This window comes from Streptomyces hiroshimensis, from assembly GCF_014650335.1.
In the GTDB taxonomy this organism is placed as follows: domain Bacteria; phylum Actinomycetota; class Actinomycetes; order Streptomycetales; family Streptomycetaceae; genus Streptomyces; species Streptomyces hiroshimensis.
This window is the reverse complement of sequence record NZ_BMUT01000001.1, coordinates 579,352-810,037: the sequence shown is the minus strand read 5'-3', so window position 1 is coordinate 810,037 and position 230,686 is coordinate 579,352. Positions and strand designations below refer to the sequence as shown.

Annotated in this window: 195 protein-coding genes, 2 tRNA genes and 3 pseudogenes (2 of these 200 running past the window's edge); 129 read left to right on the top strand and 71 right to left on the bottom strand. The window is 72.8% G+C overall.

Features of this window, described 5'->3' with window-relative positions; all coding sequences use genetic code 11:
• Positions 1 to 88, top strand: partial view of a cation diffusion facilitator family transporter gene (locus IE241_RS03270; protein ID WP_190020014.1) — the final stretch only. 860 nt of this gene lie to the left of the window's left edge; 88 of the gene's 948 nt are visible here — the last part of the coding sequence; the start codon falls outside the window, past its left edge; its stop codon occupies positions 86 to 88.
• 56 nt (positions 89 to 144) lie between these two features.
• Positions 145 to 756: an isopentenyl-diphosphate Delta-isomerase gene (gene idi, locus IE241_RS03265; protein WP_190020013.1), complete on the top strand. Its 612-nt coding sequence runs from the start codon at positions 145 to 147 to the stop codon at positions 754 to 756.
• Here idi and IE241_RS03260 read toward each other — a convergent pair.
• On the bottom strand, positions 731 to 1,228 hold the full coding sequence (locus IE241_RS03260; protein WP_190020012.1) for an ATP-binding protein: 498 nt from the start codon (positions 1,226 to 1,228) through the stop codon (positions 731 to 733). The genes idi and IE241_RS03260 overlap by 26 nt on opposite strands.
• A gap of 252 nt (positions 1,229 to 1,480) precedes the next feature.
• Between IE241_RS03260 and IE241_RS03255 the strand changes: the two genes are divergently transcribed.
• Positions 1,481 to 2,239, top strand: coding sequence for an enoyl-CoA hydratase/isomerase family protein (locus tag IE241_RS03255; RefSeq protein WP_190020011.1), 759 nt, complete (start codon positions 1,481 to 1,483; stop codon positions 2,237 to 2,239).
• 15 nt (positions 2,240 to 2,254) lie between these two features.
• Here IE241_RS03255 and IE241_RS03250 read toward each other — a convergent pair whose 3' ends face one another.
• Entirely contained in the window at positions 2,255 to 2,905 is a 651-nt protein-coding gene (locus IE241_RS03250; protein WP_190020010.1) for a DJ-1/PfpI family protein, read from the bottom strand.
• A 50-nt stretch (positions 2,906 to 2,955) separates the two neighbouring features.
• Positions 2,956 to 3,936, bottom strand: coding sequence for a GlxA family transcriptional regulator (locus tag IE241_RS03245; RefSeq protein WP_190020009.1), 981 nt, complete (start codon positions 3,934 to 3,936; stop codon positions 2,956 to 2,958).
• Positions 3,937 to 4,059: 123 nt separating this feature from the next.
• Here IE241_RS03245 and IE241_RS03240 point away from each other — a divergent pair, with 123 nt between their 5' ends.
• Positions 4,060 to 4,935: an SCO6745 family protein gene (locus IE241_RS03240; RefSeq protein ID WP_190020008.1), complete on the top strand. Its 876-nt coding sequence runs from the start codon at positions 4,060 to 4,062 to the stop codon at positions 4,933 to 4,935.
• Positions 4,936 to 5,043: 108 nt separating this feature from the next.
• Entirely contained in the window at positions 5,044 to 7,440 is a 2,397-nt protein-coding gene (locus tag IE241_RS03235; RefSeq protein ID WP_308433617.1) for a Tex family protein, read from the top strand.
• A 367-nt stretch (positions 7,441 to 7,807) separates the two neighbouring features.
• Here IE241_RS03235 and IE241_RS03230 read toward each other — a convergent pair whose 3' ends face one another.
• The 3 genes from IE241_RS03230 to IE241_RS03220 form a co-directional block, all read right to left on the bottom strand.
• Complete coding sequence (locus tag IE241_RS03230) at positions 7,808 to 9,214, bottom strand: M1 family metallopeptidase (RefSeq protein WP_190020006.1); 1,407 nt, start codon at positions 9,212 to 9,214, stop codon at positions 7,808 to 7,810.
• A complete protein-coding gene (locus tag IE241_RS03225) occupies positions 9,211 to 13,272 on the bottom strand; it encodes a Pls/PosA family non-ribosomal peptide synthetase (RefSeq protein ID WP_190020005.1) in 4,062 nt (1,353 codons plus the stop codon). Before IE241_RS03225 ends, IE241_RS03230 begins: the two co-directional genes overlap by 4 nt.
• Before the next feature lie 309 nt (positions 13,273 to 13,581).
• Positions 13,582 to 15,219, bottom strand: a complete 1,638-nt coding sequence (locus tag IE241_RS03220; protein ID WP_190020004.1) for an ABC-F family ATP-binding cassette domain-containing protein — start codon at positions 15,217 to 15,219, stop codon at positions 13,582 to 13,584.
• A gap of 283 nt (positions 15,220 to 15,502) precedes the next feature.
• Between IE241_RS03220 and IE241_RS03215 the strand changes: the two genes are divergently transcribed.
• The 6 genes from IE241_RS03215 (at position 15,503) to IE241_RS03190 (ending at position 22,925) form a co-directional block, all read left to right on the top strand.
• Complete coding sequence (locus tag IE241_RS03215) at positions 15,503 to 16,438, top strand: dihydrodipicolinate synthase family protein (protein ID WP_190020003.1); 936 nt, start codon at positions 15,503 to 15,505, stop codon at positions 16,436 to 16,438.
• Between the two features lie 106 nt (positions 16,439 to 16,544).
• Positions 16,545 to 16,922, top strand: a complete 378-nt coding sequence (locus IE241_RS03210; RefSeq protein ID WP_190020002.1) for an MmcQ/YjbR family DNA-binding protein — start codon at positions 16,545 to 16,547, stop codon at positions 16,920 to 16,922.
• A gap of 170 nt (positions 16,923 to 17,092) precedes the next feature.
• Positions 17,093 to 18,241: a CaiB/BaiF CoA transferase family protein gene (locus IE241_RS03205; protein WP_190020001.1), complete on the top strand. Its 1,149-nt coding sequence runs from the start codon at positions 17,093 to 17,095 to the stop codon at positions 18,239 to 18,241.
• The gene (locus IE241_RS03200; RefSeq protein WP_190020000.1) at positions 18,238 to 19,380 is read left to right on the top strand and encodes an acyl-CoA dehydrogenase family protein; all 1,143 of its coding nucleotides are present in this window, start codon (positions 18,238 to 18,240) and stop codon (positions 19,378 to 19,380) included. The genes IE241_RS03205 and IE241_RS03200 overlap by 4 nt, the downstream gene beginning before the upstream one ends.
• Before the next feature lie 72 nt (positions 19,381 to 19,452).
• Positions 19,453 to 20,670, top strand: coding sequence for an acetyl-CoA C-acetyltransferase (locus IE241_RS03195; protein WP_190019999.1), 1,218 nt, complete (start codon positions 19,453 to 19,455; stop codon positions 20,668 to 20,670).
• A gap of 92 nt (positions 20,671 to 20,762) precedes the next feature.
• On the top strand, positions 20,763 to 22,925 hold the full coding sequence (locus tag IE241_RS03190) for a 3-hydroxyacyl-CoA dehydrogenase NAD-binding domain-containing protein (protein ID WP_190019998.1): 2,163 nt from the start codon (positions 20,763 to 20,765) through the stop codon (positions 22,923 to 22,925).
• Positions 22,926 to 22,980: 55 nt separating this feature from the next.
• Here the strand turns inward: IE241_RS03190 and IE241_RS03185 are convergent, their stop codons facing one another.
• Both IE241_RS03185 and IE241_RS03180 read right to left on the bottom strand, forming a co-directional pair.
• Complete coding sequence (locus IE241_RS03185) at positions 22,981 to 23,706, bottom strand: MerR family transcriptional regulator (protein WP_190019997.1); 726 nt, start codon at positions 23,704 to 23,706, stop codon at positions 22,981 to 22,983.
• Between the two features lie 178 nt (positions 23,707 to 23,884).
• The gene (locus tag IE241_RS03180) at positions 23,885 to 25,396 is read right to left on the bottom strand and encodes a M1 family metallopeptidase (protein ID WP_190019996.1); all 1,512 of its coding nucleotides are present in this window, start codon (positions 25,394 to 25,396) and stop codon (positions 23,885 to 23,887) included.
• 188 nt (positions 25,397 to 25,584) lie between these two features.
• On the opposite strand from IE241_RS03180, the gene IE241_RS03175 reads away from it, so the two are divergent.
• The gene (locus IE241_RS03175) at positions 25,585 to 27,543 is read left to right on the top strand and encodes a Xaa-Pro dipeptidyl-peptidase (protein WP_229898709.1); all 1,959 of its coding nucleotides are present in this window, start codon (positions 25,585 to 25,587) and stop codon (positions 27,541 to 27,543) included.
• 163 nt (positions 27,544 to 27,706) lie between these two features.
• Here the strand turns inward: IE241_RS03175 and IE241_RS03170 are convergent, their stop codons facing one another.
• Positions 27,707 to 28,405 (bottom strand): endonuclease V, encoded by a 699-nt coding sequence (locus IE241_RS03170; RefSeq protein WP_190019995.1) that lies wholly within the window; start codon positions 28,403 to 28,405, stop codon positions 27,707 to 27,709.
• Positions 28,406 to 28,449: 44 nt separating this feature from the next.
• Between IE241_RS03170 and IE241_RS03165 the strand changes: the two genes are divergently transcribed.
• Positions 28,450 to 28,749 carry a YciI family protein gene (locus IE241_RS03165; RefSeq protein ID WP_190019994.1) on the top strand — a complete coding sequence of 100 codons (300 nt, stop codon included), beginning with the start codon at positions 28,450 to 28,452 and terminating at the stop codon, positions 28,747 to 28,749.
• Between the two features lie 13 nt (positions 28,750 to 28,762).
• Here the strand turns inward: IE241_RS03165 and IE241_RS03160 are convergent, their stop codons facing one another.
• A complete protein-coding gene (locus IE241_RS03160) occupies positions 28,763 to 29,842 on the bottom strand; it encodes a WD40/YVTN/BNR-like repeat-containing protein (RefSeq protein WP_190019993.1) in 1,080 nt (359 codons plus the stop codon).
• A 170-nt stretch (positions 29,843 to 30,012) separates the two neighbouring features.
• Between IE241_RS03160 and IE241_RS03155 the strand changes: the two genes are divergently transcribed.
• Positions 30,013 to 31,218 carry a sensor histidine kinase gene (locus IE241_RS03155; RefSeq protein ID WP_190019992.1) on the top strand — a complete coding sequence of 402 codons (1,206 nt, stop codon included), beginning with the start codon at positions 30,013 to 30,015 and terminating at the stop codon, positions 31,216 to 31,218.
• 350 nt (positions 31,219 to 31,568) lie between these two features.
• Positions 31,569 to 31,982 carry a spore wall synthesis regulator SsgD gene (gene ssgD / locus IE241_RS03150; protein WP_190020429.1) on the top strand — a complete coding sequence of 138 codons (414 nt, stop codon included), beginning with the start codon at positions 31,569 to 31,571 and terminating at the stop codon, positions 31,980 to 31,982.
• A gap of 16 nt (positions 31,983 to 31,998) precedes the next feature.
• Here ssgD and IE241_RS03145 read toward each other — a convergent pair whose 3' ends face one another.
• From IE241_RS03145 to IE241_RS03135, 3 genes are all read right to left on the bottom strand, one after another.
• Positions 31,999 to 33,528: a hypothetical protein gene (locus IE241_RS03145; protein ID WP_229898708.1), complete on the bottom strand. Its 1,530-nt coding sequence runs from the start codon at positions 33,526 to 33,528 to the stop codon at positions 31,999 to 32,001.
• Between the two features lie 22 nt (positions 33,529 to 33,550).
• Positions 33,551 to 34,051, bottom strand: a complete 501-nt coding sequence (locus tag IE241_RS03140; protein WP_190019991.1) for an inorganic diphosphatase — start codon at positions 34,049 to 34,051, stop codon at positions 33,551 to 33,553.
• 917 nt (positions 34,052 to 34,968) lie between these two features.
• Positions 34,969 to 35,889, bottom strand: coding sequence for a DMT family transporter (locus tag IE241_RS03135; protein ID WP_190019990.1), 921 nt, complete (start codon positions 35,887 to 35,889; stop codon positions 34,969 to 34,971).
• Positions 35,890 to 36,243: 354 nt separating this feature from the next.
• On the opposite strand from IE241_RS03135, the gene IE241_RS03130 reads away from it, so the two are divergent.
• From IE241_RS03130 to IE241_RS03100, 7 genes are all read left to right on the top strand, one after another.
• On the top strand, positions 36,244 to 38,352 hold the full coding sequence (locus IE241_RS03130; protein ID WP_190019989.1) for an MMPL family transporter: 2,109 nt from the start codon (positions 36,244 to 36,246) through the stop codon (positions 38,350 to 38,352).
• A 26-nt stretch (positions 38,353 to 38,378) separates the two neighbouring features.
• A complete protein-coding gene (locus tag IE241_RS03125; RefSeq protein ID WP_190019988.1) occupies positions 38,379 to 39,770 on the top strand; it encodes a sensor histidine kinase in 1,392 nt (463 codons plus the stop codon).
• Between the two features lie 170 nt (positions 39,771 to 39,940).
• Complete coding sequence (locus tag IE241_RS03120) at positions 39,941 to 40,678, top strand: response regulator (protein WP_190019987.1); 738 nt, start codon at positions 39,941 to 39,943, stop codon at positions 40,676 to 40,678.
• Positions 40,679 to 40,985: 307 nt separating this feature from the next.
• Positions 40,986 to 41,771: an AfsR/SARP family transcriptional regulator gene (locus IE241_RS03115; RefSeq protein WP_229898706.1), complete on the top strand. Its 786-nt coding sequence runs from the start codon at positions 40,986 to 40,988 to the stop codon at positions 41,769 to 41,771.
• A gap of 214 nt (positions 41,772 to 41,985) precedes the next feature.
• Positions 41,986 to 44,829 carry a beta-ketoacyl [acyl carrier protein] synthase domain-containing protein gene (locus IE241_RS03110; RefSeq protein ID WP_190019986.1) on the top strand — a complete coding sequence of 948 codons (2,844 nt, stop codon included), beginning with the start codon at positions 41,986 to 41,988 and terminating at the stop codon, positions 44,827 to 44,829.
• Positions 44,826 to 45,989, top strand: coding sequence for an L-prolyl-[peptidyl-carrier protein] dehydrogenase (gene redW / locus IE241_RS03105; RefSeq protein ID WP_190019985.1), 1,164 nt, complete (start codon positions 44,826 to 44,828; stop codon positions 45,987 to 45,989). Before IE241_RS03110 ends, redW begins: the two co-directional genes overlap by 4 nt.
• 81 nt (positions 45,990 to 46,070) lie before the next feature.
• Positions 46,071 to 46,388 (top strand): RedY/HapK family protein, encoded by a 318-nt coding sequence (locus tag IE241_RS03100; RefSeq protein WP_308433629.1) that lies wholly within the window; start codon positions 46,071 to 46,073, stop codon positions 46,386 to 46,388.
• 21 nt (positions 46,389 to 46,409) lie between these two features.
• On the opposite strand, the gene IE241_RS03095 is transcribed toward IE241_RS03100, so the two are convergent.
• The 6 genes from IE241_RS03095 to IE241_RS03070 all read right to left on the bottom strand — a co-directional run bounded on the left by IE241_RS03095 (position 46,410) and on the right by IE241_RS03070 (position 52,255).
• On the bottom strand, positions 46,410 to 47,072 hold the full coding sequence (locus IE241_RS03095) for a response regulator transcription factor (protein ID WP_190019983.1): 663 nt from the start codon (positions 47,070 to 47,072) through the stop codon (positions 46,410 to 46,412).
• A gap of 398 nt (positions 47,073 to 47,470) precedes the next feature.
• Positions 47,471 to 48,655: a nitroreductase family protein gene (locus tag IE241_RS03090; protein ID WP_190019982.1), complete on the bottom strand. Its 1,185-nt coding sequence runs from the start codon at positions 48,653 to 48,655 to the stop codon at positions 47,471 to 47,473.
• Positions 48,656 to 48,666: 11 nt separating this feature from the next.
• Positions 48,667 to 49,473, bottom strand: a complete 807-nt coding sequence (locus IE241_RS03085) for a 4'-phosphopantetheinyl transferase family protein (RefSeq protein ID WP_190019981.1) — start codon at positions 49,471 to 49,473, stop codon at positions 48,667 to 48,669.
• The gene (locus tag IE241_RS03080) at positions 49,460 to 50,350 is read right to left on the bottom strand and encodes a DUF6206 family protein (RefSeq protein WP_190019980.1); all 891 of its coding nucleotides are present in this window, start codon (positions 50,348 to 50,350) and stop codon (positions 49,460 to 49,462) included. Before IE241_RS03080 ends, IE241_RS03085 begins: the two co-directional genes overlap by 14 nt.
• 400 nt (positions 50,351 to 50,750) lie before the next feature.
• Positions 50,751 to 52,013, bottom strand: a complete 1,263-nt coding sequence (locus tag IE241_RS03075; RefSeq protein ID WP_229898705.1) for a beta-ketoacyl-[acyl-carrier-protein] synthase family protein — start codon at positions 52,011 to 52,013, stop codon at positions 50,751 to 50,753.
• Positions 52,010 to 52,255, bottom strand: a complete 246-nt coding sequence (locus IE241_RS03070) for an acyl carrier protein (protein WP_179083350.1) — start codon at positions 52,253 to 52,255, stop codon at positions 52,010 to 52,012. The genes IE241_RS03075 and IE241_RS03070 overlap by 4 nt, the downstream gene beginning before the upstream one ends.
• Before the next feature lie 380 nt (positions 52,256 to 52,635).
• On the opposite strand from IE241_RS03070, the gene IE241_RS03065 reads away from it, so the two are divergent.
• Genes IE241_RS03065 through IE241_RS03020 form a run of 10 tightly spaced genes read left to right on the top strand, consistent with a single transcriptional unit; the run spans position 52,636 to position 71,185 of the window.
• Positions 52,636 to 53,631, top strand: a complete 996-nt coding sequence (locus tag IE241_RS03065) for a beta-ketoacyl-ACP synthase III (RefSeq protein WP_190019979.1) — start codon at positions 52,636 to 52,638, stop codon at positions 53,629 to 53,631.
• A gap of 14 nt (positions 53,632 to 53,645) precedes the next feature.
• Entirely contained in the window at positions 53,646 to 53,909 is a 264-nt protein-coding gene (locus tag IE241_RS03060) for an acyl carrier protein (RefSeq protein ID WP_190019978.1), read from the top strand.
• On the top strand, positions 53,906 to 55,762 hold the full coding sequence (locus IE241_RS03055) for an aminotransferase class I/II-fold pyridoxal phosphate-dependent enzyme (RefSeq protein WP_190019977.1): 1,857 nt from the start codon (positions 53,906 to 53,908) through the stop codon (positions 55,760 to 55,762). The genes IE241_RS03060 and IE241_RS03055 overlap by 4 nt, the downstream gene beginning before the upstream one ends.
• Positions 55,763 to 55,782: 20 nt before the next feature.
• On the top strand, positions 55,783 to 57,396 hold the full coding sequence (locus IE241_RS03050; RefSeq protein ID WP_190020425.1) for a D-alanine--poly(phosphoribitol) ligase: 1,614 nt from the start codon (positions 55,783 to 55,785) through the stop codon (positions 57,394 to 57,396).
• Between the two features lie 11 nt (positions 57,397 to 57,407).
• Complete coding sequence (locus IE241_RS03045) at positions 57,408 to 64,202, top strand: type I polyketide synthase (protein WP_229898703.1); 6,795 nt, start codon at positions 57,408 to 57,410, stop codon at positions 64,200 to 64,202.
• Positions 64,203 to 64,206: 4 nt separating this feature from the next.
• Positions 64,207 to 65,298 (top strand): NAD-dependent epimerase/dehydratase family protein, encoded by a 1,092-nt coding sequence (locus IE241_RS03040; protein ID WP_190019976.1) that lies wholly within the window; start codon positions 64,207 to 64,209, stop codon positions 65,296 to 65,298.
• Positions 65,285 to 66,160, top strand: coding sequence for a thioesterase II family protein (locus tag IE241_RS03035; RefSeq protein ID WP_190019975.1), 876 nt, complete (start codon positions 65,285 to 65,287; stop codon positions 66,158 to 66,160). The genes IE241_RS03040 and IE241_RS03035 overlap by 14 nt, the downstream gene beginning before the upstream one ends.
• The gene (locus IE241_RS03030) at positions 66,148 to 67,218 is read left to right on the top strand and encodes an SAM-dependent methyltransferase (RefSeq protein ID WP_190019974.1); all 1,071 of its coding nucleotides are present in this window, start codon (positions 66,148 to 66,150) and stop codon (positions 67,216 to 67,218) included. The genes IE241_RS03035 and IE241_RS03030 overlap by 13 nt, the downstream gene beginning before the upstream one ends.
• Before the next feature lie 37 nt (positions 67,219 to 67,255).
• A complete protein-coding gene (gene redH, locus IE241_RS03025; protein WP_190019973.1) occupies positions 67,256 to 69,961 on the top strand; it encodes an undecylprodigiosin ligase RedH in 2,706 nt (901 codons plus the stop codon).
• Between the two features lie 33 nt (positions 69,962 to 69,994).
• Positions 69,995 to 71,185 carry a Rieske 2Fe-2S domain-containing protein gene (locus tag IE241_RS03020; protein ID WP_190019972.1) on the top strand — a complete coding sequence of 397 codons (1,191 nt, stop codon included), beginning with the start codon at positions 69,995 to 69,997 and terminating at the stop codon, positions 71,183 to 71,185.
• A gap of 103 nt (positions 71,186 to 71,288) precedes the next feature.
• Here IE241_RS03020 and uriT read toward each other — a convergent pair whose 3' ends face one another.
• The gene (gene uriT / locus IE241_RS03015; RefSeq protein WP_190019971.1) at positions 71,289 to 72,773 is read right to left on the bottom strand and encodes a uridine transporter UriT; all 1,485 of its coding nucleotides are present in this window, start codon (positions 72,771 to 72,773) and stop codon (positions 71,289 to 71,291) included.
• Positions 72,774 to 73,259: 486 nt separating this feature from the next.
• Here uriT and IE241_RS03010 point away from each other — a divergent pair, with 486 nt between their 5' ends.
• The 3 genes from IE241_RS03010 (at position 73,260) to fxsT (ending at position 80,304) form a co-directional block, all read left to right on the top strand.
• Complete coding sequence (locus IE241_RS03010) at positions 73,260 to 74,732, top strand: VMAP-C domain-containing protein (protein ID WP_190019970.1); 1,473 nt, start codon at positions 73,260 to 73,262, stop codon at positions 74,730 to 74,732.
• 83 nt (positions 74,733 to 74,815) lie between these two features.
• Positions 74,816 to 75,853, top strand: coding sequence for an AAA family ATPase (locus tag IE241_RS03005; protein ID WP_190020423.1), 1,038 nt, complete (start codon positions 74,816 to 74,818; stop codon positions 75,851 to 75,853).
• Entirely contained in the window at positions 75,853 to 80,304 is a 4,452-nt protein-coding gene (gene fxsT, locus IE241_RS03000) for an FxSxx-COOH system tetratricopeptide repeat protein (RefSeq protein ID WP_190019969.1), read from the top strand. Before IE241_RS03005 ends, fxsT begins: the two co-directional genes overlap by 1 nt.
• Before the next feature lie 135 nt (positions 80,305 to 80,439).
• Here the strand turns inward: fxsT and IE241_RS02995 are convergent, their stop codons facing one another.
• Positions 80,440 to 81,759 (bottom strand): cation:proton antiporter, encoded by a 1,320-nt coding sequence (locus IE241_RS02995; RefSeq protein WP_190019968.1) that lies wholly within the window; start codon positions 81,757 to 81,759, stop codon positions 80,440 to 80,442.
• A gap of 130 nt (positions 81,760 to 81,889) precedes the next feature.
• Between IE241_RS02995 and IE241_RS02990 the strand changes: the two genes are divergently transcribed.
• The 4 genes from IE241_RS02990 (at position 81,890) to IE241_RS02975 (ending at position 86,283) form a co-directional block, all read left to right on the top strand.
• On the top strand, positions 81,890 to 83,161 hold the full coding sequence (locus IE241_RS02990) for an alpha/beta hydrolase family protein (RefSeq protein ID WP_190019967.1): 1,272 nt from the start codon (positions 81,890 to 81,892) through the stop codon (positions 83,159 to 83,161).
• Complete coding sequence (locus IE241_RS02985) at positions 83,158 to 84,264, top strand: effector-associated domain 2-containing protein (protein WP_190019966.1); 1,107 nt, start codon at positions 83,158 to 83,160, stop codon at positions 84,262 to 84,264. The genes IE241_RS02990 and IE241_RS02985 overlap by 4 nt, the downstream gene beginning before the upstream one ends.
• Positions 84,265 to 84,394: 130 nt before the next feature.
• Positions 84,395 to 84,571 carry an aldo/keto reductase gene (locus IE241_RS02980; protein ID WP_190019965.1) on the top strand — a complete coding sequence of 59 codons (177 nt, stop codon included), beginning with the start codon at positions 84,395 to 84,397 and terminating at the stop codon, positions 84,569 to 84,571.
• Between the two features lie 47 nt (positions 84,572 to 84,618).
• Entirely contained in the window at positions 84,619 to 86,283 is a 1,665-nt protein-coding gene (locus IE241_RS02975) for an HEXXH motif domain-containing protein (RefSeq protein WP_190019964.1), read from the top strand.
• Positions 86,284 to 86,285: 2 nt separating this feature from the next.
• On the opposite strand, the gene IE241_RS02970 is transcribed toward IE241_RS02975, so the two are convergent.
• The gene (locus tag IE241_RS02970) at positions 86,286 to 87,122 is read right to left on the bottom strand and encodes an ABC transporter permease (protein ID WP_190019963.1); all 837 of its coding nucleotides are present in this window, start codon (positions 87,120 to 87,122) and stop codon (positions 86,286 to 86,288) included.
• A 41-nt stretch (positions 87,123 to 87,163) separates the two neighbouring features.
• A complete protein-coding gene (locus tag IE241_RS02965) occupies positions 87,164 to 88,084 on the bottom strand; it encodes an ATP-binding cassette domain-containing protein (RefSeq protein WP_190019962.1) in 921 nt (306 codons plus the stop codon).
• A 208-nt stretch (positions 88,085 to 88,292) separates the two neighbouring features.
• Here IE241_RS02965 and IE241_RS02960 point away from each other — a divergent pair, with 208 nt between their 5' ends.
• Together IE241_RS02960 and IE241_RS02955 are read left to right on the top strand one after the other, a co-directional pair.
• The gene (locus IE241_RS02960) at positions 88,293 to 89,480 is read left to right on the top strand and encodes a sensor histidine kinase (RefSeq protein WP_229898701.1); all 1,188 of its coding nucleotides are present in this window, start codon (positions 88,293 to 88,295) and stop codon (positions 89,478 to 89,480) included.
• A complete protein-coding gene (locus IE241_RS02955) occupies positions 89,477 to 90,157 on the top strand; it encodes a response regulator (RefSeq protein WP_190019961.1) in 681 nt (226 codons plus the stop codon). The genes IE241_RS02960 and IE241_RS02955 overlap by 4 nt, the downstream gene beginning before the upstream one ends.
• 373 nt (positions 90,158 to 90,530) lie before the next feature.
• On the opposite strand, the gene IE241_RS02950 is transcribed toward IE241_RS02955, so the two are convergent.
• Both IE241_RS02950 and IE241_RS02945 read right to left on the bottom strand, forming a co-directional pair.
• Positions 90,531 to 91,157, bottom strand: coding sequence for an SUKH-4 family immunity protein (locus IE241_RS02950; RefSeq protein ID WP_190019960.1), 627 nt, complete (start codon positions 91,155 to 91,157; stop codon positions 90,531 to 90,533).
• A 136-nt stretch (positions 91,158 to 91,293) separates the two neighbouring features.
• Positions 91,294 to 92,580: an MFS transporter gene (locus tag IE241_RS02945; protein WP_190019959.1), complete on the bottom strand. Its 1,287-nt coding sequence runs from the start codon at positions 92,578 to 92,580 to the stop codon at positions 91,294 to 91,296.
• Between the two features lie 115 nt (positions 92,581 to 92,695).
• Between IE241_RS02945 and IE241_RS02940 the strand changes: the two genes are divergently transcribed.
• The 3 genes from IE241_RS02940 to IE241_RS02930 all read left to right on the top strand — a co-directional run bounded on the left by IE241_RS02940 (position 92,696) and on the right by IE241_RS02930 (position 95,133).
• Positions 92,696 to 93,685, top strand: coding sequence for an ArsR/SmtB family transcription factor (locus tag IE241_RS02940; RefSeq protein ID WP_190019958.1), 990 nt, complete (start codon positions 92,696 to 92,698; stop codon positions 93,683 to 93,685).
• A 229-nt stretch (positions 93,686 to 93,914) separates the two neighbouring features.
• Positions 93,915 to 94,322: a hypothetical protein gene (locus IE241_RS02935; protein WP_190019957.1), complete on the top strand. Its 408-nt coding sequence runs from the start codon at positions 93,915 to 93,917 to the stop codon at positions 94,320 to 94,322.
• 121 nt (positions 94,323 to 94,443) lie between these two features.
• Positions 94,444 to 95,133 carry a DUF6882 domain-containing protein gene (locus tag IE241_RS02930; RefSeq protein ID WP_190019956.1) on the top strand — a complete coding sequence of 230 codons (690 nt, stop codon included), beginning with the start codon at positions 94,444 to 94,446 and terminating at the stop codon, positions 95,131 to 95,133.
• 51 nt (positions 95,134 to 95,184) lie between these two features.
• On the opposite strand, the gene IE241_RS02925 is transcribed toward IE241_RS02930, so the two are convergent.
• From IE241_RS02925 to IE241_RS02915, 3 genes are all read right to left on the bottom strand, one after another.
• Positions 95,185 to 95,952, bottom strand: a complete 768-nt coding sequence (locus tag IE241_RS02925) for an SDR family oxidoreductase (protein ID WP_190019955.1) — start codon at positions 95,950 to 95,952, stop codon at positions 95,185 to 95,187.
• A 196-nt stretch (positions 95,953 to 96,148) separates the two neighbouring features.
• Positions 96,149 to 96,236: transfer RNA gene (locus IE241_RS02920), tRNA-Leu, on the bottom strand.
• A 249-nt stretch (positions 96,237 to 96,485) separates the two neighbouring features.
• A tRNA-Leu gene (locus tag IE241_RS02915) sits at positions 96,486 to 96,573 on the bottom strand.
• 106 nt (positions 96,574 to 96,679) lie between these two features.
• On the opposite strand from IE241_RS02915, the gene IE241_RS02910 reads away from it, so the two are divergent.
• On the top strand, positions 96,680 to 98,011 hold the full coding sequence (locus IE241_RS02910) for a DUF2254 domain-containing protein (RefSeq protein WP_190019954.1): 1,332 nt from the start codon (positions 96,680 to 96,682) through the stop codon (positions 98,009 to 98,011).
• A gap of 233 nt (positions 98,012 to 98,244) precedes the next feature.
• The gene (gene fdhD / locus IE241_RS02905; protein ID WP_190019953.1) at positions 98,245 to 99,099 is read left to right on the top strand and encodes a formate dehydrogenase accessory sulfurtransferase FdhD; all 855 of its coding nucleotides are present in this window, start codon (positions 98,245 to 98,247) and stop codon (positions 99,097 to 99,099) included.
• A gap of 82 nt (positions 99,100 to 99,181) precedes the next feature.
• On the opposite strand, the gene IE241_RS02900 is transcribed toward fdhD, so the two are convergent.
• Positions 99,182 to 99,652 (bottom strand): MarR family winged helix-turn-helix transcriptional regulator, encoded by a 471-nt coding sequence (locus IE241_RS02900; RefSeq protein ID WP_190019952.1) that lies wholly within the window; start codon positions 99,650 to 99,652, stop codon positions 99,182 to 99,184.
• 133 nt (positions 99,653 to 99,785) lie between these two features.
• On the opposite strand from IE241_RS02900, the gene IE241_RS02895 reads away from it, so the two are divergent.
• Positions 99,786 to 100,745 carry a quinone oxidoreductase family protein gene (locus IE241_RS02895; RefSeq protein ID WP_190019951.1) on the top strand — a complete coding sequence of 320 codons (960 nt, stop codon included), beginning with the start codon at positions 99,786 to 99,788 and terminating at the stop codon, positions 100,743 to 100,745.
• A gap of 219 nt (positions 100,746 to 100,964) precedes the next feature.
• Positions 100,965 to 102,887 carry an exo-alpha-sialidase gene (locus tag IE241_RS02890; protein WP_308433614.1) on the top strand — a complete coding sequence of 641 codons (1,923 nt, stop codon included), beginning with the start codon at positions 100,965 to 100,967 and terminating at the stop codon, positions 102,885 to 102,887.
• 73 nt (positions 102,888 to 102,960) lie between these two features.
• Here IE241_RS02890 and IE241_RS02885 read toward each other — a convergent pair whose 3' ends face one another.
• Positions 102,961 to 103,986: a bile acid:sodium symporter family protein gene (locus IE241_RS02885; protein ID WP_190019949.1), complete on the bottom strand. Its 1,026-nt coding sequence runs from the start codon at positions 103,984 to 103,986 to the stop codon at positions 102,961 to 102,963.
• A gap of 93 nt (positions 103,987 to 104,079) precedes the next feature.
• Between IE241_RS02885 and IE241_RS02880 the strand changes: the two genes are divergently transcribed.
• The 5 genes from IE241_RS02880 (at position 104,080) to IE241_RS02860 (ending at position 111,351) form a co-directional block, all read left to right on the top strand.
• Positions 104,080 to 104,937, top strand: a complete 858-nt coding sequence (locus IE241_RS02880) for a LysR substrate-binding domain-containing protein (protein WP_190019948.1) — start codon at positions 104,080 to 104,082, stop codon at positions 104,935 to 104,937.
• Positions 104,938 to 105,752: 815 nt separating this feature from the next.
• A complete protein-coding gene (locus IE241_RS02875) occupies positions 105,753 to 107,579 on the top strand; it encodes an AMP-dependent synthetase/ligase (protein ID WP_190019947.1) in 1,827 nt (608 codons plus the stop codon).
• 216 nt (positions 107,580 to 107,795) lie between these two features.
• Positions 107,796 to 108,593 carry an aldo/keto reductase gene (locus IE241_RS02870; RefSeq protein WP_190020421.1) on the top strand — a complete coding sequence of 266 codons (798 nt, stop codon included), beginning with the start codon at positions 107,796 to 107,798 and terminating at the stop codon, positions 108,591 to 108,593.
• 127 nt (positions 108,594 to 108,720) lie between these two features.
• Positions 108,721 to 109,887: a DUF1266 domain-containing protein gene (locus tag IE241_RS02865; RefSeq protein ID WP_190019946.1), complete on the top strand. Its 1,167-nt coding sequence runs from the start codon at positions 108,721 to 108,723 to the stop codon at positions 109,885 to 109,887.
• 48 nt (positions 109,888 to 109,935) lie between these two features.
• Positions 109,936 to 111,351 carry a cryptochrome/photolyase family protein gene (locus IE241_RS02860; protein WP_190019945.1) on the top strand — a complete coding sequence of 472 codons (1,416 nt, stop codon included), beginning with the start codon at positions 109,936 to 109,938 and terminating at the stop codon, positions 111,349 to 111,351.
• A 64-nt stretch (positions 111,352 to 111,415) separates the two neighbouring features.
• Here the strand turns inward: IE241_RS02860 and IE241_RS02855 are convergent, their stop codons facing one another.
• Positions 111,416 to 111,721, bottom strand: a complete 306-nt coding sequence (locus tag IE241_RS02855; RefSeq protein ID WP_190019944.1) for a 4a-hydroxytetrahydrobiopterin dehydratase — start codon at positions 111,719 to 111,721, stop codon at positions 111,416 to 111,418.
• 236 nt (positions 111,722 to 111,957) lie between these two features.
• Between IE241_RS02855 and IE241_RS02850 the strand changes: the two genes are divergently transcribed.
• Both IE241_RS02850 and IE241_RS02845 read left to right on the top strand, forming a co-directional pair.
• On the top strand, positions 111,958 to 113,760 hold the full coding sequence (locus IE241_RS02850; protein ID WP_190019943.1) for a hydroxysqualene dehydroxylase: 1,803 nt from the start codon (positions 111,958 to 111,960) through the stop codon (positions 113,758 to 113,760).
• Between the two features lie 88 nt (positions 113,761 to 113,848).
• Positions 113,849 to 114,649 carry a helix-turn-helix transcriptional regulator gene (locus IE241_RS02845; RefSeq protein WP_190019942.1) on the top strand — a complete coding sequence of 267 codons (801 nt, stop codon included), beginning with the start codon at positions 113,849 to 113,851 and terminating at the stop codon, positions 114,647 to 114,649.
• Here IE241_RS02845 and IE241_RS02840 read toward each other — a convergent pair.
• From IE241_RS02840 to IE241_RS02825, 4 genes are all read right to left on the bottom strand, one after another.
• A complete protein-coding gene (locus IE241_RS02840; protein ID WP_190019941.1) occupies positions 114,639 to 115,007 on the bottom strand; it encodes a nuclear transport factor 2 family protein in 369 nt (122 codons plus the stop codon). The two genes, IE241_RS02845 and IE241_RS02840, sit on opposite strands and share 11 nt — an antisense overlap.
• Positions 115,008 to 115,145: 138 nt before the next feature.
• Positions 115,146 to 115,496, bottom strand: coding sequence for a VOC family protein (locus tag IE241_RS02835; RefSeq protein WP_190019940.1), 351 nt, complete (start codon positions 115,494 to 115,496; stop codon positions 115,146 to 115,148).
• A gap of 42 nt (positions 115,497 to 115,538) precedes the next feature.
• Positions 115,539 to 116,366 carry a methyltransferase domain-containing protein gene (locus IE241_RS02830; RefSeq protein WP_190019939.1) on the bottom strand — a complete coding sequence of 276 codons (828 nt, stop codon included), beginning with the start codon at positions 116,364 to 116,366 and terminating at the stop codon, positions 115,539 to 115,541.
• A 72-nt stretch (positions 116,367 to 116,438) separates the two neighbouring features.
• Positions 116,439 to 117,935, bottom strand: coding sequence for a bifunctional phosphatase PAP2/diacylglycerol kinase family protein (locus IE241_RS02825; RefSeq protein ID WP_190019938.1), 1,497 nt, complete (start codon positions 117,933 to 117,935; stop codon positions 116,439 to 116,441).
• Between the two features lie 125 nt (positions 117,936 to 118,060).
• Here IE241_RS02825 and IE241_RS02820 point away from each other — a divergent pair, with 125 nt between their 5' ends.
• Positions 118,061 to 118,633 (top strand): TIGR03086 family metal-binding protein, encoded by a 573-nt coding sequence (locus tag IE241_RS02820; RefSeq protein ID WP_190019937.1) that lies wholly within the window; start codon positions 118,061 to 118,063, stop codon positions 118,631 to 118,633.
• A gap of 141 nt (positions 118,634 to 118,774) precedes the next feature.
• Entirely contained in the window at positions 118,775 to 119,308 is a 534-nt protein-coding gene (locus IE241_RS02815) for a GNAT family N-acetyltransferase (RefSeq protein WP_190019936.1), read from the top strand.
• Here IE241_RS02815 and IE241_RS02810 read toward each other — a convergent pair.
• Positions 119,289 to 120,395: an MBL fold metallo-hydrolase gene (locus IE241_RS02810; RefSeq protein WP_190019935.1), complete on the bottom strand. Its 1,107-nt coding sequence runs from the start codon at positions 120,393 to 120,395 to the stop codon at positions 119,289 to 119,291. The two genes, IE241_RS02815 and IE241_RS02810, sit on opposite strands and share 20 nt — an antisense overlap.
• A 93-nt stretch (positions 120,396 to 120,488) precedes the next feature.
• Complete coding sequence (locus IE241_RS02805) at positions 120,489 to 121,697, bottom strand: aminotransferase class I/II-fold pyridoxal phosphate-dependent enzyme (protein WP_190019934.1); 1,209 nt, start codon at positions 121,695 to 121,697, stop codon at positions 120,489 to 120,491.
• Between the two features lie 385 nt (positions 121,698 to 122,082).
• Here IE241_RS02805 and IE241_RS02800 point away from each other — a divergent pair, with 385 nt between their 5' ends.
• Complete coding sequence (locus IE241_RS02800; protein WP_190019933.1) at positions 122,083 to 123,471, top strand: amino acid permease; 1,389 nt, start codon at positions 122,083 to 122,085, stop codon at positions 123,469 to 123,471.
• Here IE241_RS02800 and IE241_RS02795 read toward each other — a convergent pair.
• The 5 genes from IE241_RS02795 to IE241_RS02775 form a co-directional block, all read right to left on the bottom strand.
• Entirely contained in the window at positions 123,461 to 124,222 is a 762-nt protein-coding gene (locus IE241_RS02795) for an SDR family NAD(P)-dependent oxidoreductase (RefSeq protein ID WP_190019932.1), read from the bottom strand. The two genes, IE241_RS02800 and IE241_RS02795, sit on opposite strands and share 11 nt — an antisense overlap.
• 119 nt (positions 124,223 to 124,341) lie before the next feature.
• Entirely contained in the window at positions 124,342 to 124,923 is a 582-nt protein-coding gene (locus tag IE241_RS02790) for a TetR/AcrR family transcriptional regulator (protein ID WP_190019931.1), read from the bottom strand.
• Between the two features lie 114 nt (positions 124,924 to 125,037).
• The gene (locus IE241_RS02785) at positions 125,038 to 127,053 is read right to left on the bottom strand and encodes a DUF5107 domain-containing protein (protein WP_190019930.1); all 2,016 of its coding nucleotides are present in this window, start codon (positions 127,051 to 127,053) and stop codon (positions 125,038 to 125,040) included.
• 31 nt (positions 127,054 to 127,084) lie between these two features.
• Positions 127,085 to 127,735, bottom strand: coding sequence for a GNAT family N-acetyltransferase (locus tag IE241_RS02780; protein ID WP_190019929.1), 651 nt, complete (start codon positions 127,733 to 127,735; stop codon positions 127,085 to 127,087).
• A 45-nt stretch (positions 127,736 to 127,780) separates the two neighbouring features.
• Positions 127,781 to 129,310, bottom strand: a complete 1,530-nt coding sequence (locus tag IE241_RS02775) for a hypothetical protein (protein WP_190019928.1) — start codon at positions 129,308 to 129,310, stop codon at positions 127,781 to 127,783.
• 360 nt (positions 129,311 to 129,670) lie between these two features.
• On the opposite strand from IE241_RS02775, the gene IE241_RS02770 reads away from it, so the two are divergent.
• Complete coding sequence (locus IE241_RS02770) at positions 129,671 to 130,069, top strand: hypothetical protein (protein ID WP_190019927.1); 399 nt, start codon at positions 129,671 to 129,673, stop codon at positions 130,067 to 130,069.
• Positions 130,070 to 130,119: 50 nt separating this feature from the next.
• Here the strand turns inward: IE241_RS02770 and IE241_RS02765 are convergent, their stop codons facing one another.
• The 13 genes and pseudogenes from IE241_RS02765 to IE241_RS02710 form a co-directional block, all read right to left on the bottom strand.
• On the bottom strand, positions 130,120 to 130,698 hold the full coding sequence (locus tag IE241_RS02765; protein ID WP_190019926.1) for a WD40 repeat domain-containing protein: 579 nt from the start codon (positions 130,696 to 130,698) through the stop codon (positions 130,120 to 130,122).
• Positions 130,699 to 130,897: 199 nt separating this feature from the next.
• Positions 130,898 to 132,238: pseudogene (locus IE241_RS33990) on the bottom strand (CHAT domain-containing protein); the annotation flags it as partial.
• A 71-nt stretch (positions 132,239 to 132,309) separates the two neighbouring features.
• The gene (locus IE241_RS02760; protein WP_190019925.1) at positions 132,310 to 133,020 is read right to left on the bottom strand and encodes a hypothetical protein; all 711 of its coding nucleotides are present in this window, start codon (positions 133,018 to 133,020) and stop codon (positions 132,310 to 132,312) included.
• A gap of 250 nt (positions 133,021 to 133,270) precedes the next feature.
• Positions 133,271 to 133,996: a 4'-phosphopantetheinyl transferase family protein gene (locus IE241_RS02755; protein ID WP_190019924.1), complete on the bottom strand. Its 726-nt coding sequence runs from the start codon at positions 133,994 to 133,996 to the stop codon at positions 133,271 to 133,273.
• Positions 133,996 to 138,108, bottom strand: coding sequence for a non-ribosomal peptide synthetase (locus IE241_RS02750; RefSeq protein WP_373300547.1), 4,113 nt, complete (start codon positions 138,106 to 138,108; stop codon positions 133,996 to 133,998). The genes IE241_RS02755 and IE241_RS02750 overlap by 1 nt, the downstream gene beginning before the upstream one ends.
• A complete protein-coding gene (locus tag IE241_RS02745) occupies positions 138,105 to 138,335 on the bottom strand; it encodes a phosphopantetheine-binding protein (protein ID WP_058042512.1) in 231 nt (76 codons plus the stop codon). Before IE241_RS02745 ends, IE241_RS02750 begins: the two co-directional genes overlap by 4 nt.
• Positions 138,336 to 138,340: 5 nt before the next feature.
• On the bottom strand, positions 138,341 to 138,973 hold the full coding sequence (locus IE241_RS02740) for an isochorismatase family protein (RefSeq protein ID WP_190019923.1): 633 nt from the start codon (positions 138,971 to 138,973) through the stop codon (positions 138,341 to 138,343).
• Positions 138,974 to 139,051: 78 nt separating this feature from the next.
• Positions 139,052 to 140,713 (bottom strand): (2,3-dihydroxybenzoyl)adenylate synthase, encoded by a 1,662-nt coding sequence (locus IE241_RS02735; RefSeq protein ID WP_190020419.1) that lies wholly within the window; start codon positions 140,711 to 140,713, stop codon positions 139,052 to 139,054.
• A 2-nt stretch (positions 140,714 to 140,715) separates the two neighbouring features.
• The gene (gene dhbC / locus IE241_RS02730) at positions 140,716 to 141,936 is read right to left on the bottom strand and encodes an isochorismate synthase DhbC (protein WP_373300546.1); all 1,221 of its coding nucleotides are present in this window, start codon (positions 141,934 to 141,936) and stop codon (positions 140,716 to 140,718) included.
• A 272-nt stretch (positions 141,937 to 142,208) separates the two neighbouring features.
• Entirely contained in the window at positions 142,209 to 142,988 is a 780-nt protein-coding gene (locus tag IE241_RS02725; RefSeq protein WP_190019922.1) for a 2,3-dihydro-2,3-dihydroxybenzoate dehydrogenase, read from the bottom strand.
• 222 nt (positions 142,989 to 143,210) lie between these two features.
• On the bottom strand, positions 143,211 to 145,202 hold the full coding sequence (locus IE241_RS02720; protein ID WP_190019921.1) for a S9 family peptidase: 1,992 nt from the start codon (positions 145,200 to 145,202) through the stop codon (positions 143,211 to 143,213).
• Between the two features lie 6 nt (positions 145,203 to 145,208).
• The gene (locus IE241_RS02715) at positions 145,209 to 146,657 is read right to left on the bottom strand and encodes a M20/M25/M40 family metallo-hydrolase (protein ID WP_190019920.1); all 1,449 of its coding nucleotides are present in this window, start codon (positions 146,655 to 146,657) and stop codon (positions 145,209 to 145,211) included.
• A complete protein-coding gene (locus IE241_RS02710; RefSeq protein WP_190020417.1) occupies positions 146,650 to 147,486 on the bottom strand; it encodes a M55 family metallopeptidase in 837 nt (278 codons plus the stop codon). The genes IE241_RS02715 and IE241_RS02710 overlap by 8 nt, the downstream gene beginning before the upstream one ends.
• Positions 147,487 to 147,914: 428 nt before the next feature.
• Between IE241_RS02710 and IE241_RS02705 the strand changes: the two genes are divergently transcribed.
• From IE241_RS02705 to IE241_RS02675, 7 genes are read left to right on the top strand one after another with little or no spacing between them, the layout of a single operon-like run.
• Positions 147,915 to 148,766 (top strand): alpha/beta fold hydrolase, encoded by an 852-nt coding sequence (locus IE241_RS02705; RefSeq protein ID WP_190019919.1) that lies wholly within the window; start codon positions 147,915 to 147,917, stop codon positions 148,764 to 148,766.
• Complete coding sequence (locus IE241_RS02700) at positions 148,763 to 150,349, top strand: amino acid adenylation domain-containing protein (RefSeq protein ID WP_190019918.1); 1,587 nt, start codon at positions 148,763 to 148,765, stop codon at positions 150,347 to 150,349. The genes IE241_RS02705 and IE241_RS02700 overlap by 4 nt, the downstream gene beginning before the upstream one ends.
• Positions 150,350 to 150,401: 52 nt before the next feature.
• Positions 150,402 to 150,665, top strand: a complete 264-nt coding sequence (locus IE241_RS02695; protein WP_190019917.1) for an acyl carrier protein — start codon at positions 150,402 to 150,404, stop codon at positions 150,663 to 150,665.
• The gene (locus IE241_RS02690) at positions 150,662 to 151,876 is read left to right on the top strand and encodes an acyl-CoA dehydrogenase family protein (RefSeq protein ID WP_190019916.1); all 1,215 of its coding nucleotides are present in this window, start codon (positions 150,662 to 150,664) and stop codon (positions 151,874 to 151,876) included. Before IE241_RS02695 ends, IE241_RS02690 begins: the two co-directional genes overlap by 4 nt.
• Before the next feature lie 55 nt (positions 151,877 to 151,931).
• Positions 151,932 to 153,134 carry an acyl-CoA dehydrogenase family protein gene (locus tag IE241_RS02685; RefSeq protein ID WP_190019915.1) on the top strand — a complete coding sequence of 401 codons (1,203 nt, stop codon included), beginning with the start codon at positions 151,932 to 151,934 and terminating at the stop codon, positions 153,132 to 153,134.
• Positions 153,131 to 154,369 carry an MFS transporter gene (locus IE241_RS02680; RefSeq protein WP_190019914.1) on the top strand — a complete coding sequence of 413 codons (1,239 nt, stop codon included), beginning with the start codon at positions 153,131 to 153,133 and terminating at the stop codon, positions 154,367 to 154,369. Before IE241_RS02685 ends, IE241_RS02680 begins: the two co-directional genes overlap by 4 nt.
• Positions 154,366 to 154,878: a flavin reductase family protein gene (locus IE241_RS02675; protein WP_190019913.1), complete on the top strand. Its 513-nt coding sequence runs from the start codon at positions 154,366 to 154,368 to the stop codon at positions 154,876 to 154,878. The genes IE241_RS02680 and IE241_RS02675 overlap by 4 nt, the downstream gene beginning before the upstream one ends.
• A 415-nt stretch (positions 154,879 to 155,293) precedes the next feature.
• Here the strand turns inward: IE241_RS02675 and IE241_RS02670 are convergent, their stop codons facing one another.
• Both IE241_RS02670 and IE241_RS02665 read right to left on the bottom strand, forming a co-directional pair.
• Positions 155,294 to 157,705 (bottom strand): MFS transporter, encoded by a 2,412-nt coding sequence (locus tag IE241_RS02670; protein ID WP_190019912.1) that lies wholly within the window; start codon positions 157,703 to 157,705, stop codon positions 155,294 to 155,296.
• Positions 157,706 to 157,939: 234 nt separating this feature from the next.
• A complete protein-coding gene (locus IE241_RS02665; protein WP_179084922.1) occupies positions 157,940 to 158,383 on the bottom strand; it encodes an SRPBCC family protein in 444 nt (147 codons plus the stop codon).
• A 175-nt stretch (positions 158,384 to 158,558) separates the two neighbouring features.
• Here IE241_RS02665 and IE241_RS02660 point away from each other — a divergent pair, with 175 nt between their 5' ends.
• The gene (locus IE241_RS02660) at positions 158,559 to 159,629 is read left to right on the top strand and encodes an Rv2578c family radical SAM protein (RefSeq protein ID WP_190019911.1); all 1,071 of its coding nucleotides are present in this window, start codon (positions 158,559 to 158,561) and stop codon (positions 159,627 to 159,629) included.
• A 19-nt stretch (positions 159,630 to 159,648) separates the two neighbouring features.
• Positions 159,649 to 160,173 (top strand): GNAT family N-acetyltransferase, encoded by a 525-nt coding sequence (locus tag IE241_RS02655; protein WP_229898698.1) that lies wholly within the window; start codon positions 159,649 to 159,651, stop codon positions 160,171 to 160,173.
• An 18-nt stretch (positions 160,174 to 160,191) separates the two neighbouring features.
• Here IE241_RS02655 and IE241_RS02650 read toward each other — a convergent pair whose 3' ends face one another.
• Entirely contained in the window at positions 160,192 to 160,821 is a 630-nt protein-coding gene (locus tag IE241_RS02650) for a HEAT repeat domain-containing protein (protein WP_190019910.1), read from the bottom strand.
• A 364-nt stretch (positions 160,822 to 161,185) separates the two neighbouring features.
• Between IE241_RS02650 and IE241_RS02645 the strand changes: the two genes are divergently transcribed.
• The 9 genes from IE241_RS02645 (at position 161,186) to pssA (ending at position 172,066) form a co-directional block, all read left to right on the top strand.
• The gene (locus tag IE241_RS02645) at positions 161,186 to 163,009 is read left to right on the top strand and encodes a 3-hydroxyacyl-CoA dehydrogenase family protein (RefSeq protein ID WP_190019909.1); all 1,824 of its coding nucleotides are present in this window, start codon (positions 161,186 to 161,188) and stop codon (positions 163,007 to 163,009) included.
• A gap of 100 nt (positions 163,010 to 163,109) precedes the next feature.
• On the top strand, positions 163,110 to 163,949 hold the full coding sequence (locus IE241_RS02640) for a TetR family transcriptional regulator (RefSeq protein WP_190019908.1): 840 nt from the start codon (positions 163,110 to 163,112) through the stop codon (positions 163,947 to 163,949).
• A 402-nt stretch (positions 163,950 to 164,351) separates the two neighbouring features.
• Positions 164,352 to 165,689, top strand: coding sequence for a crotonyl-CoA carboxylase/reductase (gene ccrA / locus IE241_RS02635; protein WP_190019907.1), 1,338 nt, complete (start codon positions 164,352 to 164,354; stop codon positions 165,687 to 165,689).
• 9 nt (positions 165,690 to 165,698) lie between these two features.
• Positions 165,699 to 167,711 carry an ethylmalonyl-CoA mutase gene (locus IE241_RS02630; RefSeq protein ID WP_190019906.1) on the top strand — a complete coding sequence of 671 codons (2,013 nt, stop codon included), beginning with the start codon at positions 165,699 to 165,701 and terminating at the stop codon, positions 167,709 to 167,711.
• Complete coding sequence (locus tag IE241_RS02625; protein ID WP_190019905.1) at positions 167,708 to 168,679, top strand: HpcH/HpaI aldolase/citrate lyase family protein; 972 nt, start codon at positions 167,708 to 167,710, stop codon at positions 168,677 to 168,679. Before IE241_RS02630 ends, IE241_RS02625 begins: the two co-directional genes overlap by 4 nt.
• A 5-nt stretch (positions 168,680 to 168,684) precedes the next feature.
• On the top strand, positions 168,685 to 169,197 hold the full coding sequence (locus IE241_RS02620) for a MaoC family dehydratase (RefSeq protein ID WP_058042491.1): 513 nt from the start codon (positions 168,685 to 168,687) through the stop codon (positions 169,195 to 169,197).
• 1 nt (position 169,198) lies between these two features.
• Entirely contained in the window at positions 169,199 to 170,404 is a 1,206-nt protein-coding gene (locus IE241_RS02615) for an acyl-CoA dehydrogenase family protein (RefSeq protein WP_190019904.1), read from the top strand.
• A gap of 170 nt (positions 170,405 to 170,574) precedes the next feature.
• The gene (locus IE241_RS02610) at positions 170,575 to 171,231 is read left to right on the top strand and encodes a phosphatidylserine decarboxylase (protein WP_190019903.1); all 657 of its coding nucleotides are present in this window, start codon (positions 170,575 to 170,577) and stop codon (positions 171,229 to 171,231) included.
• A complete protein-coding gene (pssA, locus tag IE241_RS02605) occupies positions 171,218 to 172,066 on the top strand; it encodes a CDP-diacylglycerol--serine O-phosphatidyltransferase (protein WP_190019902.1) in 849 nt (282 codons plus the stop codon). Before IE241_RS02610 ends, pssA begins: the two co-directional genes overlap by 14 nt.
• Positions 172,067 to 172,454: 388 nt before the next feature.
• On the opposite strand, the gene IE241_RS02600 is transcribed toward pssA, so the two are convergent.
• Positions 172,455 to 173,588 carry a glycerate kinase gene (locus IE241_RS02600; protein WP_229898697.1) on the bottom strand — a complete coding sequence of 378 codons (1,134 nt, stop codon included), beginning with the start codon at positions 173,586 to 173,588 and terminating at the stop codon, positions 172,455 to 172,457.
• Between the two features lie 132 nt (positions 173,589 to 173,720).
• Here IE241_RS02600 and IE241_RS02595 point away from each other — a divergent pair, with 132 nt between their 5' ends.
• Positions 173,721 to 175,454 carry a BCCT family transporter gene (locus IE241_RS02595; protein ID WP_190019900.1) on the top strand — a complete coding sequence of 578 codons (1,734 nt, stop codon included), beginning with the start codon at positions 173,721 to 173,723 and terminating at the stop codon, positions 175,452 to 175,454.
• A 43-nt stretch (positions 175,455 to 175,497) separates the two neighbouring features.
• On the opposite strand, the gene IE241_RS02590 is transcribed toward IE241_RS02595, so the two are convergent.
• The 3 genes from IE241_RS02590 to IE241_RS34580 all read right to left on the bottom strand — a co-directional run bounded on the left by IE241_RS02590 (position 175,498) and on the right by IE241_RS34580 (position 178,152).
• Positions 175,498 to 176,283, bottom strand: coding sequence for an oxidoreductase (locus IE241_RS02590; RefSeq protein ID WP_190019899.1), 786 nt, complete (start codon positions 176,281 to 176,283; stop codon positions 175,498 to 175,500).
• A gap of 96 nt (positions 176,284 to 176,379) precedes the next feature.
• The gene (locus IE241_RS02585) at positions 176,380 to 176,958 is read right to left on the bottom strand and encodes a TetR/AcrR family transcriptional regulator (RefSeq protein WP_190019898.1); all 579 of its coding nucleotides are present in this window, start codon (positions 176,956 to 176,958) and stop codon (positions 176,380 to 176,382) included.
• Between the two features lie 135 nt (positions 176,959 to 177,093).
• Entirely contained in the window at positions 177,094 to 178,152 is a 1,059-nt protein-coding gene (locus IE241_RS34580) for a hypothetical protein (protein ID WP_190019897.1), read from the bottom strand.
• A gap of 284 nt (positions 178,153 to 178,436) precedes the next feature.
• On the opposite strand from IE241_RS34580, the gene IE241_RS02575 reads away from it, so the two are divergent.
• The 5 genes from IE241_RS02575 to IE241_RS02555 all read left to right on the top strand — a co-directional run bounded on the left by IE241_RS02575 (position 178,437) and on the right by IE241_RS02555 (position 181,055).
• Complete coding sequence (locus IE241_RS02575; RefSeq protein WP_190019896.1) at positions 178,437 to 179,177, top strand: SIR2 family NAD-dependent protein deacylase; 741 nt, start codon at positions 178,437 to 178,439, stop codon at positions 179,175 to 179,177.
• 72 nt (positions 179,178 to 179,249) lie between these two features.
• The gene (locus IE241_RS02570) at positions 179,250 to 179,540 is read left to right on the top strand and encodes a hypothetical protein (protein WP_190019895.1); all 291 of its coding nucleotides are present in this window, start codon (positions 179,250 to 179,252) and stop codon (positions 179,538 to 179,540) included.
• On the top strand, positions 179,537 to 180,100 hold the full coding sequence (locus IE241_RS02565; RefSeq protein ID WP_229898695.1) for a hypothetical protein: 564 nt from the start codon (positions 179,537 to 179,539) through the stop codon (positions 180,098 to 180,100). The genes IE241_RS02570 and IE241_RS02565 overlap by 4 nt, the downstream gene beginning before the upstream one ends.
• Before the next feature lie 137 nt (positions 180,101 to 180,237).
• Complete coding sequence (locus tag IE241_RS02560) at positions 180,238 to 180,462, top strand: helix-turn-helix domain-containing protein (protein ID WP_058042480.1); 225 nt, start codon at positions 180,238 to 180,240, stop codon at positions 180,460 to 180,462.
• A gap of 2 nt (positions 180,463 to 180,464) precedes the next feature.
• Positions 180,465 to 181,055: a Clp protease N-terminal domain-containing protein gene (locus IE241_RS02555; protein WP_190019894.1), complete on the top strand. Its 591-nt coding sequence runs from the start codon at positions 180,465 to 180,467 to the stop codon at positions 181,053 to 181,055.
• A gap of 45 nt (positions 181,056 to 181,100) precedes the next feature.
• On the opposite strand, the gene IE241_RS02550 is transcribed toward IE241_RS02555, so the two are convergent.
• From IE241_RS02550 to IE241_RS02540, 3 genes are all read right to left on the bottom strand, one after another.
• On the bottom strand, positions 181,101 to 182,507 hold the full coding sequence (locus tag IE241_RS02550; protein ID WP_190019893.1) for a phytoene desaturase family protein: 1,407 nt from the start codon (positions 182,505 to 182,507) through the stop codon (positions 181,101 to 181,103).
• Between the two features lie 36 nt (positions 182,508 to 182,543).
• Positions 182,544 to 183,371 carry an inositol monophosphatase family protein gene (locus IE241_RS02545; protein ID WP_190019892.1) on the bottom strand — a complete coding sequence of 276 codons (828 nt, stop codon included), beginning with the start codon at positions 183,369 to 183,371 and terminating at the stop codon, positions 182,544 to 182,546.
• 113 nt (positions 183,372 to 183,484) lie between these two features.
• Entirely contained in the window at positions 183,485 to 185,272 is a 1,788-nt protein-coding gene (locus IE241_RS02540) for a gamma-glutamyltransferase family protein (protein WP_190019891.1), read from the bottom strand.
• Between the two features lie 159 nt (positions 185,273 to 185,431).
• On the opposite strand from IE241_RS02540, the pseudogene lplB reads away from it, so the two are divergent.
• Together lplB and IE241_RS02530 are read left to right on the top strand one after the other, a co-directional pair.
• Positions 185,432 to 185,971 (top strand): annotated as a pseudogene (lplB, locus tag IE241_RS02535) (lipoate-protein ligase small subunit); the annotation flags it as partial.
• 148 nt (positions 185,972 to 186,119) lie between these two features.
• Positions 186,120 to 187,877, top strand: a complete 1,758-nt coding sequence (locus IE241_RS02530) for a recombinase family protein (protein WP_190019890.1) — start codon at positions 186,120 to 186,122, stop codon at positions 187,875 to 187,877.
• Positions 187,878 to 188,209: 332 nt separating this feature from the next.
• On the opposite strand, the gene IE241_RS02525 is transcribed toward IE241_RS02530, so the two are convergent.
• Positions 188,210 to 189,022 (bottom strand): helix-turn-helix domain-containing protein, encoded by an 813-nt coding sequence (locus IE241_RS02525; RefSeq protein WP_268254344.1) that lies wholly within the window; start codon positions 189,020 to 189,022, stop codon positions 188,210 to 188,212.
• A gap of 327 nt (positions 189,023 to 189,349) precedes the next feature.
• Between IE241_RS02525 and fabG the strand changes: the two genes are divergently transcribed.
• The 9 genes from fabG to IE241_RS02480 all read left to right on the top strand — a co-directional run bounded on the left by fabG (position 189,350) and on the right by IE241_RS02480 (position 195,692).
• Positions 189,350 to 190,054 carry a 3-oxoacyl-ACP reductase FabG gene (gene fabG / locus IE241_RS02520; RefSeq protein WP_190019888.1) on the top strand — a complete coding sequence of 235 codons (705 nt, stop codon included), beginning with the start codon at positions 189,350 to 189,352 and terminating at the stop codon, positions 190,052 to 190,054.
• A 624-nt stretch (positions 190,055 to 190,678) separates the two neighbouring features.
• Positions 190,679 to 191,602 (top strand): YqaJ viral recombinase family nuclease, encoded by a 924-nt coding sequence (locus IE241_RS02515; RefSeq protein WP_190019887.1) that lies wholly within the window; start codon positions 190,679 to 190,681, stop codon positions 191,600 to 191,602.
• Positions 191,599 to 192,381, top strand: coding sequence for a recombinase RecT (locus IE241_RS02510; RefSeq protein ID WP_190019886.1), 783 nt, complete (start codon positions 191,599 to 191,601; stop codon positions 192,379 to 192,381). Before IE241_RS02515 ends, IE241_RS02510 begins: the two co-directional genes overlap by 4 nt.
• Entirely contained in the window at positions 192,381 to 192,716 is a 336-nt protein-coding gene (locus IE241_RS02505) for a hypothetical protein (RefSeq protein WP_190019885.1), read from the top strand. Before IE241_RS02510 ends, IE241_RS02505 begins: the two co-directional genes overlap by 1 nt.
• A gap of 54 nt (positions 192,717 to 192,770) precedes the next feature.
• Positions 192,771 to 193,679: a hypothetical protein gene (locus tag IE241_RS02500; RefSeq protein ID WP_190019884.1), complete on the top strand. Its 909-nt coding sequence runs from the start codon at positions 192,771 to 192,773 to the stop codon at positions 193,677 to 193,679.
• Entirely contained in the window at positions 193,676 to 194,080 is a 405-nt protein-coding gene (locus IE241_RS02495) for a hypothetical protein (RefSeq protein WP_190019883.1), read from the top strand. The genes IE241_RS02500 and IE241_RS02495 overlap by 4 nt, the downstream gene beginning before the upstream one ends.
• Entirely contained in the window at positions 194,080 to 194,532 is a 453-nt protein-coding gene (locus tag IE241_RS02490; RefSeq protein WP_190019882.1) for a single-stranded DNA-binding protein, read from the top strand. The genes IE241_RS02495 and IE241_RS02490 overlap by 1 nt, the downstream gene beginning before the upstream one ends.
• 33 nt (positions 194,533 to 194,565) lie before the next feature.
• On the top strand, positions 194,566 to 194,880 hold the full coding sequence (locus IE241_RS34575; RefSeq protein WP_308433610.1) for a WhiB family transcriptional regulator: 315 nt from the start codon (positions 194,566 to 194,568) through the stop codon (positions 194,878 to 194,880).
• Entirely contained in the window at positions 194,877 to 195,692 is an 816-nt protein-coding gene (locus tag IE241_RS02480; RefSeq protein ID WP_190019881.1) for a hypothetical protein, read from the top strand. Before IE241_RS34575 ends, IE241_RS02480 begins: the two co-directional genes overlap by 4 nt.
• A 202-nt stretch (positions 195,693 to 195,894) precedes the next feature.
• Here IE241_RS02480 and IE241_RS02475 read toward each other — a convergent pair whose 3' ends face one another.
• Positions 195,895 to 196,086: a hypothetical protein gene (locus tag IE241_RS02475; RefSeq protein WP_190019880.1), complete on the bottom strand. Its 192-nt coding sequence runs from the start codon at positions 196,084 to 196,086 to the stop codon at positions 195,895 to 195,897.
• Between the two features lie 57 nt (positions 196,087 to 196,143).
• Here IE241_RS02475 and IE241_RS02470 point away from each other — a divergent pair, with 57 nt between their 5' ends.
• The gene (locus IE241_RS02470) at positions 196,144 to 196,686 is read left to right on the top strand and encodes a hypothetical protein (RefSeq protein WP_190019879.1); all 543 of its coding nucleotides are present in this window, start codon (positions 196,144 to 196,146) and stop codon (positions 196,684 to 196,686) included.
• 376 nt (positions 196,687 to 197,062) lie between these two features.
• Positions 197,063 to 197,260: a hypothetical protein gene (locus IE241_RS02465; protein WP_190019878.1), complete on the top strand. Its 198-nt coding sequence runs from the start codon at positions 197,063 to 197,065 to the stop codon at positions 197,258 to 197,260.
• A gap of 344 nt (positions 197,261 to 197,604) precedes the next feature.
• On the opposite strand, the gene IE241_RS02460 is transcribed toward IE241_RS02465, so the two are convergent.
• Positions 197,605 to 198,576, bottom strand: coding sequence for a hypothetical protein (locus tag IE241_RS02460; RefSeq protein WP_190019877.1), 972 nt, complete (start codon positions 198,574 to 198,576; stop codon positions 197,605 to 197,607).
• Between the two features lie 106 nt (positions 198,577 to 198,682).
• Here IE241_RS02460 and IE241_RS02455 point away from each other — a divergent pair, with 106 nt between their 5' ends.
• From IE241_RS02455 to IE241_RS02435, 5 genes are all read left to right on the top strand, one after another.
• Positions 198,683 to 198,964, top strand: a complete 282-nt coding sequence (locus IE241_RS02455) for an HNH endonuclease signature motif containing protein (RefSeq protein WP_190019876.1) — start codon at positions 198,683 to 198,685, stop codon at positions 198,962 to 198,964.
• Positions 198,965 to 199,267: 303 nt separating this feature from the next.
• A complete protein-coding gene (locus tag IE241_RS02450) occupies positions 199,268 to 199,696 on the top strand; it encodes a phage terminase small subunit (protein ID WP_190019875.1) in 429 nt (142 codons plus the stop codon).
• 20 nt (positions 199,697 to 199,716) lie between these two features.
• On the top strand, positions 199,717 to 201,462 hold the full coding sequence (locus IE241_RS02445) for a terminase large subunit domain-containing protein (RefSeq protein WP_229898694.1): 1,746 nt from the start codon (positions 199,717 to 199,719) through the stop codon (positions 201,460 to 201,462).
• 20 nt (positions 201,463 to 201,482) lie between these two features.
• Positions 201,483 to 202,871 carry a phage portal protein gene (locus tag IE241_RS02440; protein WP_190019874.1) on the top strand — a complete coding sequence of 463 codons (1,389 nt, stop codon included), beginning with the start codon at positions 201,483 to 201,485 and terminating at the stop codon, positions 202,869 to 202,871.
• On the top strand, positions 202,868 to 203,635 hold the full coding sequence (locus IE241_RS02435) for a VG15 protein (protein ID WP_190019873.1): 768 nt from the start codon (positions 202,868 to 202,870) through the stop codon (positions 203,633 to 203,635). Before IE241_RS02440 ends, IE241_RS02435 begins: the two co-directional genes overlap by 4 nt.
• Before the next feature lie 64 nt (positions 203,636 to 203,699).
• Here IE241_RS02435 and IE241_RS34880 read toward each other — a convergent pair whose 3' ends face one another.
• Positions 203,700 to 204,428: a pentapeptide repeat-containing protein gene (locus tag IE241_RS34880; RefSeq protein WP_373300576.1), complete on the bottom strand. Its 729-nt coding sequence runs from the start codon at positions 204,426 to 204,428 to the stop codon at positions 203,700 to 203,702.
• 768 nt (positions 204,429 to 205,196) lie between these two features.
• On the opposite strand from IE241_RS34880, the gene IE241_RS02425 reads away from it, so the two are divergent.
• From IE241_RS02425 to IE241_RS02295, 28 genes and pseudogenes are all read left to right on the top strand, one after another.
• Positions 205,197 to 205,511 carry a hypothetical protein gene (locus IE241_RS02425; RefSeq protein WP_190019871.1) on the top strand — a complete coding sequence of 105 codons (315 nt, stop codon included), beginning with the start codon at positions 205,197 to 205,199 and terminating at the stop codon, positions 205,509 to 205,511.
• 231 nt (positions 205,512 to 205,742) lie between these two features.
• Positions 205,743 to 206,201: a hypothetical protein gene (locus tag IE241_RS02420; RefSeq protein WP_190019870.1), complete on the top strand. Its 459-nt coding sequence runs from the start codon at positions 205,743 to 205,745 to the stop codon at positions 206,199 to 206,201.
• Positions 206,202 to 206,213: 12 nt separating this feature from the next.
• Positions 206,214 to 207,206: a phage major capsid protein gene (locus IE241_RS02415; RefSeq protein ID WP_190020412.1), complete on the top strand. Its 993-nt coding sequence runs from the start codon at positions 206,214 to 206,216 to the stop codon at positions 207,204 to 207,206.
• 33 nt (positions 207,207 to 207,239) lie between these two features.
• Positions 207,240 to 207,623, top strand: a complete 384-nt coding sequence (locus IE241_RS02410) for a hypothetical protein (RefSeq protein WP_190019869.1) — start codon at positions 207,240 to 207,242, stop codon at positions 207,621 to 207,623.
• Positions 207,620 to 207,967 carry a hypothetical protein gene (locus IE241_RS02405; protein WP_190019868.1) on the top strand — a complete coding sequence of 116 codons (348 nt, stop codon included), beginning with the start codon at positions 207,620 to 207,622 and terminating at the stop codon, positions 207,965 to 207,967. The genes IE241_RS02410 and IE241_RS02405 overlap by 4 nt, the downstream gene beginning before the upstream one ends.
• Positions 207,968 to 208,001: 34 nt before the next feature.
• Positions 208,002 to 208,313, top strand: coding sequence for an HK97 gp10 family phage protein (locus IE241_RS02400; RefSeq protein WP_229898693.1), 312 nt, complete (start codon positions 208,002 to 208,004; stop codon positions 208,311 to 208,313).
• Positions 208,310 to 208,693 carry a phage tail termination protein gene (locus IE241_RS02395; protein WP_190019867.1) on the top strand — a complete coding sequence of 128 codons (384 nt, stop codon included), beginning with the start codon at positions 208,310 to 208,312 and terminating at the stop codon, positions 208,691 to 208,693. Before IE241_RS02400 ends, IE241_RS02395 begins: the two co-directional genes overlap by 4 nt.
• A gap of 63 nt (positions 208,694 to 208,756) precedes the next feature.
• Positions 208,757 to 209,380: a phage tail tube protein gene (locus IE241_RS02390; RefSeq protein WP_229898692.1), complete on the top strand. Its 624-nt coding sequence runs from the start codon at positions 208,757 to 208,759 to the stop codon at positions 209,378 to 209,380.
• A gap of 76 nt (positions 209,381 to 209,456) precedes the next feature.
• A complete protein-coding gene (locus tag IE241_RS02385; protein WP_190019866.1) occupies positions 209,457 to 209,798 on the top strand; it encodes a hypothetical protein in 342 nt (113 codons plus the stop codon).
• A 116-nt stretch (positions 209,799 to 209,914) separates the two neighbouring features.
• Positions 209,915 to 210,214: a hypothetical protein gene (locus tag IE241_RS02380; protein ID WP_229898691.1), complete on the top strand. Its 300-nt coding sequence runs from the start codon at positions 209,915 to 209,917 to the stop codon at positions 210,212 to 210,214.
• A 44-nt stretch (positions 210,215 to 210,258) separates the two neighbouring features.
• Complete coding sequence (locus tag IE241_RS02375) at positions 210,259 to 215,076, top strand: transglycosylase SLT domain-containing protein (RefSeq protein WP_190019865.1); 4,818 nt, start codon at positions 210,259 to 210,261, stop codon at positions 215,074 to 215,076.
• Between the two features lie 54 nt (positions 215,077 to 215,130).
• Positions 215,131 to 216,201: a phage distal tail protein gene (locus tag IE241_RS02370; protein ID WP_190019864.1), complete on the top strand. Its 1,071-nt coding sequence runs from the start codon at positions 215,131 to 215,133 to the stop codon at positions 216,199 to 216,201.
• Positions 216,198 to 217,439, top strand: a complete 1,242-nt coding sequence (locus IE241_RS02365) for a Gp37-like protein (RefSeq protein ID WP_308433628.1) — start codon at positions 216,198 to 216,200, stop codon at positions 217,437 to 217,439. The genes IE241_RS02370 and IE241_RS02365 overlap by 4 nt, the downstream gene beginning before the upstream one ends.
• Positions 217,440 to 217,455: 16 nt before the next feature.
• Positions 217,456 to 219,447, top strand: coding sequence for a peptidoglycan-binding protein (locus IE241_RS34755; RefSeq protein ID WP_308433608.1), 1,992 nt, complete (start codon positions 217,456 to 217,458; stop codon positions 219,445 to 219,447).
• A 97-nt stretch (positions 219,448 to 219,544) separates the two neighbouring features.
• Positions 219,545 to 219,796 carry a hypothetical protein gene (locus tag IE241_RS02355; RefSeq protein WP_190019862.1) on the top strand — a complete coding sequence of 84 codons (252 nt, stop codon included), beginning with the start codon at positions 219,545 to 219,547 and terminating at the stop codon, positions 219,794 to 219,796.
• Positions 219,793 to 220,059: a hypothetical protein gene (locus tag IE241_RS02350; RefSeq protein WP_190019861.1), complete on the top strand. Its 267-nt coding sequence runs from the start codon at positions 219,793 to 219,795 to the stop codon at positions 220,057 to 220,059. The genes IE241_RS02355 and IE241_RS02350 overlap by 4 nt, the downstream gene beginning before the upstream one ends.
• 176 nt (positions 220,060 to 220,235) lie before the next feature.
• Positions 220,236 to 220,520 carry a hypothetical protein gene (locus IE241_RS33960; protein WP_229898690.1) on the top strand — a complete coding sequence of 95 codons (285 nt, stop codon included), beginning with the start codon at positions 220,236 to 220,238 and terminating at the stop codon, positions 220,518 to 220,520.
• The gene (locus tag IE241_RS02345; RefSeq protein ID WP_190019860.1) at positions 220,450 to 220,977 is read left to right on the top strand and encodes a DUF6879 family protein; all 528 of its coding nucleotides are present in this window, start codon (positions 220,450 to 220,452) and stop codon (positions 220,975 to 220,977) included. The genes IE241_RS33960 and IE241_RS02345 overlap by 71 nt, the downstream gene beginning before the upstream one ends.
• A gap of 23 nt (positions 220,978 to 221,000) precedes the next feature.
• Positions 221,001 to 221,846, top strand: a complete 846-nt coding sequence (locus IE241_RS02340; protein WP_190019859.1) for a helix-turn-helix domain-containing protein — start codon at positions 221,001 to 221,003, stop codon at positions 221,844 to 221,846.
• A 713-nt stretch (positions 221,847 to 222,559) separates the two neighbouring features.
• Positions 222,560 to 222,844, top strand: a complete 285-nt coding sequence (locus IE241_RS02335; RefSeq protein ID WP_190019858.1) for a DUF7848 domain-containing protein — start codon at positions 222,560 to 222,562, stop codon at positions 222,842 to 222,844.
• Complete coding sequence (locus IE241_RS02330; RefSeq protein WP_190019857.1) at positions 222,841 to 223,092, top strand: hypothetical protein; 252 nt, start codon at positions 222,841 to 222,843, stop codon at positions 223,090 to 223,092. The genes IE241_RS02335 and IE241_RS02330 overlap by 4 nt, the downstream gene beginning before the upstream one ends.
• 231 nt (positions 223,093 to 223,323) lie before the next feature.
• Positions 223,324 to 224,505 carry a cyclophane-forming radical SAM peptide maturase AmcB gene (gene amcB / locus IE241_RS02325; protein ID WP_308433607.1) on the top strand — a complete coding sequence of 394 codons (1,182 nt, stop codon included), beginning with the start codon at positions 223,324 to 223,326 and terminating at the stop codon, positions 224,503 to 224,505.
• Positions 224,502 to 224,696, top strand: coding sequence for a multiple cyclophane-containing RiPP AmcA (gene amcA, locus IE241_RS02320; protein WP_190020479.1), 195 nt, complete (start codon positions 224,502 to 224,504; stop codon positions 224,694 to 224,696). Before amcB ends, amcA begins: the two co-directional genes overlap by 4 nt.
• A 69-nt stretch (positions 224,697 to 224,765) precedes the next feature.
• Positions 224,766 to 225,452: a pentapeptide repeat-containing protein gene (locus IE241_RS02315; RefSeq protein WP_190019855.1), complete on the top strand. Its 687-nt coding sequence runs from the start codon at positions 224,766 to 224,768 to the stop codon at positions 225,450 to 225,452.
• A gap of 27 nt (positions 225,453 to 225,479) precedes the next feature.
• Positions 225,480 to 226,214 (top strand): hypothetical protein, encoded by a 735-nt coding sequence (locus IE241_RS02310; protein WP_190019854.1) that lies wholly within the window; start codon positions 225,480 to 225,482, stop codon positions 226,212 to 226,214.
• Between the two features lie 155 nt (positions 226,215 to 226,369).
• Positions 226,370 to 227,425, top strand: coding sequence for a lipoate-protein ligase LplAB (gene lplAB, locus IE241_RS02305; protein ID WP_190019853.1), 1,056 nt, complete (start codon positions 226,370 to 226,372; stop codon positions 227,423 to 227,425).
• A 40-nt stretch (positions 227,426 to 227,465) separates the two neighbouring features.
• The gene (locus IE241_RS02300) at positions 227,466 to 227,801 is read left to right on the top strand and encodes a hypothetical protein (protein ID WP_190019852.1); all 336 of its coding nucleotides are present in this window, start codon (positions 227,466 to 227,468) and stop codon (positions 227,799 to 227,801) included.
• A 41-nt stretch (positions 227,802 to 227,842) separates the two neighbouring features.
• Positions 227,843 to 228,364: pseudogene (locus IE241_RS02295) on the top strand (lipoate--protein ligase family protein); the annotation flags it as partial.
• Positions 228,365 to 228,450: 86 nt separating this feature from the next.
• Here the strand turns inward: IE241_RS02295 and IE241_RS02290 are convergent.
• Together IE241_RS02290 and hydA are read right to left on the bottom strand one after the other, a co-directional pair.
• A complete protein-coding gene (locus tag IE241_RS02290) occupies positions 228,451 to 229,449 on the bottom strand; it encodes a TIGR03842 family LLM class F420-dependent oxidoreductase (RefSeq protein ID WP_190019851.1) in 999 nt (332 codons plus the stop codon).
• 41 nt (positions 229,450 to 229,490) lie between these two features.
• A protein-coding gene (gene hydA, locus IE241_RS02285; RefSeq protein WP_190019850.1) for a dihydropyrimidinase crosses the window boundary here: on the bottom strand, positions 229,491 to 230,686 show its 3' portion. 205 nt of this gene lie beyond the right edge of the window; the window shows 1,196 of its 1,401 coding nt (coding positions 206–1,401); the start codon falls outside the window, past its right edge; the stop codon is at positions 229,491 to 229,493.

Genomic DNA, 230,686 nt, shown 5'->3' with positions numbered 1-230,686 from the left:
CCTCGGCGAGCACTTCGACGTGGAGCACTGCACCTTCCAGCTGGAGCCCAGCGGCCATGCGGAGCACGAGGCGAAGCTCTGTCATTGACGCCCCTGCCGGGTACGGCAGACTTGAGGGTCGAAGACCGACAACGAGGATGGTCAATGCCGATCACACCAGCCAATGGCCTCTCCGCCGACACCGCAGCGGTCCCCTCCCCGGAGGACTCAGCCGAACCGATCATGCTGGAGCTGGTCGACGAGGACGGCAGAACCATCGGCACGGCGGAGAAGCTCTCCGCCCACATCGCCCCCGGCAAGCTGCACCGTGCGTTCTCGGTCTTCCTCTTCGACGACGAGGGCCGGCTGCTGCTGCAGCGGCGGGCGCTGGAGAAGTACCACTCCCCCGGCGTGTGGTCGAACACGTGCTGCGGTCATCCGTATCCGGGCGAGCCGCCGTTCGTGGCGGCGGCCCGCCGCACGGGCGAGGAGCTGGGGATCGCGCCGGCGCTGCTGCGCGAGGCCGGAACCGTGCGCTACAACCACCCCGACCCGGACTCGGGCCTGGTGGAGCAGGAGTACAACCACCTCTTCGTGGGAATCGTGCGGGCCGAGCCGCGCCCGGCCCCGGAGGAGATCGCGGAGACCGCGTTCGTGACCCCGGCCGAGTTGGACGCGCTGCGGGCGCGCTTCCCCTTCTCGGCGTGGTTCATGACGGTGCTGGATGCGGCCCGGCCCGTGGTGCGCGAGGTCACCGGGGACGCGGCGGGCTGGTAGGCGCGGGGAGCGGCAGGGCGGCCCAGACCACTTTGCCGCCGCTCGCGGTGTGCTCGACGTCGCACATGCCGCCGGCCTCGTCGGAGATGGTCTTGACCAGCAGCAGTCCGCGGCCGCCGATGCGCTCGTCGTCCGCTTCGAGGGGCTTGGGCCGGTAGGGGTGGTCGTCCTCGACGGCCACCCTGATCCAGTGCCGTCCGATGGAGATCTCCACGGCCACCTCGGGCGAGAGCAGCGCCGCGTGCTGGACGGCGTTGGTGACCAGCTCCGAGACGATCAGCAGCAGCCCCTGCAGGAGGTCCTCGCACAGCGGCACGCGCTGGTGCCGCAGGAGATCGCGCACGGCGTGCCTCGCCCGGGGGACGGACGAGTGCAGCGCGGGAGCGGTGAACCGCCAGGCGCCGTCGAATTCGACCGGGCGCCGGGGTGGGGCCTGCCCCGGGTCGGGCGGGACGCTCCCGAGGATTTCCATGTCCGATACCAACCCCTCACCATGGTCGACCGCAATCACGAGTGTTGGGAAGACAAGGGTCCGTACCGGCGCGCTGACCACAAATCAGCGGCTATCGACGGAGTTTGATCGTGCGCGTATGCCACGGTCACGCACGCGACTGATCCTGGCCGCCCTGTTCTGCGTTCCATGAACGATCCGGAGCTCACTGTTCCGCCCCGGCGCCGGGGGGATGCCACCGGCGCATCCGGCGGCCCGGATAGCATCCGGCGCATGGAGCCCGCACTTCACCTGGACGTCGCCGACGGCGTCGCGACGATCCGCATCGCCCACCCCGCCAAGCGCAATGCCATGACCACGGACATGTGGCGGGCCCTGCCGGAGCTGCTGGCGCGGTGCGCCGCCGACCCGGCCGTCCGGGTGCTGGTGCTCACCGGTGAGGGCGGCACGTTCTGCGCGGGCGCCGACATCTCCACGCTGACCGAGGGGGCCGAGCGCTCACGGGACCTCGCGATCGCGGCCGAGGAGGCGCTGGCGGCCTTCCCCAAGCCCACGCTCGCGGCCGTACGCGGCCACTGCGTGGGCGGCGGCTGCCAGCTGGCGGCCGCGTGCGACCTGCGGTTCGCCGCCGAGGACGCCTCCTTCGGCGTGACCCCGGCGAAGCTGGGCATCGTCTACGGGGCCTCCTCCACCCGGCGGCTGGTGGAGCTGACCGGCCCGTCGGCGGCCAAATACCTGCTCTTCTCGGGCGAGTTGATCGATGCCGCGCGGGCGCTGCGGACGGGCCTGGTGGACGAGGTGTGGCCGCCGGAGGCGCTGGAGAAGCGGGTGGCGGAGTTCGCCCGGGTGCTCGCCTCGCGCTCCTTGCTGACGCAGGCCGCGGCCAAGGAGTTCGCCGCGGGCCCCGCGGCCCCGGACCGGATCGCGCACTGGGCGGAGCAGGAGCGCGGCAGCGGCGACACCGCCGAGGGGGTCGCCGCGTTTCTGGAGCGCAGGCGGCCGCGGTTCGCTTGGGCCGCCCAGCGCCCCTGAGGGGGCGCGGCTCTCTCACTCGCCCCGGGTCGTCAGCATCTGTGCGAGGTCCACGTTCCGCCACTCGGCGACGAGGTCGGCCGGGGCCTTCTCCGGCGAGCCCGCGTCGTAGGGCGGCTGCGGGTCGTACTCGATGAGCAGTTGGACGGACTGCGCGGCACGGTCGCCCGCGATCCTGCCCACGAGCGTGAGCGCCATGTCGATGCCGGAGGAGACGCCGGCGGCCGTGACGTACTTGCCGTCGGTGACGACGCGCTCGCCGGTCGGCTCCGTCCCGAAGGACACGAGCTCGTCCAGGTAGAGCCAGTGCGAGGTTGCCCGACGGCCCGTCAGCAGCCCGGCGGCGGCCAGGACCAGGGAGCCGGTGCACACCGACGTCGTCCACGTCGTGGTGCGGTCCACCTGCTGCAGCCACTCCCGCACGGGGCCCTGCGCCATCGGGCCGCTCGGGTCGGGCCCGCCGGGCACGACGACGATGTCGGGCGCCGTGACGTCGGCGAGGGCGGCGTCGGCGACCAGGGAGAGGTTGCCGCTCTCGTTGCGCACGGGCCCCGGGCGCTCGGCGACGAGCACGGTCTCGGCGCCGGGGAGGCGGCCGAGGGTGTCGAACGGGCCGATGGCGTCGAGGGCGGTGAAGCCCGGGTAGAGCAGGACGGCGATCTGCACGGTGGTCCTCGTTTCGGTGGACGGGATCGGTAGACGGGAGGGGTGGCGGGTCAGGCGGGCGTCAGGGGGCGGAAGCGGCGCCGGTATTCGGCGGGCGAGGTGCCGAGGGCGCGGACGAAGGCGCGGCGCATCGCCTCGGGGGTGCCGTAGCCGCAGGCGCGCGAGACCTCCTCGACACCGTCGGCGGCGTCCTCCAGCTGCCGGCGCGCGGCCTCCAGACGGACGCGGTCCACGTAGCGGCCCGGCGTCATGCCGGTCTCGCTCTGGAAGGCACGGGCGAAGTGCCGTGGGGAGAGGCCCGCGCGGGCCGCCAGCGTCTCGACGGACAGGTCGGCCGCGGGGTTCTCGACGATCCAGTGCTGAACGTCGCGCAGCCGCGGGCGGCTCGCGGTCTGGACGGCGAGCGGGGCGCTGAACTGGGTCTGGTTGCCGGGGCGGCGCAGGAAGACGACGAGGTTGCGGGCGATGGTGAGCGCCGGTTCGCGCCCGAGGTCGTCCTCGACGAGGGCGAGTGCGAGGTCGATGCCGGCGGTGACGCCCGCCGAGGTGACGACGTTGCCGTCGCGTACGTAGATGGGGTCGGGCTCCACCTGCACGGACGGGAACCGCGCGGCGAGGGCCGCGCAGAACGCCCAGTGGGTCGTGGCGCGCCGCCCCTCCAGCAGGCCGGCCGCGGCAAGCAGGAACGCCCCGGTGCACACCGACACCACGCGCTCGGCGCGCGGCGCGTGCTCGCGCAGCCATGCGATCAGGCGGGGGTCGGGGGCGCGGGTGCCCTCGCCGCCGGGCACCAGGAGGGTGTGCGGGGCGGGAGCGTCGTCGAGCGCGTGGTCGGGCACGATGCGCAGACCGCTGCTGGTGCGCACGGGACCGCCGTCGAGGGTCGCGGTGCGCACGCGGTACGTGGCGGGGCTGCCGGTCCAGCACGCCGCGCCCGCGAACACCTCGGTGGGGCCGGTGACATCCAGGCTCTGGACGTCGTCGAAGAGGACGATCAGCACGGTGCGGCTGGGCGTGCGGCGGTGCGTCATGTCCTCCATGCTGGTCGCCTGGGGTTTTGTCCGCAATGACGAATACCCCACCTTTACTGCCATCGCCGCGAGGTGCGGGACACCACCCTTCACGCCGTACCGACCAGTCGGTAGCGTGCATGCATGACTTCTCTCAACGGGGCTCTGCCGGAGCACGCCGCACGCCGCTGCCAGCAGCCCCTCAACACCCTGCACGCCACCGTGTACTTCTCGCCCGAGATCGTGCAGGAGATGGGCGCCCTGGGGATCGAGGACTTCACCGCGGTCAACATCGCCGGACGGACGGCCGCGTTCGGGCGCGTCGGCGCGGGCCCGGTCACGGCCGCGTTCTACAACTACAACCACGAGCTGATTGCCCGTCACCTCCCGGGCGTCTGGGACGTCGCCGCTCCGCAGGACGTCCTCGCCGCGCGGCTGCGCGCGGTCGACGGCACGCTGCGCCGCCTGCTCGGCGAGGACGCGGTCGCCTCCCCGGAGATGGCCGAGGCGGCGGAGCTCGCCCTGCGCGCCACCGAGGGCTGCGGCCGCGGCGGCCGGCCCCTGTACTCCGCCCACGCCGACCTGCCCGTGCCCGAGGCCCCCCACCTCGCGCTCTGGCACGCCGCCACGCTGCTGCGCGAGCACCGCGGCGACGGTCACGTCATGGCGCTCGTACGGGCGGGCCTCGACCCGGTCGAGGCGCTCCTCAGCCACAGCGCCACCGGCGGCGGCATGAGCGACAAGTGGCTCGTCAGGACGCGCGCCTGGACCGTGGAGGAGCTGGACGCCGGCCGGGAGCGGCTGCGGGCGCGCGGGCTGCTGGACGGGGCCGGCGAGCTGACGGCGGCGGGCGCCGCCCTGCGCGACGAGCTGGAGGCGGAGACGGACCGCCTCGACGCCGCGCCGTACGAGCACCTGGGCGCGGCGGGCGTCGAGCGCCTCACCGAGCTGGGCAAGGCCTTCGCCACGGCCGCGGTGGCGGCGGGGGCGTTCCCGGCCGACCTCCTCGGCAACGGCTGAGGCGGCACCGGCGCCGGAACGCGGGGCGCCGCGCGGCTCGGGCGCGGCGCTGTCGGCGGCACCTGCCACAATGCAATCCGCAGCCCGAAGAGAAAGCGGAGCGTGATCGTGACGGCAATTGGTGCGTCGCCCGGGGCGTCGATCGAAGGCAGGATCGCCGAGGAGCTCGGCGTGCGGGAGCGGCAGGTGAAGGCCGCGGTCGACTTGCTCGACGGCGGCTCGACCGTGCCGTTCATCGCCCGCTACCGCAAGGAGGCCACGGAGATGCTCGACGATGCGCAGCTGCGCACCGTCGAGGAGCGGCTGCGGTATCTGCGCGAGCTGGAGGAGCGCCGCACGGCGGTCCTGGAGTCCGTGCGCTCCCAGGGCAAGCTGGACGAGGCCCTGGAGGCGCGCATCCGCGCCGCCGACTCCAAGGCCCGGCTGGAGGACATCTACCTGCCCTTCAAGCCCAAGCGCCGCACGAAGGCGCAGATCGCCCGGGAGGCCGGGCTGGAGCCGCTGGCCGAGGGGCTGCTCGGGGACCCGGGCACCGAGCCGCTCGCCGCGGCCGCCGCCTTCGTCGACGCGGACAAGGGCGTCGCGGACCCCGCGGCGGCCCTGGAGGGCGCGCGGGCGATCCTCACCGAGCGCTTCGGCGAGGACGCCGACCTCATCGGCGAGCTGCGCGAGCGCATGTGGACGCGCGGGCGCGTGGCCGCGAAGGTGCGCGAGGGCAAGGAGGAGGCGGGCGCGAAGTTCGCCGACTACTTCGACTTCGCCGAGCCCTTCACCGAGCTGCCCTCGCACCGCGTGCTGGCGATGCTGCGCGGCGAGAAGGAGGAGGTCCTCGACCTCACGCTGGACCCGGAGCCGGCGGATGAGCCGGACCGGGCCGCCGCCGGCCCGAGCGCGTACGAGCAGATGATCGCGCAGCGCTTCGGCGTCGCCGACCGCGGCCGGCCGGCGGACAAGTGGCTGGGCGACACCGTGCGCTGGGCCTGGCGCACGCGCGTCCTCGTCCACCTCGGGATCGACCTGCGGCTGCGGCTGCGCCAGGCCGCCGAGGACGAGGCGGTCCGCGTCTTCGCGGCGAACCTGCGCGACCTGCTGCTCGCAGCGCCCGCCGGCACCCGCGCCACGATGGGTCTCGACCCCGGCTTCCGCACGGGCGTGAAGGTCGCCGTCGTCGACGCCACGGGCAAGGTCGCGGCCACCGAGACCATCTACCCGCACGTCCCGCAGAACAAGTGGGACGCCTCGCTCGCCACGCTGGCCCGGCTCGCCCGGGAGCACGGCGTGGAGCTCGTCGCCATCGGCAACGGCACGGCCTCGCGCGAGACGGACCGGCTGGCTGCGGACCTGATCTCCCGTCACCCGGAGCTGAAGCTCACGAAGGTGATGGTCTCCGAGGCCGGCGCCTCGGTCTACTCCGCCTCCGCGTTCGCCTCCCAGGAGCTGCCCGGGCTGGACGTCTCGCTGCGCGGCGCGGTCTCGATCGCCCGGCGCCTGCAGGACCCGCTCGCCGAGCTCGTCAAGATCGACCCCAAGTCGATCGGCGTCGGCCAGTACCAGCACGACCTGTCCGAGGTGAAGCTCTCCCGCTCGCTCGACGCCGTCGTGGAGGACTGCGTCAACGGCGTCGGCGTGGACGTGAACACCGCGTCCGCGCCGCTGCTCGCGCGCGTCTCCGGCATCAGCTCCGGCCTCGCCGAGAACATCGTCGCCCACCGCGACTCCAACGGCCCCTTCCGGTCCCGCCGGGCGCTCAAGGACGTTGCCCGGCTCGGCCCGAAGGCCTACGAGCAGTGCGCGGGCTTCCTGCGCATCCGCGGCGGGGACGACCCGCTGGACGCCTCCAGCGTCCACCCGGAGGCGTATCCGGTGGTACGGAAGATGGTCAAGACCACGGGCGGCGAGGTCGCCGCCCTCGTCGGCAACACCTCCGTGCTGCGCTCCCTGCGCCCGGAGGCGTTCGTCGACGACACCTTCGGCCTGCCGACGGTCACCGACATCCTCCGCGAGCTGGAGAAGCCCGGCCGCGACCCGCGGCCCGCCTTCAAGACGGCGAGCTTCAAGGACGGCGTCGAGAAGATCGGCGACCTGGAGCCGGGGATGATCCTGGAGGGCGTCGTCACCAACGTGGCCGCGTTCGGGGCGTTCGTGGACGTGGGCGTGCACCAGGACGGCCTGGTGCACGTGTCGGCCATGTCGCGGACGTTCGTGAAGGACCCGCGGGACGTGGTCAAGCCCGGCGACATCGTGCGGGTCAAGGTCATGGACGTCGACATCCCGCGCAAGCGGATCTCGCTGACGCTGCGGCTGGACGACGCGTCGCCGTCCGGCGGGGATGCGGGCACGGGTGGCGGTGCCGGTGGCCGTCCGCGGGCCGAGCGGGGCTCCGGCTCGGGCCGCCGGGGCGCGGGGGCGCCGCAGCAGCGGCGCGGTGGCTCCCGCGAGCGGGATGCGGCTCCGCCGGTGAACGACGCGATGGCGGAGGCCCTGCGCCGGGCGGGGCTCCGCTAGCGCCGGCGCTAGCGCTGAGCGATACGTGCCGGGTCCGGTCTGCGATTCCGCCGGACCCGCGCCGTCGTGGTAACTCGCCGTTGCGGCGGGCATTTTTTGCCTGTGCGGCAGCGCGGTTCGGCGCCTGTGCGTCGGGCACCCGGCTTCTGCGCCGCAGCGCTGTTCGACGCCGCTGCGGCGGGCACTTTTCACCGGGCCACGGCCCGACGACGACCAGGCCACCGGCATCGCCGCTCGCGCATTCCGCCGGACCCACGCCGTCGTGGCATTCGCCGTTGCGGCGGGAAGATCTTGCAGATGTTCCCGCCGCGACGGCGATAAGCCACCACGTGGCAGCCCGGCGGTGCCCAGCCGAGCTGCAGGGCCGTCAGTCCGCCCCCTCTCCGGAGGGGAACCGCGGGACCGGGGTCTCGTACAGCCACGCCGCCAGCAGGGAACGCAGCGGGCTGTTCGCCGTCGTCTCCGCGTGGGACACGAAGCGTTCCGTGTCCGCCGTCGACCCCCGGTGCGCCGCGTGCCACGTCCGGAGGATCCGGAAGAAGCAGTCGTCGCCGACGGCGAGCCGCAGGGCGTGCAGGGTGCACGCGCCGCGTACGTAGATCCGGTCGTCGAAGAGCTGCCGCGGGCCGGGGGCGGCGATGCACAGGTCCTGCCCGCGGCAGGCGAGGTCGTTCCGGGCCGCCCGGGCGAGCGTGTCCGCGTCGTCCTCGCCGAGGTGTTCGGACCACAGCCACTCCGCGTAGGTGGCGAAGCCCTCGTTGAGCCAGATGTGCCGCCAGTCGGCGATGCCGGCGCTGTTGCCGAACCACTGGTGGGCGAGTTCGTGGGCGACGAGGGTCTCGGAGCCGCGCCGGCCGTCGATGTGGTTGCGGCCGAAGACGGACAGGGTCTGGTTCTCGACGGGCGCCGCGAGCTCCGCGTCGACGACGACGGCGCCGTAGGTCTCGAACGGGTAGGGGCCGAACCAGCCGTTGAAGGCGCGCAGCATGCGCGGCTGCCGGGCCAGGTCGTGGCGGGCTTGTTCGGCGAGGTCGGTGGGGTAGGCGTTGCGGAAGGTGCCGCGGGTGTCGTGGGTGAAGCGGCCGGTGCAGACGGCCGCGAGGTAGGAGGCCATGGGCCCGGGGTGGTGGTAGGTCCAGGCGGTGGAGTCCTCGGTCTCCCGGCGTTCCCGGAGGGTGCCGTTGGCCAGGACGTGGTGGCCGCGGGGCACGGTGACGGTGAAGGTGTAGGCGGCCTTGTCGTCGGGGCGGTCGTTGCAGGGGAACCAGGACGGGGCGCCGACCGGCTGGGAGGCGACGAGGGTTCCGCCGTGGGCGTCCCCCGTGCGGTCCCAGCCGATGGGCCCGAACGGCGTGCGGACGGGCCCGGGCCGGCCGCCGTAGTGGACGTCGGCGACGAAGGTCCGGCCGGCGGCGAGGGGCCGCGCGGCGGCGAGCACCGCCTTGCCGCCGCGCTGGTGCACGGTGACGGGCTGTCCGTCCAGGTAGGCGGCGCGCACCTTCAGCCGGGCGAGGTCGAGGGCGATGCGGCCGGTGCGCTCGTTGGCGACGGCCCGGATGCGGGCGTGGCCGTCGAGCCGACCCCGGCCGGGGTCGTAGCCGAGCGTCAGGTCGTAGGAGAGGGTCCGGTGGCCGTCGGAGCCGTTGCGGGGGAAGTAGCGCGGGCCGCCGCCCTTCAGGGCGGCGGTGTCGGCGGCGGTCGCGGTCAGCGGGAGAGCCGCCGCGGCCGTGAACAGGCCGCGGCGGCTGCAGCGGAGACGCTTCCACAGGGTCATGCGATGCTCCCGGGCGGAACAACGGCGCCCCCGGCGGAACCCGTGACGGCTCCGGCGGTGCACAGGGCGGCCGCGGCGGAGTGCGCGGGGCTTCCCCGGTGCCGTCCGGCGCTGTCCCCGCCCCCCGGGAGGGGCTCCGCGCCCGCGATGGGGTTGCCGGCCCAGCGGGTCCCGGCGGGTACGGTCTCGCCGCGCATCACCAGGGATGCGGGGGCGATGGAGGCGCCTGCGCCGACGGTGCTGCCGGGCAGGACGATGCCGTGCGGGCCGAGGGAGGCCCCGGCGGCGAGGCGGACGGTGTCCATGCGCATGATCCGGTCGTGGAAGAGGTGGGTCTGCAGGACGCAGCCGCGGCCCACGGTGGCGCCGTCGCCGAGGCTGACGAGGTCGGTCTCGGGCAGCCAGTGCGTGTCGCACCAGACGCCGCGCCCCAGGCGGGCGCCGAGGCTGCGCAGCCACCAGTTGAGGACGGGCGTGCCGGTGAACGGGCCGGCCAGCCAGGGCACGGCGAGGGTCTCGACGAAGGTGTCGTAGAGCTCGTTGCGCCAGACGAACGAGGACCACAGGGGGTGCTCGCCCGCGGTGAAGCGGCCCACGAGGAGCCACTTGGCCGCGGTGGTGGTCAGGCCGGCGGCCAGGCCCGCGGCGAGCAGCAGCGGGGCGCCCACGGCGGCGGCGAGGAGGGGGCCGCCGGAGGTGAGGGCGTCCTGCTCGCCGAGGAGGACGAGTTCGGCGAGGGCGAAGCCGGCCATCAGGGGCAGCACGCGGCACAGTTCGACGGCGGCGCGGGCGGCGACCAGGCGGCGCGGGGGCTCGAAGGTGCGGTGCGCGTCCGCGGCGGTGGCCACGCGCGGCAGGGGCATCGCAGGGCGGCCGAGCCAGGACGTGCCGGGCTCGCTGTGCTCGGGCGCGTCGGAGAGGACGCCGATCAGGGCGTGGTCGGGCACGCTGCGGCCGGGGCCGACGGTGCCGGAGTTGCCGACGAAGGCGCGCCGGCCGATGTGCGCGGTGCCCAGGCGGAGGCGGCCGCCGCGCAGTTCGTAGGGGGCGACGAGCGTGTCGTCGGCGAGGAAGGCCCCGTCGCCGACGGTGAGCAGGGAGGGCAGCGGCAGGACGGTCGAGATCTCGGCGCGCCGGCCGACGCGGGCGCCCAGGAGGCGCAGCCACACGGGGGTGGCGAGGCTCGCGTAGAGCGGGAAGAGGCTCGAACGGGTCCCGTCGAGCAGACGGGTGACGAGCCAGGCCCGCCAGGCGACGGCGCCCCACAGGGGGTGGTCGCCGGGCCGGATCCCCCGCCCGAGCAGGCGCACGGCACCGGCGACGAGGAGGGCCCAGCACAGGCTGCCGACGACGGTGAGCACCGGCACTGCGGCGAGCAGCAGCAGTGCCACGGACATGAGCGTGGTGCAGTCCTTGACCAGGTAGTACGTGCCGGCCAGCGCGGGCAGGGCAGCGGTGAAGGGCAGCAGGGGCATCGCGGCCAGGGTGAGGGCGTAGGCGGCCTTCGCCCGGAGCGAGGGGGTCGCAGGGCCCTGCGGCGGGACGGGTTCCGCCCGGCCCGCCGGTCGCGCGGGTGAGCCCTCCCACCGCTCCCCCGCCGGGGCGTCGCCGTCCAGGCAGGCTCCCGGGGCCAGTTCGGCGCCCGGGTGGAGCGTCGCGCCGGGCATCATCATGCTGCGGTGGCCCGCCCGGGCTCCCGCGCCGACGGTGACGCGGCCGATGTGCAGGTCGTCGCCGTCCAGCCACCAGCCGGCGATGTCGGACTCGGGTTCGACGGCGCAGCCGTCGGCGAGGGTGGCGAGGCCGGTCACCGGGGGCATCGCGTGCAGGGCCACGCCCCGGCCGGTCGTGCAGCCGAGGGCCCGCGCGTACCGGGCGGCCCACGGGGTGCCCAGGAGGGCCGGGACGCCGAAGGAGGCGACGGCGCGTTCGGCGGCCCACAGCCGGATGTGGACGCGGCCGCCGCGCGGGTAGGCGCCGGGGGCGATGCCGCGGGTGAGCAGGCGGGCGGCCGCGGCGCCGACGGCGAGGCGGGCGGGGGCGCTGAACAGCAGGAGCCAGCCGGCCAGCACCAGCCACCAGGAGGTGTGGGGTGCCCACTGCCGGGGGGCCAGCAGGCCGAGGACGTTGTCGGCGGCGGCGAGGGCGACGACCCCGCGCAGCCCGGCGACGCCGAAGAGGGCGGTCTGTACGAGGATCTGGGCCGCCCCGGCGCGCCGCCGCACGGGGCGGACCGCGCGGCCGGCGGCGCCCTGGGGCGGGGCGGGGGCGGCGAGGGAGTCGAGGTGGGCGGCCATGTCGCGCAGGACGGGGTGCCGGTAGAGGCCGGCGACGGAGACCCCGGGGTGGTGCTCACGCAGGGCCGAGGCCATGCGGGCGGCGGTGAGGCTGGTGCCGCCGAGGGCGGTGAAGTCGGACCCGGCGGCGGGCCGGGTGCCGAGGTGGAGCTCCCACAGGTCGGCCAGGCGGGCGGCCGTGCCGTGCAGGTCGCCGCCCGTCTGCGCACCTGTCTCCGCGCCCGTCTCCGCGGGCTCCGGCAGGGGCCAGGGCAGGGCGTCGCGGTCGACCTTGCCGGAGGTACGGGTGGGCAGGTCGGCGACTTCGGTGAGGACGGGGACGAGCGCGGCGGGCAGGCGTTCGGCCAGCAGTGCTCTGGCCTCCTGTCTGCGGTATCCGGCGTCCGGCACGACGTAGCCGACGAGGATGTGCCCGCCGGCGGGCGTGCTGCGGACGGCGGCGGCCGCCCCGCGCACGCCCGGCAGGGCGCCGAGCGCGGCGTCGATCTCGCCGAGTTCGACGCGCCGCCCGCCGAGCTTGATCTGGTCGTCGGCGCGCCCGGCGAAGACCAGGCCCTCGGGGTCGGCCCGGACGAGGTCTCCGGTGCGGTAGGTGCGGGGGTCGCCGAGGGCGGGCGAGGGGCGGAAGCGGTCGGCGTCCTTGGCGGGGTCGAGGTAGCGGGCGGTGCCGGCGCCGGCGATGACGAGCTCGCCCTCGGCGCCGTGGGGCACCGCCTCCCCGGCCTCGTCGACGACGGCGAGGCGCCAGCCGTCCAGGGGCAGCCCGATGCGTACGGGCTCGCCGGGCAGCAGGCGGGCGGCGCAGGCGACGACGGTGGTCTCGGTCGGGCCGTAGGTGTTCCACATCTCGCGGCCGGGCACCGCGAAGCGGGTGACGAGCCCCGGTGGGCACGCCTCGCCGCCGACGATCAGCAGCCGCACCCGGGCGAGGGTCTCGGGCGGCCAGAGCGCGGCGAGGGTGGGCACGGTGGAGACGACGGTGATGCCGCGCTCGGCGAGCCACGGCCCGAGCTCGTGCCCGGCCCGCACGAGGGCGCGCGGGGCGGGGACCAGGCAGGCGCCGTGCCGCCAGGCCAGCCACATCTCCTCGCAGGAGGCGTCGAAGGCCACGGACAGGCCGGCCAGCACGCGGTCGCCGGGGCCGAGGGGCGCGTCCCGGAGGAACAGCGCGGCCTCGGCGTCGGCGAAGGCGGCGGCGCTGCGGTGGGTGACGGCGACGCCCTTGGGGGCGCCGGTGGAGCCGGAGGTGAAGATGATCCAGGCGTCGTCGCCGGGCAGGACGGGGCGGGGCGGGGCGCCTGCGGGCCGGGCGGCCGTGGGCGAGAGGCGGCCGCCGGGGCCGAGGACGGCGCAGACGCCCGCTTCACGGAAGACGGTGGCGGCGCGCTCGTCGGGGTCGTCGGCGTCGACGGGGACGTAGGCCGCGCCGCAGCGCAGCACCGCGAGGATCGCGAGGTAGAGGTCCGCGGTGCCGGAGGGGATACGGACGCCCACGCGGTCGCCGGGGCCGATGCCGGCGCGGTGCAGGAAGTCCGCCCGGCGGGCGACCTCGTCGCACAGGGCCCGGTAGGTGAGCACGTCGCGGGAGGTGCCCGAAGGGCCGGCGACGTCGAGGGCGGGGGCGCCGGGGTGGCGGGCCGCGGTGGCGTCGAGCACGTCGAGGAGGGTGCGCGGCGGGGGCGGCGGGGCGCCTTCGTAGACGGCCCGGGGTCTGTGCGGTGTGGCGGGTGGGGAGACGGTGGTGCGGGATGCCGGTGACATCGGGGCGGCCTCACTTGATGCCGTGGTGCGGTGGTGGTGCGGGCGCCCTTCGGACGTCCTCACCACCAGACGGCGTCTCCTGCACGGCCGGTTCGGATCCCGGTGCCAACATTCCGTAAATCGAACAGAGTCCGTACAGACCCAAGAGACCGCGATGTCCCGCCCGCCGCAGGGGTTTTGCGGCCGGCAGGTCAGCCGGGGCGGCCCCGTCCCTTGGGGAAGGTTTGGCCTGCGCCTGGGGTTGTTTTCGGACACACGGCCTGCCGGCCCGCCCTCCCGCACGGGCGGGCCGTGGTGCGGGCCGTGGTGTCAGCGCTCCGTGAGACGGCCCCCGGAGACCTCGATGCGGCGGGTCGTGCGGACCGCGTCCAGCATCCGGCGGTCGTGCGTGACCAGCAGGAGCGTGCCCGTGTACGAGTCCAGCGCGGACTCCAGCTGCTCGATCGCCGGGAGGTCGAGGTGGTTGGTCGGCTCGTCCAGGACCAGCAGGTTGACCCCGCGCGCCTGCAGCAGGGCCAGCGCCGAGCGCGTCCGCTCGCCCGGCGAGAGGGTGACCGCCGGGCGCAGCACGTGATCGGCCTTCAGCCCGAACTTGGCGAGCAGCGTCCGGACGTCGGCGGGCGCGAGATCGGGGACGGCCGCGCCGAAGGCGTCCAGCAGCGTCTCCGTGCCGAAGAACAGCGCCCGCGCCTGGTCCACCTCGCCGACGACGACGCCCGGGCCCAGCGCCGCGTGCCCGGCGTCCAGCGGCAGCCGGCCGAGCAGGGCCGCCAGCAGCGTGGACTTGCCGGAGCCGTTGGCGCCGGTGACCGCGATCCGGTCGGCCCAGTCGATCTGCAGGTCGGCGGGGCCGAAGGCGAAGGACCCCCGGCGCACCTCGGCGCCGCGCAGGGTCGCCACGACCGCGCCCGAGCGCGGGGCCGCGGCGATCTCCATGCGCAGCTCCCACTCCTTGCGGGGCTCCTCGACGACGTCCAGCCGCTCGATGAGCCGCTCGGTCTGCCGGGCCTTGGCGGCCTGCTTCTCGGTGGACTCGGTGCGGAACTTACGGCCGATCTTGTCGTTGTCGCTGGCCTTGCGGCGGGCGTTCTTGACGCCCTTCTCCATCCAGTTGCGCTGGGTGCGGGCGCGGTCCTCCAGGCCGGCACGCGTGTCGGCGTACTCCTCGTAGGCCTCGCGGGCGTGCCGGCGGGCGGTCTCGCGCTCCTCCAGGTAGGCGGAGTATCCGCCGCCGTAGAGGCGGATCTGCTGCTGGGCGAGGTCGAGCTCGAGGACCTTGGTCACGGTGCGGGTGAGGAACTCGCGGTCGTGGCTGACCACGACCGTGCCGGCGCGCAGCCCCGTGACGAAGGACTCCAGGCGGGCCAGCCCGTCGAGGTCGAGGTCGTTGGTGGGCTCGTCCAGCAGGAAGACGTCGTAGCGGCTCAGCAGCAGGGAGGCGAGGCCCGCGCGGGCGGCCTGGCCGCCGGAGAGGCTGGTCATGGGCCGGTCGAGCCCGACGGAGAGGCCGAGCGAAGCGGCGACCTCCTCGGCGCGCTCGTCGAGGTCGGCACCGCCGAGGCCGAGCCAGCGGTCGAGCCCCGTGGCGTAGGCGTCGTCGGCTCCCGGCGCGCCGTCCACGAGCGCCTGGGTGGCGGCGTCGAGCTCGGCCTGGGCCCGGGCCACGCCCGTCCGGCGGGCGAGAAAAGCCCGCACGGTCTCCCCCGGACGCCGCTCGGGCTCCTGCGGCAGGTGCCCGACGGTGGCGGTCGGCGGGCTGAGCGAGAGCCCGCCCTCCTCCGGCGCGTCCAGACCGGCGAGCAGCCGCAGCAGGGTGGATTTGCCGGCGCCGTTGGCACCGACCAGACCGATGACGTCACCGGGCGCGACGACGAGGTCGAGCCCGGAGAAGAGGGTGCGGTCGCCGTGTCCGGCGGCAAGGCTTTTGGCGACAAGAGTGGCACTCATAACGGGTCGACTTTAGCCGCAGGGGTGGAGGGGGTCGTACCGGATTTCCCTGCAGCCCCGCCCGCCGGGGCGGACGCGCGCAGCCGGCGGAGGCGCGCTCCTGCCGAAGACCAGGCCCAGCGCAGGACGCCTCACCTCGGCCTCGGACCACTTGGCTCCCTGGGTGTGCTCACGTCCCTCTGACATCCCCGCTCACGCCCCGCGAACTGCACCGCGGCGACATACTGACCCCGCCCCCTCCGAAGGCTCGGCGCGCCCGTATCGCGCCGGAAAGGCGGTCGCCATGGGTCTGCCCGTTCCCCTGTGCGGGGTCGTCCCGCCGCTCTGTACGCCGCTGACCCCGTCGGGCGAGGTCGACACCCGCTCGCTCGGCTCGCTCGTGGAGCACGTGCTCGCCGCCGGGGCCCACGCGGTCTTCGTGCTCGGGTCCAGCGGGGAGACGGCCCATCTGGACGACGCCCGGCGCCGCACCGCGCTGCGGGCCGCCGTCGACGCCGTGGCCGGGCGGGTGCCGGTGCTCGCCGGGGTGATCGACACGAGCACGGCCCGCGTCCTGGACCACGCCCGGGCCGCCGCCGCGCTCGGCGCGGACGCGCTCGTCGCCACCGCGCCCTTCTACGCCGCCACCCACCCGGCGGAGGTCCGTGACCACTTCCGACGCATCCGGGCGGGCGCCGGGCTGCCCCTCGTCGCGTACGACATCCCCTCGTCCGTTCCCACCAGGCTGGACGCCGGGATCCTGCTGCCCCTCGCCGAGGACGGGACGCTGGCCGGGCTCAAGGACAGCAGCGGCGACCTCGGCGGGCTGCGCCGGCTCCTCGTCGGGCTGCGCCGGCGCGGTCTCGGGGACTCCTTCACCGTGCTGACCGGGTCCGAACTGGCGGTCGACGGGGCCCTGCTGGCGGGGGTGCACGGCGTCGTCCCGGGGCTGGGCAACGTGGATCCGGCCGGGTACGTACGGCTGTACGGGCACGCCCGGGCGGGCCGCTGGGCCGAGGCGGCCGCCGAACAGGACCGGCTCGCGGCCCTGTTCGCGCTCGCCGGGGCGGGCGACCTCACCGGCATGAGCTCGGGCGCGTCCGCGCTGGGCGGTTTCAAGGCGGCCCTGCACCTGCTCGGGGTCATCGACTGCCCGGCGACGGCCGCGCCGCAGCGCCCCCTGTCCGGCGCGGACGTGGACGCCGTCCGGCACCACCTGGCGGAGGCCGGGCTGCTGTGACCCCGGGCGGTGGCCCGCGCGATGATCCCGGGCGATGTCAGACCCGCGGGCTAGCGTGTACGGGCAAGAGGCACAGAGGCGCATGCGCACACTCCGGAGGCATCCCATGACCTTGTCCGCCCCTCTCAAGGCCCGCGCGAAGGTGCGGGAATTCGCGCTCTCGCTGCCGGGCACGGCCGAGGAGTTCCCCTGGGAGGAGGACGCCGTCGTCAAGGTCAACAAGAAGATCTTCGTCTTCCTGGGCTCCGAGGGGAACACCGAGTCGCCCGGCATCTCGGTCAAGCTCAAGGACGAGGAGGTGCACGGCCACGCCATGGCCGTCCCCGGCGCGGCGCCCACGTCCTACGGCCTCGGCAGACACGGCTGGGTGTCGGTCCCGCTCACCGGGGAGAGCGCCCCGGCGGAGGTGCTGTGCGACTGGGTGGAGGAGAGCTACCGGACCATCGCCCCGAAGCGCCTCGTCGCGGAGCTCGACGCCCGCTGAGTCCGTGTCCGGCGCATCACGCCCCCTCAAGTGCCGTACCGGAGGAGGCATACGGTGTCCCGGCCGCGCGGGCCGAGGTCTTGTGAAAACTGGAACCCGTTCTTAACATCGCGAGTGTTACAGCAGTTGTGTCACAAAGCCGCACAGGGGAAAACCGCACAGGGGGTCGGATGACCGGGACCGGAAGGGCAGCCGGAGGTCCGCTCGACGGCGTGCGCGTCGTCGAGCTCGCGGGAATCGGGCCCGGCCCGTTCGCCGCCATGCTCCTGGCCGACCTCGGGGCCGACGTCGTCCGCGTCGACCGTCCCGGCGGCCCCGGCCTGCACATCGCCCCCTCCCGCGACGTCACCAACCGCAACAAGCGTTCGGTGACGGCCGACCTCAAGACCGCCGAAGGCCGCCGCGCGGTCCTCGACCTCGCCGCCCGCGCCGACGTGCTGATCGAGGGCTACCGGCCCGGTGTCGCCGAGCGGCTCGGCGTCGGCCCCGACGCCTGCCTCGCCCGCAACCCCCGCCTCGTCTACGGGCGGATGACCGGCTGGGGCCAGGACGGCCCCCTCGCCGACACCGCCGGCCACGACATCGCCTACATCGCCGTCACCGGCGCCCTCGGCCTGTCGGGCCCGGCCGACGGGCCGCCCGCCTTCCCCGCCAACCTCCTCGGCGACTTCGGCGGCGGCGCGCTCTACCTGGTCGTCGGCGTCCTCGCCGCCCTCCACCACGCCCGCGCCGGCGGCACCGGGCAGGTCGTCGACGCCGCCATCGTCGACGGCACCGCCCACCTCACCGCGCTCCTGCACGGCATGATGGCCGCCGGCGCCTGGCAGGACCGGCGCGAGGCCAACTTCTTCGACGGCGGATCGCCCTTCTACGGCACCTACGAGGCGGCCGACGGCGGCCACATGGCGGTCGGCGCCCTGGAACAGCGCTTCTACGACGAGTTCATGGAGCGCCTCGGCCTCGCCGAGCTCGCACCCGCCCGCGACGACCCGTCCCGCTGGGGCGAGCTGCGCGCCGCCGTCGCCGCCCGCTTCCGTACGCGCACCCGCGCCGAGTGGGCGGCCGTCTTCGACGGCACGGACGCCTGCGTCGCCCCCGTCCTCTCGCTGCGCGAGGCCCCCGGGCACCCGCACCTCGCCGCCCGCGGCACCTTCGTGGAGCACGCCGGCCTCACCCAGCCCGCCCCCGCCCCGCGCTTCTCCGCCACCCCCGGCTCCGTGCGCCGCCCGCCCGCGCGGCCCGGCGCGGACACCGCCGAGGTGGCGCGGGACTGGGACGTCCCCAGCATCGAGTCGCTCCGGAAGGGCCCGCAGCCATGAAGCGCCAGATCTTCACCGCCGAGCACGAAGCCTTCCGCGAGACCGTGCGGACGTTCCTCACCAAGGAGGTCGCCCCGCACTACGAGCAGTGGGAGCGCGACGGCATCGTCTCGCGCGAGGCCTGGCGGGCGGCCGGGCGCCAGGGCCTGCTCGGGCTCGCCGTGCCCGAGGAGTACGGCGGCGGAGGCACCGGCGACTTCCGCTACAGCGCCGTGCTCACCGAGGAGTTCACCCGCGCCGGGGCCTCCGGCCTCGCGATCGGGCTGCACAACGACATCGTCGGGCCGTATCTGACGGGCCTCGCCACCGAGGAGCAGAAGCGGCGCTGGCTGCCCGGCTTCTGCACGGGCGAGATCATCACCGCCGTCGCGATGACGGAGCCCGGCGCCGGCTCCGACCTGCAGGGCATCCGCACCGCCGCCGAGGACCGCGGCGACCACTGGCTGCTCAACGGCTCCAAGACCTTCATCTCCAACGGCATCCTCGCCGACCTCGTGGTCGTCGTGGCGCGCACGACGCCCGAGGGCGGAGCCAAGGGCCTGAGCCTGCTCGTCGTCGAGCGCGGCATGGCCGGCTTCGAGCGCGGCCGCAACCTCGACAAGATCGGGCAGAAGGCGCAGGACACCGCCGAGCTGTTCTTCCAGGACGTGCGCGTGCCCAAGGAGAACCTGCTGGGCACGCTCAACGGCGGGTTCGTCCACCTGATGACCAACCTCGCCCAGGAGCGGATGAACATCGCCGTCGCCGGGATCGCCGCCGCCGAGCACCTGCTGGAGCTCACCACGGGCTACGTCAAGGAGCGCGAGGCCTTCGGCCGCCCGCTCGCCAAGCTGCAGCACGTCCGCTTCGAGATCGCCGAGATGGCCACCGAGTGCGCCGTCACCCGCACCTTCCTGGACCGCTGCATCGCCGAGCACTCCGCGGGCACGCTCGACGCCGTGCACGCCTCGATGGCCAAGTGGTGGGCGACGGAGCTGCAGAAGCGCGTCGCCGACCGCTGTCTGCAACTGCACGGCGGGTACGGATATATGACGGAGTACCCGGTCGCCAAGGCGTTCACCGACGGCCGCATCCAGACGATCTACGGCGGCACCACCGAGATCATGAAGGAGATCATCGGCCGTTCCCTGCTCTCCTGATCTCCCCTGCTCTCCCGATCGCCCTCCCGATCCCCCCGACCAGCGTCCCCCCGCCCTGAAAGGCCCACGACCTTGAGCAGCACCGAAGCGTACGTATACGACGCGATCCGCACCCCGCGCGGCCGCGGCAAGGCAAACGGCGCCCTGCACGGCACCAAGCCCGTCGACCTCGTCGTCGGCCTCATCCACGAGCTGCGCCGCCGCCTGCCCGGTCTGGACCCGGCCGCGATCGACGACATTGTGCTCGGCGTCGTGAGCCCCCTGGGCGACCAGGGCTCCGACATCGCCCGGATCGCGGCCATCGCCGCCGGCCTGCCCGACAGCGTCGCGGGCGTGCAGGAGAACCGCTTCTGTGCCTCGGGCCTGGAGGCCGTCAACCTCGCCGCGGCCAAGGTCCGCTCCGGCTGGGAGGACCTCGTCCTCGCCGGCGGCGTGGAGTCGATGTCGCGGGTGCCGATGGGCTCCGACGGCGGCGCCTGGTTCAACGACCCCATGACCAGCCTCGACGTCAACTTCGTGCCCCAGGGCATCGGCGCCGACCTCATCGCGACCCTCGGCGGCTTCACGCGCACCGATGTGGACGCCTTCGCCGCCCGCTCGCAGGAGAACGCCGCCGCCGCGTGGAAGGACGGCCGCTTCGACCGCTCCGTGGTCCCCGTCCGCGACCGCAACGGCCTCGTCGTCCTCGACCGGGACGAGCACCCCCGCCCCGGCACCACCGTCGAGACCCTGGCGGGGCTCAAGCCCTCCTTCGCCACGATCGGCGAGGCGGGCGGCTTCGACGCCGTGGCCCTGCAGCAGTACCACTGGGTCGAGAAGATCGACCACGTCCACCACGCGGGCAACTCCTCCGGCATCGTCGACGGCGCCTCCCTCGTCGCCATCGGCAACCGCGAGACCGGCGAGCGCTACGGGCTCGCGCCGCGCGCCCGGATCGTCTCCGCCGCCGTCTCGGGCTCCGACCCCACCATCATGCTCACCGGCCCCGCCCCCGCCTCCCGCAAGGCGCTCGCCAAGGCCGGCCTCGCCATCGGCGACATCGACCTGATCGAGGTCAACGAGGCCTTCTCCGCCGTGGTGCTGCACTTCGCCCGCGAGATGGGCATCGGCCTCGACAAGATCAACGTCAACGGCGGCGCCATCGCGCTCGGCCACCCGCTCGGCGCCACCGGCGCCATGCTGCTGGGCACCGTCATCGACGAACTCGAGCGCCAGGACAAGCAGTACGGCCTGGTCACCCTCTGCGTGGGCGGCGGCATGGGCATCGCCACCGTCGTCGAGCGCGTGTAGCCTCCGGCGGCCCTCACCCCGTAGCCCGGGCCCGCCCCGCCCCCTTCCCCCGTCCGGCGACCGAGGACAGACCCCCAATGGAGAGCACCGACATGAGCGAGCGCAACACCATCCGCTGGGAGCGGAGCGACGACGGCATCGTCACCCTCGTCCTCGACGACCCCGAGCAGTCCGCCAACACCATGAACAACGCCTTCAAGGCGTCCCTGACGGCGGTCGCCGACCGGCTGGAAGCCGAGAAGGAGTCGGTGCGCGGCGTCGTCTTCACCTCCGCGAAGAAGACCTTCTTCGCCGGCGGCGACCTGCGCGAGCTGATCGCCGCGACCCCCGCCGACGCCGGGCACGTCCTCGAGGGCAGCATGACGATCAAGCGCGACCTGCGCCGGATCGAGACCCTCGGCGTGCCCGTCGTCGCCGCCGTCAACGGCGCGGCCCTCGGCGGCGGCTACGAGCTCGCGCTCGCCTGCCACCACCGCATCGCCCTCGACGCCCCCGGCTCGAAGATCGGCCTCCCCGAGGTCACCCTCGGCCTGCTGCCCGGAGGCGGCGGCGTCACCCGCACCGTACGGCTCCTCGGCATCACCGACGCGCTGCTGAAGGTGCTGCTGCAGGGCACGCAGTACGACCCGCGCCGCGCCCTGGAGGCCGGGCTCGTCCACGAGCTGGCCGCCGACCGCGAAGAACTCCTCGCCAAGGCACGCGCATTCATCGACGCGCACCCCGAGTCGCAGCAGCCCTGGGACGTCAAGGGCTACAAGATCCCCGGCGGCACCCCGGCCAGCCCGCGCTTCGCCGCGAACCTGCCGGCCTTCCCCGCCAGCCTCAGGAAGCAGCTCGGCGGCGCGCCCTACCCGGCGCCGCGCAACATCCTGGCGGCCGCCGTCGAAGGCTCCCAGGTGGACTTCGAGACCGCGCAGCTCATCGAGGCCCGCTACTTCACCGAGCTGGTCACCGGCCAGACCGCGAAGAACATGATCCAGGCGTTCTTCTTCGACCTCCAGGCCGTCAACTCCGGCGCCAGCCGCCCGAGCGACGTGTCCCCCCGCCGGGTGAGCAAGGTCGCCGTCCTCGGCGCCGGCATGATGGGCGCGGGCATCGCCTACGCCTGCGCCAAGGCGGGCATCGAGGTCGTCCTCAAGGACGTGTCGGTGGAGGCCGCCCGCAAGGGCAAGGCCTACTCCGAGGGCCTGCTGGCCAAGGCCCTCTCGCGGGGCCGCACCACCGAGGCCAAGCGGGACGAGCTGCTGGCCCGGATCACCCCGACCGCCGACGTGGCCGACCTCGCGGGCTGCGACGCCGTCATCGAGGCCGTGTTCGAGGACCCGGCCCTCAAGCACAAGGTCTTCCAGGAGATCCAGCACGTCGTCGCGCCGGACGCACTGCTGTGCTCCAACACCTCCACGCTGCCCATCACCCTCCTCGCCGAGGGCGTCGAGCGGCCCGTGGACTTCGTCGGCCTGCACTTCTTCTCGCCCGTCGACAAGATGCCCCTGGTGGAGATCATCAAGGGGGAGCGCACCGGCGACGAGGCGCTGGCCCGCGCCTTCGACCTGGTCCGGCAGATCCGCAAGACGCCCATCGTGGTCAACGACTCGCGCGGCTTCTTCACCTCGCGCGTCATCGGCCGCTTCATCAACGAGGGCGTGGCGATGATCGGCGAGGGCGTCGACCCGGCCTCGGTCGAGCAGGCCGCCGCGCAGGCCGGCTACCCCGCCAAGGTGCTCTCCCTGATGGACGAGCTGACCCTCACCCTGCCCCGGAAGATCCGCGAGGAGACCCGGCGGGCGGCCGAGGCGGCCGGCGAGACGTGGACGCCGCACCCCGCGGACGCGGTCATCGACCGCATGGTCGAGGAGTTCGGGCGCCCCGGCCGCAGCGGCGGCGCCGGCTTCTACGAGTACGTCGACGGCAAGCGCGCCGGGCTGTGGCCGGGGCTGCGCGAGCACTTCGCGAAGAAGGACGGGGAGGTCCCCTTCGCGGACATGAAGGAGCGGATGCTGTTCTCCGAGGCGCTGGACACCGTCCGCTGCCTGGAGGAAGGCGTCCTGACCTCCGTCGCCGACGCCAACATCGGCTCGATCCTCGGCATCGGCTTCCCCGGCTGGACGGGCGGCGCGCTGCAGTACATCAACGGCTACGAGGGCGGCCTGCCGGGCTTCGTGGCCCGGGCGCGCGAGCTCGCGGCGGCGTACGGCGAGCGGTTCGAGCCTTCGGCCCTGCTGGTGGAGAAGGCGGAGACGGGGGGCCGCTTCTAGCGGCCCGGACAGTTGTTTCGGCCGCAGCGGCGGGCAACAGGCTGACCGGCACCGTTCAGGCGCTGCGCGAGGCGTCCTCGTACGCCGCGTGCAGCTCCTCGTTCAGTGAGCGCTGAAATGCCGTGACCAGCGCCTGGATCACGAGCGGCTGCACGTGGGCCGACAGGGACTTCATCGCCGCGACGTCCGGCGCCCGCGTCTCCACCTCGTCGCGGAACAGCCGCGACAGTTCACGCGCGGTGGCGCGGGCGTGCTCGACCAGCACCGTGCGGGCGGCCAGGATCGCCTCCGGCGAGACCGGCACGTCCAGCAGCCGCACGCCGAGGTGGAGCAGGCCCGGGTCGACGAGGTACGAGCCGGCGGTCCCGCCCCGCTGCAGGGCGTTCATCGCGGCGAGCCGGTCGATGTCCTCCTCGGTCAGGGCCCGGCCCGCCCGCCGCTCCAGCTCCTCCCGGGTGGTCTCCTCGGCCCCGTCGGGCGTCCAGGAGGCCACGAGGGCGCGGTGGATGGCCAGGTCCTGGGGGCTGAGGCCGTCGGGGAGCCGGTTCAGGTAGCGCTCGATGGCGGCGAGCGTGAGGCCCTGGTGCTGCAGTTCTTCGATCAGGGCGAGGCGGGAGAGATGGCCGGGCCCGTAGCGCCCGACGCGGCGCGGGCCGATCTCGGGCGGGGGCAGCAGCCCCCGGGTGCTGTAGAAGCGCACGGTGCGGACGGTCACCCCGGCCCGGGCGGCCAGTTCGTCCACCGTCAGGGTCGCTTCTCCGCTCTCCGTCTCCGCGGCCATGGGCGGCACCTCGCTCTCTGTTCCGCACCCGTCGGTGTCGAACAGTATTGCTGTGCCACCAGTACTGCGAAACCGGTGCCGGGAAACCGGCGGCGCCCCGCCGTACTCCATCGCGCGGCCCGCCGTACCGCCTTCGCGCGGGGCGAGGGCAGTACGGCGGGCCCGTACGTGCGAACGGTCAGTGCCGGTGGGCGCGCTCCGCCTCCTGGATCTTCTTCCAGGACTTGGGCGGGGTGACGCCGGCCTTCAGCGACTTCTTCGCCTTGGCGGGGGCGGTGCCGGCCGGAGCCGGCAGCGCGGCCGGCTTCGACGGCTGGAACAGCCAGGTGTCGAAGAGCGGGGCGAGCTTCTTGCCGGAGGCCTTCTCGGCGAACTTCACGAAGTCCTGCACCGAGGCGTTGCCGTAGCGGTTCTCCGTGGGCCACTGCTTGAGGAGGGCGAAGAACGCCTTGTCGCCGACGGTGTTGCGCAGCGCCTGCAGGGTGACGGCGCCGCGGTTGTAGACGGCGCGGTCGAACTGCCGGTCCGCGCCCGGGTCACCGGGCTTGACCTTCCAGAAGTCGTTGTCGGCCGGAACGCTGTTGTAGACGTACTCGGCGAGCTCCTGGGCGGTGCCCTCGCCCTCCTTCTCCGACCACAGCCACTGGGCGTAGGTGGCGAAGCCCTCGTTCACCCAGATGTCGCGCCAGTCCTTGACGGAGACGCTGTCACCGAACCACTGGTGCGCGAGCTCGTGCACGACGATCGACTGGTTGGCGCCGCTCGTGAAGGACGCGGGGCTGTAGAACGGCCGGGTCTGGGTCTCCAGCGCGTAGGACGACTTGACGTTCGGCACGTACCCGCCGACGGCGTTGAACGGGTACGGCCCGAAGAGCGTGCTCGCCCAGTCGGTGATCTCGGCGGTGCGCTCGATGCTCGCCTTGGCCGAGGGGAGGTTCTCGCCCAGGTCCTTGCTGTAGGCGTTGACGACGGGCAGGCCGCTCTCCGTCGTGCCGGTGGTGATGTCGAACTTGCCGACGGCCAGGGTCGTCAGGTAGCTCGCCTGGGGCTTGGTGGAGCGCCAGTTGTAGCGCGTCCAGCCGAGCTTGGAGGACTGGGAGGCGAGCACGCCGTTGCTGATGGCCTGGACGTCGTCCGGCACGGAGACGGACACGTCGTAGGTGGCCTTGTCGGTGGGGTGGTCGTTGCTCGGGAACCACCAGGCCGCCGACTGCGGCTCCTGGGCCAGGACCGCGCCGTCCGGGGTGCGCTTCCAGGCCGTGTAGCCGTCGATCTTCACGGTGGAGGGGGTGCCGCTGTAGCGCACGACGACGCTGATGGGCTTGCCCTTCTCCAGCGGCGCGGCCGGGGTGATCTCCAGCTCGTGGGCGCCGGACGGCTTGTGCGCGGCCTTCCTGCCGTTGACCAGGACCTCGCTCACGTCGAGCGTGAAGTCGAGGTTGAAGCGGGACAGCGCCTGGGTGGTGGTGGCCAGCAGTGTCGCCGTGCCCTCCAGCCGGTCCGTCTTCGGCTGGTACTTCAGCCGCAGGTCGTAGTGGGAGACGTCGTACCCGCCGTTGCCGTCTTCCGGGTAGTACGAGTCTCCGGCGCCCGGGGCGCCGGGCGTGGCGTCCGCCGCCGACGCCGGGACCGCGAGCAGCAGGAAGGCGGCAGCGGCCGTGCTCGGAACGATGAGTCTGTGACGACGCACGAGTCACTCCAACTCGTAGAGGAGAACGATCACTCGGAAGCCTATGTACTCACCGCGGAGGGGGGTATGTCCATGGGGCCTTCCGACATGTGATCGACATGCGCGCGTCATGCGGCGGGGCGGCCGTCAACTCCTGAAGCGGCGATAACCCCTTCTGTTCCGGGCCCCGGCGGCGTTACCGTCCGCCCGTGATCAGACGCCCGCGGGATGCCCGCACACCCTGGACTTCATTCGTACTGGCGGCAGTTGCCGCCCTGCTGGCGGTGCTCGTGTCACCGCCCGGCGCCGCGCAGGCCGCCGCGCCGCGCGGCAAGGAGAGCACACCCGTCTATTCGTACGACCGCGCGATACGCGAATCCGTCTGGGTGGACACCCGGGTGGACGCCGACGGGGACGGCAGATCCGACCGGGTGGCCGTCGACGTCATCCGGCCCCGGGAGGCCGCCGAACAGGGCAGGCGCGTCCCCGTCATCATGGACGCGAGCCCGTACTACTCGTGCTGCGGCCGCGGCAACGAGAGCCAGAAGAAGACCTATGACGCACAGGGCAAGCCGGTCGGCTTCCCGCTGTACTACGACAACTACTTCGTACCGCGCGGCTATGCCGTCGTGCTCGTCGACCTCGCCGGGACCAACCGGTCCGACGGGTGCGTCGACATCGGCGGCCGTTCCGACGTGCAGTCGGCCAAGGCCGTCGTCGACTGGCTGAACGGCCGGGCCCGCGGCTACGCCAGCCGCGGAGGAAGCGATTCCGTCACGGCCGGCTGGACCACCGGGTCCGTCGGCATGATCGGCAAGAGCTACGACGGGACCATCGCCAACGCCGTCGCCGCGACCGGCGTCGAAGGCCTGAAGACCATCGTCCCCATCGGCGCCATCAGCTCCTGGTACGACTACTACTTCGCCCAGGGCGCGGCCCTCTACGACGGCGGCCCCGACCACCTCTCCGACGGCATCGAGAGCCCCGAGGCCCGCGGCCGCTGCCAGGCCGTACAGCGCGAGCTCGCCGAAGGAGCCCCGCGCAACGGCGACTGGACGGCCCTGTGGGAGGACCGCGACTACGTCAAGGACGCCGGGAACGTGCGCGCCAGCGTCTTCGCCGTCCACGGCCTGCAGGACCTCAATGTACGAACCAAGCACTTCGGCCAGTGGTGGGACGCCCTCGCGGAGAACGGCGTCGAGCGCAAGGTCTGGCTCTCCCAGGCCGGCCACGTCGACCCCTTCGACTTCCGCCGCGAGGCGTGGGTGCCCACCCTGCACCGCTGGTTCGACCACTACCTCCTCGGCTACGACAACGGCGTCGAGCGCGAGCCCATGGCCGACATCGAGCGCGCCCCCGACCGGTGGTCCACCGACCGCGTCTGGCCGCCGCGCGACACCCGCGCGACCACCCTGCGCCCGGCCGCCGGCCCCGTCGCGGGCGTCGGCACCCTCGGGCTGACGCCCGCGCCGCAGGGCGCCGGCGCCGAGTTCACCGACGACCCCAGGCTGAACGAGAGCGACTGGTCCGCGAACATCGACCGCTCCACCCCCGGCAAGGCCGGCTTCATCACCCCGCCCCTCAGCCGCGACCTGCGGCTCTCCGGCTCCTCGGCGGTGCGCCTGACGGTCACCCCGTCCACGGCCTCGGCCCATCTGTCCGCCGTCCTCGTCGACCTCGGTCCCGCCGAGATCCGCGACTACGCGGCCCGGGGCGAAGGCATCCGCACCCTGGACGACCGCACCTGCTGGGGCAGCGGCAACGCCGGTGACAGCGCCTGCTACAAGCGCACCGAGCCGACGAAGGCCCAGGTCGGCCACACGGTCTTCAGCCGCGGCTGGGCCGACCTCGGCCACTGGGACGGCTCCGGCAAGGGCGGCCCCCTGACCCCCGGCAAGCCCTACACCATGACCCTCGACCTCGCCGCCGCCGACCACGTCGTCCCGGCGGGCCACCGCCTGGCCCTGATCATCGCCGGCACCGACGCCGGCCTCATCGAGCCGGCCTCCACCACCCCGCACGTGACGGTGGACCTGCGCCGCAGCTCCGCCACCCTGCCGCTGGTCGGCGGCTACGCGGCCTTCGCCCGCGCAACGGCGGGCGGCACCCGCGCGAAGCCCGCGACGCCGCGGGGGCTGGACGTGCCTTCGCTGGTGCACGTGCCGTAGCAGGCGCTCGTTACGTCGCAGGTGCCCGTTACGTAGCAGGTGCCCGTTACGTAGCAAGTGTTCGAAGGCCGGGCGGGCCGGGGAGACGGCCCGCCCGGCCACCGCACGTCACTCGTAGCCGTGGCCGTGGCGGGCGGGCTGTCCGCCGGACGCCGGCGCCCCCTTACCCCGCCACCAGCCCCTTGAGCGCGCGCCGGCACAGGCCGTCCGCCGCGCGGGTCGTCTCCGGGAGGCGGAAGGCGGGGGCCAGGGCGAGGGTGTGGGCGACGGCGTTGTCCAGGCTCGTGCGGTGGCCGACCGATACGAAGACCGGTTTGACGCCGGGCTGGGTGCGCAGGGCGCGGCCCACCTCCTCCTCGCCGTCCAGGAGGGGCGACGTGTCGCCGCGGTGCGGCCCGGGGGCGTCGTAGCGGAAGGTGAAGGGGTTCTTGGCGACGCCGATCGTGGGGAGGCCCGTGACGACGCCGAGGTGGCTGGCGAGGCCGAAGCGGCGGGGGTGGGCGAGGCCGTAGCCGTCGCAGACGACCAGGCCGGGGGTGACGCCGAGGCGTTCCAGAACGGCGAGCACGGTGGGGATCTCACGGAAGGCGAGCAGCCCGGGCACGTACGGGAAGGCGACCCGGCCGACCGCCGTCGCCTCCTCCACGACGCTCAGGGTGGCGGTGTCCAGGGCGACGGCGGCGGCCACGACGACGTCCCGCTCGTCGTCGTAGGCGACGTCGACGCCGACGGCCACGAGCGGCTCGCCGGGCGGCGAGCCGGGTTCGTCCAGGACGGTGCGGCCCCGCAACTCGTCCTGGAGGGCGGTCGCTTCCGCCTCGGTCGTGGGCCAGCCGGGGGGTACGTCGGTTACCTCTGCCATGCTCATAGTGCGGGTCACGCTACCCCGCACGTAGTCTGGCGATCATGTTCGTACTGGAGCTGACCTACATCGCGCCGATCGAGCGCATCGACGCCGCCCTCGCCGAGCACGTGGCCTGGCTGGACGCGCACTACGCCTCCGGCGTCTTCATCGCCTCCGGCCGGAAGGTGCCCCGCGACGGCGGCGTCATCCTCGCCGTCGGGGAGGACCGGGCGAAGATCGAGGAGATCACGCGGAGCGACCCGTTCACCGTGGCGGGGGTGTGCGAGTACTCCGTCACCGAGTTCATCCCGACGAAGACGGCCCCCGGCCTGGAGGCCTACCGGCAGGAACTGCCTTCCTGACCGGACCTCCGGCCTACCGGCCCGCGAGCCGGGCGAGGTGTCCCTTCTCCCCCGCCGCCCAGCATCCGCCGTCCGGCGCGCAGTCCACCGTGTCGTACGAACCGGTGTCGAAGGCGCGCCACGTGCGGCCGCCGTCCGTGGTGAAGTCGCTGCCCGCCGGGCCGACCGCGAGCGCCGTGGTGCGGCTGTGCGGCAGCCAGGCGACGCCGGAGCGGTAGGAGCCGGGCGGGCGGGAGGCCTCCGTCCACGTCCTGCCGCCGTCGCCGCTGACGGCTGCGGCCCGCTCCGAGGGCTGCCCGGCGCGGTAGTCGCCGCCGACGGCCAGCCCGTGGGTGCGGTCGCGGAAGGCGAGGCCGAAGACGCCGCGCGCGGGGTCGCCGGCCGGTACGGGCGTGCCGGTGACGGTCCAGGTGCGGCCGCGGTCGGAGGAGTGCAGGACGCGGGAGGACGCGGCGCCGCCGGTGGCGATCCAGGCGTCGTGCCCGCCGGAGCTCACCACGCACTGGCCGCTCGCCGCGAACGCGGCCTCGCCGGGGAGCGCGGCCGGCATGCCGCGGGCGGGGAGGGCGCGCCAGCTGCGGCCGCCGTCGCCGGTGGCGAGGATGCGGAACCGGCCGTCCACGGGGTCGCCGAGCGCGATGCCGTGGCGCGGGTCGAAGAAGGTCAGGCAGTCGTAGAACGCCTTCGGGTCGGTGTTACGGAAGGTCTCCGTCCAGGTGCTGCCGCCGTCGTCCGTGCGGAAGACCCTGGACGCCTCGCCCTCGCCGATGGCCAGCACGACGGCGCGGCGGGCGTCGAACGCCTCCACGTCGCGGAATTCGAGGGCGCCCGCGCCGGGCGGCGAGACGTTTCGCCAGCTGCGTCCGCCGTCGCGGGTGAGCAGGACCGTCCCCTTCGTTCCGGCGGCCCACGCCGTGGAGCGGCTGACGGCCGCGAGGCCCCGGAAGCGGGCGTCGGCACCGCCGTCCCTGCTCTCCCAGGCCGGGGGCCTGCCGGCGGCTCGGGCGGGGGTGGCCGCGGTGCCCGCGAGCGCGAGTGCGGTGCCGCACAGTGCCGCGGCGATGGTGCGTAACGTCGTCAGCGTCCGTCTCATGACGGGGCAAGCTAGCAGGTGTCCGGTGAAGGTTCACCGGGCTGCGGCCGGTTCGAACGTGCCGACGGAGTCCGTGCCGGTTCAACCGTCCAACTTTCATCCTTTCGGCCGGGGCGGAGTGGCTGTACGGGCGATCCGTCGCTCCCGGGCCCGTGCCTAGCGTGAAGCGCATGACGCCGACATCCCTGCCGCTCGCCCCTTCCCGGACCGCTCCCGGGGCCGCCCCCGGGGCCGCCCGGCGCCGCCTCGGCTGGCTGGTGGCCGGCCTGTGCGGCCTGTGGCTGCTGGAGGGCCGGCTGCTGTCCCGGGGCGCCGTCTACCCCGGGCAGACCAGCGGCCACCACGCCCACCTCGTGGTGTGGGTCGCCGGGCTGCTCGTGGTCCTGTGCGTGCTGCCCTGGGCGCCGCTCGCCGCACGGGCGGTGGCGGCGATCGCGGTGTCCTGGTCGGTGACCGGGTATCTGATGGCCGCGGGCGAGCACCTGCCGATCTGGGGGCTGACCGAGAGCGCGGCCCTGCTCGTACTGCTCGCCCTGGTCGCGTGGCGGGCGCCGGTGCGGGCCGCGGTGCCGACGGGCGTCGCGCTGGCGGCCGGGATCCTGGTGGCGCCCGTGCGCGACACGAACGCGCCCGGGGAGGCCGTCGTCGTCTACGCCCTCGTCGTGGCCGCTGTCACCTCGGCGGGCCTGTGCCTGCGCTACCGGGACGGCGAGCGCGCCCGGGCGGTGGCCGCCGCGCGCAAGGCCGAGCGCCTGGAACTGGCGGGCGAGCTGCACGACTTCGTCTCCCACCACGTCGCCGCGATGACCCTGCTGGCCAAGGCCACCGGCACCGTCGCCGAGGACGAGCGGGTCGCCGCCTCTCTGCGGGACATCCAGGAGGCCGGCGACGAGGCGCTGACCTCGTCCCGGCGGCTGCTGCGCGTCCTGCGCCAGGACGGCCAGGAGGCAGCCCACCGCGCGCCGCTGCCCGGGCTGGACGGGGTGAGCGCGCTGGTCGACGACTTCCGGCGGACGGGCCCGGGCGCCGTGCGGGTCGATCTGCACGTCGATCCCTGCTTCGGTTCCGGGCTGGCCCCGGAGCTGGCCGCCTCCGTCCACCGGATCGTCGCGGAGGGGCTGGCGAACGTGGCCAAGCACAGCCCCGGCGCGTCGGCCGTGCGCGTGACGCTGCGCGAAGCGGAACGGCGCCTTTTCGTGTCCGTGCGCGACGACGGCCCGGCGGGGCAGACGGTGTCCCGTCCGGCGGAGGACACCGGGGGCCTGGGGCTGGTCGGGCTCACCGAGCGGGCGGACGCGATCGGCGGGGCCCTGACGGCCGGGCCGGTCCCGGGCGGCGGCTGGGAGGTGCTCGCGGTGCTGCCGGTACGGCGGTGAGGGGCGGTGCGGTCGGTGAGGGGCGGTGGTGGGGTGGTGCGGCCGTGGGGTGATGGGTGGTGCGGGTGGTGAACAGAGTGGCGTACGAGCAGCGATTTCACGGCTGAGACGGCTTTTGTCTTTCCCAATCAAAGGATCGTGATGCAGGTCACGCTTGAATCATGTGCACTGCAGCGATCGAACCGCCGTCTCACCAGACAGCGTCTCTCCAGTCGGCGGATCCCTCCCGGATCCGGTCGGCGGCGGAACGCCGGCAGGAGCTGCACGACCGGCACGACCACCACCGCACGAGGACCCCGTACCACCGCAAGGACCCGCACCACATCACAGCGATCGCGAGGGAGCACGCGTTGTCCACTGTCATCGACCAGGCTGTCCAGGCACGGCTCATTGCGTCGGCCCCGCAGGACCGCGCCGTCCCCGCGCAGCTGCGCTACGAACCCTCCGATCCCTTCGCCGTGCACATCGCCTTTCCGCCCGTGGCCTCCCTCGACGGGGCGGACGTGGAATGGGTCTTCGCCCGCGAGACGCTGGCCTGCGGCCTGATCGCACCGACCGGGGGCGGCGACGTCCATGTGTGGCCGTGCGGACCGGACCGCACGGTGCTGGAGTTCCACGCCGTCGAGGGCGTGGCCATGGTGCAGATCGACACCTCCGAGCTGCGGCGCTTCCTCGCGCGCTCCTACGCGCTGGTGCCGGCCGGCAGCGAGGGCGGCCACCTCGACGTGGACGGGGACCTCGCGGCGCTGCTGCGGGAGGCCTGAGCCGAGAGGGCTCGGTTCAGGGGAGGTACGCGGTCCAGCCACCGGTTCCGGGGAGCGGATGGGGGTGCCAGGTGCGGGCGAACGGCGGGAGACGTCCGTCGGCGGGGTCCTGAAGGACGGCCGTGGGGACGCGGTGGGCGGCGCGGGCCAGCGCGGCCTCCGTCGTCGAACGGTTGTTGCCCCGGGTCTGCGCGGAGGCGCAGCCCGCGGCGTAGGCCACGGGCTGGGCGCGCGGACCCGTGACGAGGCAGGGGGCGGACAGGCCGAGGCGCTGCAGGCCCTCGGCGGCGCGCCGGTAGCGGACGGTGGTGTCCCGGGCGTCGGCGGCATTGGCGCGCAGCTCTCCCTGCTGCACCCACAGGTGGGCGGCGAGGAGCGCGCACAGCGCCGCGGCCGCCGCCCACCGGGGCGGTCCGGTGTGCAGGCGGGTGACGGCCCCGGCCGCCAGCCCGGCCACGGGCAGGGCGAGCAGCGCGTACGAGGGGAGCAGGAAGCGGGGCGCGGAGTAGTCGAGCAGGAGCAGGTACGGGGCGGCGAGGGAGAGCGCGCAGGCGACGGGCAGCAGGGTGACGGCCCTCGCCCGCCCGCCGGTCCGCAGCGCGAGGGCGCAGGCGGCCGCGGCCAGCACGGGGAGCAGCAGCCACCAGAGCGAATGCGTGAGGGAAGGGTTCGCGATGTGGCACGGGCGGCACAGCTGCGGGCCGTTGAGGCTGCGGCGGGCCGCGCTCAGGCCCGCGCCGGGGTGCGCGCCCATGCCGCCCTCGGTCGCGCTGGAGTCGGCGAGCCGCTGCGTGACGCCGCCGAAGCGCACCCAGGCCTCGGCGGCCCACTGCGCACCGCCCGCGGCGAGCCCGCCGAGGACGACCGCGGCGGTGTGCAGGGCGCGCCGGTCGCGTACGGCCGCGCAGGCGGCGAGCATCGGGAGGGCCAGCCAGACGGCGTCCGGGGCGCGCAGGAGGGCGGCCGCGGCGAGGGATGCGGCGAGGCCCGCGAGGTTACGACTGCCCGTGGGCGTACGGGTGTCGGCGGGCGTTCGGGGGTCGGCCGGGGCCCGGGTGTCGGCGGGCGCCCTGGTACGCAGGAAGCAGCCTGTGGCGGCGGTCGCCGCGAAGGCGATCCAGAGGTTCGGCATGACCTCGGGGCCGCTGAGGACGGTGATCCACAGCCCGGCGAACAGCGCCGCCGCGAGAGCCGTACGGGCTCGGCCGGCCAGCGGCTCCCAGATCCTGAACGCTCCGTAGAGCGCCGCCGAGGACAGCAGCGCCAGGGTCACGCGCAGGGTGGTGACGGACGGGGTGAGGGCGACCACCGGCGCGACGAGGAAGCTGATGCCCCGTGAGCGCGGGGCGCTGAAGTACGCCGCCGGGTTGCGGGGGTCGACCTGCGAGAGGTAGACGCTCTCGTCCCAGCCCAGGTCCATGTGCGCGACGGCGCAGCACAGTTGCACCACGGCGTAGGCGACGGCGACGGCCGCGAGGAGCGGGGGGCCGCGGCGCGCCGCCTTGGTGGTGCCCGTGTCCGTGGTGCCCGTGTCCGTGCCCTCCATGGCCTCCTTCTTCTGCCTTCTTCTACCGCATCGGGTCAGTGCGCCGGGCGGCCCGTTCGTAGGAGGCGGAGATCTCCGCCTCGGCGGCGGCGCGGTCCGCCCAGCGGGTGCCGTCGCCGACGGACTTGCCGGGTTCGAGCTCCTTGTACACCTCGAAGAAGTGCTGGATCTCCAGCCGGTCGAACTCGGGCAGGTGGCGCAGGTCCCTCATGTGCTCGTGACGGGGGTCGCCCGAGGGCACGCACAGGACCTTGTCGTCCTCGCCCTTCTCGTCGCGCATGCGGAACATCCCGATGGCGCGGCACCGGATGACGATCCCCGGGAAGGTCGGCTCGCCCGCGAGGACGAGGGCGTCGAGGGGTTCGCCGTCGGCGCCGAGGGTCTGCTCGATGTAGCCGTAGTCGGCGGGGTAGCGGGTCGAGGTGAACAGCAGCCGGTCCAGCCGGATGCGGCCGCGCTCGTGGTCCATCTCGTATTTGTTGCGGCTGCCTTGCGGGATCTCCACGACGACGTCGAAGTCCACGGGGCTCCTCCGGAGGGGGTAGGCCGGACGGACGGGCCCATCGTGTCGCGGTTCCCGCGCCAGGGCCATACCTCCTCGCGGAGGGCGCTCACGGACATCGGCCGGTCCGGCGCCGCCGGGCGGATCGCCGCTACGGCAAGGCAACCTCCCGGGTGCGCCCGGCCCGCCTCCACGGCCTGAACTCCGAAACGGCACCACCGGAAGGACTCTCCGGGGCACGGCACCGCCGCACCGCGCCGTACCGGCTGATCACCGCTGCGGCGGAAGAAGCTTAGGGGCGCGCCTCCCAAAACACCTGCAGCCCCCACAAGCCCCGGACCCGAACCCTCGGCACGGCACCGCCGAACCACGCCATACCGGCTGATCACCACTGCGGCGGAAGAAGCTTTAGGGGCGCGCCTCCCAGAACACCTGCCCCCCAAACCCCGAGCCCGGACCCTCGGCACGGCACCGCCGAGCCGCACCGTACCGACTGATCAACGCTGCGGCGGAAGAAGTTTGCGGCCGCGGCCGGGGCCGGGCTTGCGGGCGGTGGGCGGGGCGCGGGCGCGGCGTGTGAAGAGGGCAGCGCAGCCGCCTCTTCACACCCGCCGCCGCGGCGGGCAACCCCCGCGGCGTGACCCGGCGGTGCCGAGCCCCGTTGAACCACTCGGCCCGGCGGCCCGGACAGCGCGGGCCGGCCGAGGGCCACGCCCCGCCTGCGCAGCCCGGCGCCGTCAAGGGAGCCGCGAGCCTTCGGTCCCAGGAGCCTGAAGAGGCCCCGCCTCTTCACACCCGCCGCCACGGCGAGCAACCCCCACGGCGTGACCCGGCGGTGCCGAGCCCGGCTGAGCCACTCGGCCCGGCGGCCCGGACAGCGCGGGCCGGCCGAGGGCCACGCCCCGCCTGCGCAGCCCGGCGCCGTCAAGAGCGGCGGACTATTCCGGCTTCGCCCCCGCGTGCGTCAGTCCGCGGCGCGCCCCCGGGATCGTCGCCGTGCCGTCCGCGGCCGGGCCGGGGTGCCCGCGGTCCGGCCCGGCCGGGGTGAGGCGGCTGAGGGTTATCACCCCCGCCGTGGCGACCGTGCCGGCCAGGGCGGCGAGCAGTCCGCCCGTCACCCCGTACCGGAACGTTTCTCCCAGCACCGCCGTCCCCACCGCAGCCGCCACCACGGGATTCACGGTCGTCACCGTCGCCAGCGGCGCCGCCAGGCCCGCGCCGCGGTAGGAGGCCTGGGACAGGAGCATGCCCGTCGCGGCGAGGACGGCGGTGATCAGCACCGTGAAGGCGGGGAAGTCCGTCTCGTGCGAGGTCCAGTCCTGCGCGGCGGCCTTGGTGAAGACGGAGGCCATGCCGAAGGCGGCGCCGGCGGCCGCGGCCAGCGCGACCCCGCGGACGACGGCCCGCCGCGCCCAGTGCGCACCGAGCGCGAGGACCGCCGCCCCGGCGAGCGCCACGGCGGCGAGGGCGGGCCGCTGGGCGGCGTCGAGGGTCTCGGCGTGCGGCGGCCCGGTCAGGGTGAGGAGCCCGGCGAGCCCGGCGGTGGCCAGCAGGGCTCCGCGCCACCCCGCCGCGCCGACGGGTCTGCGCGCGGCCACCGCCGCCATGGGCAGCGCGAAGACGATCGTGAGCGCCCCCAGGGGCTGCACCAGGCTCAGCGGCCCGTAGGCGAGCGCCACCACGTGGAGCCCGGCGCCGAGCCCGGTCAGGGCGACCGCGCCCCACCAGCCCGGCCGGCGCAGCGGCCCGCAGGGCCCGCCCGGCGTCGTGGCGGCGACGCGCTCCTGCACGATGGCCGCGCTCGCGTAGGCGACCGCCGACACCAGGCAGAGCAGCACCGACAGCAGTACTGAGCTCACGCCGCTCTCCACCGCCGCCCGGTCCCGCGGTCCTTCATGCCCGTCACGCCTTTCATCCCTCCACCATGCCGCGCGCCGCCGGATCCGTCGTCGTCCCAGGGGACGGATCCGGCCCTCCTACCAGCGGAGTACGGGATGACCCCGGACGTAGGGAACAGTTGCCGACAGTGCACATTCGACACGGTGCGTGATACCGCCGCGCCCTCCGCCGCGTTACTCCCGCGGGAGTACCAACACCCCCGTTGCACCCGGCGGATTAGCTTCCGCTTCGCTCTCCGGGCCGACGTGCCGGGCGCTTCGCGCCGGAATCCTGGAAGGGTCAGTGGATTTCGGCTCTGAGGAGGCGGCGGGCACATGGCTCCGGCGGCGGAAACGCAGCGGAAGGAAGGCCGGCTGCGACCGGCACACGAAGGGAGGTCGAGGCGTCGCGCCCTTCCGTGGGCGGTGATCGCCCTGTGGATCGTGGTCCTCGCGGTCACGGCGCCCTTCGCCGAAAAGCTCAGCGGCGCCGCGCGGGACCGGCCGGTGGACTACCTGCCGGCCAGCGCGGAGTCCACCCGGGTCGAGCACCTGCTGCAGAAGCTGCCGGGCGGCAACACCTCGGATGCGATCCTCGTCTACCACCGCGACGGCGGCCTCTCCCAGGGGGACCGCAAGGTCGCGCAGGAGCAGATCAAGCGGATCGCGGGGCGCTACGAGCTGCGCGGCGGCAGCGAGCCGCCCACGGTCGTCTCCAAGGACGGCGCCACGTCGATGACGGCGCTGTCGGTGTCCGGGCTGGCGGACGCCGCCGCGCAGGGCAAGGCGGTCGACGGCATCCGGGACATCGTCAAGAAGGACAGGCCGGAGGGCCTGAAGGCCGAGCTCGGCGGGCAGGTGGCCCTCGCCTCCGACCAGAACGAGGTCTTCCAGTCCATCGACAGCACCCTGCTGCTCGGCACCGCCGGCGTCGTCGCGGTCCTGCTCATCCTCATCTACCGCAGCCCCTTCCTGTGGCTGGTGCCGCTGGGCGTGGTCGGTGTGGCGGCCTCGGCGGCCATGGCGGGCGTCTACGGGCTGATCAAGGCCTTCGACCTGACGGTGACGACGATGAGCACGTCGGTGATGACGGTGCTCATCTTCGGCGCGGGCACGGACTACGCCCTGCTGCTGGTGGCCCGCTACCGCGAGGAGCTGCGCCACATCGAGCAGCCGTACGACGCGATGATGTCCGCGATCCGCGGCTGCGGGCCGGCCGTCCTCGCCTCGTCCGGGACGGTCGTCGCGGGCCTGATGTGCCTGATGGCGGCGGACCTCAACAGCAGCAGCGGCCTCGGGCCGGTCGGCGCGGTGGGCGTCTTCTGCGCGCTGGCGGCCATGCTGACGCTGCTGCCCGCGGTGCTGGTCCTGCTGGGGCGCCGCGTCTTCTGGCCGATCGTCCCGGCCTACGGGACGGAGGCCGTGCACCGGCGTTCGCTGTTCGCGGCGATGGGCAACTCCGCGAGCCGCCGCCCGGGCCTGGTGCTGCTGTGCGGCGTGGCGGCGCTCGCGGCCCTGTCGATCGGCGCCGTGAAGCTGCCGGGCACGCTGAAGCAGGAGGACGCCTTCCTCAAGAAGCCCGACTCGGTCACCGCGATGCGTACGCTCGCCGACGCCTTCCCCGACTCCAGCAGCCTGCCGGTCACCGTGGTGACGCGCACCGGGCAGGCGGGCGAGGTGGAGAAGCGCGTCAAGGACACGAAGGGCGTGGCCGCGGTGCAGCCGGGCCGCAGCGGCGGGGACCGCACCGAGCTGCAGGTGTTCTCGGTGGCCAAGCCCGAGTCGGACGGCGAGAAGAAGACCATCGCCGCGCTGCGCACCGCGGTGCACGACGTGCCGGACGCGCAGGCGATCGTCGGCGGGCCCACCGCACAGCAGATGGACCTCGCGACGACCAACGCCGACGACCGCGTCAAGGTGATCCCGCTGGTGCTGGCCGCGGTGCTGATCGTGCTGATCGCCCTGCTGCGCAGCCTCGTGGCGCCCCTGGTGCTCGTCCTCGCCGTGATCGCCTCGTGGGGCGCGGCGATGGGGCTCAGCGGCCTGGTCTTCGGCCCGGCCCTCGGCTACAAGGGCCTCGACCCGAGCCTGCCGCTGCTGACGTTCGTCTTCCTCATCGCGCTCGGTGTCGACTACGGCATCTTCCTGATGCACCGGGCCCGTGAGGAACGGCTCAAGGGCGCGGATTCCTCGGAGGCGGCGCTCACCGCGCTGCGCACCACGGGCGGGGTCATCACCTCCGCGGGCATCGTGCTGGCGGCCACCTTCGCCGTGCTGGCGACGCTGCCGCTGGTGGCGCTGGTCGAGATGGGCTTCATCATCGCGGTCGGCGTGCTGCTGGACACCTTCCTGGTCCGTACCTACCTGGTCACCTCTGCAAGCCTGTTGCTGAAGAGGTGGATGTGGTGGCCCGGGAAGCTCTCCCGGGGTTCCATGGAAACGTGATGCCGTCCCGGGACCCGGTTACCCCCATGATCGCGCGTCTGCTGCTGCCGCAGCACGCGGCCGTACGACGCAGCGTCCTGCTGCAGGACTTCGGAATCGCGCTGGCGGTCCTCGCCGTGCAGAGCGTGCTCTTCGTGGTCACCGCGCGGCGGTCACCGGACCTCCCGGGATGGGCGCTCCTCACCGGCGCCGCGCTCGTCCTGACGGCGCGGCGCCAGGCACCGTGGCTCACGGTGCTGGCCGTGGCCTGCATGAACGGCCCGTTCTACGTGCTGGGTTACCCCCGCACCGCAGTGCTTCCGGCGGGCCTGGTGGCCCTGTGCACGCTCGCCGTCGTCGGCCCGCCCAAGCGCAGCTTCCTCACCCTCGGCGGCATCTTCGGCGTGGCCACGGTCGTCATGCTGGCGCTCGGCAAGAACCACGAGATCGTGCCGACGCTGGTGAGCGCCGGCTGGATCGCCGACGTCGTCCTGATCGGCGAGGCGGTGCGCCTGCACCGCAACTACGTCGGGGCCATCGTGGAGCGCGCGGAGCGCGCCGAGCGGACGCGCGAGCGCGAGGCGGCCCGCAGGGTCGCGGAGGAGCGGGTGCACATCGCGCGCGACCTCCACGACCTGCTGGCCCACAGCATCACCCTGATCGGGGTGCAGACGGCGGTCGCGGCCCACGTCCTGGTCGCCGACCCCGAGCGGCTCGACCGCGCCGCCCTCGCCAAGGCGCTGGACGGGATCGCCGATACGTGCCGGGACGCCCGGGTGGAGCTGCGCGCCACGCTGGAGGTGCTCCGCGGGAACGATTCCGCAGGCTACGGGCCCCTGCCGGGCCTCGACGGACTGCCCGATCTGGCGCGCGCCGCGGAGGCGGCCGGGGCACGGGTGAGTCTGCAGGTGCACATGGGGCCGGACGCGACGGGCGGGACGGGCAGGACTGGCGGGACTGGCGGGACGGGCAGGACTGGCGGGACTGGCGGGACGGGCAGGACTGGCGGGACGGCGAGGAGCAACGGCTCGGGCCCCGGCGGCGCAGGGTACCCGACCGACCCTGCCGACCCGGCGGCAACGGCCTTCCTGGCCCCGGCAGTCGGGGCAGCTGCGTACCGTATCGTGCAGGAAGCTCTCACCAACGCGGTCCGCCACGGCGGGCCCGCGGTCCGCGTCTGGGTGACGGTGGCGCGCGGCGAGGGCGACGGCGCCCTGCGGGTCACCGTGCTCGACGACGGAGGTTCGGGGGCTCCGGCCCGCGCGCCCGTGCCCGGGAACGAGCCGAACGGCACCGGCGGTTACGGCATCGTCGGGATGCGCGAGCGGGCCCGCAGCGTCGGCGGCGGGCTGCAGGCCGGGCCGCGCCCCGGCGGCGCCGGGTTCGCGGTCACCGCCGTCCTGCCGTCGGCCCCTGCGGACGGGGCCGCGCTGCGGTGATCGCCTCGTGAGACGTCAGCGAGTGGGTGCACCGGTTCGTGCACCAGTCCGTGCATCAGTGAACGACCCCCGCCGCGGGGCGCGGCGCGGTCCCCACCCCGAAGGATGACTCCGATGACAGCAGCACCCAGCCCGGCCGCACCGCCCGCCCCCGGGGGGAGGGACGGCCGATGACCGCGCAGCAGCCGATCCGGGTCCTGCTCGCCGACGACCAGCGGCTCGTCCGCTCCGCGTTCGCGATGCTGGTGGACACCGCCCCCGACATGGAGGTCGTGGGCGAGGCGGGCACGGGCCGGCAGGCCGTCGAGCTGGCCCGCAGCGCCCGCGCCGACCTGGTGGTGATGGACATCCGGATGCCGGACCTGGACGGCATCGAGGCGACCCAGCGGATCGCGGCCGACGAGGACATGGCCGGCGTGAAGGTGCTCGTCCTGACGACGTACGACACCGACGAGTACGTCATCGACGCGCTGCGCGCCGGGGCTTCCGGCTTCCTGGTGAAGGACACGCGCCCGGCGGCGCTGCTGGAGGCGATCCGGACCATCGCCGCCGGGGAGGCGCTGCTCTCCCCCGGCCCGACCTCGCGCCTGATCGCCCGGGTGCTGCGGGCTCCGAGGGCGGACATCCCGGCCGGCTTCGTGACGAACGGCCTGGCGGTGCTCTCGGTCCGCGAGCGGCAGGTGCTGACCCTGGTGGCCAGGGGGCTCAACAACGCCGAGGTGGGCGATGTGCTCGGGCTCAGCCCGCTCACCGCCAAGACCCATGTCAGCCGGATCATGGGCAAGTTGTGCGCCCGCGACCGCGTCCAGCTGGTCATCGCCGCGTACGAGGCGGGGCTGGTGACGCCGGGCGCCGTCCCGGGCGTCCCGCCCTCCCGGGGCGGCGGGGGTGGAACGTACTCTTCCTGAAGACCGCCTGAAGAAAACGGACGCCGCCCCTACGTCACGGGGCGGACGGGCGCGGGCGGCCCGCGTCATCCGTGTGTTGACGCCGCGTTGAGCCGGGCGGGCACGCGCCTCAATGAACGGCCGAGGCGCCCGCCCGGCTCCGCCATCCGTTGAGGGCGGAAAGGGGCCGGGGGATGGATGACGCCGGTTGTTCCACGTTGCAAGGATTGGGCGCCGAAAGGGGGAAAAACCTGTCCAAGCTCCTGTTCTGATCTCCGGCGGAAACCGCTGTGGGGGGAAATTCGTGCAAATTGAAATACTCGGTCCGGTGCGCGTCAGCGTTGCGGAGAGGAGCAGCGACATTCGGGCCAGCAAGGTCCGTTCCATGCTCGCCACCCTCGCCCTCCGGGCGGGCCGGGCGGTGTCGCACATGGAGCTCGTCGACGAGCTGTGGTGCGGCTCAGCCCTCGGTAATCCCCGCAACGCCCTGCAGGCCCAGGCCACCAGGGTGCGCAAAGTACTCGAGGCACACACTCCGATGCACCGCACGACCGTCCTGCGCGCCGTGCCGAACGGCTACCTGCTGGACGTGCCCGCGGAGTGCGTCGACGCCAACAGATTCCTCGATCTCGCCTCCCGCGGCGGAGCCGCGCTGACCACCGACCCCGAGCAGGCGGCGAGGCTGCTGGAGACCGGCCTGCGGCTGTGGCGCGGCCCGGCCTTGTTCGACGCCGGCGAGGGGCTGCGATGTGCGAGCGCGGCGACCCTCTTCGAGGAGCGCCGGCTGAGCGCGTGGGAGGACCTGGTGAGCGCCCGCCTGGTGCTCGGCCACAACACCCAGGTGATCGCCGAGTTGCAGCAGCTCGTCGCGCAGCACCCGCTGCACGAGCGGTTCTGCGAGCTGCTGATGCTGGCGCTGTACCGGTCCGGGCGGCAGAGCGAGGCGCTGGAGCGCTTCCGCCTGACCCGCAAGCGGCTGGACGAGCAGCTGGGCATCCAGCCGGGTGCCGGGCTGCAGCGCCGGCACGCCGAGATCCTCGCCCAGGATCCGGCGCTGGCCCAGCCGGGCGCGCTGTGGAACGGGCGGCGCGAGCCGGTCGCGACGAGCGCGTAACGCCCGGCGGGCGGGGCTTGACCGTACGGCCCGGCGCCCTGCGGGCGGGGCTTCACCGCACCGCACCGCACTGCAATGCAAGCACTGCACTGCACTGCACCGGGCGCTGCCGCACGGTTCGGCACCGCCGGAAGCCACCGCCGCGGTTTCGCGCCGCGGCGGCGGAGAGAGGTTGCCGGACCCGGCAGCACCGAGACAACTGGAGCCATCCCGCATGCACTCCGAGTTCGACGCGCGCGGTGCCGCCGGCACCGCGCGCGCACCGCAGGACGGAACACCGCAGGACGAACCCGTCGCAATCGTCGGCATCGCGGCGCTCTACCCCGGCATCCGCGGAGCCGACGGCTACTGGAGGGCCCTGACCGAGCCGCCTCCGGCGCCCGGGGACGGCCCGGCGCCGTCGCTGGCCGGCATCGAGGTCGACGTCGCCCGGTTCGGCATCCCGCCCGCGCAGGCCGGGGCGCTGACGCGGATGCAGCTGCTGATGCTGGAGGCGGCCCGCGAGTGCCTGGAGGATGCCAAGGCCGCCGACCGGATGCTGCAGACCGAGCGCACGGACGTGGTGGCCGGGGTGTGCTCCGGCCTCGACCGGCAGTACGCGAACGCGCTGCGCGTCGAGGGCAGCCGTTACGCCAGAGAGCTGGAACGGGCGGTGTCCGCACCGGAGTTCGGCGGCTCGGCCCGTACGGCCGCGCAGGCCGCGGACGAGCTGCGCACGGCCCTGGTGCGGCGCCTGGGCGCCTCGCCGCACGACCGGGTCGGGGAGATGGCGAGCACCATCCCCGCCCGGATCGCGAGCGCGTTCAAGCTCCGGGGCCGCACCCTGGCGCTGGAGTCGGCGGATGCGACGTCGTTCCTGGCGATCGCGCACGCCCTCGACAGCCTGCGCAGCGGGCAGTCGGAGGCCGTGCTGGTGGTGACGGGCCAGCGCGAGGAGGGCCCGTATCTGCGCGCGGCGCTCGCGGCGAAAGGACTCGTCGCTCAGCGGACCCGCCCCTTCGCCGCGGACGGCGACGGCTTCGCGCTCGGCGAGGGCGTGGGCGCGCTGCTGCTCAAGCGGCTGTCGTCGGCGGTCCGCGACGGGGACCGCGTCTACGCGACGGTCCGCGGGTGCGCGGTGCGCCACCAGGGACGTCCGGGCGTCTTCCGCTACTCCACGTCCGTGGAACGGCGCGCGGAGACGGCCCGGGCCGCCCTGCGGGAGTGCGGCGCGTCGCCGGGCACGATCGGTTACGTGGAGTGCGGCACCTCCGGCGTGCCGCGTGAGACGGCCGCCGAACTCGCCGCGCTGGCCGCAGTGTTCGCGGACGCGGAACCCGGCTCCGTGGTGGTGGGCAGTGTGCGCGACCGGCTCGGGCACACCTTCGCCAACGCCGGGCTGGCCGGCGTCACCAAGGCGGCGCTGGCGCTGTACCACCAGCGCCTCCCGGCTCAGCTGCCGCAGGAGCCCGGGGCGGCGCAGGACCTTGCCGAGACGCCCTTCCGCACGCTGACGGAGCCGCAGAGGTGGGCCCCGGCGCCGGACGGAGAGCCGCGCCGCGCCGCCGTCGGCGGCGCCTCGCTGACGGGCACGCTCTGTCATCTCGTCCTGGAGGAGCACGAGACGGCCGCGGCCGTGCCCGCCCCGGCCCGGCCGCGCACCGCGCGCGCCTCCGTCGCACCGGAGCCCGTCGCGATCGTGGGGTTCGGGGGCCGGTTCGGGAACGCCCCCGACGCCGACGCCTTCTGGGCCGCCATGCTCGCCGGGCAGGACCGGATCGGGCCGCTGCCGCAGTCCCTGCTCGACCGGGAGCTCTACCACCGGCCGGGCAAGCTGAGCCTGACCCACAGCTACACCGACCTGGGTTCCCCGGTGGAGGTACCCTCGGCACCCCCGGAAGGGCTGCGCATCCCGCCGCACCGCTACGCGGTCATGGACGCCGCGCAGCGGGTGGCCCTGTGCGTGGCCGACGAGCTCCTGGCCCGCGGCGGCCGGGGGGTCGCGCGGCCGAACGGGCCGGGCCTGGTCGCGATGGGCACGAACCTGAGCCTGTCCCGGGAGCGGCGCACCGCGGCCGGTCTCGCGCTGGGCGAGGTCGAGGCGGCCGTCGGCGAGCTCGCCGCGCTCGGGCACCTGGACGCGACCGGGGTGGCCACCCTGCTCGACCTGGTCCGCGAGCGGTACGCCGCGGACCCGGCCCCGGGCGGGCCGGAGGACCTCGACGGCTCCCTCGCCGGGGGCGTCGCGGCGGTGATCGCCAACGAGTACGGGCTGGACGCCGTGCCGCTGGGGGTCGAGGCGGCGTGCGCGTCGTCGCTCGCCGCGCTGGACGTGGCCGTGGGCCGGCTGCGCTCCGGCAGCGTGGACTACGCGCTGGCGGGCGGCGTCGAACTCCCCTGCAACGCCCGCGACATGGTGCTGTGCTCGGCCCTGGGTCTGCTCTCCCGCGACCGCATCACCCCCTTCGACACCGCGGCCGACGGCTTCACCCCGGGGGACGGCTGCGCGCTCTTCCTGCTCAAGCGCTACGCGGACGCGCGGCGCGACGGGGACACCGTCCACGGGCTGCTGTGCGGGATCGGGGCGTCGAACGACGCGAAGTCCCTGATCGCGCCGGACGTGGACGGCCAGGTGCGGGCCATGCGCCAGGCCTTCGGGCAGGCGGGCTTCGACCCGGCGGACGTCGGCTACCTGGAGGCCCACGGCACCGGCACCCGCGTCGGCGACCGGGTCGAGATCGCCGCGGCCGCGCGGGTGTACGCGAGCCCCCACCGGCGGCGCCCGCTGGAGATCGGCTCCGCCAAATCGTTCTTCGGCCACACCTTCGCGGCCGCGGGCGGCGCCGGGCTGCTGCGGGCGCTCTACGCCCTGCGGACCGGGGTGCTCCCCGCCAACGCGGGCCTTGCGACCGTCAACCCCGAGCTGGACCTGGACCGCATTCCCGCGCGCGTCTCCTCCGGGAGCGCGCCCTGGGAGTCCGCCCCCGGCCGGCCGCGGCGGGCGGCCGTGAGCTCCTTCGGTACCGGCGGCATCAACTATCACGTGCTGATCGAGGAACACCTGGACGGATCACGATGAACTTCGACTTCGACACCGAGACCGCGGAGATGCGCGACATGGTCGTGCGCTTCGCCCGGCGCGACCTCGGCGACGGCACGGCGGCGCACGACCCGGAGGAGTTCCGGCGCCGCTGGCAGCTCGCGGGGAAGCAGGGCATCACGGGCGCGAGCGTGCCCGCCGCGTACGGGGGCAGCGGCCTGGACGCCGTCACCACCGCGGCCCTGATGGAGGCCCTCGGCTACGGCTGCGCCGACCAGGGCTTCGCCTTCTCCGTCGCCGCGCACCTGTTCGCCGCCGTCATGCCCGTCACCGAGTTCGGCACCGAGGAGCAGAAGCAGCGCTGGCTGCCGCCGCTCGCCTCGGGCGAGGCGATCGCGGCGCACGCCATCACCGAGCCGCACGCCGGGTCCGACGCCCTGAACCTGCAGACGCGCGCCGTGCGGAAGGGCGATGCGTACGTGGTGAACGGCAGCAAGTGCTTCACCACCAACTCCCCCGTCGCCGACGTGTTCGTCCTGCAGGCGGCGACGTCGCCCGGCGGCGGCTTCTTCGGCCTCACCACCTTCATCGTGGAGGCGGACACGCCCGGGCTGACCGTGGGGCCGCGCTACGACAAGGTCGGCCTGCAGGGCTCGCCGACGGCCGACGTGTACCTCACGGACTGCGTGGTGCCGGCGGCGAACGTGCTCGGCGAGGAGGGCGCCGGAGCGAGCATCTTCTCGTCCTCGATGAAGTGGGAACGCACCTGCCTGTTCGCCACCTACGTCGGGGCGATGCAGCGCGTGCTGGAATCCACCTCGGAATACGCCCGGGAGCGGGAGCAGTTCGGCTCGGCCATCGGCGGCTTCCAGGCCGTCAGCCACCGCATCGTCGATATGACGATCCGTCTGGAATCGGCCAGGCTGTTGCTGTACAAGGCCGCGTGCGGGCTGGCCGCGGGCAGTGACGACGAAGTGGCGCCCGCCCTGGCCAAGATCGCGGTGAGTGAGGCCGCGGTGCAGCTCGGGCTGGACGCCGTGCAGCTGCGCGGCGCGCTCGGGATCCTCGGCGGCGAGGCCGAGACGTTTCTGCGGGACGCGCTGCCCTCCCGCATCTTCTCCGGCACGAACGAGATCCAGAAGAACAATGCGGCCCGGGCGCTGGGCCTGGCCGGGCGCCGTTCCCGAAAGCGCCGCTGACAGCGAACCGGCCACCCAGACGAACCGGCCGCCGATGTTGAACTCAAAAAGAATTCAGAAGGGATTTCCGGCGTCGTGGACATGATTGTGCACCGAATTCGGCTGCGCCCGAACGTCACTCCGGCCCGTTTTGAAACATGGGTACGGGAGACCGACTACGCCACCTGTCCGGAACTTCCGAGCGTGCTGTCATTCAGCGTGCAGCGGGTATCCGCGGACCCGGCGGCGTCCGTTCACTTCTTCGAAGTCATCGGGGTGAGCAGCCGTGCCGATTTCGAACGGGACACGACAAGCGAGGCGTTCGCCCGGCTGGTCGCCGATTTCGAGGGAATGGCCGAGGTGGTGGACGAAATCAGCGGCGTACGCGTGGAGCCCGGATACCGGGTCGCGGTGGGCTGACGGGCTCCGCGCGACGGGCCTTCAGAGGCGGCCCTGCGCCTGCCGTTCCATGGCGCCGATCAGCCCCGTCTCGTAGGCGATGGCCACCGCGCGGGCGCGGGTTCCGGCGTCGAGCTTGCGCAGCACGTGGTGGACGTGGGAGCGGACCGTCGTATTGGAGATGGAGAGCTTCTCGGCGATCTCCGCATTGGACCGGCCCTGCGCGAGCAGCAGCATCACCTCGGCCTCGCGCGGGGTCAGGGCGCCGGCCGGCGGCGGTGCGGGGGCCGGGGGCTGCTCGGTGCGGAGCTGGTCGAGGGCCTTGCGGGCGGTCAGCGGGGCGACCATGGCGTCGACCTCGATAACCGTCTTGATCATGCGGATCAGTTCCTCGGGAGGGTCCTCCAGGGACAGCACGGCCCGGACGCCGATGCGCAGGGCCTCGAAGGCCCTGGGGGTGGTGTCGGGCCGGGCGAGAAGGATGACCTTGGCCATCCGGGAGAGTTCGGCGAGTTCATGGGTGTCGTCGATGCTGAGGGCCGGGGCCACGACGACAATGGCATCCGGAGTCATCTCCTTGGCGGCTGCCACCGTGCTGCGCACGGATGTTTTCGTCTGTGCATCCAGGCCGTGCTGGCCCAGCAGTGCCTGCATACCTGCGCCTAGGATGAGCTTGTCGCAGCACAGCAGTATGCGCATACTCATCGAGCCTGCTTCCAGTTAACGGAACGGTTCCGAACGGAGTCGCTTCGGGGAGCAGGCGCTATTGTGGCCGACGGGGTTGTGGGGGTGAAGACCGCCCAAGTCCCCCCGCCGGCGGATCGATGGCTCATTGACGTCATCTCCGTGGCCACGGCATCCCCCTGAACGTCTCACCCGACTGTACGCCAGCGGCAACTGACGGCCGGGCGTCCCGCCAGGTTTTGGCGGGAAATATGTCACGGTAAAGGCGGCGGCAAGGAGCAGTATCCCCGACCCTGCGGCGTTCGGGTTCCGGGCCTGGCCGGAATGTTCCGCTGCTTTTCCGGCGGACCGCGGCACGGGCGTTCCGGCCCGGATTGTCCGCTACTACGCTGCGTGGTCCGCCGTGTACGCGACGGCGTTCAGACCGTGCGGTGGTCCGCGGCCCCCGCACTGCGGGGAGCCGGCGGGAAGGCCGTACGGGGCCGGCCGACGCGGCTGACGAAGAAGAGCCTGCCGGAAAGGCCCAGTTGTTTCTGGAGCATCGCGCGCAGGGGGTCGTGCTGCATGACGACGCTCACAGGATGCAAGGCCAGCCCAGCGGTGGCCGCGTGCAGCCAGTAGTCGGCGATGCGCGCGCCGCCCCGGAAGGCGTCGGCCACCCCGGGGGCTTCGTCCGCGAAGTTCATCAGCACGAGCGCGGGGGTACGGCGGATCTCGGCGGCCAGCCCTCCGGCGAGCGAGCGGTCATAACCGAAGCGACACAGGAATTTCATGACCGGCGGGGACAGGGCGATCCGCTTCGCGAGCCGCTGCCGGGCCGACAATGGCCCGAAAAGCTGGGTTACGGGGAAGCCGTCCCCGTGTGCGCGCACCGCCGCCGGGCTCCAGCGGATGTAGGAGTGGGTTTCCCGCCAAGCGGCCCGGTGGCTGAAATCGACGCCTCCGTGCCGGGCGAGGAAGTCGGCGAAGAGTTCGCGTTCATGACCGTCCGTCAGGTGGCGGATCCCTATCGCGGGGCCCCCGGTCGGCGGGTGGCGGGCGAGGTCGCCGAGCAGTCCCGGGGCGAGGGCCTCCTCGTCGTACGGGCCGCGGTTGGTGTGCCGGGTGCGGGCCGCGTCCGTCAGGGCGGTGAGGCTCTCGGCGGCCTCCCCGGTGCGGCGCAGCGCCGCCGTCCACAGCAGCGACCAGTCGCGCGGCCACGGGCCGCCGGGCAGCCGGGAGTCGGCGGACGGCGCGGCGCCCCCGTCGCCCCCGCTCTCGTGGGCCCGTTCGCGCACGAGCTCCCAGCCCTGGGCGGCCAGGGCCCGGGAGAGCATCCGCCAGTAGGCGGCACAGCTCAGCCGCATCTCCAGCAGGTGGGCGGGCAGGGCCGTGAGGCTGCGCCGGCGGTCGACGGCGAGGGCGAGGTAGACGTGGGTGCCGTCGTCCGGGCAGCCGAGCAGGTCGGCCGCGGCCCGGCGCGCCGGGCGGCTCTCCAGCCGGGCGAGCGCCCAGGGCTGGCAGTTGTGCGAGGAGGGGCTGAGGGCGGCGATTCCGGTGGCGTGCCGCAGGGCCTCGGGGAAGGGTGCGCCGAGGCCGGGGGAACGAGAAGGGGTCGGTGTCATGGGTCCGTTCATCACGTCCATACCAGGGCGAGGAAGTAGCCGTCGATCCGCCGGGCCCAGCTGTGCAGGCGGCCGTCGCCCGCCGAGGGCGCGTGGTGCAGGAGGCCGGGCCCGGGGTGCCAGGTGTAGGTGTGGTCGTCGCGCCAGGCGTGCAGGGCGACCTCGGCAGGGTCGATGCGCAGGCCGAAGCCGAAGTGCTTGAGCACGGCCTCCTTGCAGGCCCAGCGCAGCGGCAGGGGCATGCCGGCCAGGCGGCGGCGGTCGGGGTCGGCGGAGGTGCCGGCCCGGTGGTCGTCGGCGGTCAGGAGCGAGGTGAGCATCGGCGGCATGCGGCGCTCGTGCTCCAGGTCGACGCCGACAGGGCGCGGCCCGCACACGGCGATGGCGAAGTCGCCGGAGTGCGACAGGCCGACGTCGACGGGTGCGTTGACGACGGGTTTGCCGGCCCGCAGCCCGTGGGCGACGGCGCCGACCCGGACGTCGCGGGTGCGCCCGGTCCGGCCCCAGTGCCGCCTGCCGTGGGCGAGCACGCCGTGCTTGACGGCGAGGCGGCCGGCGAGCCACTCGTAGCGCCGCTTGGGCAGGCGCAGGCCCGCGGCGTGGGCGGCCTCGTCGTCGGTCAGGTGCCGGGCCTCCAGCGCGTCGCGCACGGCGTCGCCCTGGGCGCGCAGCCAGGCGATGGACACGACGGCGGCGGTGAGCTGCTCGGTGGGCCGGGCCAGGTGCAGCGGGCGCGCGGGGTCGAGGGCCAGGGTCTCGCCGGCGAGGCCGCCCGGACGGGGCCGCGCGGGCGCGGCGAGGGTGTCAGCGGTCGACATCGGGCGGCAGCAGGAAGGGGTAGGGGCGGTGGCGCACCTTGAGGTGCCAGGCGCGGTCGGCCTTGCGCAGCCGCTGGATGAGCTCCCACATCGAGGCGTCGCCTTTGTAGTACTTGGCGACCTCCTCGGCGGTGAGGGCGGGGGTGATGCGGGCGTTGGCCTGCTTGAGGAAGCCGGGGACGAGGGCGTCCAGCTTCTCCTTGTGGAGGTTGCCGAGGAAGTCGAGGACGACGCCGCGCGGTGTGTAGAACTTGTCGAAGATGGACTTGGCCATCGCGATGCGGACGGCGTCGCGCAGGATCCAGGGCAGAGAGGTGAAGAAGAGCCGGACGTCGAGGCGTTCGCGGCCTCGGGCGTCGCGCATGAGGGGCGAGGTGACGTCGAGGTAGACGAGATCGCCGTCGAGGTCGATCCAGTTGGACGCCTGGGCGTCCAGGCCGAGGACCGGGGTGACGCAGTCATGCACGCGGTCGAGGAAGCGGGCGAAGAAGTCCTCGGCCCAGGCCTCGCCCTCGCTGTGCAGCAGGTTGGGGACGAGGCGTTTGACGGGCAGGGTCTGCTGGACGCAGTAGCCGACGATCCTGCCCGAGGGCAGCTCGGTGTGCCACAGGCGGGTCTCGGCGACGTGGATGCCGGCCGCGCGGAGGCGGTCGATGTACTGGTCGAGGCTGCGCCCGTAGGCCTCGAAGCGCTCGCGGCCGTCGAAGACGGGGAGCCGCTTGCAGGCGAAGGCGCCGCGTTCGGTCTCCAGGGCGAGGACGAGGGTGACCTCGCCGTAGCCGAGGACGGTCAGCCCGCGGTCGTCGCCTGCGGCGAGCGCGCGCTGGACTCGTTGTTCGAGTTCCCGGAGATCGTCCTCCGGGACGGTGAGCGTCATGGACGCACCTGCCTTCCGTTTCGGATCGTGTAGGTCGCGGTGCCCGCGGCTTCCGCGGGGGCTTCCGCCGCGGCGGCGGTCACTTCTCTCTTGCCGAAGCCGGCGAATCCTCGTCCCGCCGCGGGGCTCCCGCCGCGGCGGCGGCACTTCTCGTCCGCCCGAGCCGGCGCCCCCTCCCACCCCGGGGGTCCCGCCATGCCGACGGGGCACTTCTCCTCTGCCGGAGCCGGCAAGCTCTTCTCCCGCCGCGGGAGTCCCGCCCGTGCCGACGGGCACCTCTCCACCGCCGAAGCCGGCGAACCTCTCTCCCGCCGCGACGGCGACCCGCCACGACGGCGAGGGTCCGGCGGAATCCGTACCGCCCGGCACCACCGCGTACCCACGATCCGCCGGAACGGCATCACGCCGCGCGGAAGACGAGCGCCGCGTTCTGGCCGCCGAACCCGAACGATGTGCTGAGCGCAGCGTCAAGCGTCGTCTTGCGGGGGCCGCCCGCGACGACGTCCAGTTCGACGGACGGGTCCAGCTGTTCGAGGTTGGCCGTCGGCGGGACGAGCGAGCGCTCGACGGCGAGGACGGTGAGCGCGGCCTCGATGGCGCCCGCGGCGCCGAGGGTGTGCCCGAGCACGCCCTTGGTGGAGGTGACCGCGGCGCCGTCGCCGAGCGCCGTGCGCAAGGTGGCGGCCTCGACGGCGTCGTTGAGGCGGGTCGAGGTGCCGTGGGCGTTGACGTGGCCGATGTCGCCGGGGGCCGCGCCCGCCTGGTCCAGGGCCGTGCGGACGGCCGCGAGGACGGCCCTGCCCTCCGGTTCGGGCGCGGTGAGGTGGTGGGCGTCGGCGGAGGCCCCGTAGCCCGCGAGGAGCGAGCGGACCCGGGCGCCGCGGGCGCGCGCGTCGGCCTCGCGCTCCAGCACGAGGATGCCGCTGCCCTCGCCGATGACGAAGCCGTCGCGGCCGGCGTCGAAGGGCCGGGAGGCGGCGGCAGGTTCGTCCAGCCTCCGCGAGAGCGCGCCCATCTGGGCGAAGCCGGTGACCATCAGCGGGCTGACGCCGGCCTCCGCGCCGCCGGTGACGACGATGTCGCAGGCGCCCTCGCGCAGCAGCTGGGCGGCGGTGCCGATGGCGGTGGCCCCGGAGGAACAGGCCGTGGCGGTCACGAGGTTGGGGCCGGTGGCGCCGAGGTCGATGGCCAGGTTCCCGGCGGCCATGTTGGGCACCAGCATCGGGACGAGGAGCGCGGAGACCTTCGCCGGGCCGTGCTCCAGCATCCGGCGGTGCTGCTGCTCCCAGGTGCTCACGCCCCCGAGGCCGCAGCCGACGACGACGCCGACGCGTGCGCCGTCCCACTGCGCGGGGTCGAGCCCGGCGTCGGCGACGGCCTCGCGGGCGGCGACGATCGCCAGCTGCGTGAAGCGGTCGTGCATCAGGGCGCTGCGGCGGCCGACGTGCCGGGCGGGGTCGAAGCCGGGGACGGTGCACGAGATGTCCACCGGCAGCCCTTCCAGGGCGGGGTTGCGGGCGGCCGCGGAGACGCCCGCGCACACGCCGTCCCAGGTCGCCTCCGTGCCGATGCCGGCCGCGGTGACCAGGCCGAGGCCGGTGACGGCGACCGGTGTCACCGGGCGCACGGCGGTCGCGGCGCCCGCTGCCGTCGCGGCGCTCACGGCGCCGTGGCCGCGATCTCGTTCGCGATCACCTTCACCACCGTGGCGATGGTGTCGGTCGGCGCGGCGGCCTCCTCGCCGATCTTCACCTGGAACTCGGACTCGATGACGAGCAGCAGCTCGACGAGGAACAGCGAGTCCATCTCCAGTTCCTCGAAGGTCACGTCCGGGCCGATGGCCGCGCGGTCCACCGCGAAGCGGTCGACAAGCAGGTCCACCAGCTTGTCGTAGACAGGGCTCATGGTGCGGTCCGCCTTTCCCGTGGGGTCAGGTGCCGTGCGCGCTGCGGCGCACGTTCCGGCGTGCGCTCCGGTGCGCGTCGCCGCGCTTTTCCCGGTCACTTCCCGGGCTTTCCCGGGCTTTTCCGGCACGCCGTCCGGCACGGTGTGCGGCAAGTCTGGACGGCCGCGCTGACGGTGTGCTGACGGATGGCTGACCCCTGGGCGGGTCAGCCATCCGTCAGCGTCCGGTCAGCCCGGGTGAGCAGACTCGGCACGCCAGAGCCGTCCGGCTGTCCGCATCGGAGGAGCACTCGCGTGGTTTGCTTCCGTCCCAGCCACCGTCCCAGCCGCACATCTTTTCGGAATGCCGAGCACGGGCACCGGTGCCGCGGCGGTGCCCGGTGACGCGGGCGGCCGTCGTGGCCGGGGTGGGCAGCGCGCTGCCGCCGGTGCCCGTCACCAACGACGAGCTGGTGGCCGCGCTCGACACCTCAGACGAGTGGATCCGCTCCCGGACCGGCATCCGGCAGCGCTACTTCGCCCCGGACTCCATGGCGACCTCCGACCTGGCCGCGGGGGCCGGCGCCAAGGCGCTGAAGTCCGAGGGCGGCCGGCCGGTCGACACCGTGGTCGTGGCGACCACCACGCCGGACCGGACGTGCCCGGCGACCGCGCCCACCGTGGCGGGCAAGCTGGGCCTCGGCCACGTCGCGGCGTACGACGTCGCCGCGGTGTGCTCCGGCTTCGTCTACGCCCTGGCGACCGCGGCGGGGCTCATCGCCTGCGGCGCCTCCGACGGGGTCCTGGTCATCGGCGCGGAGACGTTCTCCCGGATCCTCAACCCGGCCGACCGCTCCACCGCGGTGATCTTCGGGGACGGGGCCGGGGCCCTGGTGCTGCGCCCCGGCACGGAGGGCGAGGCCGGCGCGCTCGGCCCCTTCGACCTCGGCAGCGACGGCGAGGGCCTGGAACTGATCACGGTGCCGGCGGGCGGCTCCGAGCGGCGCCCGCACGCGCCGCGCGAGGAGGACCACTACTTCACGATGCAGGGCAAGCAGGTCTTCCGGCTGGCCGTGCAGCGCATGAGCGGCTCGGCGCGCGCCGTGCTCGACCGCGCCGGGTGGCGGGTGAGCGACGTCGACCACCTCGTCAGCCACCAGGCCAACCACAGAATCACCGCCCGCCTGGCCGACGAGCTGGGCATCCCGCAGGAGCGCTGCGCCGGCAACATCGCCGAGGTCGGCAACACGGCCGCGGCCTCCATCCCCCTGGCCCTCGACCACGCCCACGCCGAGGGGACGCTCCGGCCCGGGGCCCGGCTGCTGCTCACCGCCTTCGGCGGCGGCCTCACCTGGGGGGCGACGGTGCTCACCTGGCCCGCCCTCGACCGCGACTGACGGCAAGGAAAGCGATGACCCCTCAGAAACTGATCACCGATTACATCGTCGAGGTCTGGATGGACGGCGACGCCGGCGGGCTGGAGCCGGACACGCCCATCGACGAGCTGAACATCATCGACTCGGCGGGCGTCTTCGACCTGGTCCATTACCTGCAGCAGGAGTTCCGCATCACCGTTCCGCTGCGGCAGATATCGCCGGCGAACTTCCGTTCCGTCAACGCGATCTCGGCCCTGGTCGGCCGGCTGCAGGCAGGGGAAGGAGCGAGCACCTCATGACGTACCTCATGGACGGCCCGCAGGAGACCGTGCGCATCCACCGGAAGGTCGTGGGGATCGTCGCCGAGCGGACGCTCTACGACGAGGCCCAGCTGCTTCCCGACAGCCACTTCGAGGGCGACCTCGGCATCGACTCGGTGATCCTGGAGTCGATCCTGGTCTCGGTCGGCGAGCAGTTCGGCATCGCGGAGCGCCTTCCCGGCGACATCACGACGATCCGCGAGCTCGTCGCCCGGGTGGAGGGGGCGCTCGGCGCGCCCTCCGGGGCGGCGGACGGCGGGGCCCCGGCGGAGCCGGAGGGCACGGACGCCGTCCTGGAGGCGGTGCTGGCCGCCGCCGTGCGGCAGACGCAGTACCAGCGCAGCCAGCTGGCCCTCGACGCCGACTTCGAGAGCGAGCTCGGCATCGACTCCGTCATCCTCACCTCGCTGGTCGCCGAGGCCGCCCAGGAGCTGGGCCTGCCGGAGACCGCGGTGGGCGCCGTCACCGCGCAGACCCTGCGCGGCCTGGCCGCCGAGCTCGCCGCGCTGCGAGCGCCGCAGGACGGGCGGGCCGCGGGGGCCGGGAACGGCGCCGGCGCCGACGCCTGGGACAGCCGCTCGATGAAGGACTTCACCGAGCAGCGCGACCCCGACCTCTTCGCCAAGGCCCGCAGCTTCGGCACCTACCGGCGCAGGCGCGAGGAGGAGCGGCTGTACTGGTACGGCATGCCGCTGCTCTCCCGCTGCGAGAACCGGGCCGTCATCTACGACGAACTCGAGGGCCGCGAGCGCGAGTTCCTGATGTTCGCCTCGAACAACTACCTGGGGCTCGCCAACCACCCCAAGGTCGTCGAGGCGGTGTGCGAGGCCACCCGCACCTACGGCGCCACCCACACCGGCTCCCGCTTCATCGGCGGCACCAACATGCTGCACAAGGAGCTGGAGCGGCGCCTGGCCGCCTTCAAGCAGCGCCCGGCCGCGATCGTCTACCCCGGCGGCTACGCGGCGAACCTCGGCGCCATCTCGGGCCTGGTCAAGAGCTACGACACGCTCGTCGTCGACAAGCTCAACCACATGAGCATCGTCGACGGCAGCAGGCTGTCGGGCGGCATCCGCCGGATCTACCGGCACAACGACATGCAGGACCTGGAGCAGGTGCTGCGCCGCGGGGCGGAGCAGGGCACCGGCGGCGGCACGCTGATCGTCGCCGACGGCGTCTTCAGCATGCACGGCGACGTCTGCGACCTGCCGGAGATCGTCCGGCTGGCGAAGACCTACGGCGCCCGCGTGATGATCGACGACGCCCACGCGACCGGCGTGCTGGGCGCGCGCGGCTCGGGAACGGCCGAGCACTTCGGGCTCAAGGGCGAGGTCGACCTCGAACTCGGCACCATGAGCAAGACCCTCGCCGGCATGGGCGGCTTCGTCGTCGGCGAGGAGGAGGTCGTCGAGTACCTGCGCTACTACTCCAACTCCTACGTGTTCGCCGCCAACATCCCCGCGGGCGTCGCGGCCGGGCTGATCGCCTCGCTGGACGTCATCGAGTCCGAGCCCGAGCGCGTCAAGCGGCTCTGGGCGAACATCACCGTGCTCCGTGACCGCCTCCGCAAGGTCGGCTTCGACCTGGAGCGGACCGAGAGCGCCATCCTCCCCATCGTCATCGGGGACGAGCGCAAGGCCATGGAGATGGGACGCGCCGTGCGGGCGCGCGGCCTGTTCTGCCAGACCGTGGTCTACCCGGGCGTACCGCTCGGCGACGCCCGCCTGCGGGTCAGCGTCACCTGCGAGCACACGCAGCAGGACCTGGACCTCGCGACGGAGATCTTCATCGAGTCCGCGACGGAGACCGGCGTCCTGCCGCGATCCGAGTGAGCGAGGAAGTGCACACGACCATGGGCGCCTTCAACACCAGCGTGATCCAGCTGCGCCGGGACCTCCCCGCCGGGCAGGCCGACCGTCCGGCCTTCGTCGGCGAACACCCCCTGACCTACGGCGAGTTCACCGCCGCCGTCGACGCCCTCACCTGCCGGCTGCTCGACCTCGGGGTCCGTACCGGCGACCGGGTCGCCGTCTGGATGGACAAGCGCACGCACTACGCCGAGGCGATCGTGGCCACGGTGCAGGCGGGCTGCGCGTACGTCCCCCTGGACGGCGGGCAGCCGGCCGGCCGGGCCGGGACCATCCTCATGGACGCGGAGCCGGTCGTGCTCTTCACCGACCGCCGCCACCTGGACCTGCTCGCGGACAGCGAACTGCCGTCCTCCCTGGAGGCCGTCGTCACCACCGGCAAGCCGCCGGCCGGGCACGTCTCGGGCGTACCCGTCCACTCCTGGGACGACTTCGCGCGCGTCAGGGCCGGGCGGGTGACGATCCTGCCCTCGCTCCAGCCCTGCGACCTGGCGGCGATCCTCTACACCTCGGGGTCGACCGGGGTGCCCAAGGGCGTGCGGATCTCCCACCGGAACCTGGCCAACTTCACCGGCTGGGCCCGCGCCGAACTCGACGTGGGCCCGGACGACGTGTTCGCCAACCACGCGTCGTTCAACTTCGACCTCAGCACCTTCGACCTGTTCGTCGCGCTGTCCGTCGGCGCCGCGGTGTGGATCGTGGCCGACGCGGCCGCCCGGGACGTCCCGGCGCTGGCCGCCGGCATCCGCGAGCACGGCGTCACCGTCTGGTACTCGGTGCCCTCCGTCCTCCACCTCCTCACGGCCTCGGGCGTGCTCACGCCCGACGTCACCCGGAGCCTGCGCTACGTGCTCTTCGCGGGCGAGGTCTTCCCGATCCCGCAGCTGCGCGCCCTCGCGGAGCGGCTGCCCGCGGACACCGCCCTGTACAACCTCTACGGGCCCACCGAGACCAACGTCTGCACCTACCACCGGGTGCGCCCCGAGGACCTCCTGCGCGACACCCCGGTGCCCATCGGGGCCCCGATCACCGGCGCCCGCGTGAGCGTCGTCGCCGACGGACGGCCCGTGGACGTGCCCGGCGCGATCGGCGAACTCGTCGTCGAGGGCGACTGCGTGACCCCCGGCTACTGGCGGCGCCCCGACGAGCCCGCCGCCGCCTTCCACTGCCAGGGCCGCCACCCCACCGGCGACCTCGTCAGCTACGAGGACGGGCTGCTGGTCTACCGCGGCCGCAAGGACCGCATGGTCAAGCTCAACGGCTACCGCGTCGAACTCGGCGAGATCGAGGCGGCGGTGCTCGCCCACCCGGCCGTCGCCGAGGCCGCGGTCGTGGTGAAGACCGGGCAGGGGGAGCAGAACCAGGCGGCCCAGGCCCGTATCGCCCTCTACTACACGCTGCGCCCCGGCGCGGCGCGGCCCGGCCTGGTGCAGCTCAAGCAGCACTGCGCCCGCATCCTGCCCCGCTACATGCTGCCGCAGACGGCGACCTGCCTCGACCGGCTCCCGCACAACGCCAACGGCAAGACCGACTACCGGCGCCTTGACCACGAGGCGGCCCAGCCCACCGCAGAGCCTGCCGGCACTGCCAGCAAATGACGGAGACCATCTTGAGTCGAGGACCGATCGGGAAGCTCTGGCCGGGGGGCGAACCGGAGACCGTGGCCGCGCTGCTCCGGCACCGCGCGGACCGGACGCCGGACGCGCTCGCCTACCGCTTTCTCCCCGGTGCCGACGACGCGAGCGAGTCGTTAAGCTACGGGGAACTGGACCTGCGCGCCCGCACCGTGGCGGGGCGGCTGCTGCGCGAGAACCTGAGCGGCAAGCCCGTCCTGCTGCTCCACCCGCCGGGGCTGGACTACATCGCGGCCTTCTTCGGCTGCCTCTACGCCGGGGCGATCGCCGTCCCCGCCTATCCGCCGGACAGCGCGCGCTTCGGCCAGACCATGCCCCGGCTCGCGGCCATCGCCCGGGACTCCGGGGCCACGCACGCCTACACCACCGCCGACGTCCGCGAGGCCGCGCGCGCCAAGCCGGAGGAGATCTCCGCCCTCGGCCTGGCCGGGCTGACGTGGCTGACGGCCGGCGACCTCGCGCCCGCGGACGCCGAGGCCTGGCACGAGCCGGGCACGGCCGGCGGCTCCCTCGCCTTCCTGCAGTACACCTCGGGGTCGACCTCCGATCCCAAGGGCGTGATGGTCACCCACGCCAACCTCGTCCGCAACCTGCGCTCGATCCATCTGCGCCTGGAGCACGACGAGGACTCCGGGATGGTCTCCTGGCTGCCGCCGTACCACGACATGGGGCTCATCGGCGGCATCCTGACCCCGCTCTACGGAGGCTTCCCCGCCCACCTGATGGCGCCGGCCACCTTCGTCCGGCGGCCGCTGCTGTGGCTGGACACCCTCTCCCGGACGGGGGCGTCGACCAGCGTCGCGCCCAACTTCGGCTTCGAGCAGTGCCTGCGCCGGGTCACCGACGAGCAGCGCGACGCCCTGGACCTGAGCGCCTGGCGGCTCGCCCTGAACGGCGCCGAGCCGGTGCGGGCCGAGACGCTGGAGCGCTTCGCCGACCGCTTCGCCCCCTGCGGCTTCGACCGCCGGGCCCTGCTGCCCTGCTACGGGCTGGCCGAGGGCACCTTGATGGTGACCGGCATCGACGCCGCGCAGCCGCCGGTCCTCGGCGCGTTCGACGCCGGGGCCCTGGCGCGCGGCGAGGCGGAGCCGGCCGCGGACGGCGCGGAGCGGGCGACCCGGGTCGTCGGCTGCGGCACCCCCGTCCCGGACGTCGAGGTCGCCGTGGTCGACGCGGACACCCGCCGCCGGGTCGCGGACGGCCGCGTCGGCGAGATCTGGGTCGCCGGGCCGAACGTCGCCGACGGCTACTGGGGGCGCCCGGAAGCCACGGACGAGGCCTTCCGCGCCCGCATCGCGGGCGAGGAGGAGACGGCGGCCGCCTACCTGCGCACCGGCGACCTGGGCTTCCTGCGCGACGGCCAGCTGTACGTGGTGGGCCGCACCAAGGACGTCGTCATCGTGCAGGGCCGCAACCACTACCCGCACGACGTCGAACTGACCGCCGAGAAGGCCACGGACGCCGTCCGCCCCGGCTGCGGCGCCGCCTTCGGGATCCCCACCGCGCAGGGCGAACAGCTGGCTCTGGCCTACGAGTTCGGTGGCGGCGACCCGGCGGCGACCCTCGCCGCGCTGCGCTCCGCCATCGCCGAGGAGCACCAGGTCGCCCCGCACACCGTCGTCCTGCTCAAGAGGTCGACGGTCCCCAAGACGACCAGCGGCAAGATCCAGCGGCAGGCGTGCCGGGCGGCCCTGACGGGCCTGGAGCTGTCCGTGGTGGCGGCGAGCGTGGTCCGCGACGACGCGGGGCCGTCCCTCGCGGCCCGCCCGGGCCGCGACGAGGCCGTGGAGGCGGTCGCGCGCGTGCTGGGCAGGGCGGCCGGCCCGGACGACGTCGCCGACCGCGGCTTCGCCGAACTCGGCCTGGACTACGCGGGCCTCCTGGACGCCGTGGGCGCGCTGGAGAGGGAGTTCGGCGTAGCGGTCCCGGTGGGAGAGCTGCTGGTGCGCCCGCACGCGGCAACGCTCGTTGAACTGCTGCTCGCGACCGGGCCCGGCGAGAGCGCGGACCCCAACGGCGTGACCCCGACCGTGGACGAGGCCGGCGAGAGCAACCGGGCAGCCGACGAGGGCGCGTTCGCGGACCGGCCCGGCACGGGCACGTTCGCGAGCCCGACCGGTGAGGGCATGCCCTCCGGCCGGCCCGGCGAGGGCGCCTTCGCGGACGTACCCGGCGCGGGCGCGACCGGCGAAGGGCCCCGCGCGGGCGTGCCCGGCGCGCCCGGAAGCGCGCCCGCCGCCGTCGAGGCGTGGCTGGCCGCCCGGATCGCGGAACGGCTCGGTCTGCAGGCCTCCGCGATCGACCGCGACCTGCCCTTCATCTCCCTCGGGCTCGACTCCCGGCAGGCGGTGGCCGTCGCCGACGAACTGGGCGCCTGGCTGGGCCGCAGCCTGCCCGCGGGCCTGGTCTTCGAGCACCCGTCCGTCCGGGCCGTGGCGGCCCGCCTCGGCGCGCAGCAGCGGCCGCAGCCCACGGCCGCACCGGCTGCACCGGCTGCACCGGCCACCGGCGAGCCCGTCGCGATCGTCGGCATGGGCTGCCGCTTCCCGGGCGCCCCGGACGTGGACAGCTACTGGCGGCTCCTGCTGGACGGCCGCGACGCCGTCGGCGAGGTGCCGCGCGACCGCTGGGACCCCGAGCTCGTCGACGCCCCCCGCCACGGCGGGTTCCTGGACCGCGTCGACGCCTTCGACGCCCGCTTCTTCGGGATCTCGGCGCGCGAGGCCGAGCGCATGGACCCGCAGCAGCGGCTGCTGCTGGAGGTCGCCTGGCAGGCCTTCGAGGACGCGCACGTCACCCCGGCGCGCCTGGCGGGCAGCGAGACCGGCGTCTTCGTCGGCATCAGCAGCCACGACTACGCCGAGCTGCAGATGCCGCACCTGGAGGCGGTCGACGTCTACTCCGCGACCGGCAACGCCCAGTCGGTGGCGGCGAACCGGCTCTCGTACCACTTCGACCTGGCGGGCCCGAGCCTCGCCGTGGACACCGCGTGCTCGTCGTCGCTCGCCGCGGTCCACATGGCGTGCCAGAGCCTGCGGGCCGGCGAGTGCCGCACCGCGCTCGCGGGCGGGGTGAACCTCCTGATCACGCCGGGGCTGTCGGTGGCGTTCGCGCAAGGAGGGATGCTCTCCGCGGACGGGCGCTGCCGGACCTTCGACGACGCGGCGGACGGCTACGTACGCGGCGAGGGCGTCGGTCTCGTCCTCCTCAAACCGCTGTCCGCGGCCCTGGCCGACGGCGACCGCGTCCACGCGGTGATCCGGGGCTCGGCCCTGGGCCACGGCGGGCGCAGCAACGGCCTGACGGCACCGAAGGGTTCGGCGCAGCGCACGGTGATGGCGCGGGCCCTGGCCCAGGCCGGGCTGGAGGCCCCGGCGGTCGGCTACGTCGAGGCGCACGGCACGGGCACGGCGCTCGGCGACCCCATCGAGTGGGAGGCGCTGGCGGGCGTGTACGGGCGGGGGCGGGCCGCGGAGGAGCCGTGCCTGGTCGGCTCGGTGAAGACGAACATCGGCCACCTGGAGGCGGCCGCGGGGATCGCCGGGCTCATCAAGGCGGCCCTGGTCACCAAATACCGCCAGGTGCCCGCGTCACTGCACCTGACCACGCCCAACCGCGGCCTCGCGCAGGAGGGCGCGGGCCTGGAGGTGGCCACGGAGCGGCGCGCGCTGCCGGTGCGGGACGCGGCGCGGGCCGGGGTGAGCTCGTTCGGGTTCGGCGGCGCCAACGCGCACGTCGTCCTCGAAGCGGCGCCCGAGGTCCCGCCCGCCGCCCCGGCCGAGGGGCCCCGGCGCCCGCGGCACGCGCTGTGCCTGTCCGGGCACACGCCCACCGCACTGGCCACGCTGGCGCGCCACTACCGTACGCACCTGGCGGCGCACCCGGACGCTGACCTGCGGGAGGTGTGCCACTCGGCGAACACCGGGCGCGCGCACCTGGCCCACCGCGCCGTGCTCACCGGCGCGACGGCCGCCGATCTGGACGCCGCGCTGGAGGATCTGGTGCGCGACCGGCCCTCGACGGCGGCGGTCCGCGGCCACGTGCTGGGCCGCCCGGAGCCGAAGGTGGCGTTCCTCTTCAGCGGACAGGGCACCCAGTACACGGGCATGGCCAAGGAGCTCTACGGCACGCACGAGGCGTTCACGCGCACGCTCGACCGCGCCGACGCCGTGCTGCGGCCGCTGCTCGGCATTCCGCTGACGCGCCTGCTCTTCGACGAGGACGGCGCCGCGCAGCTGCGCAGCACGCGCTACTGCCAGGCGGCCCTGGTCGCCCTGGAGGCCGCGCTGGCCGGGGTGTGGACACAGCTGGGCGTGCGCCCGGCGGCCGTGCTCGGGCACAGCGCGGGCGCGATCGCCGCGGCGGCCGTCGCCGGGGCGGTGTCCCTGGAGGACGCGCTGGCCCTGGCGGCGGAGCGCGGGCGGCTGATGGACGCGCAGCCCGGCGAGGGCGCGATGATCGCGTGCATCGGCGACCCCGGCGCGGTCCGCGAAGTCGCCGCGGGCTTCGCCTCGGTCGCGGTCTCCGCGGTCAACACCGGTGACCACCTGGTGCTGTCGGGCGAGGCCGCGGAGATCGCCGCGGCGGGCGAGGCCCTGCGCGGGCGCGGCCTGACCGTACGGCCGCTGGTCGTCTCGCACGCCTTCCACTCCCCGCTGATGGCGGGCGCGGCGGACCCGCTGCAGGAAGCGGCCGGGCGGATCGCCTTCGCGGAGCCCGCCATCCCGTGGGTCTCCGACGCCACGGGCGAGCTCACCGGGCGCCCCGACGCCGGCTACTGGCGCGCGCACATGCTCGGCACGGTGCGCTTCGCCGACGGTTTCGCGACGCTGCGCCGGCTCGGCTGCGACGCCTTCGTGGAGATCGGCCCCCATCCGACGCTCCTCAACCTGGGCCGGTCCATGACCGCGGCCGAGCCGGGCGCGGGGGACGTCCCGGCGCCGCTGTGGCTGCCGACGCTGCGGCGCGGCGGTGACGCGTGGGAGTCGCTCCTGCAGTCGCTGGGGCGCCTGCACTGCGCGGGCGGGGCCGTGGACTGGGCCGCGCTGGAGGGACAGGACCCGCCGCGGCACGTCCCGGTGCCGCACGCCGTCCTGGAACGGGAGTCGTACTGGTTCACGGCCCCCGAGGAGCGGGCCCGGCGGTCCGCCGTGACGGGGCCCGCCCTGCCCGCCGCGCCGTCCTCCCTCGCCCGGGAGCCCTACGAGCCCTACGAGCCCCACGAGCCCCACGCCGTTCCCGCCGGCGGACCGGGCGTCGAGGGCAGCGTCCTCGGCCACATCGCGCGGATCTGCGGCTTCCCCGCCGAGCAGATCCCGCCGTACGCCCGCCTCGGCGTGGACCTGGGGTTCGACTCGCTGATGCGGACCGATCTGCAGCGCAGCATCGCCGCCCAATTCCCCGATCGGATGGACGCCTTGCAGCACGAACTCCCCGAGGACCCCACGGTGCGGGACCTGATGGACCGCCTGGCCGGCGGCCCCGGCCCCGTGGCACCTGCCGTCCCCGCCCCGGCACAGGCCGCGCCGCCCGCGCCGCTCGCGGTCCCGGCCCCGGCCCCGGTCCCGCAGCCCGCGCGGCCGGCGGTGAAGCAGGAGTACGCGTTCGAGGAGTGGGCCGAGTACGCCGAGCTGCAGGGGCGGCTGCGGCAGGCCCGGTCCGGCGGCTCGAACCCGTACGGACGCTCGCACGAGGGCTTCAACTCCGCGGAGGCCACGATCGGCGGCCGCAAGGTCGTCAACTTCGCCGCCTTCAACTACCTGGCGCTGTCGGGGCATCCGCAGGTGCGCCAGGCCGCGAAGGAGGCCATCGACCAGTACGGCACGTCGGCGTCGGCGACCCCGCTGCTGTTCGGCGAGACGCCGCTGCACCACGAGCTCGACGCCGAGATCGCCTCGTTCCTCGGCACCGAGGCGGCGATCGTCTTCGCGGGCGGCCACGCCACCAACGTGGCAACGGTCGGGCACCTCTTCGGGCCCGAGGACCTGATCGTCCACGACGAGTGGAGCCACGACTCCACCGTGCGCGGCTGCGTCCTGTCGGGCGCGCGGCGGCGGCCGTTCCCGCACAACGACTGGGAGGCCCTGGACCGGATCCTGACCGCGCTGCGCGGCCGGCACCGGCGGGCGCTCGTGGTGATCGAGGGCGCCTACAGCCAGGACGGCGACATCCCGGACCTGCCCCGGTTCATCGAGGTCAAGAAGCGCCACGGCGCCATGCTGATGATCGACGAGGCGCACTCGGTGGGCGTGCTCGGGGAGACCGGGCGCGGCATCGGCGAGCACTTCCCCGTCGACCGGGCCGACGTGGACCTGTGGATGGGCACCCTCAGCAAGGCGATCGGCAGCCTCGGCGGCTACATCGCGGCCCGCGAGCCGATCGTCGAGTACCTCCGCTTCACCGCTCCCCTGCACATCTTCAGCACCGGCATCTCGCCGGCGAACGCGGCGGCGGCCCTGGAGGCGATCCGGGTCGTCCGCAAGGAGCCGCAGCGCGTGGCCCGGCTGCGCGAGCTGTCGGACTTCTTCCGCGCCGGGGCCCGTGAGCGCGGCCTGGACATCGGGGTCTCCCGGGCGTCCGCCGTCATCCCGGTCATCACCGGCGACTGGGAGAAGACGATGGCCCTGTCGAACTCCCTGCTGGAGCAGGGCGTGAACGTGATGCCCATCGGCTATCCGGCCGTCGAGCGCGATAAGTGCCGGCTCCGCTTCTTCATCAACGTCGACCACACCGAGGTCGACCTCGAAAACTCCCTCGACCTTCTGGTGTGATCCCATGTCGACGCTGAACAAGGACACGTCCGGCTCCCCTGTCCCCGACCCCGCCCCCGGCTCCGTCCCCGGCTCCGGCTCCGGCGAGCAGCCGGACGTCCTGGTCACCGGGGCGAGCGGATTCATCGGCGGGCACCTCGTCCGCCGCCTCGCCGAGCGCGGCCACCGGGTGCGCGTGCTCGTCCGGGAGGGCAGCGACCGGTCGGGTTTCGCCGGCTCCGAGGCCGACACCGTCACCGGCGACCTGGACGACCTGCCGAGCCTGCACCGGGCCGCGGCCGGGGTGCGGCAGGTCTACCACTGCGCCGGGATGTCGGCGGACTGGGGCGCCTGGGAGGACTTCCGGCGCATCAACGTCACCGGCGCGGCGAACGTCGTCGAGGCCGCGGCCCACGCGGGCACGGTGCGGCGGGTGCTGCACGTCAGCACCACCGACGTCTACGGCTATCCCGTACGGCCGTGCGACGAGCGCACCGAGCCCCGCGACACCGGCCTGCCCTACAACCGCAGCAAGCTGCTCGGCGAGCGGGCGGTGCGCGAGGCCGCGGAGCGCACCGGGGTGCCGGTGACGATCGTCCGCCCGGTGTCCGTCTACGGGCCCGGCAGCAAGGACTTCGTCATCGAGATCGCCGACCTGCTGCTGCGCAAGCAGATGGTCTACATCCGCCAGGGCCGCGTCCCGGCCGGGCTGCTGTACGTGGGCAACGCCGTCGACGCCATGGTCGAGGCGTGCACGTCCGAGGCGACGGCGGGGCGCACGTACAACCTGCGCGACCCCGGGCTCACGACGTGGCGCGAGTACATCGAGGCCCTCGCCCGCGGCCTGGGCGCGCCGTCGCCGAAGCTCAGCCTGCCCACGCCGGTGGCGACCCTCGTGGCGACGGTCTCGGAGAAGCTCTACGGCGCCTTCGGCATCAAGGCGCGGCCGGTCCTCACCCGCCACGCCGTGCACCTCTTCGACCGCGACCAGTCGTACGGGATCGAGCGCGCGCAGGAGGAGTTCGGCTTCAAGAGCCCGGTGGGCTTCGAGGAGGGCATGCGGCGGACGATCGCCTGGCTGGACTCGGCGGAGGGGCGCAGGCATGTCGCCCGCTGAGCCGCTCGTCGCCGCCCTGCCCGGAGGCGCCCTGCCCCGGGACGCCCTGTGGTTCCCACGCTTCGGCGCGCCGCCCCCCGCCGTCGGCGCGGGGACGGTGCTGATCTGCTTCCCGTACGCGGGCGGCACGGCCTCCGTCTACCGCGACTGGCGCGAGCACCTCGGCAGCGGCGTCGCCGACGTGATCGCCCTGCAGCTGCCGGGCCGCGGCCTGCGGATGCGCGAAGCGCCGTACACCTCGGCGGAGCCGCTCGTCGCCGGCATCGCCGACGAGCTGGTGCGCCAGGGCCTGACCGGCGACTACGCGTTCTTCGGGCACAGCATGGGCGCGCTGCTGGCCTACGAGACCGGCTGCGCGCTGCGGGAGCGCGGCGAGCCCGGCCCGCGGCACCTGTTCGTCTCCGGCAGCAGGGCACCGCACTTGTACGGGGACCGCACCGAGCACCTGCTGCCCGACGCCGGGCTGCACCGGTTCGCGGCCGGCATCGGCGCGCTCGGCGACGGCGACCGGGCCCTGCTCAACGACGCCTATCTCGCACGGCGGTTGCCGGTCCTCCGGGCGGACCTGCAGGTGTGCAACGACTACCGCTGGCGGCCGCGCCGTCCGCTGGACTGCCCGATGACGGCGTTCTCCGCGAGCGACGACCCCATCGCCGAGGCGGGCGAGGTGGAGGCGTGGCGCGCGTACACGGCGGGCTCCTTCCTGCGTCACCACCTGCCCGGCGACCACTTCTTCCTCACCGCCGACGGCCCGTCGCGGGAGCGGCTGCTGCGGGAGCTGCGCGGTGAGCTCGCCCGCCTGCCCCGCGCCGCGGGCCCCACGACCACCACTGAGACAAGGGAACCCTCATGGACGTACTGAGCCTGGTCAACAGCGTGAGGAAGCGCGTCGAGGAGCCGCTGGGCGACGCCCTGGCGGCGGTGCGGATCGTCGGTAACTGGCGGATGCCCCTGCTGCTCGCGGTGTCCAAGGGGTTCATCACGCCGGTCTACCGGGCGGCCTTCCTCGCCTCCGCCGCGGGCTCGGGCGTGCTCGGCTGGCTGGCCGTGCGCCCCTGCGACCTGGAGTCGCTGGCCGACAAGCTGGGCGCGACGCAGGACAAGCAGCGGCTGCGGGCCTGGCTGGAGCTGGGCGTGCGCCTCGGCGAGCTCGACAAGCGCGAGGGCTGCTACCGGCTGAAGAGCATCGCCGCCCGCACGCTCGCGCGGGCCGGCAACGACGCCCTGGCCGCCGCCCTGGAGGAGGTGCTGCGCTTCCACGTGCCGGTGCTGCTCGGCGGCCCCCGGATGGCGGCGACCGGGGAGCGCTTCTCGCTGGGCGACCAGGACGGGCTCGTCATCGCCCGCTCGACGCGGGTGATCGAGCCGTTCGTCGAGGCGGCCATCGCGCGCACCCTCGACCGGGAGAACCCGCTGCGGCTGCTGGAGATCGGCTGCGGCAGCGGCATCCACGTGCGGCACGCGGCGCAGCTCAACCCGCGGCTGTCGGCCCTGGCCGTCGACATGCAGGAGGAGGTCGCGGAGACGGCCACCAAGAACATGGCCGAGTGGGGGCTCGCCGACCGCGTCGAGACCCGCCGGGGCGACCTGCGCACCCTCGACCTGCAGCCCCAGTTCGACCTCGTGACGATGCACAACAACATCTACTACTTCGCCGAGGACGAGCGCGTGGCGGCGCTGGAGAAGGCGCGCTCGCTGCTGGCGCCGGGCGGCAGGATCCTGCTCACCACCTCCTGCCAGGGCGGCAACATCGGCCTGGACGTGCTCAGCCTCTGGTTCACGTACGCCGACTTCGGCGGCCCCCTGCCCCGTGAGGAGGAGCTCGTCGCGCAGCTGGAGCGCGCCGGGTTCACCGACGTCGAGGCGGCCCGGCTCATCCCGGGCGAGCAGTTCCGCGCCTTCACGGCGACCGGCAAGTAGTCCCCCGCGCAGGCCCGAGCGTCCAGGAGAGCCCCACATGGCAACCCGTCCCCAAGACACCGCCACCCTCACGGAGCAGTCCGGCGACGTCGTCGTCCTCGGCGGTCCCGCGCAGGCCGACCCCGCCGTCCTCGGCGGCAAGGCGGCCCGGCTCGCCGACATGATCGCGGCGGGGCTGCCGGTGCCGCCCGCCTTCTGCCTGACCACCGCTCTCTTCACCCGCTACCTCGCCGACACCGGCCTGGACGGCAAGATCGAGGGCACCGAGGGCGGCGCGGTCCGCGAGCTGATCCTCGCGACCCGCATCCCGGCCCCGATCGCCGACGAGATCCTCGCCGCCTACGAGAGGCTCGGCCGGCCGCGGGTGGCCGTGCGCTCCTCGGCGCTCAAGGAGGACTCCGCGGCGCGCTCCTTCGCCGGCCAGCACGACACCGTGCTGGACGTCGCGGGGGACGCCGCGCTGCTGGACGCCGTGCGGCAGTGCTGGGCGTCGCTGTGGTCCGCCCGGGCCACGGTCTACCGCGACGGCGCGACGGCCGGGGCGATGGCCGTCGTGGTGCAGGAGATGATCCACTGCGACGTCAGCGGCGTGCTGTTCACCGTCGACCCGGTCAGCGCCCGGCCGCACCGCGTGGTGGTCGAGGCGTGCCAGGGGCTGGGCGAGGGGCTGGTGTCCGGGCGGGTCTCCAGCGACCTCTTCGTCGTCGACGACGGCAGCCTGGAGGTCGTCGAGGAGCGGGTGCGCTACAAGGTGGCCAAGTGGGCGCCGCTGGCACCGGGGAAGATCGGGATGACGAAGGTCGACGCCGCCGACCGCAATGTCCCCTGCCTGGACCACGCGCAGCTCGCCGAGCTCGCGAGGCTGGGGCTGCGCGTGCGCGACCACTACGGCAGCGAGCAGGACGTCGAATGGGGCCTGCGCGACGGCGCGTTCCACCTCTTCCAGACGCGCCCGATCACCACCAGGCCGGCCCCCGGCGACGCCGCGTCGCGCGCGGGGACGCTCAGCCCGTACGTGACGGAGCAGCCGGAGGCCGTCCAGCAGGGCACCCTGTGGTCCCGCATGGACATCGGCGAGATCTTCGTCGGCCTGATGACGCCGCTGGGCCTGAGCTTCGCCCGGTACTACCAGAAGAACGTCCACCTGGACTGCGCAGCGGCCCTCGGCGTGCGCGACACCGGCGACGCCGACCTGCACATGGGCTACTACCAGGGGCACATCTACCTCAACATCTCCTACAGCGCCTACCTGCTCGGCCAGGCGCTGCCCACCCGCGACCAGCGCCACTTCACCAAGCGGTTCGTCGGCGAGGACGTCGAGGGCGGAGCACTCGCCGACTACGAGAACCCGTTCGGGACGTTCCCGGGCGGTGTGACGGACGTGCTGTCGACGGCGCACTGGCTGCGGCACACCGCCGCCGAGGCGCTGCAGATGAAGTCCCGGTCGGACGAGATGGTCACCTCGCGGCTCTACGAGTTCGACCGCGCCCGGCGGCTGGACCTCTCGCGCATGAGCCGCCGCGAGCTGCACGCCGAACTCACCCGCAACCTCGGCTACTTCCACGACATGCACATCGGCTACATGCCGTACTACATCAACGCCTTCGGGTTCTACGGGATCCTCACCGAGCTGTGCCGGATGTGGCTCGGCGAGGAGGGCGAGAACCTGCAGAACCGCATCAAGACGGACATGTCCAGCCTGCGGACGGTGGAGTCCGCGAAGGAGATCTGGGCCGTCGCCCAGGCCGCCAAGGACCGTCCCCGGGTGCTGCGGATCATCAACGAGCAGCCGCTGGAGTCCGTCGGGGAGACGCTGCGCGCCGACGACGAGGGCGCCGTCTTCTGGGAGCGGCACATGGAGCCGTTCCTGCGCGCCAACGGCACCCGCGGCCACCAGGAGATGGAGATCACCCATCCGCGGTGGATCGACGACCCCTCGTACATCTTCCAGATGATCCGGCGCTACGCCTCCGACGGCTTCTCCGCCGACGACATCCTGCGGCGCAGCGGCGGCTACCACGACGACTCGCGGGAGATCCTCAAGAAGCTCTCGCTGCCGCAGCGCAAGGTGATCGAGACGGTCATCTCGCTGTACGCGCTGTGCAGCGAGCTGCGCGAGACCACCCGGATGTCGATGATCACCTCGATCTGGCTGGTGCGCAACGTGGTCTACGAGGTGGGCCGGCGCCTGGCCGGCAAGGGCGTCCTGCACTCCCTCGACGAGGTCGCCCACCTCGACTTCGAGGACGTGCGGGCCTATCTGGCCGGGGACACCGACGAGGTGGAGGCCTTCTCCCGCGAGCGGATCGACGAGGCCCGGCGCGTCCACGAGTACCGCAAGCGGCTGCCGGAGCCGCCGCTCACCTTCATCGGCGAGCACGACATCACCCAGGCCGTGCGGCCCGCCCCCGACGGGGCCCGGCTGAGCGGGCTGGGGGCGAGCCCCGGGCGGGTCGTCGGCCGCGCCCGCATCGTGGAGGACCTCGCCTGGCAGGCCGACGAGTTCGAGGCCGGCGAGATCCTCGTGACCCGCTACACCGACGCGTCGTGGACACCGCTGTTCGCGATCGCGGGCGGCGTCGTCACCGACGTCGGCTCGATGCTGTCGCACAGCTCGATCGTCTCCCGCGAGTTCCACGTGCCGTCGGTCGTGAACACCAAGTACGCGACGCAGCGCATCAACACCGGCGACATGGTCATGGTCGACGGCGACACGGGAACGGTGGAGGTCGTCGAGGGCTGAGCAACCGTCCGAGGAGAAGCGAGGAGAGACGACATGATCCCCAATCAGTGGTATCCGATACTCGAAACCAGCGAAGTCGGGAACGGGAAACCCACCGGCGTCCGCCGCATGGGCCAGGAGCTGGTGCTGTGGCGCGACCTCGACGGAAACCTGGTCTGCCAGGGCGCGCGCTGCCCGCACAAGGGCGCGAACCTCGCCGACGGGCGGATGAAGGGCAACACCGTCGAGTGCCCCTACCACGGCTTCCGCTACGGGCCCGACGGCGCGTGCAAGGCCGTACCCGCGATGGGCTCGGAGGCGCGAATACCCGGCTCGCTGCGGGTGCCCGTGTACCCGGTGCGGGAAGCGCACGGGCTGGTGTGGCTGTGGTGGGGCGAGGAGCGCGCCGAGGCCGATCTGCCCGGCATCCAGGTGGCGCCGGTCGTCGCCGGGAACCCCAAGGCCCACTCGACGACGCACTGGACCCGTCCGGTCCACTACACCCGCTACATCGAAAGCCTGCTCGAGTTCTACCACGTCACGTACGTCCACCGTGATCACTGGTTCAACTACATCGACTACCTGTTCCTCTACGGGACGGCGCGCAAGCTGGGCCTGGACGGCAAGGAGCGCTACCTCGCGGCGACGAAGATCGTCAACCACAAGCTGGAGACCGAGGGCCAGACCCTGCGCTACTCCTTCGACCACCAGGAGGAGGCGGACCCGCAGAACACCACGCACTACATCATCACGTTCACCTTCCCCTGCCAGGTGCACGTCCAGACCGAGCAGTTCGAGGCGACGTCGTGGCTGGTCCCCGTCGACGACGGGCACACCGAGCACATCCTGCGCTGGTACGAGTACCCGGCGTTCAAGCCGCTCCTCCGCTCGGAGAGGCTGCGGCGCATCCTGCCGTGGGCCTCCCTCTACATGGAGAAGTGGATCCAGGACGTCCAGGACGTCCGCATCATGGAACGCCAGGAGCCCAAGATCAGCGAGGGCGGCGTCAGCAAGTTCATCCCGGTCGACGAGCTCAACGCCAAGTACCTGGCGATCCGCTCGCGCCTGATCCAGGAGGCGGCGGAGTCGAAGACGGCGAAGGAGACGGCGGCGGATCCGCTGCCGGCCGCCGAGGCGCCGGAGCCCGCGGGGAAGCGCCCGGCACCGGCGAACGGCCGGAGGACGACGAAGGCGGCCGCGAACGGCGAGGGCCTCGCGGCGGCACGGGCGAGCAGGGCGCGCTGAAGGACCGGGTGGTGAGACCGGCCTCCCGGCCGGGCACCGCCCGCGGAATACGAAAAACCCCGGCTCGGGAGCCGGGGTTTTTCTCCTGCGCCGTGGGCGGCGGTCAGCCGCGGGCCCGGACCGGCGCCTCGGCGCCCGTCGCGTCGGCCGCAGCCTCATCCGCGGCCGCAGCCTCGGTCCCGGCCTCGGCCTCGGCCGGCTTCGGGATGAGGAAGGACGTCGCCAGGGCCGCGGCCAGGATGACGACGCCGGCGATCATGCCGGAGGTGTAGCCCGTGGCCGAGGAGGCGTCCGCGGGCTGGACCGCGGTCTTCACCGCGTACAGGACGGCGAAGCTCAGGCCGGCGCCCAGGTTGAAGGCGCCCGCGTTGAGGCCGGGGAGGAAGCCCGGGTTCTCCCGCGGGGAGAGGACGATGCCGAGGCCGTTGAGGACGATGTTCGCCACGCCCGCGTAGGTGATGCCCACGAGGAGCGACGCCACCAGCAGCAGGGCCTTCGAGTGGGCGGGGATCGTGAGGATCATCAGCACCACGGAGGCCGCGGAGCCGACCAGGCCGATGCGCAGGACGCGGCCGTAGCCGTGGGTGGCCGCGAGGCGCCCGGCCAGCGGGCCCATGGCCAGGCCGGCCAGGGCGTACGGGGTCAGGGTCCACCAGGCGGACCCCTCGGCGCCCATGCCGAGGCCGGCGTCGGCGTCCTGGGCGAAGGCCGGGATGAGGCCGTTCATGACGGCGAAGACACCGGTCATGGTGAGGGTGGTGGTGAGCAGGGTCGCCCAGGTGCCGCGCCGGCGCAGGTGCCGGGTGGCGACCAGCGGGTGCGCCGAGCGGTCCTCGGTCCGCCAGAACAGGGCGAACGCGGCGGCGGAGACGACGACCAGGACGGCGATGAGCCCCCAGTTCGCGGCGGCGAGCTTGCCGGCCTCGTTGAGGGCGACCAGCAGCGAACCCACGGACACCACGAGGAGGCCGACGCCCGGCCAGTCCATCCGGTCCGCGCCGGGGACCTTGGACTCGGGGGTCAGGAACGCGGCGAGGGCGGCCGCGAGGACGGCGACGACGGCCATGACCCAGAACACGGACTGGAAGCCGTGCTCGTCGGCGAGGAACCCGCCCGCGAGCGAGTCGACGCCGGCGATGCCGCCGTTGACCGCCGTGATCACGCCGAGCAGGGTGCCGTACCGCTTGGGCTCGGTCACCTCCTGCCGCAGCATGATCAGGCACAGCGGGACGACCGGGCCGGAGAAGCCCTGCACGATCCGCCCGGCGAACAGCACGGGCACGCTCGTCGCCAGCGCCGCGATCACACAGCCGGCGGCCATCAGGACGAGCATGCCGGTCAGGACCTTGCGGCGGCCGATGACGTCGCCGAGGCGCGGCAGGAAGAGCGAGAACAGGGCGGCCGACGTGAAGAACGCGGTCTGGGTGAGCCCGATCTCGGCGGAGCTGGCGCCGAGGCTGTCCTCGATGCTCTTCAGCGCGGGGCTGAGCATGCTCGCATTGAGCTGGAAGGCGATGCAGGCGGTCAGGAGTGCGGTGACCAGCACGCCCACGCGGGCAGGGCGGCGGTCGATAAGAGAAACGTTCATGCCTCGACGCAGTGGTGAAAGTGGATCTCCGACAATGCAGCGGAAACGCTGCGGGCACACAGAAAAACCCCAGCTCGGCTGGGGCTTTTCAGTCGGTCTCTGACCTGCGGAAACACCAGTCTTACGGGGTTTAGCTGCTCCCCAATGGTACCCGGGGTTCCGTAAAAGCGGATTTCTTGGTCACGGCGCCTTGATCACGGCTTACCCGGAGGCCGGCGGCGGCGAATGCCGCGGATCCGGGGCAGGAGGGTGCGGGACCGGCGGAAGGGCGCGAGTGCGAGGGGGCGGTCGCGGGGGTATGGGCCACGCAGCAGACGAGGGCCGTGGCCTTCGGTCCCCGAGGGGGCCGGGGAGCAGACTCGAACGGGAGCGCTGACCGCCGGACTCTGTTTCACTGGTGCATCATGCGCCCGTGAGCCGAAGGGAATTGACGGGACAGCTCCCCCGGACCGAGCGGGGTGAGGCCAGGGGGAGGGAAGGTCGAAGGTGCACGACAGAACACCACCGGTCCATGTCGCAGTCCTGAGCAGTGCGGTCACGCTGCTGTCCGAGCTGGAGTTCGCGAGCGATCCCGATCAGCGGGTCTGGTTCGCGGAGCTCGTCAGCGACGGCCTGGCCAAGCCGGTCGAGTGCCTTCGCAAGACCATCCGGTCCGACCTCCTCGGCATCGCCCGTGGCGCGCTGTCGCAGCCCCGGGGGGTCGACGCGCTCACCAGTGCCGTGCGCCTGCTGTGCGGCGACGCCGCGGCCGACGACCTCTTGCGCGCGCTCTCCCCGCCCGTGCTGCCGGCCGGTCTCTTCGAGGAGCACACCGAGGCCCAGGTACGGGAGGTGCTGCGGAAGCTCACGGAGGCCGAGTCCCGGAGGCTCCGGGACCTCACGGCCCGGTGGACCGGGCTGGACCTGCCTGCCGACCTGGCGGCCCCCGCGCTCTTCGACGAGCTCCTGGATCACGCGGCACAGCCCGACGGGGTGCCCCCCGCGGTGGTCCTTCTGGAATGCGCCGCCCAGGTGAACGGACAGCTGGCGCAGCGGCTGAGGCCCGCCTGCGAGGACTGGGCGGGATCGCAGGGCGGGGCCGCCGCCCTCGCCGCGCGCCGCGCCGAGATGGCGGAGGGCCGGAGCGACCCCTCGGTCCCCAAATGCCTGGTGGTCATGGTCGAGCCCGCCGGCGACGGCACCGGCGAGATCCATGTGCGGCACTGGATCAACGACGTCGCCGGGGTCTGGGCGCCCCGGCAGGGCGACTGCGTGACCGTCGCGCCGCACCAGCTGCACCGGGCGGTCGGCCAGGCCCTCGCCCGGGGGGACGCGCTGTGGGCGCAGACCCCGGAATCGGATCACGAGATCCCCGCGTACGTGGAGTTCATCCTTCCGTTCCACCTGCTGAACCTCGACATGGCGGCCCTGGACGTGGCGGAGGGCGGCGCTTCCCCGCTTCCGCTGGGGCTGGCGTACGGCGTGCACCTGCGCAGCCTGGAGCGGATGCGCAACGCGAGCTCGCGCCAGATGCGGCTGTGGCGCGAGCGCTGGAAGGTCGCGCACAGCGGGGACATCGCGCAGCGTCTGATCTGGCGGCAGCAGGATTCCGGCCGGGCCGACTGGCTGGCCGGGCTGCGCGCCGACGGCAGGATCGCCGTGGTCGAGCTGCGGGGGGCGGCGGTGGAGGGGCAGGCGCTGCCCGCGCTGCGGGAGGCGGTGTACGAGGGGATCGGTGTCGCCATCTGGGACCGCAGGGAGAGCTGGCCCGCGGAGACCGGTGCCACGGTCCGGCAGCTGCTGTCGCATGCGGTCCGCCGGCTGCCGTATCAGGTGTACCGGGAGCGGATCGCCGCGGCGGCCGATGCGGACGGAGCCGGCCAGCTGGGCAGGCATATAGCGGTCCTGTGGGACGACCCGTACCGGCTCGTCGACCGGGACGCCGTGCATGACCACGAGGACGAGGAGGTTCCGGCATGACGGAGACGGGGGCAGCGGGGAATCCCCGCAGGGCGGAGGGCCCGCACGAGCAGGATCCCCTGCGGATGCCGGATCCCCTGCGGATGCCCGGGAGCCGCGGCGCCTCGCCCGCGGCGTCCGCACCGCCCGGCTGGCGGATCTTCCACGCTACGGGGGACGCCCCCTCCGGGACGCCTGCCCCTCTGCCCGCGCCGCCGCCCTGGCGCGAGTTCGGCGGCGAGCCGCTCCAGCCGCCGCCCGGCGACGACCCCCGGGCCACCGAGCGGCGCCTGGGCACCGCCGGGGCCAGGCCGCAGTTACGGGAGGAGGAGGTCGACCTGGTCAATGCCGCGCTGCTGCTGCGCCGGCCGATCCTGGTCAGCGGGCCTCCGGGCGTGGGCAAGTCCACCCTCGCCTATCTGGTGGCGCGGGAGCTGGGCCTGGGCCGGGTCCTGCCCTGGTCCGTCGTCAGCCGCACCACGCTCAAGGACGGCCTCTACGCCTACGACTCCATCGGCCGGGCCCAGGCGATCGCGGCCTGGCGGGCGGGCGAGGAGCGGGAGGAGGCCCCCGAAATCGGCGACTACGTCACCCTCGGCCCCCTCGGCACCGCCCTGCTCGCCTACGAGCGTCCCCGCGTGCTGCTGGTGGACGAGCTGGACAAGAGCGACATCGACCTGCCCAACGACCTGCTCCACGTGATGGAGAACGGCTGCTACGACATTCCCGAGCTCGTCCGCAGCCCGCAGCGGGAGACCGTGGTCGTCACCGACGACCCGGGCGGCCGGGCCGTGGTCCACGGCGGCCGGGTCGAGTGCCGGGAGTTCCCCGTCGTGATCATCACCAGCAACGGCGAGCGGGAGTTCCCCGCCGCCTTCCGGCGCCGGTGCCTGCCCCTGGAGCTGCGCCCGCCCAGCCGTGAGCAGCTGGTGTCCATTGTGGTCAGTCATCTGCGGCGCAGGCCGGAGGGCATCGAGGGACTCCTGGACCACTTCGAGAAGAGCGTGGCCGCCGGTGGTACGCAGACCGTCGACCAGCTCCTGAACGCCGTGCAGTTGATCGCATCGGGCGGTTTTCACGACGACGAGGCCGGGCGTAAGCTCATCGAGATACTCCTGCGCGACCTCGCGAAAGGCCGCTGATGACCGGGACGCCCAGAGAGCGAGACTCCCTCCCCGGTGATGCACAGGAGGATCGCCCGGCCCGTCCGGACGGCCCGGGCGCCGGCACCGGGCAGCCGGAGTGGCAGGAACCGGGGTGGCAGGAAGCGGAGTGGCGGGAATACGCCGATGCCGTCTGGCTGACCGCGGCCTGGCTGGAGCACTCCCCCGTCGGCCCTTCGGCCCACGACCCTCCTCACCCGCCGGCCGGCGGCAGCGCACGCACGGCGCAAGCGCCTGCTCCGGCGAGCGTGATGCCCCCTGCCGCGGCCGAGGAACCGACACCGGCTCCGGCGGCGACTGCGACCGGCAGTGCGCCCCCGGCGGATCCGGAGCCGGCACCGTACGTGGCCGAGGTGCCGGTCGCGGTGGGTGCCGACTCCTCTGCTCCACCGGAGGATCCGGCTGCTGCCGTCCCCGTCGTACGGAACCAGCGCAACCAGCGGAACCAGTCGCTCCTCGCCAAGGCACTTCACCGGCTCGGCCACCGGGTCCCCTCCCGGCACCGGACGGAGCTGGACGAGGAACGCACCGCCCGGCACGGCATCATCGACGGACTGTGGATGCCGTACCTGCGGCCCGAGCCGGAGCGGGCGTTCGATCTGGTGGTGCTCGCGGACGACGGGCCGACGATGCCGGTCTGGGCCCGGGAAGTGGAGCGGATCGCGACCGAGGCGCAGCGCAGCGGTGCCTTCCGTGACGTGCGCACCGTCCGCCTGACCCTCGCGCCCGACCGGGCCGCCCTGCGGCTGCCCGGGCATCGCACGGCGGATCCCGCCGAGTTGATCGACGGCCGGGGCACCCGGGTGTTCCTGCTGGTGACCGACGGCCTCGGAGCGGAGTGGACGGCAGCCGGAGCGCAGCGGCTCCTGCACCGGTTATCCGAGGCGGGTCCCACCGCACTGGTGCATCTGCTGCCCACCTACCTCTGGCACCGCTCCTCCGTCCGCCCCCGCCCGGGCCGGCTGGAGTCGGGCGGCTTCGGCGCGTCCAACCGGGCCATGGGCTACGGGGATCCGTCCGTCGGCGGCGATCCGACCCGCCCCATGCCGTCCGCGGCCGGCCCCGGCCGGATGCTCCCCGTCCCCGTCCTGAGCCTGAATCCGGCCGCCTTCGAACTCTGGGCCGAGCTGGTGACCGGGGAGTCGGGGCTGGTCCGGCAACTGCCGGTGATCTTCCCCGATGAACTGCCGACCGCCGCCGCGGCCCCCGGCCTGCGCACCCCCCGGACCGACTCACCCGCCGCGGCGGCCCGCGCCGTGCGCCGGTTCGCCTCCCTGGCCACCCCGACGGCGCGGCAGCTCGCCACCCATATCGCCGCCCTGCCCTTCGAGTTCAACCTGATCGAACAACTGCGGCACCGCATGCTGCCGCAGGCGTCGCCCGATCACCTCTCGGAGATCCTCATGGGCGGGCTGATCGACTGGCGCACCCCTGATCAGGGCGGTCCCGACTTCGCGAACGGCATCCGCGAGGCCCTGCTCGCCCTCGACACCAGGAGCCAGCTCGCCCGGGTCGTCGCGAACTTCGCGGAACTGCGGGACGGCCGCGAACGGGGCGGGCGGCTCAAGGCCGTCCTGCGCGCACCGGACTCGGTCGCCCTGCCCGAGGTCTCCGAGGCCGGACAGGCCTGGCTCCGGGTGGAGATGGCCGTGCTGCGCGCGCTGTCCGGTCCGTACACCCGGCGCGTCGCGGAGCTCGCCCGGCGCGCGGCGGCGGAGCTGGGCTCCCTCGGGGACACACCGGGCGCGCGCCCGGGGAGTAACGAAGAACGCTCAGGGGGTAACGAAGATTCTTCGCTGGGCATGCATGAGGCGAAAGACCCGGACCCCTCCGGCACGCCTGAAATTCCAGGAGACGTTGTGCACCCGACATCCCAGATCACCGAGGACCGGAAGGCTGAGCCACAGATGGAGCGCGACACTTCGGAGACCTGGATCACCCGGACCGGCCGGCCCGCGGTCATGGGAAACGTCCCGCAGAAGAACCCCAACTTCACCGGCCGCGAGAGCCTGCTCCGGGAGATCGAGGAGCAGCTGCGCGGCGACGGAACCACCGCCGTGCTGCCGCAGGCGCTGCACGGCATGGGCGGGGTGGGCAAGTCCCAGCTGGCCATCGAGTACATCTACCGCCACAGCCACGAGTACAACGTCGTCTGGTGGATTCCCGCGGAGCAGGAGAGCCTGATCCTCGGGGCCCTCTCGCAGCTCGCCCGGCGTCTCGGTCTCGAGGTCGGCCCGCAGGCCAACACCACCGTCCCGGCGGTCCGTGAGGCGCTGCGCAGCGGAAAGCCGTACGACAACTGGCTCCTGGTGTTCGACAACGCCGAGGACATCGACGTCGTACGCCGCTATTTCCCCACCGACGGCCCCGGCAAGATCCTGATCACCTCGCGCAACCGCGAGTGGGAGCGGATCGTCCCCCCGCTCAGCGTGGACGTGTTCACCCGGGCGGAGAGCGTGGCGCTGCTCCAGCGGCGGGCCCGCTCCATGAACGCGCAGGACGCCGACCGGCTGGCCGAGGCGCTCGGGGACCTGCCGCTGGCCGTGGAGCAGGCCGGCGCCTGGATCGCCGCCACGGGCATGCCGGTGGCCGAGTACGTCGAGCTGCTGGAGCAACGCACCCCGGGCATCCTCCACCTCGATCCCGCACCCGACTATCCGGTCTCGGTGGCCGCGGCCTGGAACATCTCGCTGGAGAGCCTCGCCGGGTCGAACCCCGCCTCCCGCCAGTTGCTGGACATCTGCGCCTGCATGTCGCCGGAGCCGATCCCGATCTCGGCGTTGCGCGCCTCCCGCGCCATCGAGATCTCGCCGGAACTCGACCCGGTGCTGCGCAACCCCGTGCTCATCGGCCGCGCCACCCGCGACCTCAACCGGCTCTCGCTCATCAAACTCGACCACGGTACGGGCACCCTGCAGATGCACCGGCTGATGCAGGCCGTCCTGCTGGAGGCCATGACCCCGGAGAAGGCCGCCCAAACGCGCCACGCCGCGCACGTCCTGCTCGCGGCGGCCAAACCGGGTGCTCCGCACGCTTCCGACCAGTGGGGCGCGTACCAGAGCCTGCTGCCGCACGTCATCGTCTCCGGGGCCGTCCACAGCGAGGATCCGTGGGTCCGCGAGCTCATCAACGACATCGTCTTCTACCTCTACTACTGGGGTGCGCACGAGACCGGTGCGTCGCTCGCCCGCGAGGCGTGGACCGCCTGGCTCGGCCAGTCGGGCGAGGAGGACACCCAGGTCCTGCAGATGGGCAAACTCCTGGCCTATTTCCTGCGGTTGCTGGGCATCGGCGAGGAGGCGCACACGCTCAACGAGCAGGCGCTGGAGATCTCCCGGCGCCCCGGGGTGCCCGAGGAGGAGCTCATCGACTCCATGTGGCAGATGGCGGGTGCGCTGCGCTACCGCGGGGACTTCCACGCCGCACGTGACCTCGACGTCGAGGCCACCGGCCGGGCCCTGGACCTGTTCGGCCCGGAGGACCCCGGGGCGCTCCAGGCCGCTCACAGCTACGGGGTGTCGCTGCGGCTCTGCGGCGAGTTCGCCAAGGCCAGGGAGCTGGACGAGGAGACCGTGCGGCAGTGGGAGCTGCTGTACGGGCCCAACAGCGGCCTCACCCTCAACACGCTCAACGGACTGGCCATCGACATCCGTGAGAGCGGCGACTATCCCGCCGCCCGCAAGCTCCAGGAGGAGACCTACCGGGTGATGGCCTCGGTCAACGGCGTCGACAACGCCGCCACCGTGCGTGCGGCACGCAATCTGGCCGTGTGCCGTCGTCGTGACGGATCGCTGGCGGAGGCCGCCGAGCTGAGCGAGGAGACTCTCAAGCGGTTCACCGACCGGTACGGCCTGGACTTCCGGGACACCCTCGCCACGGCGATGAACGTATCCGTCGACCGGCGGCTCCAGGGAGATCTGGAGTCCGCGCAGGAGCTCGGCGAGGACACCGTCCGCCGGTACCGCGCCACGCTCGGCGAGAACCACCCCTTCGCCCTCGCCGCCATGCTCAACCTGGCGGGGACGGAGCGGGCCCTGGGGCGTCACGCGAAGGCCGAGGAACTGGACGGCGAGGCGGGCAGGCGGTTGCGTGCCACCCTGGGCGACCGGCACGTCACCACGCTGATCGGTGACCTCGGTGTGGCCAACAACCACTACGCACGCCTCGACTTCGCCGCCGCGCATGCCGTGGATTCCGCCGCACTCGGGGAGTTGGAGGAGGTCTGCGGGCCGGACCATCCGGTCACCCAGTGCTGCCGGGCCAATCTCGCGCTGGACCTGCGGGCTCTGGGGCGGACCCAGGAGGCCGACGCACTGCACACGAAGGCGGTGGACACGCTGTCGCGATGCGTCCGGGCCGGGCACTACTGGCTGGAGGCCGTCAAGGCACACCGGCGCATCGAATGCGATATCGCGCCGATGCCGCTGTAGACGGTGTAGCTGGCGTAGCCGCTGTAGCTGGTGTGACTGGTATGACTGGTGTGGCTCCCGCGTCCGCAGGGCCGGGCGGTCCCGGGACCGGGACCAGGATCGGGCCCGGCCCCGGGACCGCCGGGAGGCCCCCGGTCAGCCGGAACCCGGACTGGGGGCCGTGACCGGCCCGGCCCGGTCGGGGCTGTCCCCGTACCCCCCGTCCCTCGCGGGCGGCCGGGTGCGGCCGGCCAGCCACCGCACCAGGGCGAGCAGCGGCTGCGTCGCGACCGTGGTGACCAGGGCCATGAGGACGAACACCGCGTACAGCCGCCCGGTGATCAGCCCGGCTTGCAGGCCGGCGTTGAGCGCGATCAGCTCGGTGAGGCCCCGGGCGCTCAGCAGCACGCCGATGGTGCGGGCGTCGTCGCGCCCCACTCCGCAGAGCCTCGCAGCACCCAGTCCGCTGCCCACCTTGGCCAGCACCGCGAGCGAGGTGGCCACCACCAGGGCGACGAGACCCGCTTCGTTCAGCGAGCCGACCGATACCCGGCTGCCCGAGATGACGAAGAAGAACGGCAGCAGCAGACCTGAGACGTCGTTGAGCGGCCGCACCAGCTCGGCGTCGAGGGTCCCGTCGGCCTCCCGTGGGACCACCACGCCGGCCAGCAGGGCACCGAAGATCACGTGCAGGCCCAGGGCACTGGTCGCCCAGGCCGAGGCACAGGCGAAACCCACCAGCACCGCCAGACGGTACGAGGCATCCAGATGACGGCCCCACAGCAACCGGCGCAGCAGCGGTCGCGCTCCGAGCAGCATCACCGCGGCGTAGAGCAGCCCGAGCACCAATTGCAGTGCGCCACGGGGCTCACCGCCGTGCCCGCCGGCGTCGAGCAGGGCGCCGACGAGCACCGTCCAGCCCATCACGTCGATGAGTCCGGCAGCGGACACGGCGATCACGCCGGGCAGCGTTCCGGCCAGCCCGTTCTCCCGGACTATGGCGGTCAGGACCGGCACCGCGGTGATCGAGAGCGCCACGCCCAGGAACAGCACGGCGGAGACCGGCATGCCGGCGGGCGCACCGAGCCGCGTCAGTTCGTCGCGGAAGAGCAGCGCTGCTCCGGTGCCCGTGGCCATGGGCACGAGGAAGGCCGCGAGCGACACCGTCACCACCGTCCGCGCGCGCTGCTTGAGGATCGAGAGGTCGAGCTCGTACCCCACCGCGAAGAGGAAGACGATCAGCGCGAGCTGGGAGAGCGCGTTGAGCATCGGTTCGATCTCGGACGGGAAGAGCTGCCGTGCCGCGGCGGGGGCCACGGCGCCGAGCAGCGTCGGCCCCAGGGCGATTCCGGCGACCAGCTGCCCCACGATCACGGGTTGGCGCAGCCACCGCGCCAGCCGGCCGGCACCATGGGCGACCACGATCACGACGGCCGCTGCGCCGACGAAATGCGTGAGCATCGCATCCGGGCTCATGGGACCCCTCCGGAGTCGGGTACGGACGAAGTCCGAGCGAAGTAGCTTGTCCAGAATACGAGGAAACTGACGGCGAGTTATCGCATGGGGAAGACATACGGCGCGTTATCGCACGGGGAAGAAGGTACGCATGGTCGCAGTGGTCTTCGTCCACGGAACGGGGGTCCGGGAGCCTCGGTTCGAGGAGCTCTTCCAACGGGTCGGCGACGGACTGGCGCAGAGAACGCCCGGGGTGACGGTCATCCCGTACTACTGGGGTACGGAGCACGGGGCGCGCCTCGCCGCGGGCGGCGCCAGCCTGCCCCCCGAGGGCACCGCGCGCGGCGTGCCCGGCGCCGGGGCGGCAGAAGGGGACGGAGGCTGGGGCAGGGACGGGGGCGGTGGCCGGGACGGGGGTAGGGACAGCGCGGCCTCCGACGGCGAGACCGACCGGTGGGAGCTGCTGTACGAGGACCCGCTGGCGGAGCTCAGGGAGGCGGCTGCCTCGGCCCCCTCGGGCGCCGTACCCCGCGCCGAACTCCCGCCCGGCGCCCCGCATCCCGCCGAGGCCCCCCGGCTCCTCCTCGCCCGCCTGGCGTCCTCGCCCGAGGTGAACGAGGCGCTGCTGCCCGGTCTCCGCCGCGCCGCCGGGGACGTCTCGCGCAGCCCGCTGCTGGGCCCGGCGGCCCGGGCCCTCGCGTCCGGCGGCACCGGGACCGGGACCGGCCCCGGGAGCGGCGCACTGGAGCACCTCCTGGCCCGCGCCGTGGCCGCGACCTGTCTGCGCTCGCTCCTCGACGCGGACGCCCCGGTCATACCCGACGGGGAACAGCGTGACAGGGCCGTCGAAGCGCTCGCCGCGGCCATGGGGGCACCGCCGGCCGGCACCGATCGCGGTCCCGGTGCGTTCCTGCTGCGCCCCTTCGCGCGGGCCGGGTTCCGGTACGCGGTGCGCCGTCGCCGTGCCCTCACCGAGGCCGCGCACCCCGCCGCCGGGGACGTCCTGCGCTATCTCGCCCACGGCGAAGCCGTACGGCAGGGGCTGCGTGCGGTGCTGGACGGCCTCGAAGGCCCGGTCACCGTCATGGGGCACAGCCTGGGCGGCATCATCGCCTTCGACACCCTGGCCGGGCGTGCCCACCCGGCCGTACGGCTGCTGGTCACCGTGGGATCCCAGGCGCCGTTCCTCTACGAGATCGGCGCGCTGCCGAGTCTCCGCCACCCCGCCGGGCTTCCGGGGCACTTCCCGCCCTGGCTCAACCTCTACGACCGCCGCGATCTCCTCTCCCACGTCGGCGGCCCGCTCTTCCCCGGCAGGGTCCGGGACGTCGCCGTCGACAACCGCCAGCCCTTTCCCGCCTCGCACAGCGCCTACTGGACCAACCCGGCCGTGTACGCGGCCATCGCCGGGGAACTCACATGACCACTCCGCCGCCCGAACGGGTCTTCGCCCTTGTCGTCGGTATCGAGCAGTACGCCGCCGGCCCCTCGTGGGACCTGCCCGGCCCCGCCCGGGACGCCTTGCGCTTCCGGGACTGGCTGCGCACGCGCGGCGTCCCCGAGCAGAACATCATGCTGCATCTCGCGCCGGCCGCCGGGTTCACCCCGCAGGTGGCGTACGAGCGCGCCGATCACGCCTCCCTCCGCCACCGGTTGGTCACCCGGCTGCCCCGCCTGGACGGCGATGTGCTGTGGGTCTGGTGGGGCGGCCACGGCATGCTCGCCGAGGACGAGCACATCCGGCTGTTCACGGCCGACGCCACCGTCTCCGACAAGCGCAATCTCGACCTGGAGACCGCTCGCAGGCATCTGGCCAGCGACGCCGTCCCCGGGCTGACCCGCCAGATCTGGGTCGTGGACGCCTGCCAGACCTTCGCCGAGGAGCACGGCCACCTGCAGGCGCTGCCCGGGGAGCAATTCCCCCTCGGCAAGCGGGAGAACGTCCACCAGCAGGTGCTCATGCTCGCCGCCGACCGGGGCCAGCGCGCCGCGAACGACCCTGCGCGCGCCACCGGCCTGTTCTCGGCCGCGGTGCTCGACATCCTCCAGGAGGAGACGGACGCCGGGGAGGCCGCCGGTCCGGCCAAGGTCGAGAACCTGTTCCGCCGGGTGCGCGAACGGATCGCGGAGCTCCGACTGGCCGGACACACAGGGCAGTTGCCGCGGATCGTGCTGCACGGAGCGGACCGCACGGAGACCGTGCGGCCCGAGCCGGCCGCCGTGCGGCCCGGGCGGGTCAGGGCACACCTGATCGACTCCCTGCTCGCCTACCCGTTCATGGCGGATCCGGCACAGCGGCAGATCATGGTCCGCCTCCTGGACACGCCCGCCGTCCAGACCATGAACCGGGGCAGCGACCCCCGCTCCGACGCCACGGCGGTCTACCTGGGCCTCCGGCGGGTCCCCGGCGGCCTGTGGCTGCTCTACGACGCCGTGACCCTGCTGGACCCGGACGAGGAGCTCGCCGCCCGGCTGGAATCGGCCGTCCTCGCCTGCATCGCCCTGCAGGAAAGCGGTCTGCGATGATCGTACGGGCTTCCAACACCGGTTCGACGTCGCCATCATGGGTACCACGTTCAGGGACGAATTCAGGGATGAACGGAACGCTCGGGATGGGCTACGACCCGCGATCCGTGCACGAAATGGGGGACGCTCAGTGGACGAGCCCGCGCGCGCCGACCGCTTGACGTCGGACCTGGCCGACCTGGACCGCGTGGACATCACCGCCCTGCGGTCCGTACCGCGGTCCTTACGGGCCGGCCGCCTGCTCGAGGAGGTGCGGCGGGCGCGCGGGCGGGCCTCCGTGGACACCCCTCCGGGAAGGGCCGAGTGACACCGCCTTCCGGGGTGGGCCCGGTGACGCCGCCCGGGAAAGGCCGGGTGACGCCGCCCGGCACCGGACAGCAGCCGCAGCCGTCGCTCACCCTGCCCGGCGCGAGCTTCGACGCCCTGGCCTCCGGAGGCGGATCCGCGCGGGAGTCCGCGTTCCTGGCCAGGGGCGAGCGCTCCCGCCGGTTGCTGCTCCTCGGTGAACTCCTGGACCTGCTGGAGGAACAGCCGGGGACGCTGGAGCCGCTCCCCCCGGCGGCGACCGCCTGGGAGGCCATCAGCAGTGCCGCCCGCCACCGGCCACCGGTGGTGGAAGAGCTGCTGAGCGCGCCCCAGGTGGGCAACTGGATCGCCCATGCCCTGCGCCGCCTGCACGGCACGGCCGGCGGGCCGCCGCTGTGGGTGGACACCGGGCACCTGCACGCCCTGTCCGTGGTGGCCTGTCTGCGGGCCGGCGTGGACGGGTCCACCGAAGTCCCGGTCCGGAACGGGGAGATCGCACTGCCGACGCTCGGCCTGGCCCGGCTGCCCGGCTGTGCGTCCGCATCGCCGTACACCACAGCACGGGCGGAAGTCCGTAACGGCACGCTCCACCTCACCGGCGGCGCGCAGTCCCTCACCGTCGAACCGCTGCGAGCCGGCCGATCGGCCGGCTGGCTCCCCCTGCGGACCGTGGACCGCCACGGCCGGGTGCCGCTCGACGACCTCGACCCGTACCGCAACCTCGACGACCCGGTGCCGCCGGAGCCCCTCGACAGCACCGCGTTCGAAGCCTGGCGAGCGGTCTTCGACGAGGCGGTGGAGATCCTGGCCGGCCACACCACCCCGGGTCCGGGCCGACCGGTCCTCACCGACATACGCTGCCTCGTCCCCTGGGGAGCGGCTCTCGCCTCGGCCGGGGGCGAGCGGATCCCCGTCCGCAGCGCCTCCACCGCGGATGCCTACGGCTCCATGGTGCTGTCCCGTCCCCCGGACGGCCTGGCCCTCGCCGAGACGCTCGTGCACGAACTCCAGCACAGCAAGCTCGGGGCGATCATGCACCTCTTCCCCCTCCTCGACGACGACCGGGCCGAGCTGTACTACAGCCCGTGGCGCCCGGATCCCCGTCACCTCACCGGCCTGCTGCACGGCGCCTACGCCTTCACCGGCGTCGCCGGCTTCTGGCACGACCGGCTCGGCGGGCCCCACCACGCCACGGCCGCCTTCCAGTTCGCCCTGCGCCGCCTCCACTGCCGCCACGCCGTGTCCACCTTGCTGCACCACGCCCGGCTGACCCCCGTCGGCCGCCGCCTGGTGCACGGCCTGGCGGCGACACTCGACACGTGGCTCAGGCACCCCCTGGACGCCTCCGTCGTCCGCCGGGCACGCGCCGCGGCCCGCAGCCACCTCGTCGAATGGCGGCTGCGCAACCTGCGCTGGGACCCCGCCACCGGCACCACGCAGATCACCGGCAGCCTCCGGCAGGGCATCTGGCACGACGACCGCGTCCGGCTCTACGGCCTCCCGCCCGCCCTGCTCACCGACCCGCAGACCGCCGACGAACACCTGTGCGCGGGAAACCCCGCCGCCGCGCTCCCCCGCTACGCGGAAGCCCTGCGCCGCAACCCCGAAGACGCCCACGCCCGAGCAGGCCGGCTCCTGGCGACAGCCGCCCTGCACCCCCGCTTACGCCCGGCCCTACGCCTACCGGAACGGGCCGCGCACCTCATGCGGTGACCTCACACGTCACGGCGTCTCACGACGAGCACGGCGAGTGCGACCGTGATCAGCGGCCAGAGCGCGTACACGATCCAGGAACCGGTGATCGTGGCGGTGTAGCCCAGGGATCCGGGATCCGGCTCCCAGGTCTGGACCAGGCGGTTCCAGGCGGCCGACACCAGCGCGTGTTTGACGTCCGCCGACCAGCGGTTGCTCTCCGAGAACATGGTGGGCAGCATCAGCAGGGTGAAGACGCCGGTGACCATGGTCGCGGCGGCATGCCGGAGCAGAACGCCGAGGCCCAGGCCGACCAGCGCACAGACCGGAGCCAGCAACGCGGACGCCACCAGTACCCGGAGGACCCCGGGGTGGGTGATCGGAACGCCGGCGTGGTGCCCGTTCAGGACGGCCTGGGAGACCAGGAAGGAACCGGTGGAGGCGACCGTGCCGACCGCGGTCCACAGCGCGGCGGTGACGGCCGCCTTGGCCAGCACGACCGAGCCGCGGGCCGGGACGGCCGCGGTGGTGGTGCGGATCAGCCCGCTGCTGTACTCGCTCACGACGGTGAGGGCGCCCATGCTGCTCGCGACGAGCATCAGCGTCCAGTAGCCGGCCGCCGGGCAGGCGTCGTAGGGCAGGAATTCGGCGGGGCCGGGGCCGGGGCCGGAGCCCGCGGCCTTGTCCGTCAGCGTGGCCACGGCGGCGGATCCGATGACGAACAGGACGGTGAGGGCGATCGCCCACGGGGTGGAGCGCAGGGACCGCATCTTGATCCACTCGGAGGCGAGCAGGTCACGGAAGCGGGCGGGCGGCGCGGCGACACGGGCGGCCGGGGTGGCGGAGGCGAGCGTGGTCATAGGGGTCTTAGGAGTCGTAGAGGTCATGGGAGCCGTAGAGGTCATCGGGGCTGTCCTGCCACGTATTCGGTGCTGTCAGCGGTGAGTTCCATGAAGGCCGCCTCCAGCGAGGCGGTACGGGTGGTCAGCTCGTCCAGCCGGATGCCGTTCTCGTGGGCGAGCGCTCCGATCCGGCCCGCGGGGAGCCCGGTCACGGCGAGCCTCTCGGCGCCCGCCGAGCCCTCCGGCTCGACCGAGGCGCCCGCCGCGGTCAGGACGGCCGCCAGCTCGGCGGCCTGAGGTGTCCCGACCACGACGCTGCGACGGGTGCCGCGGGCCGCGAAGTCCCGTAGTGGCTCGGCGGCGATGAGCCGGCCCCGGCCGATGACGACCAGCTGGTCGGCGGTGTTCTCCATCTCCGACATCAGGTGGCTGGAGAGGAAGACCGTGCGCCCCTCGGCGGCCAGGCGCCGGAAGAGCCGGCGTACCCAGAGCACGCCCTCCGGGTCCATGCCGTTGATCGGCTCGTCGAACATGAGCACGGGCGGGTCGCCGAGCAGGGCGGAGGCGATGCCCAGCCGCTGCTTCATGCCGAGGGAGAATCCGCCGATGCGGCGGTTCGCCGCCTCGGCCAGCCCCACCTCCTGCAACACCTCGCCCACCCGGCGCCGCGGGATGCCGTTGCTGCGGGCCAGAGCGGACAGATGGGCCGCGGCGCTGCGGCCGCCGTGGACCTGTCCGGCGTCGAGGAGGGCGCCGACGTGCCGCAGTCCGCGCGGGTGGCGGTGGAAGGGGACGCCGCCGACGGTGGCGGCACCGGTGGTGGGCGCGTCCAGACCGAGGATCATCCGCAGGGTGGTGGACTTGCCGGCTCCGTTGGGGCCGAGAAATCCGGTGACCTGGCCCGGCCGCACGGTGAAGGACAGATGGTCGACGGCGGTCTTGCCGCCGTATCGCTTGGTGAGTTCGTTGACTTCGATCACGGCGCCCACACTGCCGGGAGGCCCCCTGTCCTGGCATGGGGCCGTGGGCGGCAATCGTGCGGCGGGGTTCGCCCGTGGGCGTACGCCCCCGGGCTGATGCCGCGCGGGCGGCAGCCGGTTAATCTCGCGCCATGGACCCCGTAATGATCACCTCGTCGCCTGCGCACGTCGCGCACCGCGGCCTTGTTCCCGGGAGGGCACGCCGCCGATGACGAGAACGAAGGCCGCGGCCTGGGTGGGGGGTGCCTGCTACCTCCTCATGGTGAGTGTGCTGGTAGGCGCCGCGCCGCGGGCGTCGGGCACGGTGCACGGTGTCGGGGCGCTGCTGGCCGTGAGCCTGCTCGCGGGCATGGTGCGACGGATGCCGCCGGCGGCTCTGGCCATGGCGCTCTTCGGATCCACCGCTGTGGTGGTGGGCCGTCCGAGCCCCGCCCAGGAGAGCCTGGCGGCGTCGTACCAGGGCCAGTTCCTGGCGTATCTGGCGGTGGACCTCGTCCTGGGCTTCCTCGTCGCCACCTGCGCACGGCGTGCTTCGGTCATCGCCGTGGCCGTGTCTTTCGCCGTGCAGCTCCTGGTGATCGGCGGCTTCGCGCACGGGGACGCCATGACCGTCAACGCGGTGATCGCCCTCTTGGCGACGGCTGCATCCGGCATGGCCGGCCTGCTGATCCGCGAGCGCCGCGAGCACGCGGTGGCGCTGCGTGCACAGGAGGTGGGCGAGGCCGTGACCGCCGAACGGCTGCGGATCGCACGGGAACTGCACGACATGGTCGCGCACAGCATCGGCATCATCGCCATCCAGGCCGGTGTGGGCGGCCGGGTCATCCGGACCCAGCCGGAGGAAGCGCGCGAGGCCCTGCGCGCCATCGAGGCCACCAGCCGGGAGACCCTGTCGGGCCTTCGGCGCACGCTGGTCTCGCTCCGTCAGGCAGACCGGGGCGCGACCCCCTCTGAGCCGTCACCGCTCGCGCCCTCGCCGGGGCTGGCGGACCTCGAACAGCTGGCGGCAGCGACCGCGGACGCGGGCGTACGTGTCGAGCTGCGCCGCAGCGGGGAACAGCGTCCTGTGCCGGCCGACATCGACCTGTCCGCCTACCGCATCGTGCAGGAGGCGCTGACCAACGTGGTCCGCCACGCGGGCACCGGGCGCTGCCGGGTGACCATCGGCTACGGGGACGAGGAGCTGTCCGTGGAGGTCGTCGACGAGGGGCGTGGCACCGGCGGTACCGGGAACGGCTCGGCCCACGGCTTCGGCATCATCGGGATGCGCGAGCGGGCCGGCCTGCTGCACGGCCGGTTCAGCGCCGGGCCGCGCCCCGAGGGCGGCTTCCGGGTGGCGGCCGGGCTGCCGCTGCCCGCGCCCGCGCCCGCCGGGGTTCCGGTGGGGGCCCGGTGACCGGCAGCCCCGTACGACCCGTACGAGTCCTGCTCGCCGACGACCAGCCGCTGGTCCGGTCCGGCCTCCGTGTGCTCATGGCCGACCACCCCGACCTGGAGGTCGTCGGTGAAGCCGCCACCGGCGCCGAAGCGGTCCGGCTCGTCGGCGACCTCGGTCCCGACGTCGTGGTGATGGACATCCGGATGCCCGGCATGGACGGGATCGAGGCCACCCGCCTGATCACGGCCGGTCCGGCGACCACCCGCGTCCTCGTCCTGACCACCTTCGACGAGGACGACCACGTCTACGGCGCGCTCCGGGCCGGCGCGAGCGGCTTCGTGGTCAAGGACATGGCGCTGGACGACATCCTCGCGGCGATCCGCGTGGTCGCCGCCGGCGACGCACTGATCGCGCCAGGCGTGACGCGCCGCCTGCTGGCGGACTTCATCGGACGCCCCACGGCTGCCCCGGATCGCTCCCCACGACCGGTCGAGGGCATCACCGAGCGGGAACGTGAAGTGCTGACCCTGGTCGGACGCGGCCGGTCGAACACCGAGATCGCCGAGGACCTCTTCATCACGGTGGCCACCGCCAAGTCGCACGTGTCACGCCTGCTCACCAAATTGAACGCCCGGGACCGTGTCCAACTCGTCATCACCGCCTACGAGACGGGACTCGTCACGCCGCCTCGCTGATGCTCCGATCGAGTGAAGGCAGTCACTCACACGAGGGTGGCCCGTCAATGAGTATGGACCGAAAAGAGCAGGAGTGAGACAAAGACTTCACAGGCATTACCGGAGCTGAGTTCACTTCACTCCCCGGCCAAAAGGGGTCGATATGCGTCGCATTGCTGTCGCTGTCTGCGCGGCTCTTCTCGGTATCTCCCTAGCGGGATCTGCGGGAACAGCTGTGGCCGCACCCACAACCGTCACGGCCAACCAATGCATGCTGGGGGGCGGACGGGTTGTCGTGATCTCCCCCTCCCTGAAAGTCTGCGTCGGTGGCATTTTCGATGGCCAGAGGGTTTCCGGCTAATGGTTGTGACGTAGACAGGGCCGGGCACGGCGATCACCCGTAGACCGAGCGGGCTCCCGCGCTGTTGCCCTTGAAGCGCTGGCCCATGGCGATTTCATCGCCCACCACCGACCAGACGGTCTCGTCGTCCTGGAAGGGGAGCGGGTCGATGCTGCTCGTCTCCTCACGGATGCGATCGACCGCGCCGTCCAGGCGCTCGAAGTCGGCCTCCTCGTCGCCTTCGTCGCCCTCGTCGCCGCTGAAGGTGAACTCGTCGAGCAGGCGCTGGAACCGGAGGGTGACCTGGACGAGGGAGGAGACGTCCGTGTGGATTTCCTGCACGGTCTCCTCGTCGGGGTCGAATGCGTGCACCTTGCCGGATATGGGGTCGAGGGCGAGGTGCGCGTTGAGCAGCCAGCCGATGACGGGCCAGTCACCCGCGCCCTCCGCGGCGCCCTCGAAGTCCTCGATGCAGACGACGTCCTGGACGAGGGGCAGCAGGCCGTCGTGCTCGTCGGGCTGACGCAGCAGGAGCGTCCCGGTGGGGACGCCGACGGTCTGCAGGAGGCGGACGCCCTCGGTGTCCGCCGCGGCCGGCGGGAAAGCGGTGGCGGGCAGCGTCGCGATCCGGCCCTCGCCGAAGATGCCGGCGAGTTCGCCGCGGGTGACGTCGAAAAGCACTGCCGAAACTCCGAACGGCCCTCTTACGGAACACTTGTGGTCCGAGGGCGAGGAGTGCCGCATCTCCGACCGGCGAGCAGCATAAACCCATGAACGAACCAGCCGGTCCTGCGCCGTGTGCCGCCATCGGAATCGGCTAGCGTCCGTCCGCCGTCCCCGGCAGGTCCCGCATGCCGCGCAGCGGTGAGCGGTAGATCGGGACCCACACCAGGGCCAGCCCCAGCGCACCGGCCCAGAGGGCGGTGCGGAGGGAGGCGACGGTGGCCAGCAGGCCGGCGAGGGCGGCGCCGACGGTGAGTGCGCCGGTGAGCAGGAAGCGCATGGTGGCGTTCATGCGGCCGAGCAGGTGGTCGGGGGTGGCGTGCTGGCGGAAGCTCACCTTGATGACGTTGTCGACGCCGATCTTGAGCGTGGTCAGCAGCCAGGCCCCGGCGGCGCACCACAGCAGCGGGCCGCGGTCGGCCAGTGCGACCAGGGCACCGAGTGGCGCGACCGCCAGGCCCATCAGCCAGAGCACCCGCCCCGCGCCGAGCCGGCGGGCCAGCGGGCGGGCGAGCAGCGAGCCGAGGAAGACGCCGACCCCGCCGAGCGCGAAGAAGAGGCCGAGCACGTAGTCCGGCAGGTTCAGGGATCGGGTGAAGAGCACCGGGAGCACGGTCTGGCAGAGCTGGAGGGACAGGTTGGTGCAGGCGCCGGCCAGCGCGATCGGGCGCAGCAACGGGTCTCCCAGCACGAAGCGCAGCCCGTCCCGCACCTCACCCGCCAGCCCCCGCCCGGTACCGCCGGCCGGCCTGGGGGATGCCGCCGGCTCCGGACGGCGGATCCGTAGCAGCAGCACGGCCGAGCCCAGGTAGCTGAACGCGTCCACCAGCACTGCCACGGGCGCCGATACCAGCGCCACCAGGAAGCCGCCTGCCCCGCGCCCGCCCACCTGGGTGACCGCGTCCACCGTGACCAGGTGCGCGTTGGCCCGGGTGAGGCCGGGCCGGCCCACTACCGCCGGCAGGTTGCTCAGCGCGGCCACGTCGAAGAAGACGGTCGCCGCACCCGTGAGCAGCACCACCAGGGCGAGTTGGGTGAAGGTCAGGCAGCCGAGCAGCCAGGCCACCGGGACCGAGCCGAAGAGCACGGCCCGGACCAGGTCGGCGGCGATCATCACCGGGCGCTTCGGCAGCCGGTCCACCCAGGCGCCGGCCGGCAGCCCGATCAGCAGGAAGGCGACCGTGCTGAGCGTCGCCAGCAGACCCACCTGTCCGGCCGAGCAGTGCAGCGCGAGCACCGCGACCAGGGGCAGGGCGAGCGAACTGACGGCGGTGCCGAGCTTACTGACGGCGGAGGCGGCGAGGAGCAGCCGGAATTCCGCATCGGGTGAGGTGGATGAGGTGGAGGGGGCGGGCAGGCCGGCCCGCAAGTCGGTGGTCATGGAGCGCAAGCCTGGCCGCGGTCAGGGACCCCGGCCATGAATTTAGTCTGAGCTCAATCGACGGGGCGATCGCCGCGCGGCCGCCGCCCGCCGTCCACCGAGGAGGACCTGTCCCTTGCTGGAGCTGGAGTTCACCGCCCGCGACCTGGCCCACACCCGGTTCGCCGTCTCCCCGCTGTGGGAGGTGGTGGCCAGCGTCCGGGTGCTGCGACGGCCGGACGAGCATCCGCTGCACCGGGCATGGCTGACGGCGGTCCGCCCCCGGCTGGCCGCAGCCCGGCTGGACTGGCGGCTGCTCGCCGACCTGGTTCCGGAGGGGCCGCTGGCCATCCCGGTCTTCGTGGCGCCGCCGCCGACCTCCTCGGTGCCGGATCTCGGGGTGGAGCTGGCGGCGCTGCGCGCCACCCCGCCCGAGCAGGTCCGGGCCGAGCTGGACGGGCCGCGGGCGCCGCGCACCGAGCGGACCGAGGCGCTGCGCCAGGACCCGGAGGCCGGACTGGCGCGGCTGGCCGACACCGTGGCGGCGTACTGGGAGCTCGCGCTGGCACCGTACTGGCCGCGGCTGCGCGCCCTGCTGGAGGGGGACGTGCTGCACCGGGCCCGGCTGCTCGCCCAGGGCGGCATCCAGCACCTCTTCACCGACCTGGATCCACGGGTGAGCTGGACCGGCGAGCGGCTCTCGGTCGAGCACCGCTACGGGGGCGGTGGGCGCCGGCTGGACGGGCGGGGACTGCTGCTGATCCCCTCGGCGTTCGTCTGGCCGCGGCTGTTCTCGGTGACCGTCCCCGGCCGCCAGCCGACCCTGCGCTACCCGCCGCGCGGAGTGGCCGCCCTCTGGGAGCGGCGCGAACGCGAGCCCGCGCAGGCGCTGGCGGCGGTGCTGGGGCGCTCCCGGGCCCGGCTGCTGACCGAGCTGGACGCCCCGGCGGCCACCGCGGAGCTGGCCCGCCGGACCGGGATCACGGCGGGCGGCGTCTCCCAGCACCTCGGCGCGCTGCGCGCCGCGGGACTGGTCGCGTCCGCCCGGGCCGGCCGCCAGGTGCTGTACCGGCGCACCGAGGCGGCCGAAGTCCTGCTCGCCGCGGCCGACCGCGACCCGAGCTGACCGGCCCGGCTCGGGTCATCGCACTCCCCGCCCATGGTCCGGGTCCCGATCAGCCGGGCGGTAGGCTCCCCCGGCAATGAAGACTTCGCTGGGGGACGCTATGAAACGCCGGGCACTGTGCACTACTGCTGTCGGGGCGCTTGTCCTGACCGGGTGCTCCGACACCGGTCAGTCCCTGAAATTCGGCGAGACGGCAAACGTTTCCGGTGACAGGACCGGCTCCGTCGGCGTGACCGTCGTGCGCGTGGAGGAGGGCAGCAGCGCCGATCTCTCCGGGCTGAAGGACGCCTCCAAGTACAAGGGTAAGACGCCCTATTACGTGCACTTCAAGCTCACCAAGACCGCCGAGGGCAACGACGATGACGAGACCTCGCACTTCGAGGTGTCGAAAGACGGACAACCGCTGTCGGAACTGATCGTCTTCTCCTCCTTCGACGCCACGGGCGATCCGTCGAATCCTCTGGTCACCCGCCGCTTCGACCGGTGCGAAGGTGTCAGTCACACCACGTACAAAGAGGCTGCCGAGGGACAGAGCGCCGAGGGCTGTGCGATCTTCCTCGCAGACGACAAGACCGGGGAACCTTCGAGCGTGGCGTGGACGCGCCGCAGCAAGACCCTCGCCACCTGGAAGAAGTGACGCCCCGAGCCCTTTCGGGCGGGACGCCCGGCCTCCGGCGGCCGTGTTGTGGTCCGGCACGGGCGCGCGCCGCGCAGGCCGCCCGTCGTGTGGCGCACGGAGAACGCTAAGGTCCGGACCCATGAGCGAATTCAGCGATGCGTTCTTGTCCGAGGCGGAGCGGCACGCGGCGTGGGGCGCCGCGCAATTGCAGGCCCTGACCGGCTTCCTGCCCCAGGGCCCGTGGACCGCGGACCTGCCCGCGTGCCTGTACCGGCAGGGCGAGGTGGAGCTGCGCATCGCCGTACTCGGCACCTACGACGCGGAAGACCACTCGTGGATGTGGGGCTGGGCCAACGCCGGGCTGCGCGGCACCCCGGTCGTCGCGCTCACCGAGGAGATCGAGGGCTTCGGACGGTGCCATGGCATAGCCGAGTTCACCGCCGGGACGCTCGATCTGTCCGGCTTCGCCGATCCGCGGCGCGCGGCCGAAACCCTGGCCTTCGCGGGGATGGGTGTCACCGGCGCCCTCGGCTACATCGGCATGCCCGCCGGCCCCACCACCCAGGTGTACTTCCTGCCCGACGACGACCCGCAGGTTCCCCGCGTCGGCCTGGACCCCGTCGCGCTGCCGAGGACGCTGATGACGGGTGTGTCCCTCCTCGGGCACTCGGCCCGCCAGGTGGTGACCGGGTACTTCGAGCACCACGGTGTCCCGTGGCGAGGGGACGACCACCAGGTCCGCGCTCAGCTCCCCGGCGGCACCACAGCAGAAATCGACTTCGACGCATCCGGCCGCATCGCCGCCATCCGCCTCCCCGCCCTCCGCTGAACCCGCCCCGCACCCGGCCCCCGCGCGGCCTGCGACCAGCCCGGCTGACGGTCAGCTGGCGGGGCCGACCAGGCCACCGTTGACGTACACCGTCTGGGCCGTCACCCACTTCGCCGCCGGCGAGGCCAGGAAGCGGACGACGGGGACGACGTCCACCGGGTCGCCGATGTCGCCGTTGATGCTCATGCTCTTGAGCCAGGCGATGTTCTCGTCGGTTTCCGCGGGGTAGAAGAAGCTGGTCTTGAGGGGCCCGGGAGCCACACAGTTGACCGTGATCCCCCGGCCTCCGACCTCCTTGGCGAACGCCTTGGTGTAGTGCTCCACCGGGCTCTTGCTACCGGCGTAGCCGCCGTAGGTGGGGGCGGTGACGGCGACGATGGTCGTGATGAGGTTGAGGACGCGGCCGTGGTCGGCCATCTTCGTCGCGGCCTCGCGCATGAGGAAGAACGGGATCTTCGCGTTGATGGCGAACATCCGGTCCCACTCGCCCTCGGTGAACTCCTCGATGGGCTTGCGGACGATCATCCCGGCCGTGTTGACCAGGATGTCCCACTGCCCGAAATGCGCGATCGTCTCGTCGACGAGCCCGGTGACCTCCCGGACCCGGGTCAGGTCCCCCTGGTGCGTCGCCGTCTTCACACCCTTGCCGGCCAGCTCCTGGGCGACCTGCTCGGCCTGGTCGCGTTTGGAGTCGCTGTTGTAGTGCACCATCACGTTGGCGCCGTCCTCCGCGAGGGCGGTGGCGAACGCCTTGCCGAGGTTCGCGGAACCACCGGTCACGAGGGCGGTCCTGCCCTCCAGCACACGGTCAGCGGCCATGAGGGTCTCCTCCGGACGACGATCCCCCTCGTTGCATTGTGGAATGCGAGTGGCTGAAGCGCATATGTACGCCGGTATGTACGCCGGGCCGGGGAGACAGTGCGCCGGGCGGGCCCTACTGGTCACGCGATACTTGCACCGAGGTCCGCCTCAGCCCGGGAAAACAGAAAAACCCCAGGTCAACTGGGGTTCCTACTGGTGTCCGAGGGGGGACTTGAACCCCCACGCCCGATAAAGGGCACTAGCACCTCAAGCTAGCGCGTCTGCCATTCCGCCACCCGGACCAGGTGTCATCTCCAGCGGGGCGTTCCCCGCGGCGACAGGGACAACAATACCAAGGTTTCGGAGTGCCTTTAGGCCTCTGTCCTGCACAAACACCCGCCCGAAGGGAACGGCCTGCCGCCTGCGCGGTGTCGGTGAAGTGGAGCAGGATGAGAAACCGTACGACGAGAGGCCGTACGCCGCGCCGGGCCGACCGGCGCCCGAACCAGCCCGGAAAAACAGAAAAACCCCAGGTCAACTGGGGTTCCTACTGGTGTCCGAGGGGGGACTTGAACCCCCACGCCCGATAAAGGGCACTAGCACCTCAAGCTAGCGCGTCTGCCATTCCGCCACCCGGACCAGGTGTCATCTCCAGCGGGGTGTTCCCCGCGGCGACATGGATAACAATACCAAGGTTTCGGAGTGCCTTTCACCTGGGTATCCGCACGGGACATAAGCTCCCCTTATGGGCAATACGGGGCAAACCTGGGCGACGGGTGGGGGCGCGCGGCGGCGGCCGCGGCCGCTGTCCCCGCTGCGGGAGCACCTGCGGGACACCTTCTGGTTCGCGCCCACCGTGGGGCTCGCCGGTGCCGCGGCGCTGGCCGCCGGGGTGCTGGAGGTGGACCGGCTCGTCGTCGGGGCGCTGCAGGAGGACGGGGAGTACGCGACCGTCGAGTCCCTGATCGGGATCGCCGACGACACCAAGACGATCATCACCACCGTCGGCTCGGCGATGCTGACCTTCATCGGCGTGGTCTTCTCGATCTCCCTGGTCGCGCTGCAGATGGCCAGCGGGCAGTTCTCCCCGCGGGTGGTGCGGCTGTACGTCCGCAGCCGGATCACCAAGTGCACGTTCGCCGTCTTCCTGGCGACGTTCCTGTTCGCCCTGCTGGTGCAGGCCTCGTACGAGGGCGACGAGAACCCGCGCACCGTCTCCACCGTCCCGGTCTTCTCCAGCATCGTGTGCGTCCTGCTGGTGCTGGTGAGCCTGGGGCTGTTCGTCGCCTACGTGAACTCCACGCTGCGGCTGATGCGGGTGAGCCATGTGATCGACCGGATCACGCGGGAGTCGTTCCGGGTGCTGGGCAGGTACGGGGTCGCGGACGACGTGCGGCCCGTGCTCGCGGAGCCGGGCGCGGAAGTCGTGCACACGGGCCGGGCCGGCGTGCTGCGGGACGTGCACATCGCCCGGCTGGTGCGGGTGGCGCGGCGGCACGGCGTCGTCCTGCGGCTGATCCCGCGGATCGGGGACTTCGTGGTGCCCGGGACGCCGGTGCTGGCGGTGCACGGCGGGGCCGCGCCGCCGCCGCGGGCCCTGCGGTACACCGTGTCTGTGGGCGTGGAGCGGACGTTCCACCAGGATCCGGGCTTCGGGCTGCGGCAGCTGTCGGACATCGCGCAGCGGGCCCTGTCCCCCGCCGTGAACGATCCGACGACGGCCGTGCAGTGCCTGGACCGGATCACCCAGTTTCTCGCGGCCCTGGCCCGCCGGCCGCTGGGGGCGCTGCACCACTGCGACCGCAGGGGCGCGGTGCGCCTGGTGCAGGACGTGCCCGGCTGGGCGGACCTGGTCGACCTGGGGTTCGCGGAGATCCGCGGCTGCGCCACCGGCAGCCCGCAGGTGACCCGGCGGCTGATGGCGGCCCTGGGGGACCTGTGGTGGCTGGTCCCCGAGGACCGGCGCCCGCCGCTGGAGCGGCACCGCGCGCTGCTGGAGCACGCCGTGGCGCGCGCGGCGCCGGACGCGGCGGACCGCGAGTTCGCGCTGCTGCCCGACCGGCAGGGGATCGGTTAACGACGTCTCGGCCTCACTGCGGCGGCAGCGGCGACCGGCCGTCGAGGGCATCGAGTGGTAGTCCGGGAGGTTCCCCGGGAGCCGGCGGTCGGTGGCCGTACCGGACGGTAGTCGTACGGACCGGTGGCCACGGCCGCGGGGCCGGGAGGCGCCCCGGCCGCCGATGGAGCCCAACCCACGCCCGGGCACAATGGAGCGTCCAGCAACCCCACCACCGCCGGGACTGATCGCTCATGGGACGGGTCACCGAACGCCGCCGCGTCATCCGCATCCGGGACGGGGCGGTCAGCGCCCGCCCCGACACGCTCGTGGCCGAGGAGCCCATGGAGATCCGGCTGAACGGCAAGCCGCTCGCCGTCACCATGCGCACACCGGGCGACGACTTCGCGCTCGCGGCCGGATTCCTGGTGAGCGAGGGCGTGCTGGGCAGCGCGGACGAGCTGGCCAACATCGTCTACTGCGCGGGGGCCACGGAGGACGGAAGGAACACGTACAACGTCGTCGACGTGCGCCTCGCGCCCGGCGTGCCCGTCCCCGACGTCACCCTGGAGCGCAACGTCTATACGACGTCCTCGTGCGGGCTGTGCGGGAAGGCGAGCCTGGATGCCGTACGGACCACGGCGCGGCACCCCCTGTCCGACGGGCCGGCGGGGCCGATGCGGCTCGAACCGGCGCTGCTGGCCTCGCTCCCCGACCGGCTGCGGGAGGCCCAGCGGGTCTTCGACCGCACGGGCGGGCTGCACGCCGCAGCGCTGTTCTCCGCGGACGGCGAGCTGCTGGACGCGCGCGAGGACGTGGGCCGGCACAACGCCGTCGACAAGATCGTCGGCCGTGCGCTCCAGCAGGGCCTCCTGCCGCTGTCCGGGACGGTGCTGATGGTCTCCGGGCGGGCCTCGTTCGAGCTGGCGCAGAAGGCGGTGATGGCCGGGATCCCGGTGCTCGCGGCGGTCTCGGCGCCCTCGTCGCTGGCCGTGGACCTCGCGGCGGAGACGGGGCTGACGCTGGTGGGCTTCCTGCGCGGGGCGTCGATGAACGTGTACGCGGGAGAGCAGCGGATCGTCCTCCGGGAGCGGGCGGCGAACGACTGACGTCGCGTCAGGCCGTCGGTGGTCAGATCAGCGGTGGCCGGACCGGCGGCGGCCAGGCCAGCAGCGGTCGGACCAGCGGCGGTCAGACCACCGGGCCTTCCTCCCGCTCCTCCGCCACGCGCGCGAGCAGCGCGACGAACTGTTCCCGCTCCGCGGGCGTCAGCGCGGCCAGCAGCGCCTCGTTGGCCTCGTCGCCCAGGCGCGCGAGCCGCTGCAGGCAACTGCGGCCCTCGGCGGTGAGGGCGATGGCGTTCTTGCGGCGGTCGCCGGGGTCGGGGGTACGGGTGACGAGCCCGGACCGCTGGAGGTGGTTGAGGATGCCGACCATGTCCTTGGGGTCGAAGCCGGTCATCCGCCCCAGAGCCGCCTGGGCGACGGGGCCGGAGTCGGCGACGGCTGCGAGGACGGCGTGGTGCGGCATGCGCAGGTCCTCGCGGGCGAGTGCCTCGCCGAGCAGGCGGCGGCCGCGCGCGGAGGCACGGTTCAGGAGCCAGCTGGGGAGGGCGCGGATGTGGTCGAGCGCGGGCTCTTCGGGTCCTTGAGGCTCTGTCATGGTGCGACCCTACCGACACATCCGTTGGGGTTCCCAATAAAAAACGTTGGACACCCCAATGAAGATGGGCTTATCGTTGGGACTCCCAACGAAACCCGTTGGGAGTCCCAATGACACCCCGGAGGTGCGCCCCATGCGCCGTGTCCGCTATCACCAGAACGGCGGCCCCGAGGTCCTGCGGCTGGAGGAGACCGACGTCCCCCGCCCCGGCCCCGGCGAACTGCTGCTGCGCACCGAGGCCGTCGGCGTCACCCTGCCGGTCGTGCGGAAGGTGCGCGGCGGCGGCCTTCCGCTGCCCGCGAGCCTGGGCGGCGAGGTCGCCGGGGAGGTCGTGGCGACCGGCCCCGGTGTCACCGGCTTCGCGGTCGGCGACCGCGTCACCGGCCTGTGCTTCGCCGACGGTTACGCCGACCACTCCCTGCTGAACACCGCGATGGCCTCGCCCGTACCCGACGGCGTGAGCGCCACGGACGCCGTGGCGCTGGTCCGCTGCGGCCTGGTGGCCCGCGGCGCCTACGCGGCGGCCCGGCCGGCCGCAGGCGAGTCGGTGCTGGTGACGGCCGCCGCGAGCGGTGCCGGCCACCTCGCCGTACAGCTCGCCAGGGCGCTCGGCGCCGGGCGGGTCGTGGCCGCGGTCAGCTCCGCGGCGGCGGAGGCCAAGGCCGGCTTCCTGCGGGAGCTGGGTGCGGACCACGTCGTGACGTACGACAACCTCGCAGGTGAGGAGGCCGGCCGCTGGGGCGGGCCGGTCGACATCGTCCTGGACGCCGTCGGCGGCGACCTCCTCTCCCCCGCCGTCGCCGCCCTGGCGCCCGGCGGCCGGCTCGTCGCGTACAGCTCGGGCGGCGGCACGATCGAGGCGTACGACCTGCTCGTCGGCGCGAAGTCCGCGATCGGTTTCCAGATGGCGCTGATCGCCCGCCACCAGCCGGAGCTGATGGAACAGTGGCGGCAGGAGCTGTGGGAGCTGTTCGCCGCCGGGCGGCTGCGTCCGCGCGTGCACGCCGAGCTGCCCCTGGAGGCCGCCGCGCAGGCGCACGAGATCATCGAGTCGCGCGTCAACCTGGGCAAGGTGGTGCTGCGCCCTGCGTGAACCCGTATGGGCTCTTCGGCCGAGTCCGCCTTGTGTGACAGTCGTACGGCACCTACGTTCGGCCTCATGGCGCCGCCGCACGTCCGCTCTGGTCCCGCCGTTCCCCGACGCCCCCGACATTCCCGATGTTCCCGGTGTTCCCGACGTTCCCGACGTCCCATCAGGAACACGATCGCCGCCGCCGCGCTGGCGGGCTCGCTCCTCCTCCTGCCGCCCGTCGTGGCGGCGCAGCAGGCCCGCGCCACGGGCACCCCGTCCGCCGCGTTCACAGGCACCCCGTCCGCCGGGTTCGAGGAGCAGGTCCTGTTCAAGGCCGGGCAGGAGGCCGACGACGGCGCCTACGCCTGCTTCCGGATCCCGGCGCTGGTGACGACCGCCCACGGCACCGTCCTCGCCTTCGCCGAGGGCAGGAAAGGCGACTGCAGCGACGCCACCGACATCGACGTCGTGGTCAAGCGCTCGGCCGACGCCGGCCGCACATGGAGCCCGCTGCAGGTGGTGGACGCGGGCCTCGGCGACACGCACGGCAACCCCGCCCCCGTCGTCGACGGGCGCAGCGGCCGGATCGCGCTCCTCACCACGTACAACAAGGGCCGTCCCGGCGGCGGGAACTGCGACGTGCCCTGCGACCGCACCCCGCACCTGCAGTTCAGCGACGACGACGGCGCGCACTGGTCCGCGCCGGAGGACGTCAGCCGGGATCTGCGGCCGCCCGGCTGGAACTCCTGGTACGCCACCGGCCCCGGCCACGGGCTCCGGCTCGCCCACGGGCCGCACCGCGGCCGTCTGGTCGTCGGGCTCAACGCCGAGAGCCACGACGGCACCCGCGTCCGCGCCAACCACGCGGCGCTCGCGCTGAGCGACGACGGGGGCGCGCACTGGCGGCTGGGGGCGGTGGACACCCACGAGATCACTCCGGAGGGCACGTACGCGCAGAAGCCGTCCGAGCTGACGCTCGCCGAGCGGGCCGACGGCTCGGTGTACGCGGGCGGGCGCGAGCAGGACGGCACCGAGCTCGGCAACCGCGACTTCGCCGTCAGCACCGACGGGGGCACGCGGTTCGCCGGGCCCTTCCGGGCGGTTCCGGACCTCTACACGCCCATGGTGCAGGGCTCGGTGGCCGTGCCGCGCCCCGGGCGCTGGCTCTTCGCCTCGCCCGCCGACCCCGACCGGCGGCGCTCGATGGCGATCCGCTCCTCCTACGACGAGGGGCGCACCTGGGAGGGCGTGGAGCACGGTCGGCTCGTCACGGCCGACTGGGCGGGCTACTCCGACATGGCGGTCGTCGAGGGGTCCGGAGCCGGGGGCTCTGCGGACGACGACCACGGCGGCAGCGGCGCCACGACCGGCCTGCTCTATGAGGCGGGCAAGCGCGACGCGCGCGACGAGATCCGCTTCGCCCGCTTCACGGAGGAGTGGCTGGGCCCCCGCCCCGCGCCCTCGCCCGTGACGCCGGACCGGGCTCCGGGAGCGCCGGGCGCGCTCGTCCTGGGAGGCCCGCGCCGGGTCGCCGACCGCTTCGCCGGCGGCTTCGGCGGCCGTTCCGGCGGCGCCCTCGCCTTCGACGGCGTGGACGACGCCGTGCGGCTTCCCTACCGGCCCTCCCTGCCGCTGGGGGAACGGGACTTCACGGCGGTGCTGTGGTTCCGCTCCCGGCCCGCGGCCGCGCGGGGCGAGCAGCCGTTGCTGTGGATGGGCGGGATGGGCGGGGCGCCCCAGGCGACGCTCCGGCTCGCGCCCGGCGGGCGGGTCACCGGGCAGGTGACGGCGGTCGCCGGGGCGGGGCCCGCCCGCACGGTGGTCGTGCGGTCCTCGGCCACGTACGGGGACGGGCTGTGGCACCAGGCGGTGCTGCGGCGCGGCCGGGGGCGGATCGTCCTCACCGTGGACGGCGCAGCGGTGTCGGCGGCCGGCGTGGCGGGGGCGGTGAGCCGCAACTCGACGTTCGGGGTGCACCTGGGGCAGCGCCCGGACGGCCGGGAGTACCTGGCCGGGGAGCTGGACGACGTACGGGTGTACGGGCGGGCGCTGACGGACGGTGAGGTGGCGCGGCTGCGCGGGGCCGGCCGGCCGGGCTCCCCTCGTGACCTCCGTGACCTCCGTGACCTCGTGCTGTGGCTGCCGCTGGACCGCGCCGGTTGAGCCCCCGGGGGCACCGGTTGAGCGCCGGGGAGCGCCGGTTACGGCCCAGGGCCCGCCGGTCGCGGCCAGGGCGTCAGGTGCGGACGGGTGCGGGCACTGCGGCGGCAGGCTCCGGTGCCGCCCGGCGCCCGTACCTCTTCGCGAGGACCGCCCCCACCATCAGCTGCATCTGGTGGAACAGCATCAGGGGCAGTACGGCCAGGCTCGCCTGGGCCCCGAACAGCACGCCCGCCATCGGAAGGCCCGCCGCCAGGCTCTTCTTCGAGCCGCAGAAGACGATGGCCAGCCGGTCCTCGCGGCTGAAGCCGAGCCGGCGCGATCCGTAGGTGGTGACCGTGAGCATCAGCCCCAGGAGGACGGCCTCCACGCCCACGAGGGCCAGCAGCCGCAGCGGGGTGACCTGGTGCCAGATGCCGCGGACCATGCCCGCGCTGAAGGCCGTGTAGACGACCAGGAGGATCGAGCCGCGGTCCACGTAGCCGAGCACCTTCTTGTGCCGGGTGAGGAAGCCGCCCACGCGGCGGCGCAGGAGCTGGCCCGCAAGGAAGGGCACGAGGAGCTGCAGCACGATCGACAGCAGCGAGCGGGAGGAGAAGCCGCCGCCGCTGTTGCCCAGGAGGAGGGCGGCGAGCAGCGGGGTGAGGGCGATGCCCACGATGCTGGAGAACGATCCGGCGCACACCGCCGCCGCCACGTTGCCGCGCGCGATGGACGTGAAGGCGATCGAGGACTGGATGGTCGAGGGCACCAGGCACAGGAACAGCAGCCCGGAGTACAGCTGCGGGGTCAGGACCAGGGGGACCAGGCCTCGGGCGGCGAGGCCGAGGAGAGGGAAGAGCACGAACGTGCAGGCGAGGACGGTCAGGTGCAGCCGCCAGTGGCGCAGGCCGTCCATCGCCTCGCGGGTGGAGAGCCGGGCGCCGTAGAGGAAGAACAGGAGCGCCACGGCGCCGGTGGAAGCGCCGCCCGCGACGGTCGCCGCCTGGCCCCGGGCGGGCAGGAGGGCGGCGAGGGCCACGGTGGCCAGGAGGGCCGCTATGTAGGGGTCGACGGGAACACGTACGCGTACGCGAAGGCGCGGCAGGGGCACGGGGGGCATGGGCCCAGCCTGCCGCCCGGCACGGCTATCCGGAACCCCGTTTGCCGCTCTGACTGTCATCACGGATCGCGATAGGCGGCCTACGCTGGTGCCATGTTCGATCCCGCGCAGCTCCGTACGTTCCTGGCCGTCGCGCAGACGCTCAGCTTCACCCAGGCCGCCGGGCGCCTGGGCGTCCGGCAGTCCACCGTGAGCCAGCAGGTCCGCAGGCTGGAGGCGGCGGCCGGGCGGCAGCTGTTCACCCGCGACACGCACAGCGTGCGGCTCACCGAGGACGGCGAGGCGATGCTGGGCTTCGCCCGGACGATCCTGGAGGCGAACGAGCGCGCCGCGCACTGGTTCGCGGGCACGCGGCTGCGCGGGCGGCTGCGGTTCGGGGCGTCGGAGGACTTCGTGCTGACCCGGCTCCCCGAGGTCCTGGAGGGGTTCCGGCGCGAGCACCCGGAAGTGGACCTGGAGCTGACCGTCGACCTGTCGGAGACGCTGCACCGGCGGCTGGCGGCAGGGCGGCTGGACCTGGTGCTCGCCAAGCGCCGCCCCGGCGAGCCGCACGGCCGGCTCGTGTGGCGGGACCGGCTCGTGTGGATCGGGAGCGAGCGGGTGCGCCCGGACCCCCACCGGCCGCTGCCCCTGATCTCCTTCCCGTCGCCCGCGCTCACCCGGGCGCGCGCCCTGGAGGTGCTGGAGCGCAGCGGACGGTCCTGGCGGGTGGTCTGCACGAGCGGCAGCCTCAGCGGCCTGGTGGCCGCCGCCCGCGCGGGCCTCGGCGTCATGGCGCACACCCTGGGCATGATCCCTCCGGGCCTGGTTCACCTCCCTTCCGGCCCGGGCCTGCCCGAGCTGGGAGGGGTCGACGTGGTGCTGCTGCACGGCGCCGCGCCGGACAGCGCGGCGGGGCCTGCGGAGGCACTGGCCCAGGCCGTCCTTGCGGCGGGCGACCGCCTGCGGTAGCGCTCCGCGCGGGGGTCGGGAGGGGCGGGGCCGCTCCGGGCGGCGGTCCGCGGGGGCGCGCGGAGGGTGGCCTCCGCACCGCCGGACAGGTCGTTCGGCACCGCCGGATACGTCGCAGGGGGTTGCTCGCCGTCGCGGCGGAAGGGACTTGGCCGGAGCGGCACTCCCGCTACTCCCGCGGAGGCGACCAGCGGTGCCGTACGGGCCTCCGCACGCCGCCACAAGGCGCCTCGGCGACGCGAGACCGTCGCGCACGGCGGCCGCGAAGGCGCGCGGCGGGTGGCCTCCGCACCGCCGGATAGGTCGTTCGGCACCGCCGGATACGTCGCAGGGGGTTGCTCGCCGTCGCGGCGGAAGGGACTTGGCCGGAGCGGCACTCCCGCTACTCCCGCGGAGGCGACCAGCGGTGCCGTACGGGCCTCCGCACGCCGCCCGCGAGGCGCCTCGGCGACGCGAGGCCCCTCCGCGCCGCCGCCGCGAGGGCGCGCGGCAGGTGGTCTCGGCGCCGCCGGATAGGCCGTTCGGCACCGCCGGATACGTCGCAGGGGGTTGCTCGCCGTCGCGGCGGAAGGGGATAGCCGGAGCGGCGCTCCGGCTGCCGCCGTGGAGGTGGCCGGCGGGGCCGTACGGAGCGCCCCCGCATGCCCGACCGCCCGTGCCCCTCCGCGCTTTGCGGGCGTCCGGAGTTCGGGCGGGTCCGGAATCCGGGCGCGCTCGGGTAGCCGCTGCAACAGGCCACCCTTTCGAGGAGGTTGAGGACCCCGAGGGCCGGGTAGAGGCATCGCGCTGTGCGGAGCATGACAAGGAGCTGCCCGTTGCGCGAGATCACCGTTCCGCCGCTGGTGACGGCGCCCCCCGCCGGAGGTCTGGCGGATGTCGTCTTCGACCGGGCCGCGGAGGACCCCGGGCAGGCGGCCTTCGGCCGCAAGGGGCCGGACGGCTGCTGGCGGGACGTGACGGCCGCCGCGTTCCGGGACGAGGTACTGGCCTTGGCCAAAGGCCTGCTCGCCGAAGGGGTGCGGTTCGGCGACCGGGTCGCCGTCATGTCCCGTACGCGCTACGAGTGGACGCTCTTCGACTTCGCGCTGTGGTCGATCGGCGCCCAGCCCGTACCGCTGTACCCCACGGCCTCCCCCGAGCAGGTCGGCTGGATCCTGCGCGACGCGGGCGTGACGGCCTGCGTCGTCGAGCACGGGGACCACGCGATGACGGTCGGCTCCGTCGTCGACCGGCTGCCGGGGCTGAACCGGCTGTGGCAGCTGGACGCGGGGGCCGTCGAGGCGCTGAGCGCCGCCGGGGCCCGGATCGGCGACGAGGTGGTGCAGCGGCACCGGATGGCGCTCACCCCGGCGACGCCGGCCACCGTCGTCTACACCTCCGGCACCACGGGCCGCCCCAAGGGCTGCGTGCTGACCCACGCCAACTTCATGGCCGAGGCCGACAACGTCGTCAGACGCTACGAGCAGGTCTTCCGCTCCCGCCCGGGCGACGAGGCGGCGACGCTGCTGTTCCTGCCGCTGGCCCATGTGTTCGGGCGGATGGTGCAGGTCGCGGCGGTGCGCGGGAGGGTCAAGCTCGGCCACCAGCCGCAGCTGGCCGCCGCCGCGCTCCTGCCGGACCTGCGGGCGTTCCGGCCGACGTTCGTCCTCGCCGTCCCCTACGTCCTGGAGAAGATCTTCGCGCTGGCCCGGCGCGCGGCGGAGACCGAGGGCCGGGCCGCACCGTTCGAGCGGGCCGTCGACGTCGCGGTGCGGTACGCGGAGGCGCTGGAGCACCGGGCGTTCGGCACGGGCGCGGGGCCCGGGGCCGCGCTGCGGATCCAGCACCAGGTCTTCGACCGGCTCGTCTACGCCAAGGTGCGGGAGGCGCTGGGCGGCCGGGTGCGGCACGCGATGTCGGGCGGCTCGGCGATGGACCGGCGGCTGGGGCTGTTCTTCGCGGGCGCGGGCGTGACGGTCCTGGAGGGGTACGGGCTGACGGAGACCACCGGCGCCGCGACCGCCAACCCGCCCGAGCGGCCCCGCTGCGGCACGGTCGGGCAGCCGGTCCCCGGCACGACCGTGCGCATCGCCGGGGACGGCGAGGTCTGGCTGCGCGGCGGCCAGGTCTTCGCCGGCTACCTGGGCGATGCGAAGGCGACGGGCGCGGTGCTGCAGCAGGGCTGGTTCGCGACCGGCGACCTGGGACGGCTGGACGGGGACGGCTATCTGACGATCACCGGGCGGAAGAAGGAGATCCTGGTGACCTCGGGCGGCAAGAGCCTGTCGCCGGTGGTGCTGGAGGAGCGCGTACGGGCGCACCCGCTCGTCGCCCACTGTGTCGTGGTGGGCAACGACCGCCCGTACGTGGCCGCCCTGGTGACGCTGGACGAGGAGGCGGTCGCGCACTGGCTGCACACGCACGGCAAGGAGCCGGCGGGCCCCGTGGGGCTGCTGCGCGACGCGGATCTGGAGGCCGAGATCCGGCGGGCCGTGGTGGCCGCGAACACGCTCGTCTCGCAGGCCGAGTCCATCCGGACGTTCCGGATCCTCAGCGCCCGGTTCACCGAGGAGGACGGCCTGCTGACCCCGTCGCTGAAGCTCCGGCGGAAGGCCATCGAGGTGGCGTACGCGCGCGAGGTCGATGCGCTGTACCGCGGGTAACACCACGGAATGCCCCCGCGGGTAAACGGGTAAAACTGCCGTGACTTCCGGGAATGGTGTGGCGGTTGCACCCGTTGACAATTGGAGTAATACGTACCGCTTTCTCCGAGACGTAAGGAACGAGCACCCGTGAGCAAGGCCCCTTCCTCTGGTCCCTCTGGTTCCTCCTCTTCCTCCGCCTTCCCCGCCACCGTCACGCTGAACAACGGCGTCGAGATGCCGCGGCTCGGCTTCGGCGTGTGGCAGATTCCCGACGCGGAGGCGGCGGCCGCCGTCGAGACGGCCCTGGCCGCCGGATACCGCAGCATCGACACGGCGGCGGTGTACGAGAACGAAGCCGGCACGGGCAAGGCCCTCACCGGCTCGGGCATCGCGCGCGACGAGCTGTTCGTGACGACGAAGCTGTGGAACCACGCCGCCGAGACCTGGACGCGCGACGGCGTCCTGCGCGAGTTCGACGCCTCGCTGGAGCGGCTCGGCCTCGACTACGTGGACCTCTACCTCATCCACTGGCCGCGCGCCTTCCGCGACGACTACCTCACCATCTACCGCACGTTCGAGGAGATCGCCGCGAGCGGCCGCGCCCGGGCGATCGGCGTCTCCAACTTCCACCCCGCCCACCTGGAGCGGCTGCTGGCCGAGACCTCCGTCGTCCCGGCCGTCAACCAGATCGAGCTGCACCCGCTCCTGGCCCAGTCCGAGCTGCGCGCCTTCCACGAGCGCCACGGCATCACCACCGAGGCGTGGTCGCCGCTCGGCCAGGGCAAGGGCCTGCTGAACGCCCCCGTCATCGCGGGGATCGCGGAGAAGCACGGCCGCACCCCGGCGCAGGTCGTGCTGCGTTGGCACCTGCAGCTGGGCAACGTGGCGATCCCCAAGTCCGTGACGCCGTCCCGCATCCGCGAGAACATCGACGTCTTCGGCTTCGCCCTCGACGCCGAGGACCTCGCGGCGATCGCGGCCCTCGACAGCGGCACCCGCCTGGGCCCGGACCCGGAGGAGTTCGACCTCTAGGACCTTCCTAGGACCCTCCGGACTCCCCAGGGCGTCGGCGCCCGCCGGAAGGAGGCCCGGAGGGGGCCGGAAGGGGGCCCGGAAGCCCCTGGGAATGCGGTCCTACGGCGGCTATAGAGTCACGCACATGTTCTTCACGCCCTGGACCCCGCCGACCGACATCGAGGCGCAGTTGCAGGCCGCGACGGCGCACGGGGACTGGGACGGCCAGATCGGCGCCCTCGCGGTGGCCGAGCTGTACGTGGATGCGGACAGGGCCGAGGCCGACGGGCTGGTGCCGCCCGCGCCGCTCGTGCCGTACCGCGACCCCGCCTCGGGGAAGCGCTGTCTGCCCGTCCTCACCCGCGGCGCGCTGCCGCCCTGGCGCCCCGACCGGGTCTTCCAGCGCACGACGCTGGACGAACTGGCCCTGGAATGGCCGCACGACAAGTGGCACCTGGCGGTGAACCCCGGGCAGCCCTCCGCGGCCGTCCTCCCCGCCACCCCGCTCAACCGCGAGGCCTGGCTGGAGGTCTACGCCGAGGCGCCGCCGCCCGCGTCCGGCCGGCTGCTGTCCCTGTACACGGGCCCCCTGCACGGCCCGCTCGCCCACGGTCTCGCCTGCGGCGCCCCCCTCGCCGTGCGCGACGGCGTGCCCTGGAACGAGCTCGGCGGCGTCTACCGCGACTACGACGAGGACCGCGCCGTCCTGCGGGACACGTGGGGCGTCGCCGACCCCGCCGGCTGGTGGCACCTGACGCAGCGGCTGCTGGCGGGGGCCGGGGCCGGGCGCGACGCGGAGTTCGCACTGCGGGCCCGCGAGGGCCTCGCCGAGCACGCAGGCTCCGCCGGCGCGCCCCCGGCGACCGAGGAGTGGCGTCAGGCCGTCCACCACGTCCTCGTGCACCGTGCCGCGCCCGAGGCCGAGGTCCGGGCCATGGACGCCGTCGTCACCCGTATCGCCGAGGCCGAGGAGCGGCTGCGGGGCGAGGCGGTACTGCAGCCCGGACAGCGCATCGCCTCGGCCGCCGCCCACGACCTCGCGAGCGCCGTGGCCGTCGCCCGGCTCGGCCTCGCCGCGCGGCTGTGCGGTCCCGCCGACGCGGAACGGGTCGTGCTGTCCGCCGGAGAGGCCGCCCGCAGGACGTACGGGTCGTGGTCCGCATTCGCCGCCGGCTTCCTGCTGGGCCGGGCCCTGGGGCCGGGCGGCGCCGCCGACCCGCGTGCCGGCGGCTCCGGCGACCCCGTGCTGCTCGCCCACCGCGTCCTCACCGCCGACCCCGCGAGCCCCTGGGCCAACATCCCCTGGTCGTGACGGCCCCGCCGCCCGGGCCCCGGCGGGGCGGGGCCGCACAATCGCGGGATGGGCGTACCAACCGACCCCGGGCCACCGTCGGAACCTGACGGCGTGTCCGTCGTCCTCTTCACCTCCGACCTCCGGCTGCACGACAACCCCGTGCTCACCGCGGCCCTGCGGAGCGCGCCGCGCGTCGTACCGCTGTTCGTCGTGGACTCGGGCATCGCCGCCGCAGGCTTCGCCGTGCCCAACCGTGCGGCGTTCCTGGCCGACTGCCTCGCCTCGCTCGACGAGGGGCTGCGGGCCCGCGGCGGGCGGCTCGTCGTCCGCAGCGGCGAGGTCGTGGCGGAGACCTGCCGGGTGGCCGCCGCGACCGGCGCGGGCGAGGTGCACGTCGCCGCGGGTGTGAGCGGGTACGCGCTGCGCCGCGAGGAGCGGCTGCGGAGCGCGCTGGCGGCGGACGGACGGCGGCTGCGGGTGCACGACGCGGTGGTCACGGCCGTGCCTCCCGGGGCCGTCCTGCCCGCCGGCAAGGACCACTTCGCGGTGTTCACCCCGTACTTCCGCCGCTGGTCGGCCGAGCCGCTGCGGCCCGTGCTGCCGGCCCCGCGCGCGGTCCGGCTGCCCGGGGTGGACTCCGAGCCGCTGCCCGCGGCGGCGGCCCTGGCCCGGGGCACGGCGTCGCCCGCGCTGCCACGCGGCGGCGAGAGCGAGGGGCGCCGCCGGCTCGCCGCCTGGCAGCGCGGCGGACTCGCACGCTACGCCGACCGCCACGACGACCTGGCGGGCGACGCGACCTCACGCCTCTCCCCCCACCTCCACTTCGGCAGCCTCTCGCCGGTGGAGCTCGTGGCATCGGCGCGGGAGCGGGCCGCGGCGGGCTGCGCGGGCGCCGCGGCGTTCGTACGGCAGCTGGCCTGGCGCGATTTCCACCATCAGATGCTGGCCGCCCGGCCGGACGCGGCCCACCGCGACTACCGGCCACGGCACGACCGCTGGCGCGAGGCGCCCGCGGAGCTCGCCGCCTGGCGATCGGGCCTGACCGGCTACCCGCTCGTCGACGCGGCGATGCGCCGGCTCGCCCACGAGGGCTGGATGCACAACCGCGCCCGGCTGATCGCCGCGAGCTTCCTGACGAAGACGCTCTACCTGGACTGGCGGGACGGCGCCCGGCACTTCCTGGACCTGCTCGTGGACGGGGACGTGGCCGACAACCAGCTCAACTGGCAGTGGGTGGCGGGCACCGGCAGCGACACCCGCCCCCACCGGGTCCTCAACCCCCTGGCCCAGGCCGACCGCTTCGATCCCGACGGCGCCTACGTGCGCCGCTGGGTGCCCGAGCTGGCCGGCGTGCCGGGCCGGGCCGTCCACCGGCCGTGGCGGCTGCCGGCGCGGGAGCGGGCGCGCCTGGACTACCCGGAACCGGTCGTCTCGCTGGAGGAGGGCCTGACCCGGTTCCGGCAGGCGCGCGGGCTCACCTGAACGGCCGCCCGAGCCGTCGCCGGAACGGCCGCCCGAGACGCCCGAGACGCCGCCTGAGCGGCCGTCAGCGCGCCCCGTGGCCCGGTGCCACGGCCTCGATGCGGCGCGCCAGCTCGACGTCCAGGCCGGTGACCTTGCCGCCCGCACTGTGCGTGTTCACGCTGAGCGACACGGTGTTGTAGCCCAGCGTCGCATCCGAGTGGTGACCGAGCTCCTCCTGGATCTGGGCGAGGTGGATCACCATGGCGGCGGCCTGGAAGTGCCCGTCGAAGCGGTAGGTACGGCTGATGCGCTCGCCGTCCGTGGTCCAGCCGGGCAGCTCCTGGAGGCGCTCCTCGACGTCCTTCTGCGAGAGCGGTTCGACGGCCATGACTGTCCCCTTCGTGGGTGGGTGCCGTGTGGGTGCCGTGGTGGATGCCGTGATGGTTGCCCGGGGTGTGCCCGCGCCGGGTGCCGGTGACTCAAGCGTCCCACGGGGCAGGGGTGCTTTCGCGCCAATGTGCGGTACGGGGCTCCGCGCGCCGGACAAGTGCTACCGGGTCGTAGGTGCCGCTCCTATGCTCCTGCGCCGAACGTGTACACGTCACCGACGCCAGGGGGCCGGGCATGGACGGTACGGGCAGCACGCGCAGGGGATTCATCGGCGGGGCCGCGGCCGTCGCCGCGACGGCGGGCACGGCGGCGCTCGGCGGACCGGCCGCGGCAGCGGCCCCCCGCGCCAGACCCGCCGGGACGGGCCGCGCCCGCGGGTCCGGCGCACAGACCGTCGCCGTCCTCGGCGGCGGCGTCGCGGGCCTGACGGCCGCGCACGAGCTCGCCGAGCGGGGCTTCCAGGTGACGGTGTACGAGAAGAAGGCGCCCGGCGGCAAGGCCCGCAGCATGGACGTGCCCGGCAGCGCGCGGGGCGGCCGCAAGGCCCTGCCCGGCGAGCACGGCTTCCGCTTCTTCCCCGGCTTCTACCGGAACCTGCCGGACACCATGCGCCGCATCCCCTTCCCCGGCAACCCGGGCGGCTGCCACGACAACATCGTGGCCTCGACCGAGGTGATGCTGGCCCGCACCGGCCACGAGGACATCCGGCTGCCGTTCCGCACGGTCGGCAAGCCGCCGCCGCTGCTCACCCCGGACGCCCTGCGCCGCGCGCTGACCGGCTTCCTCGACGCCTTCGGCAACATCCCCGTCCACGAGACGGTCTACTTCGCGAGCAGGCTGCTCGTCTGGCTCACCAGCTGCGACGAGCGGCGGACCGGCGCCTGGGAGCGGGTGCCGTGGTGGGAGTTCATCCGCGCCGCGAAGATGTCGCCGAACTACCAGCGGCTGCTGGCCATCGGCATCACCCGCAACATCGTGGCCACCAAGGCCGAGGTGGCCAGCACCAAGACGGTGTCCACGTGCATCGAGGCGTTCCTCTTCAACGCCCTGGGGCGGGGCGCGGACGGCGAGCCCGACCGGGTGCTCAACGCCCCCACCAACGAGGCGTGGATCGACCCTTGGGTGGCCCATCTCCGCTCCCTGGGCGTCACGTTCCGCATCGGCTGGGCCGTGCGGGACCTGCGGATCGCGCGCGGCCGGATCACCGAGGCGGTCGTGCAGGACGCCTCCGGCGCCAAACAGTCGGTGACGGCCGACCACTTCGTCTCGGCGATGCCCGTCGAGCACGCCCGTACCACCTGGAACGCCCAGGTGCGGGCGGCCGACCCGCAGCTGGCGCGCTGCGACAAGCTGCAGACGGACTGGATGACGGGCATCCAGTTCTATCTGACGGAGCCCACGCCCGTCCTGCACGGGCACGTCAACCACATCGACTCCCCCTGGTCGATCACCTCCGTCGGGCAGGCGCAGTACTGGCCGGACCGGGACTTCCGGCGCGACTACGGGGACGGTGCGGCCGCGGACTGCCTGTCGGTGGACGTCTCGGAGTGGGACAAGCCCGGCATCCTCTACGGCAAGACCGCCAAGCAGTGCACGCGCGAGGAGGTCGCGCGCGAGGTGTGGGCGCAGATGAAGGCCGGGCTCAACGACACCGGGCGGACGGTCCTGAGCGACGCGAAGCTCCACTCCTGGTTCCTGGACCCGGCCGTGGAGATCGGCGGCCCCCGCCCCGTCAACGACGAGCAGCTCCTCATCCACCCCGCCGGCACCTGGTACAACCGCCCCGCGGCGCGCACGGCGATCCCCAACCTCTTCCTGTGCGGGGACTACGTGGCCACCGACATCGACCTCGCGACCATGGAGGGCGCGAACGCCGCGGCACGCGCCGCGGTCAACGCCCTGCTGGACGAGACGGGTTCGCGGGCGGAGCGCTGCACGATCACCCCGCTGTACCGGGCCCCGGAACTCGAACTGTTCAAGGCCGAGGACGCGATCCGCTACCGGATGGGGCTGCCCAACGCCCTCGACCTGGGGTGACCCGACCGGGGTGACCCGGCCAGGGTTCCCGACCGGGCTGACCCGACCGGGCTGAGGCGCCCCGGGGGCGACGCGTTACGGTCGGGTCATGACGACTGTCGTGGACGCCCCCGGGGTGGGTCCGCTGCTGCGGGAGTGGCGGGAGCGGCGCCGGATCAGCCAGCTGGAGCTCGCCCTGCGCGCCGACTCCTCCGCCCGGCACATCAGCTTCATCGAGACCGGCCGCTCCCGGCCCAGCCAGGAGATGGTCCAGCGCCTGGCGGACCACCTCGACGTGCCCGTCCGGGAGCGCAACGCCCTGCTGGTCGCGGCGGGTTACGCCCCGGCCTATCCGGAGCGGCCGCTGGACGACCCGGCCATGGAGGGGCTGCGCGAGGGCCTGGAGCGGCTGCTGACGAGCTACGAGCCGTTCCCGGCGCTCGTGGTGAACGGCACGTACGAGGTGCTGGCCGCCAACCGGGGCATCGCGATGCTCCTGGACGGCGTCGCCCCGTCCCTCCTCGTGCCCCCGCTGAACGCCATGCGCCTGACCATGCACCCCGCGGGCCTGGCCCCCCGCATCCGCAACTACCACGAGTGGCGCGCCCACCTGCTGCACCAGATGGAACGCCAGCTGGCCCTGATGCGCTCCCCCGCCCTGCGCGCCCTCTACGACGAGGTCAGCGCCTATCCCCTCCCCGACTCCGGCCGGGAGCGGGCCCGCCGGGAGGGCGAAGTCCCCTTCGCCCTCCCCTTGGTGATCGATCACGCCGGGCACACCCTCTCCTTCGTCTCGACCATCGCGACGTTCAACACGCCGATGGACGTGACGGTCTCGGAGCTGGCGGTCGAAACGTTCCTGCCGGCCGATCCGGAGACCGCGCGCCTGCTGACCGCCCTCACGCCGTAGGCATGCGGTCGAGGAAGCCGGTCACGGTCCGGATCCGGCCCTCCCCGTCCAGGGTGATCACGTCGGAGCCCGCCACGGGCGCGGACCCGTCGGCGAGGGACACCAGTTCCCACCGGAAGCGCGCGACGTCGTGGTGCCCCTCGACCGCCCCCGTCTGCCGGAACTCGAACCCGGGGAACTGCTGCTGCGCCCCGGCTATGACGGCCGCGATGCCCTCGTGCCCGCGGACGTCGGCCAGCGGGTCGGTGTACGACCCGCCCTCGACCCAGGCGGCGGCGACGGCCGCGGTCACGGCCTCCGCACCGGCGGCGTTCCAGGCGGTGAAGTAACGGGCGACGGCGGTCTCGTACGACGACATGGCGAACTCCCTGAGTAGGCATCACGAGGGGTGTCACGCCCTCCCGGGCCGGAGTGCGCCGGCCCGGGAGTGCGTTGGCCCTTACGATGCCGGGTGCGGCAAGGAGGGTCGATTACCGCACAAGTAATGGAGCCCTGGTCAGCCTTGCTTGCGGTCCACGTATTCGAAGACCGAGCCGTCCGGGTGCCGGGCCACCAGGTTGCGGCCGATCGGGGTGGGTACCGGGCCGGCGATGATCTCGGCGCCCACCGCCTCCAGGTCGCCGAGCGCCTCCTCGACGTCCGTCACCGCGATCGTGGCGGTGATCCTGCGCAGGATGGACAGCTCCCTCTCCGGACCGCTCATGAGGAAGAAGCAGCCGACCGCGGCCACCGCGACGCCACCGCGGTGGAAGCGCAGCGCTTCCGCGCCGGTCAGACGTTCGTAGACACCGATCGCGTGCTCCAGATCATCGACGCACACCCGTAGCGAGGTCCCCAGAATGTTCATGGAAGCAAGGCTAGTTGGCCGCGCGGTGCGGTGCGGGGCGGTTCAGACGCGGCACAGGAGTTCGCCGTTCAGCACGGCGAACCAGGCGTCCTCGCGCCGGCCCCACTCCCGCCAGGCGGCGGCGATCCGGTCGAGGGCGGCCCGGTCCGCGTGCCCGCCGTCCACGGCGAGGCGGGCGTAGGCCGAGGCGGTCGTGCGGTCCGCCCACAGCCCGCTCCACCAGGAGCGTTCCTCCTCGGTCGCGTAGCACCAGGCGCTCGCCGTGGCCGTGACCCGGGTGAGCCCGGCCTGCCGCGCCCAGGACAGCAGGCGGCGCCCGGCGTCGGGCTCGCCGCCGGCGGCGCGGGCGACACGCCGGTAGAGGTCCTGCCAGTCGTCCAGGCCCGGGACGGCCGGGTACCAGGTCATGGCGGCGTAGTCCGCGTCGCGGACGGCTATGAGACCGCCGGGCCGGCAGACGCGGCGCATCTCGCGCAGCGCGCCCACGGGGTCGCCGACGTGCTGGAGGACCTGGTGGGCGTGGACGACGTCGAAGGATCCGTCGGGGAAGTCCAGGGCCAAGACGTCGCCCACGGTGAAGCCGGCGTTGGTCAGCCCGCGGGCGGCGGCGGCCGCGCGGGCCGCGTCGAGCACCTCTTCGGCGGCGTCCAGGCCGGTGACCCGGCCCTGCGGGACCAGCGCGGCCAGGTCGGCGGTGATGGTGCCCGGCCCGCAGCCGACGTCGAGGATCTCCAGGTGCGGCTCCAGCTCCGGCAGCAGGTACGCGGCGGAGTTGGCGGCCGTGCGCCAGGTGTGCGAGCGCAGGACCGACTCGTGGTGGCCATGGGTGTACACGACGGTTCCAGTGGTTCCGGTGGTTTCGTCAGCCATGACAGCACCGTAGGCGCTCGTCTCGAATTCCGAGAGTGCCGTCTCATATTCCAGACGTCCACCTTTGCCGTCTCACTCCGTGGGCAGGCGGTACACCACCAGCGCCTCGTTCTCCTTCCGCAGCGTCAGCTCGCCCTGCACGGGCGCGACTTCGCCGTCGTACGCCAGGTGCGTCCCCCCGCGGATGCCGCTGATCCGCAGCCCCCGCACCCGGGCCGTCCTGAGCACCGGTGAGTGCTTCAGGCCGCCGCCCAGCGCCGCGGCGAGCAGCCGTGTGCGGGCCAGCGGGCCGCCCGAGACCGTACGGACGTCGAGCACGCCGTCCGCCAGGTCGTGCCGCCGCACCGGTGCGAGGCCCAGCCCGCGGTAGGTGCAGTTGCCCGCGAACAGCATCCACAGCCGGCGCCGCCTGCCGTCCACCTCCAGGCGGACCGGCCGCGCCGTGCGCAGCACGTGCACCGCCGCCAGCACGCCCGCGGGCCAGGCGCCGATGCGCGGGGCCCAGCGCTCGCGCACCCGCACCAGCTCCGGGTACGCGCCGATGCTGAAGGTGTTGAGGAACCAGCCCGTCCCCTCGCCGCCGCCTCCGCGCATGCGCACCATGTCGACCGCCACGGCCTCCCCGGCCTCCACGGCCCGGCAGGCGTCGCCGAGGGATTCGATGCCCAGGTCGTAGGCGAAGTGGTTGTACGTCCCGCCCGGCAGGACGGCGAGCGGCAGCCGGTGGCGACGGGCCACGGCGGCGGCCGCGTTGACGGTGCCGTCGCCGCCGAACACGCCGAGGGCGCCGTCCAGTTCCCGGGCCCGCAGCGCCGCCGACTCCAGGGCCTTCCCGAGGTCTCCCCCTTCCCCTCCCTCTCCCTCCTGCCCGAACGCGACGACCTCCGCGAGGGGCAGCGCCGAGCGCACCTCCTGCACCGGATCGGTGCGCACCCCCGCCGCCCGCTGCCCGGACCCGGCGTTCACGACCGCCACCAGCCCCTCGCCGCGCGGCAGGGCCGGGGCGTCCGCCCGGGGCCGGGCCGGGGGCGCCAGCTGGGCGCGGGTGGGCGCGATCCCGCGCACGGCGAACGCGGCACCCGCGCCCAGCGCCGCGCCCGCCAGCACGTCACCCGGATAGTGGACGCCGGTGTAGACGCGCGAGAAGCACACCGAGGCCGCCAGCGGGGCGAGGGCCAGCCCCCACGCGGGGTTCTCCAGCGCGACGCCCGCCGTGAAGGCGACCGCCGACGCCGAGTGCCCCGAGGGGAACGAGGTGGTGAAGGGCTGCCGGGACAGCTGCCGGACGAGCGGGACCGCGTCCAGCAGCGGGCGCATCCGCCGCACCGACCGCTTGCCCACGGTGTTCACGGTCACCGAGGCGACGGCCAGCGACGCCACCCCGCGCAGGGCGGCGCGGCGCGCGGGCCGCCCGCCGGCCAGGGCCGCGCCCGCCGCCACGCCGAACCACAGCAGCCCGTGGTCCGCGCTGCGCGACAGGCGCGGCAGGACGCGGTCGCCGCCGGGCCAGTGCCGGGCCGCCACGGCGAGGAAGGCCGCCCGGTCCCAGGAACTCACGATCTTCCGCATGGCCCACGTGTACCCCGCCGAAGCGGTCCGACGCCGCCCGGACCGCCACCCGGACCCGCCACCCGGAGGCACCGCCCGGACGCCCCGGGCGGGCGCCCGGGGCGCTGCGCGCGGACAATGGCCCCATGACCGATGCGACGCTGCTGAGCCGGCACCGGGAGGCGCTCGCGCTGTTCACCGAGCGCGTGCACGCCGTCCGCCCCGGCCAGTGGGACGATCCGACGCCCTGCACCGAGTGGTCCGTGCGCGACCTCGTCAACCATCTGGCCGTCGAGCAGCTGTGGGTGCCGCCGCTGCTGGACGGGCAGTCCATCGACGACGTCGGTGACGCATTCGACGGCGACCGGCTGGGGGACGACCCGGTGGCCGTCTGGGACGCGGCCGAGGCCGCCGCGCGCGAGGCGTTCGCCGCGCCCGGCGCCCTGGAGCGGACGGTGGAGCTGTCCTCCGGGCCGTCGGACGCCCGCGGGTACTGCTCGCAGATGACGGCGGACGCGGTCGTGCACGCGTGGGACCTCGCCCGCGCGATCGGCGCGGACGAGCGGCTGCCCAAGCCGCTGGTGGACCTCACGCGGCGCGAGGTCGAGCCGTACGCCGACAGCCTGGCGAGCACGGGCCTGTTCGCCGAGCCGGTGGAGCCGCCGCCCGGCGCCGACGCCCAGACGGTGCTGCTCGCGCAGCTCGGGCGCCGGGTCTGACAAGCCGGGCTCGACGAGCCGGGTCTGACCATCCGGGTCTGACCATCCGGGTCCGGCGAGCCGGGTCCGGCGAGGGGCGGATGACAGACGGCCGGCAGGCAGGCGCCGGGTAATCGGCACCGCGCTGGGCAGGATGCCGGCATGGCCTCCCCACTCACGCTTCTGACTCCCCGTCTGACCCTGCGCCGCTGGCGCGCCGACGACCTTGAGCCGCTGGCCGCCATCAATGCCGACCCGGAGGTGATGCGCTGGATCGGCGACGGCTCGGTGCAGGACCGGGAGGGCACCTCGGCGGCGATGGCCGCGTGGGAGCGGGAGTGGGACGAGCGCGGGGTGGGCCTGTTCGCCGTCGAGGTCCGCCAGTCCCGCCGGCTGGCCGGTTTCGCGGGACTGTCCGTGCCTGCCGAGCTGCCGGAGCTGCGCCCGGCCGTGGAGATCGGCTGGCGGCTCGGCCGCCCCTTCTGGGACCACGGCCTGGCCACCGAAGCCGCCCGCGCCGTCCTGGACTTCGCGCTCCGCGACCGCGGGCTCGCCAGGGTCGTCGGCGTGCACCGCACCGGCCACGACGCCCCCGCGGCGGTCATGCGCAAGCTGGGGATGCGGCACGACCGGGAGACGACCCACCCGGAGTATGGCGTTCCGGTCTGCGTCCACGTCATCGAGGCGCGGCCGTAGGCCCCCCTGGCGCGCCCCCCGCCGGGTCGCTGCCGGGCAGGGTCAGGGGAAGCTGGTCGCCCCGCGCGGCGAGGGCCGGACCCGACCACCCGGGGAGGATCCGGGAGCCGCCGATCGGCAGGTCCCAGAGGTCCTCGCGCGGGCGTCCCGCCGCCTCCCAGGCGGCGCGGACGCGGCGCAGGGGCTCCAGCGGGGGCTCGGCCGAGAGGACGAAGGTCGACCAGTGCATGGGGGCCATCGCCCGGGCGCCCAGGTCCCGGCAGGCGACGACGGCCTCCTCCGGGTCGGTGTGGACCGTGCCCAGGAGCCAGCGCGGGTCGTACGCGCCGATCGGCAGCAGGGCGAGGTCGATGCCGCCGAAGCGGCGGCCGATGCGCTCGAACCAGTGGCCGTAGCCGGTGTCGCCCGCGAAGTAGACGCGCTGCCCGCCCGGCGCGGTCATCACCCAGCCGCCCCACAGCGAGCGGCAGGTGTCGGTCAGGGTGCGCTTGCTCCAGTGGTGGGCCGGGACGAAGTCGAAGCGGACGGGGCCGCCCGGGCCGGGCAGTTCGACGGCCTCCCACCAGTCGAGCTCGGTGACGTGGGTGAAGCGGCGCCGGCGGGCCCAGCGGGCCAGTCCGGCCGGCAGGAGCAGCGGGGTGTGGCGGGGCAGCCGTTTGAGGGTGGGCGCGTCGAGGTGGTCGTAGTGGTTGTGGCTGATGACGACCGCGTCGACGGGCGGCAGGTCCTCCCAGCGGACCCCGACCGGGGTGAGCCGGGGCGGCGTGCCGAGGATCCTGCGCGACCAGACGGGGTCGGTGAGCACCGTGAGACCGCCGATGCGCACGACCCAGCTGGCGTGCCCGGCCCAGGTGACCGCGGTCGTGGCGGGGTCGGCGACCGGCAGCGGACCGGGCTCGACCGGCAGCGCGGCGATCTCCCGCAGGGCCTCGGCGCCGGGGCGCAGCCGCCCCTCGCGGGCCAGCCGCGCGAGCGCGCGCACGCCGGGCAGGGGCGCGGTGAGGCGGTCGGCGAACGACTTGGGCCAGATGCGGATCTCGCCGAGCGGGCGCGGCTCGGCGAGAGGGCGCTCGGTCTGTTCGGTCATCGAGGGGGCTCCAATCGCTGGGGAACCGGGGCGGTGCGGCGCGCGTCCGGCGCGAGGAGCGCCGGGTCGGACGCGATCGGCATCGACGGTAGGTCAGCCGCCGGCGAGCCGGCCGAAGGCCGATCCGAAACTGGTCAGTGCCGCGTCGACGCCCGGCGCGGCCAGCGGGTCCGGGGCGTCCAGGGCGCGCTGCCGCTCGTCGTCGGTGGTGCCGAGGAGGGGCGGGGTGGAGATGCGCACCCGCAGGGCGTCGGGGGCGTCGCCGAAGCGGTGGCCGCCGGGCACGGGGCGGCCGAGCGCGGCGCTGAGGTGCGCCTCCAGCTCGACGGAGTCGGTGATGGCGCGGCCGGCGAGCGCGGCGCGCAGCTCGCCGAGGTCGGCGTAGAGGTAGGGCCCGGCCTGCGGGGGGCGGCTGAGCACGCCGGCGGCGGTGAGGCGCTCGTGCGCGGCGCGGGCGAGCGCGCCATAGAGCCGGACCGCGGCGGCGGCCCGGGCGCGTACGGGCCCGGGCTCGTCGAGGGCGTAGGCGGCGGCCGCGGCGACGGGCGGGGGCAGCTCGGCCCGTACGGCGGCGAGCGCGGAGGTGACGCGGGCGCGCAGGACCGGGCCGCGCCCGCCGGCCGGGAAGCGGGCGACCGCTGCGGGCCAGGCCGTGGGGAAGAGGCCGCCGGCCAGGTCGGTGAGGACGACGACGTGGTCGGGCCACATTTCGGCGGGGCCGAAGAAGACCGTCCCGCCGGGGTCGTGGCGCATGTCGCGCCACGTCTCGTCGCTGACGATCGTCAGCTCCTCGCCGGCGGCCGCCTCGCACACCTCGTGCAGGAGCTCGGGCGGGGTGACCGAGCCCGTGGGGTCGTCGGCGACCGACAGGACGAGGACGCGCGGCCTGCCGCCCTCGGCGCGGATCCGGCGCACGGTCTCCAGCAGGGCGAAGGGGTCGGGCACGCCGCCGCACTCGGCGGGCACCGGCACGTGGTAGGTGGGGCGCCCGGCGAGCCGGGCGAGCGGCGGGTACCAGGCGGCGCACGGGCGCGTGAGCAGGACGTCGCCGCCGGCCCCCGCGAGGACCGCGAGCAGCAGGGGCTGGGCCCCGGGCGCGGCGATCACGTGCTCGGGGGCCGTCGGCAGGCCGCGCCGTGCCCAGTAGCCGCAGGCGGCGGCCCTCAGGGCGTCCCCGCCGCCGACCGGTTCGGGCGCGCTGTCCCGGGCGGCCTGCGCGAGGCGCGCGGCGAGCTCCGGCAGCACGGGCAGGCCGCGCTCGGGCGCGGTGCCGGCCGGGAGCGCGGGAAAGCTGACCTGCATCCGTGCCTACCTCCGACCGCCGCGCCGTCCGCACCGGGCGGCAGCACCTGTACGGCACCGGGGCCGCCTGCCGCCGCCCCCGGTCCACCTTGGCAGATCAGGGGGTGCGGAGCGGGACGACACGGGCGTACCGGGTGACGGCGTTCGGCTGCCGGAGAGCGGGTGCCGGGCCCGCGGGGCCGGGGCGGCGGCCGGTCCGGGCCCGGCGGTCCGGCGGCGGCTGGACGAATCACGGCCCGGGGGCCGTATCGCAGCACCATTTGCGCCGCCGGGCGGGGGCGGCGGGACAAAAACAAAGGATTTTGCGGACTGCCCAGCTCCGGTCACCATGTCGTGTCGCACATCCTGGCGAACCTGCCCGCTGGACCGAGAGGCACACCCCCTCATGCACGACACCGACGGCACGCACACCCGCCGTTTCGGCCTCCCGACCGCCACTGCCCTGGTCATGGGCAACATCATCGGCGGCGGCATCTTCCTGCTGCCGGCTTCCGTCGCCCCCTTCGGCACGGTCAGCCTGCTGGCGTTCGGCGTCCTGACCATCGGCGCCATCGCCCTGGCGCTCGTCTTCGGGCGCCTGGCGAAGCGCCATCCGCGCACCGGCGGCCCGTACGTCTACGCGCGCGAGGCCTTCGGCGACTTCGCCGGCTTCCTGTCCGCCTGGTCGTTCTGGACCATGACGTGGGTGAGCAACGCCGCCCTCGCCGTGGCCGGCGTCGGCTACATGCACGTCATGACCGGCAAGGGCTCCATGGCGGGGGACCTGGCCATGGCGCTGGCCATGCTGTGGCTGCCGGCGCTCGCGAACCTGGCCGGTACCCGCTGGGTGGGCGCCGTCCAGATGATCTCCACGGTGATGAAGTTCGTGCCGCTGCTGTTCGTCGCGGTGATCGGCCTGTTCTTCTTCGACCCGGACAACCTCGGCTCGTTCACGACGGCCGACGGCGACTGGACCGGCGGCCTGACGGCGTCGGCCGCGATCCTGCTCTACTCCTACGTGGGCGTGGAGTCCGCCGCGATGAGCGCGGGCGAGGTGCGCGACCCGGAGCGCAACGTGGGGCGCGCGAGCGTCCTGGGCACCATCGGCGCGGCGCTGGTCTACCTGCTGGGCACCGTCTCGGTCTTCGGGACCGTCCGGCACGACAAGCTGGTCGAGTCGACGGCCCCGTTCTCCGACGCCGTCGACGTGATGTTCGGCGGCCACTGGGGCGGCATGCTGATCGCCGCGTGCGCCGTGATCTCCATCGTGGGCGCGCTCAACGGCTGGACGCTGATGAGCGCCCAGGCCCCGTACGCCGCCGCGAAGGACGGGCTGTTCCCGGCCGCGTTCGGGAAGAAGAAGCGCGGGGTGCCCACCTTCGGCGTGCTCGCCGCCGCGGTCCTCGCCACGGGCCTGACCGTCGTCAACTACACGTCGGGCGTGGGCGGGGTCTTCGAGATCCTCGTCCTCATCACGACGTTCTCCGCGACGGTCCCCTACCTGCTGGCCGCCGCCGCGCAGGTGTACTTCCTGCTGACGGGGCAGCGCGACAAGGTCCGCACCGGCCGGTTCGTCCGTGACATGGCGCTCGCGCTGGGCGCCTTCGCCTTCTCCTTCTGGCTGGTGGCGGGCGCCGGGTACGCGGCCGTCTACCAGGGCGTGCTGTTCCTCTTCGCGGGCATCCTCGTCTACGTGTGGCTGACGGCCCGCCGCCCCGTGGCGGAGGCCGGTGCGCCGGCCGCCGCCACGGAGGAGGCGCAGGAAGCGCCGGAGAAGGCGGCCGTCAGGCCGTGACGCCGCCGTCGAGGACGAGGTCGGCGCCGACGGTGTAGCCGGCCTCGTCCGAGGCGAGGTGGAGCACGGCCGCCGCGATCTCGTCGGGGGTGCCCGCGCGGCCGACCGGCACCTCACGGCGCATGCGCTCGGCCTTGTCGAGCGAGGTCTCGCCGGGGCGCGAGGACATCGGCGTCTCGACCGGCCCGGGGCTCACGGCGTTGATCCGCACCCCCTCGCCGATGTGGTCCAGCGCGGCGTTGCGCGTCAGGGCCGAGACGGCCGCCTTCGTGGCCGTGTACGCACCGAAGCCGGGCTTCCTGCGGTGGGCGCCGACGTTGGACGCGATGTTCACGATGGCGCCGCCGCCGTGGGCACGCATGTGCCCGATCTCGTACTTCATGGACAGCCAGACGCCCTTGAGGTTGGTCCGGATGATCCGGTCCCAGTCCTCCTCGGGGACGTCCGCCACCTTGGCCGGGGGCACGGCCAGACCCACGTTGTTGACGGCGACGTCGAGGCTGCCGAAGCGCGCGACGGTCTGCTCCACGAGGGCCTGGACGTCCGCGGCCCGGGTCACGTCCGCGGTGACGGCGACGGCCTCGCCGCCCTCCGCCTCCACGAAGGCCACGGTCTCCTTCAGCGGCTCCTCCCTGCGGCCCGCGACCACGACCCGCGCGCCCTCCCGGGCGAAGGCGAGGGCGATGGCCTGGCCGATGCCCGTACCGCCGCCGGTGACGAGGACGGTCCGGCCGGTGAAACGTGCGGTCATGTCGACACTCCTAAGCAAGAGGGCGAGTGAAGGCGGGTTCGTTGCATGAGATGCCGTGACGGCGGCAGCGGTCCGGAAATGGAGCAGGAGTCCGTCATCTCCGGTCCGGCAGGGCGAGTTCAGTCCAGCAGCGCGAGGGCCTGTGCCGCCGCGCCCTGCAGCCGGGCCCGGCCGGGGACGGCCTTGCCGACCACCCGCATGCCCTGCATCAGGACGAGCAGCATCCGTGCGAGGGCCACGGGGTCGCGCCCGGCGGGCAGTTCGCCCTGCTCCCGGGCCCGCGTCAGCGCGGCGGTGAGCGCCGCTTCCAGGGCGAGCCAGCTCTCCTCGACCCCACGTGCCGCGGCGGGGTCGTGCGGGGCCAGCTCGACGGCGGTGTTGGTGACGAAGCAGCCGCGCCGCAGCTCGTCGTCGGCCGACTCGTCGGCGAAGCGGGTCACCAGCGCCCGCACGGCCGGCAGGGCCGGGCCGGGGCGCGAGAGCTCCTCGGCGACGCGCGGGCTGTGCTGCTCGCTGTAGCGCTGCAGCGCCTTGAGGTAGAGCTCGTGCTTGCTGCCGAACGTCGCGTACAGGCTGGCCCGTGCGATGCCCAGGTGGCCGACGAGGTCGGCCATCGACGTCGCTTCGTAGCCGCGCCGCCAGAACAGCTCGACGGCCGACTGGAGCGCGGCATCCGGATCGAATTCCTTGGTCCTGGCCATGTGTTGACCGTAGCCGATTCGAGAACGGTCGGTCAAGAATGAACGGTCCAGAAAGCGCGGCCGGGAAGGACGACCGGGAGGGGCGACCGAAATGTCCGGGAGGAGGCAGGAGGCCTACGGAGCCGGCCGCATCCTGAAGTCGTACTGCCGGGGCAGCCGCTGTGCACGCGCGCGTGCACGGATCTCCTCCGTGACGGGACCCTCGCCCGCCAGCAGCCGCGCCTCGATCGCGTACCAGGTCTCGCCGAGGGACTCGTCGCCCTCGCGCAGGTCCTCCACCTCGAAGCCGCGGTCGAAGATCTCCCGCGCGGCCGTGGCATCGCCCTGCGCGAGCAGCACCCGGGCCCGCAGCAGCCGGAAGCGGCCCCGCTCGCGGATGCCCGGGCGCAGGCCGTCCAGCACGGCCCCGGCGTCGTCCGCCCGGCCGGCGGCCAGCAGGGCCTCCACCGCCTCGCGGCCGAGCGAGGCCATGGCCGCCGTCCACGAGGCGCTCTCGCGCTGCTCCTCGCGGGCCGCCTCGAACGCCTCCAGATAGCGGTCGGCGGCGCGCTCGGGATGGCCGTCCTCGGCGTCGGCGAAGGCCAGGCAGCGCTTCGCCCACCACAGGCGGCCCGCCGCCTCCCAGGCGCGGACGGCCTGCGAGCGGTCGCCGGTGTGCCAGCGGGCGACCCCGAGGTGGTAGGCGCCGCAGGGGTCGTCGTCGCCGATCGTCTCCAGCAGCTCGCGCCAGCGGGCCGACACGAGCGAGGGGCCGGGCGGCAGGCCCCGGACGGGCCGCGGGAACTCCCCCCGGCGCAGGAACTCCAGCCAGGGCTCCTGCTCCTCCCCCGGCGTCTGCGGGCCGAAGGGCGTGCCCGGCAGGTCGTAGTGCCCGCGCTCGGCCTCCAGGGCGCCCCAGCCGGAGCCGGTGTGCAGGCTCTCCTTCGGCTCGGCGTCGGCGTACGGGCGCCACGCCGCGTACGCCGCGTCCACGTCGGCGCGGGGCAGGGCCGCTTCGAGCCGGGCGGCCACCTCGCCGCGGGCCGCCGCCCAGTCGGCGCCGTGCACGGCGGCGGGGTCCGCGGCCAGCGGGCCGTAGGCCTCCAGCCAGGCGAACGCGCCGCCCGCCTCCAGCGGCACGTGCTCCAGCTGGGTACGGGCGAGCCCGGCCTGGATCTCGGCGTAGCCGCCGGTGCCGGGCTGCGTGAGCCACTCCTGCCAGCGCCGGCCACCGCGGCCCGAGCCCCAGACGAAGAGCTTGCGGCCGCGCAGCAGGTCGGTCGAGGTCTGCACGAGGCCGTGGCCGCCGGCGTCGAGGGAGGCGATCCAGCGGCGCTCCGCGCCGGGCACGTCGTAGAAGAAGTCGGAGGCGTGCGTGCTGTTCGGGGGATACGTGCGGTCGGCGCCGTCCCACTCGGGCACCGGGATCCGGCTCAGGCTGCGCTCGTAGCCGAACCGCCAGGCCGCCTCCGCGGGCGCGAGCACGCGCGTGCCCGCCTCCTCGGGGACGGCGATGTTGGACCACCAGTACACGGGGGCGGGCCGGTCGTGGGGGTTGCGGATGCGCACGCCCACGTAGAGGAAGTCCGAGCCGTCGGGCAGCCACAGGTCGACCTGGAACGGCAGGTCGCGCAGCCGCTCCCACTCCCACAGGCGCAGCATCTGCCCGCCGTCGGGGGCGGGCACGCGGGCCGCGTGCAGCGGGGCCACGGACAGCGTCGTGTGGCCGGTCGCGCCGATGTTCCACTCGATGCCGCCGGAGAACCAGGCGCCGTTGAGCGCGAAGTGGGCGGGCTGCAGGACGGGGTTGGAGTAGAGCAGTCGGCGGCCCGTCGGCTTGTGCTCCAGGGAGTGGACGCGGCCGCCGAGGCCGGGCAGGACGGTGGCGCGCAGCCGGTCGTTCTCGATGACGATCGCGTCGAGGTCGGTGAGCGCGCGCCTGCGGGTGTAGCCGTCGCGGCGGCGCACGGGCAGCAGGGACCGCAGGGGCGCGTGGCCGGCCTGGCGGGCCATGTCCGCGGGCAGGGCCCGGCGCTGCTCCGCGCCGATGCGGTGGACGTCGGCGGCCGTGCGCAGGGACGGCAGCGGATCCTCCGCGCCGAGCGGGGCGGCGGGCAGGGACAGCACGGCGCGTCGGATGGTCGTGGGCACGGCAACCTCTCTCAACCCTGGTGGTCCGGTCTCATTCCCGGTGGTCCGGCAGCATGTCCGCTTCCCGGTGGTCCGGCAGCATGTCCGCTTCCCGGTGGTCCGGCAGCATGTCCGCTTCCCGGTGGTCCGGCAGCATGTCCGCGGTGATCGCCCAGCGTTCGTGGTCGCGCCACGCCCCGCCGATGAAGAGGAACTCCGGGGAGAAGCCCTCCAGCCGGAAGCCGTGCCGCTTCACCAGCGCGAGCGACGCCGTGTTGCCCGGCTGGATGTTCGCCTCCAGGCGGTGCAGGCCCAGCGGGCCGAAGGCGTGGCGCAGGACGAGCCCGAGGCCCTCGCTCATCAGGCCGCGGCCGGCGGACGGCGCGAACGCGCCGTAGCCGAGCGCGCCGCACTGGAAGGCGCCGCGCACGATGTTGTTGATGTTGACGAAGCCCGCCGGGCGGCCGGAGTCCCGCAGGCACACGAGGAAGCCCGCCCGCTGCTCGCCGTCGAGCCGGGCGGCGTACTGCGCGAAGCGCTCCTCGGTGGCGGGCATGGACAGCCACGGGTGGTGCAGGCCGGCGCTGGCCCGCACCAGACGGGTGAACTCCGGGCCGTCCTGCGGCGTGACGGCCCGGATGGCGACCCGCGGCCCCTCGGCGAGAGGGCGGGCGTCGGCGTCGGTCGTCTCGTGGTCGGGCACCGCTTCATCGTACGGTCCGGGCGGCGCCGCGGGGAGGAGCCGTGATCACACCACCACCGGGCGGAGGTCCGGGCCGACGACGTGCGACGGGGGCGGCGGGCCGGCCTCGTCGTGGAAGAAGTGGGCCCCGTACCAGACGACGAGGTCCTGGCCGTCCACGGACTCGCCGCCCACGAAGTCGCCGAGGTGGGCGCGGGTGTCCGAGGGCCGCCCGTCGTCGATCTCCGTGCCGCGGTAGCGCAGCACCCACAAGTCGGCCACGCCGTAGGCGTCCGCCGTGCCGTCGTGGGCACCCGGCACCAGGGCGTAGCCCCGCCCCGTCGCCGGGGCGACGACGCGCCACTGCCGGTGGCCGGCGGGGTTGCGGGTGCGCCGGGTCTCCAGGCGGACGGGCGTCCAGCCGGTGGCGTCGTCGAACTCGTCCACCCGGTTGGCGGTCGAGCCTCCCACGTCCAGGTCCAGCCGCCAGTACACGTGGTGCGTGTGGGCCAGGCAGGTGCAGGGGTTGGTGACGGCGGCGAAGCCGAAGCGCGGCCGGATCACCCCGTCGTCGGCGAGCCGCCACTCGGTGACGTAGCGGTACCAGCCGGCGGCGAGTTCGCTGACGATGCGCAGCCCGGTGCCGTCGTGGAAGAAGGCGACGCCGCGAAAGTTGCCCCGGTCGCTGCCGGTGTCGAGGATCGTGCGCGGCGCGGAGGTGCACAGGCGGTAGCCGGGGCCGACGGGGTCCGCTCCGGTCGCGTTGAAGCACACCTCCTGGTTCGCCCAGTCGCGGAAGGGGCCGCACAGGTCGCCCCTGTAGCGCACGTTCAGGATCGGCGCATGGGCCTGGTAGAGGACGCGTTCGCCCTTGTAGTCGACGAAACGCAGCTCGGCGCCGGAGCCGTTGACGCCGGAGGAGGTCCTGGGCCGGTTGACCACCAGGTTCCACAGCTCGGTGCTCCCGCGGCGCACCCTGACCCGGACGGCCCGCGGACCGCCGGACGGGTCGGGGCAGTTGTCGTCGGGCGGGGTGGTCAGGCAGTCCAGGACGGAGGGGGCGGACACCCCTTCCGGGGCGGGGATCACCGTGCCGTCCTTCGTACGGACGCCGACGATGCGGTGCTTGATCTCGCCTCCGGGGGTGCGCAGGCCCACGGTGACGACGCGGTCCACGGTGCCGTCGGCGTGGGTGATGTCCGCGAGCGGCGGCATGGGGCGGTACGCGAGGGCGCCGTCGGTCGCCAGCTGCGGCCCGAACTCGTCGTGTCCGCGGACGGCTTCGACCGCCCGGTCGAACTCCTCCCGGCCGGGCAGGGGACTAAACCGCACCGAGCGCGCGGTCGCCCCCGCCAGGTCGCCGAGCCGGCCGGTGACCTCGACCGAGCGGTAGGCGTCCGGGTCGTGGACGACGGCGCGGAACGGCGCGTCGGCCCCCGGATCCTTCTCCAGGAGCCGGAAGTCGGCGACGCACAGCCGGGGTCCGCAGATGCGCTCGCGGACGGCGGGGAGGGCGATGAGGTCCCCGGCGAGGGACGCGGCCGTCGCCGTGCCCTCTTGGTACGGTTCGATGGTGATCGTGATCGGGTCGGGCACGGAAGCCCCCTCTGCCTGATGTCACCCGATGGGCACACTGCTCGGTCCACAGTGCCCGCGAACCGGACAAGCAGGGCATCCACCGTACGAGGGGCGCGGGGGTGACGTGCCGGGCGCATCGATGCAAGAGCCGCGCCCCGGAAACAGGCCTACGGCAGCAAGCAGTTCACCCATGCGTACCGGGAGCCCCACCGCTCCCGGGCGTCAGCCACTCCACGGAAGCGGCTTCACTTCCGCACGCCCCCGCGGTACCCACCATCGCTCCCTGCACTCGATCACTCCTTCCTCCGTAGCTTGTGGATCCGGAGCTTCCGCATCCCCCGGGAAGCCGCCCACAGCTTCACGACACAGGAGGTCGGCATGAAGCGCACCATCATCCTCGCCATGGCGGCGGTCGCGGCCCTCACCGGCGGCGTGGTCACCACCGCCTCGGCGGAGAACGCCGCCGACGACAAGCCCGTCGCCGCCACCGACAAGGCACGGGAGTTCGCCGAGGACGGACCGGAGATCGGCGGCTTCGACCCGGTGGAGGGCGCGGCCCTGAACGTGGCACCGCAGACCAACGGCCGCGCCTTCGTGGCCTGCCCGGCCGGCCGGGTGCCCAGCGGAGGCGGCGGGAAGACCAGCGGCATCCGCATCTTCTTCACCGACTCCTTCCCCGAGGGCAACGGCTGGGTGATCCGCGGCACGAACACCAATCCCGTGGGCGGAGCCACCGAAACGATCAGAGCGGTCGTCGTCTGCACCGCCCCGCGCTGATCCCCCTGCAGGGGTCCCCTTGCGATGAGCCCGGCGCGCCCCCGCCGGGCTCATTCGCACGCCCCCGGCACCGCCGTCAGCTTCACCGTCTTGTCCTCGCTGCCGCTGGCCAGCCAGCCGCCGTCCGGGCCGAACGCCACGCAGAAGACGGTGTGATGGTGCTGCACGCGCAAGGCGCGGGTGCCGTCCGCGACGGCCCACACGCCCGCCGTGCGGTCCGCGGAGGCGGTCGCGAGCCAGTGGCCGCCGGGGCTGAACGCCACGTCCTTCACGGCGTCCCCGTGCCGCACGAGCAGGAGCTGATGGCCGCTGTCCGCGTCCCACACGCGGACGCAGCCGTCGTCACCGGCGGTCGCCAGCCGGGCGCCGTCGGGGCTGAACGCGACGGCCTTGACCGCGTGGTCGTGGCGCAGGCGCAGCAGCGCATCGCCGCCGAGCGACCACACCCGTACCGAGCGGTCCGCCGAGGCCGAGACGAGGCGCGCGCCGTCCGGGCTGAAGGCCACGTCCGTCACGACCTGGTCGTGGGTGATGCGCAGCATGGGGTCGCCGCTGGTGGAGTCCCACAGCCGGACGGTGCGGTCGGCGGAGGCGGAGGCGACGCGGAAGCCGTCGGGGCTGAAGGCCACGCCGAAGACGACGTGGTCGTGGCGCAGGCGCAGCAGCTCCTCGCCGTTGGAGGAGGCCCAGACGCGGACGGTGTTGTCGGCGCCCCCCGGTGACGAGGCGGCGGCCGCCGGGGCTGAAGCCGGCGGCGAAGACGGACGAGAGCCAGCCGCCCACCGGCTGCTCCCAGATCCGGTTGCCGGTCAGGGCGTCCCAGACCCGGACCCGGTTGCGGGACCCGGTGGCCAGGCGCCTGCCGTCGGGGTGGAAGGCGAGCGCGTGCACCCATTGACGGGTGTCGAGGACGCGCGAGGTGATCACCGCGCCGGGCGCCGCGGGCGCCGTGGGGGCCGCGCGCGGCTTCGGCGGGAGGGCGGCGGACGGGCCGTCCGGGCTGTCCGGACCGTCCGGACCGTCCGCGCCGTACGGGCCGGGCAGCGGCACCGCCGGGCCCGCGTCCGCCCAGGCCGCGGGCATCTCGAAGAGGCGGGCGTCCCCGCCGCGCAGGTAGAGCACCGGGGTCGCCCACTCCAGGCTGTCGTCCTTGTCGACGACGAGGGCGATCCGGCCGACCCGCACGGCCTCGTCGACGGTGCGGCCCTGGGCCAGCGCCTGGTAGAAGGAGGCGGCGAAGCGGGTGGCCGCCTTGTCGGTGACGGCGAACTGCATGGCGACGACGGCCGGTACGGTCCGCACGAGCACGGCGGCGGTGCTGGAGAAGAGGTCCTCGGCGTTGCCCATGCCGCTCTGGCAGCTGTTGAGGATCACCAGCTGGGGCCTGGGCCGGGCCACGCTGAGGAGCGAGGCGAGGGCGGAGGCGTGCAGGTGGTGCTCGCGCCCGTCGGCGTCGGCCAGGGTGATCATGCCCTCGTGGCGCTCGGGGTCGTACGCGCCGTGCCCGATGAAGTGCAGGACGTGGCAGCCCCGCAGCAGCCTGCGGGAGAGGTCGTCCGCGGTCCTGCCGGGCACCCAGTCGAGGTCGACCAGCCCGCGCTCGGTCAGCGGGCCCAGCGCGACGGCGAGCGCGGCCCGCTCGCTCTCGGCGTCCAGGGGAGCGCGGGAGCGGGGCAGCGAGGTCATGCCGAGCACTCTCAGGGGCGGGTCGGAGCGCAGCGGGGCGAGGGGCTCGGGGAGGTCGACGTAGCGGACGAGGGGCCGGTGCAGGCACAGGTACTCGCCGAGGTCCTCGTCGTAGAGCAGCTCCCAGGGCAGGGAGGCGAGTTCGGGGGCGCGGATGCGCAGGACCACGCGCAGTGCCTCGTCGCGCTCGCCGGCGCGCTGGCGGCTGGCGAGGTAGAGACCGCGCAGGTGTCCGCCGAACACGGTGCGGAAGAGCCGTTCCCCGACCTCCCGCACGGGCCGCTCCAGGCCGAGCGCCGCCGCGCGCGGTGTCACGGAGGAGGCGAGGACGGCCCGCTGGAGGTCGGCGAGGCGGGCGCCGATGGCGTCGGTGTCCAGGGCGACGGAGAGACTGCCTTCGCCGGCCGGTGAGGAGACGGCCACCGTGTACTGCCCGCCGGGCCCGCCGCTGACCTCCAGCACGAAATCGGCGGCTCCGTGCATCACGGCTCCCGGAATGCACGGGAAGAATTCACCATTCTGCTTTCTCGCTTTCCCGGGCGGTCGTCGCTTTCTCAGGCGGCCGTGCCCGTGTCCCTGCCGTGCAGCGGGCCGGCCGTCACCCACCAGGCACACAGCCGCCCGTAGGAAGCGAAGGGGGCATGCGCCTCCGCGACGATGTTCAAGTCCTCACTGGACCAGGTGAGATAGACGTCGCCGTCGGAAGTCTCGTAACAGGCGAGATCACCGACGGTCTTTCCGCCGACTTTGTACTTCTGCCGTCCGCCGAGCGGGACCGAGGGATCGCACGCGTTGTGCGTGATCTCGCCACCGCTCAGCAGCCTGTCGAATCCGCCGCTCATGCTGATGTTGTCCACGAACTGGGCGTAGATCACGGGAAATCCGCCGGGCGGTGTGCAGGCGACGACGGCGGTGACGGACGGCGGGAACCTGGACATGTCGCCGTCGGAGCAGCTGGGGCGGATGGCGTCGGGTACGCGGTCGAGCAGGGCGGCCGTCGCCGGAGTGCGGGCGGGACCGGGAGCCGGCGTCGTGGGCGGCACGACCGGCGCCGAGGTAGGCGGTACGACCGGCGCCGAAGAGGGCGGCGCGGAGGGTGGCGCGGAGGGCTGCGAGGACGGCTGCGAGGACGGTGCCGAGGACGACGGCTGCGTCGTCACCACCACGGGCCCGGGCGGCCCCTCGCCGGAATTGCCGTTGGTCAGCAGGACAATGCTCGTCACCACGAGCACGGCCCCGAGCAGGGCCGCCGTGGAGCGGATCACGGGACTGATCCGGGGAAAGGAGATTTCCCTGACCGAAAATCCGCTGCCGAGCAGGGAGATGAGGACCATGAGGCCCCCGAAGACGAATAAGATGATCGAAGCAGAGGTCGGCATGGTTCCCCCCGACGCGCGACATGACCCTCCGCGGAACAGTCAGGTTATAGGTAATTCAGATGCCTGCCCTCGGGTCGTGCGCCGCTTATTCAGCCGTTCACCACTGCACGCCCCTGGAATGCGCTCCGCGCCCCGTTCAGCGCGGGGCGTTCATGACCGCGACCGCAATCGCCGCCGCATACCCGGGCACGGCGGGCACGTCCTCCAGTGCCCACCCCGCGGGCGAGGCCGGAGCGGGCCCCGTGCCGACGTACGTCACCGACGGGTTCTCCGACAGGCCCGTGCCGGTGCCCTTCAGATAGGCCTCCTTGCGCGTCCAGCAGCGCGCGAAGGCCTCCGGGAGCCGCGCCGCGGGCAGCGCGGCCAGCTCGGCGGTCTCGGCCGGGTGCAGGACGCCCGCCAGCTCCCGGGCCGTCTCGGCGGGCTGCACCTCCTCCACGTCCGCGCCGACGGGCGTGTCCGCGAAGGCGAAGAGCGCGAGGTCGCCCGCGTGCGAGAGGTTGAAGTGCAGGGGTGCACCGGCGGCGGCCGGCCGGCCGTGCGGCCCGCCGCAGCCGGGACAGGGCTCACGCACCAGCGCGACCGCGGCCGGGTCGGTGCCCAGATAGGCGCCGAGGAGCAGCCGCAGCCCGATGTGCGAGGCGACGTAGCGCTCGCGGTGCAGCTCCCGTACGAACGCGGCGGCGCGCGCCCGCTCCCCGGCGTCGAGGACCCGCTCGGGGTTCTGCACGGGCCCGGGCAGGGAGCCGTCGGTCCGCAGGAGCCACACGTGCGGCGGGCCGGGCGTCCACAGCCCGGGCAGCGGGTCCTCGCCGAGGACCCGGGGCACGGTGGTGCTGCCCGGCCCGTCGCTCACGCGCATCAGCTCTCCCCCAGGTGGCGGGTCACCGCCTCGGCGACCTCCGCGGCCGGCCCCGGCCGCGTCATGTGCGCGTGCGGGCAGGCGACATCGCGGTTGATCACCCTACCCGTGACGTAGGGGCGCCATGCCTCCCGCGTCACGGAGCCGGCCGGGGCCGTGTCCGCCGCGGTGAAGAAGAGGACGTCGCCGTCGAAGACGCGGTGCGGGTGCCGTCCGGCCAGGGCCGTCGTGGTGAGCGCGACGTCGACCGCGGACTGCAGCGTCCGGCCGGTCAGCGCGGCGAAGGGACCGCCGTCCGCGCGGAGGGCGGCGAGCACACCGTCCCGCGTGAGGGCTCCGCCGCCGCGGGCGCAGCCGGCCATGTCCAGCAGGGCGCCGAGGACGGCCTGTTCCTCGAACGCGGCGGCCACGGGGTAGGCGTCGAGCATCGCGAGCAGCTCGACCTTCTCCCCGGCCTCCTGCAGCCGTACGGCCACGGCGTGCGCGAGGACGCCGCCCGCCGACCAGCCCAGCAGCCGGTAGGGGCCGTGCGGCCGGGCCTCCCGGATGCGGTCGGCGTGGTCCGCGGCCATCTCCTCCAGCGTCGCGGGCAGCGCCTCGCCGGGCGCGAACCCGCGCGCCCGGAGCGCGTGGAGGGGCTGGTCGGGGCCGAGGCCTGCGAGCAGCCCGGTGTAGCACCAGCCGAGGCCGGCGGCCGGGGGCAGGGCGAACAGGGGCGTACGGCTGCCGGTGGCGCGCAGCGGCAGGACGAGCTCGGGCGCGGCTCCGGCGGACGCGGCTCCGGCGGGCTCGCCCAGCCTGCGGGCGAAGGCGGCCGGGGTCGGGGCCCGGAAGAGGGTGCCCATGGCGAACGGGCTCTCCTGTCCCTCCTGTCCCTCCTCTCCCCCGTCCCCCGCTGCGTCGCCGAAGACGTCCCGGACGCGGGCGACGAGGCGCGCCGCGAGCAAGGACGTGCCGCCGAGGGCGAAGAAGCCGTCGTCGACGCCGACATGGGGCAGCCCGAGGACCTCCGCGAACAGGCGCGTCAGGGTCTCCTCGCGGGGCCCGGCGGGGGCCCGCCCCCCGGCATCGGCCTGCGGGCCGGGCGCGGGGAGCGCGGCGCGGTGCAGCTTGCCGTTGGGGCCCGTGGGGAAGGCGTCCAGGACCACGACGGCGCTCGGCACCATGGCCTCGGGCAGCTGCGCGGCCAGCATCTCGCGCAGGGCGTCCGGGGCGGGCCGCGGGAGGGTGCCGGCCTCGGCGGCGGCATCCGCCGAGACCGGAGTCACGTAGGCGACCAGGCGGCGGTCGCCGGGCCGGTCCTCGCGGACGACGGCGCAGGCCGCCTGCACGCGGGGGTCGGCCAGCAGGACGGCCTCGACGCCGTCGGGTTCGATGCGGCGCCCGTGCAGCTTGACCTGGCGGTCGGTGCGGCCGAGGTACTCGGCCTCGCCGTCCTCCCGCCAGCGGGCGAGGTCGCCCGTGCGGTACATGCGCGCGCCGGGCCCCGCGAAGGGGTCGTCCACGAACCGTTCGGCCGTCAGGTCCGGCCGTCCGAGGTATCCGGCGGCCAGCTGGGCGCCCGCCACGTAGAGCTCGCCGGGGATGCCGGGCGGGCAGGGCTGCAGGGCCGCGTCGAGGATGTAGAGGCGGGTGTTCCAGACGGGCCGCCCGATGGGGACGGGCCCGGTCTCGCCCGGCCGGCAGGTGTGGTGGGTGACGTCGACGGCCGCCTCGGTCGGGCCGTAGAGGTTGTGCAGGGCGGTGCCGGGGAGCAGCCGGTGGAAGTCCTCGGCCGTGGCGCGCGGCAGGACCTCGCCGCTGCTGAAGACGTGCCGCAGGCCGGTGCAGGCGGCCGCGCCGGGCGCGGCGAGGAAGAGCTGCAGCACCGAGGGCACGAAGTGGGTGACGGTGACGCCCTGTTCGCGAATGGTGCGGGCGAGCTCCGCGGGGTCGCGGTGGGCTCCGGGCCCGGCCAGGACGAGGGTGGCGCCCTCGCGCAGCGGCCAGAACAGCTCCCACACGGAGACATCGAAGCCGGCGGGGGTCTTGTGCAGGACGCGGTCGCCGGGGGCGAGCGGGTACTGCGCCTGCATCCAGCGCAGCCGGTTGTCGATCGCCGAGTGCGGGACGACGACGCCCTTGGGGGCTCCGGTGGTGCCGGAGGTGTGCAGGACGTACGCGGGGTGCTGCGGGGTCAGGGCCCGGCCGGGGTCGGTGGGCAGGTGCGCGGCCAGCGCCTCGCCGAGCGCGGGGTCGTCGAGCGCGACGACGGGCACGGGCCCGGCGGGCAGGGCGGCGGCGGGCAGGGCGGCGGCGGGCAGGGCGGCGGCGGGCAGGGCGGCGGCTCCGGCGCGGTCGGTCACGACGCACACCGGTGCGGCCGTCTCCAGCATCTCGCGCACGCGCACGGCCGGGTCCGCGGTGTCGAGCGGCATGTACGCGCCGCCCGCCTTGAGGACGGCGAGCAGGGCGACGACGAGCTCGGTGGAGCGCGGCAGGGCGACGGCGGCGAGGGTGCCCGGAGCGACGCCGAGCGTGCGCAAGTGGCGGGCGAGGCGGTTGGCGCGGGCGTTGAGCGCGGCGTAGGTGAGGGTCCGGTCGCCGTCGACGAGCGCGGTGGCGTGCGGGGTGCGGGCGGCGCGGGCCTCGACGGGGCCGACGAGGGTCGTGGGCGGCACCTGGGTCGCGGTGTCGTTGAACTCCGTGAGGACGCGCTCGCGCTCGGCTCCGGTGGCCAGCGGCAGGCCGCCGAGCGGCAGGTGCGGGTCGCGCTCGGCGAGGCGGGTCAGCAGGTCGAGGAAGCGGGCCTGGTGCGCGGCCAGTTCCTCCTGGGCGTAGCGGGCGGGGTTGGCGTCGTAGTCGATGCGCAGGCCGCTGCCGTCGGCGCGGTCGTAGATGCCGACCGTGAGGTCGTCGACGGGCCCGGGGGCGAGGTTGTGCGCGCCTGCGCGGGCGCCGGCGAAGGTGAGCCCGTAGTCGAACGGCATGACGTTGACGAGCGGGCCGGTCAGCGGCCGGCCCTCGCCGAGGAGGCCGAGGTCGCGGCGGATGTCCTCGTAGCGGTAGCGCTGGTGGCGGCGGGCGGCGCGGATGCCGAGGACGGCCTGGTGGACGAGTTCGGCGAAGGTCGCGGCGGGGGTCACGGTCAGGCGCAGCGGCAGCACGTTCATGACCATGCCGGGGACGCGCAGGGCGACGGAGCCCATGCGGCCCATCATCGGCAGGCCGAGGACGACGTCCTCGCTGCGGGTGGCGCGGGCGACGTAGAGGGCCTGGGCGGCGAAGAGGACGTCGGTCCAGGTGGCCCGGACGGACGCGGCCAGCCGGCGCAGCCTGTCGGTCGCCTCGGGCGCGAGGTGGGCGGTGGCGCGCAGGTGGCCGCGGGAGGGCAGGGCGGGGCGGGCGGAGGGGCCCGCGGAGGCGAGGCTCGGTGCCTCGGGGCGGTCGGCGAAGGTGGTCAGCCAGTGGGCGCGGTCGCGGGTGCGGGTGGCGGACTCGCGGTAGGCGGCGTCCTCGGCGACGAGGTCGGCGAGCCGGCCGAAGGGGCTCGGGGCGGGGTCCTCACCGGTGGCCAGGGCGGTGTAGAGCTCGGCGACGCGGCGGGCGACGAGGGAGTAGCCGTAGCCGTCGAGGACGGCGTGGTGGACGCGCTGGTACCACAGCCAGCGCTCGTCGCCGACGCGGAGGAGGGCGTGGGAGAAGAGCGGGCCGCGGGCGAGGTCGAAGGGCTCGGCGAGGTCGGCGTGCATCCAGGCGAGGGCGGCGGCGTCCGGGTCGCGCTCGGCGCGCAGGTCCGCGGTGTGCAGCGGGAAGCCGTGGCCGGGGGCTTCGACGGCGATGGGGAACTGGCGGGGGCCGTCCGGGGTGTCGGCGATGCGCACGCGCAGGGCGTCGGCTTCGCCGACGGTGCGGTGCAGGGCCTCGGCGAAGCGCGCGGGGTCGATGTCGCCGTGGATCTCGAGGTATTCGGCGGTGCCGAGGGCGGGGCTGCCGGGGTCGAGTGCCTGGGCGAACCACATGCCCGACTGGGCGGCGGTCAGGGGGAGCCCCTCCGGCGCGGGGGACCGTCCCGCGCCGGAGGTGCCGGGCAGGAGGCGAGCCCCCGCCCGGTCGAGGGTGCGGGCGTTCACGTCCCCGCCCCCAGCAGCGGTGCCCACTGCTCTATGGCCGGCTGCTCGGCGAGGGCCACGAAGGTGACCTCGGTGCCGTGGTCGCGGCGCCAGCGCTCGACGAGGGTCATGATGCGGACGGAGTCGAGCCCGTAGTCGACGAGGTTCTCGTCGTCGGGGATGTCGGCGGGGTCCTCGCCGAGCACGTCGGCGACGTCGGCCCGGATCTGTTCGAGGGTGAGTGCCATGGGTGTTACGCCCCTTCGAAGAGCCGGTCGGTGGTGGTCACTACGGCGCACTTGGCGGCTGCCCAGCGCAGCGCCATGGCGTGGTCCTCGGCCGAGAAGTCGGCGACGGCATCGGCCACGAGGAAGGACTGGATGTCGCGCATCCAGGCGTCGCAGGCGCTCATCATGACGCCGATGTGCGCGTACACGCCGACGATGATCAGCTGGTCGCGGCCCTGGGCGGCCATCCGCTCGGCGAGGTCGGTGCGCACGAAGGCGCTGTACTTCCACTTGGTCAGGACCGTGTCGGCGCCCGTCGGCGCGACGGCGTCGGCGATGGCCTTGGCGCGCTCGTCGTCCGGCAGGCCCGGGCCCCAGAAGTCCTGCTGCAGACCGCGCTCGGCGGGGCTCTGGCCGCCGGGCTGGGCCGAGTAGACGACGGGGACGCCGAGGCGCTCGCAGTCCTTCTTCACCGCGGCGACGTTGGCCAGCAGCTCGGTGACGGGCGAGGCCCCGGCCTCGAACGCGTCGAGGAAGTAGTTCTGCAGGTCGTGCACGAGCAGCACGGCGCGGCCCGGGTCGACGGTCCAGCCGACCTTGTTCGCGGGCAGGTCGGCGGCCCGCGGCATGGGATAGGGGGCGATGGCAGGCAGTGCCATGGTGGTCGGTGAGCCTTTCTCGGTGCTTCTCGGTGCTTCTCGGTGCTTCTGTGTACTTCTCTGTACTTGTCGGCGTGCTCAGTGCTGTGCCGCTGCTGCGGCGGCGACCTGTGCGGCGATGGCCGCGCGGAGGTCCTTCTTCGACACCTTGCCGATGCCCGTCTGCGGGAACTCCGTCACGAACTCCACCCGGTCGGGGACCTTGAAGGCGGCGAGTCCGCGCTCGCGGACGAACTTCTTGACGGCGAGGGACTTCACGGGTGCGGCCCCTTCGCGCAGGACCACGTAGGCGCAGGTGCGCTCGCCGAGGTAGGCGTCGGGCATGGAGACGACGGCGACGTCGTGTACGGCCGGGTGGGCGAGGATGTGGTTCTCGATCTCCTCGGCGGCGACCTTCTCGCCGCCGCGGTTGATCTGGTCCTTGGCCCGTCCCTCGACGACGATGTGGCCCGTCTCGGTCAGCCGGACGACGTCGCCGGTGCGGTAGAAGCCGTCGGCGGTGAAGGCGGTGGCGTTGTGCCCGGGAGCCCGCCAGTAGCCGCGGATGGTGTACGGGCCCCGGGTGAGCAGGTGGCCGGTCTCCCCCGCGGGCAGGTCGTCGTCCTCGTCGTCGACGATACGGATCTCGTCGTCGGGCGAGATCGGGCGGCCCTGGGTGGTGACGATCGTCTCCTCGGGGTCGTCCAGGCGGGTGTAGTTCACCAGGCCCTCCGCCATGCCGAAGACCTGCTGGAGGGTGCAGCCGAGGGCCGGGCGCACCCGGCGCGCCGCCTCCTCGCTGAACTTCGCGCCGCCCACCAGCAGGACCTGAAGGCTGCTCAGGTCGTGCGGGGTCTGCGCCGCGGCCTCGGTCCACACGAGGGCGAGCGGGGGGACCAGGCCGGTGATCGTGACGCCCTCGGCCTCGATGAGCGGGAAGGCCACGTCGGGGCTGGGGCGGGGGGCGAGGACGACGCGGGCGCCGGCGTAGAGCGCGCCGAGGGTGCCCGGGGAGCTCAGGGGGAAGTTGTGGGCGGCGGGCAGCGCGCAGAGGTAGACGCTGTCCTCGTCCACGCCGCAGATCTCGTTGGAGCCCCACAGCGAGTAGATGTAGTCGTCGTGGGTGCGCGGGATGAGCTTGGGCACGCCCGTGGAGCCGCCGGAGAGCTGGAGGAAGGCCAGCTCGTGCGGGGCCGGGGCGTCCGGGACGGCCACGGGCTCGGCGGTGGCCTCGGCCAGGGCGGTGTGCTCGCCGGGCTCGCCGGCGACCAGGACGTGCTTGAGAGTCGGGACCTCCGCGCGGATCTTCGTGGCCAGCTCGCGGTAGTCGTAGCCCTCGCTGACGTCGGGTATGACGTAGGCGGCGGCCTCGGTGAAGGCGCAGAAGTGGCGGATCTCGGTCTCGCGGTGGGCGGGCAGCGCGAAGACGGGAAGGGCGCCGATACGGAAGAGCGCGAAGACGACCTCGAAGAACTCGGCGACGTTCGGCAGCTGGACGACGACGCGGTCGCCCTTGCCGATGCCGCGGGCGAGGAGGCCTGCGGCCAGCCGGTCGGCGCGCAGGTCGAGCTCGCCGTACGTCCAGCGCCTTCCCTCCCCTGCGGGGTCCACGATGGCGACGCGGTCCGGGTGCGCCTGCGCGCGCTCGCGCAGCATCTGCCCGAACGTTTCTCCGCGCCAGTAGCCCGCCGCGCGGTAGCGCTCGGCGAACTCGGCCGGATAGCCCGGAGCGTCGGGCGTCTCCGCACCGGTGTCGTGCATGGTCACTGGTCAACCCCCACAGCCTGCAGGAACGTCTGGAACTTGGCGCCGGTCTCGGCCGTCTCGGCCTCCGGCGAGGACTGCGCGACCACACCCGCCCCGGCGTACAGCCGCAGGGTGCGCTCCTCCGCCTCGGCACAGCGGATGGTGACGACCCATTCGCCGTCGCCGTTCGCGTCGCCCCAGCCGACCATGCCCGTGAAGAAGCCGCGGTCGAAGGGCTCCAGCTCGCCGATGACGTCGCGCGCGGTGGTGGTCGGGGTGCCGCAGACGGCGGGCGTGGGGTGCAGCGCGGAGGCCAGCTCCAGCGCGGACACCGCCGGGTCGGCCGGCTCGCCGGTCACGGTCGTCGACAGGTGCCACATGGCGGCCGTGCGCACCAGCGTGGGCCGCTCGGGCACGTGCAGGCTGCGGCAGTACGGGGCGAGGGCCTCGCGGACGGCGTCCACGACGACCGCGTGCTCGTGCAGGTCCTTCTCCGACTGCAGGAGGGCGGCGGCGCGGCGGACGTCCTCGGCGAGGTCGGCGCTGCGCGGCGTGGATCCGGCCAGCGGGTTGGCGACCAGGGTGCCGCCGCGCCGGGAGACCAGCAGCTCGGGGCTCGCGCCGAGCAGGGTGCGGCCGGGGCCGGTGGGCAGGGCGAAGGTGTAGCCGGCCGGGTCGCGGCGGGCGAGGCGCTGCAGCAGGGCGGGCAGGTCGATGTCGCGGTCGGAGGAGAGCTCCAGGGTGCGGGCGAGGACGACCTTGGCGAAGTCGCCGCGCTGCATGCGGCGGACGGCCTCGGCGACCGCGGCGCCGTAGCCCGCGGGCGCGGGCACGGGCCGGACGTCCCAGCGGGCGGCGCCGGGGGCCGCGGCGGGCAGGGCGATCAGCGGGTCCTCGCCGAGCGGCGGCGCCCAGCGGACGGCCTCGGGCACGGCCAGCGCGGCGGGCGCGCCCTGGTCGAAGGGGACCGCGCCGACGACGACCGGCGCCTCGTCGCCGGCCAGCAGGCGGGCGTCGAGAGTCTCGGCCACGCGCTGCGCCACGGGGGCGGCGCCGTGCGGCACTTCGGCCCGGGTGCCGTGGGCGAGGAGGGTGCGGGTCGGGGAGGCGAAGAAGCGGGCGCGCCCGGGCTCGTAGGCGTCGAGGAGCGAGGTGGCGGCGCCGACGATGTCACCCCCGACGGGGGCGCCGGGCTCGCTGCCGCCCGGCCGATCCGCGACGTGGTGAGCGGTGGTCACCTTTGCTGCTCCGTTCCTCCGGTGGGTCGCACCGGGTGGGTGTTTCGTGAAGTGTCCGGGTGGGGGCCGGCCTTGTGGGCCGTCGGTGCCCCTGACCCGCCCTTTCGCCGTTTCCCGGGGGCGAGCCCCCGGCCCCCCGCACCGCGCTGCGCGCGGATTCCTCAGCCGCCGGACGGGCTCAGATTTCTTGAGCCCGTCCGGGGGCACCTCCCAGCGTCAGCCGGGGGAGACCGAGGACCGGGGTCCGGGGCGGAGCCCCGGAGACGGTGCGCTCAGGCGCGCAGCGTCGCGCCCCCGTCGACGTACAGGTCGTGCATCGTGATGTGCCGCGCACGGTCCGAGACGAGGAAGGCGACGGCGTCCGCGATGTCGGACGGCTCGGCGATCCGGCCGAGGGGGATGCCGACGCGGTACGACTCGGGGTCGCCCTCGATGACGCGCAGGGGCGCCTCCTCGTCGGCCCACAGCCCGCGCTGCATGGCGGTGTCGGTGGAGCCGGGCGAGACGACGTTGCAGCGGATGCCGCTGCGGGCCAGTTCCAGCCCGAGGCACTTGGTGAACATGGTGGCGGCGGCCTTGGAGGCGGCGTAGGCGGCCATGCTGGTGCGCGGCACGCCGGCGGCGTTGGAGCCGACGGTGACGATGCAGCCGGAGCGGCGCTCCGTCATGCGGCGGGCGGCGGCGCGGGAGGCATTGAAGACGCCGGTGGAGTTCACGGCGAAGGTGCGGTGCCAGGTGTCGTCGGTGATGTCGACGACGGGCGAGGTGCGCAGCACCCCGGCGACGTTGACGAGGATGGCCAGGGGGCCGAGGGTGTCCTCGACCTCCGCGACGACGGCCTCGACGGCGGCGCTGTCGGCGACGTCCGCGGTGTGGGCGGTGACCTTGTCACGGCCGAATTCGGCCTCCAGGTCCTTGATGCCGTCCGGGGTCCAGTCAAGGGCCGCGACGCGCGCTCCCCGGGCGACGAGGGCGCGGGTCACGGCCTCGCCTATGCCCTGGCCGGCGCCGGTGACCAGCGCGATGCGGCCGGAGAGTTCTGACTGCTGCACTTGCGGTTCCCCCGATTCCCAATTCGAACTAAGGTAAGCCTTACCTTACATGACCCGCACGGCCGGATCGAACGGCCGCACGGAGGGGGCGCCTTGCCTCATCCGTGCGCGGGGGCGCACGAGCAAGGCTTAGGTTAGGCTAACCTCACGCTCTTGCCTATAGGGGGGTGGCCCCCGACTGCCCGGGCGGCCACCCCCCTAGAGGGCGCAGGTTCCGGCCCGTCAGGTCACGAGCTCCAGCACCGCCACGCCCGGCGCGGTGACCCCGAAGGTCTGCGCATACAGGGACAGTTCCGCCTCCAGCGCGCGCACGACCGTGGCGGCCCGGCGGAAGCCGTGCCCCTCGCCCTCGAAGGCGATATAGGTGTGCGGCACCCCGCGGCCGGCCATCGCCGCCAGCAGCCGCTCGCTCTGGGCGGGCGGGCAGACGGGGTCGGCCAGCCCCTGCAGCAGCAGGAAGGGTGCGCAGATCCGGTCCGCCCGGTGCAGCGGCGAGCGCTCCCGGTAGCGCTCGGGCACCTCCTCCCGGGGGCCGATCAGCGAGTCCAGGTAGCGCGACTCGAAGTCGTGCGTGCCGCCCTCCGCCGTCCAGGTCTCCGGATCCAGCACCGGGTAGAGGATGGTGCCGCAGGCGTAGAGCGAGCCGGCGGCGAGCGAGGCCGCCGCCGTCCAGCCGCCCGCGCTGCCGCCGCGAATCGCGATCCGGGCCGGGTCGGCGATGCCCTCGCGGGCCAGCGCCGCGGCCACCGCCGCGCAGTCCTCGACGTCCACCACGCCCCACTGCCCCCGCAGCCGCTCGCGGTACGCGCGCCCGTAGCCCGTCGAGCCGCCGTAGTTCACCTCGGCGACGCCGATGCCGCGGGAGGTGAAGAAGGCGACGGCCAGGTCGAGCACGAGGGGCGTGCGGGCGGTGGGGCCGCCGTGCGCCCACACCACGTACGGCGGCAGCTCTCCGTCCGGGGCGCTGTGGTCGGGGCTGTGCGGCGGGTGGAGGTGGGCGTGCACCTCGCGCCCGTCCGGCCCGCCGAAGGTGCGCGTCAGCGGCCGCGGGTAGTAGGCGGGGTCCACGCGGTCGGTGTGCCGGGCGCCGACCGCCCGGGCCCGGCCCGTGCAGACGTCGAGCTCGACGACCTCGTACGCGCTGTACGGGCTCGCGGCGACCCCCACGGCGCGGGTGCCGGTCACCGCCAGGGTCGGCGCCCACTCGGTCCACGGCCCGGCCACGTCCGCGATCTCGCCGCTGCGGGGGTCGAGGACGCCGAGGACGGCGGCGCCGCGGCCGTGGAGGGCGGCGACCAGCCCTCCCGGCAGCGGCGCGAACCAGCGCTGCCCCACGCGCCACAGCGGCCCCGCGAACTCCTCCTCGCGGCGGCACAGCGCCGCGCTCTCCCCCGTCGCCGGGTCGACGCGGTAGAGGTTCCACCAGCCGGTGCGGTCGCTCGCCGCGACCAGCGAGCCGTCCTCGGCCCACTCCACCTGGGCGACGGACTCCGCGGGCCCGCCCATGACCGTACGGGCGTCCGGGAGCCGGCCGTCCGCCGAGACCTGAGCGGTCTTCAGCTCGCTGCCCTCCCAGGGCATCCGGGGGTGGTCCCAGGCGATCCAGGCGGCCTGCCGCCCGTCCGGGGAGATCCGCGGCCCGGTGACGAAGCGGTTGCGGCCGTCGGTCAGCTCCCGTACGGCCCCGCGGTCCTGTGCCGCCGAGCCGTCCAGCGGGACGGCCGCGAGCAGCCGGCGCACGTCGCACGGCCCCTCGCCGGTGAACTCCTCCAGCACGCACCACACCTCGCCGCGGCCGGGCAGCAGCACCGGATCGGCCCAGCGCAGCCCGCCGCCCACCGAGGAGACGGGGGTCAGGGGCCGCGGGGCGCCGCCGCCCGGGGCGTCGGGCTCGAAGGCGTAGAGCCGCTGGTCGGCGAAGTGGGTGAAGACCACCAGCGGGCCGCCGGAGGCGCGGGCCACCGCCGCCCACGGCAGGCCGCCGTACTCCAGAACCCTGTTGCGCACGTTCCAGGGGGCGGGCAGCACCGTCTCCTCGGCCCCGCTCGCCCGCCGCCGCACGAGGGTGAAGCGGCCCTCCTCCGCCGGGCGTGGTGCGGCCCACCACAGCTCGTCGCCGACCGTGCCCACGAAGTCCGGTCCGCCGCCGGCCGACGCGGCGAGCTCCGCACCGACCGGGGACTGCCAGGCTCCGTAGGGCGCCGTGGTCACCATGATCTGTTACGCCTCCTCGAAACGGCCCGCGGGGCCGCGTTCCATCAGAAAGTGGTCCAGCACCCGGACGCCGAAGTGCAGTGCGTCGCAGGGCACCCGCTCGTCGACGCCGTGGAACAGCGCCTGGTAGTCGAAGTCCGCGGGCAGCTTCAGCGGGGCGAATCCGTAGCAGTCGATGCCCAGCCGCGAGAACTGGTTGGCGTCGGTGCCGCCGGACATGCAGAACGGCACCACGTGCCCCCCGGGGTCGAAGCGCTCCAGCGCCTCCTGCATCCGGGCGAACAGCGGGGTGCCCAGCGGGGCCTGCAGCGCCCGCCCCCGCTGGTAGTACTCCCACTCCACGTGCGGCCCGGTGAGCTCGTCCAGCGTGGTGCGGAACTCCTCCTCGCCGCCCGGAACGACGCGCCCGTCCACGTGCCCGACGGCGGCCCCCGGGATCACGTTGACCTTGTAGCCCGCGTCCAGCATCGTCGGGTTGGAGCTGTTGCGGACCGTCGAGGCCAGGAGCCGGGACGCGGAGCCCAGCTCCTCCAGCAGCGCGTCGACGTCGAAGCCGGGCGCGCCGGGGTCGGCTTCGACGCCGTGCAGGGCGGCGATCTCCACGAGGGCGGCGTGCACGACCGGGGACAGCCTCACCGGCCAGCGGTGCCGGCCGATCCGCGCCAGCGCCTCGGCCAGCCGGGTGACGGCGTTGGCCTGATTGGGCTTCGAGCCGTGGCCCGCCCTGCCGCGCGCCGTGAGCTTGAGCCAGGCCGTGCCCCGCTCCCCCGCCGCCACGGGGTACAGCCGCAGCCCGCCGTCCGCGTGGAAGGTGTAGGCGCCCGACTCGCCGATCGCGTACCGGCAGCCCTCGAACAGGCCCGGGTGCTCCTCGGCCAGGAAGGCGGCGCCCGTCCAGGCGCGGTCCTCCTCGTCGGCGGTGAAGGCGAGCACGATGTCGCACGGGGGCCGGGCGCCGGCGCGCGCCCAGGCCCGTACGACGGACAGGACCATGGCGTCCGTGTTCTTCATGTCGACGGCGCCGCGGCCCCACACCACGCCGTCGCGGACCTCGCCCGAGAAGGGGTGGACGCTCCACTCGGCGGGGTCGGCGGGGACCACGTCGAGGTGGCCGTGGACGAGCAGTGCGGGGGCGCCCGGATCGGTGCCCGGGACGCGGGCGACCACGTTCGTCCGGCCCGGCTCCTTCTCCAGCAGCACCGGCTCGATGCCGGCCTCGCCCAGCGCCGCCGCCACGTACTCGGCGGCCTCCCGTTCCCGGCAGTCGCCCGCGCCGCGGTTGGTCGTGTCGATACGGATCAGGTCGGAGGTGAAGCGCACCGCCTCGTCGAGGGCGCGCTCGTCCACCCGGACGGCCGCTCCCTGCGCTCCCTCCACCGCCTCCGCCCGTACCGGCCCTTCCGGCCCTTCCGTCTCTCGGGTCTCTCGGGTCTCTTCCGTCGTGATCTCAGCCATACTGCTCCTCCACCGCGGCCGACACGACGGTCGTGACCGCCTTGAAGCAGCGGATGCCGTCGTACATGGTCGCCGAGGTGTACGAGACCCGGCGCTCGCCGCTGGGCACGACGCCCGGGATCACCGTCGCCGCCCCGGCCAGGTGGTCGGCGTCGAACTCGATGTCGACGGTGAACGGGCCGCCGCCGGCCCTGGGCTCGTACCGCACGGCCAGGGCCGTCGCCTCCCGGGCCGCGGCCCGGATGTCCGCGGCCGTGCGCGCGGGGGTGCGGCAGACGGCCGCATAGCGGGAGACGCAGTCCTTCACGGCCACCGAACGGGCCAGCGGGGCATATCCCTTGGCGTCCGCACAGGTCAGGTCGTCGCCCGTCACCAACACCACGGGAACACCGTATTCCGCGACGACGAGGGAGTTGAGCAACCCCTCGCTCGCCCGCGCGCCGTCCACCCAGACGCCGGTGATCGTGTTGGCGAGGTAGGTGTGGGCCAGGACGCCCGGGGTGCCGGCCCCCGTGTGATAGCCCACGAAGGCGATGCCGTCGACATCGCCGTGCTGCACGCCCTCGACCATGCTCAGGGTCTTGTGCTTGCCGGTGAGCATCTGGGCCCGGTCGTCCAGTTTCTCCAGCAGCAGATTGCGCATGCTCCAGTGCGCTTCGTTGATGACGACCTCGTCGGCGCCGCCGTCGTAGAAGCCCGCGACGGCCGCGTTCACGTCCGAGGTGAACAGATGGCGGCACCGTTCCCACTGCGAGGCGCCGGGCAGCACGTCGGCCGGCCAGGTGACGCCGGTCGCGCCTTCCATGTCCGCGGAGATCAGGATCTTCACCATGCATCAGTCCTACCGCAGGTGGCAGGCGGCCGCACGGGTCCTGGCAGCACTCGCCGCAACGGGCTCGCGGAGGGCTCGGCCGTCCGGCGGACCGAGCCGGGACGGGTGCCCTGACCGGGGCCGCGGCGACCACCGCGCTCGATCAGACGTTCGGCGCACCGCGGAAAACGCCACGGGATTCTCTGCGAACTCCGCAGGGCGGTGGAGGAAGACGCCGGACCGCCATGGAGGAAAACCTCCATGGACAAACGGGGGAATTACACATTCCAAGGATTGCCGCATTTTACCACGCGCGCCGGGACGGTTGAGTCAACTCCATGAATACATAAAGCAGTTGACGTCGTCATTGACCTTCGCAATTATCGGTTCCCGGCGACGGCCGGCGCTTCCTTTCGGGCAACCGGCCCTCACACCAAGGACTCTTCATGCCCACCATCGAGATTTCCCGAGGGCCCGTCGAATACACCGCCCTCGAAGGCGACCCCGAAGCCGCCCCGCTCGTCCTCCTCCACGAAGGCCTGGGCTGCATCGCCATGTGGCGGCGCTTCCCGGCCCGCCTGGCGGCGGCCACCGGCCGCCGCACCCTGGTCTTCTCCCGGCACGGGCACGGAAGTTCGGGCCCCGCGCCGCAGGAGCGCACCCCGCACTCCCTGCACGAGGAGGCCCGCGACGTCCTCCCCGAGCTGCTCGCCCGGCTCGGCATCCACCGCCCCGTGCTCGTCGGCCACAGCGAAGGCGCCTCGATCGCGCTCCTGCACGCGGCCGCGCACCCCGTCGAGGCCGTCGTCGCCATCGCCCCGCACCTGTTCGCCGAGCCGCAGACGCTGCGCGGCGTCGCCGCGGCCCGCGCGTCCCACGCATCCGGGCCGCTCGCCAAGGAGCTGGCCTTCTACCACCAGGACCCGCTCACGGTGTTCCGGCGCTGGAGCGGGCTGTGGCTCTCCGACGCCTTCCGCGGCTGGGACATCGAGGGCGATCTGGCCGGCGCCACCGCCCCCGTCCTCCTCGTCCAGGGCGACGGCGACCCCTACGGCACCTTCGCGCACCTCGACGCCGCCGAGCGCGGCCTCGGCGGGCCCGTGCAGCGCCTGGAGCTGGCGGGCTGCGGCCACGCCCCGCACCTCGAACGGCCCGACGACGTCGTGGACGCCGTCCACTCCTTCCTCAGCACCTCCTTCCTCGGCACCTCCCTCCTCACCACCACCTCCGGCCCCTCTCGCACCGCCCGCCCCACCGGCCCCGCCGGGCAGCCCTCGCGCCAGGAGACCCGACCATGAGCGACCTCGACGACATCCGCCTGGACGGCCTGCTCGCCACGTCCGCCCGCCGGCACCCCTCCCGCCCCGCCCTCACCGCCCGGGGCCGCACCTGGACCTACGCCGAACTCGACCGCGCCGTCGACGGGCTGGCCCGGCAGCTGCGCTCGGCCGGCCTGGAGACCGGGGACCGCGTGGGCGTCCTCGCGCCCAAGGGCCCCGAGGCGGTCCTCGGCATCTACGCGGCGCTGCGGGCCGGGGCGGTCGTGGCCCCGCTCGACGTCGCCGACCCGCCCGTCCGCACGGCCCACATGGTGCGCGGCGCCGGGATCTCCCTGCTGCTCGCCTCGGACCGCTCCCTGGAGGGCTGCCGCCGCGCCGCCGCCGAGGCGGGCGCGGGGCCCGAGCCGGACGAGGGCGCCCTGGACCACGGCCTGCACCGGATCCGCACCCTCGCCCCGGCGGACCGCCCCGCCCCGCTGCCCGCGCCCACCGACCGCGGCGGCTACGTCCTCTTCACCTCCGGCAGCACCGGCCGCCCCAAAGGGGTGCTCCTCTCCCACGCCAACGTCGCCCACTTCGCGCTCTGGGCCGCCGCCGAGCTCGGGCTGACGGAGACCGACCGCGTGGGCTCCCAGGCCGCCCTGACCTTCGACCTCACGACCTTCGACCTGTTCAGCACGGCCGCGGCGGGCGCCTGCGCCGTCCTCATGCCCGACGTCCTGCGGGCCTTCCCGCGCGACGTCGTCGGCTGGCTCCACGACCAGAGGATCACCGCCTTCTACGCGGTGCCCTCCCTCTACCAGGGCATGCTCGAACGGGGCGGCATCGCGCAGGACTTCCCGGCCTCCCTGCGCGTGGCGGCGTTCGCGGGCGAGCCCTTCGCACCGCGCCCCCTGGAGCGCTATCTGCACCTCCTGGGCGACGTGCCCTTCTACAACCTCTACGGGCCTACGGAGACCAACGTCTGCACGTACAGCCGGGTGCCCGCCGGCTGGACGGCCGACCAGGAGATCACCATCGGCCGGGCCGTCGACGGCGTCGTCGTCGTCGACGTCCTCGGCGAGGACGGCCTGCCCACCGACGGCACCGGCGAGATCCACGTCGCCGGTGCCACCGTCTTCCAGGGATACCTGCAGGACGGGACCCTCACCGACCCCACCCGAACGGTGCGCTTCCGCGACGGCGTCGCCCGCCGCGCCTACGCCACCGGCGACATCGGCCGCATCACCGCCGACGGCCGCGTCTTCCTGCGCGGCCGCGGCGACACCCAGGTCAAGCGGCGCGGCCACCGCATCGACCTGCTCGACGTCGAGAGCGCCGTGCTCGCGCTGCCCCGCGTCACCGCCGCCGCGGTCGTCGCCAAGGACGGCGCGCACCACGGCGAGATCTGGGCGTACGTCCAGGGGGGCGGCGAGGGCGGTGCGGCCGCCGAGCAGAGCTCCGAGGACATCACTGAAGAGATCACCGAGGACATCCTCGCCGGTCTGCGCGGGCTCCTGCCGCTGCGCATGCTCCCCGACCGCGTCGTCCTGGCCGCCGCCCTGCCCGTCAACGCCCGCGGCAAGGTCGACCGCCGCGCGCTCGCCGCCCGCACCGACTGATCGCCCACTACGTACTGACCACCCACTGCGTAACCCCAACGGAGGAAACGTCGTGAACACCGTAGAGGACCTCTGCACCCTGATCAGCAGCAAGATCACCTGGGGGCGCGGCGAGGAGCCGCAGCAGCTCCGTCCCGACACCCCGCTGCTCGAACAGGGCCTGCTGGACTCCCTGTCGATCATGCAGATCGTCGCGGCGCTCGACGCCCGGGCCGGCATCGTCCTGCCGGACGCCGAGATCGTCGCGGCCAACTTCCGCAGCCCTCAGGCGCTGTGGAGCGTGCTGGAGGACATCCGGGCGGGGGCCGCGCGATGAGCGCCGCCGACCGTCTGCTGCGCTCCGGTCCGCCGGGGACCGAGGCCGTGGTCGACGAGTACCGCGACCGGGCCCTGCCCCTGGTGGAGCAGCTGGCCGGGAAGGCCTTCCGCGACCAGTGGGAGGCCCTGGCCGGACTCGGCGTGCTGCGTCTGGACCCCCCGGAGCCCGGTCCCGGGGAGTCCGCGGACGACGCCGCCCCGGGGCCCGTCACCCGCTCGCTCGCCATGATCGAGGGCATCGGCCTGGCCGGCGCCGACCCCGGTGTCGTCTACGCCATGGCCTCCCAGGTGTTCGGCATGGAGTACCCGCTGCGCGCCGTGCTCCCCGCCGACGCATGGCGGTCCGTCGCCCGCATCCAGGACGGGCGGGAGCTGCTGTGCCACGCCCTCACCGAGCGCAAGGGCGGCAGCGACCCGCTGTCGATGGACACCCGCGCCCGGCGCGAAGGCAACGGCGACGGCGACCGTGACGGCAGCGACGGCGGCGGCTATGTGCTGGAGGGCGCCAAGACCTTCATCACCGCCGCCCCCGTGGCCGACCTGGCCCTGGTCTTCGCCCGCACCGAGCAGGGCCGCTCGCCCTTCGCCCTGTCCGCCTTCCTCTTCCCCGTCGCCACCCCGGGCGTGACCCGCGCCGACGCCTTCGCCAAGACCGCGCTGCCCGGCGTGCCGATGGGCGAGCTCGTCTTCGACGGGGTGCGGCTGGAGGCCGGCAGCCTCGTCGGCGGCGAGGGCTCGGGCCTGGCGATCCTCTCCTCCACCACCACGTGGGAGCGGGCCCTGCTGCTCGGCTACGCCCTCGGCCCGATGCGCCGCACCCTGCAGCGCCTGACGGACTGGGCGTCCGGGCGCGGCCACTTCGGCCGCCGCATGGGCTCCAGCCACCAAGTGGCCGCCCGCATCAGCGACATGGCGCTCGTCCTGCACCGCTCCCGCACCCTGCTGTACGCCATGGCGGCGCGGCTGGACGCGGGAACGCCCACCCGCCGGCTGGCGGCCGAGGCCGCCCTGACCAAGATCTCCGTTTCCGAGGACTACGTACGGCTGACCGAGCACGCCACCGCGCTGTCGGGCGTACGGGCCTTCATCGCCGATTCCGAACTCCCCGCCGATCTGCACAGCCCCATGGCGGCACTCACGTATGCAGGGCCCAACGACCTGCTGCGCATCGGCGTCGCCCGTGAATTCGGGCTCCCCGTCGAAAACTGATTCGCGAACCGATTCCCCAGCCGGGAATCCGATTTCCGAAAGGCCCCTCATGGCCATGTCCTTGCCCACCGAGCTGCCGCTGCCCGCGGAATTCGACGAACTGCTCGACCTCGCCGAGGAGACCGGGGCGGCCCTCGCCCCGTTCGCCGCCGAGGTGGACGCGGGCCGCTCCACCGGCCACGAGACCTACCGCATCCTGCGCGAGGCCGGGCTGCTCGGCCTGCTCGTGCCGCGCGAGGCCGGCGGCGCCGGGCTCGGCTTCGCCGGGTACTCCCGCGTGCTGGCCGTGCTGGGCGCCCACAACGGCGCCGCCGCCCTCGGCTTCAACATGCACAACGTCGCGATCGGCTCGCTGTGCGAGTCCGCCGGGACGCCCCTGCCGCCCGCGGCGGAGGCCTTCCGGTCCTGGCTCTTCGACGAGGTGGTCCACGGGCGGAAGCTGTTCGCCTCCGCCACCTCCGAGGCCGGCAGCGGCGCCAAGCTGCGCGGCGTGCGCACCTCCTACCGCCGTACCGGGGACGGCGGTTACGTCATCACCGGCGAGAAGTCCTTCGTCTCGCTGGCGGGCGTCGCCGACTACTACGTGGTCGCCGCCCGCGCCGAGGGCACCGACGGCAGCGGCGAGGTCTCGCACTTCGTGGTCGCCGCGGACGACCCCGGCGTGGGCTTCGGGGAGGTGCACAGCCTGTCCGCCATGTACGGCACCAGCACCGCGGGCATGACCCTGGACGCGGTGACCGTGCCGCGCTCCCGGCTCTTCCTCGGCGTCGAGGGGATGTCCCTGTACAAGCTGGTGCGCGAGCCGCACTGGATGATCGCCGGGTACACCGGCGCCTACCTGGGCATCGCCGAGGCGATCCTGCGCTTCACCACGGACCATGTGGGCGCCTCGCCCCGGCGCGCCGCATCGCCGGTGCTGCAGCGCGAGCTCGGCCGGATGTCGGCGCGGCTGAGCGCGGCGCGGGCCCTGGTCGCCGAGGCCGGTGCGCGGGTCGACGCCGCGCGCGGCAGCGTCGGGGCCAACGCCGCCGTGCACGCCGCGAAGTACGTCGTCGGCGAGGCCGGGCCCGCCCTCGCGCAGGACGCCGTCCGGATCTGCGGCTCGGCGGCCGTGAACCGGTCGCAGCCGCTGGAACGGCTGCTGCGCGAGGCGTCCTTCGCCTCCGTGATGCCCGCCAAGCCGGAGGAGTGCCTGGAGTACCTGGGCAAGGCCGCGCTCGGCGTCAACCTGTACGACGCGACGGCCTTCGACTGGTGAGGGCCAACGGACAGCGGCGGCTCGCCGCGGCGGGGGCCCCGGCCCCCGCCCTGCCCGCCGTCCCACGTACCGCCGTCCCCATCGTCACGTACATGCTGTTCGTGGTGATGGCGGGCGGCACCGTACCGACCCCCGTCTACGCCCTGTACGCGCAGCGGCTGCACCTGTCCCCGCCGGTCGTCGCCCTGGTCTTCGCGGCCTACGCGGCGGGCATCCTGGCCGCCCTGCTGCTGTTCGGAGGGCTGTCGGACAAGATCGGGCGGCGGGCCACGCTCGTCCCGGCGCTGGTCGTGGCCGCGGCGAGCAGCGTCGTCTTCATCGCCCTGCCCACCCTGCCGGGGCTGTTCGCCGGGCGGCTGCTCTCCGGCGTCTCGGTGGGCCTGACGACCGGCGCCGCCACCGCGTATCTGAGAGACCTGCACCCCTCCCCGCCCCGGGCCGCCCTGATCGCCTCGGTCACCAACATGGCCGGGCTCGGCAGCGGGGCGCTGCTGTCGGGCGTGCTCGTGGAGTACGCGCCCTCGCCCGAGGTGCTGCCCTACACCGTCCTGATCGTCCTGCTGCTGCCGGGCGCGGCCCTCGTGCTGCTGCCCGAGCGGGTCGTGGCGCGCGGGGGCCGGATCCGCCCGCAGCGGATCGGGGTGCCGCCCGCCGTGCGGCGGCCGTTCACCGCCGCGGCGGTCGCGGTCTTCGCCTCGTTCTCCCTGCTGGGCCTGCTGGCCGCGCTGGCGGGCAACTTCCTCGTGCAGGGGCTGCACAACCACAGCCATCTCGCCGTCGGCCTCGTGGCCTTCAGCGCCTTCGGCTCCGCGGGGGCGGCCCAGCTCCTCGCGGTGCGGATGGCGCCGCGCGCCGGCCTGGTCGCCGGCATGACCGCCGTCCCGGTCGGGCTCGGCCTCATCCTCACGGGCCTGTCCGCCGCCTCCCTGCCCGTCTTCCTGTGCGGCTCGGTGCTGGGCGGCGCGGGCGCGGGCACGTCCTTCAAGTCCGGCCTGGCGCTGGTGACGTCCCAGGCTTCGCCCGACCGCGTCTCGGAGCTGGTCTCCGGCTATTTCGTCGCCGCGTACCTGGGCCTGACCGTGCCGGTCGTCGGCGTGGCCGCGCTGCTGGCCGGCGGCACGCTCATGACGGCGGCCGGCGTCTTCGCCGGGGTGGTGACGGTGCTGTGCCTGGGCAGCATCGGCGTCACCGCGGCCCTCGGCAACCGCACACCCACCCGAAGGACCCCGCCATGACCACCGCGCTCTCCCCCGTCGACCCCGACAGCTACCGCGCCCTGATGGCCGCCCATCCCGGCGGGGTGGCCGTGGTCACCACGCACGACGGCCTCGGCAGCCCGTACGGCTTCGCCTGCACGGCGTGGTGCGGTGTCTCCCTCGACCCGCCGCTGCTGCTGGTGTGCGCCTCCAACGGCGGCAGCACCCTGCCGGTGCTCGCCGAGCGGGGCTGGTTCGCCGTCAACCTCCTGCACGGGGCGGGCCGCCGCGCCGCGGAGGCCTTCGCCCACCGCGACGCGGGCCGCTTCTCGGCCGTCCCCTGGGAGCGCTCCCCGGCCACGGGCCTGCCCCTGCTGCCGGAGGACGCCCACACGGTGGCCGAGTGCCGCGTCCACCGCCTGAACCCCGCCGGCGACCACACGGTGGTCATCGGCGAAATAGTCCGCACCCACACGCCACGCACCACAGAGACCCAGCCCCCACTCCTGTACGGACTACGCCGGTACGCAACGTGGCCGACACCGTAACGGGCCGGCCCACAGGCAAGCCCGGGGCGGGCCCGCCGCGACGGCCCGCCAGGCCCGGGCCCGGCCGCCCGGCGCCGCCGGAAACCCTCCCAACCCCGGCGACGGCCCGGCAAAGCCGGGAAAATCCCCCCGCCGCAACGGCGAGACACCACCACGGCGAGAGCCCGGCGGAATCCGCGACCACCGGCACCCGCAGGGGCCCGGCACGCCCCGGTTCCGCCGGGCCCTCGCCGTCGTGGCCGGGCGCCGCGGCGGCGGGAGGTTGTTCCTGCCGAGGCAGGAGCGCCCTCGTGGCCGCCGAGGGAGTCCGCCGCAGCGCACGGGTCGAGCCGGGCCGTCCGGCGGAGCCGGACGAGCGTCCCGCCGCGGCGCCGCCGCACCCCGCGCCGGGGATGCCCCGAACCCAGCCGGACGGCTAGTCCGCGTGGCCGAGTTGGAGGTCGCGTTCCGTGCGGCCTCCGCCGGCCACCTGGAGGACCGTGGCCACCGGCGGGTACCCCGCGGCGATGACGGTGTACTCGCCCGCCGACAGGTCGACGAAGCGGAACGCCCCGTCGGGCCCGGTCGTCGCCGTGTCGACGACGTTGCCCGCGGCGTCCAGGAGGGTGACGCGGGCGTCCTCGACCAGTCGGCCGCCGCCCGCCCGGACGACGCCGCGCAGGACGGCCCCGCCGGCGAGCTCGATGTCCTGGCGGGTCTCGCGGCAGGACTGGACGGTCACCGGCAGCGCGGCGGGCCGGAAGACCGGCGCGCTGCCCGCGAGGGTGTACTCGCCGGCGATGAGCTCGCCGATGTCGTAGCCGCCGTCGCGCCCGGTGCGGGTGGAGGCGACGACCTCGCCGTGCACGTTGGTGAGGGTGACGAGCGCGTCCCGCACGGGCGAGCCGTCGGCGGTCAGCACGGTGCCGGCGAGGCGCCCCGCACCGCCGAGCACGACGTCGAGCTCGACGGGTCGTTCGCCGACGGTGACGGTGACGGCCTGCGGCTGGTGCCCGCCCGCGGCCGCGATGAGGACGTAGGAGCCGGTTCCGGGGGTGCTGAGCGCGTACCGCCCGTCCTCGCCGGTCGCACCGCGCCCGACCTGCCGGCCCCCGCTGTCGATCAGGGTGAGGGCGGCCCGGGGGACGGTGGTGCCGTCGTGGTGCTGGACGACTCCGGTGACGGGGATGCCTGCGACGAAGGGGGGTTCCTCCTCGGGCGGTGCGGTCCGCGCGGAGGGGATGACGGGGGCTTCTGCGAGGTTTTGGGACACCGGCGGTTTCTCCTTCAGCAGGAAGGCGAGTAAAAGGCCCAGGACGAGGACGGGTACGAGGTAGAGAAAGATCCGCGGCATGGCGTCCGCGTAGGCGCGCACGTAGCCGCTGCGCAGCTCGGCGGGCAGGGCGCGGAGCAGCCGCGGGGTGAGCGAGTGCGGGACCGGCGCCACGCCGCTCCCGCCCGGCACACCGCCGCTCCCGCCCGGCCCGCCGCCGAGCCGGTGGGCGAGGAGGGCGCCGAGGACGGCCGTGGCGAGCGCGCCGCCCAGCTGCCGTGCGCACGTGGTGGCGTTGCCCGCGGCGGCGAGGTCCGCCGCGGGCACGGAGTTCTGCACGGCGCGGGCGAGGGCCGGCAGGGCGAGCCCGGTGCCGGCGCCGAGGGCCGCCGTCCAGAGGGCGTAGGCGGGCCAGGTGGTGCCGGTGCCGAGGTGGGAGAGCGCGTACGCACCGCAGGCGGCCGCGGCGCAGCCGGCGGCGGCGAAGAGGCGGCAGCGGCCGGTGCGCCGGGCGAACTGCCCGCTGAGGAGGGAGCCGAGGACGGCACCGGCCGTCAGGGGCAGCACGAGCAGCCCCGCACGGACGGCGCCTGCGCCGTCGGCCGTCTGCAGGAAGGTGGGCAGACAGCCGACGGCGCCGAAGAGGGCCGCGCCGGTGCCCGCGCCGAGGGCGGCGGAGACGAGGAAGGCGCGGTCGCGGAAGAGGCGGGGCGGGACGAGGGGGTCGGCGGCGAGGTGTTCGACGACGACGAAGAGCAGCGCGGTGCCGAGGGCGGCCGCGGCGAATCCGAGGACGACGCGCGAGTGCCAGCCGGCCGCGGCCCCGGCCCGGTCGGCCAGCAGCACGGCGCAGACCGAGAAGGCGGCGAGGAGCAGCGCGCCGAGGGTGTCGAAGCGCGCCCGCCGCACGGGCCGGGGGAGCCGCAGCCCGAAGGTGACCGCGAGGAGGGCGAGCAGGCCGAGGGGGACGTTGAGGTGGAAGCACCAGCGCCAGGAGGCGTGGTCGGTGAGGAGGCCGCCGAGGGGCGGTCCGGCGAGGGAGGCGAGTCCGAAGACGGCGGCGGCCGCGCCGAGGCGGCGGCCGCGCCCGCGGGCGGGTGCCAGGTCGGCGATGATCGCGTGGACGCCGGTGAGCACGCCGCCGCCGCCGATGCCCTGGAGGGCGCGGAAGACGAGGAGCTGGTCCATGGTCTGGGCCCGGGCCGCGAGGGCGGAGCCGGCGACGAGGAGGACGACGGCGAAGGCGAAGACGCCCTTGCGGCCGGCGGTCTCGCCGAGCCGGCCGTGCACGGGGACGGCCACGGCCGAGCCGAGCAGGTAGACCGTGATGATCCAGGTGGCCCGGCCGGCTCCGTGGAGGTCTCCGGCGATCGTCGGGAGGGCGGTGGCGACGACGGTCTGGTCGAGCGCGGCGAGGAACAGCGCGAGCAGCAGACCGGCGAGGGCGACGCCCAACCGCCCCCGGTCGGCGGCGGGTTCGGGCGGCGCCGCGGATACGGGGGCGGTCTCGGGCGCGAGCAGGGCGGGCGCAGGCGCCGCCGGCCCGTCGCTCTGTACCAAGGTGGTCCCGCCCACGTACCGCTCCCCTCGTAGCACCTGCTATCGCCGCCCTTTTCTCGCATTTCGCGACAACGGCGGGCAACCGAGGGGATTGACCCGAGAGGCCATCTGTGGGGCTTTTGCGCCGGTCGGAGGCATACGAAGGCCCACCGCGGCGCCGGGGAAACCACCCGAAACGGTGAAGCCCGGACCGCGACCGGTCCGGGCTTCCACCGACTGCCTCTCGGCCGTGCGCGCGCTACTCCTCCGTCACTTCTCCGTCTCCGCGGCCAGCTTGGCGAGGACGGCGTCGTAGATGCGGCCGAGGCCCTTGGGGGCGAAGGTGCGCTCGAAGAAGCCGCCGATGCCGCCCGCGCCGTTCCACACGGTGGAGACGACGACCCGGGCCTTGCCCTCACCGGCGGGGGTGACGGTCCAGGTGGTGACCATGGAGGAGTTGCGGTCCTTCTCGACCAGCTGCCCGGTGGTGGGCTCGGCGACCTCCAGCAGACAGTCGCGGACGCGCTTGCTGGTGGCCTGGAGCTTCCAGTGCACCAGGGTGCCCTCGCCGTCCCCGCCCTCGCGCACCTCGTACTCGCTGAAGTGCTCGGGCAGCAGCTTGGCCCGGGTGCCGGTGTAGTCCGCCAGAGCGTCGAACACCTCCTCCGGGTCCGCCGCGATGATCCGCTCCGTCGTGGCCTCGACCTGGCCCATGGCTTGCCCTCCGGGACTTCGTGAAAACGCTGTGCTTGACGTACCTGCTACGCGGCACAGCCAACCACCAACGCCACACCCGCCCAAATCCGGGCCCTCTCGCCCGGCGCGAACATGTGTTCTAATCTCGACGAGAGGGATCGAACATTCGAACGAACAATGCGAAGGAGGTGCCATGCGCTGGTCCAGCCTCGGCGGCGAAGGCGCCGACGACGGCCCGGGCGCGCTCTTCGGCACGGACGTGGTCACGCGCACCCTCGACACCCCCGAGTTCCGCGGGGTCACCTTCCACGAGGTCCGGGCGAAATCGATCGTCAACCGGGTGCCGGGCGCCTCCCGGATGCCCTTCGAGTGGACGGTGAACCCCTACCGTGGCTGCACGCACGCGTGCGTGTACTGCTTCGCCCGCAAGACCCACAGCTATCTCGACCTCGACACCGGCCTCGGCTTCGACTCCCAGATCGTCGTGAAGGTCAACGCCCCCGAGGCGCTGCGCCGCGAGCTGGCCGCCCCGCGCTGGCGCGGCGAGCACATCGCCATGGGCACCAACGTCGACTGCTACCAGCGCGCCGAAGGCCGCTACCGCCTGATGCCCGGCATCATCACCGCGCTGCGCGACCGCGCGAACCCGTTCTCGATCCTCACCAAGGGGACGCTGATCCTGCGCGACCTGGAGCTGCTGCGCGAGGCCGCCGCCGTCACCGACGTCGGGGTGTCGGTCTCCGTCGGCTTCCTCGACCGCGAGCTGTGGCACACGGTCGAACCGGGCACCCCCTCGCCCGGGCGGCGGCTCGACGCCGTCCGGACGCTCACCGGCCACGGCATCGCCTGCGGCGTCCTGATGGCCCCGGTCATCCCGTTCCTGGGCGACTCCCCCGAGCAGCTGCGGGCCACGGTGCGCGCCGTCGCCGCCTCCGGCGCGACCTCGGTCACCCCGCTCGCCCTCCACCTGCGCCCCGGCGCCCGCGAGTGGTTCACGGCGTGGCTGGCCCGCCACCACCCGCACCTGGTGCGGCGCTACGAGACGATGTACGCGGGCGGCTCCTACGCCCCGAAGTGGTACCAGCGGCGCATCATCCGCCAAGTCCACGAATACGCCGCGGAGTTCGGCATAGGCCCCGCGGGCCCCGGAGAGCACCGCCGCGTCTCCGGAACGCGGGGCTCCGAAGCGCCGGAGGCGGAAGCGGCGCCCCCGCAGGCGCCCCCGCAGGCACCTCCGCAGGCGACCCAGCTGACCCTGCTGTGAAGTCCGCTAGCGTACGGCCATGGTGCGCATACGGACGATGACCGAGGACGACATCGACGCCGTGGCCGAGATCCGGGTGGGCGGCTGGCGGACCGCCTACGCGGGGCTCGTACCGCAGGGCCACCTCGATGCCATGGACGCCGCCGAGGACGCCGCGCGGCACCGGAGGCTCTTCCGGCTGAACGGCGGGCTGCAGCGGGTGAACCTGGTCGCCGAGTCGGCGGACGGCGTCGCCGGATGGGCCTGCTACGGGCCCTGCCGGGACGCCGACGCCACCGACGGGGACGGGGAGCTGTACGCCCTCTACGTACGGCCGGACCTCATCGGCACCGGAGCCGGCCGCGCCCTGTGCACGGCCGTGACCGAGGGCGCGGCCGCGCGCGGCTTCCGCCGGATGCTGCTGTGGGTGCTGGAGGGCAACCACCGTGCACGCGCCTTCTACACGCACGCCGGTTTCGTACCGGACGGATCCGAGCAGCCGTACGAAGTGGCCGGCGTCTCCGTACCCGAGGTGCGCTACGCCATGCCCCTCCCCGTCACGTGATACGCCACGCCCCTCCCGTCACGTGAGCCGCTCCAGCGCCTCGTGCGCCGCCGCCCGCAGCCGCTCGTGCCCGCGGGCCGCCACCAGCGCGTCCTCCGCACGCCGGTCCCCCAGGGTGCCCAGGCCCTCCACGCAGGCGCGGGCGATCGGCCAGCAGTGGTCGCGGGCCGCCAGCAGCCGTTCGAGCGTGGCCAGCAGGGCGGGGACGGACTCGGGGGCGCGCAGCTCGGTCAGCAGGCGGACGGGGTGCAGGGCGTAGGCGGTGCGCAGCGGGTTGGTGGCGAGGGCCGCGGCCGCGCGGGCCGTGCGGGGGTCGCCGAGGCGGGCGAGGACGAAGGCGGCGGTGGCACAGCGCACCGGCTCGCGGTAGTTGAGGAGCAGGATCAGGGTCTCGAAGGCCCGCCGGTCGCCCTCCGCCCCCAGGACGAAGGCGGCGATCTCGCGGGCCCACAGCGGCCGTTCGGGGGCGACCAGGATCTCGGCGAGCTCGTCCCGCCGGGCGCGCCGGGCGGGCGGCCCGCCCTCGCGCGAGCGGACGAGCGCGAGGAGCCGCTCGAACTCCGAGAACTCGGCCGACGTGCCCAGTTCGGCCCGCACCCGTTTCACCAGCGCACGGAATTCCTCTTCTGCCCTCTCGGCTCCTGTCACTGCCAACTTCTCCTCCCGAGTGGCCTGCGCCACATCGTAAGTCGCCGCCCCCGCCCCTGGCGCTCTTGGTTACCCGTGAGTTAATCTCCCGGCAAGAGCGGCACCCCCGCTCGGGCGGCCTGGTGACGCAGCCGCCCGCTGCTTTCGACGTCGGTTCGTCGGTTCGGCCCGTCGAGTACGGCACGGCCCCGGGACAGGGCCTGCCGGTCGCACAACTCCCTTTCCGTGGTCGCCCCTTACCCGTACCCGGAAATACCGCACCCGGAAAATCCCGCAGCCGCAGCGGCCCGCAGGGGCCGCCCGCCTGCACCGGCAACCGACCGATGCATCCCCGCGCCCGGGGAACACCTTCTGGAGTCTCGCGATGGACCGTACGTCCACCCCTGAGCCGTCCCTCCCCTCCCCGTCCCCCTTGCAGACCGTCGCCGTCGTCGGCCTCGGCACCATGGGCACCGGCATCGCCGAAGCCCTCGTCCGGGCCGGCCGCGAGGTCACCGGCATCGACGTCTCCGAGGCCGCGGCGGCGCACGCCGTGCGCGCGCTGGAGAACGCCACCGCCCGCGCGGTGCGCCGCGAGCGCATCACGGAGGACGAGCGGCGGGAGGCGCTCGCCCGCTTCCGCACGGCCACGGACCTCAAGGCCGCGGCCGCCGCCGACCTGGTGATCGAGGTCGTGCCGGAGGACTACGCCGTCAAGCACGAGGTGTTCACCGCCCTGGACGCGATCGTGCGCCCGGAGGCGATCCTCGCGACGGGCACCAACGCCCTGTCCGTGACGCGGCTGGCCGCGGACTCGGCCCGCCCCGAGCGCGTCCTCGGGATGCACTTCTTCAACCCGGCGCCGGCGATGAAGCTGGTGGAGGTCGTCTCGTCGGTGCTCACGGCGCCCGCCGCCGTCGCGGCCGTCACCGCGCTCGCCCGGGAGCTGGGCAAGGAGCCCGTCGCGGTCGGCGACCGGCCCGGCTTCGTCGCCGACGGGCTGCTGTTCGGCTACCTCAACCAGGCCGCCGCGATGTACGAGTCGCGCTACGCCACCCGCGAGGACATCGACGCCGCGATGCGGCTGGGCTGCGGCCTGCCGATGGGCCCGCTCGCCCTGCTCGACCTGATCGGCATCGACACCGCGCGCACGGTCCTGGAGGCCATGTACGCGGCCTCCCGCGACCGGCTGCACGCCCCCGCGCCGGTCCTCGGCCAGCTCGCGGAGGCGGGCCTGACCGGCCGCAAGGCGGGCCGCGGCTTCCACACCTACGACGGGCCGGACTCGGCCGTGGTGGTGCCGGACGCCGAGACCCCGGGCGCCGGCGGGGACGGGGCCGCGGCGGCGGTGCGCGAGGTGCGTGCGGTCGGCGTGGCCGGGTCGGGCACGATGGCGAGCGGCATCGCCGAGGTCTTCGCCAAGGCCGGCTACCGCGTCGTGCTCGCGGCGCGCTCGCAGGAGAAGGCCGAGGCCGCCCGGGCCCGGGTGGCGAAGTCGCTCGCGCGCTCGGTGGAGAAGGGCCGCCTCACGGCGGCGGAGCGGGAGGCCGCGCTGGCGGCCGTTACGCCCGCGGGGTCGCTGGACGCCTTCGCCGGCGTCGACCTGGCGATCGAGGCGGTGGCGGAGGACCTCGCGGTCAAGCAGGAGCTGTTCGCCACCCTGGACAAGGTCTGCAAGCCGGGCGCGGTGCTGGCCACGACCACCTCCTCGCTGCCGGTCGTCGCCCTGGCCCGCGCCACCTCGCGCCCGCAGGACGTCATCGGGATGCACTTCTTCAACCCGGCGCCGGCGATGAAGCTGGTGGAGGTCGTCCGCACGGTCCTCACCGCGGACGACGTGCACGCCACGGTCCGCGCGGCCTGCGCGAAGGTGCGCAAGCACGCCGTGGACTGCGGCGACCGGGCCGGGTTCATCGTCAACGCCCTGCTGTTCCCGTACCTGAACAACGCGGTGAAGATGGTCCAGGAGCACTACGCGAGCCCGGACGACATCGACGCGGCCATGAAGCTCGGCGGCGGCTATCCGATGGGCCCCTTCGAGCTGCTCGACGTCGTGGGGCTGGATGTGTCCCTGGCCATCGAGAAGGTCCTGCACCGCGAGTTCCGCGACCCGGGCCTCGCTCCGGCGCCCCTGCTGGAGCACCTGGTGGCGGCGGGCTGCCTGGGGCGCAAGACGGGCCGCGGCTTCCGCGAGTATGCGAAGGCCTGACCGGACCGCGCGCGAGCGCGACGTGGGCTGGGGCGGACTGCTCGAACCCGGGACCGGTCCGCCCCGGCACGCCCGTACGGACGCGTGTTACGTTCCCCACATGCCCCAGCCCGCCAAGGCCGTCCGCACCCCGCGCACGGCCGAAGAAGTGCCCCGCGAGACCAGAGACCCGCACCCCGAGACCGAGAGCGCCGGCAGCCGCCGCGCCGCCGCCCAGCGGCTCACCATGCGCCGCAAACTCGCCGCGGCCGCGATGGAGTTGTTCGCGACCAAGGGCTACGAGGCGACGACCGTCGACGAGATCGCCGCCGCGGCCGGTGTCGCCCGCCGGACCTTCTTCCGCCACTTCCGCTCCAAGGAAGAGGCCATCTTCCCCGACCACGACGACACCCTGGTGCGCGCCGCGGGGGTGCTGGACGCGGCCCCGCCGCACGAGAACCCCCTCGACACCGTCTGCCGGGGCATCAAGGAGGTCATGCGGATGTACGCGGCCTCCCCCGCCGTCTCCGTGGAGCGCTACCGCCTGACCCGCGAGGTGCCGGCGCTGCGCGAGCGCGAGATCGCCTCCGTGGCCCGCTACGAGCGGCTGTTCACCCGCTACCTGCTGGGCCACTTCGACGAGAGCGCCCACCACGTCGGCGACGACGACCCGCTGCTCGCCGAGGTCGCCGCCTCGGCCGTCGTCACCGCGCACAACCACGTGCTGCGGCGCTGGCTGCGCGGCGGCGGGCAGGGCGACGTGGAGACCCAGCTCGACCACGCGTTCGCCATCGTGCGGGAGACCTTCGGCACGGGCATCGGGGCCGGGCGCGCCCGGGCCGAGGACGGCCCGGCGGCGTCGGCGCGGGCCGAGGGCGAGGTGCTGGTGACCGTGGCCCGGACGGACGCGCCGCTGGACGAGGTCATGCGGGCGATCGAGAAAGCGCTCAAGAAGAAGTAGACAAAAGCTACCTTTTACCAACGAAGGCCGCCCCCTTGGGGCGGCCTTCATTGCTCATACGTGCCTTCCGGATGACATCTGAGAGAAATTGTTGGCACCGAGTGTCTTGTCGTGTGGCACGCGGTGCCATACGTTGTCGGTGTCCGGGCGGCCGGCGCGCAGACGACAACAGTCGTGCGCCGGCTGTCCCCACAAGAACGTTGTGCGCCCGGACGCCTGCGTCACAGGCACTCCCAGCGCGCCCACCGGCGCCGCATCACCGCACCAGGCACCGCCCCGCACCACCGCCGAACCGACGGCACCGCCTCGCACCACCTGTTGCACCACTCTTGCACCACCTCTTGCACCACCCCCGACGTTCCCTCAAGCCGTTCCCCGACGTGCTTCGCCGGAGGCAATACCGTGAACCAGATACTCGACGCGATCCTCGCGCCGGACACCACGCCCGAGGACTTCGCAGCCCTGGCCGTCCCCGAGTCCTACCGCGCGGTGACCGTGCACAAGGACGAGGCCGCCATGTTCGAGGGCCTGACCACCCGCGAGAAGGACCCGCGCAAGTCGCTGCACGTCGAGGAGGTGCCGGTGCCCGAACTCGGGCCCGGCGAGGCGCTCGTGGCCGTCATGGCCAGCTCGGTGAACTACAACTCCGTCTGGACCTCGATCTTCGAGCCGCTGTCCACCTTCGCCTTCCTGGAGCGCTACGGCAAGCTCTCCCCGCTGGCCAAGCGGCACGACCTGCCGTACCACGTCATCGGCTCCGACCTCGCGGGCGTCGTGCTGCGCACCGGCCCCGGCGTCAACGCCTGGAAGCCCGGCGACGAGGTCGTCGCCCACTGCCTGTCCGTGGAGCTGGAGTCGGCCGACGGCCACGACGACACGATGCTCGACCCCGAGCAGCGCATCTGGGGCTTCGAGACCAACTTCGGCGGTCTCGCCGAGATCGCGCTGGTGAAGTCCAACCAGCTGATGCCGAAGCCGCGCCACCTCAGCTGGGAGGAGGCGGCGGCCCCGGGCCTGGTCAACTCCACCGCCTACCGCCAGCTCGTCTCCCGCAACGGCGCCGGCATGAAGCAGGGCGACAACGTCCTGATCTGGGGCGCGAGCGGCGGACTCGGCTCGTACGCCACCCAGTTCGCGCTCGCCGGCGGCGCCAACCCCATCTGCGTGGTCTCCAGCGACAAGAAGGCGGAGATCTGCCGGCGGATGGGCGCCGAGGCGATCATCGACCGCTCCGCCGAGGACTACCGGTTCTGGAAGAGCGAGCACGAGCAGGACCCGCGCGAGTGGAAGCGCTTCGGCAAGCGCATCCGCGAGCTGACCGGCGGCGAGGACGTCGACATCGTCTTCGAGCACCCGGGCCGCGAGACCTTCGGCGCCTCGGTCTACGTCACCCGCAAGGGCGGCACGATCGTCACCTGCGCCTCGACCTCCGGCTACAACCACGAGTACGACAACCGCTACCTGTGGATGTCGCTGAAGCGGATCGTCGGCTCGCACTTCGCCAACTACCGCGAGGCGTGGGAGGCCAACCGCCTGATCGCCAAGGGGAAGATCCACCCCACGCTGTCGAAGACGTACCGCCTGGAGGACACCGGGCAGGCCGCGTACGACGTGCACCGCAACCTCCACCAGGGCAAGGTCGGCGTGCTCGCGCTGGCCCCCGAGGAGGGCATGGGGGTCCGCGACGAGGAGATGCGGGCGAAGCACATCGACGCCATCAACCGCTTCCGGAACGTGTGAGTCAGACGTATGACTGAGCGTCAAAAAGACCGGCCCTGGCTCATGCGGACCTACGCCGGGCACTCCACCGCCGAGGCGTCCAACGAGCTCTACCGGCGCAACCTCGCCAAGGGCCAGACCGGTCTCTCGGTCGCCTTCGACCTGCCGACGCAGACCGGCTACGACTCCGACCACATCCTCGCCCGCGGCGAGGTCGGCCGGGTCGGCGTGCCGGTCGCGCACCTCGGCGACATGCGCCGGCTGTTCCAGGACATCCCGCTGGAGCAGATGAACACCTCCATGACCATCAACGCCACCGCCATGTGGCTGCTGGCCATGTACCAGGTGGTCGCGGAGGAGCAGGGCGCCGACATCACCCGGCTGCAGGGGACGACGCAGAACGACATCGTCAAGGAGTACCTCTCGCGCGGGACGCACGTCTTCCCGCCGGGGCCGTCGCTGCGGCTGACCACCGACATGATCACGTACACGGTCAACAACATCCCGAAGTGGAACCCGATCAACATCTGCAGCTACCACCTGCAGGAGGCGGGGGCCACTCCGGTCCAGGAGATCTCGTACGCGATGTCCACCGCCATCGCGGTGCTGGACGCCGTGCGCGACTCGGGCCAGGTGCCGCAGGAGAAGTTCGGCGACGTCGTGGCCCGGATCTCCTTCTTCGTCAACGCGGGCGTCCGGTTCGTCGAGGAGATGTGCAAGATGCGGGCGTTCGGCCGCATCTGGGACCAGGTCACCCGCGAGCGCTACGGCATCGAGAACCCCAAGCAGCGCCGCTTCCGCTACGGCGTCCAGGTCAACTCCCTCGGTCTGACCGAGGCCCAGCCGGAGAACAACGTCCAGCGCATCGTCCTGGAGATGCTGGCCGTGACCCTCTCCAAGGACGCCCGCGCCCGCGCCGTGCAGCTGCCGGCCTGGAACGAGGCGCTGGGCCTGCCCCGGCCCTGGGACCAGCAGTGGTCGCTGCGCATCCAGCAGGTCCTCGCGCACGAGAGCGACCTGCTGGAGTACGAGGACATCTTCGCGGGCTCGCACGTGATCGAGGCCAAGGTGTCGGGCCTGGTCACCGAGTGCCTGGCGGAGATCGAGCGGATCCAGGGCATGGGCGGCGCGATGGCGGCCGTCGAGTCCGGCTACCTGAAGTCGCAGCTGGTCTCCTCGCACGCCGAGCGCCGGGCCCGGATCGAGGCCGGCGAGGAGAAGATCGTCGGCGTCAACTGCTACGAGTCGACCGAGCCCAACCCGCTCACCGCCGATCTCGACACCGCGATCATGACGGTGGACCCGGCGAACGAGGCGCGCGTGGTGGCCGCCCTGCACCGCTGGCGCGAGGACCGCGACGAGGCCCGCGCCCAGGAGGCCCTGTCCGTCCTGAAGAAGACGGCCGCGGGCTCGGAGAACCTGATGGCGGCCACCCTGGAGTGCGTCCGCGCGGGCGTGACGACCGGCGAGTGGTCCTGGGCCCTGCGCGACGTCTTCGGCGAGTTCCGGGCCCCCACGGGCGTCAGCAGCGCCCCCGTGGCGGTCGCCGCGGAGGCCGGCACCCCGCTGGCCGCCGTCCGCACCAAGGTGGCCCGTACCGCCGACGAGCTGGGCAGCGGCAAGCTGCGCCTGCTCGTCGGCAAACCCGGCCTGGACGGCCACTCCAACGGCGCCGAGCAGATCGCCGTCCGCGCGCGCGACGCCGGCTTCGAAGTGGTCTACCAGGGCATCCGGCTGACCCCGGAGCAGATCGTCTCGGCGGCCGTCGCCGAGGACGTGCACTGCGTCGGCCTGTCGATCCTCTCCGGATCGCACGCCGAGCTCGTGCCCGACGTGCTGGCGCGGCTGCGCGCCACGGGGGCCGACGACGTCCCCGTCATCGTCGGTGGCATCATCCCGTCCGCGGACGCCACCGCCCTGCGGGCGGCCGGCGTCGCCGCGGTCTTCACCCCCAAGGACTTCGGCATCACGGAGATCATCGGCCGTATCGTCGACGAGATCCGGAAAGCGAACCACCTCGACCCGTTGGAGGTCCCCGCATGAATACGCCCGCCCCGGTGAACCGGCTGCGCCCGCGCCGCTCGTGCCTCGCGGTCCCCGGCAGCAACCCGCGCTTCCTGGAGAAGGCCCAGGGCCTCCCCGCCGACCAGGTCTTCCTCGACCTGGAGGACGCCTGCGCCCCGCTGGCCAAGGAGGGCGCCCGCCACTCGATCGTCGACGCGCTCAACAACGGCGACTGGACGGGCAAGACCCGGGTCGTCCGCGTCAACGACTGGACGACGCACTGGACGTACCGGGACGTCGTCACGGTCGTCGAGGGCGCGGGCCCCAACCTCGACTGCATCATGCTGCCGAAGGTCCAGGACGCCCAGCAGGTCGTCGCCCTGGACCTGCTGCTGACCCAGATCGAGAAGACCATGGGCTTCGAGGTTGGCCGCATCGGCATCGAGGCGCAGATCGAGAACGCCAAGGGCCTGGTCAACGTCGACGAGATCGCCGCCGCGTCGCCGCGCATGGAGACGATCGTCTTCGGCCCGGCCGACTTCATGGCCTCGATCAACATGAAGTCCCTGGTCGTCGGCGAGCAGCCGCCCGGCTACCCGGCGGACGCCTACCACTACATCCTGATGCGGATCCTGATGGCGGCCCGCGCCCACGACCTGCAGGCCATCGACGGCCCCTACCTGCAGATCAAGAACGTCGACGGCTACAAGGAGGTCGCCGGGCGCGCGGCCGCGCTGGGCTTCGACGGCAAGTGGGTGCTGCACCCCGGCCAGGTGGAGGCGGCCAACGAGGTCTTCTCGCCCACGCAGGAGGACTACGACCACGCCGAGCTGATCCTGGATGCCTACGACTGGTGCACCTCCGAGGCCGGCGGCAAGAAGGGCTCGGCGATGCTCGGCGACGAGATGATCGACGAGGCCAGCCGCAAGATGGCGCTGGTGATCGCGGGCAAGGGCCGTGCGGCGGGGATGACGCGCACGTCGAAGTTCGAGATCCCGGAGGCCTGAGCACGATGCAGTTCGGCCGGACTTACGAAGAGTTCACCGTCGGTGACGTCTACAAGCATTGGCCCGGAAAGACCGTCACCGAGTACGACGACCATTTGTTCTGTCTGCTGACCATGAACCACCACCCGCTGCACATGGACGGCAACTACGCCGAGAAGACGACCGATTTCGGCAAGAATGTCGTGGTCGGCAACTATGTCTACTCCCTGCTGCTGGGCATGTCCGTCCCGGACGTCTCGGGCAAGGCCATCGCCAACCTGGAGGTGGAGTCGCTCAAGCACATCGCGCCGACCTTCCACGGCGACACCATCTACGGCGAGACGAAGGTGCTCGGCAAGACGCCGTCGAAGTCGAAGAGCGACCGCGGGATCGTCCACGTCGAGACCATCGGCTACAAGCAGGACGGCACCGTGGTCTGCACCTTCCGGCGCAAGGTGATGGTGCCCACCGCCACGTACATCGAGGAGCGCGGCGGGGAGCAGCCCGGCCGCCCCGAGCCGATCATCCGGGAGAAGTGAGATGGGCCGCCTGGCGCAGACCGACGGGCTGACGGACGTCCAGCAGGAAATCCTGTCGACGGTCCGTGACTTCGTCGACAAGGAAATCATCCCGGTGGCCACGGAGCTGGAGCACCGTGACGAGTACCCCACCCGGATCGTCGAGGGGCTGAAGGAACTCGGGGTCTTCGGCCTGATGATCCCCGAGGAGTACGGCGGCCTGGGTGAGTCCCTTCTCACATACGCGCTGTGCGTCGAGGAGATCGCCCGGGGCTGGATGAGCGTGTCGGGGATCATCAACACCCACTTCATCGTCGCCTACATGATCAAGCAGCACGGCACCCGGGAACAGAAGGACTATTTCCTGCCAAAGATGGCGGCGGGCGATATCCGGGGCGCCTTCTCGATGTCGGAGCCGGGCCTGGGCTCGGATGTGTCGGCAATCACATCGAAGGGCGTGCGCGACGGCGACGTGTACGTCCTCAACGGCCAGAAGATGTGGCTGACCAACGGCGGCACGTCCACGCTGGTGGCGGTGTTGTGCCGGACGGACGAGGGCCACCCCGAGGGGACCCCTCCGCACAAGTCGATGACCACCTTCCTGATCGAGAAGGAGCCGGGGTTCGGCGAGGTCAAGCCGGGGCTGACCATCCCCGGAAAGATCGACAAAATGGGCTACAAGGGCGTCGACACCACCGAGCTGATCATGGACGGCCTGCGGGTTCCGGCCGACCGGGTGCTCGGCGGGGTCACCGGCCGGGGCTTCTACCAGATGATGGACGGCGTCGAGGTGGGCCGGGTCAATGTCGCAGCGCGTGGCTGCGGTGTCGCCCAGCGCGCCTTTGAGCTCGGTGTGGCCTATGCGCAGCAGCGGCACACCTTCGGAAAACCCATCGCGCAACACCAGGCCATCCAGTTCAAACTTGCCGAAATGGGGACAAAGGTCGAAGCCGCGCATGCGATGATGGTGAATGCGGCCCGGAAGAAGGACTCGGGCCGGCGCAACGATCTCGAGGCCGGAATGGCCAAGTACCTGGCCTCCGAGTACTGCAAGGAGGTGGTGGAGGACGCTTTCCGTATCCACGGCGGATACGGGTTCTCCAAGGAGTACGAGATCGAGCGCCTCTACCGAGAGGCTCCCATGCTGCTCATCGGTGAAGGGACGGCAGAGATCCAGAAAATGATCATCGGCCGCCGGCTACTCGAGGAGTACCGGATCCAGGGATAAATATTCCGATTAGGGGTGATTTGACCGAGAAGAAGATCACACCCAGTCATCGGAGTTCGGCCATCTACTGGCCCTGGCGCTTAGCCAGTTGCCGGTCGCAACCGATAGCATCCCCGGAAAGCCGCCGTCCCCCAATCGTTTCGCGGCCCCCTCCGCTACGAAGGTCACCCATGCCCCACAGCTCTTCCTCTGCACATCGCGACAGCCTCGCCGGCGTACGCCTCGCGCGCGGAGCATCGCCGTGGCTTCTTCCGACCGTCGCCACGGCGGCGGTCAGCCTCACCCGTGCCCGCCGCTCCGGGCGCTGGGCCGCGCTGGCCGTGCCCACCACCGCGCTCGCGGCGGGCATGCTGTGGTTCTTCCGCGACCCCGAGCGCGAGATCGCCCAGGGCCGGGTCATCTCCCCGGCCGACGGCGTGGTGCAGAGCATCATGCCGTGGAAGGACGGCCGCACCCGCGTCGCCATCTTCATGAGCCCGCTGAACGTCCACGTCAACCGGGCCCCGCTGGCCGGCACCGTGACGTCGGTGGAGCACATCCCCGGCGGCTTCGTTCCCGCGTTCAACAAGGAGAGCGAGAACAACGAGCGCGTCGTCTGGCACTTCGACACCGAGCTCGGCGACATCGAGATGGTGCAGATCGCCGGCGCCGTCGCCCGGCGCATCGTGCCCTACCTCACCGCGGACACCAAGGTGGAGCAGGGCGAGCGCATCGGTCTGATCCGCTTCGGCTCGCGCGTCGACATCTACCTCCCGGAGGGCGTCGAGGTCGCGGTGGAGGTCGGGCAGAAGACCACGGCGGGGGTGACACGCCTTGACCGTGATTGATCAAGAGGCATCCTGGGTGCCCGAGGCGGACGAGGCCGAGGACGCGGAGGTCATGCCGCTGTCCACCCGGCTCTCAATAGCGGACACGCTCACGCTGGGTAACGCGATCTGCGGGTTCATGGCGGTGTACTTCACCACCACCGGCGTCCTCATCCCCCACCTCACGGGGAACGAGGACGGCGGCATGGCCCGCCACAGCGCGGCCACCGCGGTGATACTGATGCTGCTGGCGTCGGTCTTCGACCTCTTCGACGGGCTCGTGGCGCGCAAGCTGCGCAGCTCGGCGATGGGCGCGGAGCTGGACAACCTCTCGGACCTGATCAGCTTCGGGCTCGCCCCGGCGTACTTCGTGGTCGTGTGGGGCATGGTCGCCGACGACGCCCACCAGCGGGTGTCGGCCGTGGCGGCCGTGGTGGTCCTGCTGGCGGTCGTCCTGAGACTGGCGCGCTTCTCGTGCGTCCAGCTGCGGGACGGCATCTTCCAGGGCATGCCGAGCCCCTTCGGGGCGCTCACGGTCGTCTCGATCGTGCTGCTGGAGCTGCCCTTCGTCCCGACGCTGCTGGCGATCGTGGGCGTGGCGTGGCTGATGGTGAGCCGTGTCGAGTACCCGAAGCCGCGGGGGCGCCTCGCGGTGGCGATGCTCAGCTGGATCGTGCTCAGCATGGGCCTGCTGGCGGCCTGGGCCTTCGACGCGCCCGGCGGTGAGCTCCTGCTCCAGACGGGCTGTGCGCTCCAGGTGGTCCTGGGCGCGGTGATCCCCCTGTTCGCCACGGCGCGCCGGGTGAACACGTTCCGCGACAACCGCCGCGAGGCGAGGGCGACGCAGCTGCCGTAGCGACTGCCGTAGCGACTGCGTCGCGGGGTGACCACGAGTGGGTGGTCCCGAACCTCGAAGTGCGGGACCACCCACTCGGCGTTTTCCGGTGCCCTCGCCTCGCGGGGGCGGGGGCAGCCATACGTGGTGCCCGTCCGGGACCTGAGGCGGACTGGCACCGCCGGGCACCTTTGGTGGGGGTTGCGCGCCGTTGCGGCGGGAGTGAGAGGCGAGGCCTCTCGACCCCGCCGTCCCTCGCCGCGCGGGCCGGTCATGCGCGGTGAGGCGAGACCCGGGCCCCTCGGCCGGCTCCATGCCTCTGCCGCAGGCAGAGAATCCGCCGCCGCGGTGCTCAACCCCCACCGGAGGTGCCCGGCGGTGCCGTACCCACGGGCCGTACCGGCCGTGCCTACGGGAGGCAGTCCCCTGCGATCCGTTCCGCGAGGCGTTCCAGCAAAGGCCCGGCAAGGGCCATGCAGCGCTCCGTGTCCGGCTCCAGGTCCGTCAGGGCGTAGGCACGCCCGATGCCCGCGCCCTGGAGCGCGGAGCTCTCCAGGGCCAGGCGGCCGCAGACCGCCACGACCGGGACCCCCCGCTCACGGGCCGCCGCGGCCACCCCCGCGGGCGCCTTGCCGTGCAGGGTCTGGGCGTCCAGGGAGCCCTCGCCCGTGATCACGAGGTCCGCGTCGGCCAGGGCCCCGGCGAAGCCGAGGACGTCGAGCATGACCTCGATGCCGAGCCGGAAGACCGCACCGAGCCCGGCCAGCGCCCCGTACCCGAGCCCGCCCGCCGCACCCGCGCCGGGCGCGCCCGCGAGCGCGCCGCCGTCGAGCACGGCGGCGTAGTGCGCGAGCGCGGCGTCCAGCACGGCCACGTCGTCCGCGCCGGCGCCCTTCTGCGGGCCGTAGACGGCCGCGGCGCCCGCCGGGCCGGTCAGGGGGTTGCGGACGTCGCTCGCGAGGACCAGCCCGGCCGTGCGCAGCCGCGGGTCGAGGCCGGAGAGGTCGGCCGTGGCGAGAGCGGCCAGGGCCGCGCCGCCGGGGCCGACCGGCGTACCGGAGGCGTCGAGGAGGCGCGCACCGAGCGCGCTGAGCATCCCGGCCCCGCCGTCCGTGCCGGCACTGCCGCCGATGCCGAGGATCACCGTGCGGGCCCCCGCGTCGAGCGCCGCCCGCACGAGCTCGCCGGTCCCGTACGTCGTGGCCGTCAGCGGCGCGGGGACCCCGCCGGGCAGCCGCCGCAGGCCGGACGCCTCGGCCATCTCCACGACCGCGGTGCCGCCGCGCAGCGCGAACGCGGCGGTGACCGGCGCCCCCACCGGCCCCGTCACCCGCACCTCGCGGCGTTCGAAGCCGGCGGCGACCGCCGCGTCGACCGTGCCGTCCCCGCCGTCCGCGACGGGCAGCGCCGTGACGGCGAGCGGCCTACCGGCGGCGTCCGCGCCCCGCCGCAGCCCGGCGGCGAGGTGCCGGGCGACCTCGGCGGCCGTCAGAGACCCCTTGAACTTGTCCGCGGCGATCAGCACCCGTACGGCGTCCGTCATTGCGCGCCACCCCTCGCGTCGAGCCCGGCCGTGCCGCCTGGACCCTACCGGGGCGGATCCGCCGTTGCCCATGGCCGCGCGCGGCGTGCCAGTCCGCCCGATTCCGTACTCTTCCGGCCATAGTGGGGCGTCATGAGCACCGATGCACGCGATCCGGCCGACCCGCACTCCCCTGCCGCCGCGGGCGGCGGGGAGGAGCCCCCGGACGCGGCGCTGGTCGCGATCGGCGGCGCCGCGGTGCTCGCGGTCGTCGCGTGGGCGGCGCTCGGCAAGCACTCCTTCGACCACGTGACGAAGTCCGCGCTGAACTGGGTGCTGTCCAACTTCGCCTGGCTGTTCGTCATCGCCGCCGACGTCTTCCTCGCCCTGTGCGTGGTCATCGCCGTCAGCCGCTTCGGCCGGATCCGGCTCGGCCGGGACGACGACCGGCCCGAGTTCGGCAATCTCGCGTGGATCGCGATGATGTTCAGCGCGGGCATGGGCATCGGCCTGATGTTCTACGGCGTCGGCGAGCCGCTCCTGCACTTCGTCTCCCCGCCGCCGGGCAGCGGCATCACGGCGAACACGCCCGCGGCGGCCCGCACCGCGCTGGAGTACTCGTTCTTCCACTGGACCCTGCACCCGTGGGCGATCTACGGCATGGCCGGCCTCGCGCTCGCCTACGCCGGCTTCCGCAAGGGCCGCGGCAACCGGCTGAGCTCGGCCTTCGTGCCGCTGCTCGGCGAGGAGCGGGCGGCGGGCTGGCCGGGCCGGGTCATCGACCTGCTCGCGGTCTTCGCGACCGTGTTCGGCACGGCGACCAGCCTCGGCCTGGGCGCCCTGCAGGTGTCCAAAGGGCTCAACATCACGACGGGCGTGAAGGACAGCACGACCCTGGAGCTGGTGATCATCGGCGGGCTGTCGGCCGCGTTCGTGCTGTCGGCCTTCTCCGGGCTGCACAAGGGCGTGAAGTGGCTCAGCACGCTCAACATCGCGCTGGCCGCCTGCCTGATGCTCTTCGTCTTCCTCCTCGGCCCCACCGTCTTCGTCCTCAACACCATCCCCGCGGCCACCGGCGGCTATCTGCACGACCTGCTGACGCTCGCGACCCGTACGGGCGCCTTCACCGACTCGAAGTGGCTCGGCGCGTGGACGATCTTCTACTGGGCGTGGTGGCTGTCGTGGGCGCCGTTCGTGGGCACGTTCATCGCCCGGATCTCGCGCGGGCGGACGATCCGCGAGTTCCTCGTCGGCGTGCTGCTCGTGCCCAGCGGGGCGACGGTGGTGTGGTTCTGCGTGATGGGCGGGAGCGCGCTGCGGCTGGACATGACGGGCGCGGCCGACATGGCCGGGACCGTCAAGGACGGCGCGGAGGCGTCCTTGTTCGCCCTCCTGGACACCCTGCCCGTGGAAACGCTCACCTCGTGGATCGCGATGGCGCTGGTGATGACGTACTTCATCACCAGCGCCGACTCCGCGTCCCTGGTGATGGGCTCGCTCTCCAGCCGCGGCGCGCTGCACCCGCGCACCTGGCTGGTGGTGACGTGGGGGGTGCTGATGGCGGCGGTCGCGGCGGTCCTGCTGGTGGCCGGCGGGCTGCAGTCGCTGCAGTCGGCGACGATCCTGGTCGCGCTGCCGTTCGTGCTGGTGATGCTGGCGCTGTGCTGGTCGCTGATGACGGAGCTGCGCGAGGACCCGGGCGCGGGCCCGGCCCGTCACCACGCGATGCACGGGCTGCGGGACGCGCTGCGGACGATGGTCGGCGATGCGATGGAGGAGCGGGCCCCGGGCCCGGTGCGCCACCCGCGGCTGCGCCGGGTCGCGGAGGGCGTCCGCGACCGCGACCGCGACGACGATGCACAGGGCGGCGGCGGGGCGCGGGGCTAGACGGGGCGGGGCCGGACGTCGCGGGGCTGGAGACGTCGCGGGGCTAGACGGTCTTCACCGTGCCGCCGTCGATGACGTGGTCGGCGCCGGTGATGTTGGCCGCCACGTCGGAGAGCAGGAAGGTGATGAGCGCCGCGACCTCGCCGGGCTCGGTGATCCGGGGGCTGGCCATGCCGAACCGCTCGGGGAGCTGCTTAAGGAACTCGGCGTGGTCGACGCCGGCCGCGGCGGCCACCTTGCCGCCGAACCCGTCCGGGTCCTCCCAGATCGCGGTGCGGACCACGCCCGGCGAGACGGTGTTGACGCGTACGCCCTTCGGCCCGAACTCCTCGGACAGGGACTTGCCGAAGGCGGTGAGCGCCGCCTTGGCCACGCTGTACGCGACGGGGCCGGCGGCGGGGAGCCGCGCGTTGACCGAGGAGACGTTGACGACGGACCCGCGCCGCTCCACCAGGGACGGCAGGGCGGCGCGGCTGACGCGGACGGCGCTGAGGAAGTTGAGGTCGAGGTTCGCCTGGAACTGGGCGTCGTCGGCGTCGAGGAACCCGCCGAGGACGACCTCGTCGCCGCCGCCGACGTTGTTGACCAGCAGGTCGATCCCGTCGCCGAGCGCGGCGCGCGCCTGCTCGACGAGCGTGCGCGCGCCGTCGGGCGTGCTGAGGTCCACGGAGACGGCCGCGGTGGCGGCCTCCTTCAGCTCGGGGGTGATCGTACGGGCGGCGCCGACGACCCGTACGCCCTCGGCGGCGAGGGAACGGACGGTGGCGAGGCCGATGCCGCGGCTCGCCCCGGTGACGAGGGCGGTCTTGCCGGTGAGGTGGAGATCCATGACGCACGCTTCTTTCTTTACCTATAGGTACAAAATATGGGTACGACTGAGCGGGGGTGCATGCCGGGCACGGCGCGGCCATCGCGCCACGGCCGGTCAGAGCGCGGCGAGCGCCGCGTCCACGATCCGGCCCAGCCGCTCCCGGCCGCCCTGGGCCCGGGCGATGACCCGCATGCCGACGAGCGTCGCGAGCAGCAGGCTCGCCGCCGCGTCCGCATCCCGGTCCGGAGCGAACTCCCCCGTGCGCTGCCCGCGCTCGACGGCCTCCCTGAAGGCGCCCTCGGTGCGCTCGAACATGCGCTGTACGAGGCCGGTGGAGACTTCGTCCCTGCCGCCGAGTTCGGTGGCGGTGTTGACGGCGAAGCACCCGCGGCGGCCGGACGGGCCCAGATCGGTCTCGATCAGCAGCTCCATCGCGGAGCGCAGCAGCGGCCGGACGGGGCCCGGCTGGTCGAGCAGTTCCACCAGCGCCAGCGACTGGGTGTCGCGGTAGCGCTCCAGCGCGCGCTCGAACAGGGCGTGCTTGCTGCCGAAGGCGTTGTAGAGGCTGCCCTTGCCGATGCCGAGCTCGTCGACGAGGTCCTGTGGCGTGGTGGCCGCGTAGCCCTTGCGCCAGAAGACGTCCATGGCCTTGCCGACGGCCACGTCCGGGTCGAACTGCTTGGGTCTTCCCATGGGGAGACCGTATGATTTTTTGACCTGAGGGTCAATTATTTTCGCGAGGCCGGGGACGCGGGGTGGGCGCGCGGCCCCCGTCGCGAGGCGGCCCACCATACCGGGCGGGCCGCCACCGCTCCCCTGCCCGGCAGGTCAGGCCACCGGCTGGCAGACCGCGAAGACCCTCAGGCCGACGGCGGTGGGGCTCGTGTTGTTCACGCCCACCAGATAGACGTTCCCGGTGACGCTGGGGTACGCGTCGACCGTCTCCACTCCGCCGATCCGGCCGCCGGGCTGGAAGTAGCCGCCTCCGGCGATCCGCGTGCCGTCGGGGCACGTGGGGCTCCTCAGCAGCTGGCGCAGGGACCTCGGCGGGACGGTGTAGTCGCGGGCGACGGCCTGCATCCGGCCGGCGGCGCCGGGGACGTCCGGCAGGATCGCGGGGGCGGCCTGGCCTGCAGCGCCGGCGGGCTTGGCAGGAGGGGTGGGCCTGGCTGCGCCGGCGGGCTTGACGGGCACGGAAGGCTTGGCGGCGCCGGTGGGCTTGGCCGCCACGGCGGGCCTGGCCGGCCTGCCGGGTTTGGCGGATCCGGGAGAGCCGGGGCCGCCCTTGCCACCCCCCACGGGAGCGGGCAGGGTCGTCGGCCCCACGATTCCGGCAGGCCCCGTGGCGGCACCCGGCACCTCCTTCGGATCCTGCGACCCTGCGGGACCCGTGGGAGCCGTGGGAGCCGACGGGCCGGGGCCGCCCTTCTGCCCGGGATCACCCTTCTGCCCGGGGCCGCCCTTCTGTCCCTTCTGACCGGCCGGTTCCCCCTTCGGACCCGCCGGCCCGCCGGGGCTCCCGCCGCCGCTCTTGCAGACGGGGACGAATCCGGACACGTGAACGTAGCGGGCGCTCAGCCACCCCCGCCCGTCGGCCAGCCGGTACCAGAGACCGTCCCCGTCCACCCGTCCCCCGGCGGCCTGACATGCGATGAGCACATGCGCCCCGGGCTTGTAACTGCCGACGGCGGGCGCAGAGATCGCAGGACTCTTGCGCACCTTCTGACCGACCCGCGAGATCACTTCACCCGGAACTCCGCCGCCCGCGCCTCCGCCGTCGGCGGACGCCCCCGCGCCCGCCGACGCGCAGAACGCGAACAGCACCCCCAGCACGACGACACCGCGCCCGGCCACGAAGACCCCGGCCCGCCTCTGCATTAGCGACATATCGCTCCCTTCACTCCCAAGGACCCGGAATGGCACAGGAACACAGCCACGGACGCACACCGGCGAGGCGAGTCCGGCCCTTGGCCCGGATGCCGCCTCCGCATTCACCCGCGCGAAGGAGCCGCGGACATACAAAACGACGCCATTGGAATGACGCATGAAAAAGTCGACAAATCACCAGATCGGTGATTGGCTCTCCGGCATCCAACAAAGGGCTCGAAATATCGACAGATCCACAGGAAAACCCGTCGCCGGGCCCGCGCCGACCTGCCTACGCTCGCGCCATGAACACGGCCAAGAAACGCCCTTTGGTGGCGATCCTCAGCGGCGCCGGGATCTCCACGGACTCCGGCATCCCGGACTACCGCGGCCCCGACGGGCTATGGCGCCGCGACCCGGAGGCCGAGAAGCTCGTCACGTACACGTACTACATGTCCGACCCGGAGATCCGGCGCCGGTCGTGGCGGATGCGGCGCGACGGGCCCGCGCTCCGCGCCCGGCCGAACGCCGCGCACGAGGCGGTGGTGCGCCTGGAGCAGTCGGGCGTCCCCGTGCGCGTCATCACGCAGAACGTCGACGGGCTGCACCAGATGGCGGGGATGCCGGAGCGCAAGGTCCTCGAACTGCACGGCTCGGCACGGGCCGTGCAGTGCACCCGCTGCAAGGTCCGCTCCGGCATGGGGGCGGCCCTGGAGCGGGTGGCGGCCGGCGATCCGGATCCGGCGTGCGAGGCGTGCGGAGGCATTCTCAAGTCGGCGACGGTCATGTTCGGCGAGGGCCTGGACCCGGCGGTGCTGGGCGAGGCGGTGGCCGTGACCAAGGCGTGCGAGGTCTTCATCGCCGTCGGCACGAGCCTGCAGGTGCATCCCGCCGCGTCGCTGGCGGGGCTGGCGGCCGACCACGGCGCGCGGCTGATCATCGTCAACGCGGAGCCGACGCCGTACGACGACCGGGCCGACGAGCTGGTGCGCGAGCCGATCGGGACGGCGCTCCTGGCGCTGCTGGAGCGGATCGCCGCGGGATAGCCCGCTCCGGCCGGGCGGAGCGGCGTCAAGGAAAAGTTGACAAAGGGGCGGCGTCAAGGAAAGGTTGACACCATGATCGATTCGCCGCGGCGGCCGGCCGCCCCTCCGTCCACCCCTGCCAACACCGCCCTCGCGCTGGTGATTTGCACCATCGCCCTGATCACGCTCGCCCTGGGGCTCGCCAAGGACCTCGGCACCCCGGCGTTCATCGCGCTGATCGGCGCCGAGCTCGTCCTCACCGCCGCCATGGGCGCCCTCTTCGGGGCGTCACGCACGCAGAGCACCGCCGACGACGAGCAGCGGCAGCGCGACGCGGCGGCCCTGGACGCCCTTGAGCCGCTCCACGGCGGTGAGCGGCGATGAACGAGGCGACACCGCTCACCCCGGAAGAGGAAACCCGCATCCGCGAGGGCATCGCGAGCGCCGTACTCGGCGCTCCCGAAGGGCTCACCGAGTCCCTGGAGCACGACCCGCTGGGCTATCTCCGCCTGGTGGCCGCCACCCGGACCGGCGCCGAGGAGACGAGCCGGCTGCTGCGCGAGGCCGTGCAGGGCGCCCGGGCCGCGGGGCACAGCTGGGACACCATCGGCCGCCTGCTGGGCGTGAGCCGGCAGGCCGCGCAGCAGCGCTTCGCCGCCAAGGGCAGCGCCGTCCCCGAAGCCTCGCCCGAGCGCCGGGTCCTCACCCCGCTGACCGCGTTCAACGAGATGGCCGCCCTCGCCGAAGCGGGCCTGGACCGCTGGGAGCTGGTCGACTTCGGCCCGCTGTACCACGCGGTGGTGGCGTCCGACCGGCAGTGGGAGTACCGCCGCGTCCCGCTCGCGGTCGCCGGGCGCCGGCGGCGCATGGAGGCGGACGGCTGGATCGAGGTCGGCGGCTACTTCCCGTGGAGCTACTACAAGCGCCCGCTGAAGGACGGCTGACGCCCGGCGCCTGCCTGATGCCTGGCACCTGCCTGACACCTGCCTGATGCCTGACGTCTGACACTCCGCCGGAAGCCCACGACCCATCCGTCAACAACGGTTGACACCCTCCCTGCTTGTCATCCAAAGTTGACAGCATGGCCGGAACGGATGCGAAGGACGCGGTCGGCACCACCGAGGCCGCCATGGACAGCGATCCCCATGTGGGGCTGCGCGCCGTCGCCGCGCTGCGACGGCTCGTCGAGCGCCTGGAGGCGCTGCAGGTCGACAGCGCGCGCCGGCAGGGCTGGTCCTGGGAGGAGATCGGGGCCGCGCTCGGAGTCAGCAGGCAGGCAGTGCACAAGAAACACGCCAGGAGGTAGGCATGTTCGAACGGTTCACCCGGGATGCACGTGTCGCCGTAGTACAGGCGCAGGAGGAGGCCCGCACGCTGGGCCATCCGTGGATCGGCAGCGAACACCTGCTGCTCGGCGTCCTCATGCAGGACGGAGCACCGGGAGTCGCCACGCTGGCCCGCTTCGGCATCACGCCCGAGACGTGCCGGAGCGCGGTCGCGCCCGCCGGAGCCCTCGGTACGGACGACGCGGAGGCGCTGCGGGCCTTCGGCATCGATCTGGAAGCCGTACGGGCGCAGGCCGAGGGCACGTTCGGGCCGGGGGCCCTGGACCGGCCCGGTCCGCCGGAGGAGCGGCGGCGGATCCCGCCGTTCGGCCGCCGCCGGAGCGAAGCCGGCCGGCAGGGCCACATCCCCTTCACGCCCCGCGCGAAGAAGGCCCTGGAACGTTCCCTGCGTGAGGCCCTGGCTCGCGAGGAACGCCACATCGGCGCGGAACACGTCCTCCTGGGCATCCTCGACCCGGACGACAAGGTGACGGGCGGCGTCCTGCGGAAGCTGGGGACCGACGCCGTCGCCGTACGGAACGGGATCCTGGCGGACCTGCCGGGCGCCGCCTGAGCGGTTCCCGGCCGGTCCGGCGTCCCCGGCCCGTACGGTGCGCGCCTATCGTGTGCGCAGGCTCCGCCACACCGCCTTCGCCGCGTGGTGCCCGCACATGCCGTGGACGCCGGGGCCCGGCGGGGTGGCGGAGGAGCACAGGAAGACGGCCGGGTGGGACGTGGCGTAGGGCACGCGGGCGAGCTTGGGCCGGATGATCAGGCGCAGGCCCGCCACGGAGCCGATGGCGAAGTCGCCGCCCACGTAGTTGGCGTTGCGGGCGGCCAGCTGCGGGGGGCCGGCCGTGGCGCGGGCCAGGACGAGGTCGCGGAAGCCGGGGGCGAAGCGCTCGATCTGACGCTCAATCACCTCGGTGGCATCGCCCTCCCAGCCGCTCGGCACGTGCCCGTACACCCAGAAGGTGTGCTTGCCTTCGGGCGCGCGGGTGGGGTCGGCGAGGCTGGGCTGGGCGGTGATGAGGAACGGCACCGAGGGGTCGCGGCCCTGGAGCGCCGCGTCCAGTGCGGCGTCGATCTCGCCGTACGTCGGGCCGATGTGGACCGTGCCGGCGCGGCGGGCCTCCTGCGCCGTCCACGGCACGGGGCCCGACAGCGCGTAGTCGATCTTGAAGACGCTGGGGCCGTAGCGGTAGCCGCGGTAGGCGTTGCCGAGGTCCGCGATCCGGGCGAGGGCGGTGGGCGAGGTGTCGAAGACGTAGGCGCGGGCGGGCGGCAGATCGTCCAGGCGCTTGACCTCGAAGCCGGTGTGCACGGTGCCGCCGCACGCGCGCAGGTACGAGGCCAGGGCGTCGGCGATGGCCTGCGAGCCGCCGCGCGGCACCGGCCAGCCGCCTGCGTGCGCGGCCAGCGCGAAGACCAGCGCCATGCCGCCGGTGCCGATGCCGGTGAGGGGGCCGATGCCGTGCGCGGCGAGGCCGGCGAACAGGGCGGGCGCCTTCTCGCCCCGGAAGCGGCGGGTCAGCAGGGACGCGGGTTGCCCCCCGGCCAGGCCGAAGCGGGCGTAGAGGAGCGGATCGCTCGGAAGGCCGTCCCACTGGGTGCGCAGGAAGTCGGCCGCGAGCGTCTCCCACCTGCCGTGGAAGGGCTCGACGAGGCGCCGGTACGCCCCGGCGTCGCGCGGCCCGAGGGAGTGCGCAGTCTCCCCCACGCTGCGGGCGAGGACCGCGGCCGTGCCGTCGGGGAAGGGGTGCGCCATGGGCAGCCCGGGGTGCACCCACTCCAGGCCGTGGCGGTCGAGCGGCATCGCGGCGAAGGCGGGCGAGCCCGCGCCGAGCGGGTGCACGGCGGAGCACGGGTCGTGCCGGAAGCCGGGGAGCGTGAGCTCCTCGGTCCGCGCGCCGCCGCCGATGGCGTCGGCGGCCTCGAAGACCTCCACCGACAGCCCGCGCCGGGCCAGCTCCACGGCGGCGGTGAGCCCGTTGGGCCCGGCACCTACGACGACAGCGTCGAGCATGGTCGGCACCGGACGCCACTCCCCTCGTCCTCGGGATCAGCCGGCGGACGCCAGCAGGTCCAGGATATGACGGAGCGTCGCCTCGTCCCGCGCCGCCGCGAAGGGGAGGGCGTTGCCGCCGGCTATGCGGAAGGGCTCCCCGGCGAGGGTCCCGCTCGCCCCGCCCGCCTCGGCGACCAGCAGCAGCCCGGCGGCGTGGTCCCAGGGGTTCTCCCAGGAGAAGGCGAGGCCGTCGATGACGCCCCGCGCCACGTTGAGGTACTCCAGGCCGGCCGAGCCGCAGGGGCGCGGCGCGACGCCCTCCGTGGAGAGCGCCGACAGGACGCGCTTCTGCTCGTCGTCGGTGAAGTCGTAGTGGGAGATCGCCACTTCCAGGACCTTGCCCGGGGCGGGCGAGCCGGCGCTCAGCGGCTCGCCGCCCAGCCGGGCCCCGGCGCCGCGGCGGGCGACGGCCATCAGGTCGAGCGCGGGCGCGTACGTCCAGGAGGCGAGGAGCTCGCCGCGGTGGGCGAGGCAGACGAGGGTCGCGAAGCCGGGGTCGCCGCCCACGAACTGGCGGGTGCCGTCGACCGGGTCGACGATCCACACGGGCACATCGCCGCCGACGGCGCCGAGGATGCCCGGATCCGCGTGCACCGCCTCCTCGCCGACCACGACCGAGCCGGGCAGCAGGGCCGTGAGGGCGGCGGTGAGGTGCTCCTCGGCGCGCCGGTCGGCGACGGTGACGAGGTCGTGCGGGCCGTTCTTCTGGACGATCTCGTCCGCGGCGAGCTGCCGGAAGCGGGGCATGATCTCGGCGGCGGCCGCCTTGCGGACCGCCTCCTCGACGTCGGTCAGATCACCTGCGAGAAAGTCTTCGAGCATGTGTCCATCGAACCATGCCCCACCGACAATCGGTGGCGGGCCGGCGTCCCCCGGACGACCGCCGGGTGAACGCAGGCCCCTGCCGTCCCCTCCGGGCCCACGGCCCGCCCCCGTCAGCGGCCCACCGCGTACCCCTGCATGCCGCGCGGATTGGCCGCCGCCGACAGCACGCCCGTCCGCGGGTCGCGCGCCACCGCGCACAGCCGTCCCTCCGACCACGGCTCGCCCACCGTCACCCGGTGCCCCCTCCGGCGCAGTTCCCCGATCGCCGTCTCGCCCATCCGCCGCTCGACGACGACCGCGCCGGGGCTCATGGTGCGCGGGTAGAAGGAGCCCGGGAAGGACTCCTGGTGCCAGTTGGGCGCGTCGATCGCACCCTGCAGGTCCAGGCCGCCGCGCACGGGCGGGCGCAGGGCGACGGCGAGGAAGAAGTGCAGCTGCCACTGGTCCTGCTGGTCGCCGCCGGGCGTGCCGAAGGCGAGCACGGGCTCGCCGTCCCGCAGGGCCAGCGACGGGGTCAGGGTGGTGCGCGGGCGGCGCCCGGGAGCGAGGGAGCCCGGCAGCCCGGGTTCGAGCCAGGCCATCTGCAGCCGGGTGCCGAGCGGGAAGCCGAGCCCGGGGACGACGGGGTTGGACTGCAGCCAGCCGCCGCTGGGCGTCGCGGAGATCATGTTGCCCCAGCGGTCGACGACGTCGAGGTGGCAGGTGTCGCCGCGGGTCGCGCCGCTGACGGTGACGGTCGGCTCGCCCGCGCCCGCCGCGGCCGGGGCGGTCCGCTCCGCCGCGGCGACGACGTGCCGGGCCAGGTGCGGGCTGCGGCCCTCGGGGCTGCCGGGGCGCAGGGTGTACGAGGCGAGGTCGCCGATCAGCGCGCGGCGGGCGGCGTTGTAACCCTCGGAGAGCAGGGCCTTCAGCGGGACGTCGGCGGCGTCCCCGTACCAGGCCTCGCGGTCGGCCATGGCGAGCTTGCTGCCCTCGATGAGGGTGTGGACGTACTCCGGGGTGCCGTAGTCCGGCGGCCCGTCGAGCAGGGCGAGCTGCTGGAGCAGGACCGGGCCCTGGGACCAGGGGCCGGGCTTGCAGACGGTCCAGCCGTTCCAGTCGTGGCGCACCGGCTCCTCGTAGCCCGCGCGGAAGTCCGCGAGGTCGTCGCCGGTCAGGGGCGCGGTGTGGCGCTCGCCCGAGGTGTCGAGGGTCGGGCGCGCCGCGGCCGCCACCAGCTCCTCGGCGACGAAGCCCTCGCGCCAGACGCGGCGGGCCGCGTCGATGCACTGCTCCCGGCTGCCGCCCCTGGTCCCGGCCTCGGCCTCGGTGAGGAGGCGGCGCCAGGTGGCCGCGAGCGCGGGGTTGCGCAGGAGCGTGCCGGGGGCCGGCGGGCGGCCGCCGGGCAGATAGACCTCGGCGGAGGACGTCCACTCCGTCTCGAAGATCTTCCGGACGGTGGCCACGGTCCGGCCGATGGCCTCGACGGGGGCGTGGCCGTGCTCGGCGTAGCCGATGGCGTACGAGAGGACGTCGGCGAGCGGCTTGGTGCCGTGGTCGCGCAGGAGCAGCATCCAGGCGTCGAACGCGCCCGGCACGGCGGCCGCGAGCGGACCGGTGCCGGGGACCAGGTCGAGACCGAGAGACGTGTAGTGCGCGATGGTCGCGCCCCGGGGCGCCGGGCCCTGGCCGCAGAGCACCTGCACCGGGCCGCCCGCCGGCGCGAACACGGCGGGCACCTCGCCGGCCGGGCCGTTCATGTGCGGCTCGACGACGTGCAGGACAAATCCGGCCGCGACGGCGGCGTCGAAGGCGTTGCCGCCGCTCTCCAGTACGGCCATCGCGGACTGCGAGGCCAGCCAGTGGGTGGTCGACACCATGCCGAAGGTGCCCTGCAGGGTGGGCCGGGTGGTGAACATGGCGTCCAGGAAGGCAGATCCTCCCGCCGGTGCGCAATACCGCCTGCGGGGGATCCGCAGGCCGTCCGTCCGAGGGCCGTCCGCGCAGGGCCCGGCGTTACGGTTGATTCCGCCGCCGGCAGCCGGGCCGGCCGGGGAAAACAAGCTGGAGGATGCGCCGTGCACGGTGAATACAAGGTGCCGGGCGGCAAGCTCGTCGTCGTCGACCTGGACGTGGCGGACGGGCTGCTGCGCGACGTACGGGTGGCCGGGGATTTCTTCCTCGAACCCGACGAGGCGCTCCTCGACATCGACCGGGCCCTGGAGGGTGCGCCCGCCGACCTGACCGCCCCGCAGCTCGCGGCGCGCATCGACGCGGCCCTGCCCGAGGGCACGGTGATGTTCGGCTTCACCTCCGAGGCGGTGGGCGTGGCGGTGCGCCGCGCGCTGGCCCAGGCCACGGACTGGACCGACTACGAGTGGCAGCTGATCCACGACGGCCCCCAGTCCCCCGCGCTGCACATGGCGCTGGACGAGGTGCTCACCGCCGAGGTGGCGGCCGGGCGGCGGCCGCCGACGCTGCGCGTGTGGGAGTGGGGCTCCCCCGCGGTGGTCATCGGCAGCTTCCAGTCGCTGCGCAACGAGGTGGACCCGGAGGGCGCGGAGCGCCACGGGATGACGGTGGTGCGCCGGATCAGCGGCGGCGGGGCCATGTTCGTCGCATCGCAAAGGCACTACAGCACCGCGGCCTAGTGATCTTTCGCCACGACCGCGAATTGATCATTACGGATATCATTTAAGTCTCGGTACTTAGGGATTTGCGTCCTGCGACGAGGGAGAAATCAGTTCCCCTCGTAACGTCAAGGACGTGAGCACCACCGTGGTACCTGCGCCTGCACCAATACGCCTGCGCCCCGCCGATACTGACGGCATTCCAGCGACCTTCAAGCGCAGGAAGCGCGGAATCATCTACGTCCGCGTATCGCAGGCACGAGCTGACATGATCAGCCCGGAACTCCAAGTGGGCCACGCCCAGGCGCTGGCCGACGCCAATGACATCGAAGTCATCCATGAGCCGATCATGGATCTCGGTGAATCGGGTCGAGAGTTCGAAGAGCGCAAGATCGAAGAGATCAAGCAGATGGCTCGGGACAAGGAGTTCGACGTCCTGATCCTCTGGATCTGGTCGCGCTTCGGCCGAAACCTTCGCGAATCGCTTCAGCACCTTGACGCATTGATGGACTACGGCGTCGAAGTACGCGCAGCGAAGGAAGACTTCGACGGCAAGACCACAATCGGCAGATTTGCCATCGCGCAGATGCTGAACATTGCCGAGCTTGAGTCGAACCAGAAGGCCGACATGTGGCGCGACACGTTCGAGCGCCGCAGGAACAAGGGCCTTCCCCACTCAAATCGCGGGAAGTTCGGATACTACCGCTGTCTCACCTGCCCGAAGTGGGAGTTCGGCAAGAAGCTCGAAACGTGCCCAAGGTGCCGTCCTGGCATCCTGAACGTCGATCCGGTAACCGGCCCCGTACTGGCCCAGATGTACCGCGACTACGCAGCAGGCATATCGGTCCGGAAGATCGTCACCAACCTGAACAGGCGCGGCTTCACGACGTTCGTCGGCAAGCCCTGGACATCCGGCGACCTCCACGCCACGCTCGACACCGGCTTCGGCCTCGGCTACGTGCGCTACCTCATTCCCGAACTCGGCCACAAGGTCATCACCCGCGAGGACGGCAGCACGAAGAAGAAGCGTGTCAACCGCCAGCGCGACATCACCGCATACCTCTACTACGGTGGCGCGCACAAGGCCGTCATCGACGACCCGGTGGAGTGCGAGAAGCTGTGGGACGCATACACGAAGCGCCGCATGATGCAGAGCAGCAAGCACTTCAGCTCCAACCAGGCCCGCTACTCCCTGTCGAGCCTTCTACGGTGCTTTGGATGCGGAGGACGGATGCAGACCGCCCTGCGGAACAAGAAGTACCGTCGTCCGCTCATCGATGGCCTGCCGAACCCGCTGGACGTCACCTTCCGCTGCGCCAACCACATCGACAACAAGTCCTGTCCGGTGAACGGCGTTTACATTTCTCTCGCCGTGGCTGAGAAATGGTTCCAGAAGTGGCTGGCACAGGAAGCCACCATGGATGCTGAGACGTCGAGGAAGCTCACGGCACGGATGGCAAAGATTCGCGCCCAGGGCGACGAGAACAGCGACTTCCTGAAGCGGTTGAGTCAGATCGAGGCCCAGCTCACGGACATCCGCCGCGAGGAGGACAAGCTGACCGATGCGGTCCTTGAGGAGCTGATCTCCAAGGATGCAGCACGGCGCAAGCGGGCCGAGCTTGAAACGCAGAAGGGCGCCCTCCTCAAGGAGAGCGCCGATCTGCAAGACAAGGTCAAGAACGTGCCGAAGGTGATCGAGCGACCGGACCAGCAGCGGATTGCATCGGCCCTTGAGGTCTACTCCGTGGCCGGGCAGGCAGATCGGCGAGAGCTTGTAGGCAAGTTGGTCAGGGAGATCCGGGTCTACCCAGGGAAGGACACCGAAGGGAAGATCGAGGTCTACTCGCTGTGGACCTCCCCGCCGCCACGGATCAAGCCGGCACTGGCTGCGTAGGTACGGCCTGGCGAGCAGTCAGCTCGTCTTCGTACTGCACAGCGAGTACTGCCACCAGGTTCCAGAACTCGTCCATGCAGTCCTCTCGGGTTCGAACGATGATGTCGCGGTCCATTCCAGTCCTTTTCGAGATGACGAAGAGTCGCGAGGTCCGGCGTCAACGCAGAGAGGAAAACCGCGGACATACTATGAACCTCACGTAGCCACAACCTACTTGCGTAGCCCCTGGGGACCAAGGACGGTTACCGACGTCACAATCGGCAGCCGAGATGGCGCTGAAGTGGCACACCGATACGCCGGACACCCTAAGCGGGTGTCCGGCGTTCCTAGCTTCAGTTGGCCGTGGGCACGAGACCCGGAACAGGCACCGCGAACCGCTCGTTGTCGCATTCGTCGGCAGGGACGACGGCCATCATGCGGTAGCGCGGGTCACGCATAGGAGAGAAGCAGAGGAAGATGACCTCGAACTCCTTGTCGTGGTGATGGGGCAGGTAGACCCTGCGCCGGGATCCATCCGGGTGGACCTTGGCGAGACTCTCGTCGTAGATGCGCCGTGCGACGTCGTCCTTGCGCACTTCATCCACGACCTCCCGAAGGCGGGTGTTGTTCGGGTCGTCGCGCATGGCGAGGTGCAGTTGCGCCGCCATGGGGCGGGCCCAGGTCGTTTCCCAGTCCACGAGCTGAAGGCGTGCCTCCTGCCGGGTGAGAGCCCACAGCATGACGTTGTCGCCGTGCGGCATCCAGCGCCACTGCTGAGCAGCGGCTTTGTTGTGGATGTGGACGTCCCATTCGGGCCCGGAGATGTAGCAGGGGTAGGGCTGCATGAGGACGAACTGGGCCAATGCCGGGCCGATGATGGTGGTGTCCATCTGCGGGCCCGGCGGCGGGGTCCTCCCCACCGTGTAGGTGTAGAGCGTCAGCCGCTCGTCCTCGGTGAGGCGCAGCACCCGGGACACGCAGTCCAGGAACTCATCACTGAAGGGCGTGGGTACACCCCGTTCCAGGTTGCTGTACCAGCGCGCGGAGAAGCCGGTCAGCTGGCCGACATCTTCCTGCGTCAGCCCGCGGCCCCGTCGCCGGCCGTACCGCGCGGTGAAGCCTGGAAGGTCTTCCGGATCCACACGCTCACGCCAATGTCTCACCATCCGCCCGACGGCTATCAGGTCTTCGTTTCTCACTTCGCACCCTCATGTACATAAAGATCAATGAGGTGGCTGCCATGACGATCTCCGATGATCGCTCAGCCCCCAAGATGCTTCGGCATTCAACGACTTATTTCCAGTCGGTGCCTGAGGCAAGTATCCGATGTTAACTCATGAGTACTACGAAGCGCGGCGGATAAGATCACCAGCACTCTCTGTGCAGGCTTAACCGGAACCGAACAGTTCCGGAACTACTTAGTTCCAACCTAGGCGTCAAAAAATCAGGCAAAGTAGGAGTCAACAGCGGGACTACTGCAAGGAGTCATCGGCGTGAGCCGTTCTGTCTTCATCACCGGGGGGAACCGGGGTATCGGCCTCGCCATTGCGCGTGCCTTCGCCGCCGCTGGCGACAGTGTCGCCATCACTTACAGGTCCGGGGAGCCGCCCGTCGGCTTTCTTGCCGTGAAGTGCGACATCACCGACCCGGAGCAGGTCGAGCAGGCGTACAAGGAGATCGAGGAGAAGCAGGGACCGGTGGAGGTCCTGGTGGCCAATGCCGGCGTGACGCGGGACCAGCTCCTGTTGCGCATGTCGGAGGAGGACTTCTCCACCGTCATCGACGCCAACCTCACCGGCACGTTTCGGGTGGTCAAGCGGGCGTGCAAGGGCATGCTTCGGGCCCGGAAGGGACGCGTCGTTGTCATTTCGTCCGCGGTCGCACTGCGCGGTGAAACCGGACAGGCGAACTACGCGGCCTCGAAGGCCGGTCTCGTCGGCTTCTCCCGGTCCCTCGCCCGGGAACTGGGCTCTCGGGGCATCACCGTCAATGTCGTTGCACCCGGCCTCACTGACACGGCCATGAGCGGTGCCGTCGCGGAAGAGCGGCGAGCTGAGATGCTGAACCAGATTCCCCTGGGGCGCATCGGTCAGCCCGATGAGATCGCCGCCGCCGTGCGCTTCCTGGCATCCGATGACGCCGCGTACATCACGGGCGCCGTACTGCCCGTCGATGGCGGTGCAGCAATGGGCCACTAGGACCCCGCAGAGATCTTTTTCGGTGCCAGGCCGCTCAATGGCGTAGGAACCTACGGCCCGGCACCGCCGTCACATGACCCGCGAATCCGAAGACCCCGGTCACCGACTAGATCCAGAGCAAGAGCCCCGAACCCATGAGAGGTGATTCTGTCATGGGCTCTCGCCGGGCAAGGACGGGCCCCTTCGGTCGGGCCCTGGTCTTCGTGGCCCGCTAACAGTGCGGCTCGCTGCACGTTAGGGAATAAAGTCCTTCCCTTAACCGACCTTCGACACGTCATTCCGAAGTCGTTGGTCCTCCCCCGGCTCTACTGTGCACCATCGCCCCATTGCGTGAATGCGCCGACGACTCAACGTCAATGCTCCGCAAGCGATAGCAGCAAGCCACCTCCTAGCTCCTTTCACCTTCGCGCGTTCCGCGCGCTATTAGGCATGCCCAAATGACACGAATCCCTATCCGCATCTCCGCATATCCAATGCCCAATCACGCAGTCGGCGGTGGTCGTATATGACCGCCTGGACGATCGTGGGCCTCGCCATCCTGGGCGCCCTTGCAGCGGCATGGCTGGAGCACACGACAGACGTGCCCGGCAGCCGACACCGCCGGCGCAGACGCGGTGATGCCCGGTGACCGCTCCTGCTATCCAGGCCGCTCGACTGCTTGGCGCCTTCGCCCCCGGCACGCCGGAGTGGACGGAGGCCCGCTCGGGACTGGTCGTCACGGCGACGGAGGCCGCTGCGATTGTCGGTCTGTCGCCCTGGCGGTCCCCGTTCTCCCTGTGGCACGACAAGGCCGGCACGCTGCCGGTCGACGAGGTGCCGCCCACGGCCGCGATGCAGTGGGGAACCCGTCTCGAACCCGCCATCGCCGACGTTTTCGCCGAGACCCACCCTGACGTGCTCGTCCACGAGACCGGCACGTGGGCGAACCTCGCCCGGGACTGGCAGCGCGCCACCCCGGACCGCATCATCACGGCGCCCGACGACCGCCCGCCGGCGCTGCTGGAGATCAAGACCAGCCGATACGGCGACGGTTGGGGCAAGAGCGGCACGGATCAGGTACCGGTCACCTACCGGTGTCAGGTGGTCTGGCAGCTCGACACCCTTGGTCTCGACGTCGCCCACGTCGCCGTGCTGGTCGCCGGCCAGGACTACCGCGAGTACACGATCCGGCGGGACGAGGACGAGGCGGTCTTCCTCCGGGAACGCGCCGCCGCGTTCCTCGACAGCGTCCGCGCTGGCACCCCGCCGCCCGTCGACGGGCACGCGGCCACGTACCGCACCATCCAGCTCCTCCCGGGCGCCGTCGAGGACACCGTCGCCGACATCGCGCCGGACGTCGCGGAGACGTACCGGCGGGCCCTGGCCGACTCCCGCCACGCGGAGGAGGGCAAGCGGGCCGCAGCGTCGGCCGTCCTGTCCGCCATGGGCACCGCCCGGCGCGCGGAGTGCGCCGGCCGGAAGATCGCCACCCGCGCCGTCCGGGACGACGGCAGCACCCGCGCCCTCATCCCCCACGCCCGACTCCTCACGGAAGAACTCGCCGCATGACCAGCCCCATTCAGAACGCCGTGGCCGCCCGCCAGCGGCAGCAGCACGCGCAGGTGACCTTGGCCGACCAGGTGGAGGCCATGCGTCCGGAGATCGCCCGCGTCTTGCCGGCGTGGGCCCAGACGGACGCCGACCGCATGGCGCGCGTCGCCCTCACCGTTCTCCGGCGCACGCCGAAGTTGCAGCAGACCATCCCGGAGTCCTTCCTCGGCTCCCTGATGACCTGCGCGCAGCTCGGCGTGGAACCAGGGCCCTTGGGCGAGGCGTACTTGGTTCCCTACGGCCGCGAGTGCACGTTCGTCCTCGGATACAGGGGCATGGTCAAGCTGTGGTGGGCGTCGCCCATCGCCAAGACGCTGGACGCCCGCGTGGTGTACGAGGGCGACGTTTTCCGCCACGAGTACGGCCTTGCGCCGTCGCTGGTGCACCGGCCCGCCCTCACTGGCCGGGGGCGCCCGGTGGCGTACTACGCCGTGGCGACGACCACCCGGGGCGGGTCCGCGTTCGTGGTGCTGCCGCCGGAGGAGATCGAGCGGCACCGCAAGCACTCGCGATCCGCCGATTCCGGCCCGTGGCGCGACCACTACGAAGCCATGGCCAAGAAGACGGCGGTCCGGGAGCTGTTCAAGCTCCTGCCGACGGGAACGGCGCTGTCCCGAGCACTGGCCCATGACGGCACGGTGCGCACCGACCGCAGCCCCGATGCCATCGACGCCTCCCCGGATCTGCCGGAGGTCATCGACGGCGAGGTCATCGAGCAGGAAGCGGAGGCCGCGTGATGGGCACGCTGCATGAGTTCCGCGCGGAACGGCGCGCCAACGGCCTGTTGGAGCGCATCCGGGCCGCCGCCGACCGGGAACAACTCGCCCTGGTCCAGGCCCTCATCCTCGACCACGCGCTGACCGTCCCCGAATTCTCCGCCAACGACTTCCGCGGCCGTCTTCCGGCTGACCTGCCTCACGGGCTCCTTGGTGCCGCCGTCCGCGGACTGGCCGCATCCCGGGCCATCACGAACACGGGCCGCACCGTGCCCTCCACGTCGCCGGACACCCACGGCCACCGCATCGCCGTCTACCGGCTGACCGCCCCGCACATACAGGCGGAAGCCGCATGACCGCCGGCCTGCCGCACCCTGCTGACCACCCACGAGACCAGAGAGGAAACCCCCGTGCCCTGGGTCCGCCTGGACGACCGATTCCCCGCGCACCGGAAGGTGGCGACACTCACGGACCGCGCCTTCCGCCTGCACGTCTCCGCCCTGTGCTGGTGCGCGGCGAACCTCACGGACGGACACATCAGCGACAAGGAACTGCGTCTTGTGGCGCACGTGCGCGGCATGACGGCGACAGCACGGCAGCTCGAAGACGCCGGGTTGTGGGTGCGCGTTGAGGACGGCTGGATGCTGCACGACTTCCACGACTACCAGCCCACCGCCGACCACGTCCGCGCGGAGCGCGAACGCAACGCCGCACGTCAGAAGCGGTTCAGGGACCGCAAGAACGCCCCCTCGGACTCCTCGGAGGAGTCGGAAGACCCCCCGCGTAACGGGGTCCGTAACGGCGTTACTAACGGCGTGAGTCACCCCGTGACTAACAGCGCCCCGTCCCGTACCCGTCCCGTACCCGTTCCCGGTTCTATCCCTGGCGGGATAGAACCGTCCCCCCTCCCTCCCCCCGAGCGGCCACGTGCGGACGCCCCCGGCGTCCCGCCCTTCGCGCAGGCTCTCGCCGACCAGCTCGCCGCCGCCGGGTGCCATCTGCAATGGCGGACGGACAGCGACGACCGCCAGGCCCTGCGGCGTCACCTCGACCGCGTCCCCGTCCCGCGCCTGGTGGATGCCGCCCGCCGGGCGTGGAACCCGGCCAACCCGCCGAGGTCCATCCGCTACCTGATCAAGGTGTGGGACGGCACCCCCGATGCCCCCGCCGGCTCCCCGAACGCACCGGTCCGGCTGCCGGTCCTCGACCGGCAGCAGCAGGCGAGCAACGACCTCTTCGACCGCGCCATGGCCCGCGCCCGCGCCCGCATGGCGGCTGCCGAAGCGGCGCCCGACACACCGAAAGCCCTCACCGCATGACCCCCGACGAAACCGTGATCCTCACCCGCTACCTGCGGGCCCTGTGCCCCCAACAGCGGTTCGACGAGTTCACCCCCGATGCCTGGCACGACGTCCTTGGCCCCTACGCCCTCGGCGACGCCCGGCAGGCCGCCGCCGCGATTGCCGCCCGGCAACCGTTCGTCAGCCCGGCCGAGATCATCACCGAGATAGGCCGGTCCCGCGCCGCCCGCATCCGCCACGTCCACGGCCCCGGCCAGTCGCCGGAGATCCCCGACGCCGACCCTGACGACGTCACGGCCTACCTCGCCGCCCTGCGCGCCCAGCGCACCCGCGCCGCCGACCCCACCGCCCGCCGCCGGTCCGTGCGCGAACTCCTCGCCGCAACCGGCCGCCCCGTCCCGAAGGGAATCGCCCGCTGATGGCCACCGACACCCACCTGACCGCCACCGGCAACCTCACCGCCGACCCGGTACTCCGGTTCACCGGCACCGGCACCGCGGTCGCCTCTTTCACCGTCGCCTGCAACGACCGCCGCAAGAACCCCACCACCGGCCAGTGGGAAGACGCCGGCACCCTGTGGGTGCGCTGCACCGCCTGGGACCGCCTCGCCGAAACCGCCGCCGACCAGCTCACCAAGGGCACCCCCGTGACCATCACCGGCCACCTTCGCCCCGACGACTACGAGCGCGACGGCATCAAGTACACCGGTTTCCAGGTACAGCTATCCGGCATCTCCCGCCCCATACGCCCCACCAGCGCCGCTAGCGCCTCCACGCCGGGCCCAGCCGCCCCCCGCTGGCCCTCGGGCGCCCACGAAGCCGCAAACGGCCCGCAGACGGCCGTACAGCGGCTCGGCCCCACGCCGTTCTGAACCACCCATCCCGCCCCACCCGGAAAGACCCTCGTGCCCTTCCCCATCAAGATCACCCCGCCGCCCTACGTGCCCAGCACCGACGAGGCGCGGTTGCCCTGCACCGATGCGCCGGACCTGTTCTTCCCGCCCGACCGGCCAGAGCGCCAGAAGGAACAGCTCGAACGCGTGGCTGCCGCCAAGGCCCTGTGCTTCCGCTGCCCCGTCCGCACCGCCTGCGGCGACTGGGCCCGCGACCACCAGGAGTGGGGCATCTGGGGAGGCCACACCGAGGAAGAGCACGGCTACCGACCCACCACCGCACGCCTCAAGACCCGCAGCACGGACCACACCAAGGCAGCAGCGTGACCCGCCACACCGCAAGCACCATCACCGACAACGCACTCGACGCCCTGTACGCCCGCCTCGACGCCTACGACCGCCACGACGCCCCACACGACATGACCGCCGGCCGCCGTCCGGGGGCGATCGAGGAAGAGCGCCCCGCCTGCTGCATCTGCCCCCGCCTACTGTGGGCCGACGAACAGCACCGGTACGCCTGCCGACCGTGCGAACAGCGCATCACCAATCACCTTGCACAGCTCCCCGGCCTCGTGCAGGACCTCCACAGCCTCCTGCTGCCCGGCAGGCACACCGGTGAGCCCACCCACCGCAACCGCGTCAGCACGACCCCGGCCGCACCGCTCCGGCTCGACGTCCTCGACGTCATCACCACCGCGACCGCCACCCTCGACAGCTGGCTCCGCGACTGGCACGAACACCTTTCCTGGCACGCGCCCGCCTACCGCAAAGACCCACTCACCGAAGCCGCCGCCGCGCTTCGCACCAACACGCCCTGGGCCGTCGAACGGCACCCGGCGGTGGCGGAGTTCGCGACCGAAGTCGCCGAGCTGCACCGCACGGTGACCGGGCTCCTCGACCCGGCCAAACGCGCCCGCCGTATCGGCCACTGCCCGGCGCCCGGCCCCGACGGGCAGCAGTCCTGCGGCGCCGTCCTGCGCTACACCCCCGGCGCAACCACCATTACCTGCCCGTGGTGTCGAAGCGCTTGGGACGCCATAGACCTCGCCGCCCTGATCGCGTTGCCTGAGCGAGAGTCCATTCGAGAGGGAGACTCCGGTCATTCCCAGACACGGCACACTGTCTACACCCATATATGACATTGGACTCCAAGCGAGGGTCAAACACCTTCTTTAAAGTTGACTGTCAACCCTATTTGCATAAGGTCACCCCTTCGAGGGGTTTCGCTGCTGACTATCGCCACTCCTCATACAAGCTGACACCCTGAATGGACGGGATGGAGCCCCTCAGTTGCGACGGGCTTCTTCCCGACATTTCACGGTTCGCTCGGGGGTGACAATGTCAGATGACGCTCAAGGTGGGGGCCAGCCGGACGGAGACGGACCTTTTTGGAAAGGCGCGAAAAAGAAGGTACTCGCTGGAATCGGTGCAGCCGTTGTAGCTGTTATCGGCTTCGTTGTGACGCAAGTAGGGACCGACGTCAAGGACAAAGTCTTTGGCGAGCCAACCGGGATTGACGTCGACGTCGAGCAAGGTAGCGACTGTAATTCTTCCGGCTGGATCTACCCGAACAGCCCCGACAGTGAGCGCATGAACACCCCTCCTGGAGCCGGCAAGCGCATCCAAGGTATGACCTGGGATCAGGATCCGGATGCTTTCGGTGCCGTCCCTGCCGGCCCGGTCAAGCTGCACATGGCAGTGACCACCAAAGCGGTGAGGTCGGCCGTCATCCTGAAGAGCCTCACCTTCCACCTCGTAGAAAAGAAGACGCCGGTTGAGGGTACGCACGTCAACCTCGGGCGCGCTTGCGGCAACGGGGCGACCTACCACTACGGTGTCATCAATTTCGATAAGGATGCGCCGTATTGGGTCACGCGGCCTGCGCTGCCAAGCAAGGAGCGCTCAGACGAGCTCAAGTTCCCGTACAAGGTCACATCAACCGACCCTTCCGTCCTGCTCGTTACGGTGATACCGAGCGGGTACTGCAAATGGGACGCAAAGCTCGAATGGACGGACGGAAAAACGTCGGGAACCTACGTGATCAACGATCACGGGCACCCTTTCGAGACTGCTGAGATCCAAAAGAAGGTCCGGTCATTCGAATGGGTGGGCGGCAAGAGGAATGAAGTCTGAGCGGTTCGGGATCAGGGGAAGTTGGCCAGTAGCACGGACATATCGGCGGCCGCAGATCGCCCACTCGGCGGCACTCAACAGGCCGGGCGCCGCTGCCTAGTCGAAACAATCGCGGACCCTTGCCCGGGGATGGACAAGGGCCCGCGCCGTGGGGACGGAGCGCCACTCCACCGGCGCCCCGTAACCAGAACCCTAGGACCGTCGCAGAGCTGCGAGTGATCGCCCAAACGAGGCTGTTTGGGGTTTCTCTGGCCTCGTGTCACACTCGTCAACAGCGCCCCCCGTATGCCCGTTCGGGGGTAAGTGATCACCAGAAGGCCTCGTTGGCCCCTCCGCCGGCGGGGCTTTCGGCGTACCCGGGAGGAAGCAGGCGCACGTGTCCCCGACGCCCCCACCGATCATCTGCGACACCGTCGCCGCCGCCCAGTACGTCAGCGTCACCCCGTCCGCCGTCCGCCAGTGGATCCGACGCGGCCACGTCGAGCGCAGAGGGTACGACCACGCCGGCCGCGCCCTCGTTGACCTCCGCGAAGTGCGCACCTACCTCACCGACCGGAAGCATTCGACCGCATGACCCACCGCGCCCACACCGCCGCCCGTCTGCGGGGATGGCCAGGTCCCGCCGCCATAGAGCCCCCCGCACTGCGCCCGGGGAAGCCGGTTCGACTCCGGCCGGGACCACAAGGGAGTCCGCACCGCCCACTAGTAACCGGTCCTCGGCCCCGCTGCCGAGGGCGAGCCGAACGGGGCTGCAAGCCCGTGCGGACTCCCCACGCCCGCCTGACCCAAGGGAGAGGTGCGCGGCCAATGTGCGGCGTCCGGCCGCAGTTATGCCGCAGAGATCCCGGTTCGAACCCGGGGGCGGGCACCACAAACCCCACCGTCACCACCCCGCCTGTAAAGGACGGTTCCTCCCTTTCAGCGGTCCCAAATTTCGTCCGGATAGCCGTTCTTACCGGGGCCGATGCGACATAGAGTGCCTACTTCGCATGCATAGAAGTGCCTATAGTTCCTTTGCTTATAGATTCGCCCGGGGTTCCGGAACGGCTTTCCGGTAGACGTTCCGTCGGATCGGACAGTCAGCTTGGACGCCTCTCCCTCACTGACTAGGCTCACTACGAGTTCCCAATCGTAGTCCCATGTAAGGCTGGTCACCTCGATGTGGAACGCCAGCCTCTCGTCAGTCTTGAGGGTTACGAGACGCTTGGCGAAGTAGGGTGTCCCTGCCTTTCCATCCTGGTCTACGTTCCTGAGCCTGCGGTCCTCCGAGTCCAGGTCGATGACGCCACCTTCAACGTCTGCGGCGCCACCATGCGGCCCTAGGATGAACCCCTCCTGCGTCGAGGGCTTTTGGGACAGGATTTTCGCCTTGATGTCTGTGACTTCGACAGCGTCCATCCGGTGACCCGTCAACGTGAGGCGCACGAGCTTGCGTGACCCGCAACGATCAGCAGCCTCACACGTTTCAATAACCTCAATCGCCCCAACGCTTTTAGTGAACTCGCGTAGGTGTTGCCTCCCCGGCGGCAGACTCGCCAGCTTCCTCTCCGCACTGGGACTCAGTGCGCGATCGAGGATCCAATCCGGATCCCTCGCGCCCTCCCAATCTTCGGAGACGGCGGAGAGTACTGGTGGCTTTGCCGCGAGTTCCTTCTTCTTTGCTTCATCCGCGCCCTTTTGTTCCTCAGCCCCCTGATTCTGGCCTAGAAGAAGCGTCAGGCCGACGGTAAGAGCGGAGATCACGGCCGTGCCGACGAGGCCCCAGAAGGTCTTGGATTTCCAAAGCCTTCTAATAAATGGACTCGGAGGCGCTGGGGGCGGCGGAGACGGATCACCGCCGGGTGGATCACCACTGGGATCATCTGGCGGGACTGGTGAAGGCTCAGACACGTAGACCACCCCCCGTCCAAGGGTAGCCGTTGCTTTATCGCCAGGTTGGCCAAAACTGCGAAATGGGGCAGGACTTGAGCCGAGTCAGCAGCTAGGAGGATCAGTGATGACCTGGAAGACCAGCAACCGCAAGGCGCGGCTACCGTCCTCCTGGTCCACCATCCGAGCTCGCATCCTTGCCCGCGATCCGGTGTGCCGGATCTGCGACGTCCGCCGATCAACCCAGGTGGACCACATCAAGGCGATGACCGACGACCACCGCGACCACGCCCTCCAAGGCATCTGCTACCCCTGCCACGCGCAGAAGAGTGCCCAGGAAGGCGCCGCCGGACGAGCCCGCCGACCTGACCGACGACGCCCCGACGACGACCACCCCGGGCGACTGTAGTAACGCTCCGTAACTACCCCTCTGGGGGGGTGCCCCCCTCCCTGGCATCGCCCCAGGGCGATGGGCAATGCACTCGCCCCCGTGTACGGGTATCAGAGGCCGTGAAGCCCCCTCTTGGACTGCGTTGCCCCTGCATCACGCACCCTGCCGTCACTCAGGGTGGCCTGCCGAGGTCGTGAGGCAACGCGCGGAAGACCGCCCGCCTGGACGAGTGCCCCGCCACCCCCGGCGGCCATATGGGACGTCCGGCCGGTGGTCTTCCGCTCCTACTTCCCGCGCACAGCAGCGATCGGAGGTGGTCACGTGGGTGCCCGCGGACCGGTACCGAAGCGTTCTACAGAGCGCCGGCGGCGTAACAAGGACGGCGCCGAGCTGGTGCGCGCGACGGCCGGTCCCGGCCTGGTCGAGTGGCCTGAGCCCGACCCGGAATGGCACACCATCGCCCGGGACTGGTACCTGTCCCTGCCCGACTCGGGACAGGCCCAGTTCTACGAGCCGTCCGACGTGGCCACTGCCCGGTACGTCGCCGAGGCCATGAGCCGGAACCTTGCCGCCGGACAGCGGTTCTCTGCCCAGCTCTTCGCCGCCGTCTCCTCCGCCATGACCGAACTCCTCACCACCGAAGGCGCGCGTCGCCGGGTGCGGATCGAGCTGGAGCGGGCCCCGGCCGCGCAGGAGACCCCGGCCGGCGTGACCGCCATCGCGGATTACCGGGCCGCCCTCGGTACCTGACGCCCGGCTCCCGGAAGGGGGTGGCCGCCGCGCCCGCCCCCACCGCCGACGAGGACCTTCCGCCGGACGTCATCGGACCGGTGGCCATCGGCCCGACCTGGCGCCGTGGCCCCGACGGCCGGTTCGTCCTGCCCGAGCTGTCGTTGGGCTGGCACGTGCTGTCGTGGACCGCCCAGTACCTCCAGCACGCATCCGGCGAGCCGTGGCGATATACCCCGGAACAGGCCCGGTTCACGCTCTGGTACTACGCGATCGATCCGGCGACGGGACGCTTCCTGTACCGGGACGCCGTCTTCCAGCGCCTCAAGGGCCACGGCAAAGACCCACTCGGCGCCACCTATGCGGCAGTTGAGTTCGTCGGGCCATGCCGGCCGTCCGGGCAGCTCGCCGGGCCTGGTCACCCCTCGGGGGTTCCGGAGGGGCAGCCGCTCGGACAGCCGCACCCGGACCCATGGGTGATGCTCGCTGCGGTCACGCAGTCGCAGACCCGCAACACCATGATGATCTTCCCCGGGCTGTTCACCCAGAGGGCCGTTGAGGAGTACTCGATCGACCTGGGCAAGGAGATCATCTACGCATACAAGGGCCGCGCCCGGATCGAAGCCGTCACCTCGTCGCCGCGCGCCTTGGAGGGCTCCAGGGCATCGTGGAGCCTGATCAACGAGCCGCATCACTGGCTGTCGACCAACGGCGGCCACGAGATGGCGGCCGTCATCGAGCGCAACGCCACCAAGTCGGCCGACGGCTCCTCACGCACCCTGGCGATCACCAACGCGTATGAACCGGGTGAGGACAGCGTCGCGGAGCGGACCCGGGAGGCGTGGGAGGACGCGCAGGCCGGCCGTGCCGTCGATACCGGTCTCCTCTATGACTCCTTGGAGGCCCCGCCGGGCGCGAAGTTGAACGCGGCCTGGGCGCCGAAGGTCATCGAGGCCGTTCGCGGGGATGCCACGTGGCTGGACACGGACCGGATCGTGGCCTCCATCCTTGACGTCCGCAACCCGCCCAGCCGAAGCCGTCGGTTCTGGTACAACCAGATCACGGCCGCCGAGGATGCGTGGATGGCGCCCTACGAGTGGGACGCCTGCGCCCGCCCCGACGTCGCCCTGAGCGACGGGGACGAGGTCGTGATGTTCTTCGACGGGTCGAAATCCGACGACTCCACCGGCCTGGTGCTTTGCCGCGTCAGCGACGGGCACGTGTCCGTGGCCGGCGTGTGGCAGCGCCCACCGCAGGTGGACGTGTGGAATGTCCCCCGGGAGGACGTGGACGGCGTCGTGGACCGCGTCTTCGCCACCTACAGGGTGCTGGCCTTCTTCGCCGACCCCGGCACGGGTGATGACGAGGACGGCGGCCGGTACTGGGCCCACTACATCGACGCCTGGGCCGAACGGTACGGCCAGCGGCTCCTGGTCCACGCCACCACCACCGGCACCCGCCGGCATGCGGTCGAGTGGGACATGGGCGACCCGCGCCGACAGGAAGATTTCACCCGCGCCGTGGCCCGCGTCCGCACGGACATTCTCGAACGGCAGTTGACTCATGACGGCCACCGCGTGATGCGCACCCACGTGGGCAACGCCCGCCGCCGCGTGAACCGTTGGGGCGTGACCATCGGCAAGGAACACCGGGCCTCGCCCCGCAAGATCGACCTTGCGGTGTGCATGGTCGGGGCGCGCATGCTGCGCCGCCTGGTGATCAGCAGCAGCAAGTACGGCAAGCGCCCCCGGGCGCGCGGTAAAGGACGTGTGATCGTCCTCGGCTAGGTACGAGGGGAGGAATCCCCTTGTCCACCCCTGCCCTGCCCTCCGTGTCCCTGTCGGACGCCGAGCGGGACGCCGTCGCCCGGCTGTCCGCGACGGCGGCCGAGGACGCGTGGCGCCTGCGCACCCTGGATTCGTACTACGAGGGCATGTCGCGCATGGCGAACCTGGGCATCGCCGTACCGCCGGCACTCCAGGCCGTCCGCACGGTCACCGGCTGGCCGCGCCTGGTCGTGGACGCCCTGGACGAACGCCTTGACGTCGATGCCCTGCGCTGCCCGGACGCCCCCGAGGCGGAGGAGGCGTTGTCGGCCATCTGGGCCGCCAACGACCTACGTAACGAGAGCCAGTTGGCCCACCTTGACGCCCTGGTCTACGGCCGCTCGTACCTGACGGTGGGTGTTGGCGACGACGGGTCGCCGCTGCTGTCGGTGGAGTCGCCGCAGCACATGAGCGTGGACTACGACGTCCGCACCCGCACCCTGCGCGCCGCCCTGCGCCTGGTGTCCGCCGGCTCCCAGCGCTCCGCCACCTTGTACCTGCCCGACCAGACCGTCTACCTGGAAGGCTCCGGGGACGGCTGGAGTGTGGCGGACCGCCGGCCGCATCACCTCGGCGTCGTCCCCGTCGTCCGCCTCGCCAACCGGCAGCGCACCGCCGACCGAGGCGGCTCCTCCGAGATCACCGAAGAGGTACGCGCGCTCACCGACGCCGCGTGCCGCACGCTCCTCGGACAGGAAGTCGCGAGGGAGTTCTTCGCCGCCCCTCAGCGGTACATCCTCGGCGCCGCCGAGTCCTCGTTCCAGGGGCCGGACGGCGCGCAGCGCAGCGCGTGGGAGACCTACATCGGCCGGTACCTCGCGCTGGAGCGCGACGAGGACGGCCAAACCCCCGAGGTCGGGCAGTTCCCTGCCTACGATCCGGCCGTCTACGGCCGCATTGTCGATACCTACGCCCGGCTCATGGCCGGTGTGACTGCGCTGCCCGCACACATGCTTGGGTACACCACCGACAACCCCGCCTCAGCGGAGGCCATCCGCTCCTCGGAAGCCCGGCTGATCAAGAAGGCTGAGCGGCGCCAGCGGACGTTCTCCGCCCCGTGGTCCCAGGCCATGAGCCTGGCCCTGCGCCTGACCGGCGCGGAGCACGTGCCGGTGGTCGAGGTGCAGTGGCGCGACGCCGCCACGCCGACGGTGGCCGCGCAGGCTGACGCCACGACGAAGCTCGTGTCCGCGGGCATCCTGCCGGCGGAGTCCGAGGTCACCCTTGAACGCGCCGGTATCGACCGGGCCCAGCGCCTTCGGATCGTCCAGGACCGCCGTCGCTCCGCCGGCCGCGCCGCCCTCGACAGCCTCGCCGACCGCTTCAGCGGGCACGGCCGCACGCCCCTGGACAAAGGGATGGCGGCGTGAAGATCCTGCGTGCCCTGGCTGACGGCCACCGCCGCCGGCAAGAAGCGCTCTCGCGGGTCCTGCGCACCGAGTGCCTGACGGCCTGGTCCCGCTACCGGGCCGCGCCCCCGGGGCCGGAAGCAGAGCGCGCCTGGTCGGCCACGGTCACCCGCCTGATCCACAAGTACGGTCTCGCGTCGGCCGAGCTGGCCGCCGGCTACTACGAGGAAGCCCGGCAGGCCGCAGGCGTTACCAGGTCCTTCACCGTCCCCGTGGCCGAGCCGCCCCACCCCACCCAGATCAACGCCGCCCGCAAAGCGCTGCGTGCTTCGGCTGCCCCGCGTCCCGACGGCGGGGAGGACGGTCCGGAGGCGGTGGAGGGGTGGCGTGTGACCCAGCGGGACCGCGAGGTGGCCGCTGCACAGCGCCTCGCCGCCCAGGCGGGCCGCCGCACGATCGAGAAGGCCGCCCGCGCCGACCCCGAAGCGGTCGGGTGGGTGCGGGTGACCGGCGGCAACGCCTGCGCGTTCTGCGCCCTGCTGGCCATGCGGGGCCTGGTCTTCGCCGACCGCACTCGAGCGCGGCGCACCGCCACTGGTGACCCGTACCACGATCGGTGCGCCTGCACGGCCGAACCGGTCTTCCGGGGCCGCGCCGCTACTCCGGAACCCGAGATCGCCGAGTGGGAAGAGCTGTACTACGAGGCTTCGCACGGCGTGTACGGGGCGGAGAAGCAGCGCGCCTTCCGCCGTGCCTACGACGCCAAATACGGCAAGGCCCAGTGAACCGCGAGGTCGACTCGTCAAAAGCCCTGATTACTCTAGTGTGATCTTCTGGGTTGATGCTCTATCAGCGCACACTCCGAACAGTTCTAATGAATAGACCGCGACGAACAAGCCCAGGAGGAAGGGAAGTTGTGCGGTCCGTTCGTGCAAGGAAGAGCTGAAAGGGGGTGACCCCCTTTGTGTTGGTTAGATCTACGCTTCTGAGATCGGCGAACCATAGTTTCGCCTTCGTCAGATCAGCCTCATCCAGGTGAGAACTGGATAGATCAGCACCCCATAGCTTCGCTTGGGTCAAGTTAGCGCGGCTGAGCCTAGCCTCCGAGAGATCGGCAAACCATGCATGGCACCTCCTCATGTCGGCCCGTTGAAGGCGAGCTCGATTCAACACGGCATGTTGAATCCGCGCTTTGAAGAGCGCCGCATGAGGAAGTCGAGCTCCGTTCATATCTGCCCAGCAGAGCCTTGCTTTCGTCAAGTCTGCGTAGTGCAGTTGGGCTTGCGGAAAAATGGCATGCTGAAGCCTTGCGTAGGACAAGTAAGAGCGGCGCAAAAGGCAGTTTGATAGGTTGGCTCTCCTGAGTTCAACTCCTTTTAGGATGGCATCGCACAAATCAAGTCCGCTCAGGTTCAAGCGATTTCGCCTTGGCCGGCGCCGCCTGCCAATCGTGTTGAGGGCGGCTTGAACCTTGGGCGGGATCCTTGATCGCCCCGGGGGCGGCGTAGTGAGCAATAGAGGCTGTGGGATCGGCTGATGCTGCCCCCCCTGCTGATCCCGGACGAAGTCGGAGAGCATTTCGACGACACTGTCATGATGTCGAGGCGACTCGTAAGAAACAAGCTCCAAGGCTCGGATTCCGCCGATCCACAAGTACGGTTCTGTTTCTGCCCCCAGTCGTTCGATTGCCTGAGTGAAGCGTTCGGTGAGTTGCCCGTGCCGGGACATTGCATAGGTACGCGCCGTGTATGTAAGTGCTGCCAGCGCACCAAGGGCGGCTGCCGCCTGCACGAGCATCAGTCGCCATTGCCCGATCGCGGCAGCCTGATCCTTTTGCTCCATCCCCTTCCACAATCCCGACGTCATCGGCGTCGCATGGAGTAGTGACCAGGCCCAGTAAGCCAAACCCGCCAAGGCGAGAGCCAAGCCCAAAACAATAAAGCAACCCTTTACTCTACGCATCCTTCGAGCGGCGCTGGGTAGCGGACCGTGTCGAGCCATGCCACCATGGGATCACCCTCTGCGATGGGACACCAGTCGGCGCCTCCGACTGGGGACGGTGCCACAGGCGACTGGTCAAAGGTGGGGATTGCGATGGGCGAAGATCCCGAAGAGCCCCCGGCGCTTCGTGAAATTCTGGCAAGGGCCAGTAGGTGCAGGTGGCGTCGATACGAAAACGGCCGACCCCAAAACGAACGTAACCCTCCACGGATCGGCCTGCGGTGTCCATGCCCTGAAGCGCACTGGACGTTCGCGTATGCTGACTGGAGTAGGGAGCGGGCCGAGAAGCATGCTCGCTTTCTCCGTCGAAACTATGAGTGCTGGCGGAACTGCTAGGAGCTCGACATGTCAGGGTCGTCAATTGAGAGGTCCGTCCAGGTCACCTCGGGCCAGGATCTCTCCGATCAAGCGTTTGAATCGTTTCTGTGGCTGATCGCTGACTCCCTGGAGCGGCTGGGTGGCGCGGATCTTCATATGGCTGCGTCGCTTAGGGACAGGACCTTCAAGCTGGCGATGGACATCGAGGGCGAAACGGCTGAAGAAGCGCATCGGCGATTCGATGTGATCTTTGGTGCGGTGATGCGTGACGCCCATGAGGCGCTGCGAGAAGTGAAGATCGTTCCCCTTCCCCTCCAGGAAGTGTGCGCCGGAGGAACCTGAAGAAGTCGAGAAGATCGGTCGGCGGTAAATTGATTGCATTCACGACGTCATGCTTTATGCTATAAAGACTCTGGTATGCCGCTCTAGAAGACCTCAGCGGATTCCGCTTCTTATTCCTAACACTCGGCCCTGTCACCTGTGTGACGGGGCCTTCCCTATGCCGTTAGGGCACCATTGATGCCCCACTTTGATTCTGTCCACACAGCTGACGGCACCACTCTCAAAGACGGCGTGCCGAGCTCGTGGGACGACCCCACCGCGGCCCGCGCGGAGATCGAGCGCCTTACCACCGAGCTGGCCGCGAACGCCGCGCGCGTCGCCGAGCTGGAGCCCGCCGCTGCCGAACTGCACCAGCTCCAGGAAGCCGGCAAGACCGAAGCGCAACGGCTCACGGAGCGCGCCGAGGCAGCTGAGCGCCTGGCCGAACAGGCCCGGGGGGAGCTGATCCGCACGCAGGTGGCGAACGCCAAGGGCCTTACTGAACGGCAGGCCGCCCGGCTGATCGGCACGACCCGGGAGGAACTGGAGGCGGACGCCGACGCCTTCCTGTCCGACCTCACCCCCGCCGCCGATCCGGGGCCCGGCCGGCCTCTGATGCAGCCGGACCCCACCCAGGGCTCATCCGGCCAGCGCGCCGCCGACCCGGCGCAGATGTTCGCCGGAATCCTCCACAATACCCTGCACCACTAAGGACGTTCGCTCATTTCCCCCGTTACGCCCATCCAGACCCGCGGTGTTCCCTCTCAGCTCCTGCCCCGGGAGATCACCGGCCCCATTTTTGATCAAGCGGTTGAGTCCTCGGCCGTGATGCAGCTCGCCCGCAAGGTGCCGCTGTCGCTGACCGCCGAGACCGCCATCCCCGTCAGCGGTGACATACCGCTGGCGGACTGGGTGGACGAGGCGGGTACCAAGCCGCTCGGTACCAGTGGCATCTCGGTGCGCACGATGCGCGGCAAGAAGGTCGCCGTGCTCGTGCCGGTCTCGGCCGAGGTGGCGATGACCAACCCGGCCGGTCTTTTCGCCCAGCTCCAGCGGGACCTGCCCACCGCCCTGGGCCGCGCCTTCGACTACGCCGCCATTCACGGCAAGACCCTCACCGGCGGCAAGGGACCTTTTGAAGACTGCCTGTCCGCGACCCCGAACACTGTCGCCCTCGGCACCACCGCCCAGTCCAAGGGCGGGGTCTACGCCGACCTGGTCACCGGCCTGAAGGCGGTCGCCCAGTCCGGTTACGACACCACCGGCTTCGTGGCTGATCCGCTGCTGAAGCCGGAAATGCTGCTCGCCACCGACACCACCGGGCGCCCCGTCTTCGTGCCGGACCCGGCCGGACAGGGCACCGTCTCCCGGGGCTCCCTCATCGGCTACCCGATCGCCTACAACCGGGGCGTTGGCGGCAAGCTCAACCGCCAGAGCATCACGGCCGACACCGGTCTTCGCGCGGTCGCCGGCGACTGGGACCAGGCCGTCTACGGCGTCGGCATGGACATCACGATCAAGACCACCGACGTCGGCACCTACATCGATGCCGACGGCCACGTTCACTCGGCGTTCCAGGAGAACCTGATCTTGATGCTGTGCGAGGCGCATTACGGCTTCGCGGTCGGCGACAAGAGCGCGTTCGTGACCTACACCGCGCCGGTCATCGCACCCAAGGCGCCGCCGAAGCAGAGCGATTTCGCGCTGGCCGCCTAACCGGTACGCGCACGCGATGGGCGGTGATCTCTGGTGCCCGTTGTCACGCCGCAGGACCTGGCCGACCTCCTCGGCCAGGACGTGCAGGACGACCGCGCCCGGCTGATCATCGCCCAGGCCGAGGCCCTGTGCCGCGCGGTCGTCACCCCCCTGCCGCAGGGCGCCGGCGCTGTCGTGCTGTCCATCGCCGCCCGCACCTACGCCAACCCACAAGGGCTCAGTGCGGAGACGATCGGCCCGTACCAGGTACAGCGGCCCGTCACTCAGGCCGGGCTCTTCCTGACCCGCGACGAGCGCCGCTCACTGCGGCTCATGGCCGGCCGGGGCGGCGCGTTCACCGTGGACCCCACCCCGGCCGGCGCCGGACCCCCGCCCGGCTACCCTGGCTCGTGGACCACCCCGTGGTGGTACGAGTGATCGTCCTACCGGCCCCGGCGTTCGGCGAGGCCGTCACCGTGCTGCGGCCCGGCCCCGCCGTGCTCGACATCTACGGCAACGACGCCCCCGGCCCGGACCAGGAACACCCGCTTCACGGGTGCGTGGTCGCCCCCGAACCCGGCGCCGAGACGGTCGGCGGACAGGACATCGTCACCGACCACCTCGTGATCTACGCCCCCGCCGAGTCGGACGTCCGGCCCACCGACCGGCTTCGCGTCCGCGGGGACGTGTTCAGCGTCCACGGCCCGGTGCAGGACTTCCGTTCCCCGCTGACCGGCACGCGCGCCGGCGTGCAGGTCACCGCCCGACGCGTCACCGGCTGACCCCGCCCGGCCGCCCCGACGAAAGCGAGGTGCCGTGCCCGCACCGAAGGTGCGCATCCGCCGGGCGGGTGTGCGCCAGCTCCTCAACGACCCGGCGCTTACCGCCGCCCTGGTCCAGGCCGCCGAACAGATTCGGGCCGCCGCCGAGGCCACGTCGCCCACCGACGTCGGCCGGTACAAGGCGTCGTTCTCCGTCGAGTCCCGGCGCCGGATCGGCACGGACAAGGACCGCACGGGCGCCGCCGTGGTCAACTCCAGCCCGCACGCGCGGTTCGTGGAATACGGCGGCCAGCACACCCCGGCCCGTCACACGCTGCTGCGCGCGGCGACGAGTACGCGCCTATGACGTGGCCGGATGCCGAGGCCGCCCTTGTCGCGTGGCTGACACCCCGCCTCGGCCTGCGAGTGTGCACCGACACCCCGGTCGCCCTGGAAACGGCGTTGCCGCTGGTTCGGCTGCGCCGGATCGGCGGCACGGATGACGGCTTTCGCCTCGACCGCGCCCTGATCGACGTCGACGCGTTCGCCACCGACCGGGCCGGGGCCGCCGCCCTCGCCGGCCGGGTGCGTGACGTCGTCCTCACCAACCTCCCCAGCGCCTCTACCCGGGGCGCGGTGTTCACCGCAGCGGCCACGGTCACCGCCCCCTGCTGGCGGCCATGGGACAACCCGGCCGCCTCCCGCTTCGGCGCCGTCTACGCCATCCACCTGCACGCCGCCCCGTAACCCCCGCTCCGCTCCACCCTCCCGGCCCCGCCGGGGGCGCACCACTGAAGGAACCTTTCCCTCTTGATTCAGATCAGCCGCGCCGCCGATCTCGCCATGGTCGGCGCCAACGGCGGCGCCTGGGTCGCCCCGCAGGGCACCCCCGGCCCCACCGTTCTGGGCACCCCGTCCGCCCCTTGGACCGGCCTCGGCGCCATTTCCGACGGTGGCCTGAAGTACGGGTTCGACGAGGACCACAAGGAGTTCACGCCCTGGGGCGTGACGTCCGCTTTCCGCACGCAGATCACGAAGTCGGTCCGCACTTTCGGGATCACGATGTGGGAGACGAACAGCCCCATCGTGAAGTCGCTCATGTTCCGTATCCCGGTGAACGACCTCGCTCCGGGCGCGGACGGGATCACCCGGTTCGCGGAGACGGCTAGCCCGGCCCCCGACCGCAGGGCCTGGTACTTCCTGGTGGCCGACGGCGACACGATGGAGGGCTTCTACGTGCCCTCCGGCGAGATCACCGACCGATCCGACGTCACGTACAAGTCGGAGGACATGGCCGGTTACGACGTGAAGATCACCGCGTATCCCGACTCCCGCAACAACACGGTCTACCACACGTTCTCGGTGAAGATCCCCGACGCGTCCCCCACGCCGCCCCCCGCTCCGAACCCCGCGCCGTCGGAGACGAAGAGCTGACCCACCGGTCCCTGACCGTGCGGTGACCGAAGCTCCCCGCTTTCTCCCAACCCTCTAACCGATCAAGGAAGTGCACTTGTCGCAGCCCACGACCACCGCCAGCCCGGACGCCACCACAGGGCAGGAGACCGACGCCGCCGACACCGGGTACGTCCCGGTCGAGCTGGCCGGTTACCCCGTCCGCGCCCTGGTCTCCCAGCGGTGGCGCGCCTCTCACCTGCGCGCCCTGAACGCCGGTGACCTCGACCGCTTCGCCGAGGGTGTTCTTCACCCGGACGACGTGGATGCCTGGTACGCCGCCGACCCGACTCAGGACGAGATCGGCGATTGGGTGCGCGCGGTTGCCGAGGCGAGCGGGGAGGCACTGGGAAAGTCCAGTGGACGGCCCGCGTCCTCGAAGATCACGCGGAAGCGGTAGAGGCCGACCTACACCGTTACTACCCCGGTACAGATCTGCTGGACCTGTACCGGGGCCGCCTGTCCTGGCGCCAACTGCGGGTGCTGATCGAGCATTTGCCGCCGGAGTCGGCGACGATGACCGCCCTGCGCAACGCCGCGCCGGCCGCGGACCTTAACGAGCAGGCCGAGGGCGCCGACCCGTCCAAGGGCCGGTGGTCCCAGACGGACCTACTCCTCGCCCAGGCCATCGACGCTCTACACCGGCTGACCCACTACTACGCGCTGGTGAACACCAGCGGCGGCAAGAAGCCCAAGGCGCCACCGCCCGTTCCCCGCCCGGGAATCCCCGCCACCCCGTCGCGTCCCCGCATCAGCGATGCGGCGGCCGAGACGCTGTTCCAGATCATCAACGGAGCCGCCCCCAGCGGCCCGTAGGCCGCCCGCGCGGTCGCTCCTTCAGCACGTAAGGAGGGGCGCGCGTGGCGATCGTCATCGGCTCCGTAGAAGTCCAGGTCCTCCCGACCGTCCAGGGCATCCGGCAGCGTCTGACGGCGGCCCTGGCGGAGCCCGCCACGCAGGCCGGTGACGAGGCCGGACGGCTGGCCGGACGCGCGTTCACCCAGGCCCTGACCGACGCGGCCGGGGGCGGCACCCGCGTCGGTGCCGCGCTGGGCCGCGACATCGCCGCCGCCCTCACGCCGGCGGTTCGCCGGGCTCTGCCCGACGCCGTCCGCGCCGGTGCCACCCGGGCCCGGCCGGCCGCCGCGCGCGGGGGCGAGGAGACCGGCGGTGCGTTCGCCCGCACCCTTCGTACCCGGCTCGAAGCCGCGTTCCGCACGCTGCCTCGCCTCCAGGTCGGGGCGGACACCACGGAGGCCGATGCCGACCTTCAGGCCCTGCGTGTCCGGCTGGAGGCGCTGGCCGGGCGCACGGTCAGTGTCGATATCGACGCCGGCGCCGCCCGCTCGGAAGTCGAGGCCCTTGAGGCCGAGCTGACCCGGCTGGGTGCCGCGCACCCGGACGTCACGGTCCGCGCGGACACTGCCGCCGCCCGCGCCCACCTTGCGGCCGTCCGCGAGGAGATCGACCGCATCAGCACGACTCCGGGCGTCGTCCGCCTGGAGACCGACGGCGGGTTCGGCGCGCGCCTGCGAGCGCAGGTGCAGGCCGCGCAGGCCGCGCTGCCGGAGATCAACATCGGGGCGGACACGTCCCCGGCGCGGGCGGAGCTGGCGAGCCTGCGCGCCCAGCTCGCCACCCTGTCCGAGGCCCGGATCGGCATCGACGTCGATGCCGCCACCGCCCTGGCCCGCATCGACGCCGTCCAGACCCGCCTGGCGACGCTCGCCGCCTCCTCCGCGGACATCGACGTCCGCGCGGATGCCGCGCAGGCGTCCGCCGCGCTGGCCGTCGTCCGCGCGCAGGCCGACGCCCTCGACGGCAAGCGGGTCGGCCTGGACTTCACCCCCTCCCTCATGGGGGCCGCCGGCCTGTCCATGGCCCTGGTCGGCCTCGCCGCGATCCCCACCGTCGGGGTGCTCACGGCCCAGGTCGGCGGCTTGGCCACCGCCACCCTGACGGCAGCGACCAGCTTCGGCATCCTGGCCGCCGCCGCAGCCCCGGCCATCGTCGGTATCGCGCAGGCCCTCCAGGCCAAGAAGGCGGCCGAGGACGCCGCCACCCAATCCACGGACAACGGCGCCCGCGCCGCCGTCGCCGCGACCCAGCGCACCGCGCAACAGGAAGCAGCCGTCCGCGCCCTGGCGAGCGCCCAGGCAGGCGCCGCCGACCAGATCGAGGCCGCGCACCGCCAGGTGGCGCAGGCCGAAGACGGCGTCCGCCGGGCCGAGGAGCAGCTTGCCCGCGCGCAGGACGACGAGCGGCGCGCGCAGCAGGCTCTGACCGCCGCGCGGGCCGAGGCGGTCCGACAGTTGGAGGACCTGAACAACCAGATCGCCGACGCCTCCCTGAACCAGCGCGCCGCGACCCTGCGCCTGGCACAGGCCAAGGCGGATCTCGCCAAGACGCTGGCAGACCCCAAGGCCAGTGAGCTGGAGCGGGAACAGGCCCAGCTCACCTACGACCAGGCCGCCCAGCACCTTCGGGAACAGCAGCTCTCCTACCGTCGGCTGAAGGACGATGCTGCCAAGGCGAACGCCGCCGGCATCGAGGGCGCCGATGGTGTCCGCCGCGCGCAGGACGCCGCCGCCCAGGCCCACAGCCGCGTGGCCGACCAGGCCCGCGCGGTCGCCGACGCGCAGGCCCGCGTGGCCGACGCCGTCCGGGGCGTCGCCAAGGCCCAGCGGCAGGCCGCCGACGCCATCGCGAACGCACAGCGGCAGCTCGCCGCGTCGCAGACGCAGGTGGCCGAGGCCACCACCGGCGCGGACACCGCCGCGCAGAAGTACCAGCGCGCCCTGGCCAAGCTCACCCCGGAGGCCCGCCAGACGCTGACGGCCGTCTTCGCGCTGAAGCAGGGGTTTTCCGACTGGTCGCGGTCGCTCCAGCCGGAGGTCATGCCCCTGTTCACACGGGGGATCAACGACGCGCGGGCGTCGCTGCCCGCCTTCACACCGCTCGTGCACGGTGCGGCGGCCGGCGTCCGTGACCTGCTGGCCGCCACCGAAGCGGACTTCAAGACGCCGTTCTGGCACCGCTTCCGCGACGACCTCGCCGACAGCCTCCAGCCCGCCGTTCTCAACCTCGGCACGACCGTCGGCTACGTCTTCAAGGGCATCGCCGGCGTCATCGATGCGGCCTTGCCGCACACGAGGGCGTTCACGGGCGAGCTGGTCGACGGGGCGAAACGATTCGCCGACTGGGGCACGGGCCTGCGGGACTCCGACGGCTTCGCCGAATTCCTCGCCCGCGTCCGGCAGAACGGACCCGTTGTCGCGGAGATCCTGCGCAACGTCGGCACGACCGTCGGCCACGTCCTCCAGGCCACCGCCCCCTTGTCCGGGGTCAGCCTGGCGATCGTCAACGGCCTCTCCCGGCTGATCGCCACCGTCCCACCGGGGGCCCTGGAGGCCATCGCGGTGGCGCTGATCGCCATCAGCCTGGGCCTGAAGGCCGTCGCCGTGGCGCAGTGGCTGGTCAACACCGCCACGGAGGCCATGGCGCTGCTGATCCAGGCCACCCCGATCGGCTGGACAGCGGATGTCATCGCCCTGGTGATCGCCGCCGTCGTCGCCCTCGGCGTCGCCCTGGTCTACGCCTACAACCGCTTCGGGTGGTTCCGCGACGGCGTCAACGCCTGCTGGACCGCCATCAAGGTGGCCGTCCTGGCCGCCTGGACCTACGGCCTCAAGCCGGTCCTCGACTGGCTGTGCGCGCTCATCACGGGCGCGGTCGTGCCGGCCGTCCTGTGGCTGTGGCACGCGGCGTTCGAGCCGTGGCTTGCATGGCTGTCCGTCCAGGTCCCGCTGATCTGGAACGGCTACATCAAGCCCGCGTTCTCCTGGCTCGCGGACTTCATCATGGGCCGGGTCGTCCCGGCCGTGATGTGGCTGTGGCTGAACGCCTTCCAGCCCGCATTTCAGGGGATAGCCCTTGTGGCCGGCGCCGTCTGGAACGGCGCCCTGAAACCCCTTTTTTTGGCCTTCTGGTCGTTTATTGTTCAAACACTTGGGCCGGTTGTCGTTGACTTCGCCCAGGCGATCATCTGGCCGATGTTCCAGTTCATCGGCCGCGTCATCGCGACCGTGTGGGGCGACGTCGTCCAGCCCGCCCTGCGGCTCTTCTGGATTTTCCTCAAGGACGTCCTCGGCCCGGCGATCGTCTGGCTTTTCCAGGTCATCGTCAAGCCGACGTTCGAACTCATCGGCGCCGCCATCGCGTTGGCCTGGAACGAGGTGATCCGGCCGGCCGTCGATGCCTTCGTCTGGTTCCTCAAGCACGCGCTCGGACCGGCCGTCTCCTGGCTCTACTACAGCGTCATCAAGCCGACGTGGCAGGCTATGGGCGACGTCATTGTCTGGGGCTGGGATCACGCGATCCGGCCCGCCTTTGACGCCCTGAAGGTCGGCATCGGGCTGATCGCCACGGCCTTTTCCCATGCGAAGGACGGAATCGCCACCGCGTGGTCCGGAATCCGCGAGGCCACGAAGGGGCCGGTCAACTTCGTGATCGGCACCGTGTGGAACAAGGGCGTACTCGACATCTGGAACAAGCTCACCGGCTGGATTCCGGACATCGGCGACAAGCTGAAGATGGACAAGCTTCCGCTACTCGCTTCCGGCGGCGCGCTGCCTGTCCGGCCGGGCGTATTCAACCAGCCCACGGCGATCGTGGGTGAGGGCAATCCCCGGTGGCCTGAGTACGTCATCCCGACCGATCCGAAATACCGGCCTCGGGCCCTGGGTCTGCTCCAGGCTGCCGGCGCGCAGATGCTCGCCAAGGGCGGGATCATCGGCACCGCGGCCGAGTGGGGCAAGGGCGCGGCCGACAAGGTCTGGGACTGGACCAGCGACACGGCCAAGTCCGCGTGGCGCGGGGTCCAGGGTGCGGCCGACATCATGGCCCACCCCGGCAAGGCCATGGACAAGCTCTTGGCGTCGGTCCTCGGCGACCTCGACGACATGAACCCCGCCAAGTGGTCGCAGATGATCCGGCACGTTTTCACTGCACCGGTAAAGGGTCTGAAGGACACCGTCGTTGACTTTGTCGGCGGCTACTTCTCGGCCGGTGGCAGCAGTGGTGACGTCGGCGGCAGTGGCGTCACTCGGTGGACGCCGCAGGTTCTCCAGGCCCTTTCCATGCTCGGGCAACCCGCCTCGTGGCTGGACACCGTTCTTCGGCGAATGAATGACGAGTCCGGCGGCAACCCGAACATCGTCAATACCTGGGACGTTAATTGGCAGGACGGCACACCAAGTGTCGGCCTCATGCAGGTCATTGGCCCGACCTTTGACGCCTATGCCGGTCCGCTCCGGAACGTGGGGCCGTTCCTCTACGGAACCTCAACAAACCCGCTGGCCAACATCTACTCCGGCCTCAACTATGCCGTGCACAGGTACGGTTCACTGGCCGCTCTCAACAGACCGGGCGGTTACGACTCGGGTGGATATCTGCCCCCGGGCTTGTCCCTCGTCTACAACGGTCTGGGCACGCCGGAGCCGGTATTCACGCCGACGCAGTGGGACATGATTGCCAACTCCCAGGGCCTCAACGCGGCGCCCCCGAAGGGTGGTAGCGGCGGAAGCGGCCCGGTAGTCCACCTGCATGCCGTTCCCGGCATTCCCACGGAACAGCAGATCGTCAGCGCCCTTCGCTTCGCTGACGCCTTGTACGCCTAACCCACCGCCCCCTTCGTGGCGCGGAGCCATCCGGAACAAAGAGGGGGTGGGGCTGTGCGTGCGCTTGCGGAGCTGAATTCCCCGTCGGCCGTCGTCGCCGATTCCGGCGCCTGGACCGACAGGGACGCGACCGACGGCACGTCCGCACCGGATCAACCGCCAGCGGTCACCCTGACCACCGCGGACGGGACAGAGTTCCTGCTGACGGCCAGCCTCGCGCAGGTGGGCGCGTGCATCGCCATCCTTCCCGGCCCCACCGGGATGGACGCCCCGCCCTGGCAGGCCAGCGTCTCCGAGTACGCCGGCCTGGACGGCGGCCAGGTCGTCAAGACCAGGGCCGCCACGCGCCGGATCAACCTGCCGCTTCTGCTGTGGGCGCCGACACGGCCCGAACTGCTGGCCCTGCGACGACGGCTGATCACCGCCGTCATGGCCGGGCCGGGGACGCTGCGCGTGGCCGAGGCCGACGGGTCCGCCCGCACCATCGGCGTGCAGTACCTCGGCGGCCTGGAAGGCGACGAGAGCAGCGACAACGCCGGGCTGACCTACACCCGGTACGGCCTTCAGCTCGTCGCCCCCGATCCCTACTGGGCCGGGCCCCTGCGCACGGCCGCCTTCCGGGTGCACGGCGGCACCCCGCACTTCCTCTCACGTCTCCCCGCCACCGCCTCCGGCCCCGCAGGCGACGACACGACCGAGGCGGCGTTCTTCCCCTTGCGGATCGGAGCGAGCGTGATCGGGGAGGACGGGGTGCCCATCAGCGTCACGTCCGACACCGAGGCGTGGCCGGTCTGGCGGATCACCGGCCCCCTGGGGCACCAGGACGCCGGGCAACCCGCCGTGCCGCTGCGGTTGTCCAACACCACCACGGGCAAGTCCCTGGCCCTGAACTACGCGGTGGCCGCCGGTGAAGTCGTCGTCATCGACACCCGCCCCGGCATCAAGGCCGTCTACCGCGAGGCGCCCGGCGGGGGGCAGGGCGAGAACCTGTGGCCCCACGTCACCGGCGGCGCGGCCCTGTGGCCGCTGGTCCCCGGGACGAACACCGTCGCGGTGACGGCCGCCGGCGCTGATGACCGGTCCGCGGTGACCTTGACCTACCAGTCCCGACACTACGGAGCCTGATTCCCCTGCGGCGCTACCGCGTCGATGTCCGCGACGCCGCCCTCCGGCGCGTCGGGCAGGTCGATGCCTACACCAGCTTGGACGTCATCGTCCGTCACCTCGACGTCGGCACCTGGAGCCTGACCCTGCCGGCCACCCACCCCCAGGCGCGGCTGCTGACCACCGGGCAAGGCGTGATCATCTGGCCGGAGACAACGGCCGGCGGGGGCACCGGGGAGGCTGCGGCGGAGCCGCTGCTGAGCGGGCCCGTTACCAAGATCCGGCATGACTGGTCGTCCAGCACCGGCACCGGTGGCACCCTCACCTTCAGCGGCACCTGCGACAACGCCCCACTCGGTGACCGCCTCGCCTTCCCCGACCCCTCCCGCGCGCCCGACAACGGTAACGGCCGCTACAGCGTGGACTACTGGGTCCGGCAGGGCCCGGCCGCCGACATCGTCCGCGAGCTGGTCGCCGCCAATCTCGGCGGCCGGGCCTTGCCGGGCCGGCGCGTCGCCGGACTCGACACCACGCCACCGCCCGGCACGCCCGCGGCAACCGGTCCGGCCGCCACGGCGCGGCTGCGCTTCGACACCGTCCTGTCCGCCGTCCAGACGCTCGCCACGGGCGCCGGCCTGTCGGTCCGCATCGTCCAGCCCGACCCCACCACCGCGCGCCTCGCGCTGGCCATCGCACCTGTCCGCGACCTCTCCCGAGAGGTCCGGCTCTCCCCGCAGTTCGGCAACCTCTCCGCCTACTCCTACGAGCTGACCGCGCCGAAGGCCACCCGAGCCGTCGTGGCCGCGCAAGGCCAAGGGGCGGACCGCTTCTTCTGGCAGTGGACCACCCCCGACGCCGAACGGGACTGGCACCGCACGGCCGAGACCTTCGTGGACCAGCGCGATACCCCCGTCCCCGCCCGCCTCGACGCGAGCGACCCGCAGTACACGGCACTCGCCGAGGCCGCCGCCCGCGCGCTGGAGCAAAGCGGGCAACAGGCCGAGCTGTCGCTGTCGCCGATCGACACCCCACAGATGACCTACGGCCGTCACTACCAGGTCGGCGACACCGTCACCGTCACCACCGCCGGCGGCGTGGATCTGGCCTACCCGGTGCGCGAAGTACACGTGAGCGACAGCGCCGAGACAACAACGGTGCAGGCCACCGTGGGCACCGCGAACGCCACCAAGACCCCCGCCCTGTACGGGCAGGTCCGGCGCCTGTGGCAGGCCGTTCATCAACTCAACACCCGACACTGACCCCGGAGGCCCCGGCTTGGCCGAGTACTTCTATCCCTTCGACTCCGGGGCCGGCACCACGGTCACCTCCACCCAGTGGTCCCACATGACCTCGATGTGGCAGACCGACGGCGTCCGCGCCCCCCGCACCGGCGAGCCCGACCCGCTCGGCGCCACCACCACCGGGCAGGACATGACCATCACCCTCGCCCCCGGCCACGCCACCGTCCAAGGCCACCACTACCACGCCGACGCCCCACAGAACATCGTGGTCAGCCCGAACACGGGCACCACCCCACGGACCGACCGCATCACCGTGCGCCTGGACCGCACCGCCCAACGCATCGCCATCGCCTACCTGACCGGCACACCGGCCACCAAGCCCCTGCCGCCCACCCTCGCCCAGGGACAAGACGGCATCGTGGACGTCCCCCTCGTGCGCATCACCGTCGCCCCGCAGACCGGCGCCATCCGGCCGGCCGACGTCATCGACGAGCGCGTGTTCACCCTGACGCAGGCGGTGTACGCGAACGCGGGGGCCCGCCTAGCGGCACTCGAGACGCCGGTACCCGGCAAGCTCGCCTACCTCCAGGACGAACAGCGCCTCGAACTGCGCACCGAGTCGGCGTGGGTTCCGCTGTCCCCGGGCCCGTGGAACCCGTTGCCGCTGCCCCACGACGTGAAGGCCCACGGCGGCAATCCGAGCTGGCGCATCGTGAACGGCACGGTGGAGCTGTGCGGCTCGGTGGAGCGCAAGGACGGCCGGGACTTCAACGTCGCCGACAGCTGGCTGCTGGCCACCTTGCCGCCGGCCGCCCAACCGCACTACATGCGCTCGTTCATCTGTGCCACCTCCCGCAACGACAACACCCACAACTCCATCCGTGTGGACGTCACGTCGAACAGCGACCCGTACCCGGGCCAGCTCCAAGCGATGGTGCTGTCACCCGTGAGGTGGATCTACCTCGACAGCATTCGTTTCGCCGTCGACACCACCCCGCCGCCCCCGCGCAACGGCGGCTGGGACGAGATCTCCAAGGCCGCCTACGAAGCAGCCGCCAAGGCCGTGCAGGAGGCATCGCGGTACGCCCAGGAAGCCGCACGCAAGGCGGCCGAGGAGGCCGCCAACAGCGGCAAACCCCCGCCCGACCAGAACGACGAAGACAAGGACTCCATGCCCGTCGCACGCCACCTGATCAACATCGCCCGCCGGGAAGTCGGCTACCACGAAGGCCGCAACTCAGACGGCCACTGGAACAACCAGGAAAAGTACGCACCCGCGGTCCCCGGCCTCGAATGGGCGCAGGGCCAGGCGTGGTGCCACACCTTCGTGAGCTGGTGCTTCCAGCAGGCAGGGGCGAAGAGCCTCGCTCCCGTCACCGCCTCCTGCTCCGCCGGCGTCGAATGGTTCAAGCAGCGGGACCAGTGGAGCGACTACCCCGTGATCGGCGGCGTCGTCTACTACGGCGACGGCGGTGGCGAACATGTCGGCATCTGCATCGCCTACACGGACGACGAGATCACGACCGTTGAAGGCAACACCAACGACACGGGTGCCTCCGAGGGCGACGGGGTCTATCTGCGAACCCGCCCCCGTAAGAGCGACCGAATATACGGGTACGGCATCCCCACCTACCCCGAAGGCACCGTCCTGGCCGACCCCCTCCGCCAGGGGCAGAAGGGCGTGGTCTTCTTCGCCCACCAGGCCGACGAACACGACATCCCCGCCGGCCGGACCACGGCTGGCAGCGGCGGGGCCGCCGTCACCGGGGGCGGCTTCGAGCCGTTCCCGGGCGAGGCATGGTTCAAGAGCGGCCCCACCTCGCCGATCATCACCGCCATGGGCCGCCGTCTGGTGGCCGAAGGCTGCGGCGCCTACCAGCAGGGCCCCGGCCCCGACTGGAGCGACGCCGACCGCGAGTCGTTCCGCCGTTGGCAGCGCAAGCTCGGCAACTCGCCCGAATTCTGCGACGGCTGGCCCGGGCCCCGGCAGTGGGACGCACTGAAGGTTCCGCGAGTCAGCAAGTAACCGCCGGCACCGCCACCCCCTCCCAAACCTGATCCTGTCCCTCCGTGCCAAGGCGCACTCGAGCGCCCAGGACCGGAGCCCGATGAAAGGCGCCCACTTGACCGACGCCACCCGGCGCACCATCCGTACAACCGTTCAGACCACGATCACCCTCGCCGCCCTCCTGCCTGTGATCATCGACGCGTCCGGCATCCTCTCCACTCTCCCGTGGGCGGCCGGCGCGCTCGCTGTCGCCGCCGGCCTGACCCGGATCATGGCCATTCCCGGCGTGCAGTCCCTGATGCCGGCCTGGCTTCGCACCCACCCGCGCGCCACTCTGCCCACCGACGACCGCGAGGGCAGTGCGTGACCGGTCCCGCCCCGGCCGACGCGGCGGCCGTCGCGTTGGAACTCGAGCGCCTCCGAGGAACCATGGAGGCGGGATTCGCCCGCGTCGACGGCGCCTTGGCCCTCCTCGTCCAGCGCAGCGACCAGAGCGACCGACAGCTAGCCGATCACGACAAGCGACTCGACGCCCTTGAACGCAATCGCTGGCCCCTCGCCAGTCTGGCAGCGGTTATCAGCCTGGTCACGCTGGCTCTTACGATCTGGCAAGCCACACCGGCCCACTGAGACCACGCCCCCGCCCCGGCCACCCCGCCGGCGTGGGGGCGTTTCGGCGTTCATGGCCGCTCAACTGTGCAACCCGCGAAGGCAACTGGCGTGAAGGTGCAGCCGCCTTGACACGCCTTGCATAGATTGACGATTGTCGTGCACGACAGTGCAACGCCCTCGGTATGGAGGTCACAGTGGCACTAGAGTTCATTGGCATCGATCCCAGCACCAACGACGGTAACTGTCCCGCTGCATGGGTGGACAAGGCGAACGCCGACCTCCTGTTCCAGGGGTGGAAGCCGGACGAAGAGACCGAAGAGGAGTGCCGGGCGAACAGCCCCCGCCCTGACCATGAGGCCGTAGTCCGGGTACCGGTTCGCATGGTGCCGATCATCAGGAAGGCGTGTGATGAGGCAGAACGACGTGCCCAGCTTCTCGGAGCTGCTGACCAGCGCGAGGCACTCGGCGATTCACCTTGAGATGCGCGACGTGTACGCGGTCGAACAGGAGAACGGAGAGTTCGAGGCTTGGAAGGCCGGACACCGTCTGGACGTCGAGGACCGTGACTCATGGTGGCGCCCCTGGCTGGACCTGGTCCAAGAGACCGTCCAGCGAGGCGTAGTCATGCGTCGGGCCCGGATTGTTTCCGAACCGGTGACCGACTACATCCGCTTCGAGCACAGCTCTACGTTCACCAACGTCGCGGCTGGTGAGTTGGTGCGGTGGCTGCCTCGACGTCAGACGTTCGACCTCGCCCTCCCCGGAGTCGACTTCTGGTTGATCGACGAACGGATCGTGAGGTTCAACCACTTCAGCGGCGACGGCGTAGACACTGAACCGCAGGTCTCCGAAGACCCGGACGTCATCAAGCTGTGCGCTACCGCGTTCGAAGCCGTCTGGGACCGCGGGATCCCGCACGAGCAGTACCAGATCTGACCCGCCCGTCCGATAGCCAGCCCATGCCCATCTCGCCTTCTTCCAGTGCCCAGGCGGCACGCGAAGCCATCGCCGGCCGCCTACGCGATATCAGGAAGGACGCGGGGCTTACGGGGCATGAGCTGGCTACGCGTGCTGGCTGGCACGCCTCCAAGTCGTCACGCATTGAGAACGCCAGAACGCCGCCATCGGACGAGGACGTCAGGACATGGTGCCGGGTTTGCGGTGCGGACGATCAAGCAGACGATCTCATCGCGGCGAACCGCTCCGCCGACTCCATGTATGTGCAGTGGAAGAGGCTTCAGCGAACCGGTAGTCGGCGACTGCAAGAGTCGCGCGTTCCGCTGTATGAGAGCACCCAACAGTTTCGCGTCTACTGCTCCAACGTCATCCCCGGGCTACTCCAGACCGAAGCCTACGCCACGGCCCTGTTCGCGCTCATCAGCAGGGCGCAGGGCACCCCCGACGACTCGGCCGAAGCTGCCGCCGCCCGAGTCGCACGGTCCAAGGTGATCCACAAGGGTGAGCACCGTTTCGCGCTCCTCGTGGAGGAGTCCGTTCTCCGCTACCGGATCGGGGACGCGGAGACGATGGCGGGCCAACTCGGCTACCTTCTTACGGTCATGTCGCTCCCATCCGTGTCCCTTGGCGTGATCCCTTTCGCGGCATCGCGCAGTATGTGGACGCTTGAGACGTTCATGATCTTCGACCAGGAGCAGGTGCAGGTAGAGCTGTTGACGGCCGCCGTCAACATCCGGGCGCCCGGTGAGGTCGAGCAGTACGCACAGGCGTTCACGGACCTGGGCGAGCTAGCCGTGTACGGTCGGCAGGCTCGTGCCCTGATCACCAGTGCGATTGACGCCCTCTAGTAACCCGCGTGCAATTCTGTAGAAGATCGTTGAGGTTGAGCGCCTCGTCCTCCTACGTTCAAGCGCATGACGACGCTGCCGAACAGCCCCCCTGTACTGCCCGACTGGGTCGCCTTGGGCGTGTGTGTTCTCGATACGGGGCGGGGTCGGGTTGGGATCGTTCACGGGATCGGTGACCCCGTCCGTTTCTCCAGCGATTCGCCGTCCGGTTGTGTCTGGCTCCTCCCGCCCGGGGGCGGGTTCGAGTGGCGCGCTGCCCTGGACGAGATCGAGAGATGCGAGGAGGAGGCGACCGGTGACGGAGGAGATTCCGGTTCCCTAGGGAATGAAGAAGGTCCGTGTTCCACCGGACGGAGTCAAAGAGGGGGATTGGGTTCTCCTCAGTGGGGCGTGGCGACGCGTGATGGACATGCGCCAGCCGGAGCACGGCCGGGTTCTGATCTTCAAGGACCATCCGCCCAAGACCATGAACGCCCCACTCGAAGTGGCCCGGCAGATCACTTACCCCCTCCCGAAGCGGAGCGCGAAGAGCATACGGTGAGTGATCCCAACCGACCGACGGTGAGACCGCATCCCGCGCATTACAGCGCGGCCGACGGCGGCCCGAACTCGCACCGGGCGTTCGTGGTCGGGAAGGGCGGGGTCGTCAAAGTGCCCACGCCCCGGCAGCCATGCCAGCCCGTCCGCCCTGCTCGGCGGGAAGCGGGTGCACCGTGAGCACCACCGCCCATGTGAAAACCCGCGAGATCGTCAAGGACGCCCGTGGCTTGCGGGCCATCTGGCGATACGTCCTGCACCGCATCGTCGTGCACTCCGACACCATCACCTACGGCGCCCAGTGTCTCGCCTGCGAATGGACCGTCCAGCGGAGTGACGACGCGGCCATGCACCAGGCATGCATGCGCCACACCGGCCGCCAACCCGACCACACCGCGTTCTGGACCTACTGCCGGGCCATGGCTTACGTGCAGCCCGCCACCCAGGGGGAGCGGCGGTGAGCATGAAGGCAGAGCGCCCGGACCTCTCTGTGGCCTACCGATATCTGGTCACCACTCCCCACGCCTCCGGGCCGGGCCACGACTACGTTGCCCCGGCCGACGCGCCGGGGCCGTCCTGCCGCACCTGCCGCTTGCTGGATGCCGACCTGGCCAAGGCCATCAGGAGCGGTGACGTGGCGGCTGAGACACGGTCCGCTCGGCACCGGGTGGCCCACTGGTCGAGCATGCACCGGACGGTCCAGTGGTGACCCGGTACCGACCCCGGGGCGGTCCTGACGCCATGCTGTGCCCGCGTGGCGGGCACAGCATCGAACCGCTTCGCGCGGGTGTGTACCGGTGCGACGAGCACGGCGTGACGGTCGTCCGCAAGCCACCGTGGCCCCCCACCCCGGTCGTGCGGGCCGTCAACGCTGCCACGGCTTCCTGAAGAAGAACGGACTCGGGTTCCTGACGGAGACGGCCGGCAGTCCAGGGCGACGATGAGGCCGCGGAAGAGGAGGGGTTCTATGACACAACGCTGCGGTAGTCGGCCGCACCGCCGGTACGGCCGGTGGTTCGCGCGGAAGCCACAGACCGTCGTGGTCCAGCCCACGAGTTTCTGCAACATGGGGTGCTTCTACTGCTACCTGCGAGACAAGGGCTTGAAGAACGACATGTTGCCCGCTACGGCCGCAGCCGTGGCTGAGTCCCTTGCCGGCCTCGCCAGCATCGGTCACCCGTTGGGTCTGGTCTGGCACGGCGGGGAGCCTCTGACCCTGGGGACGGAGAAGTTCTCCGCTCTGCTCGCCCCCTTCGAGACCCTGCGCCAGGACGGCCGGATGCACCACTACGTCCAGACCAACGCCACCCTGGTCACACCCGCTTGGTGCGACCTGCTGGAAGAGTTCGAGTTCCGGGTTGGCGTGAGCATCGACGGCCCGGCTGCCCTGAATACCCAGCGCGTAGACCTCCGGGGCCGGCCTGCCTTCGAACGGATCATGCGGGGCGTTGGTCTTCTGCGGGAGCGCGGTATCCCGTTCTCGGTGATCGCGGTGGTGGGGCGGGAGGGCATCGGCCACCCGGAAGAGCTGCTGGACTTCGTTGCCACGCTGGGCTGCCACTCAGTGGGCTTCAACATCGAGGAGACCGAGGGCGTCAATACCGAGCGCCGGCCGCCCACCCGCGATCAGGCCGAGGAGTTCTGGCGGCGGGTCCTGGCGTGGTCACGCAGTCACCGCGGCCCGGTGATACGCGAGCTGGAGCGGATCTCCGAGTACCTCAGCCTTGCCCGGAGCGGGCAGAAGGATGACTGGGACAACCGTCTCCTTGACCCCATCCCCACCGTGACCTGGAACGGCGACGTCGTGTTGTTATCGCCGGAACTGGCCGACACCAGCGACTCCGCTTACGCCGACTTCCTTGCCGGGAACGTACGGGAGAAAACCATCGCGCACATGCTGAGGGAAGCCCCCCACCTGCGCTACGTCCGCGAGTTCCTGACCGGCCTGGAGCGCTGCCAGGCCGAATGCGAGTTCTTCGACTTCTGCCGGGGTGCCCAGGCCGGCAACCGCTACTTCGAGAACGGGAGCCTGGCCACCACAGAGACGAACTACTGCCGTGTTTCCCGGCAGGCCCTGGTAATGGCCCTGTCCACCACCGCGAAGAAGGAGCAGATCGCATGACCTTACTGGAGCAGCTCACTGCCACCGACGCGCCCGTGGTGCGTGAGCTGATCGCCGCGTTCGGCCGCCCGCAGGGTGGACCGATCCACGCCAAGTTCGACAACCGACCCACCTGGGACAACTGGGCGAAGGAGCCTCCGGTGACCTTCAACAACCAGCCGACCTGGGACAACTGGAACAAGAAGAAGTAGACGGCTCCCCCCTGGCACGCCTGCGCGGACGCGGGCGTGCCACCGGCTGACACCGTGAAGGAAGAGCGCATGGAATCGCGCAAGGTACGCCGTGTGAGCGTGACCCTGCCCGCCCTGGATGAGCCGGGCCTGTACCTGTCGAACGTCCAGTCACTCGAAAGCGGCCGGGGCCGAGTCGCAGAGTTCCAGTACGCCGACATGGACCTCCGTGAACTCGACCTCGTCGGCACACACCTGCTGGACGGCCGCATCCAGCGGGTGAGGACCCAGCGTGCCCGGTTCCACGAGGTGCGGGCCGACTCGGTGCAGTTCTCGGACTGCGACCTCTCCTCTCTGAAATGGTCGGACGGCAAGCTGTCCCGCGTTACGTTCAGCAACTGCAAGCTGATGGGGGCACTCCTGGAGGACGTGGCCCTGGACAACGTCCTCTTCGAAAACTGCAAGTTCGACTACGCCACCCTCGACCGAGTCCGCGCCACCGGCCCGGTGATCTTCTCGAAGTGCACCCTCCGGGAGACAACCGTCCGGGCCTGTGACCTCGGCTCAGTGGCCATCGAAGCGTGTGACTTGCGGCTCGCCGAGTTCGAGGGCGGCAAGTACCGCGACTGCGACCTTCGAGGCAATGACCTGAGCACGCTACGCGGAACGGCCGCGCTCAAGAAGGTCCTTATTGACCGGGCCCAGGTCGCCCAACTGGCCGATGCGCTGGCCGCCGAGCTGGAGGTCACCTACGGCGAAGACCTCGACGACGAATGACCCCTGCCTAGGACGAGAGGGACGACGATGGCAGTGAGCTTGGCGTTCGGCCAGTGCGGAAGCCTCCGTGAGCGGTGTGAGATCGGTTCCGTCCGGTTGAGCCACGATGAAGCGGAATACGACGATGGGGCAGTCGTGCCGGCCGGTGACTGGCGGCCGCTGAACATGAGGGAAGCCCAATGGTTCGAGGCCGAGCCCGGCACCCCCGACGGCACGCTGATCGAATTGGTGCGCGAGCCCCTGCCGGTCATTCGGGCGGAAGAGGTATCGGACATCCACGCGACCGCCGCCGACCTCTATCCGTTCGCGGACCGCTGTCCGGCCGATTTCCTGGGCTGCGTCACGAATCCTGGAGACGCGCGCACCACGACTGAAGACCCCGCCACCGGGCGACGCCTCGGCCTCCACGTCGACAACTGGGACCGTCTCCCCTACGGGGCCCGGGGCGACGGCCGACGCAGGCTCTGCCTGAACCTAGGACCCGGCGTCCGCTACTTCCTCCTCGGTGACCGGGACATCGAAGAGATCTACCGACTCGTTCATCCCGACCCGGAACACCACTACCCGCACACGGACGACGTGAGGCGCTATGTCACCCAGGGGCGGCCGCTGCAATGCCTGCGCATCCGCCTGGATCCCGGGGACGGCTACCTAGCCCCCACCGAGCTGCTGCCCCACGACGGCTCCACCCTGGGCGGAAAACAGCCCTCCACTGCTGCCTTCTGGCTGGGCCGGTGGCCAGCGGGCACCGGCACGCTCTGACCGGCTCCTCTGGCGCTTCAGGCGGTAGGTCGGCCATTGCCGCGGATCGTGGCCACGTCCGGGACGCTCCGGCCAAGGGCACCTCGGCCCAACACGTACGGTGGCTGTATCCGCCGCTGAGAACGGCTCAGAGGCACGTTTCTGGAAGGTGCACGGTGCACGGCGAGTACAAGGTTCCGGGCGGCAAGCTGGTCGTCGTGGACGTCGAGGTGCGCGACGGGGCCCTCCGTGACGTCCGGGTCGCGGGTGACTTCTTCCTGGAGCCCGACGAGGCGCTGTTCGACATCAATCGCGCGCTGGAGGGGGCCAACGCCGACCTGCCGGCGCAAGAGCTCGCCGCCCGTATCGACGCGGCGCTGCCCGAGGGCACCGTCATGTTCGGTCTGACCTCCGAGGCTGTCGGCGTCGCCGTCCGCCGCGCCCTGGCCAATGCCACCGACTGGCACGACTACGACTGGCAGCTCATCCACGAGGGCCCCCAGTCCCCCGCGCTGCACATGGCGCTGGACGAGGTGCTGACCGCCGAGGTCGCGGCCGGGCGGCGGCCGCCGACGCTGCGCGTGTGGGAATGGGAATCGCCGGCCGTGATCATCGGTAGTTTCCAGTCGTTGCGCAACGAAGTGGATATGGAATCCGCCGCGCGTCATGGCATGACGGTCGTCCGGCGCATCAGCGGCGGCGGGGCTATGTTCGTAGAACCCCAAAGTACGATCACCTACTCGCTCTATGTACCGGACTCCCTCGTGCAAGGGCTGTCCTTCGCGGACAGCTATGCCTACCTCGATGACTGGGTGCTCGCCGCCCTTGGGGACATGGGCATCAAAGCCTGGTACCAGCCCCTCAACGACATCGCCACCGAGTCCGGGAAGATCGCCGGGGCCGCGCAAAAGCGAATGGTCGGCGAGAACGGCGCGGTCCTGCACCACGTGACCATGGCCTACGACATCGACGCGGACACAATGCTTGAGGTTCTGCGCATCGGCCGGGAAAAGCTGTCCGACAAGGGAACCAAGAGCGCCAAGAAGCGCGTCGACCCGCTCCGCCGGCAGACAGGTCTTCCTCGGACCGAGGTCATTGACCGCATGGTCGCCTCCTTCCGCGACCGCTACGGCTGCTCGGTTGGCGAGGTGACCGAGCAGGAGCTGAGCCGTGCGCAAGAACTGGCGCAGTCCAAGTTCAGCTCCCAGGAGTGGACCGCCCGCGTTCCATAGATCACAGCCAATCCCGATCTTGGCCATTAGGGTCTCGATCATGGAATTGGGTGAGTACCGACGCGTGGGGGATCGCCCTCCCCCCACGCCGATCGAGCGTCCGGACAACGCGACTCGCTTCTTAGCGAATACGCTCGCGAACGTAGCGGCTTGGCGAGCCGCCGAGGCCGCACAGACGCCATGCGAGGGAGCCGCCTCGGAACTGGCGGCGAGGTTCACTCCGCAGGAGTTCGAGCACGTGGTGCGGCTCCTCGCGGACGACGGGACCCCTGCCTCGATGGCCCTCCTCCAGGCCCTCAGCAACGAGGACGAAGAGCGGATCGGCGACGTTTCCGCAGGTGAGTGGGTGTCTAGGCCCGCGCCGAGCCTCCGCTGAACCGGGCTCGATGATCGTCGTAGTGTACTGTCGCTACGACCTTCATCGAGCCGGGCAACACCATCACTTACTCGCTGTGCGTGCCGGACGCCCTGGTGCAGGGCCTGTCCTTCGCCGACAGCTACGCCTACCTGGACGACTGGGTGCTGGGCGCGCTGGAGGGCATGGGGGTCAAGGCCTGGTACCAGCCGCTCAACGACATCGCCACCGAGTCGGGGAAGATCGCGGGCGCGGCGCAGAAGCGGCTGGTGGGCAGCGCGGGCGCGGTGCTGCACCACGTGACGATGGCGTACGACATCGACGCGGACAAGATGCTGGACGTGCTGCGCATCGGCAAGGAGAAGCTGTCGGACAAGGGCACGAAGAGCGCGAAGAAGCGCGTCGACCCCCTGCGCCGCCAGACCGGGCTGCCGCGCGCCGGCGTCATCGAGAAGATGATCGAGTCCTTCCGGGGCCGCTACGGGCTCACGGCGGGCTCGGTCACCCCCGAGGAGATGGCGCGGGCGGAGGAACTGGCCGCGACGAAGTTCTCCTCCGCGGAGTGGACGGCGCGCGTGCCGTAGGGCGGGCGGTGGCCGACGAGCGGTGGGCGGCGGGCGGGCACGTGCGCCGGGGTCCGGCGGCCGGGCCCGCCCCGGCTCCGCTCCGCTCAGCTCAGCGCGGGGATCAGGTGCTCGCCGTACGCGTCGATCGTCGCCTCCTTCGCGTCGTGCATGGCGTAGACCGCGAACTGGTCCACTCCGAGCTCGCGCAGGTGCTCCAGCCGTTCGCGGTGGGCCTCCACGGGGCCCAGGAGGCAGAAGCGGTCCACGATCTCGTCGGGCACGAAGTCCGTGGAGGGGTTTCCCGCCCGGCCGTGGTGGCTGTAGTCGTAGCCGTGGCGCTGCTTGATGTAGGCGGTGAGGGCCTCGGGCACCAGGCCGGAGTGCTCGCCGTAGCGCTCGACCAGGTCGGCCACGTGGTTGCCGACCATGCCGCCGAACCAGCGGCACTGCTCGCGGGCGTGGGCGAGGTCGTCGCCGACGTAGGCGGGGGCGGCGACGCAGATGCTGACGGCGGCCGGGTCCCGGCCGGCCTCGGCGGCGGCCTCCCGCACGTGCTTGATCATCCATTCGGTGAGGAAGGGGTCGGCGAGCTGCAGGATGAAGCCGTCGGCCTCCTGGCCGGCGAGGGCGAGGGCCTTCGGGCCGTAGGCGGCCATCCACACGGGCAGCCTGCCGTCCCGGATCCAGGGGATCTTCAGCGCCGTGCCGCCGACGTCGGCCTCGCGGCCCTCGGCGAGGTCGCGGATGACGCGGATGGACTCCCGCAGGGAGGCGAGGGTGTTGGGCTTGCGGCCGGCCACCCGCATCGCGGAGTCCCCGCGGCCGATGCCGCACACCGTGCGGTTGCCGTACATGTCGTTGAGGGTGGCGAAGGTGGAGGCGGTGACCTCGGGGGTGCGGGTGGAGGGGTTGGTGACCATCGGCCCCACGACGAGCCGCTCGGTGTGCTCCAGGATGCGGCTGTAGATGACGAACGGCTCCTGCCACAGCACGGAGGAGTCGAACGTCCAGCCGTAGCGGAAGCCTGAGCGCTCGGCGCGGCGCATCAGGTCGACGACGGCGGTGGCGGGCGGGTCGGTCTGCAGGACGAGGCCGAAGTCCACGGAGGTGCTCCTTAACGTCATACGTGGTGCGTCGTGGCGTCTTACGTCAGGTACTGGCAGGTGGCGCGGGGGACGTAGCGGCCGTGGCCGGCGCGTCCGGTGAACTTCCGCTGCTCGATGACGGTTTCGCCGCGGGAGAGGACGGTCTCGACCTGTCCGGTGACGCGCTTGCCCTCGTAGGCGGAGTAGTCGACGTTCATGTGGTGGGTGGCGGCCGAGAGGGTCTGCTCGGCGTGCGGGTCGTAGATGACGATGTCGGCGTCGCCGCCGGGGGTGATGGTGCCCTTGTGGGGGGCGAGGCCGAACATCCGAGCGGGGGCGGCGCAGGCGATCTCGATCCAGCGGCGGCGGGTGATGTGGCCGTCGACCACGGCCTGGTGGAGGAGGTCCATGCGGTTCTCGATGCCGGGCAGGCCGTTGGGGATCTTCGAGAAGTCGCCGCGGCCGAGCTCCTTCTGGCCGGAGAAGCAGAACGGGCAGTGGTCGGTCGAGACGACCTGGAGGTCGTCGGTGCGCAGGCCGCGCCAGAGGACGGCCTGGTGCTCGCGGGGGCGCAGCGGGGTGGAGCAGACGTACTTCGCGCCTTCGAAGCCGGGCTCGGCGAGGTTGTCAGTGGACAGGAAGAGGTACTGCGGGCAGGTCTCGCCGAAGACGGGCAGTCCCTTGTCGCGCGCCTGGGCGAGCTCGGCGACGGCCTCCTCGGCCGACACGTGCACGACGTACAGGGGGCTGCCGGCGACGCGGGCGAGCTGAATGGCCCTGTGGGTGGCCTCGGCCTCCAGCAGCGCCTTGCGGACCTCGCCGTGGTAGCGGGGGTCGGTGCGCCCGGCGGCGAGGGCCTGTTCGACGAGGACGTCGATGGCGATGCCGTTCTCGGCGTGCATCATGATCAGCCCGCCGTTGCCGGCGGCGCGCTGCATGGCGCGCAGGATCTGCCCGTCGTCGCTGTAGAAGACGCCGGGGTAGGCCATGAAGAGCTTGAAGGAGGTGACCCCTTCGGCGATGAGGAGGTCCATCTCCTTCAGGGAGCTCTCGTTCACGTCGGAGAGGATCATGTGGAAGGCGTAGTCGACGGCGCAGCGGCCGGCGGCCTTGGCGTGCCAGCGGTCGAGGCCCTCGCGCAGGGCCTGGCCGCGGCTCTGGACGGCGAAGTCGACGATGGTGGTGGTGCCGCCCCAGGCGGCGGCCCGGGTGCCGGTCTCGAAGTCGTCGGAGGAGGCGGTGCCGCCGAAGGGCA

Bases quoted from the DNA above. Each gene is read 5' to 3' on its own strand.
- idi (WP_190020013.1), top strand. From the start codon at position 145: ATGCCGATCACACCAGCCAATGGCCTCTCCGCCGACACCGCAGCGGTC.
- IE241_RS03260 (WP_190020012.1), bottom strand. From the start codon at position 1,228: ATGGAAATCCTCGGGAGCGTCCCGCCCGACCCGGGGCAGGCCCCACCC.
- IE241_RS03255 (WP_190020011.1), top strand. From the start codon at position 1,481: ATGGAGCCCGCACTTCACCTGGACGTCGCCGACGGCGTCGCGACGATC.
- IE241_RS03245 (WP_190020009.1), bottom strand. From the start codon at position 3,936: ATGACGCACCGCCGCACGCCCAGCCGCACCGTGCTGATCGTCCTCTTC.
- IE241_RS03240 (WP_190020008.1), top strand. From the start codon at position 4,060: ATGACTTCTCTCAACGGGGCTCTGCCGGAGCACGCCGCACGCCGCTGC.
- IE241_RS03230 (WP_190020006.1), bottom strand. From the start codon at position 9,214: ATGACCCTGTGGAAGCGTCTCCGCTGCAGCCGCCGCGGCCTGTTCACG.
- IE241_RS03225 (WP_190020005.1), bottom strand. From the start codon at position 13,272: ATGTCACCGGCATCCCGCACCACCGTCTCCCCACCCGCCACACCGCAC.
- IE241_RS03220 (WP_190020004.1), bottom strand. From the start codon at position 15,219: ATGAGTGCCACTCTTGTCGCCAAAAGCCTTGCCGCCGGACACGGCGAC.
- IE241_RS03215 (WP_190020003.1), top strand. From the start codon at position 15,503: ATGGGTCTGCCCGTTCCCCTGTGCGGGGTCGTCCCGCCGCTCTGTACG.
- IE241_RS03210 (WP_190020002.1), top strand. From the start codon at position 16,545: ATGACCTTGTCCGCCCCTCTCAAGGCCCGCGCGAAGGTGCGGGAATTC.
- IE241_RS03205 (WP_190020001.1), top strand. From the start codon at position 17,093: ATGACCGGGACCGGAAGGGCAGCCGGAGGTCCGCTCGACGGCGTGCGC.
- IE241_RS03200 (WP_190020000.1), top strand. From the start codon at position 18,238: ATGAAGCGCCAGATCTTCACCGCCGAGCACGAAGCCTTCCGCGAGACC.
- IE241_RS03190 (WP_190019998.1), top strand. From the start codon at position 20,763: ATGAGCGAGCGCAACACCATCCGCTGGGAGCGGAGCGACGACGGCATC.
- IE241_RS03185 (WP_190019997.1), bottom strand. From the start codon at position 23,706: ATGGCCGCGGAGACGGAGAGCGGAGAAGCGACCCTGACGGTGGACGAA.
- IE241_RS03170 (WP_190019995.1), bottom strand. From the start codon at position 28,405: ATGGCAGAGGTAACCGACGTACCCCCCGGCTGGCCCACGACCGAGGCG.
- IE241_RS03165 (WP_190019994.1), top strand. From the start codon at position 28,450: ATGTTCGTACTGGAGCTGACCTACATCGCGCCGATCGAGCGCATCGAC.
- IE241_RS03160 (WP_190019993.1), bottom strand. From the start codon at position 29,842: ATGAGACGGACGCTGACGACGTTACGCACCATCGCCGCGGCACTGTGC.
- IE241_RS03155 (WP_190019992.1), top strand. From the start codon at position 30,013: ATGACGCCGACATCCCTGCCGCTCGCCCCTTCCCGGACCGCTCCCGGG.
- IE241_RS03145 (WP_229898708.1), bottom strand. From the start codon at position 33,528: ATGGAGGGCACGGACACGGGCACCACGGACACGGGCACCACCAAGGCG.
- IE241_RS03130 (WP_190019989.1), top strand. From the start codon at position 36,244: ATGGCTCCGGCGGCGGAAACGCAGCGGAAGGAAGGCCGGCTGCGACCG.
- IE241_RS03125 (WP_190019988.1), top strand. From the start codon at position 38,379: ATGATCGCGCGTCTGCTGCTGCCGCAGCACGCGGCCGTACGACGCAGC.
- IE241_RS03120 (WP_190019987.1), top strand. From the start codon at position 39,941: ATGACCGCGCAGCAGCCGATCCGGGTCCTGCTCGCCGACGACCAGCGG.
- IE241_RS03110 (WP_190019986.1), top strand. From the start codon at position 41,986: ATGCACTCCGAGTTCGACGCGCGCGGTGCCGCCGGCACCGCGCGCGCA.
- redW (WP_190019985.1), top strand. From the start codon at position 44,826: ATGAACTTCGACTTCGACACCGAGACCGCGGAGATGCGCGACATGGTC.
- IE241_RS03100 (WP_308433629.1), top strand. From the start codon at position 46,071: ATGATTGTGCACCGAATTCGGCTGCGCCCGAACGTCACTCCGGCCCGT.
- IE241_RS03095 (WP_190019983.1), bottom strand. From the start codon at position 47,072: ATGAGTATGCGCATACTGCTGTGCTGCGACAAGCTCATCCTAGGCGCA.
- IE241_RS03090 (WP_190019982.1), bottom strand. From the start codon at position 48,655: ATGACACCGACCCCTTCTCGTTCCCCCGGCCTCGGCGCACCCTTCCCC.
- IE241_RS03085 (WP_190019981.1), bottom strand. From the start codon at position 49,473: ATGTCGACCGCTGACACCCTCGCCGCGCCCGCGCGGCCCCGTCCGGGC.
- IE241_RS03080 (WP_190019980.1), bottom strand. From the start codon at position 50,350: ATGACGCTCACCGTCCCGGAGGACGATCTCCGGGAACTCGAACAACGA.
- IE241_RS03070 (WP_179083350.1), bottom strand. From the start codon at position 52,255: ATGAGCCCTGTCTACGACAAGCTGGTGGACCTGCTTGTCGACCGCTTC.
- IE241_RS03060 (WP_190019978.1), top strand. From the start codon at position 53,646: ATGACCCCTCAGAAACTGATCACCGATTACATCGTCGAGGTCTGGATG.
- IE241_RS03055 (WP_190019977.1), top strand. From the start codon at position 53,906: ATGACGTACCTCATGGACGGCCCGCAGGAGACCGTGCGCATCCACCGG.
- IE241_RS03050 (WP_190020425.1), top strand. From the start codon at position 55,783: ATGGGCGCCTTCAACACCAGCGTGATCCAGCTGCGCCGGGACCTCCCC.
- IE241_RS03040 (WP_190019976.1), top strand. From the start codon at position 64,207: ATGTCGACGCTGAACAAGGACACGTCCGGCTCCCCTGTCCCCGACCCC.
- IE241_RS03035 (WP_190019975.1), top strand. From the start codon at position 65,285: ATGTCGCCCGCTGAGCCGCTCGTCGCCGCCCTGCCCGGAGGCGCCCTG.
- IE241_RS03030 (WP_190019974.1), top strand. From the start codon at position 66,148: ATGGACGTACTGAGCCTGGTCAACAGCGTGAGGAAGCGCGTCGAGGAG.
- redH (WP_190019973.1), top strand. From the start codon at position 67,256: ATGGCAACCCGTCCCCAAGACACCGCCACCCTCACGGAGCAGTCCGGC.
- IE241_RS03020 (WP_190019972.1), top strand. From the start codon at position 69,995: ATGATCCCCAATCAGTGGTATCCGATACTCGAAACCAGCGAAGTCGGG.
- uriT (WP_190019971.1), bottom strand. From the start codon at position 72,773: ATGAACGTTTCTCTTATCGACCGCCGCCCTGCCCGCGTGGGCGTGCTG.
- IE241_RS03005 (WP_190020423.1), top strand. From the start codon at position 74,816: ATGCCCGGGAGCCGCGGCGCCTCGCCCGCGGCGTCCGCACCGCCCGGC.
- fxsT (WP_190019969.1), top strand. From the start codon at position 75,853: ATGACCGGGACGCCCAGAGAGCGAGACTCCCTCCCCGGTGATGCACAG.
- IE241_RS02995 (WP_190019968.1), bottom strand. From the start codon at position 81,759: ATGAGCCCGGATGCGATGCTCACGCATTTCGTCGGCGCAGCGGCCGTC.
- IE241_RS02990 (WP_190019967.1), top strand. From the start codon at position 81,890: ATGGTCGCAGTGGTCTTCGTCCACGGAACGGGGGTCCGGGAGCCTCGG.
- IE241_RS02985 (WP_190019966.1), top strand. From the start codon at position 83,158: ATGACCACTCCGCCGCCCGAACGGGTCTTCGCCCTTGTCGTCGGTATC.
- IE241_RS02970 (WP_190019963.1), bottom strand. From the start codon at position 87,122: ATGACCACGCTCGCCTCCGCCACCCCGGCCGCCCGTGTCGCCGCGCCG.
- IE241_RS02960 (WP_229898701.1), top strand. From the start codon at position 88,293: ATGACGAGAACGAAGGCCGCGGCCTGGGTGGGGGGTGCCTGCTACCTC.
- IE241_RS02945 (WP_190019959.1), bottom strand. From the start codon at position 92,580: ATGACCACCGACTTGCGGGCCGGCCTGCCCGCCCCCTCCACCTCATCC.
- IE241_RS02930 (WP_190019956.1), top strand. From the start codon at position 94,444: ATGAGCGAATTCAGCGATGCGTTCTTGTCCGAGGCGGAGCGGCACGCG.
- IE241_RS02925 (WP_190019955.1), bottom strand. From the start codon at position 95,952: ATGGCCGCTGACCGTGTGCTGGAGGGCAGGACCGCCCTCGTGACCGGT.
- IE241_RS02910 (WP_190019954.1), top strand. From the start codon at position 96,680: ATGGGCAATACGGGGCAAACCTGGGCGACGGGTGGGGGCGCGCGGCGG.
- fdhD (WP_190019953.1), top strand. From the start codon at position 98,245: ATGGGACGGGTCACCGAACGCCGCCGCGTCATCCGCATCCGGGACGGG.
- IE241_RS02900 (WP_190019952.1), bottom strand. From the start codon at position 99,652: ATGACAGAGCCTCAAGGACCCGAAGAGCCCGCGCTCGACCACATCCGC.
- IE241_RS02895 (WP_190019951.1), top strand. From the start codon at position 99,786: ATGCGCCGTGTCCGCTATCACCAGAACGGCGGCCCCGAGGTCCTGCGG.
- IE241_RS02885 (WP_190019949.1), bottom strand. From the start codon at position 103,986: ATGCCCCCCGTGCCCCTGCCGCGCCTTCGCGTACGCGTACGTGTTCCC.
- IE241_RS02880 (WP_190019948.1), top strand. From the start codon at position 104,080: ATGTTCGATCCCGCGCAGCTCCGTACGTTCCTGGCCGTCGCGCAGACG.
- IE241_RS02870 (WP_190020421.1), top strand. From the start codon at position 107,796: ATGCCGCGGCTCGGCTTCGGCGTGTGGCAGATTCCCGACGCGGAGGCG.
- IE241_RS02865 (WP_190019946.1), top strand. From the start codon at position 108,721: ATGTTCTTCACGCCCTGGACCCCGCCGACCGACATCGAGGCGCAGTTG.
- IE241_RS02860 (WP_190019945.1), top strand. From the start codon at position 109,936: ATGGGCGTACCAACCGACCCCGGGCCACCGTCGGAACCTGACGGCGTG.
- IE241_RS02855 (WP_190019944.1), bottom strand. From the start codon at position 111,721: ATGGCCGTCGAACCGCTCTCGCAGAAGGACGTCGAGGAGCGCCTCCAG.
- IE241_RS02850 (WP_190019943.1), top strand. From the start codon at position 111,958: ATGGACGGTACGGGCAGCACGCGCAGGGGATTCATCGGCGGGGCCGCG.
- IE241_RS02845 (WP_190019942.1), top strand. From the start codon at position 113,849: ATGACGACTGTCGTGGACGCCCCCGGGGTGGGTCCGCTGCTGCGGGAG.
- IE241_RS02840 (WP_190019941.1), bottom strand. From the start codon at position 115,007: ATGTCGTCGTACGAGACCGCCGTCGCCCGTTACTTCACCGCCTGGAAC.
- IE241_RS02835 (WP_190019940.1), bottom strand. From the start codon at position 115,496: ATGAACATTCTGGGGACCTCGCTACGGGTGTGCGTCGATGATCTGGAG.
- IE241_RS02830 (WP_190019939.1), bottom strand. From the start codon at position 116,366: ATGGCTGACGAAACCACCGGAACCACTGGAACCGTCGTGTACACCCAT.
- IE241_RS02825 (WP_190019938.1), bottom strand. From the start codon at position 117,935: ATGCGGAAGATCGTGAGTTCCTGGGACCGGGCGGCCTTCCTCGCCGTG.
- IE241_RS02820 (WP_190019937.1), top strand. From the start codon at position 118,061: ATGACCGATGCGACGCTGCTGAGCCGGCACCGGGAGGCGCTCGCGCTG.
- IE241_RS02815 (WP_190019936.1), top strand. From the start codon at position 118,775: ATGGCCTCCCCACTCACGCTTCTGACTCCCCGTCTGACCCTGCGCCGC.
- IE241_RS02810 (WP_190019935.1), bottom strand. From the start codon at position 120,395: ATGACCGAACAGACCGAGCGCCCTCTCGCCGAGCCGCGCCCGCTCGGC.
- IE241_RS02805 (WP_190019934.1), bottom strand. From the start codon at position 121,697: ATGCAGGTCAGCTTTCCCGCGCTCCCGGCCGGCACCGCGCCCGAGCGC.
- IE241_RS02800 (WP_190019933.1), top strand. From the start codon at position 122,083: ATGCACGACACCGACGGCACGCACACCCGCCGTTTCGGCCTCCCGACC.
- IE241_RS02795 (WP_190019932.1), bottom strand. From the start codon at position 124,222: ATGACCGCACGTTTCACCGGCCGGACCGTCCTCGTCACCGGCGGCGGT.
- IE241_RS02790 (WP_190019931.1), bottom strand. From the start codon at position 124,923: ATGGCCAGGACCAAGGAATTCGATCCGGATGCCGCGCTCCAGTCGGCC.
- IE241_RS02770 (WP_190019927.1), top strand. From the start codon at position 129,671: ATGAAGCGCACCATCATCCTCGCCATGGCGGCGGTCGCGGCCCTCACC.
- IE241_RS02755 (WP_190019924.1), bottom strand. From the start codon at position 133,996: ATGCGCGTGAGCGACGGGCCGGGCAGCACCACCGTGCCCCGGGTCCTC.
- IE241_RS02745 (WP_058042512.1), bottom strand. From the start codon at position 138,335: ATGGCACTCACCCTCGAACAGATCCGGGCCGACGTCGCCGACGTGCTC.
- IE241_RS02740 (WP_190019923.1), bottom strand. From the start codon at position 138,973: ATGGCACTGCCTGCCATCGCCCCCTATCCCATGCCGCGGGCCGCCGAC.
- IE241_RS02735 (WP_190020419.1), bottom strand. From the start codon at position 140,713: ATGCACGACACCGGTGCGGAGACGCCCGACGCTCCGGGCTATCCGGCC.
- IE241_RS02720 (WP_190019921.1), bottom strand. From the start codon at position 145,202: ATGGTGACCACGGCGCCCTACGGAGCCTGGCAGTCCCCGGTCGGTGCG.
- IE241_RS02715 (WP_190019920.1), bottom strand. From the start codon at position 146,657: ATGGCTGAGATCACGACGGAAGAGACCCGAGAGACCCGAGAGACGGAA.
- IE241_RS02705 (WP_190019919.1), top strand. From the start codon at position 147,915: ATGCCCACCATCGAGATTTCCCGAGGGCCCGTCGAATACACCGCCCTC.
- IE241_RS02700 (WP_190019918.1), top strand. From the start codon at position 148,763: ATGAGCGACCTCGACGACATCCGCCTGGACGGCCTGCTCGCCACGTCC.
- IE241_RS02690 (WP_190019916.1), top strand. From the start codon at position 150,662: ATGAGCGCCGCCGACCGTCTGCTGCGCTCCGGTCCGCCGGGGACCGAG.
- IE241_RS02685 (WP_190019915.1), top strand. From the start codon at position 151,932: ATGTCCTTGCCCACCGAGCTGCCGCTGCCCGCGGAATTCGACGAACTG.
- IE241_RS02675 (WP_190019913.1), top strand. From the start codon at position 154,366: ATGACCACCGCGCTCTCCCCCGTCGACCCCGACAGCTACCGCGCCCTG.
- IE241_RS02665 (WP_179084922.1), bottom strand. From the start codon at position 158,383: ATGGGCCAGGTCGAGGCCACGACGGAGCGGATCATCGCGGCGGACCCG.
- IE241_RS02660 (WP_190019911.1), top strand. From the start codon at position 158,559: ATGCGCTGGTCCAGCCTCGGCGGCGAAGGCGCCGACGACGGCCCGGGC.
- IE241_RS02655 (WP_229898698.1), top strand. From the start codon at position 159,649: ATGGTGCGCATACGGACGATGACCGAGGACGACATCGACGCCGTGGCC.
- IE241_RS02645 (WP_190019909.1), top strand. From the start codon at position 161,186: ATGGACCGTACGTCCACCCCTGAGCCGTCCCTCCCCTCCCCGTCCCCC.
- IE241_RS02640 (WP_190019908.1), top strand. From the start codon at position 163,110: ATGCCCCAGCCCGCCAAGGCCGTCCGCACCCCGCGCACGGCCGAAGAA.
- IE241_RS02630 (WP_190019906.1), top strand. From the start codon at position 165,699: ATGACTGAGCGTCAAAAAGACCGGCCCTGGCTCATGCGGACCTACGCC.
- IE241_RS02625 (WP_190019905.1), top strand. From the start codon at position 167,708: ATGAATACGCCCGCCCCGGTGAACCGGCTGCGCCCGCGCCGCTCGTGC.
- IE241_RS02620 (WP_058042491.1), top strand. From the start codon at position 168,685: ATGCAGTTCGGCCGGACTTACGAAGAGTTCACCGTCGGTGACGTCTAC.
- IE241_RS02615 (WP_190019904.1), top strand. From the start codon at position 169,199: ATGGGCCGCCTGGCGCAGACCGACGGGCTGACGGACGTCCAGCAGGAA.
- IE241_RS02610 (WP_190019903.1), top strand. From the start codon at position 170,575: ATGCCCCACAGCTCTTCCTCTGCACATCGCGACAGCCTCGCCGGCGTA.
- IE241_RS02600 (WP_229898697.1), bottom strand. From the start codon at position 173,588: ATGACGGACGCCGTACGGGTGCTGATCGCCGCGGACAAGTTCAAGGGG.
- IE241_RS02595 (WP_190019900.1), top strand. From the start codon at position 173,721: ATGAGCACCGATGCACGCGATCCGGCCGACCCGCACTCCCCTGCCGCC.
- IE241_RS02590 (WP_190019899.1), bottom strand. From the start codon at position 176,283: ATGGATCTCCACCTCACCGGCAAGACCGCCCTCGTCACCGGGGCGAGC.
- IE241_RS02585 (WP_190019898.1), bottom strand. From the start codon at position 176,958: ATGGGAAGACCCAAGCAGTTCGACCCGGACGTGGCCGTCGGCAAGGCC.
- IE241_RS34580 (WP_190019897.1), bottom strand. From the start codon at position 178,152: ATGTCGCTAATGCAGAGGCGGGCCGGGGTCTTCGTGGCCGGGCGCGGT.
- IE241_RS02575 (WP_190019896.1), top strand. From the start codon at position 178,437: ATGAACACGGCCAAGAAACGCCCTTTGGTGGCGATCCTCAGCGGCGCC.
- IE241_RS02570 (WP_190019895.1), top strand. From the start codon at position 179,250: ATGATCGATTCGCCGCGGCGGCCGGCCGCCCCTCCGTCCACCCCTGCC.
- IE241_RS02565 (WP_229898695.1), top strand. From the start codon at position 179,537: ATGAACGAGGCGACACCGCTCACCCCGGAAGAGGAAACCCGCATCCGC.
- IE241_RS02560 (WP_058042480.1), top strand. From the start codon at position 180,238: ATGGCCGGAACGGATGCGAAGGACGCGGTCGGCACCACCGAGGCCGCC.
- IE241_RS02555 (WP_190019894.1), top strand. From the start codon at position 180,465: ATGTTCGAACGGTTCACCCGGGATGCACGTGTCGCCGTAGTACAGGCG.
- IE241_RS02550 (WP_190019893.1), bottom strand. From the start codon at position 182,507: ATGCTCGACGCTGTCGTCGTAGGTGCCGGGCCCAACGGGCTCACCGCC.
- IE241_RS02545 (WP_190019892.1), bottom strand. From the start codon at position 183,371: ATGCTCGAAGACTTTCTCGCAGGTGATCTGACCGACGTCGAGGAGGCG.
- IE241_RS02540 (WP_190019891.1), bottom strand. From the start codon at position 185,272: ATGTTCACCACCCGGCCCACCCTGCAGGGCACCTTCGGCATGGTGTCG.
- IE241_RS02525 (WP_268254344.1), bottom strand. From the start codon at position 189,022: ATGGTGAGACATTGGCGTGAGCGTGTGGATCCGGAAGACCTTCCAGGC.
- IE241_RS02510 (WP_190019886.1), top strand. From the start codon at position 191,599: ATGACCAGCCCCATTCAGAACGCCGTGGCCGCCCGCCAGCGGCAGCAG.
- IE241_RS02505 (WP_190019885.1), top strand. From the start codon at position 192,381: ATGGGCACGCTGCATGAGTTCCGCGCGGAACGGCGCGCCAACGGCCTG.
- IE241_RS02495 (WP_190019883.1), top strand. From the start codon at position 193,676: ATGACCCCCGACGAAACCGTGATCCTCACCCGCTACCTGCGGGCCCTG.
- IE241_RS02490 (WP_190019882.1), top strand. From the start codon at position 194,080: ATGGCCACCGACACCCACCTGACCGCCACCGGCAACCTCACCGCCGAC.
- IE241_RS02470 (WP_190019879.1), top strand. From the start codon at position 196,144: ATGAACACCCCTCCTGGAGCCGGCAAGCGCATCCAAGGTATGACCTGG.
- IE241_RS02455 (WP_190019876.1), top strand. From the start codon at position 198,683: ATGACCTGGAAGACCAGCAACCGCAAGGCGCGGCTACCGTCCTCCTGG.
- IE241_RS34880 (WP_373300576.1), bottom strand. From the start codon at position 204,428: ATGCTCTCCGACTTCGTCCGGGATCAGCAGGGGGGGCAGCATCAGCCG.
- IE241_RS02425 (WP_190019871.1), top strand. From the start codon at position 205,197: ATGTCAGGGTCGTCAATTGAGAGGTCCGTCCAGGTCACCTCGGGCCAG.
- IE241_RS02395 (WP_190019867.1), top strand. From the start codon at position 208,310: ATGACGTGGCCGGATGCCGAGGCCGCCCTTGTCGCGTGGCTGACACCC.
- IE241_RS02380 (WP_229898691.1), top strand. From the start codon at position 209,915: ATGACCGCCCTGCGCAACGCCGCGCCGGCCGCGGACCTTAACGAGCAG.
- IE241_RS02345 (WP_190019860.1), top strand. From the start codon at position 220,450: ATGAGGCAGAACGACGTGCCCAGCTTCTCGGAGCTGCTGACCAGCGCG.
- IE241_RS02340 (WP_190019859.1), top strand. From the start codon at position 221,001: ATGCCCATCTCGCCTTCTTCCAGTGCCCAGGCGGCACGCGAAGCCATC.
- amcB (WP_308433607.1), top strand. From the start codon at position 223,324: ATGAGGCCGCGGAAGAGGAGGGGTTCTATGACACAACGCTGCGGTAGT.
- amcA (WP_190020479.1), top strand. From the start codon at position 224,502: ATGACCTTACTGGAGCAGCTCACTGCCACCGACGCGCCCGTGGTGCGT.
- IE241_RS02315 (WP_190019855.1), top strand. From the start codon at position 224,766: ATGGAATCGCGCAAGGTACGCCGTGTGAGCGTGACCCTGCCCGCCCTG.
- IE241_RS02310 (WP_190019854.1), top strand. From the start codon at position 225,480: ATGGCAGTGAGCTTGGCGTTCGGCCAGTGCGGAAGCCTCCGTGAGCGG.
- IE241_RS02300 (WP_190019852.1), top strand. From the start codon at position 227,466: ATGGAATTGGGTGAGTACCGACGCGTGGGGGATCGCCCTCCCCCCACG.